Annotated in this window: 234 protein-coding genes, 5 tRNA genes and 7 pseudogenes (1 of these 246 cut by a window edge); 141 read left to right on the top strand and 105 right to left on the bottom strand. The window is 58.9% G+C overall.

Annotated features, from left to right (window positions below; translation table 11 throughout):
* The 12 genes from folC to ACM110_RS14630 all read left to right on the top strand — a co-directional run.
* A protein-coding gene (folC, locus tag ACM110_RS14685; RefSeq protein WP_416128316.1) for a bifunctional tetrahydrofolate synthase/dihydrofolate synthase crosses the window boundary here: on the top strand, positions 1-1,102 show its 3' portion. It extends 206 nt beyond the left edge of the window; 1,102 of the gene's 1,308 nt are visible here — the last part of the coding sequence; its start codon lies beyond the left edge, outside the window; the stop codon is at positions 1,100-1,102.
* On the top strand, positions 1,086-1,745 hold the full coding sequence (locus ACM110_RS14680) for an SPOR domain-containing protein (protein ID WP_416128315.1): 660 nt from the start codon (positions 1,086-1,088) through the stop codon (positions 1,743-1,745). Before folC ends, ACM110_RS14680 begins: the two co-directional genes overlap by 17 nt.
* Positions 1,746-1,997: 252 nt before the next feature.
* Positions 1,998-2,558 (top strand): CvpA family protein, encoded by a 561-nt coding sequence (locus ACM110_RS14675; protein WP_338585813.1) that lies wholly within the window; start codon positions 1,998-2,000, stop codon positions 2,556-2,558.
* Between the two features lie 41 nt (positions 2,559-2,599).
* Positions 2,600-4,105 (top strand): amidophosphoribosyltransferase, encoded by a 1,506-nt coding sequence (gene purF, locus ACM110_RS14670; protein WP_338585814.1) that lies wholly within the window; start codon positions 2,600-2,602, stop codon positions 4,103-4,105.
* A 74-nt stretch (positions 4,106-4,179) separates the two neighbouring features.
* On the top strand, positions 4,180-5,391 hold the full coding sequence (locus ACM110_RS14665) for an O-succinylhomoserine sulfhydrylase (RefSeq protein ID WP_150715390.1): 1,212 nt from the start codon (positions 4,180-4,182) through the stop codon (positions 5,389-5,391).
* Positions 5,388-6,161 (top strand): SDR family oxidoreductase, encoded by a 774-nt coding sequence (locus ACM110_RS14660; protein WP_416128314.1) that lies wholly within the window; start codon positions 5,388-5,390, stop codon positions 6,159-6,161. Before ACM110_RS14665 ends, ACM110_RS14660 begins: the two co-directional genes overlap by 4 nt.
* Before the next feature lie 129 nt (positions 6,162-6,290).
* Positions 6,291-6,366, top strand: a tRNA-Val gene (locus ACM110_RS14655).
* 53 nt (positions 6,367-6,419) lie between these two features.
* Positions 6,420-6,496, top strand: a tRNA-Asp gene (locus ACM110_RS14650).
* A gap of 95 nt (positions 6,497-6,591) precedes the next feature.
* Positions 6,592-6,668: transfer RNA gene (locus tag ACM110_RS14645), tRNA-Asp, on the top strand.
* A gap of 246 nt (positions 6,669-6,914) precedes the next feature.
* Positions 6,915-7,424, top strand: coding sequence for a sigma-70 family RNA polymerase sigma factor (locus ACM110_RS14640; RefSeq protein ID WP_416128313.1), 510 nt, complete (start codon positions 6,915-6,917; stop codon positions 7,422-7,424).
* Positions 7,421-8,365: a FecR domain-containing protein gene (locus tag ACM110_RS14635; RefSeq protein WP_416128312.1), complete on the top strand. Its 945-nt coding sequence runs from the start codon at positions 7,421-7,423 to the stop codon at positions 8,363-8,365. Before ACM110_RS14640 ends, ACM110_RS14635 begins: the two co-directional genes overlap by 4 nt.
* A 66-nt stretch (positions 8,366-8,431) precedes the next feature.
* The gene (locus ACM110_RS14630; RefSeq protein ID WP_416128311.1) at positions 8,432-10,855 is read left to right on the top strand and encodes a TonB-dependent siderophore receptor; all 2,424 of its coding nucleotides are present in this window, start codon (positions 8,432-8,434) and stop codon (positions 10,853-10,855) included.
* Between the two features lie 172 nt (positions 10,856-11,027).
* Here ACM110_RS14630 and aldA read toward each other — a convergent pair whose 3' ends face one another.
* The 4 genes from aldA to ACM110_RS14610 are packed head-to-tail and all read right to left on the bottom strand — an operon-like array spanning position 11,028 to position 15,809.
* A complete protein-coding gene (gene aldA, locus ACM110_RS14625; protein WP_416128310.1) occupies positions 11,028-12,461 on the bottom strand; it encodes an aldehyde dehydrogenase in 1,434 nt (477 codons plus the stop codon).
* A 19-nt stretch (positions 12,462-12,480) separates the two neighbouring features.
* Complete coding sequence (locus ACM110_RS14620; RefSeq protein ID WP_416128309.1) at positions 12,481-13,281, bottom strand: aldolase/citrate lyase family protein; 801 nt, start codon at positions 13,279-13,281, stop codon at positions 12,481-12,483.
* A 14-nt stretch (positions 13,282-13,295) separates the two neighbouring features.
* On the bottom strand, positions 13,296-14,480 hold the full coding sequence (gene rhmD / locus ACM110_RS14615; RefSeq protein ID WP_416128308.1) for an L-rhamnonate dehydratase: 1,185 nt from the start codon (positions 14,478-14,480) through the stop codon (positions 13,296-13,298).
* A gap of 33 nt (positions 14,481-14,513) precedes the next feature.
* Positions 14,514-15,809, bottom strand: coding sequence for an MFS transporter (locus ACM110_RS14610; protein ID WP_416128307.1), 1,296 nt, complete (start codon positions 15,807-15,809; stop codon positions 14,514-14,516).
* A gap of 125 nt (positions 15,810-15,934) precedes the next feature.
* Here ACM110_RS14610 and ACM110_RS14605 point away from each other — a divergent pair, with 125 nt between their 5' ends.
* The 5 genes from ACM110_RS14605 (at position 15,935) to ACM110_RS14585 (ending at position 22,629) form a co-directional block, all read left to right on the top strand.
* Entirely contained in the window at positions 15,935-16,876 is a 942-nt protein-coding gene (locus ACM110_RS14605) for a LysR family transcriptional regulator (protein WP_150705501.1), read from the top strand.
* A 175-nt stretch (positions 16,877-17,051) separates the two neighbouring features.
* Positions 17,052-19,883, top strand: a complete 2,832-nt coding sequence (locus tag ACM110_RS14600) for a xanthine dehydrogenase family protein molybdopterin-binding subunit (protein ID WP_416128306.1) — start codon at positions 17,052-17,054, stop codon at positions 19,881-19,883.
* On the top strand, positions 19,876-20,415 hold the full coding sequence (locus tag ACM110_RS14595) for a (2Fe-2S)-binding protein (RefSeq protein ID WP_007982256.1): 540 nt from the start codon (positions 19,876-19,878) through the stop codon (positions 20,413-20,415). The genes ACM110_RS14600 and ACM110_RS14595 overlap by 8 nt, the downstream gene beginning before the upstream one ends.
* Positions 20,416-20,417: 2 nt before the next feature.
* Complete coding sequence (locus ACM110_RS14590; RefSeq protein WP_416128305.1) at positions 20,418-21,656, top strand: c-type cytochrome; 1,239 nt, start codon at positions 20,418-20,420, stop codon at positions 21,654-21,656.
* 1 nt (position 21,657) lies between these two features.
* Positions 21,658-22,629, top strand: coding sequence for an XdhC family protein (locus ACM110_RS14585; RefSeq protein WP_416128304.1), 972 nt, complete (start codon positions 21,658-21,660; stop codon positions 22,627-22,629).
* Positions 22,630-22,718: 89 nt separating this feature from the next.
* Here ACM110_RS14585 and ACM110_RS14580 read toward each other — a convergent pair whose 3' ends face one another.
* Positions 22,719-24,002: an NAD(P)/FAD-dependent oxidoreductase gene (locus ACM110_RS14580; RefSeq protein ID WP_416128303.1), complete on the bottom strand. Its 1,284-nt coding sequence runs from the start codon at positions 24,000-24,002 to the stop codon at positions 22,719-22,721.
* Positions 24,003-24,185: 183 nt separating this feature from the next.
* Here ACM110_RS14580 and ACM110_RS14575 point away from each other — a divergent pair.
* From ACM110_RS14575 to ACM110_RS14555, 5 genes are all read left to right on the top strand, one after another.
* A tRNA-Val gene (locus ACM110_RS14575) sits at positions 24,186-24,262 on the top strand.
* Positions 24,263-24,436: 174 nt separating this feature from the next.
* Positions 24,437-24,802 carry a hypothetical protein gene (locus ACM110_RS14570; RefSeq protein WP_416128302.1) on the top strand — a complete coding sequence of 122 codons (366 nt, stop codon included), beginning with the start codon at positions 24,437-24,439 and terminating at the stop codon, positions 24,800-24,802.
* 167 nt (positions 24,803-24,969) lie between these two features.
* Complete coding sequence (locus tag ACM110_RS14565; RefSeq protein WP_416128301.1) at positions 24,970-25,773, top strand: hypothetical protein; 804 nt, start codon at positions 24,970-24,972, stop codon at positions 25,771-25,773.
* A 223-nt stretch (positions 25,774-25,996) separates the two neighbouring features.
* Complete coding sequence (locus ACM110_RS14560) at positions 25,997-26,197, top strand: hypothetical protein (protein ID WP_416128300.1); 201 nt, start codon at positions 25,997-25,999, stop codon at positions 26,195-26,197.
* 783 nt (positions 26,198-26,980) lie between these two features.
* Positions 26,981-27,289: a hypothetical protein gene (locus tag ACM110_RS14555; protein WP_416128299.1), complete on the top strand. Its 309-nt coding sequence runs from the start codon at positions 26,981-26,983 to the stop codon at positions 27,287-27,289.
* A 114-nt stretch (positions 27,290-27,403) separates the two neighbouring features.
* Here ACM110_RS14555 and ACM110_RS14550 read toward each other — a convergent pair whose 3' ends face one another.
* Positions 27,404-27,598 carry a hypothetical protein gene (locus ACM110_RS14550; RefSeq protein ID WP_416128298.1) on the bottom strand — a complete coding sequence of 65 codons (195 nt, stop codon included), beginning with the start codon at positions 27,596-27,598 and terminating at the stop codon, positions 27,404-27,406.
* Positions 27,599-27,790: 192 nt separating this feature from the next.
* On the opposite strand from ACM110_RS14550, the gene ACM110_RS14545 reads away from it, so the two are divergent.
* Positions 27,791-28,651 carry a DUF4238 domain-containing protein gene (locus tag ACM110_RS14545; protein WP_416128297.1) on the top strand — a complete coding sequence of 287 codons (861 nt, stop codon included), beginning with the start codon at positions 27,791-27,793 and terminating at the stop codon, positions 28,649-28,651.
* Between the two features lie 312 nt (positions 28,652-28,963).
* Here ACM110_RS14545 and ACM110_RS14540 read toward each other — a convergent pair.
* The 3 genes and pseudogenes from ACM110_RS14540 to ACM110_RS14530 all read right to left on the bottom strand — a co-directional run bounded on the left by ACM110_RS14540 (position 28,964) and on the right by ACM110_RS14530 (position 30,311).
* Positions 28,964-29,183: pseudogene (locus ACM110_RS14540) on the bottom strand (hypothetical protein).
* A gap of 269 nt (positions 29,184-29,452) precedes the next feature.
* Positions 29,453-29,905, bottom strand: a complete 453-nt coding sequence (locus ACM110_RS14535; protein WP_416128296.1) for a hypothetical protein — start codon at positions 29,903-29,905, stop codon at positions 29,453-29,455.
* Positions 29,906-29,996: 91 nt separating this feature from the next.
* Positions 29,997-30,311, bottom strand: coding sequence for a hypothetical protein (locus ACM110_RS14530; RefSeq protein WP_416128295.1), 315 nt, complete (start codon positions 30,309-30,311; stop codon positions 29,997-29,999).
* A 199-nt stretch (positions 30,312-30,510) separates the two neighbouring features.
* Here ACM110_RS14530 and ACM110_RS14525 point away from each other — a divergent pair, with 199 nt between their 5' ends.
* Positions 30,511-30,678 carry a hypothetical protein gene (locus ACM110_RS14525; RefSeq protein WP_416128294.1) on the top strand — a complete coding sequence of 56 codons (168 nt, stop codon included), beginning with the start codon at positions 30,511-30,513 and terminating at the stop codon, positions 30,676-30,678.
* Between the two features lie 10 nt (positions 30,679-30,688).
* On the opposite strand, the gene ACM110_RS14520 is transcribed toward ACM110_RS14525, so the two are convergent.
* On the bottom strand, positions 30,689-30,934 hold the full coding sequence (locus ACM110_RS14520; protein WP_416128293.1) for a hypothetical protein: 246 nt from the start codon (positions 30,932-30,934) through the stop codon (positions 30,689-30,691).
* 97 nt (positions 30,935-31,031) lie between these two features.
* Here ACM110_RS14520 and ACM110_RS14515 point away from each other — a divergent pair, with 97 nt between their 5' ends.
* From ACM110_RS14515 to ACM110_RS14505, 3 genes are all read left to right on the top strand, one after another.
* A complete protein-coding gene (locus ACM110_RS14515; protein WP_416128292.1) occupies positions 31,032-31,532 on the top strand; it encodes a DUF4406 domain-containing protein in 501 nt (166 codons plus the stop codon).
* Positions 31,529-31,807, top strand: a complete 279-nt coding sequence (locus ACM110_RS14510) for a hypothetical protein (RefSeq protein ID WP_416128291.1) — start codon at positions 31,529-31,531, stop codon at positions 31,805-31,807. Before ACM110_RS14515 ends, ACM110_RS14510 begins: the two co-directional genes overlap by 4 nt.
* Positions 31,808-31,881: 74 nt before the next feature.
* Positions 31,882-33,066, top strand: coding sequence for an acyltransferase family protein (locus ACM110_RS14505; protein ID WP_416128290.1), 1,185 nt, complete (start codon positions 31,882-31,884; stop codon positions 33,064-33,066).
* A 73-nt stretch (positions 33,067-33,139) separates the two neighbouring features.
* On the opposite strand, the gene ACM110_RS14500 is transcribed toward ACM110_RS14505, so the two are convergent.
* The gene (locus ACM110_RS14500) at positions 33,140-34,282 is read right to left on the bottom strand and encodes an acyltransferase family protein (protein ID WP_416128289.1); all 1,143 of its coding nucleotides are present in this window, start codon (positions 34,280-34,282) and stop codon (positions 33,140-33,142) included.
* 341 nt (positions 34,283-34,623) lie between these two features.
* Between ACM110_RS14500 and ACM110_RS14495 the strand changes: the two genes are divergently transcribed.
* Positions 34,624-34,818 (top strand): hypothetical protein, encoded by a 195-nt coding sequence (locus tag ACM110_RS14495; protein WP_416128288.1) that lies wholly within the window; start codon positions 34,624-34,626, stop codon positions 34,816-34,818.
* A gap of 63 nt (positions 34,819-34,881) precedes the next feature.
* On the opposite strand, the gene ACM110_RS14490 is transcribed toward ACM110_RS14495, so the two are convergent.
* On the bottom strand, positions 34,882-35,634 hold the full coding sequence (locus ACM110_RS14490) for a carbonic anhydrase (RefSeq protein ID WP_416128287.1): 753 nt from the start codon (positions 35,632-35,634) through the stop codon (positions 34,882-34,884).
* Between the two features lie 241 nt (positions 35,635-35,875).
* Here ACM110_RS14490 and ACM110_RS14485 point away from each other — a divergent pair, with 241 nt between their 5' ends.
* Entirely contained in the window at positions 35,876-36,331 is a 456-nt protein-coding gene (locus tag ACM110_RS14485; protein ID WP_416128286.1) for a DUF2214 family protein, read from the top strand.
* Between the two features lie 99 nt (positions 36,332-36,430).
* Here ACM110_RS14485 and csrA read toward each other — a convergent pair whose 3' ends face one another.
* A complete protein-coding gene (gene csrA, locus ACM110_RS14480) occupies positions 36,431-36,625 on the bottom strand; it encodes a carbon storage regulator CsrA (protein WP_007938114.1) in 195 nt (64 codons plus the stop codon).
* 250 nt (positions 36,626-36,875) lie between these two features.
* Here csrA and ACM110_RS14475 point away from each other — a divergent pair, with 250 nt between their 5' ends.
* Complete coding sequence (locus ACM110_RS14475; protein WP_416128285.1) at positions 36,876-37,244, top strand: SPOR domain-containing protein; 369 nt, start codon at positions 36,876-36,878, stop codon at positions 37,242-37,244.
* A 75-nt stretch (positions 37,245-37,319) separates the two neighbouring features.
* On the opposite strand, the gene ACM110_RS14470 is transcribed toward ACM110_RS14475, so the two are convergent.
* From ACM110_RS14470 to ACM110_RS14460, 3 genes are all read right to left on the bottom strand, one after another.
* Positions 37,320-38,009 (bottom strand): endonuclease, encoded by a 690-nt coding sequence (locus ACM110_RS14470; RefSeq protein ID WP_416128284.1) that lies wholly within the window; start codon positions 38,007-38,009, stop codon positions 37,320-37,322.
* Positions 38,010-38,013: 4 nt separating this feature from the next.
* Entirely contained in the window at positions 38,014-38,304 is a 291-nt protein-coding gene (locus tag ACM110_RS14465; protein WP_416128283.1) for a DUF1654 domain-containing protein, read from the bottom strand.
* Between the two features lie 126 nt (positions 38,305-38,430).
* Positions 38,431-39,519, bottom strand: coding sequence for an asparaginase (locus ACM110_RS14460; RefSeq protein ID WP_338585901.1), 1,089 nt, complete (start codon positions 39,517-39,519; stop codon positions 38,431-38,433).
* Positions 39,520-39,835: 316 nt separating this feature from the next.
* Between ACM110_RS14460 and ACM110_RS14455 the strand changes: the two genes are divergently transcribed.
* The 8 genes from ACM110_RS14455 to ACM110_RS14420 all read left to right on the top strand — a co-directional run bounded on the left by ACM110_RS14455 (position 39,836) and on the right by ACM110_RS14420 (position 47,325).
* Positions 39,836-40,276: a hypothetical protein gene (locus tag ACM110_RS14455; RefSeq protein WP_416128282.1), complete on the top strand. Its 441-nt coding sequence runs from the start codon at positions 39,836-39,838 to the stop codon at positions 40,274-40,276.
* A gap of 176 nt (positions 40,277-40,452) precedes the next feature.
* A complete protein-coding gene (locus ACM110_RS14450) occupies positions 40,453-41,409 on the top strand; it encodes a sugar ABC transporter substrate-binding protein (RefSeq protein WP_416128281.1) in 957 nt (318 codons plus the stop codon).
* Between the two features lie 55 nt (positions 41,410-41,464).
* Positions 41,465-43,018 carry a sugar ABC transporter ATP-binding protein gene (locus tag ACM110_RS14445; protein WP_416128280.1) on the top strand — a complete coding sequence of 518 codons (1,554 nt, stop codon included), beginning with the start codon at positions 41,465-41,467 and terminating at the stop codon, positions 43,016-43,018.
* Positions 43,015-43,992: an ABC transporter permease gene (locus ACM110_RS14440; protein WP_338585905.1), complete on the top strand. Its 978-nt coding sequence runs from the start codon at positions 43,015-43,017 to the stop codon at positions 43,990-43,992. Before ACM110_RS14445 ends, ACM110_RS14440 begins: the two co-directional genes overlap by 4 nt.
* Before the next feature lie 3 nt (positions 43,993-43,995).
* The gene (locus tag ACM110_RS14435) at positions 43,996-45,015 is read left to right on the top strand and encodes a LacI family DNA-binding transcriptional regulator (RefSeq protein WP_416128279.1); all 1,020 of its coding nucleotides are present in this window, start codon (positions 43,996-43,998) and stop codon (positions 45,013-45,015) included.
* A gap of 41 nt (positions 45,016-45,056) precedes the next feature.
* Entirely contained in the window at positions 45,057-45,974 is a 918-nt protein-coding gene (rbsK, locus tag ACM110_RS14430) for a ribokinase (RefSeq protein WP_338585907.1), read from the top strand.
* Positions 45,971-46,375 (top strand): D-ribose pyranase, encoded by a 405-nt coding sequence (rbsD, locus tag ACM110_RS14425; protein ID WP_416128278.1) that lies wholly within the window; start codon positions 45,971-45,973, stop codon positions 46,373-46,375. The genes rbsK and rbsD overlap by 4 nt, the downstream gene beginning before the upstream one ends.
* Positions 46,327-47,325 (top strand): nucleoside hydrolase, encoded by a 999-nt coding sequence (locus tag ACM110_RS14420; protein ID WP_416128277.1) that lies wholly within the window; start codon positions 46,327-46,329, stop codon positions 47,323-47,325. The genes rbsD and ACM110_RS14420 overlap by 49 nt, the downstream gene beginning before the upstream one ends.
* A gap of 19 nt (positions 47,326-47,344) precedes the next feature.
* Here the strand turns inward: ACM110_RS14420 and ACM110_RS14415 are convergent, their stop codons facing one another.
* Positions 47,345-47,551: a hypothetical protein gene (locus ACM110_RS14415; RefSeq protein WP_338585909.1), complete on the bottom strand. Its 207-nt coding sequence runs from the start codon at positions 47,549-47,551 to the stop codon at positions 47,345-47,347.
* Between the two features lie 132 nt (positions 47,552-47,683).
* Between ACM110_RS14415 and ACM110_RS14410 the strand changes: the two genes are divergently transcribed.
* A complete protein-coding gene (locus ACM110_RS14410) occupies positions 47,684-47,989 on the top strand; it encodes a hypothetical protein (RefSeq protein ID WP_338585910.1) in 306 nt (101 codons plus the stop codon).
* A gap of 167 nt (positions 47,990-48,156) precedes the next feature.
* Positions 48,157-48,477, top strand: a complete 321-nt coding sequence (locus tag ACM110_RS14405) for an I78 family peptidase inhibitor (protein ID WP_416128276.1) — start codon at positions 48,157-48,159, stop codon at positions 48,475-48,477.
* A gap of 71 nt (positions 48,478-48,548) precedes the next feature.
* On the opposite strand, the gene ACM110_RS14400 is transcribed toward ACM110_RS14405, so the two are convergent.
* Positions 48,549-48,761 carry a cold-shock protein gene (locus ACM110_RS14400; RefSeq protein ID WP_003179963.1) on the bottom strand — a complete coding sequence of 71 codons (213 nt, stop codon included), beginning with the start codon at positions 48,759-48,761 and terminating at the stop codon, positions 48,549-48,551.
* A 292-nt stretch (positions 48,762-49,053) separates the two neighbouring features.
* Positions 49,054-49,356 carry a hypothetical protein gene (locus ACM110_RS14395; RefSeq protein ID WP_416128275.1) on the bottom strand — a complete coding sequence of 101 codons (303 nt, stop codon included), beginning with the start codon at positions 49,354-49,356 and terminating at the stop codon, positions 49,054-49,056.
* A 375-nt stretch (positions 49,357-49,731) separates the two neighbouring features.
* Here ACM110_RS14395 and thrS point away from each other — a divergent pair, with 375 nt between their 5' ends.
* From thrS to ACM110_RS14350, 9 genes are all read left to right on the top strand, one after another.
* Positions 49,732-51,654, top strand: a complete 1,923-nt coding sequence (gene thrS, locus ACM110_RS14390; RefSeq protein ID WP_338585913.1) for a threonine--tRNA ligase — start codon at positions 49,732-49,734, stop codon at positions 51,652-51,654.
* Positions 51,654-52,205, top strand: a complete 552-nt coding sequence (gene infC / locus ACM110_RS14385) for a translation initiation factor IF-3 (RefSeq protein WP_176469887.1) — start codon at positions 51,654-51,656, stop codon at positions 52,203-52,205. The genes thrS and infC overlap by 1 nt, the downstream gene beginning before the upstream one ends.
* Positions 52,206-52,265: 60 nt before the next feature.
* Positions 52,266-52,460, top strand: a complete 195-nt coding sequence (rpmI, locus tag ACM110_RS14380) for a 50S ribosomal protein L35 (RefSeq protein ID WP_002553160.1) — start codon at positions 52,266-52,268, stop codon at positions 52,458-52,460.
* Positions 52,461-52,488: 28 nt separating this feature from the next.
* The gene (gene rplT / locus ACM110_RS14375; RefSeq protein WP_007905879.1) at positions 52,489-52,845 is read left to right on the top strand and encodes a 50S ribosomal protein L20; all 357 of its coding nucleotides are present in this window, start codon (positions 52,489-52,491) and stop codon (positions 52,843-52,845) included.
* Positions 52,846-52,954: 109 nt separating this feature from the next.
* Complete coding sequence (gene pheS / locus ACM110_RS14370) at positions 52,955-53,971, top strand: phenylalanine--tRNA ligase subunit alpha (RefSeq protein WP_056853666.1); 1,017 nt, start codon at positions 52,955-52,957, stop codon at positions 53,969-53,971.
* A gap of 26 nt (positions 53,972-53,997) precedes the next feature.
* Positions 53,998-56,379, top strand: a complete 2,382-nt coding sequence (pheT, locus tag ACM110_RS14365; RefSeq protein ID WP_416128274.1) for a phenylalanine--tRNA ligase subunit beta — start codon at positions 53,998-54,000, stop codon at positions 56,377-56,379.
* 3 nt (positions 56,380-56,382) lie between these two features.
* Positions 56,383-56,685, top strand: a complete 303-nt coding sequence (gene ihfA / locus ACM110_RS14360) for an integration host factor subunit alpha (RefSeq protein ID WP_002553164.1) — start codon at positions 56,383-56,385, stop codon at positions 56,683-56,685.
* Entirely contained in the window at positions 56,666-57,022 is a 357-nt protein-coding gene (locus tag ACM110_RS14355; protein WP_003179985.1) for a MerR family transcriptional regulator, read from the top strand. The genes ihfA and ACM110_RS14355 overlap by 20 nt, the downstream gene beginning before the upstream one ends.
* A gap of 89 nt (positions 57,023-57,111) precedes the next feature.
* A tRNA-Pro gene (locus ACM110_RS14350) sits at positions 57,112-57,188 on the top strand.
* A 69-nt stretch (positions 57,189-57,257) separates the two neighbouring features.
* Here ACM110_RS14350 and ACM110_RS14345 read toward each other — a convergent pair.
* The 3 genes from ACM110_RS14345 to ACM110_RS14335 all read right to left on the bottom strand — a co-directional run bounded on the left by ACM110_RS14345 (position 57,258) and on the right by ACM110_RS14335 (position 59,266).
* Positions 57,258-58,454: a tyrosine-type recombinase/integrase gene (locus ACM110_RS14345; RefSeq protein WP_416128273.1), complete on the bottom strand. Its 1,197-nt coding sequence runs from the start codon at positions 58,452-58,454 to the stop codon at positions 57,258-57,260.
* Positions 58,455-58,716: 262 nt separating this feature from the next.
* Positions 58,717-59,091 carry a hypothetical protein gene (locus ACM110_RS14340; protein WP_416128272.1) on the bottom strand — a complete coding sequence of 125 codons (375 nt, stop codon included), beginning with the start codon at positions 59,089-59,091 and terminating at the stop codon, positions 58,717-58,719.
* Positions 59,084-59,266 carry a hypothetical protein gene (locus ACM110_RS14335; RefSeq protein ID WP_416128271.1) on the bottom strand — a complete coding sequence of 61 codons (183 nt, stop codon included), beginning with the start codon at positions 59,264-59,266 and terminating at the stop codon, positions 59,084-59,086. The genes ACM110_RS14340 and ACM110_RS14335 overlap by 8 nt, the downstream gene beginning before the upstream one ends.
* Positions 59,267-59,623: 357 nt before the next feature.
* On the opposite strand from ACM110_RS14335, the gene ACM110_RS14330 reads away from it, so the two are divergent.
* From ACM110_RS14330 to ACM110_RS14320, 3 genes are all read left to right on the top strand, one after another.
* Positions 59,624-59,833, top strand: a complete 210-nt coding sequence (locus ACM110_RS14330; protein WP_416128270.1) for a hypothetical protein — start codon at positions 59,624-59,626, stop codon at positions 59,831-59,833.
* Between the two features lie 479 nt (positions 59,834-60,312).
* Positions 60,313-61,068, top strand: coding sequence for a hypothetical protein (locus ACM110_RS14325; RefSeq protein WP_416128269.1), 756 nt, complete (start codon positions 60,313-60,315; stop codon positions 61,066-61,068).
* Between the two features lie 312 nt (positions 61,069-61,380).
* The gene (locus ACM110_RS14320) at positions 61,381-61,767 is read left to right on the top strand and encodes a hypothetical protein (protein WP_416128268.1); all 387 of its coding nucleotides are present in this window, start codon (positions 61,381-61,383) and stop codon (positions 61,765-61,767) included.
* Between the two features lie 82 nt (positions 61,768-61,849).
* On the opposite strand, the gene ACM110_RS14315 is transcribed toward ACM110_RS14320, so the two are convergent.
* The 5 genes from ACM110_RS14315 to ACM110_RS14295 all read right to left on the bottom strand — a co-directional run bounded on the left by ACM110_RS14315 (position 61,850) and on the right by ACM110_RS14295 (position 66,397).
* Positions 61,850-63,106 (bottom strand): hypothetical protein, encoded by a 1,257-nt coding sequence (locus ACM110_RS14315; RefSeq protein WP_416128267.1) that lies wholly within the window; start codon positions 63,104-63,106, stop codon positions 61,850-61,852.
* Between the two features lie 907 nt (positions 63,107-64,013).
* Positions 64,014-64,274 (bottom strand): hypothetical protein, encoded by a 261-nt coding sequence (locus tag ACM110_RS14310; protein WP_416128266.1) that lies wholly within the window; start codon positions 64,272-64,274, stop codon positions 64,014-64,016.
* 131 nt (positions 64,275-64,405) lie between these two features.
* Entirely contained in the window at positions 64,406-64,876 is a 471-nt protein-coding gene (locus ACM110_RS14305; RefSeq protein WP_416128265.1) for a hypothetical protein, read from the bottom strand.
* Positions 64,876-65,775, bottom strand: a complete 900-nt coding sequence (locus ACM110_RS14300) for an endonuclease/exonuclease/phosphatase family protein (RefSeq protein ID WP_416128264.1) — start codon at positions 65,773-65,775, stop codon at positions 64,876-64,878. The genes ACM110_RS14305 and ACM110_RS14300 overlap by 1 nt, the downstream gene beginning before the upstream one ends.
* Positions 65,776-65,944: 169 nt before the next feature.
* Entirely contained in the window at positions 65,945-66,397 is a 453-nt protein-coding gene (locus ACM110_RS14295; protein WP_416128263.1) for a helix-turn-helix transcriptional regulator, read from the bottom strand.
* Between the two features lie 143 nt (positions 66,398-66,540).
* On the opposite strand from ACM110_RS14295, the gene ACM110_RS14290 reads away from it, so the two are divergent.
* From ACM110_RS14290 to ACM110_RS14280, 3 genes are all read left to right on the top strand, one after another.
* Positions 66,541-66,705, top strand: a complete 165-nt coding sequence (locus tag ACM110_RS14290; protein WP_217870810.1) for an Arc family DNA-binding protein — start codon at positions 66,541-66,543, stop codon at positions 66,703-66,705.
* Between the two features lie 66 nt (positions 66,706-66,771).
* The gene (locus ACM110_RS14285; RefSeq protein ID WP_416128262.1) at positions 66,772-67,083 is read left to right on the top strand and encodes a DUF3077 domain-containing protein; all 312 of its coding nucleotides are present in this window, start codon (positions 66,772-66,774) and stop codon (positions 67,081-67,083) included.
* A complete protein-coding gene (locus ACM110_RS14280) occupies positions 67,080-67,862 on the top strand; it encodes a phage antirepressor KilAC domain-containing protein (protein ID WP_416128261.1) in 783 nt (260 codons plus the stop codon). Before ACM110_RS14285 ends, ACM110_RS14280 begins: the two co-directional genes overlap by 4 nt.
* A 44-nt stretch (positions 67,863-67,906) precedes the next feature.
* Here ACM110_RS14280 and ACM110_RS14275 read toward each other — a convergent pair whose 3' ends face one another.
* Positions 67,907-68,332 carry a hypothetical protein gene (locus ACM110_RS14275; protein ID WP_416128260.1) on the bottom strand — a complete coding sequence of 142 codons (426 nt, stop codon included), beginning with the start codon at positions 68,330-68,332 and terminating at the stop codon, positions 67,907-67,909.
* Between the two features lie 98 nt (positions 68,333-68,430).
* Between ACM110_RS14275 and ACM110_RS14270 the strand changes: the two genes are divergently transcribed.
* From ACM110_RS14270 to ACM110_RS14125, 30 genes are all read left to right on the top strand, one after another.
* Positions 68,431-68,676, top strand: coding sequence for a transcriptional regulator (locus ACM110_RS14270; protein ID WP_416128259.1), 246 nt, complete (start codon positions 68,431-68,433; stop codon positions 68,674-68,676).
* A 67-nt stretch (positions 68,677-68,743) separates the two neighbouring features.
* Positions 68,744-69,166, top strand: coding sequence for a phage regulatory CII family protein (locus ACM110_RS14265; protein ID WP_217870795.1), 423 nt, complete (start codon positions 68,744-68,746; stop codon positions 69,164-69,166).
* A 146-nt stretch (positions 69,167-69,312) separates the two neighbouring features.
* A complete protein-coding gene (locus ACM110_RS14260; protein WP_416128258.1) occupies positions 69,313-69,693 on the top strand; it encodes a hypothetical protein in 381 nt (126 codons plus the stop codon).
* Positions 69,693-69,914: a hypothetical protein gene (locus ACM110_RS14255; protein WP_416128257.1), complete on the top strand. Its 222-nt coding sequence runs from the start codon at positions 69,693-69,695 to the stop codon at positions 69,912-69,914. Before ACM110_RS14260 ends, ACM110_RS14255 begins: the two co-directional genes overlap by 1 nt.
* Before the next feature lie 3 nt (positions 69,915-69,917).
* A complete protein-coding gene (locus ACM110_RS14250) occupies positions 69,918-70,691 on the top strand; it encodes a helix-turn-helix domain-containing protein (RefSeq protein ID WP_416128256.1) in 774 nt (257 codons plus the stop codon).
* Positions 70,692-70,980: 289 nt separating this feature from the next.
* Entirely contained in the window at positions 70,981-71,478 is a 498-nt protein-coding gene (locus ACM110_RS14245) for an ATP-binding protein (RefSeq protein WP_416128255.1), read from the top strand.
* Positions 71,475-72,845 (top strand): replicative DNA helicase, encoded by a 1,371-nt coding sequence (locus tag ACM110_RS14240; protein ID WP_416128254.1) that lies wholly within the window; start codon positions 71,475-71,477, stop codon positions 72,843-72,845. The genes ACM110_RS14245 and ACM110_RS14240 overlap by 4 nt, the downstream gene beginning before the upstream one ends.
* Positions 72,846-72,862: 17 nt before the next feature.
* On the top strand, positions 72,863-73,132 hold the full coding sequence (locus tag ACM110_RS14235) for a hypothetical protein (RefSeq protein WP_416128339.1): 270 nt from the start codon (positions 72,863-72,865) through the stop codon (positions 73,130-73,132).
* On the top strand, positions 73,129-73,518 hold the full coding sequence (locus tag ACM110_RS14230; RefSeq protein ID WP_416128253.1) for an antiterminator Q family protein: 390 nt from the start codon (positions 73,129-73,131) through the stop codon (positions 73,516-73,518). The genes ACM110_RS14235 and ACM110_RS14230 overlap by 4 nt, the downstream gene beginning before the upstream one ends.
* Before the next feature lie 226 nt (positions 73,519-73,744).
* Positions 73,745-74,149, top strand: a complete 405-nt coding sequence (locus ACM110_RS14225; protein WP_416128252.1) for a hypothetical protein — start codon at positions 73,745-73,747, stop codon at positions 74,147-74,149.
* Between the two features lie 62 nt (positions 74,150-74,211).
* Positions 74,212-74,391: a hypothetical protein gene (locus tag ACM110_RS14220; RefSeq protein WP_416128251.1), complete on the top strand. Its 180-nt coding sequence runs from the start codon at positions 74,212-74,214 to the stop codon at positions 74,389-74,391.
* Complete coding sequence (locus tag ACM110_RS14215) at positions 74,388-74,903, top strand: hypothetical protein (RefSeq protein WP_416128250.1); 516 nt, start codon at positions 74,388-74,390, stop codon at positions 74,901-74,903. The genes ACM110_RS14220 and ACM110_RS14215 overlap by 4 nt, the downstream gene beginning before the upstream one ends.
* On the top strand, positions 74,903-76,210 hold the full coding sequence (locus ACM110_RS14210; RefSeq protein ID WP_416128249.1) for a phage terminase large subunit: 1,308 nt from the start codon (positions 74,903-74,905) through the stop codon (positions 76,208-76,210). The genes ACM110_RS14215 and ACM110_RS14210 overlap by 1 nt, the downstream gene beginning before the upstream one ends.
* Positions 76,211-76,219: 9 nt before the next feature.
* Positions 76,220-78,493, top strand: a complete 2,274-nt coding sequence (locus ACM110_RS14205) for a hypothetical protein (protein ID WP_416128248.1) — start codon at positions 76,220-76,222, stop codon at positions 78,491-78,493.
* Positions 78,480-78,770 carry a hypothetical protein gene (locus ACM110_RS14200; protein WP_416128247.1) on the top strand — a complete coding sequence of 97 codons (291 nt, stop codon included), beginning with the start codon at positions 78,480-78,482 and terminating at the stop codon, positions 78,768-78,770. The genes ACM110_RS14205 and ACM110_RS14200 overlap by 14 nt, the downstream gene beginning before the upstream one ends.
* A 61-nt stretch (positions 78,771-78,831) precedes the next feature.
* Positions 78,832-79,230: a Gp49 family protein gene (locus tag ACM110_RS14195; RefSeq protein WP_416128246.1), complete on the top strand. Its 399-nt coding sequence runs from the start codon at positions 78,832-78,834 to the stop codon at positions 79,228-79,230.
* Positions 79,227-80,210 (top strand): hypothetical protein, encoded by a 984-nt coding sequence (locus tag ACM110_RS14190; RefSeq protein WP_416128245.1) that lies wholly within the window; start codon positions 79,227-79,229, stop codon positions 80,208-80,210. The genes ACM110_RS14195 and ACM110_RS14190 overlap by 4 nt, the downstream gene beginning before the upstream one ends.
* A 15-nt stretch (positions 80,211-80,225) precedes the next feature.
* The gene (locus tag ACM110_RS14185; protein ID WP_416128244.1) at positions 80,226-81,149 is read left to right on the top strand and encodes a DUF5309 domain-containing protein; all 924 of its coding nucleotides are present in this window, start codon (positions 80,226-80,228) and stop codon (positions 81,147-81,149) included.
* 58 nt (positions 81,150-81,207) lie between these two features.
* Complete coding sequence (locus ACM110_RS14180) at positions 81,208-81,630, top strand: hypothetical protein (RefSeq protein ID WP_416128243.1); 423 nt, start codon at positions 81,208-81,210, stop codon at positions 81,628-81,630.
* Positions 81,631-81,669: 39 nt separating this feature from the next.
* Complete coding sequence (locus ACM110_RS14175; protein WP_416128242.1) at positions 81,670-81,978, top strand: hypothetical protein; 309 nt, start codon at positions 81,670-81,672, stop codon at positions 81,976-81,978.
* 41 nt (positions 81,979-82,019) lie between these two features.
* Complete coding sequence (locus ACM110_RS14170) at positions 82,020-82,265, top strand: hypothetical protein (RefSeq protein ID WP_416128241.1); 246 nt, start codon at positions 82,020-82,022, stop codon at positions 82,263-82,265.
* A complete protein-coding gene (locus tag ACM110_RS14165) occupies positions 82,262-82,867 on the top strand; it encodes a hypothetical protein (protein WP_416128240.1) in 606 nt (201 codons plus the stop codon). The genes ACM110_RS14170 and ACM110_RS14165 overlap by 4 nt, the downstream gene beginning before the upstream one ends.
* Positions 82,864-84,309, top strand: coding sequence for a hypothetical protein (locus tag ACM110_RS14160; RefSeq protein WP_416128239.1), 1,446 nt, complete (start codon positions 82,864-82,866; stop codon positions 84,307-84,309). Before ACM110_RS14165 ends, ACM110_RS14160 begins: the two co-directional genes overlap by 4 nt.
* A gap of 48 nt (positions 84,310-84,357) precedes the next feature.
* Positions 84,358-84,606 (top strand): hypothetical protein, encoded by a 249-nt coding sequence (locus tag ACM110_RS14155; RefSeq protein WP_416128238.1) that lies wholly within the window; start codon positions 84,358-84,360, stop codon positions 84,604-84,606.
* On the top strand, positions 84,606-85,016 hold the full coding sequence (locus ACM110_RS14150; protein ID WP_416128237.1) for a hypothetical protein: 411 nt from the start codon (positions 84,606-84,608) through the stop codon (positions 85,014-85,016). Before ACM110_RS14155 ends, ACM110_RS14150 begins: the two co-directional genes overlap by 1 nt.
* Positions 85,013-85,888, top strand: coding sequence for a hypothetical protein (locus ACM110_RS14145; protein ID WP_416128236.1), 876 nt, complete (start codon positions 85,013-85,015; stop codon positions 85,886-85,888). Before ACM110_RS14150 ends, ACM110_RS14145 begins: the two co-directional genes overlap by 4 nt.
* A 111-nt stretch (positions 85,889-85,999) precedes the next feature.
* Positions 86,000-86,230 carry a hypothetical protein gene (locus ACM110_RS14140; protein ID WP_416128235.1) on the top strand — a complete coding sequence of 77 codons (231 nt, stop codon included), beginning with the start codon at positions 86,000-86,002 and terminating at the stop codon, positions 86,228-86,230.
* Entirely contained in the window at positions 86,188-86,475 is a 288-nt protein-coding gene (locus tag ACM110_RS14135; RefSeq protein ID WP_416128234.1) for a hypothetical protein, read from the top strand. Before ACM110_RS14140 ends, ACM110_RS14135 begins: the two co-directional genes overlap by 43 nt.
* A 1-nt stretch (position 86,476) precedes the next feature.
* Entirely contained in the window at positions 86,477-87,697 is a 1,221-nt protein-coding gene (locus ACM110_RS14130; RefSeq protein ID WP_416128233.1) for a hypothetical protein, read from the top strand.
* A 3-nt stretch (positions 87,698-87,700) separates the two neighbouring features.
* Positions 87,701-89,899 carry a hypothetical protein gene (locus ACM110_RS14125; RefSeq protein WP_416128232.1) on the top strand — a complete coding sequence of 733 codons (2,199 nt, stop codon included), beginning with the start codon at positions 87,701-87,703 and terminating at the stop codon, positions 89,897-89,899.
* Positions 89,900-89,903: 4 nt separating this feature from the next.
* Here the strand turns inward: ACM110_RS14125 and ACM110_RS14120 are convergent, their stop codons facing one another.
* Positions 89,904-90,065: a hypothetical protein gene (locus tag ACM110_RS14120; RefSeq protein WP_416128231.1), complete on the bottom strand. Its 162-nt coding sequence runs from the start codon at positions 90,063-90,065 to the stop codon at positions 89,904-89,906.
* A gap of 79 nt (positions 90,066-90,144) precedes the next feature.
* On the opposite strand from ACM110_RS14120, the gene ACM110_RS14115 reads away from it, so the two are divergent.
* The 4 genes and pseudogenes from ACM110_RS14115 to ACM110_RS14100 form a co-directional block, all read left to right on the top strand.
* Positions 90,145-91,011 (top strand): hypothetical protein, encoded by an 867-nt coding sequence (locus ACM110_RS14115; protein WP_416128230.1) that lies wholly within the window; start codon positions 90,145-90,147, stop codon positions 91,009-91,011.
* Positions 91,011-91,367 carry a hypothetical protein gene (locus ACM110_RS14110; RefSeq protein WP_416128229.1) on the top strand — a complete coding sequence of 119 codons (357 nt, stop codon included), beginning with the start codon at positions 91,011-91,013 and terminating at the stop codon, positions 91,365-91,367. The genes ACM110_RS14115 and ACM110_RS14110 overlap by 1 nt, the downstream gene beginning before the upstream one ends.
* A complete protein-coding gene (locus tag ACM110_RS14105; protein ID WP_416128228.1) occupies positions 91,364-91,735 on the top strand; it encodes a phage tail protein in 372 nt (123 codons plus the stop codon). Before ACM110_RS14110 ends, ACM110_RS14105 begins: the two co-directional genes overlap by 4 nt.
* Before the next feature lie 15 nt (positions 91,736-91,750).
* Positions 91,751-91,831, top strand: a pseudogene (locus ACM110_RS14100) (glycoside hydrolase family 19 protein); the annotation flags it as partial.
* Positions 91,832-91,838: 7 nt separating this feature from the next.
* On the opposite strand, the gene ACM110_RS14095 reads toward ACM110_RS14100, so the two are convergent.
* Positions 91,839-92,528, bottom strand: coding sequence for a hypothetical protein (locus ACM110_RS14095; RefSeq protein WP_416128227.1), 690 nt, complete (start codon positions 92,526-92,528; stop codon positions 91,839-91,841).
* Positions 92,529-92,739: 211 nt separating this feature from the next.
* Between ACM110_RS14095 and ACM110_RS14090 the strand changes: the two genes are divergently transcribed.
* Complete coding sequence (locus ACM110_RS14090) at positions 92,740-93,165, top strand: cell wall hydrolase (RefSeq protein WP_416128226.1); 426 nt, start codon at positions 92,740-92,742, stop codon at positions 93,163-93,165.
* Positions 93,162-93,689: a lysis protein gene (locus tag ACM110_RS14085; RefSeq protein WP_416128225.1), complete on the top strand. Its 528-nt coding sequence runs from the start codon at positions 93,162-93,164 to the stop codon at positions 93,687-93,689. The genes ACM110_RS14090 and ACM110_RS14085 overlap by 4 nt, the downstream gene beginning before the upstream one ends.
* Here the strand turns inward: ACM110_RS14085 and ACM110_RS14080 are convergent.
* The 9 genes from ACM110_RS14080 to ACM110_RS14040 all read right to left on the bottom strand — a co-directional run bounded on the left by ACM110_RS14080 (position 93,658) and on the right by ACM110_RS14040 (position 100,758).
* Positions 93,658-94,023: a hypothetical protein gene (locus ACM110_RS14080; RefSeq protein WP_416128224.1), complete on the bottom strand. Its 366-nt coding sequence runs from the start codon at positions 94,021-94,023 to the stop codon at positions 93,658-93,660. The genes ACM110_RS14085 and ACM110_RS14080 overlap by 32 nt on opposite strands.
* Positions 94,024-94,373: 350 nt before the next feature.
* Positions 94,374-94,919, bottom strand: coding sequence for a hypothetical protein (locus ACM110_RS14075; RefSeq protein WP_416128223.1), 546 nt, complete (start codon positions 94,917-94,919; stop codon positions 94,374-94,376).
* A gap of 323 nt (positions 94,920-95,242) precedes the next feature.
* Positions 95,243-96,121 (bottom strand): hypothetical protein, encoded by an 879-nt coding sequence (locus ACM110_RS14070; protein WP_416128222.1) that lies wholly within the window; start codon positions 96,119-96,121, stop codon positions 95,243-95,245.
* Between the two features lie 183 nt (positions 96,122-96,304).
* Positions 96,305-96,514 carry a hypothetical protein gene (locus ACM110_RS14065; RefSeq protein ID WP_416128221.1) on the bottom strand — a complete coding sequence of 70 codons (210 nt, stop codon included), beginning with the start codon at positions 96,512-96,514 and terminating at the stop codon, positions 96,305-96,307.
* 1,305 nt (positions 96,515-97,819) lie between these two features.
* The gene (locus ACM110_RS14060; protein ID WP_416128220.1) at positions 97,820-98,026 is read right to left on the bottom strand and encodes a hypothetical protein; all 207 of its coding nucleotides are present in this window, start codon (positions 98,024-98,026) and stop codon (positions 97,820-97,822) included.
* 169 nt (positions 98,027-98,195) lie between these two features.
* Positions 98,196-98,618 carry a hypothetical protein gene (locus ACM110_RS14055; protein ID WP_416128219.1) on the bottom strand — a complete coding sequence of 141 codons (423 nt, stop codon included), beginning with the start codon at positions 98,616-98,618 and terminating at the stop codon, positions 98,196-98,198.
* 141 nt (positions 98,619-98,759) lie between these two features.
* Positions 98,760-99,173, bottom strand: coding sequence for a VOC family protein (locus tag ACM110_RS14050; protein WP_416128218.1), 414 nt, complete (start codon positions 99,171-99,173; stop codon positions 98,760-98,762).
* 87 nt (positions 99,174-99,260) lie between these two features.
* Positions 99,261-99,920 (bottom strand): TetR/AcrR family transcriptional regulator, encoded by a 660-nt coding sequence (locus ACM110_RS14045; RefSeq protein WP_416128217.1) that lies wholly within the window; start codon positions 99,918-99,920, stop codon positions 99,261-99,263.
* Entirely contained in the window at positions 99,907-100,758 is an 852-nt protein-coding gene (locus ACM110_RS14040; RefSeq protein WP_338585951.1) for a 3-hydroxybutyryl-CoA dehydrogenase, read from the bottom strand. Before ACM110_RS14040 ends, ACM110_RS14045 begins: the two co-directional genes overlap by 14 nt.
* Before the next feature lie 166 nt (positions 100,759-100,924).
* On the opposite strand from ACM110_RS14040, the gene ACM110_RS14035 reads away from it, so the two are divergent.
* Positions 100,925-101,965, top strand: coding sequence for an AraC family transcriptional regulator (locus tag ACM110_RS14035; RefSeq protein ID WP_416128216.1), 1,041 nt, complete (start codon positions 100,925-100,927; stop codon positions 101,963-101,965).
* Positions 101,962-103,776: an ABC transporter ATP-binding protein gene (locus ACM110_RS14030; RefSeq protein WP_416128215.1), complete on the top strand. Its 1,815-nt coding sequence runs from the start codon at positions 101,962-101,964 to the stop codon at positions 103,774-103,776. Before ACM110_RS14035 ends, ACM110_RS14030 begins: the two co-directional genes overlap by 4 nt.
* A gap of 3 nt (positions 103,777-103,779) precedes the next feature.
* Here ACM110_RS14030 and ACM110_RS14025 read toward each other — a convergent pair whose 3' ends face one another.
* From ACM110_RS14025 to ACM110_RS14015, 3 genes are all read right to left on the bottom strand, one after another.
* Positions 103,780-104,733: an alpha/beta hydrolase gene (locus ACM110_RS14025; RefSeq protein ID WP_416128214.1), complete on the bottom strand. Its 954-nt coding sequence runs from the start codon at positions 104,731-104,733 to the stop codon at positions 103,780-103,782.
* An 81-nt stretch (positions 104,734-104,814) separates the two neighbouring features.
* Complete coding sequence (locus ACM110_RS14020; protein ID WP_416128213.1) at positions 104,815-105,813, bottom strand: NAD(P)H-quinone oxidoreductase; 999 nt, start codon at positions 105,811-105,813, stop codon at positions 104,815-104,817.
* Positions 105,814-105,960: 147 nt separating this feature from the next.
* A complete protein-coding gene (locus tag ACM110_RS14015) occupies positions 105,961-107,172 on the bottom strand; it encodes a YbfB/YjiJ family MFS transporter (RefSeq protein ID WP_416128212.1) in 1,212 nt (403 codons plus the stop codon).
* 113 nt (positions 107,173-107,285) lie between these two features.
* On the opposite strand from ACM110_RS14015, the gene ACM110_RS14010 reads away from it, so the two are divergent.
* Complete coding sequence (locus ACM110_RS14010; protein WP_416128211.1) at positions 107,286-108,161, top strand: LysR family transcriptional regulator; 876 nt, start codon at positions 107,286-107,288, stop codon at positions 108,159-108,161.
* A 92-nt stretch (positions 108,162-108,253) separates the two neighbouring features.
* Here ACM110_RS14010 and ACM110_RS14005 read toward each other — a convergent pair whose 3' ends face one another.
* The gene (locus tag ACM110_RS14005; RefSeq protein WP_416128210.1) at positions 108,254-108,976 is read right to left on the bottom strand and encodes a pirin family protein; all 723 of its coding nucleotides are present in this window, start codon (positions 108,974-108,976) and stop codon (positions 108,254-108,256) included.
* 304 nt (positions 108,977-109,280) lie between these two features.
* Here ACM110_RS14005 and ACM110_RS14000 point away from each other — a divergent pair, with 304 nt between their 5' ends.
* Together ACM110_RS14000 and ACM110_RS13995 are read left to right on the top strand one after the other, a co-directional pair.
* Positions 109,281-110,231, top strand: coding sequence for a GlxA family transcriptional regulator (locus ACM110_RS14000; protein WP_416128209.1), 951 nt, complete (start codon positions 109,281-109,283; stop codon positions 110,229-110,231).
* Positions 110,232-110,391: 160 nt separating this feature from the next.
* Complete coding sequence (locus ACM110_RS13995) at positions 110,392-111,864, top strand: ATP-binding protein (protein WP_416128208.1); 1,473 nt, start codon at positions 110,392-110,394, stop codon at positions 111,862-111,864.
* Here the strand turns inward: ACM110_RS13995 and ACM110_RS13990 are convergent.
* Positions 111,841-114,639 carry an ATP-binding protein gene (locus tag ACM110_RS13990; RefSeq protein WP_416128207.1) on the bottom strand — a complete coding sequence of 933 codons (2,799 nt, stop codon included), beginning with the start codon at positions 114,637-114,639 and terminating at the stop codon, positions 111,841-111,843. The genes ACM110_RS13995 and ACM110_RS13990 overlap by 24 nt on opposite strands.
* A gap of 288 nt (positions 114,640-114,927) precedes the next feature.
* Between ACM110_RS13990 and ACM110_RS13985 the strand changes: the two genes are divergently transcribed.
* The 3 genes from ACM110_RS13985 to ACM110_RS13975 all read left to right on the top strand — a co-directional run bounded on the left by ACM110_RS13985 (position 114,928) and on the right by ACM110_RS13975 (position 117,878).
* Complete coding sequence (locus tag ACM110_RS13985; protein ID WP_416128206.1) at positions 114,928-115,503, top strand: flavodoxin family protein; 576 nt, start codon at positions 114,928-114,930, stop codon at positions 115,501-115,503.
* A 35-nt stretch (positions 115,504-115,538) separates the two neighbouring features.
* Positions 115,539-116,363, top strand: a complete 825-nt coding sequence (locus ACM110_RS13980; protein WP_338585970.1) for an alpha/beta hydrolase — start codon at positions 115,539-115,541, stop codon at positions 116,361-116,363.
* A gap of 72 nt (positions 116,364-116,435) precedes the next feature.
* Positions 116,436-117,878 carry a catalase gene (locus ACM110_RS13975; RefSeq protein ID WP_416128205.1) on the top strand — a complete coding sequence of 481 codons (1,443 nt, stop codon included), beginning with the start codon at positions 116,436-116,438 and terminating at the stop codon, positions 117,876-117,878.
* Between the two features lie 38 nt (positions 117,879-117,916).
* Here ACM110_RS13975 and ACM110_RS13970 read toward each other — a convergent pair whose 3' ends face one another.
* On the bottom strand, positions 117,917-118,372 hold the full coding sequence (locus ACM110_RS13970; protein WP_416128204.1) for a helix-turn-helix domain-containing protein: 456 nt from the start codon (positions 118,370-118,372) through the stop codon (positions 117,917-117,919).
* 158 nt (positions 118,373-118,530) lie between these two features.
* On the opposite strand from ACM110_RS13970, the gene ACM110_RS13965 reads away from it, so the two are divergent.
* From ACM110_RS13965 to ACM110_RS13945, 5 genes are all read left to right on the top strand, one after another.
* A complete protein-coding gene (locus tag ACM110_RS13965; protein ID WP_416128203.1) occupies positions 118,531-119,457 on the top strand; it encodes a LysR substrate-binding domain-containing protein in 927 nt (308 codons plus the stop codon).
* 202 nt (positions 119,458-119,659) lie between these two features.
* Entirely contained in the window at positions 119,660-120,142 is a 483-nt protein-coding gene (locus ACM110_RS13960; protein WP_416128202.1) for a MarR family winged helix-turn-helix transcriptional regulator, read from the top strand.
* Entirely contained in the window at positions 120,132-121,601 is a 1,470-nt protein-coding gene (locus tag ACM110_RS13955; protein ID WP_416128201.1) for an efflux transporter outer membrane subunit, read from the top strand. Before ACM110_RS13960 ends, ACM110_RS13955 begins: the two co-directional genes overlap by 11 nt.
* Before the next feature lie 15 nt (positions 121,602-121,616).
* Positions 121,617-122,819 carry an efflux RND transporter periplasmic adaptor subunit gene (locus ACM110_RS13950; protein WP_338581904.1) on the top strand — a complete coding sequence of 401 codons (1,203 nt, stop codon included), beginning with the start codon at positions 121,617-121,619 and terminating at the stop codon, positions 122,817-122,819.
* A 64-nt stretch (positions 122,820-122,883) separates the two neighbouring features.
* On the top strand, positions 122,884-124,416 hold the full coding sequence (locus ACM110_RS13945; RefSeq protein ID WP_416128200.1) for a DHA2 family efflux MFS transporter permease subunit: 1,533 nt from the start codon (positions 122,884-122,886) through the stop codon (positions 124,414-124,416).
* Positions 124,417-124,515: 99 nt separating this feature from the next.
* Here the strand turns inward: ACM110_RS13945 and lpxH are convergent, their stop codons facing one another.
* Complete coding sequence (gene lpxH / locus ACM110_RS13940) at positions 124,516-125,244, bottom strand: UDP-2,3-diacylglucosamine diphosphatase (RefSeq protein ID WP_416128199.1); 729 nt, start codon at positions 125,242-125,244, stop codon at positions 124,516-124,518.
* On the bottom strand, positions 125,241-125,744 hold the full coding sequence (locus tag ACM110_RS13935; RefSeq protein WP_150701287.1) for a peptidylprolyl isomerase: 504 nt from the start codon (positions 125,742-125,744) through the stop codon (positions 125,241-125,243). The genes lpxH and ACM110_RS13935 overlap by 4 nt, the downstream gene beginning before the upstream one ends.
* Before the next feature lie 249 nt (positions 125,745-125,993).
* Here ACM110_RS13935 and ACM110_RS13930 point away from each other — a divergent pair, with 249 nt between their 5' ends.
* Both ACM110_RS13930 and cysS read left to right on the top strand, forming a co-directional pair.
* Positions 125,994-127,691 (top strand): glutamine--tRNA ligase/YqeY domain fusion protein, encoded by a 1,698-nt coding sequence (locus ACM110_RS13930; protein WP_416128198.1) that lies wholly within the window; start codon positions 125,994-125,996, stop codon positions 127,689-127,691.
* Between the two features lie 14 nt (positions 127,692-127,705).
* Positions 127,706-129,088 carry a cysteine--tRNA ligase gene (cysS, locus tag ACM110_RS13925; RefSeq protein ID WP_416128197.1) on the top strand — a complete coding sequence of 461 codons (1,383 nt, stop codon included), beginning with the start codon at positions 127,706-127,708 and terminating at the stop codon, positions 129,086-129,088.
* 146 nt (positions 129,089-129,234) lie between these two features.
* Here the strand turns inward: cysS and ACM110_RS13920 are convergent, their stop codons facing one another.
* On the bottom strand, positions 129,235-131,076 hold the full coding sequence (locus ACM110_RS13920) for a sigma-54-dependent Fis family transcriptional regulator (RefSeq protein ID WP_416128196.1): 1,842 nt from the start codon (positions 131,074-131,076) through the stop codon (positions 129,235-129,237).
* Between the two features lie 359 nt (positions 131,077-131,435).
* On the opposite strand from ACM110_RS13920, the gene ACM110_RS13915 reads away from it, so the two are divergent.
* The 6 genes from ACM110_RS13915 to ACM110_RS13890 are packed head-to-tail and all read left to right on the top strand — an operon-like array spanning position 131,436 to position 137,389.
* Complete coding sequence (locus tag ACM110_RS13915) at positions 131,436-132,530, top strand: ABC transporter ATP-binding protein (protein WP_338581894.1); 1,095 nt, start codon at positions 131,436-131,438, stop codon at positions 132,528-132,530.
* A complete protein-coding gene (locus ACM110_RS13910; protein WP_338581893.1) occupies positions 132,530-133,645 on the top strand; it encodes an ABC transporter ATP-binding protein in 1,116 nt (371 codons plus the stop codon). Before ACM110_RS13915 ends, ACM110_RS13910 begins: the two co-directional genes overlap by 1 nt.
* Positions 133,642-134,508 carry a carbohydrate ABC transporter permease gene (locus tag ACM110_RS13905; protein WP_150701293.1) on the top strand — a complete coding sequence of 289 codons (867 nt, stop codon included), beginning with the start codon at positions 133,642-133,644 and terminating at the stop codon, positions 134,506-134,508. The genes ACM110_RS13910 and ACM110_RS13905 overlap by 4 nt, the downstream gene beginning before the upstream one ends.
* A 7-nt stretch (positions 134,509-134,515) precedes the next feature.
* Complete coding sequence (locus ACM110_RS13900) at positions 134,516-135,316, top strand: carbohydrate ABC transporter permease (RefSeq protein ID WP_046032508.1); 801 nt, start codon at positions 134,516-134,518, stop codon at positions 135,314-135,316.
* Between the two features lie 10 nt (positions 135,317-135,326).
* On the top strand, positions 135,327-135,599 hold the full coding sequence (locus ACM110_RS13895) for a DUF2160 domain-containing protein (RefSeq protein ID WP_056854889.1): 273 nt from the start codon (positions 135,327-135,329) through the stop codon (positions 135,597-135,599).
* A 47-nt stretch (positions 135,600-135,646) separates the two neighbouring features.
* Positions 135,647-137,389, top strand: coding sequence for an ABC transporter substrate-binding protein (locus ACM110_RS13890; protein WP_338581890.1), 1,743 nt, complete (start codon positions 135,647-135,649; stop codon positions 137,387-137,389).
* A 361-nt stretch (positions 137,390-137,750) separates the two neighbouring features.
* Here ACM110_RS13890 and ACM110_RS13885 read toward each other — a convergent pair.
* The 24 genes and pseudogenes from ACM110_RS13885 to ACM110_RS13770 all read right to left on the bottom strand — a co-directional run.
* Positions 137,751-137,846 (bottom strand): annotated as a pseudogene (locus tag ACM110_RS13885) (transcriptional regulator); the annotation flags it as partial.
* Between the two features lie 275 nt (positions 137,847-138,121).
* Positions 138,122-139,585, bottom strand: a complete 1,464-nt coding sequence (gene nuoN / locus ACM110_RS13880) for an NADH-quinone oxidoreductase subunit NuoN (protein ID WP_150701295.1) — start codon at positions 139,583-139,585, stop codon at positions 138,122-138,124.
* A gap of 7 nt (positions 139,586-139,592) precedes the next feature.
* The gene (gene nuoM, locus ACM110_RS13875; RefSeq protein WP_416128195.1) at positions 139,593-141,125 is read right to left on the bottom strand and encodes an NADH-quinone oxidoreductase subunit M; all 1,533 of its coding nucleotides are present in this window, start codon (positions 141,123-141,125) and stop codon (positions 139,593-139,595) included.
* 39 nt (positions 141,126-141,164) lie between these two features.
* Positions 141,165-143,018, bottom strand: coding sequence for an NADH-quinone oxidoreductase subunit L (nuoL, locus tag ACM110_RS13870; RefSeq protein WP_416128194.1), 1,854 nt, complete (start codon positions 143,016-143,018; stop codon positions 141,165-141,167).
* A complete protein-coding gene (gene nuoK / locus ACM110_RS13865) occupies positions 143,015-143,323 on the bottom strand; it encodes an NADH-quinone oxidoreductase subunit NuoK (RefSeq protein WP_007946416.1) in 309 nt (102 codons plus the stop codon). Before nuoK ends, nuoL begins: the two co-directional genes overlap by 4 nt.
* A gap of 2 nt (positions 143,324-143,325) precedes the next feature.
* Positions 143,326-143,829: an NADH-quinone oxidoreductase subunit J gene (nuoJ, locus tag ACM110_RS13860; protein ID WP_007970450.1), complete on the bottom strand. Its 504-nt coding sequence runs from the start codon at positions 143,827-143,829 to the stop codon at positions 143,326-143,328.
* A 9-nt stretch (positions 143,830-143,838) separates the two neighbouring features.
* The gene (gene nuoI / locus ACM110_RS13855) at positions 143,839-144,384 is read right to left on the bottom strand and encodes an NADH-quinone oxidoreductase subunit NuoI (protein WP_338581887.1); all 546 of its coding nucleotides are present in this window, start codon (positions 144,382-144,384) and stop codon (positions 143,839-143,841) included.
* Between the two features lie 12 nt (positions 144,385-144,396).
* Positions 144,397-145,404, bottom strand: coding sequence for an NADH-quinone oxidoreductase subunit NuoH (gene nuoH / locus ACM110_RS13850; protein WP_416128193.1), 1,008 nt, complete (start codon positions 145,402-145,404; stop codon positions 144,397-144,399).
* Positions 145,401-148,115, bottom strand: a complete 2,715-nt coding sequence (gene nuoG / locus ACM110_RS13845) for an NADH-quinone oxidoreductase subunit NuoG (RefSeq protein WP_416128192.1) — start codon at positions 148,113-148,115, stop codon at positions 145,401-145,403. The genes nuoH and nuoG overlap by 4 nt, the downstream gene beginning before the upstream one ends.
* A 137-nt stretch (positions 148,116-148,252) precedes the next feature.
* On the bottom strand, positions 148,253-149,608 hold the full coding sequence (nuoF, locus tag ACM110_RS13840; RefSeq protein ID WP_095059544.1) for an NADH-quinone oxidoreductase subunit NuoF: 1,356 nt from the start codon (positions 149,606-149,608) through the stop codon (positions 148,253-148,255).
* Positions 149,605-150,102, bottom strand: coding sequence for an NADH-quinone oxidoreductase subunit NuoE (gene nuoE / locus ACM110_RS13835; protein WP_007981272.1), 498 nt, complete (start codon positions 150,100-150,102; stop codon positions 149,605-149,607). The genes nuoF and nuoE overlap by 4 nt, the downstream gene beginning before the upstream one ends.
* 2 nt (positions 150,103-150,104) lie before the next feature.
* Entirely contained in the window at positions 150,105-151,889 is a 1,785-nt protein-coding gene (gene nuoC, locus ACM110_RS13830) for an NADH-quinone oxidoreductase subunit C/D (RefSeq protein ID WP_338581884.1), read from the bottom strand.
* 73 nt (positions 151,890-151,962) lie between these two features.
* Complete coding sequence (locus tag ACM110_RS13825; RefSeq protein ID WP_046037844.1) at positions 151,963-152,637, bottom strand: NuoB/complex I 20 kDa subunit family protein; 675 nt, start codon at positions 152,635-152,637, stop codon at positions 151,963-151,965.
* Between the two features lie 10 nt (positions 152,638-152,647).
* Positions 152,648-153,061, bottom strand: coding sequence for an NADH-quinone oxidoreductase subunit A (locus tag ACM110_RS13820; protein ID WP_077045930.1), 414 nt, complete (start codon positions 153,059-153,061; stop codon positions 152,648-152,650).
* 632 nt (positions 153,062-153,693) lie between these two features.
* Positions 153,694-155,019: an isocitrate lyase gene (aceA, locus tag ACM110_RS13815; protein ID WP_034146910.1), complete on the bottom strand. Its 1,326-nt coding sequence runs from the start codon at positions 155,017-155,019 to the stop codon at positions 153,694-153,696.
* Between the two features lie 476 nt (positions 155,020-155,495).
* Entirely contained in the window at positions 155,496-156,257 is a 762-nt protein-coding gene (locus ACM110_RS13810; protein ID WP_416128191.1) for a secretin N-terminal domain-containing protein, read from the bottom strand.
* Between the two features lie 211 nt (positions 156,258-156,468).
* A complete protein-coding gene (locus ACM110_RS13805; protein ID WP_416128190.1) occupies positions 156,469-156,891 on the bottom strand; it encodes a GNAT family N-acetyltransferase in 423 nt (140 codons plus the stop codon).
* Positions 156,884-158,053, bottom strand: a complete 1,170-nt coding sequence (locus ACM110_RS13800) for a JmjC domain-containing protein (protein ID WP_416128189.1) — start codon at positions 158,051-158,053, stop codon at positions 156,884-156,886. Before ACM110_RS13800 ends, ACM110_RS13805 begins: the two co-directional genes overlap by 8 nt.
* 86 nt (positions 158,054-158,139) lie before the next feature.
* A complete protein-coding gene (gene purB, locus ACM110_RS13795; RefSeq protein ID WP_007972090.1) occupies positions 158,140-159,510 on the bottom strand; it encodes an adenylosuccinate lyase in 1,371 nt (456 codons plus the stop codon).
* 124 nt (positions 159,511-159,634) lie between these two features.
* Complete coding sequence (gene hflD, locus ACM110_RS13790) at positions 159,635-160,258, bottom strand: high frequency lysogenization protein HflD (protein WP_338581877.1); 624 nt, start codon at positions 160,256-160,258, stop codon at positions 159,635-159,637.
* Entirely contained in the window at positions 160,255-161,400 is a 1,146-nt protein-coding gene (mnmA, locus tag ACM110_RS13785; protein ID WP_416128188.1) for a tRNA 2-thiouridine(34) synthase MnmA, read from the bottom strand. The genes hflD and mnmA overlap by 4 nt, the downstream gene beginning before the upstream one ends.
* A gap of 59 nt (positions 161,401-161,459) precedes the next feature.
* Positions 161,460-161,906 carry an NUDIX hydrolase gene (locus ACM110_RS13780; protein WP_416128187.1) on the bottom strand — a complete coding sequence of 149 codons (447 nt, stop codon included), beginning with the start codon at positions 161,904-161,906 and terminating at the stop codon, positions 161,460-161,462.
* 205 nt (positions 161,907-162,111) lie between these two features.
* Entirely contained in the window at positions 162,112-164,337 is a 2,226-nt protein-coding gene (locus ACM110_RS13775; RefSeq protein ID WP_416128186.1) for an NADP-dependent isocitrate dehydrogenase, read from the bottom strand.
* 327 nt (positions 164,338-164,664) lie between these two features.
* Positions 164,665-164,832 (bottom strand): hypothetical protein, encoded by a 168-nt coding sequence (locus tag ACM110_RS13770; protein ID WP_416128185.1) that lies wholly within the window; start codon positions 164,830-164,832, stop codon positions 164,665-164,667.
* On the opposite strand from ACM110_RS13770, the gene icd reads away from it, so the two are divergent.
* Positions 164,831-166,087 carry an NADP-dependent isocitrate dehydrogenase gene (gene icd / locus ACM110_RS13765; protein WP_008015544.1) on the top strand — a complete coding sequence of 419 codons (1,257 nt, stop codon included), beginning with the start codon at positions 164,831-164,833 and terminating at the stop codon, positions 166,085-166,087. The genes ACM110_RS13770 and icd overlap by 2 nt on opposite strands.
* An 82-nt stretch (positions 166,088-166,169) precedes the next feature.
* Here icd and cspD read toward each other — a convergent pair whose 3' ends face one another.
* On the bottom strand, positions 166,170-166,436 hold the full coding sequence (cspD, locus tag ACM110_RS13760) for a cold shock domain-containing protein CspD (protein WP_416128184.1): 267 nt from the start codon (positions 166,434-166,436) through the stop codon (positions 166,170-166,172).
* A 223-nt stretch (positions 166,437-166,659) separates the two neighbouring features.
* On the opposite strand from cspD, the gene clpS reads away from it, so the two are divergent.
* Both clpS and clpA read left to right on the top strand, forming a co-directional pair.
* Complete coding sequence (gene clpS, locus ACM110_RS13755) at positions 166,660-167,043, top strand: ATP-dependent Clp protease adapter ClpS (RefSeq protein WP_020799529.1); 384 nt, start codon at positions 166,660-166,662, stop codon at positions 167,041-167,043.
* Positions 167,044-167,073: 30 nt separating this feature from the next.
* Entirely contained in the window at positions 167,074-169,344 is a 2,271-nt protein-coding gene (gene clpA / locus ACM110_RS13750) for an ATP-dependent Clp protease ATP-binding subunit ClpA (RefSeq protein ID WP_338581871.1), read from the top strand.
* Positions 169,345-169,570: 226 nt separating this feature from the next.
* On the opposite strand, the gene infA is transcribed toward clpA, so the two are convergent.
* From infA to trxB, 4 genes are all read right to left on the bottom strand, one after another.
* Entirely contained in the window at positions 169,571-169,789 is a 219-nt protein-coding gene (infA, locus tag ACM110_RS13745; protein WP_002553999.1) for a translation initiation factor IF-1, read from the bottom strand.
* 112 nt (positions 169,790-169,901) lie between these two features.
* On the bottom strand, positions 169,902-170,609 hold the full coding sequence (locus ACM110_RS13740; RefSeq protein WP_416128183.1) for an arginyltransferase: 708 nt from the start codon (positions 170,607-170,609) through the stop codon (positions 169,902-169,904).
* Between the two features lie 57 nt (positions 170,610-170,666).
* A complete protein-coding gene (gene aat / locus ACM110_RS13735) occupies positions 170,667-171,347 on the bottom strand; it encodes a leucyl/phenylalanyl-tRNA--protein transferase (protein WP_416128182.1) in 681 nt (226 codons plus the stop codon).
* A gap of 63 nt (positions 171,348-171,410) precedes the next feature.
* Positions 171,411-172,370 carry a thioredoxin-disulfide reductase gene (gene trxB / locus ACM110_RS13730; protein WP_416128181.1) on the bottom strand — a complete coding sequence of 320 codons (960 nt, stop codon included), beginning with the start codon at positions 172,368-172,370 and terminating at the stop codon, positions 171,411-171,413.
* 319 nt (positions 172,371-172,689) lie between these two features.
* Between trxB and ACM110_RS13725 the strand changes: the two genes are divergently transcribed.
* The 6 genes from ACM110_RS13725 (at position 172,690) to cysG (ending at position 180,327) form a co-directional block, all read left to right on the top strand.
* Entirely contained in the window at positions 172,690-175,098 is a 2,409-nt protein-coding gene (locus ACM110_RS13725; RefSeq protein ID WP_416128180.1) for a DNA translocase FtsK, read from the top strand.
* A 67-nt stretch (positions 175,099-175,165) separates the two neighbouring features.
* The gene (gene lolA, locus ACM110_RS13720; RefSeq protein ID WP_338581865.1) at positions 175,166-175,789 is read left to right on the top strand and encodes an outer membrane lipoprotein chaperone LolA; all 624 of its coding nucleotides are present in this window, start codon (positions 175,166-175,168) and stop codon (positions 175,787-175,789) included.
* Positions 175,790-175,939: 150 nt separating this feature from the next.
* On the top strand, positions 175,940-177,262 hold the full coding sequence (locus ACM110_RS13715; protein ID WP_416128179.1) for a replication-associated recombination protein A: 1,323 nt from the start codon (positions 175,940-175,942) through the stop codon (positions 177,260-177,262).
* Positions 177,262-177,636, top strand: a complete 375-nt coding sequence (gene crcB, locus ACM110_RS13710; RefSeq protein ID WP_077047840.1) for a fluoride efflux transporter CrcB — start codon at positions 177,262-177,264, stop codon at positions 177,634-177,636. Before ACM110_RS13715 ends, crcB begins: the two co-directional genes overlap by 1 nt.
* A 15-nt stretch (positions 177,637-177,651) precedes the next feature.
* Entirely contained in the window at positions 177,652-178,932 is a 1,281-nt protein-coding gene (gene serS / locus ACM110_RS13705; RefSeq protein WP_150701317.1) for a serine--tRNA ligase, read from the top strand.
* Positions 178,933-180,327 carry a siroheme synthase CysG gene (gene cysG / locus ACM110_RS13700; protein WP_416128178.1) on the top strand — a complete coding sequence of 465 codons (1,395 nt, stop codon included), beginning with the start codon at positions 178,933-178,935 and terminating at the stop codon, positions 180,325-180,327.
* 107 nt (positions 180,328-180,434) lie between these two features.
* Here cysG and ACM110_RS13695 read toward each other — a convergent pair whose 3' ends face one another.
* The 9 genes from ACM110_RS13695 to ACM110_RS13655 all read right to left on the bottom strand — a co-directional run bounded on the left by ACM110_RS13695 (position 180,435) and on the right by ACM110_RS13655 (position 185,403).
* Positions 180,435-181,436, bottom strand: a complete 1,002-nt coding sequence (locus ACM110_RS13695) for a glutathione S-transferase family protein (RefSeq protein ID WP_416128177.1) — start codon at positions 181,434-181,436, stop codon at positions 180,435-180,437.
* Between the two features lie 90 nt (positions 181,437-181,526).
* The gene (locus ACM110_RS13690) at positions 181,527-182,528 is read right to left on the bottom strand and encodes a glycosyl transferase family protein (RefSeq protein WP_416128176.1); all 1,002 of its coding nucleotides are present in this window, start codon (positions 182,526-182,528) and stop codon (positions 181,527-181,529) included.
* A complete protein-coding gene (locus ACM110_RS13685; protein WP_008043792.1) occupies positions 182,525-182,860 on the bottom strand; it encodes a TusE/DsrC/DsvC family sulfur relay protein in 336 nt (111 codons plus the stop codon). The genes ACM110_RS13690 and ACM110_RS13685 overlap by 4 nt, the downstream gene beginning before the upstream one ends.
* Positions 182,857-183,150, bottom strand: a complete 294-nt coding sequence (gene tusB, locus ACM110_RS13680; RefSeq protein WP_416128175.1) for a sulfurtransferase complex subunit TusB — start codon at positions 183,148-183,150, stop codon at positions 182,857-182,859. The genes ACM110_RS13685 and tusB overlap by 4 nt, the downstream gene beginning before the upstream one ends.
* On the bottom strand, positions 183,150-183,512 hold the full coding sequence (gene tusC / locus ACM110_RS13675; protein WP_416128174.1) for a sulfurtransferase complex subunit TusC: 363 nt from the start codon (positions 183,510-183,512) through the stop codon (positions 183,150-183,152). The genes tusB and tusC overlap by 1 nt, the downstream gene beginning before the upstream one ends.
* Before the next feature lies 1 nt (position 183,513).
* Positions 183,514-183,906, bottom strand: a complete 393-nt coding sequence (tusD, locus tag ACM110_RS13670; RefSeq protein ID WP_416128338.1) for a sulfurtransferase complex subunit TusD — start codon at positions 183,904-183,906, stop codon at positions 183,514-183,516.
* Between the two features lie 167 nt (positions 183,907-184,073).
* The gene (locus ACM110_RS13665) at positions 184,074-184,778 is read right to left on the bottom strand and encodes a YoaK family protein (protein ID WP_416128173.1); all 705 of its coding nucleotides are present in this window, start codon (positions 184,776-184,778) and stop codon (positions 184,074-184,076) included.
* Between the two features lie 26 nt (positions 184,779-184,804).
* The gene (locus ACM110_RS13660) at positions 184,805-185,134 is read right to left on the bottom strand and encodes a DUF6388 family protein (protein WP_416128172.1); all 330 of its coding nucleotides are present in this window, start codon (positions 185,132-185,134) and stop codon (positions 184,805-184,807) included.
* Between the two features lie 20 nt (positions 185,135-185,154).
* Positions 185,155-185,403 carry a hypothetical protein gene (locus tag ACM110_RS13655; protein WP_034146936.1) on the bottom strand — a complete coding sequence of 83 codons (249 nt, stop codon included), beginning with the start codon at positions 185,401-185,403 and terminating at the stop codon, positions 185,155-185,157.
* A gap of 147 nt (positions 185,404-185,550) precedes the next feature.
* Here ACM110_RS13655 and ACM110_RS13650 point away from each other — a divergent pair, with 147 nt between their 5' ends.
* Positions 185,551-185,901, top strand: a complete 351-nt coding sequence (locus tag ACM110_RS13650) for a hypothetical protein (protein WP_338581853.1) — start codon at positions 185,551-185,553, stop codon at positions 185,899-185,901.
* A gap of 123 nt (positions 185,902-186,024) precedes the next feature.
* On the opposite strand, the gene ACM110_RS13645 is transcribed toward ACM110_RS13650, so the two are convergent.
* On the bottom strand, positions 186,025-186,450 hold the full coding sequence (locus ACM110_RS13645; protein WP_338581852.1) for a GNAT family N-acetyltransferase: 426 nt from the start codon (positions 186,448-186,450) through the stop codon (positions 186,025-186,027).
* A gap of 146 nt (positions 186,451-186,596) precedes the next feature.
* Between ACM110_RS13645 and ACM110_RS13640 the strand changes: the two genes are divergently transcribed.
* Entirely contained in the window at positions 186,597-187,034 is a 438-nt protein-coding gene (locus ACM110_RS13640) for a hemerythrin domain-containing protein (RefSeq protein WP_416128171.1), read from the top strand.
* A gap of 92 nt (positions 187,035-187,126) precedes the next feature.
* Here the strand turns inward: ACM110_RS13640 and ACM110_RS13635 are convergent, their stop codons facing one another.
* The gene (locus tag ACM110_RS13635) at positions 187,127-187,639 is read right to left on the bottom strand and encodes a methylated-DNA--[protein]-cysteine S-methyltransferase (protein ID WP_416128170.1); all 513 of its coding nucleotides are present in this window, start codon (positions 187,637-187,639) and stop codon (positions 187,127-187,129) included.
* 136 nt (positions 187,640-187,775) lie between these two features.
* Between ACM110_RS13635 and ggt the strand changes: the two genes are divergently transcribed.
* A complete protein-coding gene (ggt, locus tag ACM110_RS13630) occupies positions 187,776-189,503 on the top strand; it encodes a gamma-glutamyltransferase (protein ID WP_338581849.1) in 1,728 nt (575 codons plus the stop codon).
* A 68-nt stretch (positions 189,504-189,571) separates the two neighbouring features.
* Positions 189,572-190,105, top strand: a complete 534-nt coding sequence (locus ACM110_RS13625; protein WP_416128169.1) for a cysteine hydrolase family protein — start codon at positions 189,572-189,574, stop codon at positions 190,103-190,105.
* A 63-nt stretch (positions 190,106-190,168) separates the two neighbouring features.
* Here the strand turns inward: ACM110_RS13625 and ACM110_RS13620 are convergent, their stop codons facing one another.
* Positions 190,169-190,810 carry a TetR/AcrR family transcriptional regulator gene (locus tag ACM110_RS13620; protein ID WP_416128168.1) on the bottom strand — a complete coding sequence of 214 codons (642 nt, stop codon included), beginning with the start codon at positions 190,808-190,810 and terminating at the stop codon, positions 190,169-190,171.
* A gap of 104 nt (positions 190,811-190,914) precedes the next feature.
* On the opposite strand from ACM110_RS13620, the pseudogene ACM110_RS13615 reads away from it, so the two are divergent.
* The 5 genes and pseudogenes from ACM110_RS13615 to ACM110_RS13595 form a co-directional block, all read left to right on the top strand.
* Positions 190,915-191,187 (top strand): annotated as a pseudogene (locus ACM110_RS13615) (nitrilase-related carbon-nitrogen hydrolase); the annotation flags it as partial.
* 245 nt (positions 191,188-191,432) lie between these two features.
* Complete coding sequence (locus ACM110_RS13610) at positions 191,433-192,449, top strand: helix-turn-helix transcriptional regulator (RefSeq protein WP_416128167.1); 1,017 nt, start codon at positions 191,433-191,435, stop codon at positions 192,447-192,449.
* Between the two features lie 245 nt (positions 192,450-192,694).
* Entirely contained in the window at positions 192,695-194,530 is a 1,836-nt protein-coding gene (locus ACM110_RS13605; RefSeq protein ID WP_416128166.1) for an amidohydrolase, read from the top strand.
* Between the two features lie 189 nt (positions 194,531-194,719).
* A pseudogene (locus tag ACM110_RS13600) lies at positions 194,720-195,246 on the top strand (cytosine permease); the annotation flags it as partial.
* Positions 195,247-195,392: 146 nt separating this feature from the next.
* Positions 195,393-196,370: pseudogene (locus ACM110_RS13595) on the top strand (sterol desaturase family protein); the annotation flags it as partial.
* A 196-nt stretch (positions 196,371-196,566) separates the two neighbouring features.
* Here the strand turns inward: ACM110_RS13595 and ACM110_RS13590 are convergent.
* The 7 genes from ACM110_RS13590 to ACM110_RS13560 all read right to left on the bottom strand — a co-directional run bounded on the left by ACM110_RS13590 (position 196,567) and on the right by ACM110_RS13560 (position 203,729).
* Complete coding sequence (locus ACM110_RS13590; protein ID WP_416128165.1) at positions 196,567-197,289, bottom strand: L,D-transpeptidase family protein; 723 nt, start codon at positions 197,287-197,289, stop codon at positions 196,567-196,569.
* Positions 197,286-198,044, bottom strand: coding sequence for a M15 family metallopeptidase (locus ACM110_RS13585; RefSeq protein WP_416128164.1), 759 nt, complete (start codon positions 198,042-198,044; stop codon positions 197,286-197,288). Before ACM110_RS13585 ends, ACM110_RS13590 begins: the two co-directional genes overlap by 4 nt.
* A 33-nt stretch (positions 198,045-198,077) precedes the next feature.
* A complete protein-coding gene (gene lipA / locus ACM110_RS13580) occupies positions 198,078-199,037 on the bottom strand; it encodes a lipoyl synthase (protein WP_416128163.1) in 960 nt (319 codons plus the stop codon).
* Between the two features lie 142 nt (positions 199,038-199,179).
* On the bottom strand, positions 199,180-200,436 hold the full coding sequence (gene glyA / locus ACM110_RS13575) for a serine hydroxymethyltransferase (protein WP_416128162.1): 1,257 nt from the start codon (positions 200,434-200,436) through the stop codon (positions 199,180-199,182).
* A 30-nt stretch (positions 200,437-200,466) separates the two neighbouring features.
* A complete protein-coding gene (gcvH, locus tag ACM110_RS13570) occupies positions 200,467-200,850 on the bottom strand; it encodes a glycine cleavage system protein GcvH (protein WP_416128161.1) in 384 nt (127 codons plus the stop codon).
* Between the two features lie 386 nt (positions 200,851-201,236).
* Positions 201,237-202,745 (bottom strand): sigma-54-dependent transcriptional regulator, encoded by a 1,509-nt coding sequence (locus ACM110_RS13565; protein WP_416128160.1) that lies wholly within the window; start codon positions 202,743-202,745, stop codon positions 201,237-201,239.
* A gap of 69 nt (positions 202,746-202,814) precedes the next feature.
* The gene (locus ACM110_RS13560; protein ID WP_338581833.1) at positions 202,815-203,729 is read right to left on the bottom strand and encodes a LysR family transcriptional regulator; all 915 of its coding nucleotides are present in this window, start codon (positions 203,727-203,729) and stop codon (positions 202,815-202,817) included.
* 151 nt (positions 203,730-203,880) lie between these two features.
* Here ACM110_RS13560 and speB point away from each other — a divergent pair, with 151 nt between their 5' ends.
* The 7 genes from speB to ACM110_RS13525 all read left to right on the top strand — a co-directional run bounded on the left by speB (position 203,881) and on the right by ACM110_RS13525 (position 211,996).
* The gene (gene speB / locus ACM110_RS13555) at positions 203,881-204,882 is read left to right on the top strand and encodes an agmatinase (RefSeq protein WP_416128159.1); all 1,002 of its coding nucleotides are present in this window, start codon (positions 203,881-203,883) and stop codon (positions 204,880-204,882) included.
* 67 nt (positions 204,883-204,949) lie between these two features.
* Positions 204,950-206,461, top strand: a complete 1,512-nt coding sequence (locus tag ACM110_RS13550) for an aldehyde dehydrogenase family protein (protein ID WP_416128158.1) — start codon at positions 204,950-204,952, stop codon at positions 206,459-206,461.
* A gap of 207 nt (positions 206,462-206,668) precedes the next feature.
* Positions 206,669-208,243, top strand: coding sequence for a purine-cytosine permease family protein (locus tag ACM110_RS13545; protein WP_416128157.1), 1,575 nt, complete (start codon positions 206,669-206,671; stop codon positions 208,241-208,243).
* Positions 208,244-208,275: 32 nt separating this feature from the next.
* The gene (betA, locus tag ACM110_RS13540) at positions 208,276-209,964 is read left to right on the top strand and encodes a choline dehydrogenase (RefSeq protein ID WP_416128337.1); all 1,689 of its coding nucleotides are present in this window, start codon (positions 208,276-208,278) and stop codon (positions 209,962-209,964) included.
* Positions 209,965-210,102: 138 nt separating this feature from the next.
* Positions 210,103-210,561 carry a GNAT family N-acetyltransferase gene (locus ACM110_RS13535; RefSeq protein WP_416128156.1) on the top strand — a complete coding sequence of 153 codons (459 nt, stop codon included), beginning with the start codon at positions 210,103-210,105 and terminating at the stop codon, positions 210,559-210,561.
* 72 nt (positions 210,562-210,633) lie between these two features.
* Positions 210,634-211,404, top strand: coding sequence for a DUF2092 domain-containing protein (locus ACM110_RS13530; RefSeq protein WP_416128155.1), 771 nt, complete (start codon positions 210,634-210,636; stop codon positions 211,402-211,404).
* Position 211,405: 1 nt separating this feature from the next.
* On the top strand, positions 211,406-211,996 hold the full coding sequence (locus tag ACM110_RS13525) for a hypothetical protein (RefSeq protein WP_416128154.1): 591 nt from the start codon (positions 211,406-211,408) through the stop codon (positions 211,994-211,996).
* Between the two features lie 6 nt (positions 211,997-212,002).
* Here the strand turns inward: ACM110_RS13525 and ACM110_RS13520 are convergent, their stop codons facing one another.
* Together ACM110_RS13520 and ACM110_RS13515 are read right to left on the bottom strand one after the other, a co-directional pair.
* Complete coding sequence (locus ACM110_RS13520) at positions 212,003-212,329, bottom strand: NIPSNAP family protein (protein WP_416128153.1); 327 nt, start codon at positions 212,327-212,329, stop codon at positions 212,003-212,005.
* A 20-nt stretch (positions 212,330-212,349) separates the two neighbouring features.
* On the bottom strand, positions 212,350-213,228 hold the full coding sequence (locus tag ACM110_RS13515) for an AraC family transcriptional regulator (RefSeq protein WP_416128152.1): 879 nt from the start codon (positions 213,226-213,228) through the stop codon (positions 212,350-212,352).
* Positions 213,229-213,380: 152 nt separating this feature from the next.
* On the opposite strand from ACM110_RS13515, the gene ACM110_RS13510 reads away from it, so the two are divergent.
* Positions 213,381-214,100: a cysteine hydrolase family protein gene (locus tag ACM110_RS13510; protein WP_416128151.1), complete on the top strand. Its 720-nt coding sequence runs from the start codon at positions 213,381-213,383 to the stop codon at positions 214,098-214,100.
* Between the two features lie 132 nt (positions 214,101-214,232).
* Here ACM110_RS13510 and ACM110_RS13505 read toward each other — a convergent pair whose 3' ends face one another.
* Positions 214,233-215,126 (bottom strand): LysR family transcriptional regulator, encoded by an 894-nt coding sequence (locus tag ACM110_RS13505; protein WP_416128150.1) that lies wholly within the window; start codon positions 215,124-215,126, stop codon positions 214,233-214,235.
* Positions 215,127-215,256: 130 nt separating this feature from the next.
* Between ACM110_RS13505 and ACM110_RS13500 the strand changes: the two genes are divergently transcribed.
* Positions 215,257-216,087, top strand: a complete 831-nt coding sequence (locus tag ACM110_RS13500; RefSeq protein WP_416128149.1) for an oxidoreductase — start codon at positions 215,257-215,259, stop codon at positions 216,085-216,087.
* Positions 216,088-216,224: 137 nt separating this feature from the next.
* Here ACM110_RS13500 and ACM110_RS13495 read toward each other — a convergent pair whose 3' ends face one another.
* Entirely contained in the window at positions 216,225-216,638 is a 414-nt protein-coding gene (locus ACM110_RS13495) for a hypothetical protein (RefSeq protein WP_416128148.1), read from the bottom strand.
* A gap of 225 nt (positions 216,639-216,863) precedes the next feature.
* Between ACM110_RS13495 and ACM110_RS13490 the strand changes: the two genes are divergently transcribed.
* The gene (locus ACM110_RS13490) at positions 216,864-217,253 is read left to right on the top strand and encodes a c-type cytochrome (RefSeq protein WP_416128147.1); all 390 of its coding nucleotides are present in this window, start codon (positions 216,864-216,866) and stop codon (positions 217,251-217,253) included.
* Positions 217,254-217,403: 150 nt separating this feature from the next.
* Here the strand turns inward: ACM110_RS13490 and ACM110_RS13485 are convergent, their stop codons facing one another.
* The 4 genes from ACM110_RS13485 to ACM110_RS13470 form a co-directional block, all read right to left on the bottom strand.
* Positions 217,404-218,288: a ChaN family lipoprotein gene (locus ACM110_RS13485; protein ID WP_416128146.1), complete on the bottom strand. Its 885-nt coding sequence runs from the start codon at positions 218,286-218,288 to the stop codon at positions 217,404-217,406.
* A 56-nt stretch (positions 218,289-218,344) separates the two neighbouring features.
* Complete coding sequence (locus ACM110_RS13480) at positions 218,345-219,112, bottom strand: heme ABC transporter ATP-binding protein (RefSeq protein WP_416128145.1); 768 nt, start codon at positions 219,110-219,112, stop codon at positions 218,345-218,347.
* Positions 219,112-220,095, bottom strand: a complete 984-nt coding sequence (locus tag ACM110_RS13475) for a FecCD family ABC transporter permease (protein WP_416128336.1) — start codon at positions 220,093-220,095, stop codon at positions 219,112-219,114. The genes ACM110_RS13480 and ACM110_RS13475 overlap by 1 nt, the downstream gene beginning before the upstream one ends.
* A gap of 374 nt (positions 220,096-220,469) precedes the next feature.
* Positions 220,470-221,255, bottom strand: coding sequence for an SDR family oxidoreductase (locus ACM110_RS13470; protein WP_416128144.1), 786 nt, complete (start codon positions 221,253-221,255; stop codon positions 220,470-220,472).
* Between the two features lie 213 nt (positions 221,256-221,468).
* On the opposite strand from ACM110_RS13470, the gene ACM110_RS13465 reads away from it, so the two are divergent.
* Positions 221,469-221,918, top strand: a complete 450-nt coding sequence (locus tag ACM110_RS13465; protein ID WP_338581814.1) for a helix-turn-helix domain-containing protein — start codon at positions 221,469-221,471, stop codon at positions 221,916-221,918.
* Between the two features lie 54 nt (positions 221,919-221,972).
* Here the strand turns inward: ACM110_RS13465 and ACM110_RS13460 are convergent.
* A pseudogene (locus tag ACM110_RS13460) lies at positions 221,973-222,067 on the bottom strand (IS110 family transposase); the annotation flags it as partial.

The following is a 222,067-nucleotide window of genomic DNA, read 5'->3' as shown; positions in this document are numbered from 1 at the left end:
GAAAGTCGGTGTCTACAATTCCCCGCACCTGCTGCGCTACAACGAGCGGGTGCAGGTCAACGGCGTCGAAGCCACTGACGCCGAGCTGTGCCAGGCCTTCGCTGCGGTTGAGGCCGGTCGCGGCGACACTTCCCTGACCTATTTCGAGATGGGCACCCTGGCGGCGTTCTGGCTGTTTCAACAGTCCGGGCTCGATGCCGTGGTGCTGGAAGTCGGTCTGGGCGGGCGTCTGGACACGGTCAACGTGGTCGACGCCGACATGGCGCTGGTCACCAGCATCGGTGTCGATCACGCAGACTACCTGGGTGATACCCGCGAGTCCGTGGCCTTCGAGAAGGCCGGCATCTTCCGTCAGGGCGCGTCTGCGCTCTGCGGCGACCTGAATCCTCCGCAACCCTTGCTGGACAAAGCGCGCGAGCTCAATTGCCCGTTTTTCCTGCGTGGGCGCGATTTCGATCTCGGCATCACCGATCACCACTGGCAATGGCGCGGTCTTGACGCTCAGGGTCGTGCGGTCGAACTGCGCGATCTGCCATTGCTCGATCTGCCGATGGAAAACGCTGCGCTGGCTCTGCAGGCCTATCTGCTGCTCGGTCTGCCTTGGGTGGATGCGCAGATTGTCCAGGCGCTGCAAGCGACGCGGGTGGTCGGTCGTCTCGATCGTCGGCAGTTCAACTGGCAGGGCAAGCGTCTTAACCTGTTGCTGGATGTGGGGCACAACCCCCATGCGGCAGAGTATCTGGCGCGGCGTCTGGCCAGCCGTCCACCGGTCGGCAAGCGTCTGGCGGTGTTCGGGTTGCTGGCGGACAAGGATCTGGATGGTGTTGTTGACGAATTGAGTGCTAGTGTCGAGCACTGGGCTGTCGCACCGCTGGATTCGCCACGGGCGCGGCCGGTTAACGATTTGCACGAAGCGCTGCGCAAGCGCGGCGCTTCAGTAACGTCTTATGACAGCGTGGCTGCCGCCTTGGAAGGGCAGGGCGCGCTGGCAACGAGCGACGACGAAATTCTGTTGTTCGGATCATTTTATTGTGTCGCCGAGGCCCTGGAATGGCTGGCCCGGCGCTCCACGGAGGAAGCGGCAAATGGCATTGCTGGATAAGGCCTACAAACAGCGCATGGTCGGCGCCCTGGTTCTGGTGGCGCTGGCGGTGATTTTCCTGCCGATGCTGTTCTCGCGGCAGGATGAGCAGCGCCACGTGACGGTTGAAGCCCCGGCTGCACCGCAAGCCCCGGCGATGCCGCAGGTGCAGGTTGAGCCGGTGGTGGTGCCTGAGCCGCAAGCCTTGCCTCAGGAGCCAGTGCCGAGCGATGACGAAATCGCCCAGCAGGAAGTACCCGTTGCGCCTGTCGCGCCAGCGCCAACCGCAAAACCGGTCACGCCGCCTCCTGCTCCAGCACCGGTCCCGGCGCTCGCGGCAAAACCTGCGACCGCGCCGGCCCAGCCGATCACCGCGGCTCCGGGCAAGCCGGACACCACGCAAAGCCGCGTCGATGCCAATGGCCTCTCGGTGAGCTGGTCGGTGCAACTGGCCAGCCTGGCCAATCGTGAAAGTGCGGAAAAGCTGCAGAAGACCCTGCGCAGCCAGGGTTACAACGCCTATATCCGTACCGCCGACGGCAAGAATCGGGTGTTTGTCGGGCCGCTGATCGAGCGTGCCGAAGCCGATCGTCTGCGTGATCTGTTGAACCGCCAGCAGAACCTCAAGGGGTTTGTGGTGCGTTTTCAACCAGAGCGCGGCTAACAAAATTCCCCGTTTTCTGTAGCTGCTGTCGAGCCTGCGAGGCTGCGTTCGGTGGCGAAGCCGCCGCTATCGGTGTCAGCAATTACGACGGCTGCGCCGCCGAACGCAGGCTTCGCCAGCTGCTACAAAGGCCGCATGCGGTCTCGGCAGAGAAATCTATCGCACCGATTTGAAATGCACTGACAATCGCAGCTTACCGATAAGCATGGGCTCTGCTAAAATGCGCCGCCTTATCCGTCTGTAGGCTGCACTGTGCCATTTACCTGGGTTGACTGGGCGATCGTTGCAATCGTCGCCATCTCCGCATTGATCAGTCTGAGCCGCGGCTTCGTCAAAGAAGCACTGTCGCTGGTGACCTGGATCATCGCAGGAGCCGTTGCCTGGATGTTCGGTGGCTCATTGTCCGAGTACCTCGCCGGATACATTCAAACACCTTCGGCTCGCGTGATCGCGGGCTGTGCCATCATGTTTGTAGCCACGTTGATCGTAGGCGCAATGATCAATTATCTGATCGGCGAATTGGTACGCGTCACCGGGTTGTCCGGGACCGATCGATTCCTCGGCATGGCCTTCGGCGCCGCGCGTGGCGTGTTGCTGGTGGTCGTGGCGGTCGGGCTCTTGAGCCTGGGGCCGGTACAGCAGGACGAGTGGTGGCAGCAGTCGCAACTCGTGCCAAAATTTCTATTGGTCGCCGATTGGTCCAAAAACCTGATTCTCGGGTGGAGCAGTCAGTGGCTTGCCAGCGGTATCAGCGTACCCGCTGAAATACCGTTCAAGGAACACCTCTTGCCGATGGCCAAAACGCCTCAGTGAGTTGTGTTCAGTTCAGATCCATTAAGTAGGGGTTGCGTCGCATGTGTGGCATCGTCGGTATCGTCGGTAAGTCGAACGTCAATCAGGCGCTGTATGACGCGCTAACCGTCCTCCAGCACCGCGGCCAGGACGCTGCCGGTATCGTGACCAGCCATGATGGCCGGTTATTCCTGCGCAAGGACAACGGCCTCGTGCGTGACGTGTTCCAACAGCGTCACATGCAGCGCCTGGTTGGCCACATGGGCATTGGCCATGTGCGCTATCCGACCGCGGGCAGCTCGACCTCGGCCGAAGCTCAACCGTTTTACGTCAACTCGCCTTATGGCATCACCCTGGCGCACAACGGTAACCTGACCAACGTTGAACAGCTGGCCAAGGAGATTTACGAATCTGACCTGCGCCACGTCAACACCAGCTCCGACTCGGAAGTGCTGCTCAACGTGTTCGCACACGAACTGGCCCAGCGCGGCAAGTTGCAGCCAACCGAAGAAGACGTGTTTGCCGCCGTCACCGACGTGCACAACCGTTGCGTCGGTGGTTACGCCGTCGTGGCGATGGTGACCGGTTACGGCATCGTCGGTTTCCGCGACCCGCACGGCATCCGCCCGATCGTGTTCGGCCAGCGTCACACCGACGAAGGCGTCGAATACATGATCGCGTCCGAAAGCGTGTCCCTGGACGTGCTCGGCTTCACCCTGATTCGCGACCTGGCACCGGGCGAAGCGGTCTACATCACTGAAGACGGCAAGCTGCACACCCGTCAGTGCGCGACCAACCCGTCCCTGACGCCGTGCATCTTCGAGCACGTGTACCTTGCGCGTCCGGACTCGATCATCGACGGCGTGTCGGTGTACAAGGCCCGCCTGCGCATGGGCGAGAAACTCGCCGAGAAGATCCTGCGCGAACGTCCTGAGCACGACATCGACGTGGTCATCCCGATACCGGACACCAGCCGCACCGCGGCCCTGGAGCTGGCAAACCACCTGGGCGTGAAGTTCCGCGAAGGCTTCGTGAAGAACCGCTACATCGGCCGGACCTTCATCATGCCGGGCCAGGCTGCGCGTAAAAAATCCGTACGCCAGAAGCTCAACGCCATCGAGCTGGAATTCCGCGGCAAAAACGTGATGCTGGTGGACGACTCCATCGTTCGCGGCACTACCTGCAAGCAGATTATCCAGATGGCACGTGAAGCGGGCGCCAAGAACGTCTACTTCTGTTCCGCAGCGCCAGCCGTGCGGTTCCCGAACGTCTACGGCATCGACATGCCGAGCGCCCACGAACTGATCGCCCACAACCGTTCGACCCAGGACGTGGCTGACCTGATCGGCGCTGACTGGCTGATCTATCAGGACTTGCCTGACTTGATCGAAGCGGTCGGTGGCGGCAAGATCAAGATCGACAAGTTCGATTGCGCGGTGTTCGACGGCCAGTACGTCACCGGCGACGTCGACGAGGCTTACCTGAACAAGATCGAGCAGGCACGCAACGATGCCTCCAAGGTCAAGACGCAGGCAGTCAGCGCGATCATCGATCTGTACAACAACTGAGTAATTACCGGCCCTGAGGGGCCGGTTTTGTATCCGGCTTTTAATTGACGAGAATTAGGGAAAGGAGTGACAGCATGAGTCAGGATTGGGATGCCGGTCGGTTGGACAGCGACCTCGAAGGCGTAGCGTTCGATACCCTGGCCGTACGTGCCGGTCAGCACCGTACGCCGGAAGGCGAACACGGTGATCCGATGTTCTTCACTTCCAGCTATGTATTTCGCACCGCTGCCGACGCCGCTGCGCGTTTTGCCGGGGAAGTGCCGGGCAACGTTTACTCGCGCTACACCAACCCGACCGTGCGCGCCTTCGAAGAGCGCATCGCGGCCCTGGAAAGCGCCGAGCAAGCCGTGGCCACCGCAACCGGCATGGCTGCGATCATGGCGGTGGTGATGAGCCTGTGCAGCGCCGGCGATCACGTATTGGTGTCGCGCAGTGTGTTCGGCTCGACCATCAGCCTGTTCGAGAAGTACTTCAAGCGTTTCGGCATCGAAGTCGATTACGTGGCCCTGGCGGACTTGTCCGGCTGGGACGCGGCAATCAAGGCCAACACCAAATTGCTGTTCGTCGAGTCGCCGTCCAATCCGCTGGCCGAGCTGGTCGACATCGCCGAACTGGCGAAAATCGCTCACGCCAAAGGCGCGATGCTGGTGGTCGACAACTGCTTCTGCACTCCGGCCTTGCAGCAGCCGCTGAAAATGGGCGCGGACATCGTCGTGCACTCGGCGACCAAGTTCATCGACGGCCAGGGACGTTGCATGGGCGGTGTCGTTGCAGGTCGTAGCGAGCAGATGAAAGAAGTGGTGGGTTTCCTGCGCACTGCCGGGCCGACCTTGAGCCCGTTCAACGCGTGGATCTTCCTCAAGGGCCTGGAAACCCTGAACCTGCGGATGAAGGCGCACTGCGCCAACGCCCAGCAACTGGCCGAGTGGCTGGAGCAGCAGGACGGCATCGAGAAAGTCCATTACGCCGGTCTCAAGAGCCATCCGCAGCACGAATTGGCCCTGCGTCAGCAGAAGGGGTTCGGCGCAGTGGTGAGCTTCGAAGTGAAGGGCGGCAAAGAGGGCGCCTGGCGGTTTATCGATGCAACCCGCCTGATTTCGATCACCGCCAACCTGGGCGACAGCAAAACCACCATCACGCACCCGAGCACCACCTCTCACGGCCGTCTGGCGCCGCAAGAGCGTGAAGCCGCGGGCATTCGTGACAGCCTGATCCGCGTTGCGGTCGGCCTGGAAGATGTGGCAGACCTGCAAGCCGACCTGGCGCGCGGGTTGGCTGCCTTGTGATCGAGCTGTCCACGCCACCCGCTTCCAATGGTCGCGTTGCACTGGTAACCGGTGCTGCGCGGGGCATTGGATTGGGGATTGCGGCCTGGCTGGTCAGCGAGGGCTGGCAAGTCGTGCTGACGGACCTGGATCGCGAGCGCGGTTCGAAAGTGGCGAAGGTGCTTGGCGACAATGCCTGGTTCATCGCCATGGACGTTTCGAATGAAGGGCAGGTCGCGCTGGGTGTTGCCGAGGTGCTGGGGCAGTTCGGGCGTCTGGATGCGTTGGTGTGCAACGCGGCGGTGGCCGATCCGCACAACATCACTCTGGAAAGCCTCGATCTGGCTTACTGGAATCGGGTGTTGGCGGTGAACCTCAGTGGGCCAATGCTATTGGCTAAGCACTGTGCACCGTATCTGCGCGCTCACAACGGGTCGATCGTCAATCTGGCCTCGACCCGTGCCGGACAATCGGAACCCGATACCGAGGCGTATGCGGCGAGCAAGGGCGGTTTGCTGGCCCTGACTCACGCGCTCGCCATCAGCCTTGGCCCGGAAATTCGCGTCAATGCCGTCAGTCCGGGTTGGATCGATGCGCGCGACCCTTCCGTGCGCCGTGCCGAACCGCTGACCGATGCCGATCATGCCCAGCATCCGGCGGGCAGGGTAGGGACGGTCGAGGATGTGGCGGCGATGGTGGCTTGGTTACTGTCGAAGAACGCCGGTTTTGTCACGGGGCAGGAGTTCGTGGTGGACGGTGGCATGACCAAGAAGATGATTTACAGCGAGTAACTCCAGCGGTCTGACTGTTGGCGGCATTGTCCGGATTGAAACGATTTTGTCTTTTTCAGAAAAACTTCAATCCTGCTATTGACTTAGGTTCGCTACCTGCGTAAATTTCGCGGCCTCGGAGATGCAAACGGGTGATTAGCTCAGCTGGGAGAGCGTCTGCCTTACAAGCAGAATGTCGGCGGTTCGATCCCGTCATCACCCACCACTCCCGAGAAACTTGCGAAAGCAAGAAGGAAGCTGAAATGCCTCCACCGACGCGCAGCGGTAGTTCAGTCGGTTAGAATACCGGCCTGTCACGCCGGGGGTCGCGGGTTCGAGTCCCGTCCGCTGCGCCATTATTTACGAAGCAGATTTTGGTCTGGTTCGCGATTGAAAAGCACCGAAGCTCTTCAATCAAACGAGTTACTTGGGCGAAAGTCCAAAGCGATACGCAGCGGTAGTTCAGTCGGTTAGAATACCGGCCTGTCACGCCGGGGGTCGCGGGTTCGAGTCCCGTCCGCTGCGCCATATCTGCACTGAGGCCTACTGAACGCCTTGGAGCTACGAAGAAAGCCACTGGTTTACTTCGAGTCGATAGCAAAGACCCTGGTCGAAAGACCGGGGTTTTTTGTGTCTGAAATTTGGCTTTTTCTACTCTTTCGCTCTTACCGCCCAATCTTTCTGCACGTGCGGTGCATAAAGCGCTTGGTTCGTCGCTGCAACATTAATTAGAATCACTCTCATTTACGACTCCTTGGCACAGGGCTTCTTGAGATGAGTGATGCAGCGATGCCGAAGGAGCAAACCCTTCACGACCTGTACCGCGATCACCGTGGCTGGCTTGAGAGCTGGTTAAGGCGACGCATGGGCAACGCCTGCGATGCGGCGGACCTCAGTCAGGACACGTTTTTGCGTTTGCTCGCCAGCTCCCAGCGGATCGCGGATCTGCATGAGCCCCGTGCCTACCTGCTCACAGTGGGCAAACGCCTGCTGAGCAACTTCTATCAGCGCCGCAGTCTCGAGCAGGCTTACCTGAATGCCTTGGCATCCCTGCCGGAAGACTGCGTGCCGTCCCCGGAACAGCGCTGGTTACTACTGGAAACCCTGCAAGCCCTGGACGAATTGCTCGATGGATTGCCGCGAGCAGTACGGCGAGCATTTCTCTGGAGTCAGCTCGAAGGCCTGAACTATCAACAAATCGCCGAGCGCCTGGCAGTCTCCGAACGTACGATCAAGCGCTACATGGCGCAAGCCTACGAGCATTGTCTGTTGGTGGAACTGTGAACAGCGCCGCGCCCGATGCCCGTCAGGTGGTGCGAGCGGCCGCGCAATGGCTGGCTTTGCTCGAATCCGGTGGTGCCACCGAGCAGGATCGGGCGAACTTGCAGCGCTGGCGCGATATGTCGCCCAGTCATGAGCAGGCTTGGCAGAAGGCGCAAGCCTTGCGTCAGCGCTTCGCCGACCTGCCTTCAGCGTTGGCCCTGAGCAGCCTCGATCGTCCCGATCCTGGGCGTCGCGTGGTGCTCAAACGCGCACTGGGCGCCGTAGCCTTGGTGCCCGCAGCCTGGCTGATCAGCCGGCAATTGCCTATGGACGTCTGGCGCGCCGATCTGCACACCGCCACTGGCGAGCGCAAACAAGTGCAACTCGCGGATGGAAGCTCCCTGCAACTGAATACCGCCAGCGCCGTCGATGTGGATTTGCCGAATCGCCGGTTGAAGCTGGTGGAGGGCGAAATGTCGCTGAAGGTGTCGGGTGTCTCGACATTGACGATCCAGACCCGCTTCGGTCAAGTGATCGTCAGCCAAAGCGAAGTCTGCGTGCGCCAGGACAATCGCGGTTGTCGAGTCTCGGTGTTCAACGGCGCCGTGCGGTTGCAACCGTTGCAGGGCTCAACACTGACGCTGCGCGCCGGTCAGCAGGTCAACCTGCAAGCGGCGGGCGCTGGTGCGGTGCAAGCCTTTGATGTGCTGCAACCCGGTTGGCGTGAAGGTGTGTTGATGGCGAACAACCAGCCGCTGGGGGATTTCCTGCGTGAACTCGATACCTATCGACCGGGTGTCTTGCGTTGGGAGCCAGAACTCGAAGCGCTGCGCGTCACCGGCAGTTTCCGCCTCGATGACACCGATCGCATTCTCGCGTTGCTGGCAGTCAGCCTGCCGTTGGAGGTGCAAACGCGCACCCGTTACTGGGTGACGTTGCTGCCGCGCAAAAAAGTTGTCTGAAGCGTGTCCCCTTTTTTCCACTCGCTTGTCATTCAAGGCAACTGAACGCACAAGAGAGCTTTTTCAATGCCCGCAGTAAAGCCTTGCTGTCCGCACCCGGCGTCGTCCGGTCTGCGCCCGTTGTTGCGCCTGAGCCTGTTGCTGAGCCTGAGCGCCAGCCCGTTTTTCATCACTAACAGCTGGGCCGAAGATGCCGCCCGCCGCAGCTATCAAGTGCCCGCCGGCAGCCTGAGCGATGCGTTGACACGGTTCGCGGGTTTGGCCGGGGTCAACCTGTCGGTCGATCCGGCGCTGGTCAGCGGTCGCAGCAGTGCCGGTTTGTCCGGTGACTACGGAGTGGAAGAGGGCTTTTCCCGGCTGCTGCAAAACTCCGGTCTGCAACTGCTGCCCGTGGACGGGCAGGCGTACATCCTGATTCCGGCGCCAAGCGGCGCCAGCCTGCAATTGGGCGCGACTTCAATTCTCGGTGCAGTTGATACCGAACATGGCGATCCGTATGCCGGCGGACAGGTTGCGCGTCGCGGGTCGCAAGGCTTGCTGGGCTCGCAAGACTTCATGGAAACGCCGTTCAGCATGACCACCTACACCAGCGAAACGGTTAAGAACCAGCAGGCTCGGACCTTGGGCGACCTGATTGCCAGCGATCCTTCGGTTCGCGCCACCAACCCGGCGGGTGGGCGTTACGAGCAGTTCACCATTCGCGGGCTCAGCCTGTTCAATAGCGATGTTTCTTACAACGGTCTTTACGGCATCCTGCCGACCTACACGATCGACATGGAGATGGCCGACCGCGTCGACATCCTCAAAGGCCCGAGCCAGTTGATCAATGGCATCTCGCCGCGCGGTAGCGTGGGTGGCGGGATCAACGTGGTGCCCAAGCGTGCGACCGACCAGCCCATCACCTCGTTCACCGGTAGTTACGCGTCCAACAATCAGGTCGGCGGTGCCGTGGATGTCGGTCGGCGTTTTGGTGAGGGCGACATGTTCGGCGTTCGTTTCAATGGGGTGAAGCAGTCCGGCGACACCGACTGGGATCACCAGAGCGTCGACCGCGAAATGGCCGTGCTGGGCCTGGACTTTCGCGGTGAGCGCCTGCGCCTTTCGACCGACATCGGCCACACCGAACGCGACACGGATGCCCCGCAGGAACGCGTGCAGATTGGCGCCAACGCGAAAGTGCCGAATGCCAACGATGTCCGCGACAACTATGCGCAGCCCTGGAGCCAGGCGCGAACCACCGACACCTTCGGCACGCTGAACGGCGAGTTCGATGTCAACGACTCAGTCATGCTGTACGGCGGTGTGGGCGCGCGCAAAAGCAATCATGACTTTCTCCGGCATGCCGTTGCGCTCACCAATGATGCTGGCGATTTCAGCGTTCTGCCACGTGATTTCACCCGCGACGAAAATGTCCGCACGGCCACGGCGGGCGTGCGCAACTGGTTCCATACTGGTCCGGTGAGCCATCAGGTCAACCTGGCGGCCAGCTACTTCTACATGGACTTCGAAAATGGTGGCTCCCGTTATGCCGCGGCGCCCAGCAACCTCTACAACCCTCGGGAAACGCCTACACCCGTCCGCCCGACGCGTTTCGATCCAGAGGTCTACACCGAGAACCGCTTCAGCAGCGTGGCGTTGTCCGACACGCTGGGCTTCTTCGATGACCGCTTGCTGCTGACCCTCGGCGGCCGCTGGCAGCGGGTGAAGGTCGACGACTGGTCGGATGACGTCAAAGGCGACACCGCCTACGACGAGGAAAAGTTCTCGCCATCGGGCGGCATTCTGTTCAAGGCGACCGACAAGTTGTCGCTGTACGCCAACTACATGGAAGGCCTGAGCCAGGGCAAGATCGCACCGTCGACCTCGGTGAACGAGGACGAGATTTTTCCTCCATTCATCAGTCGTCAGGTCGAGGTCGGTGCCAAGTACGACGCCGGGGCGTTCGCCCTCACCGCCGCCGTGTTCCGGATCAAGCAGCCGGCCTATGAGACCAACGCCACGACGCGGCTCTTTGGCCCGAACGGCAAACGGCAGAACGATGGTGTGGAATTGAGCGTGTTCGGCGAACCACTCAAGGGTTTCCGCCTGCTCGGCGGTGTGATGTACATCGACAGCGAGTTGAACGACACCACCAACGGCACTTTCGATGGCAACCGCGCGCCGGCCACGCCGAAGTACAACGTCAATCTGGGTGCCGAGTGGGACGTGCCGAGTGTGCAAGGCTTGACCCTGACCAGTCGTGGCATCTATTCCAGTTCGCAGTATCTGGATCAGTCCAACAACAAGGAAATCGATTCGTGGAAGCGGTTCGACGTCGGCGCGCGGTATGCGTTCAGGGTCGATGAAAAGACCATTACCGTGCGGGCGAATGTCGAGAACGTGGCGGACAAGCGCTACTGGAGTTCGGCCGGGGCTTCGGATGACAGCGAGCCGGGGTTGACGCTGGCGACGCCGCGGACTTATTTGCTGTCGGCGACTGTGGATTTCTGATCACCCTCTGTAGCAGCTGTCGAGCCCCGGCGAGGCTGCGTTCGGCAGCGAAGCAGTCGTAAAACCAAACACCTCAACCTTTCAGACAAAACCGCGCTGAATGGTTTGGCGACTGCTTCGCAGCCGAACGCAGCCTCGCCGGGGCTCGACAGCTGCTACGGTTGATAGTAAGTCAGCCTTGCAAATAAACCGCATGCGTATGGGTGTACTCATACAACCCATGCTTGCCATCCGCACCGCCAATCCCCGATTTACGCACACCGGCATGGAAGCCTTGCATGGCTTCGAAGTTCTCGCGGTTGACGTAGGTTTCGCCAAAATCCAGCTCGCGCATGGCGTGCAGGGTTTTGCTCAGGTCGCGGGTGTAGATCGACGAGGTCAGGCCATAGTCGCAGTCGTTGGCCAGGGCGATGGCTTCGTCGAGGTCGTCGATGATCTGGATCGGCAGCACCGGGCCGAAAATCTCTTCGCGCATGATCTCCATGTCGGCGCGGCAACCGGCAAGCACCGTGGGTTGGAAGTGGAAGCCATTTGGCAGGTCGGCAACTTGCCCACCGCTGATCAGGCTCGCGCCCTGGCTCAACGCCGTGCGGACTTTACGGTTGACGCTGTCCAGCCCCTGGCGGTTGATCAGCGGACCCATTTCCACATCGGATTGCGCAATCGGATCGCCATAGCGGGTCGCGCTCATGGCTGCCGCGATGCGCTCGATGAACTGATCCGCCACCTTGCGCTCGACGTACACCCGCTCGGCGCAATTGCACACCTGACCGCTGTTGATGATGCGCGAATCGCGAATGGCTTTAACGGCGAGATCCAGATCGGCGTCCGCCAGCACAATGGCCGGCGCCTTGCCGCCCAGTTCCAGATTGAGCTTGGTGATGTTCGGTGCGGCGGCGGCCATGATCCGCGAGCCGGTGTCGACGCTGCCGGTGAAGCTGATCATGTCCACGCCTTTGTGCGCGCTCAGTGCCGCGCCAATCTGACCGTCACCACAGACCACGTTGAACACACCGGGCGGCAGGTCCGTTTCGGCCACCAAACGGGCAAATTCGAAGCAGTTGTTCGGCGTCTCTTCGCTGGGCTTGATGACGATGGTGTTGCCGGTCAGCAGCGCCGGGGCCATCTTGCGAGCGATCAGGAAGAACGGGAAATTCCACGGCAGAATCCCGGCCACCACGCCCAACGGTTTGCGGAACAGGAAGATGTTTTCGTTCTGGCGGTCGCTGGTGATGATTTCGCCTTCGATGCGCCGCGCCCATTCGGCCATGTAGTCGAGGTAGTCAGCGGTGAAGTTGACTTCGACTTCGGCCAGGCCACTGATCTTGCCTTGTTCCAGCGTAATGGTGCGCGCCAGGTGCGCGGCGTTTTCCCGCAGCTTGGCGGCGATACGGCGCAGGTAGCCGGCGCGATCATTCGCCGGTTTGCGCGACCAGTCCTTTTGCGCAGCGCGAGCGGCGGCGAGGGCGCGGTCGACGTCTTCGGCGGTCGAGGCCGGGACTTTCGACAACACGGCTCCGGTGGCCGGGTTGATCACATCGAGGTGTGCAGCGCTGGCCACGAACTGGCCGTTGATGAAGTTTTCGTAAACAGGCATGGACGGCATGGGACGACTCCTTGGCATTTCAGTAAGTGCGTGACGGCGCTTGAGTGCTGGCGGGTTCGCGGTAGCGGGCGAGGGTAGCCATGGCGCTTTGGCGCAGCAGGCTGATGTCGATGGCTACTGCGATGAACTGGCAACCCCAGCCTTGGTAGCGACGGGCATCTTCTTCGTTGGGGGCGAGAATCCCGCAGGCTTTGCCCGCCGCCAGAGTTGCGTTTACCGCGTGTTGAATCCGTTCCTGAACTTCCGGATGACCTGGATTGCCGACATGGCCAAGGCCAATCGACAAATCCGCCGGCCCGATGAACACCGCATCCACACCCTCGACGGCGGCAATCGCTTCGACGTTTTCCACGCCGATGCGCGATTCCACCTGCACGATCAGGCACAGCTGTTCATGGGCGGTATTGAGGTAATCGGGCACGCCATCCCAGCGTGTGGCGCGGGTCAGGCCGCCGCCGACACCGCGAATGCCGTGGGGCGGGTAGCGCATGGCACGCACCAGCGCCTGGGCTTGCTCGGCGGTTTCGACCATCGGGATCATCAGCGTCTGCGCGCCGATATCCAGCAGTTGCTTGATCAGGTTGGCGTCGCCATTCACTGCGCGCACGATCGGCGCAGTGGAGTAGGGTGCCACGGCCTGCAATTGCGCGAGGACGCCGGGCACGGTGTTCGGCGCATGCTCGCCGTCGATCAGCATCCAGTCGTAACCGGTGGTGGCGACGATTTCGGCGGCGTAGCCGGTGGCGAATCCGGCCCAGATGCCATATTGAGGCGCGGCTTTTTTCAGCGCGGCTTTGAAAGCGTTGTGCGGCATGTTCATGTCGGGCTCCTTTCTCAGCGGCTGTACGGCCGGTGCAGTTGGCATTCGGGATTGAGTGTCACGCCGAAACCGGGCTGGTCGAGCGCCGACAGGCGCATGCGGCCATTGACCGGCACCGGTTCGCCGAGCAGCTGCGGGTGGAACATCGGCACCACTTCGTCGGCCTTCGGCGCCATCATCAGAAATTCGGCGAACGGGCTGTTATGCCGGGTGGCGACGAAGTGATAGCTGTACACCGACGAGCCGTGGGGGATGACCAGCGCATTGTGGGCATCGGCCAGGGCTGAGATTTTCACCAGTTCGGTGAGGCCGCCGCACCAGCCGACGTCTGGCTGAATGATGTCGCAGCAGCCCATTTCCAGCAGCATACGGAAGCCCCAACGCGTGGCTTCGTGTTCGCCGGTGGTTACCAGCATGCCTTTCGGTACATTGTTGCGCAGGGCGGCGTAGCCCCAGTAATCGTCTGGCGGCAGGGCTTCTTCGATCCACTTCAAGCCATGTTCGTGGGCGCCGACCGCCAGTTTGGTGGCGTAGTTGAGGTCCAGGCTCATCCAGCAATCGAGCATCAGCCAGAAGTCCGGGCCGACGCGTTCACGCATGGTCGCCAGTTCTTCGAGGTTCTTGCGCAGGCCTTCTTCGCCTTCGGCGGGGCCGTGGTGCAGCGGCATCTTGCCGCCGATGAAGCCCATTTTCTGCGCCAGGTCCGGGCGGGCACCGGTGGCGTAGAACTGCAATTCGTCGCGCACTGCGCCGCCGAGCAATTGGTGCACCGGCTCCTGGCGGATCTTGCCGAGTAAGTCCCACAGCGCCAGGTCGACGCCGGAGATTGTGTTGATGACGATGCCTTTTCGCCCGTAATACAGGGTCGACTGGTACATCTGGTCCCAGATCTTTTCGATGTCGGTGACACGGGCACCTTCAAGGAACCGCGCCAGATGTTTCTCGACGATGTAGGCGGCAGGCTCGCCGCCCGTGGTCACGGCAAAACCGACGGTACCGTCGCTGGCTTCAATCTCTACCACCAGCGTACCGAGTACGTTGATGCCGAAGGTGCGTCGGCTCTGGCGGTACTCGGGGTACTTGCTCATCGGGGTAGCGATGTGATCGTCGATCCAGTGGCCGTCGGCCTGGTCGTGATAATCGGCGCCGCCGCCTCGCAGAGTGAAAGCGCGGACGTGTTTGATGGTTGGAATGCCCATGGTGTGATTCCTTTTTTTAAACGGCGGTCAGGTTTAAACGGTGGCCGGTTTATTCGAGGCTTTATGGCTGGGCGAACGTACGCCCAGCACCAGCAACGCGGCGATGACGGTGGTAGCGGACAGCACGTACAAGCCGGCTGCCGGTGAATGGAAGGCGCCTTCGGCCCAGTTCTTCAGTACCGGGGCGATGAAGCCGCCGAGGGCGCCGAACGAGTTGATCAGGGCGATGCCGGCTGCGGCGGCGCTGCCGGCGAGATAGCTGGAGGGGAAAGTCCAGAACACCGGTTGCACGGCGATGAAGCCGGAGGCGGCGAAGCACAGGGCAATGATCCCCAGCAGCGGATTGCTGAAGGTCACCGAGCAGGCGATCCCGGCGGCAGCCATCAACAGGGTCAAGCAAGCGGTGCGGCGGCGTTCGCCAGTGCGGTCGCTGTAACCGGGAATCAGATAGGCGGCGATCAATGCGCAAATCCATGGAATCGCGGTGACCAGTCCGACCATCAAGCCGACCTTGGTGCCAAGCAGTCCGCCAACCTGGGTCGGCAGGTAAAACACCACACCGTAGACGCTCGCCTGGATCAGCAGGTAAATCAGGCACAGGTACAGCACCGAAGGCTGACAAATCACGTTGAGCAGGCTGCGGCCGTGGTTCTGTTTGTGGCTGTCTTCCTGATCGAGCAGGCTCTGCACTTGCTGGCGTTCCTCGACGGTCAGCCACTTGGCATCGGCCGGGCGATTGTCCAGGTACCAATAGGCCCAGATGCCCACCGCCGTGGCCATCAAGCCTTCAACGGCGAACAGCCACTGCCAGCCGTGGAAGCCGGCAAAACCGTCCATTTCCAGCAGCAGGCCGGACAACGGGCTGCCGAAGATGAACGCCAGCGGCGCACCGAAGTAGAAGAAGCCCATGGCTTTGCCGCGCACGGCGCTGGGGAACCAGTAGGTGAGGTAAAGGATCACGCCGGGGAAGAATCCGGCCTCGGCCACGCCCAGCAAAAAACGCAGGATGTAGAAGCTGGTTTCGGTGTGGGCGAAGACCATGGCCGCGGAGACCAGGCCCCAGGTGACCATGATCCGGCACATCCACAAGCGAGCGCCGACACGGTGCAGAATCAGGTTGCTCGGCACTTCGAGCAGCGCGTAACCGACGAAGAACACCCCGGCGCCGAAGGCGAACGCGGCATCACTGATATTGGTGTCGGCCTGGAAGGCTTGCTTGGCGAACCCGACGTTGGCGCGGTCGAGGAAAGCCATGATGTACATCAGCAGGAGAAACGGGAGCAGCCGCCAGGAAATTTTGGCGAGCAGAGGCGCGGGTAGAGTCTTCATCGCAGTTTTCCTTTGGTAGGGCATTTGTTCTTATGGGGAAGACTGTACGGCCGCTGAGCGATGCGTTACAAATCGAATCTAGCTCACAACTGATACCTTCAGGGTATCGACAAAAAAGGCCCGTGATGACCACGCCAACCATCTCCCGCAGCCTGCTCAACCGCCTGCGCTACAAGCATCTGCACATGCTGGTGACGCTCAGCACCAGCCAGAACCTGCACCGTGCTTCGCAAAGCCTGAACATGTCGCAACCGGCTGCCACCCGCATGCTCCATGAAATTGAAGACATGTTTGGCTGCGACCTGTTCGAACGTTTGCCGCGCGGTATGCGACCGACGGCGCTGGGCCAGGAGCTGATTCGTTTTGCCGAGTCAGCCCTCAGTGGTCTCGACCGTTGCGCCGAGGACCTGATGGCCCGTCAGCAGGGCGGATACGGTTACCTGTCGATTGGCACCATCATGGGCGCGGCGCCGGATCTGGTGATGGATTCGATTGCCGAGATCAAATCACTCAATCCGCAGCTGCGAATTCGCATCATGGGCGACACCAGCGACCAAGTGATCCAGTTGCTGGAGCAGGGTCGCATCGACCTCGCCATCGCCCGGCGCAATGCAGCCACCGACAGTGAGCATTACGTCTTCGAACAACTGGGCAACGAGCGATTGCTGGTGGTGGTGCACGCCGGCCACCCGCTGGCTCGGCGCAAGAAGCTGGAGATGGCAGAACTGGTCAACGGCTGGCCGTGGATCCTGCAACCGGAAACCAGCCCGGCGCGCATCGGTCTGGATCAGGCCTTGCAGCGCCTGGCCTTGCCGCTGCCGGCGGACATCATCGAATGCAGCTCGGTGTATTCGATGCAGCAGCTGATTCAACTGACCGACGCGATCATGGTCCTGTCGGAAACCGCATTGCGCGACTACCTTAAAATGGGGCTGGTGGTGGCGCTTCCGGTGGAACTGGATGTGCAACTGGCGCCGTTCGGGCTGCTGTTGCGCAAAGGTGAGCACATAAGTCGGGAGCTGGGATTGTTCATCGATCTGCTGCGTCGAAAAGCCGCGGTTTTTTGATTTCCTGGTCAGTTTTTTGTTTTCCGAGAGCGCATAAACCTTTAAAGTTAACCTTTCGGTCAGCTTTGCACTGTCAACACAGCCCTTTGCATCGTCAAAAGGGGCTTCTGCAAGACTCGAGATTCCCAGTACATAACCAGAAGGGCGGACCCCATAACCGCCCAGAGGATGATCCATGTCCAACCGTGATATATCCCGGCGCTCGTTCCTTCAGGGCGGGCTGGTAGCGGGTGTGAGCGTAACGCTCACGCCGTTGAGCAGCCAGGCGCTGGCAGCCTTGATGGAAAACAGCGTGACCGTGCCGTCCGAGCAATGGCTCGGCAACAACGGCAAGGCGCGCGCCCGTAATGACGCCTTGTCCAAGGTCTGCGGCAGCAAGGTGTTTGCCCGCGACATCCGCGCCAAGGACATGCCGGGCTGGCCGCAGCAGCAAGGCCACGCCATGCTGCTGAAAACCATCAAGGCCGACCGAATTTATGACGGCTACGACCTGTCGTGGCTCGGTGCCGAATTGCAGCCGGATCGCATCGTCACCGCCGACGACCTGATCAAGGACGGCATCGCCTTCCCGGAAGAACACGCGCCTGATCCGCTGCTGCCGGCCGGCAAGGTGCCGATGTTCATCGGCCACCCGGTGGCGATCCTGATCTGGAACGACTTCGAGCGTTTCCGCCAGGCCAAGGCCCAACTCAAATTCAATGACAAAGCGATTCGTTACGGTGCTCAGGTGCCGTTCTACGAAGGTGATCCTTACGGCAGCTTTCGCTACGTGCGCGTCGGCGGTGCGACCTCGGCCGATGAAGACGAATTCGCCAGCCTCAAGGATTCGATCCTGTTCCCGATGCTGAAAAACCGTCGTCCGGTATGGAACTCGCAGCCGAACCTGCACGGCAACCTGACCGAGCGCGGCCTGTTCTACGCCGAGCGCATGAAGCAGCAGATCGACACGCCGCCAGACAACTGGCTGGTGTTCGACGAACGCTACAAGACGCCATCGATCGAACCTGCCGCGATGGAGCCGGACAACGGCAACGGTTGGTACGATCCGGCAACCAAAACTCTGCATTTCGTGGTGGCGACACAGTGCCCGCTGGAAACCGCGACCGAGACCGCGAAGATGATCGCGCCGTCGCGTTTCGGCCTGGCCAACCTGAACATGCACCCCGGCTACACCGTGGGTTACGGCTCGAAAGACCACAACATTTTTGTCTACTACGCCGCCCTTGCAGCGTTGTACGGTGCCGGTGTGCCAGTGCGTCTGGCGAACGATCGCTATGAACAGTTCCAGAGCGGCATCAAGCGCCACCCGTTCGATATCCGCTACCAACTGGCGGTGGACAAGACCGATTACAGCTTCAAGATTTTCCGCGCCGAGATGAGCGTCGACGGTGGCGGCCGGGTCAACTACAGCCCGTCGGTGGCAGCGGTTGGCGCCACGGCGGCGCAGTCGATCTACTACATGCCGCAGAACGATTTGCAGGTGACGGCCTATCATTCCCGCGCCGTTGAAGCCGGGTCGATGCGTGGCTACGGCACCCTGCAAAGCATGGCGTCCACCGAGATGATGGTCGACGAAATCGCCGATCGCCTCGGTGTCGATGCCATCGAACTGCGCCGCAAGAATGCACTGCGTTCGGGCATGAAAAACACCCAGGGCGCGGTGCCTGCCGGTGCTTTGCGACTGCACGAGATTCTCGACAAGGCAGCGGTTCACGACACCTGGAAAAACCGCGCCGCGATCAAGAAACAACGCGAAGCTGCCGACCCGGATAACTGGTACGGCATCGGTTTCGCCATCTGCCAGAAAGACTTCGGCACTGGTTCCGAAGCGCCGATGGCGAGCATCGAGTACACCGTTGACGGTCGCATTACCCTGCGCCACATCGGCATCGAAATCGGCACCGGCATGTCCACTTCCCAGGCGATGGTGGTGGCCGATTTCCTCGGCAACCCGGCGCACGAAGTGAAGACCGGCGAAACTGAATGGAAAGAGTTGCAGCTGATCAGCGGCGGCAACCCGTACATCATGAGCCAGGCCGAGCAGGACAACTTCCTGCGCAACCCGCGTTGGGTTGGCAAGGTCGCTTCGGCTTCATCCGCGACCAACTCGGCGTACTACTTCAGCCACGCCACCCGTGAAGCGGCGCGCGTACTGTTCAACCACGGCTTATGGCCGGCGGCGATGGAGATCTGGCGGCAGGGTCCTTTTGGCGGCCAGGCCAACCCTTATGTGGTGCGTCGCGAAGACGCTCATTGGGTCGACGGCAAGCTCACCGCCAACGGCATGGAGCCTTTGCCGTTTGCGGTGCTGGCCAAGCGTGCCCACGAGCGTGGTCTGGTCACTGGCGCCACGGTCCACGGCTTCAACCGCTGGAGTTGGGCTGAGGCCGAGTACAGCATCGATGGCGTGCGTGAACGCTTGCCACTCGATGGTCTGGCCGTGAAGTACGGCGACGGTGCACCGAACGCGAAGAAGGCGCAGATGAACAGCGCCGGTTTCCATCTGCTGGATCGGCAGAACATCGCCTACCCGGCGACCCAGTTGAACAACGCGGCGGTGACTTACTACAGCCCGGTCGCGACGCTGGTGGAAGTGAAGGTCAACAAGGGTTCGAACGAAGTGTCGGTGCTCAACCACCACTCGTGGGTCGAGTGCGGTCGGGTGCTGGTGCCGGAGTTGGTCAAGGGCCAGCTCGAAGGCGGTATCGCCATGGGCATCGGCCATGCGCTGATGGAAGAAATGCCGCTGTACGAAGGCGGGCCGGGGGAGGGTGACTGGAACTTCAACCGCTACCGCTTGCCGATGGCGCGCCACGTTGCGGTGTGGAAACAGACTGCGGAAATCCTCCCGCCATTGTCGCCAAGTGACCCGTCCAAAGGCATCGCCGAAGTGGTGATGATCCCGGTGGTCGGCGCCATCGGCAACGCCGTGGCCCATGCCATCGGTAAACGTGTCCGCGACCTGCCTATCACTTCTGCGCGCATCAAGGAGGCCCTCAATGGCTAACCGTCCGCTTCAACTGACCCTCAACGGTCAATCCGTCGGCCCGGTGGACATCCCTGATGACCTGCCGATGATCGACTACCTGCACGAATACAAGAACCTCACCGGCTCGCGCCTCGGTTGCGGCCAGGGCATCTGCCACGCCTGCGTGGTGATCGTCGACAACCCTGACGGCACCAGCGAAGAAGTGCGCACCTGCATCACTGGCGCACACTATTTCGAAGGCAAGAAAGTACGGACCATCGAAGGCCATGCGACCCGCGACGAGCAGGGAAAGGTCACCGAGCTGAATCCGATCCAGCAGCGTTTCGTCGACGAATTCGCTTTCCAGTGCAGCTACTGCGCACCGGGTTTTGTGAATGCTGCGACGGTGTTGGTCGAGAAGCTGCAACGCCAGCCAATCGTCAAAAGCCAGCTGGAAAAAGTCATCGAGGACAGCCTCGGTCATCACATCTGCCGTTGCACCGGGTACGTGCGCTACTACAGTGCCACGCGCAACGTGCTGACCGATCTCGGCCTGGTCAAGGAGGGTTAAGCATGAAGCAACTACTTAGCCGTCTGGCGTTGACGGTCGGTCTGGCTGCGCCTGTGTTGTTGGCCCACGCTGACGACGCGCAGGTCAAGCAAGGCGAATACCTCGCCCGCGCCGCTGACTGCATGGCGTGTCACACCGCACCGGGTGGCGCGCCGTATGCGGGCGGCCTGCGGATCGTGTCGCCGTTCGGCACGATCTACGGCACCAACATCACCCCGAGCAAAGAGCACGGCATCGGCCTGTACAGCGATGACGAATTCTTCGCTGCGTTGACCGCCGGCAAGCGTCGCGATGGGGCGAACCTGTACCCGGCGATGCCGTACACCTCGTATCACCTGATGCCGCGAGCGGACTCCGATGCGATTCACGCCTACCTGAAAACCGTCGAGCCCATCGAGCGCGCCGCGCCGGTCACCAGCCTGACCTTCCCGTTCAACGTGCGTCCGGGCCTGATAGGCTGGAACATGATGTACGGCAAGGACGTGAAGCTGGAATCCGCCGAAGGCAAAAGCGAAGCCTGGAAGCGCGGCCAATACATGGTCGACGTGCTCGGTCACTGCGGCGAATGCCACACGCCACGCGGCCTGCCCGGTGCGATGCAGATGGACAAGCGCATGACCGGCGGCATCCTCAACGGCTATCTGGCACCGAGCCTGCTGGCCACTGACCTGGCGGCTCGCGGCTGGAACCATCAGGACCTGAGCTCGTTCCTCAAGCACGGCATGAGCGCCCAGGGCACGATGTTCAATGAAATGTTCCCGGTGTTCCACAACAGCACTCAAGGCCTCACTGACCCGGATCTGGCCGCGATGGCCACGTTCCTGCTCGGCGATCAGCCGCCAGCAGCAAAAGTGCTGACTGACGTACCGTTGGACAAACTCAGCGCCAGCGCCCAGCGTGGTCGTCAGGATTACCTGAACGTCTGCGCCGGTTGCCATGCGCCAGGCGGCGAAGGCAAGCCGCATATCGCCGTGGCCATGCGCGGCAACACCACGTTGCGACTGGAAGATCCGCGCAATCTGGTGCGGGTGATCGACGATGGTATCGGCGAACAGAAGTTCTCCGGGTTTGAGCACATGCAGCCGATGCCGGGATTCGTCGAGAAACTCAGCGATGAGCAACTGACCGATCTGCTGAACTACCTGCGTCAAGGGTGGGGCGGTCAGCCGGGTGACCTGGCTGTGAACGCTGTGCAGAAATTTCGCGCCGATGCGCCGCCGCTTGAGCACAAGGCGCACTGACATGCAGCATCTCGATCTGCAAGTGGTGCGGCGGGCGTTGGAGTGGTCGTTGGCCGGTAAGCGCGTGTGGCTCTGCACGGTCCTCGCCACGTACGGCTCGGCGCCTCGCGCGCCGGGTTCGTTGTTGGCGGTGAACGCCGACGGCCAGTGGATCGGTTCGCTGTCGGGCGGTTGCGTCGAAGAAGACTTCCTTGAGCGCGTCGCCGAAGGCGCGTTTGAGGAAGCCGTCAGCGTCGTGCGCTACGGCGAAGGCGAAGACCCGCGCTCGCGGGTCAGCCTGCCCTGTGGCGGCGTGCTCGATGTGCTGGTGGAGAAGCTGGATTCCGATTGCGACGTTCAGGCGCATCTGCGGGAACTCGAAGCGGCGCTGTTGGGCCGACGTCGGTTGATCCGTGAAGTCGATCTGGTCAGCGGTGCGCGCAGCCTGTTCGATGATCGCGAGCAGGGTGTGCGCGTCGAGCGCGAAATCGACCGGGTTCGCCTGCGCATCGGTGCGGCACAGCGGCTGTTGCTCGCCGGGTATTCCAGTGTGGCGCAGGCGTGTGCGGAGTTTGCGGTGGGGCTGGGATTCGAAGTGATTCTCTGCGATCCACGGGACAAAGTGCTCGAAGGTGTGGTGCTGGACAACGTGGAGATCCGTCGTCAACTGCCATCGGTGTTCATCGCCGATGGCGGCTGTCACAGCGACACGGCGGTGGTGGCGCTGACCCACGATCCGCGCATCGATGACCTGGCAATGATGGAAGCCGTGCGCACCGACGCGTTTTACATCGGTGTGATGGGCTCGATGCAAACTTCGCAAAAGCGCTTCGAGCGGTTGCGGCGTATCGGTGGGCTGGACGATGCCGAACTGGCGCGGATTCATGCGCCGATCGGTTTGAACCTGGGCAGCAAGACACCGGCGGAGATTGCCTTGGCGGTGTTGGCTGATATCTTGCGGATTCGAAGCGGTATTCCACGGGATCGACTTTAAGATCAAAAGATCGCAGCCTTCGGCAGCTCCTACATTGATTGCGCATTTCTGTAGGAGCTGCCGAAGGCTGCGATCCTTTGTTTTAACGGTTAGTACCCGAATTTATCCCGCAACCCGTAATACCACGCACCCAGCGCTGCGAACGGTGTACGCAGCAATTGCCCACCGGGAAACGGATAGTGCGGCAAGTCGGCAAACGCGTCGAAACGCTCTGCCTGGCCACGCAATGCTTCCGCCAGGACCTTGCCCGCGAGGTGCGTGTAGGTCACGCCGTGGCCGCTGCAACCTTGTGAGTAGTAGATGTTGTCGCCCAGTCGCCCGACTTGCGGCAGACGCGACAGGGTCAGCAGGAAGTTGCCGGTCCAGGCGTAGTCGATCTTCACGTCCTTGAGTTGCGGGAAAGCCTTGAGCATTTTCGGGCGGATGATCGCCTCGATGTTCGCCGGATCCCGCGCGCCGTACACCACGCCGCCGCCGAAAATCAGGCGTTTGTCGCCCGTCAGACGGTAGTAGTCGAGCAAGTAGTTGCAGTCTTCGACGCAGTAATCCTGAGGCAGCAGGCTTTTCGCCAACTCGTCGCCCAAGGGCTCGGTGGTTATCACCTGGGTGCCGCAAGGCATCGACTTCGCCGCCAGCTCCGGCACCAGATTGCCCAGGTACGCGTTGCCCGCCACGATAATGAATTTTGCCCGGACCTTACCCTGTGGTGTGTGCACCACCGGATTCGCGTCGCGTTCGATGCGCACCGCGGGTGACTGCTCATAAATCACACCGCCCAGCGACTCCACAGCCGCCGCTTCGCCAAGCGCCAGATTAAGTGGATGAATGTGCCCGCCGCTCATGTCGAGCATGCCGCCGACGTATTGGTCGCAGGCCACCACTTCACGGATGCGCCGCTCATCCAGCAACTCGAGCTGCGTATGACCGAAGCGTTCCCATAGGCGCTTCTGGGATTCCAGGTGGCCCATCTGCTTAGCCGTGATGGCGGCGAACACGCCACCGTCCTTCAAGTCGCACTGGATATTATATTTGGCGACCCGTTCGCGAATGATCCGCCCACCCTCGAACGCCATCTGCCCCAGCAACTGAGCTTGCTTGGGGCCGACACTGCGTTCGATCACATCGATATCACGGCTGTAGCTGTTAACGATCTGGCCGCCATTACGCCCCGACGCACCGAAACCGACTTTGGCGGCTTCCAGTACCGTGACCTTGAAACCGTTCTCCAGCAGAAACAGGGCAGAGGACAGGCCGGTGTAACCGGCGCCGATTACACAGACATCAGTCTCTACGTCATCCTGCAAAGCCGGGCGCGGCGGAACCGCATTGGCCGATGCGGCGTAGTAGGACTCTGGGTAGGGGGTGTTCGCCATCCTGCAGCCTCTGTTTAATATATTTTACGAGTGCATCGATCCTACCCGAGTTAAAAAACCACCGCCAGCCACGGGAAAATCTTCTTTGCAGCGGCGAAATTAAATATTTTGCATATTCATAGGGTTAGCTCGAAAAAAGGTGTTGACACCCCTCCGGAATTCCGTAGAATGCCGCCTCACAGCAGGCACGTAGCTCAGTTGGTTAGAGCACCACCTTGACATGGTGGGGGTCGTTGGTTCGAGTCCAATCGCGCCTACCAAACAAAATCCGCTCTGCTGGGCGGTCTAGAGGGGCTCACCGAAAGGTGAGCCCTTTTTTGTTGCCTTGGATTTCTTCAGAACGTTCACAAAATATCGGGTTCGTTCACAGTGGGCAATGTGAACGCCAAAAACCTCCTTTCTTCGATGCGTAACAACACACCAAGAGAATCGCAATGAGAGCATGGACAGCGGTTGCACTGCTGGCTCTGGCAGGGACAACAAATGCATGGGCGGCGGAAGACTTCCGTTGCACGATTGAAAGCACCGTCGCCGCTAAAGAAAAGCCGATAAACAGAATTTTCATCGGCAAGCAGTTCACCGTAGAAAGGCGGACTGGATTGATGGCAGGCGCCCTGAAGAACTCTTACGTCACCGACCCACAAGTCATTGACTACGGATCGACTGAGAATAGCTACAAGGCTGTAGCGACCATGCGGAAGGATCAGGGGGCGGGAGTTGGTTCAAGCATCTATGCATTGACGATCAATGAGTATGACGAGAGCGACAGAAAGCCCTTTATCTTCCTTCAAAAACGATGAAGCGTATCTTGGTTGGTGCGAGCATTTCTGATTTGAGGTGGGTCGCAAAACCTACTGAAACTTTCCCCGTGCTCAGTCTGCTCTAGCTGCAACTGGCGGCAACGTGCTTCTGGCCCCCAGCCATTGCGGTCACTACTATCACTGAATCCTTTCGGTGAGATGTAAACATGAGCGATGACGTAAAGAAGACCTGGCAACAGTTTGTCGCCGAGTACCCGGCGCCATCCGAGGCCGCTTGGATCAATAACTTCGCCATCAGGAGCTTCAGGGATACGGGAGACGGTGATTACATTGCTGCGAGGTTGGCTATAAAGGCCGGTCTGGCTACCCAAGCAATCTGGTCTGGGTTGCAAGCTGTAGAAAAGTACCTGAAGTGCATGCTGGTTCTTCGCCGGGTTAGCTCCAAGGACGTAGGCCACAAGATCGTAGAGGGCCTCAGGTTGGTAAATGAGCGCTTGGGCTACGACATCGTTTTGCCCGATGCTGAGCAGGCGGTCTTCAATCACCTTGCCGAGTCAGGTGGGGATCGATATCTGGTCGTCTCGCTCCACCTATTCGATCACGAGTTGGCAGGGTTGGATGCACTGGTGTGGCGCCTCCGCCAGTACTGCGATGTGCTTGATGTCGAGCACTATAACGACAAGCCGTCTGAAGAGGTTTTGTCTAGGAGCTTGGGTAGGATCAAGGCAAGGCTGGACGGGGAGCCTACTGGTGGGCACCTACAACACGGCGCTCTTGAGAAGATCCTCGCTGATCAGCATCACCGGGCCCGTGAGGGGCTTGTCTGGCGTAACGCAATGTTCGGTGGTGGGCAACCTATCATCGCCTCTGAGAGCTTCAATTTCGTTGCGACTAACTCGCCTTTGTTCTTGAATCCTCAAATCGTCAGAGCGGTAAGTAAGCTGGTACTCCTTCCTAAAGGGGCCTTGGAGGCATTTGAACAACTCGCGATAGATCAAGGGAAAGTCTGACGAGTCATAGGTTTTTCGCCGCCATGACGATCCTGTGGTGGTTTTTGCCATCCATCTGCCACGGATTGAAGTGATCAGTCTGTCAGGATGCTGTTCGTATATACAGTATTTGGTGTGTGCGTGATGAAAGACGATTTGATCGATGACAGCGGATATGAACTGGGGCTTCCCACCCACGTAGAGATTGAAGCATCAATGTACCCTGCTGTGTGCCGAGCTGGAGATGACATGCAAAGACTTGCGTAAGGCCCACCAGAACATCGCCAAGCTGATCATTATGCATCGTGAAAGCTCGACCGAACTGGCAGCGTTGAAGGTTGAAAACCAACGGTTGAAGTGGACGCTGGGTGAAATGTACAGCCAGGAGCGGGGGGCGGGAGGCATCGCGGATGAGATACGCGTACGGCGACCATGCCAGCAATGAAAAGCAGTGAGCCAAGGCGGATTCGGCGCTGATCACTGCGCGATGTACTCACCCAATTACAGTGAATTTTTGTGAAAGGGCTCGCGGCCCTAAAAATCTATTCGGCTGTTTTCAAGCGTTGAAAAATGATGAAAAAAGGCCCGGTCCAGCAGCATTGCGGCCTACACGCCGATTCGCTCTTTCACACACAATTTACGCACAGGTTTATCCACAGGTAGTACGTTGCAATCGCCCTTCAAAACGCAATATGCTGTACGCAGACGACAAAAAAACCCTACATGTAGGGTTTGTCGTTAGCTGCTGACCTAGAATTAGGTCCTTAGGAAAGTCTGCGAGTGGTCGTGCTTCGGTCTCCACAACTTAGAACACCACCACCCGCACCAACTAAAGCTAAACAGTAGCGATTGCGTTAGCCCTAGGGGGATTGCATTGAGCCAAACATTGTCGGGATCGTCAATGGCTCTCTGCTGGCCGGTACTCCCTCGGTCTGACAAATCCATCCTTATCTACATAGGTGAATTGTCATGACTAGCAATACAAAACAATCCTCATCGAAGGCGGCCAAACTGGCTTCCGAAACCCTCCGCACCCCTAGCACGTCAGCTACGGCTAAGAGTCTCGCTGCTTCGGTGCTCGCCCAGACGAAGACTGGGAAGCAAACGAGCGCTGAAATGGAAGCCTTGGCAGGACCAGTGCTTCAGAGCGAGAAATACAGCGACGACACGAAAGCCCTAGCGGGATCTGTTGTATCCCAATCCAACAAAGACCGCTGAGGATTGGGCCATGCCTTATTACGCACTCGTAACGGTTGACCTCGACAATGGCGTCAGCAAGACAGCCCGCGACAAGTTCAACGATGAACTCGCGAAAAAACACTTCTACAAGCACAAGCTCACGACCGTTTGGACGGCCACGTACTTGGTAGGGACTACCAAAGAGGTAGCCATCAGCTATGCACGCGATTGCATCGATGAAGCCGCTGCAACATCGGGGATCACAAGCTTCGAAGCCTTGGTGACGATTAGCGAAGAGAAACCAACGGAATGGGTGAAAGGTGCGAACGGTCTATTAGCCAAAGCACTCTGGCGCTAACAGAAGTAAAAAACCCAAACCCGCTTCGGCGGGACTTCCAAGCCCGCTCAGATATTGAGCGGGCACACTCACTCTTATGGAAGAGCAAGCTGTCCATCCCCGGCTACGAGCGCCTTAAACGAATGATAGCCGAGCATTGTTGTCCAGCGTTTCAATCGCAGCCACAGCGTTAGCGGAAACATCATCCACACCATTAGCTGATAGCCACTTAGTAATCTCTTCAATGGCCGCAGCCAGGGCGTGCTGGTTATGAAGTAGCAGAGTAAGAGCATCGGCTGCCGCGATTTTTGCTTCCTGGTTAGCTGCCATGGTTGTCGTCCTAAATTTACGTCGCAGGATTTAAGCTCACGTTGCCATGCGCTGATGCAGAATGGCAAGGCGTACGCTTCCGGGGGCGAAGGCTATATGGGATTGATTGGAGCTTGCCCTCGATTCTGCCTCTGTAGCGTCAACCGGTTGGTGTGCGAGAATAAATTTAATCACGGCGACTGGACCTTCTTAATGTCGAAACAGCAGGTTTCATCTAAACACCATTTTATTCCTAGGTTCCTCCTGAAAGAGTGGCAGGACGAAAGCGGCCAACTATGGATCTATCAAAGAAATGGTGGGGGCAATATTTCTTTCCGGAAAGGTGCACCCAAGTCAGTTGCGTATGTAGAAAATATATACACGGTATATCCGGAATTACCTGGGACTAGGGAGCGATCAGATGAAGTCGAAAAAGGATTTATGGCCAATATCGACGATCAAGCTGCCATTGTTCATAGGAAACTTCTGGAATGTGGTGTGGGAGCGCTAACCGCACAGGAGAAAGGTATCTGGTCGTTGTTCATAGCGAGCATGATAGAGAGAAGTCCTAGGAAGCTTGAAAGATACAAGCGTCTTGCTCAAGTTGATGATTATGTAGAAGAGCTATTTCAATCTAATCCCAAAATGGCAGCGGTCGTAGAGAAGGCGCGCATCGATGTCCAAGCAGTTAGAGGCAACACAATTCTGAAATTTATGATGGAGCGGATTCTCGATCCAGATGTTGTCCAAAAAATAGGTGAGATGAGCTGGGCAATTACTCAGGTCGATATGTCGGGAGAGCATTTCGTTTTGGGAGACAATGTGGTAATAATTAATAACGGAGCTGTCGAAGACGAGCCGCTCTACTACATAAGGCTAGCTATTTCTCCAAGCAAACTACTCATCCTGACGTACGACGCTGATGTACTTGATTCCGACTTTGGGGTTTTGACGGTGCTTTATAATATTGAGGTGATATCCAAGTCGGAAAAATACGTTATTTCCAGTCGGGAGTTGAAGGACGAAACCTGTACTAAGTTCAATAGGATTGTTGAAGAGATGCATCGCGTATAACTATGCAATCGCGTTCGCATGCTCTGGCTGAGGCGGTGTTAAGTGCCATTCCCGCGCCGTATCGCTGCCAGAGCCTCTAATGTCAAAATATGGCAGGCGAGGGTGTAGCGGCTAGGATCGGAGTCGCTCCAGCACTTGGGCGATGACCTCTGTGTTCGTGTCGAGTGCGTGAAGGGCAGCCATCGCATTGTTATGGGCGTTTACGGCACGCAGACCAGTGCTTCAATGGCAGCTCTCAGGGCTGTTCATTTGCTTGGTAGGGTGCTTACTGGGTGGCTATCGGGTTACATCAGCCGAGGGTCTAACTGATGCCTACGATTGTCGTATTCGTAAAATCGCGTCTGTGATCGCTTGAGCATTCAAGTCCAGCGTTTCCATAGCCGCTGTTTGCGTTAGCGACAACAATCCCTACACAATTCTCAGAGAGCCATTTTGTCACCTCTTCAAGGGCCGCACCTAGAGCGTGCTGGTTATGCAGTAGTAGTGTCAATGCATCCGCCGTGGCGATGTTGGCTTCTGACTTATCTGGCATGGCTATCGTCCTTGAGTGATGGTGTGGGAGTCCTAGTATCTCTTGCCCATGGCTGGGGGTGGGCGAAGAACTGCTCAGGCCCACCCAATTGTTTGCATTCGACCTGACCGGTCATTTGCACCGGGTTTCACCATTTACGATTCTTGTTTATGACCGGCACAAGGCGACCCAAAGCTGACGTTTACAATGCAATACCTATCGAGTAGTGGGCGCTCCTCAGGCTTGTTGTGAAGGGCGCTATTGGGGGCGCTAACCCTTCGATTAAGTATCTAGTCTGCTTTGACGGGATCGCCCTCGAACTCTCCTGTGGCCAAGGCAGAATCAAGTTTTTCGACAGTCGCGGGAATCGCCCTCATCTGATACATCAGCTTTTCGCCGGCTGCGGTGAGAGACCAAAACTTATACATTTTACCGTCTGTTGCTTGTTTGGCTTGCATATCAATAATGCCCAAAACCTTTAATTGTACGGAAATTGTTTGAAAGTTCTGATCGTCGAGGCTGCTTAATCCGGTGGGAAGTCTCTCTTTTTTTAGAAGGGCTAGACGTAATATTTCCGAAGCTTTCGCCTCGATAATGCTCTTGAGAAGATAAGGCGATATGAAATAAAAAATATCCCTCCAGCTAACTTTGCTTTCCCAGGCTTGCTGCCGTCTAGCTCTTTCTGAATAATATTTCCCATTAACAACGAATAACGCATCAAGTCCGGCTGGTTCGAATCCCAACTCTAAAGCAGATGTTTCATATTTATTAAGTTTAATTTGTAGGGTTTCATTCTTTTTGCGGAGCTCATTTATCTCGCTCAGCAGGTCTTCGCTAGCTGCTGCTGATCCTCTGACCCAGCCGGTTTATCACTGCAACGGCGCCGGCGTTAAATGGCACCACACTGCGGCCGCGATATTCACCGTGCAGACCAAGCGAATCGATTACGGCTACGAGATCGAATACGCGGAAGGTCGAGTTGTCTATCTGGAGGATCGGCGGTGGTTTAGCCCGAAAGAATACTGGGACGACCTCGACGACGAAGAGCGCGCAGAAATCGACCAAGCTCTGATGGCTGATTGGGAATGCAGCTTTATGGATCCGGACGAGGACGACCAGTGGGAATATCTCGCCGAGTGCGATGACCACACCGTCACCGGCTGGAACAAGCGCTGGGAGATCTTGAACAGTCACTTCACCCGAGATGCCGCTGAGGCGTTCGACGCAAGCAGCACGACTACGCCGAGATGCGCGTCTACGTCGAATCGCAGTACTACGCCTGGGAGTTCGAAGCCATCAAGGAAGCGAGCCTCGACGGCTTGCTGACCTACACGCCGAAGGTGCCAGCATGAAGCGCCTCTACCTCAGCGGTCCAATCACCGGCGTGCCCGACCTCAACAACAAAACCAATCCGGTCCGGCTGATCGATAGCAGTGTTTGTCTTAACGAGGCCGAGACGATGATCGCGGCCAACGCCGCCGACATCATCAAGCTTTGCCAGCGCCTCGCAGCCTGACCCACTTCTTTCAAGTTTTCACTGCACTGCGTTGAAACAGCTTGGCGTAGGCGTAATAGCCAATATTGACCTCTGCCACTGCCATCAGCCCAATTACGGCGCCAAACATAAAAGATAAAAAGATAAAACCTGTCGCAATCACCCCTACAACCCATTTAAGGATTAGCAACGCCTTGGGATCAATCGAGCGCATTCCATTCATGACAAGCGCTAAGGCAACTCCTATCAACAAACCGACAATAATGCTTAAAAACATGTGTCAACTCCCTTTGGTTAAAGCCCGGGAGTGTATTCCAGGCCGCCCCTAATCTCACAACTCCACCGCCCGGGAATGCCCCGGCATAGGACGCCCCATGCCCACAGAAAACATCCGCACGATCGTCACCGAGTCCCTGATGGGAATGATCGCAGCCGTCACGCGGACAACCCCGCCAGCGAACGAGCCGCCATCGCCTTTCGTTCAAGGGCCGATTGATCGGGCGGTGGATCGGATCAAAGCCTTTGCAGCGCCTGGTGTAACGCTCGCTTCCGCCCGCGCCAAACGCGTGTATGTGGCTGGCCCCATGACTGGCTTGAAGGACCTCAGCTACCCCGCCTTCTACGCTGCGGCCGATGCGCTCCGGGCCCAGGGCTATCAGGTGGAGAATCCGGCCGATCACGGCATCGTCCCCGGCGCCGAGTGGGTCGACTACATGGCCTACGACCTGACGCGGCTTGGCCTGTGCGGAGTGATTGCCCTGTTGCCCGGATGGGAAAGATCGGAGGGCGCGAAGCTCGAAATTCAAATCGCCCACCGCCTCGGCATGACAGTTGTGAATGCCCATGATCTGGTATCGATGGAGACTGCAGGATGAGCGATTCAACTTTCCAGCGGGAAAACCGCTACATCATCATCAAGCGCAGCGACTTGAAAAAGGTGCCAGTCGGTTATCGCAGCAGTTTGGTAGACCCGATGTTCTCTCTGCTATCGCACCTCCCACATCGTGAATTCCTGGTTGTCGAGAGCGACTGGCCCGAAGCCCCGTCAACAGCGGGGCTTTTTCGTTTTTGTCTCTACGCACAGCTCGCCTCTCGGAACACAAGTGCGTTTTGCCGCTGCACAGGCCTGTGCCATGTGATCTCCAGGTAGCGACGGATCTGGATCCGCATGAGGAGCGGGTCTCCCCCGTGATTGATAACGGTGGTCCGAAACTATGAGTACGAATGTGTCAAGAATTGTACATTTACTGGACTTTTTTTAACGTCGGAACCAAAATCGCCGCCACTTGTCGCGCCAATGGCAGCGCGAACGCTTGCAACTGCTCTCAGCAGTGCCCAGAAAGCAGTTCTCAGGATGAATATTTTATGATTGCGGCCACTTCCAATCGAAGCATGGGGCTTCAGGCTATTCGGGGCATCGCGGCTTTTCTTGTTCTGCTACAGCATGTTTTTTGGTTGGGCAGCTATTTTTCCAGTGGTCCGACTACCGTTTTGAATTCGCTGTTGCTCGGCGGTAGTGGAGTGTTTCTTTTTTTTGGTCTGTCAGGTTATTTGATGGCTGGTCAAATGAATAGGGCCCCTAAACGTTTTCTTGTTGATCGTTTTCGGCGGATTTATCCTGGCTTGATCTTTGCGTTTGTTGTGAGCGGCTTCGCATTGTCTTATTTTTCATACAATGTCTGGCCAGAATGGACGACGGTGCTCTTGATCCCAACGGGAAAAGCTGATTCAATTTTTATTCCGTACTGGACGCTGATTTATGAAATGCAGTTTTATTTGCTCATACTTCTTGTCGGTCGATTGCATGCCAAGTATCTGAACCCGGCAATGTTAGTATGGGCAGCCGCTATATTGCTGTTTCACTCTGTTCCCCCGGCAATGGTGGCGCGTGCCTCATACCCAGGTTTTGGAGAGATTCTTTTCAGCTTTTACAATTTTTACTTCATTACCGGGATCTTCGTTTGGCAGAGTAGCAAGCGTTTCCCTTGTAAGCCGTCCGAATTGGTGATCGGTTCGGCGATACTGTTTGTGGCGACAATGATCAATGTTTTTACGGAATACGGTGCGGTTGTTTACTATTACTTGGCAATACTGGCAGTTTTTTTTGTTGTACGAGGCGGATCTGTTTGGTGTCCAAAAAACTTCGTGAGCAACTTCTTCGTTCGGTTGGGTGATGTCTCATACGGCGTTTATCTAATCCATATTTCGGCGTGTTTCTTCACCATGCTCTTTGTAAAGGAATTGTTGGGGATTAAGCTGGGCTACTGGCAAGGGGTGATCGTCATATTTATTGTAGGCGGCAGTGCTTCTTATTTCTTCGGGTTTCTGGAACTGAAGCTGCAAGAGAAGTTAAAGTTTTTAGGAAAGAGCAGAACCGTCGAGTCTAGCGTTGCTGCCGTCGCTAAATAGCCAAGGCGCTTAATCCATAAAAAACCCGCTGATGGCGGGTTTTTTATGGGTTAAGTGAAGCTGATATTTCAACCTACATTACAGGTCTTTCAGGACGAGCATCCTGACCTGCTATCACCCTGTACTTCTTGATTGCATAACGCCCCACAGCCAGTCCGTATTTTTCAACGGTGATATGAGTCAGATAGCAGAAGACGAACAGAGCAATCAGCACTTGAACGCTGATGGGTATCCACCTGATTCCAATGAAGAGGCTGGCATCGACCAGGAACTGCCACAACCAGTTATGGAACAGGTAGACGGCATAAGTGAGATTTGAAAAAAGCCGGACCAGTGGGCCGTCATGCAGATAACGTTGCAGCACGATGGCGCCAACGAAGATGATCAGGGCGAAAGCTGCGTAGTTGCTTTCTTTCCAGATCGGTTGGTATTTGGCGACAGCAGTCAGTGAAAGCAGCAACATTAGCGCAGAGCTCAGCACGCAAATGCCTGGTTTCGCCTTGGCATATTGCGCAAGGTAAATGCATGAGCCAATCAGCAGATAGGGCGCATAGATGGTGAAGTATCCGGTGCTCCAGGGAATAAAAGCCGGGAATGGCCCAGAAATGAACAAGGCAATGGATGCTGCCAGGAATGTGCCTGGAAGCCATTCAGGCTTTTTGATTAAACCTGTTACTTTCAGTGCGGCCATGAACAGGTAAAACATCACTTCTATTCTTAGCGTCCACTCTACGTTCAACAATGCATACGGCGTGCTGAAGAAGTCGCCGACCAGTAGCAGGCGCGGCAACAGTATTGACAGTGGCGGGAACGGCAAGCCATTGATGGTCCGTTCCATAACAGCTTCCAGTACGATAGCTGCTGCATACAGCGGATAGATCCGGAAAAAACGCTTGATCAGGAATTCCGTGGGTTTTTCTGTCTGAATGACGTGCGTGATGATGTAGCCAGACGTCAGAAAAAAGACAATCACGCCGCAAGCACTGGTCAGAGGAATTGTAGCTTCTGCCAGGTATCGGATCGCAATGTGCTGGGTCGCGTCCGCCGCGATCGCATTCAAATGCCCAAGAAACTTGTGGCCGATGAGAACGCTCATGAAGGCGAAAACCCTCATGTAATCCAAAAATACAATCCTGTCCTTATCGTTACCAGCCATGCCTTCACCTGAATTTTGTTCGGCGCAATCATACATTGAGTCGGCAATGCCGTGGCTCATGGAATGCGCTGATCTCATCCACCTCGTTCATGAGCCGGTTGCCCAGAAATGAGGCGAATGAAAACCAGTGCTATTTGAAATTGAACTGTCTGCACGCAATTGCATCCAACCAACACAGGCGACGCGGTGTTTACGGGAGAACGGCTGATGGGGAGGCGAGCGATGATCAAGTTCTTAGCGGCTTACTTGTCCGTTTGTCTCTTGCTTCAGTGGACGGTGGTCGAAGCATCTCCCTGGATCGCGTCTCATGTTCTTCTAAGGTGGATCCTGTAGCCCGACGCCCTGACATGCATTCCATCAGGTGTAAAATGGGCATTATCGCCTCATCCAAGGAGTCGACTATGATCTCCGACCAAACCAACAAACAGTCATCCGACAGCCAAACTGTTTGGGATGAATACTTCTGCGCTGCATTGATTGCCGAGAGCAATCTGACGGCACCGGTGGTAGGCGGGGCCACTCATGACGACAGGCAGAATCTGTTGATCGAGCGTGCCAAAGCCCTTGCCGACAAAATGATGGAAAACAGAAAATAACCAGAGCCCAGCCATCGCGCTGGGCTCTTCACATCCGGCAGTTTCCACCGGGGCCTCGACGGCTCAGGCAATCAGCTCGACTTTCCCGGTCGCCAGGCGATAGATGCCCCCCACTATTTTCAACTTGCCGTTGCCGAGCGCGTCGGTCAGCAGTGGCGTGGCCTGCTTGAGGCGTGCAACCGAGTCTTTGACATTTTGCACGGTCGCGTTTTCCACCAGGTCTCCAGATTGTTTGATCACGGTTTCGATAGCGGGTTTGAGTGCGTCAGTCAGTTTCGGGATCTGCCCGGGGAACACCGTTTTATCCTTGACGGCTTTGATGCCGGCCTCGATAGCGCCGCATCTCTCATGCCCCAATACCAGAATGAGCGGCGCGCCAAGCGCGGCGACACCGTATTCGATACTCGCCAGACCTTCGTCCGTAACAAAGTTACCGGCCACGCGGATGGCGAAAAGATCACCTCGTGCAGTATCGAACGCGTACTCGGGGGCGATGCGCGAGTCGGAACAACTCAGTACCGCCACGAACGGGTTCTGGCCGGAAACCAGCGCTTCACGCTCGTCCTTGAAGTCGTGGGTTTCTGAATTGCCGCTCACATACCGCTCATTTCCCTCCATCAGTCTTTTAAGGGCCTCATCAGGGCTGATGACGTTTTTGGGTTTGGGGGGCGCTGAGGTTTTTTCGGCTGCCTGCGCGAATTGGTTGGGCAGCGTCCCTGCGAGCAGCAGGGCGCCGGCGCCTAAACCGGCAAGACGGAGAAAACGGCGACGCTCATGGGTTTTCGAAGCAGAGTTTGAATCACATGATTCACACATGATTTTGTGTACTCAGGTCAATTCGGTGGGAATGACTGCTTTTGGGCAGGGCGGCAAGAACATGTCTCACTCGCGCGTTGGAGTCTAGTTGGTCTCTGTAACGCCATGTCTTTTGCCACCTGCGGGATGGGTTCCATGAGCTGGGCAGAGAAATTTGCTAATGGTGGGGCAGATGCAATTCGTCGATCGATGAGCTACTACTGACAGCTTTACTCATCTTCGTCCTGACGGGAGTTTCACGATGCTGACTCACTGGCTTCTCGCAGCGGTGCACCTATTGGCGTTTGGCCTGGCGTTCTGGGCGGTTCTGGTTCGCGGTACGAATTTTCGGCGTTTGGCGGCCGGTGTGGGGGAGGTGCGCAGCGTATTGACCGCAGATAACCTGTGGGGGATTTGCGCACTCATTCTGTTGGTGACGGGTGGGATGCGAGCTTTTGGTGGGTTCGAAAAAGGCACTGATTACTATCTGCAGCAACCGTTGTTCCATCTCAAAATGACGCTTTTCGTTCTTATCCTGCTGCTTGAGGTGGCGCCGATGGTGACTTTGATCAAATGGCGGGTGGCGCTGGCGCGTGGTGCGGCCATAGATACCAGACGTGCAAAGTTGTTCGCGCGGATCAGCCATGTCGAGGCGTTACTAGTTTTACTGATGGTTATCGCGGCCACTGGCATGGCGCGTGGCGTGACGTTTGGATAGCTAGGGGCAAGCGAGGAAGACGGAGGGCGTTGCGGCAGATGAATCTTTAGCCAGCCGTCGTTCCGGGGTGAACGGGCTGGCTACTGAACGCATCAGGATTCAGGGAGTCTGCGGCTTGTCCGGGGCGGTCAGGCCAGCTTGAATGCGCTGATAAATCTCTTCGCGATGCACCGCAACGTCTTTCGGGGCGTTGATGCCAATTCTGACTTGCTGGCCGCTTACGCCCAGGATGGTGATCGTAATGTCATCACCAATATTTATGCTTTCACCGACTTTGCGGGTGAGTATCAGCATGGTCTTCTCCTTGATTGCTTCGTGGGGCACCTGATTCGGACAGTGCAGAGGTCGGTGGTATGTATAGATTAGTGCGAAGTTTCACAGTTTGGGTGCCTCTTTCTGACGCGCAGATGCAGCATTAATTCCCAAGGTGTAACTATACAGAGGCGGCAACCATCATTCTCGTTGTTTTGTGCCCATTTTGCGGCACTCGGGAAGTATTCATGAGTGTTAAAATCCTCGCTTTAAGCATTCAGAGGGAAACGCTGTGCGCAAAATGGTTTTGATAATGGCGGTACTGGCGCTGGCGGGATGTGGTGAAGACAAGCGTGGGGATGCGCAAAAACCGCAGCCTACAGCGGCGGCGGTAGCGCCGGCGCAAGTGTCAGGGCCGCAATGGGATCTCGAAGTGAGAGGCGAAACACCTCAGGCAGTCAGCGACCTCAGCGGCTGGCTGATCGAGCACAGCTTCATGTCCAATGTCATCAGGGAAAATGGCAAGACCCGGATTCTGATGGGGCCATACGGTTCGAAGGCTGAAGCCGACGCCAAGCAGGCGCAAGTGAATGCAGCGCTCGTCAAGGCGAAGAAACAGAACATTGAAGTTCTGGTCCTCGAGCGTCCGGCAGCTCAGTAAGTACCAGGCTTCACGATGAGTAACGAAAAAGGCCTCGGGTGTTGAACCCGAGGCCTTTGTATTTTCAGCGCGTGGTTAACCGCAGGATTTCATGTCGACGGGGCCGACAAACTCGTTGCCGCGTCCCATGACGCACGCCACGCTTTGGTTGCGCTGACGCTCCCAGGCCTGAACCGGATAGGTCTTGTCCCAGGCTTCATACAGTTGGCGATCCTGTTTAGACAGGCGCAAGCCGTACTGCTTGCTCATGTAGAAATACGTCCGGGCGATCATCCCGCGAATGGATGGGCGAGGCATGACCTTCTTCGCCTTGAAGTCGACCTGGGTCAGGCACGAGCCGTATTGACCCGATTGCTCGGGCAACCAGCCGAAACTGAAGTTGCTGCGATCGCCGTTCACCTCACCGATGCTTGGCACCAGGTTATGCAGATCGGCCTCGGCCCTCTGGTAGGTCGGGTCGTAGCGCGTGCAGTTCTTGCGTCCGCCTTCCTGCCAGCATTGGCGCTGGTGACCGATCTGCCAGGCAGGAACGATGTGCTCCCATTCGATGCGCGAGGCGCGCTTGGCATTTTTACGCGGCACGTAGCCACACGCTGCGAGGTTCACCTTGTTGCCGGTGTATTTGCAGCCGCAATAAAACTCGGTGGATTGGGGCGCGTACAACTTCCAGGCGACTTTCTTGGCTTCGTTGAAGGTGCGTGGCGCATCGGCCTGGGCGCCCATGGCGAACAACAGAAACAGCAAAGCAAAACAACGGACACTCATTGACTCAGTCTTCCTTCGGCACGACCCAGAAAATCTGCACACCGCCGTCATCGCGATAGGCGAGGGTGACGTTGTCGTTTTCATCGATTTCTTCGAGCAGGCGTTCCCACTCATCCACAGGCTCGTCCGGCAGACGGAAGATCAGTGCAGCCTTGGATTTTTGGGCGGTGGGGGAATTGATGATTTTCTGAACGCGCGTGCCCATGCGGACATAGGAGTCAGGTGAGGAGGAGGTGGTGTCCACGGGATTATCCTTATTAAGCTGTACGTGCATACAGTATTTAACTGTAGGCATTTTCGCAACTGCTTAAAATTCAAGAAAATCCTCTGACAGCGGTTTGCTCCATTTGGTGTAGGACGAAGGAATATTTTTTCGAAAGGCGAGGCGGTGCCCGACCGGAATCGGTCGGGCGAGGGTGAATCAGTATTCCCAGAACATCCGTTGCAGCTCTTTGCTGTCGTTGGTCTTGGTCAGGGCGACCATGGCCAGGATGCGGGCTTTCTGCGGGTTCAGATCGTGAGCGACGACCCAGTCGTACTTGTCGTCAGGCTGTTCGGCGTTACGCAGAACGAAGCCACCGGCGTTGACGTGGGAAGAGCGGATGATTTGCACGCCGTCCTTGCGCAGGGCTTGCAGGCTTGGAACGACCCGCGAAGACACCGAGCCGTTACCGGTGCCGGCGTGGATGATGGCTTTGGCGCCGGACTGAGCGAGCGCTTTGTAAGCGGTGTCGCTGACGTTGCCGTAGGAGTAGGCGATTTCTACGTCAGGCAGGCTCTTGATGTTCTTGATGTCGAATTCCGAGTCCATGGTGTGACGCTTGGCTGGCAGGCGGAACCAGTAGGATTTGCCTTCAACCACCATCCCGAGGGGACCCCAAGGGCTTTTAAACGCCTCGGTCTTGATGTTAATCATCTTGCTGACATCGCGACCCGACTGGATTTCATCGTTCATGGTCACCAGCACACCTTTGCCGCGAGCCTCTTTGCTGCTGGCCACAGCCACGGCGTTGTACAGGTTCAGCATGCCGTCAGCCGACATCGCGGTGCCTGGGCGCATGGAGCCGACGACGATGATCGGCTTGTCGGTTTTCTCTACCAGGTTCAGGAAGTACGCGGTTTCTTCCAGGGTGTCGGTGCCGTGGGTGATCACGATGCCATCGACGTCAGCGCTGTCGGCCAGTTCGGCGACGCGGCGACCCAGTTGCAGCAGGTTTTCGTTGGTGATGCTCTCGGACGCGATCTGCATCACTTGTTCGCCGCGAACATTGGCGACCTGGCTCAGTTCCGGAACGCCGGCGATCAGTTTATCGATGCCGACTTTCGCTGCCTGGTACGTCGCGCTGTTGGCCGCGCTGGCGCCGGCGCCGGCAATGGTGCCGCCGGTGGCTAGAATCACCACGTTCGCCAGTTTCTGTTGGGTTTCGACTTCCTTTGCCTGAAGGGCAGTAGGCAGGAGCAGCAAGAGGGCCAAGGCGCCCGGAACAAAATGTTTGATAGCAGATGTCATTATTTTTCTCTCTAGTAGTGACGGTGCTGATGCAGGTTCATCTAGATGCGCCCCGAGCGGATCTGAACGCTTGGGGTGCTGGAGAAGAGCAGAATCTGTACCAATTACACTTTGTATTGAGAGAATCGTTTAAATTACTGATTTGTTTAAATATTTAAACGTAGTTTCAACGTGATGGTTTTGTGGATTGTCCGGGTTTCCGACTGATTGCGGGTTTCCCGTTCGGCTCTCCGACAGTCGGATCGTCGGTTGCGGCTAAAGAAACCCGTACGCAGGCCGATCTCTCCATGAGGAATCTTTTTTTCATGGAGTTCACATGTCGTTGACCGTCGGTTTTCCAAATGCGTCCGTGATCAACATTGGCGGGAAGTCTCCCTCGACTGTTGAGACCTTGAGCGAGGCGGCAGCTGATACGTCGACTCAGCGCCTGGGGCTGGAAGCAGACGAGAAAAAATCTGTCAGTCTCGGCGGCGGAACGCAGGGTAGTGAAAAAGCCGAAAGCGCGGGCAGTCAGCAAAGCATTGCCGTGCAGATGTTGCTCAAGCGCATGCAGGAATTGCAGGAGCAGCTGCGCGAGCAACAGCAGCAATTGGCGGCAACCCAGGCTGCGAAATTCCAGTCGGCGGAAGCCAAGGCCACCGCGGTCATGTCGATTCAGTCGCAAATTGCCGATACGTCCGCGGCACTGATGCAGGTGGCGGCGGCGCTGGCGAAGGAGCTGACAGGTTCCGGGAATGTGGTCAGTACCACAGCGTGAACGGTTCCCTCAAATGGCGTTTTCTCGTGATTGACAAATCTCGACAAGATTCGCATAGTCCGGTCTACGCAAACGTTTGCGCGGCAGTCCTGGTGGGTTAAATCCATCAGCGAACGCCACGCAGCTTACGCCAGCGCAAGCGTTGCTCACAATAATCATAAGATCGGAGTGAACCCATGAAGCTGCCATTCGCTGGACGTCTTCTTGCTGTCGCTATGCTGGCTGCCGCCTCTGCTGCGCTGCCTGTCTCTTCGGCTTTCGCTGAAACGCCTGCCAAACCCAAAGTCGCCTTGGTGATGAAGTCCCTGGCCAACGAATTCTTCCTGACCATGGAAGATGGCGCCAAGGCCTACCAGAAAGATCACTCCGGCGAGTTCGAGCTGATTTCCAACGGCATCAAGGACGAAACGGATACTGCGGGCCAGACGCGCATCGTCGAGCAAATGATTCTGGCCAAGGTCGATGCGCTGGTCATCGCGCCGGCTGACTCCAAGGCCATGGTGCCGGTAATCAAGAAAGCCATCGATGCCGGTATCACCGTGATCAACATCGACAATCAGCTTGACCCGGCCGTGGTCAAAAGCAAAAACATCAGTGTTCCGTTCGTAGGTCCGGACAACCGCAAAGGCGCGCGTCTGGTCGGTGAGTACCTGGCCAAGACACTCAAGGCCGGTGACGAAGTCGGCATCATCGAAGGTGTGTCCACGACTACCAACGCCCAGGCTCGCACCGCAGGTTTCAAGGATGCGATGGAAGCCGCGCAGATCAAGGTTGTGTCGGTGCAGTCCGGTGACTGGGAAATCGACAAGGGCAACAAGGTTGCCGCGTCGATCCTCAGCGAATACCCGCAAACCAAAGCCCTGCTGGCCGGTAACGACAGCATGGCGCTCGGTGTAGTGTCGGCGGTACGTGCTGCGGGCAAGGCCGGTAAGGTTGAAGTCGTCGGCTACGACAACATCAACGCCATCAAGCCGATGCTCGCGGACGGTCGAGTGCTGGCCACGGCCGACCAGTTTGCCGCCAAACAAGCGGTGTTCGGCATCGAGACGGCGCTGAAAATCATCAAGGGCGAAAAAGTCGACAGCAGCGCCAACGGTGTGATCGAGACGCCGGTAGAGCTGGTTACCAAGTAATCCTCTGGCGACACAATGGTGCTCGCCCGTCCGGGCGAGTGCATGGAGAGTTTTTATGTCCGTTCGCGACCCGAACGCTGTCCTCTCGGTCAGCGGCATCGGCAAGACCTACGCCCAACCGGTCCTGACCGGCATCGACCTGACGCTCATGCGCGGTGAAGTGCTGGCGCTGACCGGTGAGAACGGCGCGGGTAAAAGCACGCTGTCGAAGATCATTGGTGGGCTGGTCACGCCGACCACTGGCCAGATGCAATTCCAGGGGCAGGATTACCGTCCGGGCAGCCGTACTCAGGCGGAGGACCTCGGCATCCGCATGGTCATGCAGGAACTCAATCTGCTGCCGACCTTGTCGGTGGCGGAAAACCTGTTTCTCGACAACTTGCCCAGCAACGGCGGCTGGATCAGTCGCAAACAACTGCGCAAAGCGGCGATCGAAGCCATGGCTCAGGTCGGTCTCGACGCGATCGATCCGGACACTCTGGTCGGCGAACTGGGCATCGGTCACCAGCAAATGGTCGAGATCGCCCGCAACCTGATCGGCGATTGCCACGTGCTGATCCTCGACGAACCGACGGCAATGCTCACGGCCCGTGAAGTCGAGATGCTGTTTGAACAGATCACTCGCCTGCAAGCCCGCGGCGTGTCGATCATCTATATCTCTCATCGCCTCGAAGAATTGGCGCGGGTTGCCCAGCGCATTGCGGTATTGCGCGACGGCAATCTGGTGTGCGTCGAGCCGATGGCCAATTACAACAGTGAGCAACTGGTCACGTTGATGGTCGGTCGTGAGCTGGGCGAACACATCGACATGGGGCCGCGCAAGATCGGTGCTGCGGCGTTGACGGTCAAAGGCCTGACCCGCGCCGACAAGGTCCGTGACGTGTCCTTCGAAGTGCGCGCCGGCGAGATCTTCGGCATTTCCGGCCTGATTGGAGCAGGGCGCACCGAGTTGCTGCGGCTGATCTTCGGCGCCGATACCGCAGACAGCGGCACAGTGGCGCTGGGTTCGCCGGCGCAGGTCGTCAGCATCCGATCCCCGGTTGACGCGGTCGCTCACGGCATCGCCCTGATCACCGAAGACCGTAAGGGTGAAGGCTTGCTGTTGACGCAATCGATCGGCGCCAACATCGCGCTGGGCAACATGCCGCGTATTTCCAGCAGCGGCTTCGTCAATCCCGGCGACGAAGCGTCCCTGGCGCAGCGTCAGATCGACGCCATGCGCATCCGCAGTTCCGGCCCGGCGCAATTGGTGTCCGAGCTGTCCGGTGGCAATCAGCAGAAAGTGGTGATCGGCCGTTGGCTGGAGCGCGACTGCTCCGTGCTGTTGTTCGATGAGCCGACCCGCGGTATCGACGTCGGCGCCAAGTTCGACATTTATGCGTTGCTCGGTGAACTGACCCGCCAGGGCAAAGCGTTGGTGGTGGTCTCCAGTGACCTGCGCGAATTGATGCTGATCTGCGACCGCATCGGCGTGCTCTCGGCCGGACGGCTGATCGACACCTTCGAGCGCGACAGCTGGACCCAGGATGACTTGCTTGCCGCCGCTTTTGCCGGCTATCAAAAACGTGATGCGCTGCTCAACGAAGCCGCGCCTAGGGATCTTCCATGAAAACCGTATCTTCGCCCGGCAAACGCAGTGGCAATTTTTATGGCCTCGGCACTTATCTGGGCCTGGCCGGTGCATTGCTGGCGATGGTCGTGCTGTTCTCGGCCCTGAGCAGCCACTTCCTGTCCTACGACACCTTCAGCACCTTGGCCAACCAGATTCCGGATCTGATGGTCCTGGCGGTCGGCATGACCTTCGTGTTGATCATCGGCGGCATCGACCTGTCGGTGGGCTCGGTGCTGGCGCTCGCCGCCTCGACGGTCAGCGTGGCGATTCTCGGCTGGGGCTGGAGCGTCCTGCCCGCAGCATTGCTAGGCATGGCGGCGGCCGCACTGGCCGGGACCATCACCGGTTCGATCACCGTGGCGTGGCGCATTCCATCGTTCATCGTGTCCCTCGGCGTGCTGGAAATGGCTCGCGGCGTGGCGTATCAGATGACCGGTTCGCGCACGGCGTACATTGGTGATGCCTTCGCCTGGTTGTCCAACCCGATCGCCTTCGGGATTTCGCCATCGTTTATCATCGCCTTGCTGATCATCTTCATCGCCCAGGCTGTGTTGACCCGTACCGTGTTCGGTCGCTACCTGATCGGCATCGGCACCAACGAAGAAGCGGTGCGTCTGGCGGGGATCAATCCAAAGCCCTACAAGATCCTGGTGTTCAGCCTGATGGGGTTGCTGGCGGGTATCGCCGCGCTGTTTCAGATTTCGCGCCTGGAAGCGGCCGACCCGAACGCCGGCTCCGGTCTCGAACTGCAAGTGATCGCCGCGGTGGTGATCGGTGGTACCAGCCTCATGGGCGGTCGCGGTTCGGTCATCAGTACGTTCTTCGGGGTGTTGATCATTTCCGTACTGGCGGCCGGTCTGGCGCAGATCGGCGCATCCGAGCCGACCAAGCGCATCATCACCGGCGCGGTGATCGTCGTCGCGGTGGTGCTCGATACCTATCGCAGTCAGCGCGCAAGCCGGCGGACCTGAGTCATGGCAACGATCAAAGATGTGGCGGCACTCGCAGGGATTTCCTACACCACGGTTTCCCATGTGGTGAACAAGACCCGGCCGGTCAGCGAAGAAGTGCGGATCAAGGTCGAGGCGGCGATCGAGACCCTCGACTACGTGCCCAGCGCTGTGGCCCGGTCGCTCAAGGCCAAGACCACGGCCACCATCGGTTTGCTGGTGCCCAACAGCCTCAACCCGTACTTCGCCGAACTGGCCCGGGGCATCGAGGATTACTGCGAGCGCAATGGCTATTGCGTGATCCTCTGCAACTCCGACGATAACCCGGACAAGCAGCGCAGCTACCTGCGCGTACTGCTGGAAAAGCGTATCGACGGGTTGATCGTCGCTTCGGCGGGCGGTGACAGCGGGTTGGCACAAGGCCTGTCGAACGTACGCACGCCGATGGTGATCGTCGACCGCGGACTGGACGGCGTCGATGCAGACCTGGTGCGCATCGATCACGAATACGGCGCCTACCTGGCCACCCGGCACCTGCTGGAGCTGGGGCATCGGGACATCGCCACCATCAGCGGCCCGGCGACGACGAGTGTGGCGCAAATGCGTCTGGCCGGTTTTTGCCGGGCCCTGAAACAAGCGGGAATCGAAGTGCCGAGCGAGCGCATGCTGGAAAGCGATTTCACCAGCACCGGCGGCTACAACGCCGCGGCGATCCTGCTGGAGCGCAATCCGCCCAGCGCCATCTTCGCCGCCAACGACATGATCGGCATCGGTGTGCTGCGAGCCGCTGCCGAGCGCAATGTCCGCGTACCCAGCGAGTTGTCAGTGATCGGCTTCGACGATATCCAGATGAGTCGCTACGTCTATCCGGCGTTGACCACCGTGGGGCAGTCGATCCTGCAGCTGGGCGAGATGGCGGCTGAAGTGTTGCTGCGCCGGATCGCCACGCCGGCTCTGGCCACCGAACAAAGGATCGTGACGCCCAGCATCGTCATGCGCGAATCGACCGCGCCATTGGCCGGCGTATTTGCGCAATTCCGTTAAATCAAAAGCGTCGCTGAAACCGAATGAATGAGTAGCAATGTATGTCAGCAAAAGTAGTGGTAATTGGCAGCCTCAACATGGACCTGGTCACTCGGGCGCCACGGCTGCCACGCGGCGGAGAGACGCTGATCGGAGAGTCGTTTGCCACGGTTTCCGGTGGCAAGGGCGCCAATCAGGCAGTGGCGGCCGCGCGTCTTGGTGCACAAGTATCGATGGTCGGTTGCGTGGGCAGCGATGCCTACGGTAAAGAGTTGCGTGAGGCGTTGTTGGCCGAGCAGATCGATTGTCAGGCGGTCAGCACCGTGGAAGGCTCAAGCGGCGTGGCGTTGATTGTGGTCGACGACAACAGTCAGAACGCAATCGTGATCGTCGCCGGTGCCAATGGCGCGTTGACGCCTGCGTTGATCGGCTGCTTCGATTCGGTCCTGCAGGCTGCCGATGTGATCATTTGTCAGCTGGAAGTGCCGGACGCCACGGTGGGTCACGCGCTCAAGCGCAGTCGCGAATTGGGCAAGACTGTGATCCTCAATCCGGCCCCGGCCAGCCGTCCATTGCCGGCGGACTGGTACGCGAATATCGACTACCTGATTCCCAACGAGAGCGAAGCCTCGGCATTGAGTGGTTTGCCGGTGGACTCTCGGCAAACCGCGGAAATCGCCGCGACCCGACTGATCGAGATGGGCGCGGGCAAAGTGATCATCACCCTCGGTGCCCAGGGCTCGCTGTTCGCCGATGGAAAAGGTTTTGAACACTTCCCTGCACCGACCGTGAAAGCGGTCGACACCACGGCGGCCGGCGATACCTTCGTCGGTGGTTTTGCTGCCGCGCTGGCGGGCGGTAAGAGCGAGGCCGAGGCGATTCGCTTCGGCCAGGTCGCTGCGGCGCTGTCGGTCACCCGAGCCGGCGCGCAACCGTCGATTCCCTCCCTTTGCGAAGTACAGGCGTTCAAGCCAGCATGAAAAAGACTCCGTTGCTCAACGTTGCACTGTCGCGACTGATCGCCTCGCTTGGTCATGGCGACAAAGTGGTGATCGGCGATGCGGGCCTGCCGGTACCGCCAGGGGTCGAACTGATCGACCTGGCGCTGACCCACGGCATTCCGGATTTCATCAGCACCCTGAAGGTGGTGCTCAGCGAAATGCAGGTCGAAAGCCATGTGCTGGCCCAGGAAATCCTGGAGAAAAAACCATCCTCACTGTCGACTCTGGACGAACTGAATGCCGAGGGTGCGCTGGGGCAGCGTGAGTTGCTCAGCCACGAACAATTCAAGGTTCTCAGCCGACAGGCCCGGGCGATCGTGCGCACTGGCGAATGCCAGCCGTACTGCAACATCGTGCTGGTTGCCGGGGTAACGTTTTGAGTCGTCCGGAGAAAATCGACCTCATCATCGACACCGACCCCGGTGCCGACGATGTGGTGGCATTACTGTTTGCGTTGGCATCACCCGATGAGTTGAACATCCGTGCGTTGACCACTGTCGCCGGCAATGTGCGCCTGGACAAGACCTCGCGAAACGCGCGGCTGGCGCGCGAATGGGCGGGGCGTGAGGAAGTTCCGGTGTATGCCGGGGCGCCGAAGCCGATGATGCGCACGCCGATCTATGCCGAGGACATCCATGGCAAGGAAGGCCTGTCCGGTGTCGCCGTATACGAACCGAAGGCAGGCCTGGCCGAGGGCAGTGCCATCGACTACCTGATCGATACGCTGATGGCCGCCACGCCCCACAGCATCACTCTTGCCATTCTGGGACCACAGACCAACCTGGCCCTGGCGCTGATCCGGCAGCCGGGAATCGTTCAGGGCATCAAGGAAGTGGTGATCATGGGCGGGGCGCACTTTAACGGCGGTAACATCACTCCGGTGGCGGAATTCAACCTGTTCGCCGATCCGCACGCGGCCGAGGTGGTGCTCAAGAGCGGATTGAAGCTGATCTATCTGTCTCTGGATGCGACCCACAAGATCCTCACCAGTGACGAGCGCCTGAAGCAGATAGCCGCGTTGAACAACCGTGCCAGCAGGCTGGTGGTCGATATTCTGAATGACTACATCAAGGCCGATATGGAGCACTACGACATCCCGGGTGGTCCGGTGCACGACGCCGCCGTCATCGCCTGGCTGCTCAAGCCTCAACTGTTCAGCGGGCGCGAGGTCAACGTGGTGATCGACAGTCGCGAAGGTCCGACCTTCGGCCAGACCATCGTCGACTGGCATGACCGCCTCAAAGCGCCCAAGAATGCTTTCTGGGTTAGCGGCGGCGACGCGCAGGGCTTTTTCGATCTGCTGACCGAGCGGCTGGGTCGTTTGAAGTAAGTCTCACAGCCGCAGGCTTTTACGCCGAGTCAGTTGCACTCTTGTGATCTGCCAGGTGCTTCTCGAACACCTGTTCGATGAAGGACTGGGCGGCCTCGGTTCCCAGGTCTCTGACCAGCAGATCGATGCCGATGATTGCAAGTTCTTCCGTCGTGCCCGGGCTGTAAGAGCTATGGCCGTCCTGCCACTTTGCTTTGATGTCGGCGTCGATACTTACAGTGGTCATGATGGCGCTCGTGCGGTCGGGGAAGTCTGAGCCCCGAGTTAACCATTTTGCGGCGCGTTTGGCACTCCGACTTAGGCATGAGTGGAGGGCTATGCGACACTTGGTCTTTGATGGATTTTCAAGGATTGTGCTGTGCAGATCGATTTGAACACTCCCGACGGCTTGACCCTTGAAGCGGTGCGCCAACTGTTGGCGGCGGCCAGCGACGATGAACATACGCAGTTGCGTGTGACCAAGGGCGGCATCGCCTATATTTCCTCGGGGGTCGTGGGCGGCACCGATATCGATGGCTTGCTGTTCCGTCTGGAAACCTGGGCCAAGGGCTCCGGTTATGTCGGACGGGTTGCGGCCAGCGATGAGGTCTGGGTCATGCAGATCTTTAATGCGCTGAAGCAGAACTGGCCACGTCCGGCTTTCGATTACATCGACGTGTATTGAGCACCGTTCATATTCAGTCACGATTGAAGGGTGAAGGGCAGGGCGATGCTCAGGCAAACTTGCCGTTTGTCCGAGGCGAAGGGCAGGGTGCTCGGGCTCCCTGTGAAACCAAACGCCGGATTGGCGGTCGCACGATCTCAGCTTAACTCTCGAAAATAGGAGGCTTCATGCCTTGGAAGCTCGCGTCATTGGGTACTTTGTTGGCCGTTGCCCTGCTGGCGGGTTGCAGCACTGCTACCACCGAGTCAGCAACTGACCCTGTAACGACGACTGACACGGGTCACAGCCGTTGCGAGGCCAAAGCGGCCGAATTCACCATTGGGAAACAGGCTTCTCCAGAGCTGCTGGAGCAGGCGCGTACCCGTGCCGGTGCGCAGAACGCGCGATTCCTGCAGCCGACCGACATGGTGACGCTGGAGTACCGCTCCGACCGTCTGAATCTCAACACCGATGCCAATCGGGTCGTCACCCGCGTCAACTGCGGCTGATCGCTCAGGCTTTTACGACGCACACAAAAAACCCCGTCACATGGACGGGGTTTTTTTAGTGCGCCTGGAAATTACTCTGGGCGAACTTGAGCAGCTTGCATACCCTTTTGGCCTTTCTCAGCCACGAAGGAAACGGTTTGGCCTTCTTTCAGGCTTTTGAAACCGTCGCTTTCGATAGCTTTGAAGTGTACGAACAGGTCGTCACCGCCACCTTGAGGAGTGATGAAGCCGAAGCCTTTTTCATCGTTGAACCATTTAACGGTGCCGGTTTGGCGATTAGACATGGTGTATCTCCAAGAAACATATATTTTCAGTAGTACTGTGCTGCTCAGGCCAACTGGGCACACCGGGGTATCATAGTCGAAATGTTCGCTTTGGGAGCCCCCCACAGGTGCTGTTTGCCCTACAGTCGCACATTCTTTGTTGCCTGATATGGCTGAAAGCCCCGTTTTAAAAGGCTTTCAGCCGAAAGTAAAGACGATAAAAAAAGCTGTAAAACCTGCGTAATTTGTCGAAAAAAGTGCTTTTCAGAGGTTTTTCACCGGTTGAAAGCGCATTTTTTACGTGGTTTCAGGCTTATTTTTTCGCCGGATTGTTGGCCTTGCACTTGGAAATCTGGGTCAGGGCCTGTTGCTTCAGCGAGTCGCTGGCCGTGTTGTCCATCAAGGACTGAAGGTCCTTGGCCGGGTAGGATTTGATTGCGTCGGCACCGCAAGCGCAGTGAGAGTTTGCTGCTGGCTTGCCGATCTGCGGCGTGGCTGCTTCAACGCATTGCGCCATGTACTTCTCGCGCTCACCCTTTGGCCATTCGGCGTGGGCGGCCAGCGGCAGCAACAGGACAATGGGGGCGACTACAGCGAATAAACGATTCAGACGCATGCCGGGATGCTCCTTTTGGGGTCAGTGTCTTGTTATCTGAGGGGTAAAGCGGGGATCAAGTTCATCACTCTGGCACAAAAACGCCGGATTTGCCCCGGCAGAAAACCTGCACACCGCCACGACCGTTCATCTGTGCTAGCATGCCTCGCTCGTGCGCTTGCAGGCGCCGGTCGACCTTCAGTCCCGGCTGCGGCGAATGCCCGAATAATCCTGATTTGAATCCCAGTCACTCTGGTTCGATTTTCCGGTTGGCCGAAAGGCTCCTGCCGCTGTAAGGCAGGCGTTCGTCATTGAATGGCCTGGATCGGATCTTGTACTGGCTCATCCCAACCCACGTGACCTTTGGTAGGGGTCACCACTAGGAGAGGAGGCGCCATGCCAACTATTACTCTTCCCGACGGCAGTCAACGTTCATTCGATCACCCGGTTTCCATCGCCGAGGTCGCCGCATCCATTGGTGCCGGTCTGGCCAAGGCCACCGTGGCCGGCAAGGTCAATGGCAAACTGGCTGACGCCAGCGACATCATCGACAGCGACGCTACGCTGCAAATCATCACGCCAAAGGATGAAGAGGGGCTGGAGATCATTCGCCACTCTTGCGCTCACCTCGTTGGCCATGCGGTCAAGCAGCTGTATCCGACCGCCAAAATGGTCATCGGTCCGGTCATCGACGAAGGCTTCTATTACGACATCGCCTTCGAGCGTCCTTTCACCCCGGACGACCTGGCGGCCATCGAACAGCGCATGCAGCAGCTGATCGAGAAAGATTACGACGTGATCAAGAAAGTCACTCCGCGCGCCGAAGTGATCGAAGTGTTCAAGGCCCGTGGCGAAGACTACAAGTTGCGCCTGGTCGAGGACATGCCGAACGAGCAGGCCATGGGCCTGTACTATCACGAAGAATACGTCGACATGTGCCGCGGCCCGCACGTGCCGAACACGCGTTTCCTGAAATCCTTCAAGCTGACCAAGTTGTCCGGCGCCTACTGGCGCGGCGATGCCAAAAACGAGCAGTTGCAGCGCGTTTACGGCACCGCTTGGGCTGACAAGAAGCAACTGGCTGCCTACATCCAGCGCATCGAAGAAGCCGAGAAGCGCGATCACCGCAAGATCGGCAAGCGCCTGGGCCTGTTCCACACCCAGGAAGAGTCGCCGGGCATGGTGTTCTGGCACCCGAACGGCTGGACTCTGTACCAGGTGCTCGAGCAGTACATGCGCAAGGTTCAGCGCGACAACGGCTACCTTGAGATCAAGACGCCTCAGGTCGTTGACCGTAGCCTGTGGGAGAAATCCGGGCACTGGGCCAACTACGCCGACAACATGTTCACCACCCAGTCGGAAAACCGCGACTACGCCATCAAGCCAATGAACTGCCCTTGCCACGTGCAGGTGTTCAATCAGGGCCTGAAAAGCTACCGCGAGTTGCCGATGCGTCTGGCCGAATTCGGTGCCTGCCACCGTAACGAGCCATCGGGTGCGTTGCACGGCATCATGCGCGTGCGTGCATTCACGCAGGATGACGCCCACATCTTCTGCACTGAAGAGCAGATGCAGGCCGAGTCCGCTGCGTTCATCAAGCTGACCATGGACGTTTACGCCGACTTCGGCTTCAAAGATGTCGAGATGAAGCTGTCCACTCGTCCGGAAAAACGCGTCGGGTCCGACGAGTTGTGGGATCGCGCCGAAGCTGCATTGGCTGCAGCCCTTGATAGCGCTGGCCTGCCGTACGATCTGCAGCCGGGTGAGGGTGCGTTCTACGGTCCGAAGATCGAGTTCTCGCTGAAAGATTGCCTTGGTCGTGTCTGGCAGTGTGGTACCCTTCAGCTCGATTTTAACCTGCCTGTCCGTCTGGGAGCCGAATACGTCTCCGAAGACAACAGTCGCAAGCACCCGGTGATGTTGCACCGGGCGATCCTGGGCTCCTTCGAACGTTTCGTCGGAATCCTGATCGAGCACTACGAGGGTGCATTCCCCGCGTGGCTGGCTCCGACCCAGGCAGTGATCATGAATATCACTGATAAACAGGCCGATTTTGCCGCCGAGGTTGAAAAAACCCTCAACGAAAGCGGATTTCGTGCCAAGTCTGACTTGAGAAATGAAAAGATCGGCTTTAAAATCCGCGAGCATACTTTGCTCAAGGTTCCTTATCTCTTGGTTATCGGAGATCGGGAAGTCGAGATGCAGACTGTCGCTGTGCGTACTCGTGAAGGTGCTGACCTGGGCTCGATGCCCGTCGCCCAGTTCGCTGAGTTTCTCGCGCAAGCGGTTTCCCGGCGTGGTCGCCCAGATTCGGAGTAATTACTATTAAGCGTGAAATGAGACAAGATAAACGAGCTGCACCGAAAGCCCCGATCAACGAGAATATCTCGGCACGCGAGGTTCGGTTAATTGGGGCTGAAGGTGAACAGCTTGGGATTGTGTCAATTGAAGACGCGCTTCTTAAGGCTGAAGAGGCCAAACTGGATCTGGTGGAGATTTCCGCCGATGCAGTACCCCCTGTTTGCAAACTGATGGACTACGGCAAATCGATCTTCGAGAAGAAGAAGCAGGTTGCCGCGGCCAAGAAGAACCAGAAGCAGATTCAGGTAAAAGAAATCAAGTTTCGTCCAGGGACGGAGGAAGGGGATTACCAGGTAAAACTGCGCAACCTGGTACGTTTCCTGAGTGACGGGGACAGGGCCAAGGTATCCTTGCGATTCCGCGGCCGTGAGATGGCCCACCAGGAGCTGGGGATGGAACTCCTCAAGCGAGTTGAAGGTGACTTGCTCGAGTACGGTTCGGTCGAACAGCATCCTAAGATGGAAGGACGCCAGCTGATTATGGTCATCGCCCCGAAAAAGAAGAAGTAATCAACAGGGCACGGCAGGCCTTCTGATTATGTTTATCAACTGAATGCGGAGTATCCGAACATGCCAAAAATGAAGACCAAAAGTGGTGCTGCTAAGCGGTTTCTGAAAACTGCTAACGGTATCAAGCACAAGCACGCTTTTAAGAGCCACATCCTGACCAAAATGTCGACCAAGCGTAAGCGTCAACTGCGCGGTAGCAGCTTGCTGCATCCGTCTGACGTGGCAAAAGTCGAGCGCATGCTGCGCCTTCGTTAATTTTAGTCAAGAATAGAGGAAGTAACTCATGGCTCGTGTAAAGCGTGGCGTCATTGCCCGTAAGCGTCACAAAAAAATTCTGAAACTTGCTAAAGGCTACTACGGCGCACGCTCCCGCGTATTCCGTGTTGCCAAGCAAGCGGTAATCAAGGCAGGCCAATACGCCTACCGTGACCGTCGTCAGAAAAAACGTCAGTTCCGCGCTCTGTGGATCGCTCGTATCAACGCTGGTGCTCGTATCAACGGTCTGTCCTACAGCCGTTTCATCGCCGGCCTGAAAAAAGCGTCCATCGAGATCGACCGTAAGGTTCTGGCTGATCTGGCAGTGAACGAAAAAGCGGCGTTTGCTGCGATTGTCGAGAAAGCTAAAGCCACCTTGGCTTAAGTACCCCCGACAGTCACCCGGCCTCACCTCCGTGGGGCCAGGTGTTAAACGTCATAAATAGGGGAAGAGCCTTCAAGCTCTTCCCCTATTTTGTATCTGGAGTCTGTACATGGAAAACCTGGATGCGCTCGTCTCTCAAGCACTAGAGGCTGTGCAAAGCGCTGAAGATATCAATGCCCTGGAGCAAATCCGGGTTCACTACCTTGGCAAGAAAGGTGAATTGACTCAGGTGATGAAGACCCTGGGGAATTTGCCGGCAGAAGAGCGTCCGCAAGTCGGTGCGCTGATCAACGTTGCCAAGGAACGTGTCACAGACGTTCTCAATGCGCGCAAGGCGTTGTTTGAAGAGGCCGACCTGGCCGCCAAACTGTCCGCCGAGTCCATTGACGTGACCCTGCCGGGCCGTGGTCAGACCTCCGGTGGTCTGCATCCGGTTACCCGCACTCTGGAACGTATCGAACAATTCTTCACCCACATCGGCTACGGCATCGCCGAAGGCCCTGAGGTCGAAGACGATTATCACAACTTCGAAGCGCTCAACATCCCAGGCCATCACCCGGCCCGGTCGATGCATGACACCTTCTATTTCAATGCCAACATGTTGCTGCGCACCCATACCTCGCCGGTACAGGTCCGCACCATGGAGTCCAAGCAGCCGCCGATCCGCATCGTCTGCCCAGGCCGCGTATACCGTAGCGACTCGGATATCACCCACTCGCCGATGTTCCACCAGGTCGAAGGCCTGCTGGTCGATCGCGACATCAATTTCGCCGATCTCAAAGGCACCATCGAAGAATTCCTGCGCGTGTTCTTCGAAAAAGAACTGGCCGTGCGTTTCCGCCCTTCGTATTTCCCGTTCACCGAGCCATCCGCTGAAGTCGACATGGAATGCGTGATGTGCAGCGGTAAAGGCTGCCGCGTCTGCAAGCAGACCGGCTGGCTGGAAGTGATGGGCTGCGGCATGGTTCACCCGAACGTGCTGCGCATGTCCGGCATCGATCCGGAAGAGTTCTCCGGCTTTGCCTTCGGCATGGGCGTTGAGCGTCTGGCCATGCTGCGTTACGGCGTGAACGACTTGCGTCTGTTCTTCGACAACGACTTGCGGTTCCTCGCGCAATTTCGCTAGTCGTAACGAATTCTTAGGAGAGCAGGATGAAATTCAGTGAACAATGGCTGCGTGGCTGGGTTAGCCCGCAGGTAAGTCGCGACGAGCTGGTTGCTCGTCTGTCGATGGCCGGTCTTGAGGTCGATAGCGTTACGCCGGCCGCCGGTGTTTTCAGTGGCGTGATCGTGGGCGAGGTGCTCAGCACCGAACAGCACCCGGACGCCGACAAGCTGCGCGTTTGCCAGGTCAGCAATGGCTCGGAGACTTTCCAGGTCGTGTGCGGTGCGCCAAACGTGCGCCCGGGCCTGAAGATCCCGTTCGCCACCATCGGTGCCGAACTGCCGGGCGACTTCAAGATCAAGAAAGCCAAGCTGCGGGGCGTCGAGTCCAACGGCATGCTGTGCTCGCAAGCCGAGCTGCAAGTGGGTGAAGGCAACGATGGCCTGATGGAACTGCCGGCCGATGCGCCAGTGGGTCAGGACATTCGTGAGTACCTGAACCTGGACGACGCCAGCATCGAGGTCGACCTGACCCCGAACCGCGGCGACTGCCTTTCCCTGGCCGGTCTGGCCCGTGAAGTCGGCGCGCTGTATGCCGCTCAGGTTACTCGTCCAGTGGTTGCCAGTGTTCCGCCGGTGCACGACGAAGTGCGTTCGGTAGAAGTACTGGCGCCAGCTGCGTGCCCGCGTTACCTGGGTCGCGTAATCCGTAACGTTGACCTGTCCAAGCCAACACCGCTGTGGATGGTCGAGCGTCTGCGTCGTGCCGACGTGCGCAGCATCGATGCTGCCGTCGACATCACCAACTACGTGATGCTCGAACTGGGTCAACCACTGCACGCTTTCGATCTCGCCGAAATCAATGGCGGCATCCGCGTGCGCATGGCCGAAGAAGGCGAGAAGCTGGTGCTGCTCGACGGTCAGGAAGTCAGCCTGCGTAGCGATACGCTGGTCATTGCCGACCATACTCGCGCACTGGCCATTGCCGGCGTCATGGGTGGCGAGCACAGTGGCGTCAACACCGCGACCACTCGCGATATTTTCCTGGAAAGCGCGTTCTTCGATCAGATCGCCGTTGCTGGCAAGGCTCGTTCTTACGGCTTGCACACCGACGCCTCGCATCGCTACGAGCGTGGCGTGGACTGGCAACTGGCCCGTGAAGCCATGGAGCGCGCCACTGGCCTGCTGCTGGAAATCACCGGTGGCGAAGCTGGCCCGATCATCGAAACCGTCAGCGAACAGCACTTGCCGTCGATCGCGCCGGTTACCCTGCGCGCTCAACGCATCACCCAGATGCTGGGAATGGAAATGGATTCGGCTGAAGTCGAGCGTCTGCTCAGTGCTTTGGGTCTGACCATTACTGCCGACGGGGCGGGGCAGTGGCGCGTAGAAGTGCCAAGCCATCGTTTCGATATCAGTCTGGAAGTCGACCTGATCGAAGAACTGGCCCGCCTGTACGGTTACAACCGTCTGCCGGTTCGTTACCCGCAAGCGCGTCTGGCGCCGCAAGCCAAGGCGGAAGCCCGTAGCGATCTGCCTGAACTGCGCCGCCTGCTGGTCGCCCGTGGTTATCAGGAAGCGATCACCTACAGCTTCATCGATCCGAAACAGTTTGAGTTGTTTAATCCGGGTGTTGAGCCGTTGCTGTTGGCCAACCCGATTTCCAACGACATGGCTGCCATGCGTTCTTCCCTGTGGCCTGGTCTGGTCAAGGCGCTTCAGCACAACCTGAACCGTCAACAAGATCGCGTACGTCTGTTTGAAAGCGGTTTGCGTTTCGTTGGTCAGCTCGAAGGCTTGAAGCAAGAGCCGATGCTGGCCGGTGTGGTTTGCGGTAGCCGCTTGCCGGAAGGCTGGGCGCAAGGTCGCGACACCGTGGACTTCTTCGACGTCAAGGCTGACGTGGAAGCGGTACTGGGCTTCGCCGGTGCTCTGGATGCGTTCACTTTCGTCCCGGGCAAACACCCGGCGCTGCACCCGGGTCAAACCGCGCGCATTGAACGTGAAGGTCGTCTGGTGGGCTTCGTTGGCGCTATCCATCCTGAATTGTCGAAAACCCTGGGCCTGGATCGTCCGGTCTTCGTTTTTGAGATGGTTTTGGCGGAAGTGGCTTCGGGCAAAATGCCTAAATTCCACGAGTTGTCGCGCTTTCCTGAAGTGCGTCGTGACCTGGCACTGATTGCGCACAAAGACGTTGCAGCCTCGGCTGTACTGGACGTAATCCGTGAAAATGCAGGCGAATGGCTGACAGACCTCAGGCTATTTGACGTATATCAGGGTAAAGGCATTGATCCTGATAGAAAAAGCCTCGCAGTCGGCTTGACCTGGCAGCATCCATCGCGCACTCTTAATGACGATGAGGTGAATAATACGACGCAAAATATCCTCACCTCGCTCGAACAAAGGTTGAACGCCACGTTAAGGAAGTGACGTATGGGGGCTTTGACGAAAGCTGAGATGGCGGAACGTCTGTATGAAGAGCTGGGCCTGAACAAGCGGGAAGCCAAGGAATTGGTCGAACTGTTTTTCGAGGAAATCAGGCACGCTCTTGAAGACAACGAACAGGTGAAATTGTCCGGTTTCGGCAATTTCGACCTTCGGGACAAACGCCAGCGGCCTGGCCGCAATCCGAAAACGGGAGAAGAAATCCCGATCACGGCTCGCCGTGTGGTCACCTTTCGTCCAGGGCAGAAGTTGAAGGCCCGAGTTGAGGCTTATGCTGGAACCAAGTCATAACGACGAGCTACCCGTCATCCCAGGCAAACGCTACTTCACCATTGGTGAAGTTAGCGAGCTGTGTGCGGTAAAACCGCACGTACTGCGCTATTGGGAGCAGGAGTTTCCTCAACTCAACCCCGTCAAACGCCGCGGAAACCGCCGGTATTATCAGCGCCAGGACGTGCTGATGATCCGGCAGATCCGCGCGCTTCTTTACGATCAAGGGTTCACCATCGGCGGTGCGCGTTTGCGTTTGTCCGGTGACGAAGCCAAAGACGACACCACCCAATACAAGCAAATGATCCGCCAGATGATCGCTGAGCTCGAGGATGTTCTGGTGGTCCTCAAGAAATAAATTCCTGCTTTTAAATACTTCCAGTTTTCAAAAGCTTGCGATATATTCTTGATCGTTCTTCGAGAAGAGGAACAGGTTTCACGCCTAGTCGGGGCGTAGCGCAGTCCGGTAGCGCACTAGCATGGGGTGCTAGGGGTCGAGTGTTCGAATCACTCCGTCCCGACCATATAATTCAATGACTTAGCCGAACTCTAACCAGTTCGGCTTTTTCATGCGTAGGGACTTTTGCGGGGGTTCATCCCGTTTTCCTCCTCAAGATGGTCAGTGCCGGTCCTCTCGAATCGGTCGCTGATACTTTATTTGCCGCCTCAATCAACTGCTCAAGCTCTGCGGTAGAATAGTGGCTCGTAACGCTGCCATTCTTGTGCCCCAAGAGCGCCTTCCGATCCTCCAGTGTCACGCCCGCTGCACGAAGCCTTCTGCCAAAGGTGTGTTTGAGGTCGTGAATCCTGATCGATCTGAACCCAGGGTGTGCCGGTGACTTGTGTTCCATTTCCCACTTCGCCGCCGCTCTCACCCTGGCCTTCTTCCACGCTGTGTCATTCATCCGGTGCATCGGGGTCGGATCGCCTTCGTCCGGTTGCCCATACGGGAAGACATACTTCGAATGCAGGCTGCGCTGTCCATCGATGACCGACATCGCCACCTTGTTCAGCACCACCAGCCTTTCATCGCCATTCTTCACGCCAGACTTTTCACTTCTCCCGCCAAAGTCAGCAGGGATCAGGAACACACTCGTTCCCAGTTCCGGCACTCGGATTTCCCAATCCCACTGAAGCTTGCAGACTTCCTGCTCCCGGCAACCAGTGTTCACCTTGTAGAGCGACATCCTCAACAGGTGGTCAGGGATTTCCGAGAACAACATCGACTGCTCTGCCCATGACATGGGGTAGGGCTTCCTGCTCGACTTCCTTTCCTCCAGCATCGAGATCATCGGCACGCTATCCAGCCACGGCCGCTTCTCTGCGTCTCGCCACTTCCTGTGGCACAGGTTCAAGATCCGAACAACACGCTGTAAGGCGATGTTGACCGTCCGGTTCGAAACACCTGGCTTCACCTTCCCCCTTTCTGTCTTGGTTGGCTTCTGCCGGTCGCGCTTAAACTTGGCTAGCGTTCCGTCATCTATATGGGTGATCGGCAGATCGCCGATGTACGGATCCAGCTGTTCGATGTGAGATGCGGACAGACCGATTGATGCCTGATGCTTGAACTCCACCAGGAACCGGGTGGCCGCCTCGCGCCAGGTTCGCACCTGGCGCACGCCGTAAACCTTTTCCTGTCTGAGCTTTTCGAGCCGGTGGATCAGGTACTGCTCCGCTTCCTGCCTTTCGCTTGCTCCAGTGCTTTCCTGAAGTCGCTGACCTCTGACGACCTTGTCGATGTGCCAGATTCCGTTTCTCTCGTAGAGACCGGAGATCGTTTTTCGCGCCATTTATTAACTCCTTGGCGCCCACTGCGGGGCCGATTGTTGTCCTCATTGCTGGCTTTTTCAATTGCCATCGACTCGATGTACGTGTCTGCCCATGCGTCCAGTTCAAGCCTGTCGAATGCAACGCCTTGTTTCCCAATGGGGAATTCGTGAATGTGTGGGCGTACTTCGGCGTCAAACACGGCGCGGCACATGCCCAGGTACGCCGGTGCCTGTTTGGCCCGGATAAAGCGGGGGAGGAGTGCGAGATCTGCGGTCATTTCTTTTAAAATTCCCCATCGACTCGGCAAACGGGCCCGTTGGTCAATTTCTGTCTCAGTTGGCTTTGGCGAGTAGGGAAGGCTTCTCCCTCCCACTTCCCTGCCTTGCCGCGAATAGCGCCATGGTGTCCGTAACAGTGGGATTTTTTACTGGCAAAGAGCTTCTGGCAGGCCTCAAACAAAGCAGCCTCACCTTCAATTGATTTCAATTCCTGCCCAGCCATCGAGCCAACCTGAATCCATCCCGACTTGTCGCGGCCATAGTTTTCAGTTTTGAACAGCCGGTAGCGGTTCCTGTGCCCGGTGTTGGGCGACGAGCTCTCCGTGTTCAGGTAGAAGTGGGCGCCTCCTTGGCGCACCTGCAGCACTGTTTTAGCCATTGCGGACCTCTCCAGGTACCGAGCGAAGACTGAGCAATCGGATGCCGCAAGCTTTGGCCAGCTCTTGCAGATCTCGTACGGTGGTTTGTTCTCGTTTCATAGCCATACCCAGGTCGATCAGTCGCTGGCCGAACTCGGCGAATTCGCTTGATTGAAGCGGTGGTTGATTGGTCACTGCATGTCCTCTAGGTTAAGGGTTGCTTACAAGACGGTTTCTCCAAGGCGAGCAAAGGCCTACCGCGTTGTTGGCGTTCGCAAAAATGGTGAAGACTCAAGGGTTTGCCGTGAGGCAAATGAGGAGTAATGTAAAATTAGCATTAGCTAAATAATCAGTCAATACTAATTGCTAAAATGTATTTGTATGTTGTTTTGAGAGAGCGGCAGATGCGACACGGCGCTACTCGTAGTGGAGATTCAATGGTGATACGTTTCGCGTCGCAAGTAAGGGTATATGCCGAAAGGAGCGCGCATAGTCCTGAACTCGGACAAAAGCAAAACCTCTACCAAGCCTCAGATTGGCAAGGGTTACTGAATGCCAAAGAAAAAGCCGGAAAGTAGAGCGGTACCGACGGCGACTGCTAGTGACATTGAGCGCGCAATACAGGCCTTGAACAGTATGGCTGAACGCCTTTGGGGTGATGGTCGGGAAGCCGAAGCGAAAGCACTCCTCGACGCCCTGGATGCTCTGAACCGGGCGCTGGACCGGATCAGGATTGGCGAAAGCCGCAAGACTCTTCATTAAAACAGTGCCTGGACATCGGGTTGGTGTTAGCCAGGTTAACAGTTGTCGCGACAATCATTTAGAGGTACGGCGGATCACCCGGCGCAAGGGAATCCCAGCCGATCTGGAACGAGGGCTGATGGCATGGCGCACTCGCTTGGATACGAGATTGGGAATCAGTCCGTACCATCGAGGCGGAGGTCGGGAAGCTGCTCGATTTGGCTACACCGCTTTAGGAAGCTGGGAATGATGACTTGGCTAGATTTCTCGATCCAAACGAATAAGCTTCTTAAGGTGGCGGTAGCATTGAGAGTTGCCTTGGCGGGTTGATTACGCTTGAGGGGCGTGGCGGCATCAACTCAAAGATGACGGTTAGTGATCTGGCGAGCATAAATTTGTAAGGAATGGTTATGCGGCTAAGCTATCAAGATGGTGTGCCGATTTGAAGGACGCCCAACCCGTTCAGCTCGTAGAGTCCTATCTCATGATAAATAGCTACGATGAGCGTTAAACGCACGCGACCTTCTGAGTCGACAGACAAGGTTGGAAAGACGAAAGCTAAAGAAAATCTTACCGGAAGGTTTCGTAACATCGAGGATCAACGTCTATTTGAAAGATATGTAGAGCGGAGGGTTAAGGCTCGCGCGTTAGCCCCTTCGGTAGACGAGGCGAAAGAGCAAGACCATACTCAAGCCATGAGCGAAACTACTTTGGACCAAATCGAACAGAAGCTAACCGCCATAGAAGAGCGGATGGATAAGCGTATCGATCGGATTGAAGCCGCAGAGGGAAAACGGGCAGAATCATGGCGCCGAGAGCAGGAGGCTTATCGAAAGGAGCAGGAGGCGCGCGATCGGTTGTTTGCTGAGCGCTCTGAGGCGACCAATAGAAGGCTAGAGGATAGAGATAAAATCATCGACTCTAAGCTTGACGCAGTGAATAGCTCAATCATGTCTGCGGCTGTGCAGGTCGGCAATCTTGACTCAAAATTATCGACCAATTTGAAGGCGGTAAAGGATTCTAATCGCTCCACTGCTCAATTTATTATCGGTACCGTCATTGCTTCGGTGCTGGCTATGCTAGCAATCAATGCGACAATTATTTATGGGGCAAAAAGCTTCTTCGACGCAGGCAAGGAAATTGCTACGCTCCAGTCTAGCATTGATGATCTGAAGAAAAGCATTAGCTCCCAAAGCCCAGCGCCAACACTAAAGCCTGAGACACCTTCACCCCAGCCAAGCTCAAAAAATCGATGATAGCCCGGCCCAGCGCCGGGCTTTTTCATTCTGCGTTTTCACAAGCTTTCACGCTCCCGAGCATAGGGTGAAGGCAGCTCCTTGTGATCCTTTCAGCCCGCGCTCCCCACGCGGACTTTTCTTTGCCTGCAATTTATTGAGAGGTTCTGAGATTCACCTGAACCCCTAGTTCAGACTCTCGCGCTCTCAGAAGCTCGGATGTTCCGATTTGGTCCATGACTAATCGCAACGCGTACCATCGGCTTCTCCTAATGCTGTCTATCCTTTTTTAAGCACAGCTCCAATCCTTTACCGTAAAAAAAGGTATACACCATGAGCAGCCCAATACTCTCGATGCGAGGCTACAATCCGGACACACAAATAACCATGCAAATAAAGAGATCTACTCCTGAGGGCTTCGGCTATGCGTTATCGGAGGGAGTGCAATTTAATGTGAATATGCAGGTCCCTCCATCTGGGGCGATATTTGTAGATGCCAATAACAACGGCGTTATAGAGATCTCGGTGACAAGCGAACATACCATCGATGACGCATGGGCGCTTTTCCCCCTCAGTGCCGAGCCGATCTCTGCCCCACATCTTGAAATTGCCACATTCATTTCAACTGACAAAAAATCAGTTACCTTCAACGTCCGAACAGCTGATTCCGGCGCATTGATATTCACAACTGCGTTCCTGGTCCAGTTCGCTCCTGCTTGAAGCTGAGTCGAAATTAGCGATTCTCAGCCGCAAGCCTGGAATGAGTCCGCCACCCGTGGACTTGGGCATCCGTACCCTCTGCTCAAGCTTCAGAGCTTGTCTGAGCGATACCGGGGAGGGCGGCGGTGATCTCTTCCATCGTCGCCTTGTCGCGCTCAAAGTAAGCAGCACCGGCATGTGTCATCGCTAGCTGATGATCTCCAATCTTGACGACATCAACCAACGCAAAAAGCGAGATCAGCTCTAACCCTTCCGCTCTGCGGATCTCTGTCTCCCACGACTCATTACCCTCTTTCAACATATCGGCAAAGTCTTTTGCCTCTTCGTACGCGCCGAAAAGTTCAAGCATTTCTGTCGACCAAGTTTTACTGCGGTCGCGATACGCAATCGTCTCTGGGGATCCTGGACTCCCGAGGTAAAAGGCATGTCTGTTTGCGAGAGCTTGCGCGTCCGGATGATTGGGCCCGCGTCGAATTATCCAAGCGCCGTTCGGGCCCTTCACGCTTATATGTGGAATGAGGACATACTGCATGATAGTGGGTTCATCATCGAAGGCGTTGTACGGCAAGACTGGGCGCCCCAGATGCAACGCTGTCGCCCCGCAGTCCAACTTTATGCGATAGCTGTCCGACGATTCCCATATCCCAAAGCGCTCGTGTATTTTCATCAGCCTAATGATCGCGGGTATCAGCACTTGGGATTTCTTCGCCATCATGGGGGCAATCCGAAGCAACTTTTTATCTCGGTGGCTGATTTCTTCTAGCGGTACCGGCTCGAGATCTGCCGGGGTGAACTCTACGAACTCCCACTCAAGTAGGCCTTCTTTCTCTTGGGCCGCTAATGCCTGCAGACGCTCCGGTTCCATGTACAGCTGTTCCGGTCGTAATGGGATCGAGTCTGTCTCTCGTGTTGCCCGGCCGGCGCTGGTGACAGGTTTAATTGAATCGATCGCCGTTCTCCAATCGCAGCCAGGCTCAGTCCAAATTGGAGTGACGTCAGGGAATACCACGCCCGACGTGCTGCTCTCCGGTTTTCCGAAGTAATAGCTAACGTACGGAAGGGCGCCGAAGAAAGTTTTCGTTATTCTCCTGGGCGCGGGGTGGGGGCCTTCAACGAGTCGATACTCCAGGACGAGATCAAGGTCGCCGCACGTCAGTGCACCGCGGGCGTATGAGCCGACGACCCATAGCGAAGTGATCTCGACCTGGGACGTTGCTGCTTTGTTGAAGAAATCTTTATGAGCGATGGTGCGGGTGGATGCTTCATCCAGCCTCTTGCAGATCCGTTCCAACTTCCTGGTGAAGGACTCGCGGGGATAACGCTTTTCGAGCTCCGCCATGCTCTTGTCTCTACACAAGGTGAGGAGAACGACCGTATCACTCAGGGGCGCTAAACCACCATTAGCAACGGGTACAGTCAGTATGTCTTTGGTCACGCATGCGCAAAAAAGCCCGTCGCTGGGAAAGCTTTGTTTGTATCGATTTGGGTTAGGCGAGCTATCGTTGTCTGAACAGCCACTTCCCCTCAGGTTGTCTCATTGGATTGTGAGAGCTGTAGTCAACCAGAGCGATGTGGGAGCTGGAAAGTTTCTGGAAGTGAACCACGAAATCAGAAGTGAGATAGCTAGCTAGGGGATTCCGACATGGATTCCATTGAGGGTGCCCGATGTGGGCGTGCCAGAGCTTGTTTAGCTGGGCGAATCGTATCTTCCTAGCCCGGTCTGGATCACTTTGAGGGACTGCGTCGGTGGGACCTATTTTGCCTTTGAACTTCAGCAACCCATGCATTTTGAAATGGTCAATAAAGTCGTCAATGAGGTCCTTTTCGTCATCAGAAAGGGCCGTGTAGAGCTTTGTGAAATGTTCGCTGAGGTCTACTTGTCCCGGCATTTTTCAGCGTTCTCGCGCATCCATACACGGAAATCCTCGCGCGACATATTCTCGGGCATTGTGAACCGTTCACCCCCGATAGCTTGTTGCATCCGTGCCAATTCAAAATTGACCTCTTCCGCAGAGTGATCGTGGCGCGGTGGCTGATAGTCTCGCTTCATGATTTTTTGCCTAGTCGCTTAACGCAGTGGGAAATCGTAATTTACGATGCACCTATGGACCACTGTATAGCCTCTGATTGTCGGCGCCATGAAATGTTGGGTTTTTTGCATGGTTCCATGCCACTTTCAGATAAAAGGATTCAAGCAAAAAATGAGCCATTTTTGTAAGTGCAGTCAGGCAATTGGCTTAAAAGCTTCAGCCAGTCCTTGCGTCTATGGCCGAGATGATCTCAGCGTGTCGTTGCTTCGCATCATGCCAAGCATTCAGCGACACCTGCTTGGCAGCGGTTGCTTCATGAGCAATCTCATCAGACTGGCACTGCATATCGAGCAACCGCATGTCCATGGTGTCTATCTTGTCATTCAGCTTTTTTATCAGCTTCCTGATAGTGACGACTTCAAAGAATGCCAAGGCAGCAAAAACGAAAGCAATGAGGTAGTGATAATCAAAGTCCATTTCTCGTCTCGCAGACTGAGTAAAATACACCAGATCGGAACATAGGAGACCGTATCACTACGACTGCCTGATTCACCCTCAGCAACCGGTACTGCCGAAAGTCAGGACTTTAGGGGGGATGGAGTACGGAATCATATCTCGCTTGGCTCTCCGCCAACAGCAGGAATAGCTAGCAACTCTAAAAGAGCTTTGCCGAAGCTCACAGATGAAAATAGCTCTCCAAATGATGCTTTTAGTTCCTCACCTGAGTAGCAAGCCTGATTTTCACCTTCATAGCTAATCGTGCATGGGAACCCATTTACATGTTGTTTCCAGTTGGCGATTTTTTTTCGCGCACTAGCTTCTCCCTCACGATGCTTTGCTACAAGGTAAATTGCATTTTCGTTGTAGTATTCGGGAGGTGCATTGTTCATTGAGCCTTGAAATTTGTTGATTGTATCGAATATGTTGGTTTGAGTTGCTCTTTCGATAGAAATAGTTGCCCCTGGAAAAGATTCCAGGGAGCTGTTTACTTTTTGAAAAGTTTCATTAACTTCTATATTCGCTTCTTCGGCTGCAGTGGCTTTTTTTAACCCCTGGTTAACGGCTTCGAGAAAGTCCATTATGCAATCCTTCTTATGTGGCTGAGTATCGGGTAATGATCTGATATTTCGTTCCAGGCAAGGTCGACATCTTGTATGGGGATGTCATTTATTATTTCTGCACCTTTATCTATAAACTGCCAATTTGGCTGTAGAAAGGCCGATGAGAAAAGAATCTGGTCGAATGTTTTCCAGTGGGTCATATTCCCATCGTCTTGAAAGTAACAGCTTCCTGAAGACCTAGGGTGATGTTTGATTTCATCCATCGAGCCTAGACAACTCCAAAATGGGTTGAAAAGGCTGCGCGGTTTTCGTAAGACAAATGCAGCGTCGCGGCTAGCTGACAGATGATCCTGAATGGGTTTATCAAAAGGTTCATCATTAAAGTCACCAAGTATCACGATCAACGAATTGCCGTTGTTGGATAAAATCTCATCTACGTTCGTTCTTAGTCTTACTCCCAGTTTTATTCGTTGAGGGCTCTCATGTGGATAGCTTTTTCGGCTCTGCCAATGGCACAGTATTAACGAGAGCGGTACGTTATCGTTCAGAATAAAATTTGCGGAAATTCCAGCTTTCAGTTTTTTATCGGTTACGGTGTCCCAAGCGTTCAATGACTCTCCGTAGCTTGTGATACTTAGTTTTTTTGAATTGTAAATAAGGCAGAAGTCCTCGATTGAGTTTCCTTGTTTTTTATATAGGTTTACTAATTTGAGGTCTGTATTTTCAAGGCTTTCAATGATGTTGTTTATTAGGTCTATATCTTGCTCGTTAACTTCGCAAATACCCAGTACATCAACCTCTCTATCCTCGAGGAGAGTTATTATGGAGATTGCGAACCCTAAATTTGGTTCTTTTTTTTTGGCTTTTGTAGACGGCGGCGATAGTCCGCAGTTCCACCACGCGAATTTTAAATCCATTGGATTACTCTCTAGCATCTCACCCACTTAGTCACATTACTTGCGAGCTTGACTGGTGTCTATGGGGGACGAGCCTCTGATGCTTGGGAAGGTAGAAAACTCTACAATTCTTCCTGATTCGTACAGGTATTGAATGGTCAAGGGTCTATCTTGATAGGAAATTTCTAAATCAGACTTTGCTAATGGTTATTTCCCCATCTTCATCATCAATTGCGTCAATTCGATCCAGCAACCCAGGCTCATCTGCTTCGATCATATTCCGCGTTTCTGGATCTTTGGCGCGCTCCCTCAGGCCGGCCATGGTTAATTTGCGGATTAATTCTTCAGTAGTGATGCCAAGGCTAGAAGCTGTGGTGTCCAGAAACTTTGCCTCTTCAGCGGAAAATTCTATCTCTATCTCATGAGTGGATTTTCGCAGCTCAGGCATCAGATCGTACGCATCTAGTTTTAGAACGCGCCCCAATTTAAGGGCGCCACCTAGACGGGGTTTAGATCGACCTGCTTCATACCGGACGATTTGAGGCAGGCTGATGCCACTCTGTTCCGAAAGGTCTTTCTGGGTTAACCCCGCTTCAGATCGAGCCCATAGGAGGCGTTCTGAGAAAGGTCTGGAGTCGGTCATCAGGGTAGCTGCCTTTCAATTACTAGGTTTGATATCACTATACCAGACAGGAAATGATCTCCTATGATCGGTATTGACATGTGATCACAAGAGGTATCAAATGATCATAAGTGATCACTTCAGCAAGGGCCGGGAGGTTAAAAATGAAGCAAACGAAGACACCGCTGGTGATTCGCCTACCAGTGCAAGTTAGAGAGTGGTTGGACGCGAAATCAGAGGATAACGGGAGGTCAACGAACGGAGAGGTTGTTTTCCGGTTGAGGAAAATGATGGAGCAGGAGCTGTTGTATGAAAAACAACAGGCATGAAAAAGCCCCAAGCGCGCCAACGCTTGAGGCCATGAAGCAGAACGTCAATCTTCTAGGAAAAACGTCATGGATAAGCATACCGCAGTAAACGAAAAACTCAATGCTGGCGCTATCTGTATGCCCGTCACGGTGGAGTTGTCTTTCACGATTTGCAACCCGGACCAGGAACACTTGCTTGCTGTGCGGGCTGGGATCCCAGTAACGGATGCCCTTGAGGAGGCGTCCTGCATTCTCAGTGAGTTGAAATCTTCACTTGAGGCAGCTGCCATGGGAGTCGATGGAATCACGCCTAATCAGGCATGGCTACTGTTCCGAGCTGCGAATACGGCGAAGGTTATTGTCGATTCGACGCATGCAGGCTTGGAGAGAGCGCAATGATTTCCTCTAGTCAGCACCGGCAGGCTGGCGTCGCGACACATTTTCAGACTCAACAGAATGTGTCGCGCACTATGTCGTCCATTGAGATCTCCGAACTGGTCGGGTCGCGTCACGATAGCGTGAAGCGGACCATTGAACGCCTGGCAGAGCGCGGCGCCATCCAACTCCCACCATTGGTGGAAGTTAAAAATCATCTGCAACAGGTCATCGAGCAGTACCAGGTTTGCAAGCGCGATAGCTTCGTCGTAGTCGCCCAGCTCAGCCCTGAGTTTACGGCTCGTCTGGTTGATCGCTGGCAGGAACTGGAACAGCTAGTTAAGCCAACCTTCGACTACGCGGCAGCACTGAGCGATCCCAGAACACTCCTGGCGCTGCTCACCGAGAACGTGACGAAGGTTGTCTCGTTGGAGGCGGACAACATCGAGCTCTCGAAAGAGAACTACGAACTGGAAGTGAAGGTGGCGCAGGATGCGCCGAAGGTGGCCTTCCACGACATGGTCGCGGTATCGCATAAGACGTACAACGCTGCTCAGGCCGCAAAGGTCATCGGCACCGGCCGCACTCGGTTGTTGCAGTTCATGCGCCAGAAGGGATGGGTGACCAGGACCAACGAGCCATACCAGGCGAAGATCGAGGCAGGTTTGCTCGATGTGAAACTTGGCACCTTTGAGCATCCAATCGACGGCACGATCCCGACGTGCTCGACGCTGATCACCGGCAAGGGGCTGACCAAGCTGCAGGCGATGTGGCAGAGCAGGGAAGAGGACTTGCTGAGGTAGCAGCAGAGAGCCCGGCCTAGCGCCGGGCTTTTGCTATCTGAGCTTCAGGACTTTTCGGCGTTGGTTTTTTCGAGCAGGCCGGCGATGCCTTCCAGCAGCACCAGGTCCGATTCCTTGAGTTTGCCCTTTGCCGCGGCTCTGGCCAGCTTATCGATGATGGCTACCGCTCTCGGAGAGGCAGTTCCTAGCATCGCTTGGTAAGCAGGGGACTGTTCACGAACGATCTCATGACGGGTGAACTCACCCTCGATGACGTTCGAACCGTAGTTACCCGGGTTGACCAGAACGCCAGGCGCCAAGCCGATTTTCTGCTCTAGATTGAGCGCCGCTTTCTCCCCCAGCCCTCGATGGCCATTGAGGATCTGAGACAAATAGGACGCGTCCAGATCGTGCTGGTCGGCGAAATCTTTCTGACTGAGTTGGCCGATTACACGCCGCAGCGCTTCGACCCGAAGAGTTTTCATATCCATAGGCGAATAGTGACCCTGCGTTAGCAAACAGTAAATTATTAACTGCTATTGCTATGTAAATTAGCAAAGAGTAATCTGAAGCTCTTTCGGAGATCACTATGACCCTACTCGACCTCATTCGCTCCTTGGAGCCGACCCAGCTGGATGCTCTAGCCGAACGAAGTGGCACCAGCGTCGGCAACCTCAAACAGATTGCCTACGGCTATCGCCTGGCTGGTCCTGGTCTCGCCATCAATCTCGATCGAGAGTCGGGGAGGGCGGTCACGTGCGAAGAACTGCGCCCTGATATCGACTGGGCCTATCTACGCAATTCTCCAACCGACTCCGAGCAATCCGCCGCCTGATTCGATGAGCAAAGTTTCGCTCATCGACAAGACGTGATGCCACGACAACCGCCAAGAGGTTTCCCGAATGGAACAGGTACATCGCGCAATTCATGAAGCAGTGCTTGATGCGGGGCCAAAGCAGTTGGCTCACCTGATGGGCATGAGCCACACCGCGCTGCTCAATCGCAGCAATCCGAATGACGACTCACATCGACTGAACCTGGAGCAGTTCCTACAGATTCTGGTGCACAGCAAAAATCCTGAGCCACTGCAGCTGTTGGCAAGTGCCTTGGGGTACGAGTTGGTACCGCAGGTAAAGCCCGAGGGGGTCAGCCTGATTCAAGCGCTTGTCCACTTGGCTGCCGAGTCCGGCGATGTGTCCCGCGCTGTTCATGACGCCATCGCCGATGGACATGTCTCGCAGATTGAGAAGGCGGGGATCCAGAAGGAAATCGGCCATGTGAGGCAGAGTCTGCTGATTTTGGAGGAGTCGGTGAAGGCGGCGTAAAGACGCTAGCAGCGCAGGGCTTGCATATTTTCAAACGGGTGGATGATGAAAATCGCCCGGCCCAGAAAGCAACAAACCCGGCGGGAACCGGGCTTATTAAATCGTCCTGTGCAACCAGGACAACACATCTCGTAGAGGTATTTATCATGGCACACGTAATCCGTAGTGAACAAGCCCAACGACTGATGGTGATCAACTACCCGCTTATTCGTACGCGGGACGACCTGAGTTTTACAGCTCGTGATGTCCGAGGGATCTTGGTCAATTGGCCGCGGAACAACCCCGGCGTTGCCACCGACTGGGAAAAGGGCAAGACGTTCTTCGACCACGAAGTCAGCGCATTAGCGGCCTTTGACGAAACCGAAGCGTTCGAAGCCATCCAGTTCGCAATCACCGATATGTGCGGTCGCTGCACATGCCTTGAACTTGGTTTTGCTGAGCGCATTGCTGCAGCTGCCGTGTTGGGACTGCGCGCCATGCGAAATGGCGAAGACGACTTTGCTCCTCTCGATCGGGAGGACAGCTAATGGCTCGCTTACAGGAAATGCTTGTAGAGCCTTCAACAGCCTGCAAGATCGCCGGCCCTTGGCCTTCCTATGTCAGCTTCCGGAATCTTCCCGAGCGTGAACGCTGGGTGCTTTACGGCAGCGCCAAGGCATACCGGCATGCTCTGGAGGATCAGGGGTTCGTGATGGCTGAGTCTTACGACGCTTTCATCAAGCGCGTGACTGACGAGATGGAGCTCTGACCTATGAGCCTGTTGTTCAATTTCCGCCCCTTGGTTATCAACCCTCAGCTTGCAGAGCGTATTGGGCTGAACGAAGCGATCGTGCTGCAACAGCTCAAGTATTGGCTGAACGAGACCGAGTCAGGTGTAGAGCATGAGGGGCAACGCTGGGTCTACAACACGATCGAGCAGTGGCAAAAGCAGTTCCCGTTTTGGTCGGCTGATACGGTAAAACGGACGCTCACATCACTCCAAAAACAGGGGTTGGTGGTGGTCGAAAAACTGGCCAAGGCCAAGCATGACCAGACGAACCATTACACGATCAACTATCAAGCTGATGCCCTGATCGAACAGGGCAATTTGCACCGATCAGAGGAGGGCAATTTGCCCCAATCGGTTGGGGCAGAATGCCCTGATCTTCTTACAGAGATTACAACAAAGACTACTACAGAGACTTCTTCGTGCAGTTCGGGCAATCCGCTGGAAGAGTTCGAACGGTTCTGGAAGCTTTACCCGAACTCAAAGAGCAAAAAGGACGCACGCAGGGCATGGCTAAAACTGAACCCGAATCCAGAGCTTTGCCAAACGATGATGACTGCCTTGGGCACTCACTGCCTATCTCGTGACTGGACGAAAGATGAAGGTCAGTTCGTACCGATGGCATCCACCTGGCTGAACGGTGAGCGCTGGAACGACGTGCTCAAACCGCCCTGCGTCAGTTCAAGTTCGGCCTATCACGGTCTGCCGAACCATACGCAAGAGATGTATCCGGAGGTGAAGCATGGCGCGAACTTCTAATTTTTGCAGGCAGCCGCGCGTCCGCTTTTTTGACCTCGAGTGCCCGCTGCATGGTTCGGTGAATAGCTCCGAGGTTGAGCAATTCGACGGCTCTGTCTTGCTTCGTGGCTGCAACCATTGTCATTGGGAGGCATTGCACACGGCTCCAAGGACGACCGAGGCTCACACTCAGGCTAGTAATCGGAAGAAGTCCGAAGACCTGAACAAGCTGCTCGTAGGCTCTGGCATCACACCGCGATTCAGTGGGTGCACATTCGAGAGCTACAGGACCGCGGAAGGTGGTGCCGGTATGGCCAGGGCGCTTGGTGCCTGCCAGGGTTATGTTGCCCAATTTACCGATAACTACGCAGCCGGCCGTTCACTCGTTCTCTCGGGCAATGTCGGCAACGGCAAAACACATCTTGCTTGCGCGATGGTTCAGGCAGTCATCCGTGGGCATGGAGCTCAAGCGGTAATCACCACGGCAGCTGAGATCATCCGCGTCTTCAAGGGAGCCATGGATCGTAGCGCCGAGTACTCGGACAGAGATGTCCTCGACGAACTAGCGAGCTTTGACTTGCTGGTGATCGATGAGGTTGGTGCTCAAAGTGGCAGTGCGTATGAACTCGGTGTTCTTCATGAGGTGATTGATCGGCGCTACCAGCTCGTCCTGCCAACGGTAGTGGTTTCCAATCTTGCAACGGCGGATCTCGCCCGTTACATCGGTGATCGCGCGTTGGATCGTTTACGGCAGGGCGGTGGGCAAGCCATCGGGTTCAATTGGGTATCTGCGCGAGGTGCTGTATGAGTCGTGAGCTTTTCAGCATCGAAGCCGAGCACGGTGTTCTCGGCGCAATCATGATGGACCCGACTCTCTTCGACGACATCACAAGCAAGGTAAAAATTTCTGACTTTCATGACCTGGAAAACGCTGCGCTTTACCAAGCGATTATCGATTGCCATATAACTGGCGACCCCATCGATGCGGTAACTGTTGGCCTGTTTCGGCCGAGGTTGCCGAGCGGTGACAGCATGCTGGCCTTCGCTGCGGAAATAGCAAAGAACGTCCCCAGTACTGCGAACTGGAAGGCCTATGCGCGTCACGTTCGAGAGCGCGCCGTGCTACGCCAGGTTGTTCACGCTGCCGATGTGATCAGAGAACAGGCCAGTGAAGATAGGTCGGTGGCTGAGATCATTGCGTTGGCTCAGCAGGCTACTGCAGACCTTCGCGATCTAGATGACGACTATCCGAAGTATCAACGCTTGGACCATCTGATGGGGCGGGCCGCAGAGGGCGTCAATGACAAACATACCGGCGTGAGACCGGACTGGCCTTCGACCGGACTCCAAAAACTTGACGAGCTGATGCAGGGTATTCGCCCTAAGAAGGTGACCATCATTGCCGGCCTGCCGGGCAGTGGGAAAACCACGTTAGCGTTGCAAATCGCCCAGCACAACGCCTGTGTTGCGAAGCTGCCATGGCTGGTGTTCTCGATCGAAATGCCAGGTGAAGAGCTAGGAGTTCGCGCTATCGCTTCGCTTGGCGGTGTTGACCTGAGGCGGCTAGACAATCCGGAGAAAATGCAGGATGACGACTGGGCTCGAATGGTCGGAGCCGTAGCCAAGGCACACGGAGCCCCGCTGTTCATTTGTGACGATCCGCACCAGACCCCGGCGAGCATTCGGTCAACCGCAAGGCAATGCCAGCGAGAGCATGGCCTGGCCGGGATCATGGTCGACTACCTCGGCCTGGTTCAGGCAGAGAGAAGAGGGCGGACACGCAGCGAGGAAGTCGGCGCTATCAGCAAGGCGCTTCTCCGCCTAGCCAAGGAACTCAGCATCCCGGTCATTGAACTCTCACAGCTGAACCGTGACTCCACAAAACGTGTAGGCAAGCGACCTCAGGCGAGTGATCTGCGTGACTCTGGTGAGATCGAGGCAGACGCCAGCTGCATTATCCTGGTTCACCGCGACATGGACTCTGAGGAAGGACAGAACGGCGTGACTGAGCTGATCATGCCCAAGTGTCGGCACGCGAAGGTGGGTAGCTGCCTTGTCCAGCAACAAGGGGAATTCGGTCGCTTCGTCGACTTCAGCGGGAATTCGTATCCATCCGATGAAGAGGTGGAAATGAATCGCCCCTTCGTTAGCAAGTACAGGGGGAATATCCAATGAACGATCGAGTTGCTGCAATGCTTCCGCGTAAAAGCATGAATGATTTGGAGCGGCAGTTTTTGAAGATCGCCGGTGAAGAGTTAGCCAAGATCAAGATTGGTGGCCCTGCGGCCTTGGCGTGCCTCCTGGATATGGTTGCCAGTTGGCATGGCATGCGAGCCGAAATAGGATTTCATGATTACGGCCAGCGATGGCTGATCGAGGGCAACGCCAAGAACAAACCTGCCGATCGCTTGCTGCGCGACCTGTTCGGCCTGAGTGATCCAGACCCGAGGAAAGCCGCATGAAAAAGCGAACGTACATCGGTAAAGCCTTGGGAGATACCGAGTGGATGCTGGAACAATGGGGCTATTGGCGTATGGATGGCATGGGGGTGCCACGCTACGTTTCCCCGCTCTATGCCTTGATGCGCGACAACACACAATGCCATGGAGGAGTGAAGGCGTATTCAGTGACCGATGATCTGGCCTTATTGCTGGATGGGGCAGTCGCTCGACTAACGAAGCGTGATCAGCAAATGGGGAATTTCATCTGGCTGTACTTTGGCGCTAAATGGCCGGCACTGCGGATCGCAAGGGAAAACGGCATGGGTGAGGCTAAGGCACGGGAGGTCATTAAGGCAGGGGTCGCCTGGATTGATTCAGCGCTGGAGACGATTCGCGAGGCGGCGTAAAAAGTCCTTTCCTCGCGGATAACGAACTGTTTTCATGGCACGGTGTTCAGCTTTTCAAGCGCGACACCACAGAGAAAGCCCGGCCATTGAGTCGGGCTTTTTTGTGGGTGATGCGCACACGCGCAGAGTAAGCCGAGAGACGGCATGGCAGGCTCAAACCGTCATCACCCCGCTGAATCAACCAACGCCTAATCCATTCCCCAACGCCGAGATCAACGAGGCGCCTATGAGATCGCAAGCCATGTCAGAGCCCGGACCGTTGACCGCATTTGGTGGTATCGCGCTCTACAAGCTCGGGGCATTTGGCTTCGTAGCTGTACTCGCGGCAATCGTCGTGATGGCTATGACGCTGCCCAAGACGATTCGCGAGTTCGTTGTCGCGATGATCAGCACCACGGTATCCAGTATCTGCGGTGGCGCCTTCGTGGTGCGCTGGTTCGATCTTGGAGTGTGGGCTCATGACGACATCGGCCTGATTGCCATCGGCGGGATCATCTTCGTCTGCGGCCTTCCTGCATGGGTATTGGTCCGCGCCTGGTTCAAGTGGGCCGAGAAGCGCAAGGACAAGGACCTGGCTGAACTGGCTACAGAACTGCAAGACCTGAAGAAGACAGTGACTGGCGGGCAATAAACTGCGTGTATCTGCCTGAAACTGCTGGAATATTCGCATTTAAATGCACATCGGTGAATGACATGCCAAAGACCATCAAGGTTCGAGCCTATCTCCCTTGGTGGTTCAAGGCCTACGTCAAGGCAGTAGAGGCGTTTGCCTACATGGCTGGTCTCGATGTCGATTGGGATGTAGTCAACGCCCAGAGAAAGAAGGTGGTCCGCTTTCGCGAGATCGAACCGCAGGATGAGGCAAAGGGATGACCGAGAAGACAACGCCCGATTGGGAGGCGATTGAACGCGCCTATAGGGCTGGCTCTCTCTCTATCCGCGCCATAGGTGAGTTGCACGGTGCAAACCACGCCACGATCCTCAAGCGCGCCAAGAAGAACGGATGGGAGCGCGACCTGACTGAACAGGTCAGGGCTGCTACTCAGCGGAAGGTAACCACTTCGGTAACCAGCGGAACCAACAAGGGCTCCTTGGTTACTGAGGCTGAGATTGTTGCCGAGGCTTCGGACAAAGCTGCATCCCTGGTGATCTATCACCGTGGCAGTTTGGAACTGTGGCAGAACATCGCGACAAAGCTCAGCGTGTTCCTTGCTGAGGCTGAAATCACCGACAAGAACCATGGCGACTTTGCTCGGTCCCTGAATGCTGGTGTTGATGCTCAGCTGAAGGTGATCAAGGCTCAGCGTCAGGCCTACAACATCGACGAAGCTGGCGATGACGACAAGAGCGACACCGTAACGAGAATTGAACTGGTCGCGATGTAATGGCGGTCGCTCAACTCAAGATCCCTGAGAAGCTGATTCCAGTGTTTCAGGGCGCCGCGGACGTTCGCTCAGCCTGGGGCGGTCGTGGCTCAGGCAAGACGCGCGGCTTTGCCAAGATGATCGCAGCTCGCGGCTACGTGTACGGCAAGCAGGGGATATCCGGGATTCTGCTCTGCGGCCGGCAGTTCATGAACTCATTGGCCGACTCATCCTTCGAGGAATGCGTCAGAGCCATTGAGGACGAGCCATTCCTCAAGGCTTATTACGAGATCGGCGACACGTACATCAGGAGCCGCGACAAGCGCATCTGGTTCGCCTTCGCCGGCCTTGACCGCAACATCGCATCGATCAAGTCCAAGGGCCGCATCCTGATCTGCTGGGTTGATGAAGCCGAGCCGGTCACTGATGACGCCTGGACAACCCTGGTCCCGACGCTGCGGGAAGAGGGCGACGACTGGAACGCCGAGCTTTGGGTAACTTGGAACCCGAAGCGCAAGAAGGCGCCGGTCGAGAGTCGATTCCGCTTCATGAAGGACCCGCTGATCAAGGGTGTGTTGCTGAACTGGCGCGACAACCCGAAGTTTCCGGCAAAGCTTGAGCGCGAACGGCTGCGAGATCTTGAGCTGCGTCCTGAGCAATACCCGCATATCTGGGAAGGTGAATACGTGACAGCCCTCGAAGGCGCCTACTTCATCAAGCACCTGACCAAGGCTCGCGAAGAGAACCGCATCGGCTTCTTCCCGGCTGATCCTTTGATGACCATCAGGCTCATCTGCGATATCGGCGGTACCGGCGCCAAGGCCGATGCCTTCGTCATCTGGGCTGTCCAGTTCATTGGCCGCGAGATGCGGGTCGTCAACTATTATGAGGTGGTCGGCCAGCCGATCGATGCACACCTCGCCTGGTGCCGATCGCATGGCTATACGCCGGACCGTGCTCAGTTTTGGCTGCCTCACGACGGCTCGACACAGGACAAAGTCTACGACGTGTCCTACGAGTCAGCCCTTGAGCGCGCTGGCTATTCGGTGACGGTTGTTCCGAACCAAGGCAAGGGCGCTGCGATGGCGCGCGTTGAACGCGTTCGTGAGCTGTTCCCGCAGATCCGCTTCCATGAAGAAACCACTGAAGACGGCAGGGCCGCGCTGGGCTGGTACCACGAAAAATGGGACAGCATCCGCGACATCGGCCTTGGGCCTGAACACGACTGGGCCAGCCATGGCTCTGATGCATTCGGTCTGGCCTGTGTCATCTGGGAAGAGCCGAAAGAATCCCAGCCTCTGAACTATCCAAAGCTCAACAACGCATAAGGGCACAGCATGACAAAGGGTCTGACTCAGGACGAATTAAAAGCCCTGGTCGGGGCCGAGATGCGCCAGGCGCTTGGGTATTCGTCGTCGAAGCTGAGCAATGCGCGGCAGAAGTCGATGTACTACTACCTGGGCATGCCGGTTGGCGATCTGTTGCCGCCAGAGGTGGAAGGGCGCTCGTCTGTTGTCTCCACCGACGTGCGCGACACGATCGAATCGATGATGCCGCAGCTGATGGTCACATTCGTAGGCTCCGACACCGTGGCCGAGTTCGAAGCGACCAAGCCAGGCGATGAGCAGAAGGCAGAGCAGGCGACCGAATACGTCAACTACCTGTTCTACAAGAAGAACAACGGGCATCGCATCGCCTACACCTGGATGAAGGACGCGCTGCTTCAGAAGAACGGCATCGTCAAGGTCTGGTGGGACACGCGCAACGAAGAGACGCGCGAGGAATACCGTGGTCTGTCCGAGATCGAGCTCACTCAGCTACTGGACGACGAAGAGGTTGAGGTAACCGAACAGTCGACCACCGTTAATGAGGATGATCAGGAGCAGCGCCAGCAAGCCATCCTGCAACTGATGCAGCAGGCTCAGGCTCAACCGCAGTCCGCGCCTCAGGTCATGCAGCAAATCCAGCAGATCGAATCCCAGCCGCCGAAGCTGGTGTATGACGTCGTCTGCAAGCGCACCAAGACCGAGGGCAAGGTGTGCATCGAGAACGTGCCGCCTGAAGAGTTCCTGATCGCCCGCAATGCCAAGGACATCGAGACCGCCTCGTTTGTCGCTCACCGGGTTCAGCGTTCGCGCTCCGAACTGAAGTCCATGGGCTACAAGAACGTGGATCAGCTCACCTCTCAGGATGCTGATTCGGCGGTGAACTCCGAACGCATCCAGCGCCTGAGCTGGAACGACGAGAACGCAGCCTCGGATAACAACGGTGACGGCGACAAGAGCCAGGACCTGATCTGGGTGCTCGAAGCCTACATGCGCTGCGACTATGACGGCGACGGCATTGCGGAGCTGCGCAAGGTAACCATGGCCGGCAACGAACTGCTCGACAACGAGCCGGTCGACTGCATCCCGTTCGTGTCGATCACGCCCGTGCCGCTGCCTCATGAGTTCTTTGGCCTGTCCATTGCCGATCTGGCGATGGAGAGTCAGAAGACCAAGACCAGCATCCTTCGGTCACAACTGGACAACCTGTATCTGGCTGTAAATGGCCGCTATTTCGCCGTGGAGAGTCAGGTCAACCTCGATGACCTGCTTACCTCGCGCCCAGGTGGAGTCGTGAGGGTCAAAGCAGCCGGCGCTGTAGGCCGTCTAGATCAGGGCGCACCAGACATTGGCAGCTCCATGCAGATGATGGAGTACATGCAGCAGGACCTGGAGAACAAGACCGGTTGGACGCGCTACAGCCAAGGCAATGACGGCGCGGCACTGAACGACACCGCGACCGGCGTGAACGTGCTGACCAACCGCGCCGACATGCGCCTCGACCTGATCGCGCGCAACTTCTCCGAAGGCTACGTCGACCTGTTCAAGCTGATCCTGAAGCTCGTCTGCCAGTACCAGCAGAAAGAGCAGATCGTGAAGCTCACTGGTGGTTGGGTGCCGATCGACCCGCGCGAGTGGAGCAACCAGTTCGACGTGTGTATCAACGTCGGCATCGGCATGGGCAACAAGGATCAAAAGATCCAGCACTTGACCATGTTGGGGCAGGTCCAGGCCCAAGGCCTGCAGATCGGCATCGCGACCCCGGACAACATCTACCACTCAGCCACTGAGCTGACCAAGCAGCTCGGGTTCAAGAATGCCGACCGGTTCTTCACTGACCCGGCCAAGCAGAAGCAACAAAACAAGCCTGACCCTGAGCAGATGAAGGCTAAGGCGCAGATGCAGGTCGAGCAGGCGAAGATCCAGTCGTCCATGCAGATGAAGCAGATGGAGCTTCAGCACAACGCCCAGATCGACGAGGCCAAGCGCAACCACGAGCTCCAGTTGGAGCAGGCCAAGATGCAGATGCAGGCCCAGGTTGACGCCAATCGCCAGCAGGTCGAGGCCGACCAGAAGACACTGGAGGGCCAGCAGCAGGCCGAGCTGGATGCATTGAAAGAGCAGCAGAAGACCGAGCAGCTACGCATGCAGCTCGACTTCGATCAGTGGAAGACCGTGGCGGACAACGAGACCAAGGTTCTTGTCGCGCAGATCCAGGCCCACACCAGCATGAGCAACGCGCAGACCAGCGCTTCCACCAAAGAGGCGCCGAATGCCGACGCTTGAAGAACGCATCTACGACGGTAACAGAGCCCGTGAGTGCCTCGAAAACGAGGCGTTCCAGTGGGCATTCGAAAGTATTGAGCAGGAGTTGACCAACGCATGGCAAACCTCTCCAGCAAGAGACGTGGAGGGCCGGGAGAAGCTGTACCTGATGCTCCAGTTGCTGACCAAGTTGAAGGCCACGATCCAGATCAGTCTGGAGACGGGGCAACTGGCGGACAAGGAACTCCAGTACCAGCGCTCCCTGCTGGACCGCGCCAAAGGGATCTGGCCGCTTTGAAGGCTCTTCTCACGGGCCAATCCGTAATCATTCGCAAATGAATCCCATAGGGGACAATCAGATGACCGACCAAGCAATCGAGCAAGCAATCCAAGCCAAAGGCCTTACCGCGCCGCCTATCACACCGGCAGACCTGCAAGCGAACATCGCAAGTGAACATTACTTCACCGCGAAGGATGGCGTGCGTGGAGAGTTCGCCGCATCTGGATTCGGCCTGATCGAAGAGGCGAACTCCTTGGATCTCCTGACCTTCTGCGTGCTGGTGCTACGCAACGGCTTCACGGTTACCGGCGAGTCGGCCTGCGCCAGCCCTGAAAACTTTGACGCCGAGATTGGCCGCAAGATCGCCCGCCAGAACGCCGAGCAAAAGATCTGGCCGCTGATGGGCTACGAGCTGAAGTCAAAGCTGTACGCCAGAAGCCAATTCGGCTGCGGCGCGCCTGAAGGCGGTGATGCATGAGCCTCTTTATTCGCCGTGCGCTGGGTCATTTCCTTATGAACGAAGCCGGCGCTGATGGTGGCGAAGGCGGCGGGGCGCTGGACATCAATACCGGCGCCGCAGCCTTTGCCGCGCTGCTGGACCCGCTTGTTGCCGCAGAGCCGGGCACCGAACAACCAGAATTGCCGGTTGAGCCAGAAGTCGAGGCTGAACTGGAGCCAGAAGTCGAACCCGGCGATGCCGAGGAACCGCAGACCTTCACCGTCAAGATTGATGGCAAGGAGGTCGAGGTATCGCTCGACGAGCTGAAAAACGGCTACCAGCGTCAGTCGGATTACACCCGCAAGACGATGGAAGCCGCCGAGCAACGCAAGACCGCAGACGCCGAAACGCAGAAGGCCCAGCAGGATCGCCAGCAATACGCCGGCGAACTCCAGCGCATGGCCGCCCAGCTCGAAGGCGTGCTGGAGCAACAAAGTCAAATCGACTGGAACGCACTGCTTGAGGCAGATCCGGTGGAGTACCTGAAGCAGCAGCATCTCTTTCAACAGAGACAGGCGCTGTATCAGCAAAACACCCAGGAACGCCAAAACCTCGCGCAGCAGTTCCAGAACGAACAGGCACAAGCCCACCAGAGTTACCTGGCCCAGCAGCAGGAAGACCTCCTCGCCAAGCTCCCGGACTGGAAAGACGATGCCAAGGCCAAAGCCGAAAAAACCGCTATCTCCAAGTTCCTGCAAGAACAGGGCTTCGGGGATGAGGACATTTCGTCCATTGCCGACCACCGCCACGTGCTCATTGCGCGCAAGGCGATGCTCTACGACCAACTGATCGCCAATGCCAAAGTGCAAGCGAAGAAGGTCCAGGAAGCGCCCCAGCGGGTGGTCAAGCCAGGCGTTACGTCGAACGGCAATCCCGACGGTCGCTCTACCGCTGCAAAGCGGCATGAGCGGAACGGGACGGTCGAGACGGGCGCTGCTGTATTCGCCTCTATCCTTTAATTCAGGAGCTACATCATGACTGCCCCAACTGGCACTTTCTTTACCACGGCTGCTATCGGCAACCGTGAAGACCTGACCGACACCATTTACCGCATTTCCCCGACTGCTACGCCGTTCATCTCGCTGGCAGCCAAGGGCAAGGCCTCCAACACCCTGCACGAATGGCAGACCCAGGACCTCGCGTCCGCGGTGAGCAACAACGCCCAGGCTGAAGGTGACGACGCCACGGCCAAGACCGTGACGCCAACCGTGCGCCTGAACAACCGCACCCAGATCTCGACCAAGACCGTGATCGTGTCCGGCACCCAGCAAGGTATGAATCCGGCCGGCCGTAAGGATGAACTGGCCTACCAGCTCAGCCTGGCATCGCTGGAACTGCGCCGCGACATGGAAAGCTCGGCTACCCAGCTGGACGTAACCGCCACCGCGCCGCGTCAATCCCGTGGTCTGGTCGGTTGGGTCGTGGACAACGTGAACCGCAACGCCGGCACCCTGGCCTCGTACACCGGCAACACCGGGCGTACCAAGGGCACTGCAATCGCGTTCACCGAGGCTCGCCTGAAGGACGTATTGCAGAAGTGCTTCACCGCTGGCGGTGATCCTGACTCGATCCTGCTGCCTCCTGGCGCCAAGCAGACCTTCTCCACCTTCACCGGTAACGCCACCCGCTTCGACAAGAGCGAAGACGCCAAGCTGTTCGCCTCGGTCGACGTGTACGTGTCCGACTTCGGCGAACTGAAGGCCATCCCTTCGCGCTTCCAGGATGCGAACGACGTGTTCGTGCTCCAGGCGGACAAGTGGGCGATCAGCTACCTGCGTCCATTCAGCACCGACGAACTGGCCAAAACCGGCGACTCCGAGAAGCGCATGCTGAAAGTGGAGTGGACCGTCGAAGCCCGTGCGCCCAAGGCGAATGGCGCGATCTACGACGTCCTCTGATCCTGAGGCATCACTCAAGGGGAGCTTCGGCTCCCCTTTTCTTTGAGGAGAAAATGACATGCCCATGATCAAACAGAATGCCGACGGTTCGCTCGGTATCGAGGGCGCCGCGGGTGGCGACGGCGGGTTTGTCCCGTTGACGCTGAACTACACCGCATCGATCGTTGACTGCACCCTGTTCACTGCCGACCGTCCGTACACCGTCAAGGCCATTCGTGGCCGTGTCGATGTGGCGGGCTCTGGTGGCGCCTGCACCGCTGTCATCCGTAAAGCAGCCAGCGGTACCGCCATCACCTCGGGTACCGCGCTGCACACCGGGAGCTACAACCTGGTGGGGACTGCCAACGCCCAACAAGCGCTGACCCTGTCGACCACTGCCAGTGACCTGTTGCTGGCTGCTGGCGACTCCATCTGCTTCGACCTCACCGGCACCGCAACGTCTGCCGTCGGCGCGATCAGCGTGTTTCTGAACCCGGCCTGATCTAACGCCCTTCGGGGCGTTTTTCTTTGGAGTTCACCCATGAGTAACACCCTTGATTTCGCCCTCACGGTGACGGTGACTGGCATCGCCATGGCCACGTCCGGCGCGTCTGCCAACGCCACCATTCCGCTTGATTCGAGCGGGAACAATCCGAAGTACATCCGTATTTCAGCAACTGCTGCGGCCACTGTGCGCATTGGTACTGGCACGCCTGTTGCGCTCACTACCGACCTGCTGATTCAGCCGGGTGACGCGGTCGTTCTGGCCACCAGCGGCTGCACCAAAGTTGCCGCGCTTCAGGTCACCGCCCCTGGGATCGTGCAGGTCTCTCCGATGGAGAACGCGTGATGCTAGACCTCGAAACGAAGTTCCATTTCCATGATGGGAGCATGACAGTCGAGCGCACGCAGGACTGCACCCCCATCGCCGAATACACCAAGTCCCTGCACAACGCCGGGATGCATGGCGGGTCGGAAATGAAACACGCGGCCAAAATCCCGTTCGTGATCATCGAGGACTACTGCAACAAGAACGACATCGCCTTTCATGAGTGCATCTCCAACAAGGAGCACATGCGCCGAATGCTCAACAACCCTGATCTGGCCGCGTTTCGTATCTGGAAGGGCAAGGTATGAGCATCACCAACTACAGCGAATTGCAGACAGCGGTCGCGTCGTGGCTCAACCGCAGCGACCTGACCGCCAATATCACTGACTTCATCACCCTGGCCGAGGCGCAATTGAGCGCGGAAGTTCAGGGCCGGCTGATGGACACCAAGACGACGTTGTCTACGGTGATTGGGGTCAACACCGTGGCGCTGCCGACGGACATGCTTGAAATGCGGCGCTTTGTCGTGGCGGGTGCTGGTGATCAGCCCTTGTCCTACCGCACGCCCGACGAGATCAGCGTCGAGTTCCCGAACGATTATGCGGGCCAGCCGATCGTCTTCACGGTGATCGGTGCCAACGCCGAGTTATCCCCGATCCCGGACGCCGTGTACTCGCTGGAGCTGACCTATCGCCAGCGCATCCCGGCATTGTCGGTGTCGAACACCACCAACTGGCTGCTAACCAACTGGCCGAACGCCTACCTGTATGCCTGCCTGCTTGCCGCCGCTCCGTTCATCATGAACGATGAGCGTCTGTCGGTCTGGGCGCAGCTGTACAGCCAGGCGATCACGGGCATCAATAACGTTGACTGGTACAGCGGCACCACCATGAAGGTGAGCGCACGATGATTCCGCTCATGGGCTTTGCGCCGGATGCTGATGTGACGACGCCGGGCATCCTCTCGGTGTGCGCGAACCTGATTCCGTACCAGAACGGCATGGAAGGTGCTCCGGAGCCTGCAACACCTGCGGCCACGCCCGTGCTTGCCGCTGCCTGCATTGGTGCCGCCGTCGTGTCGAAGCTGGACGACACCCGCCGCATCATCGCCGGGACGAGCACCAAGCTCTACGAACTGGCCTCTGGTGCCTGGACCGATGTTTCACGGGTTGCCGTGTATAACGGCGGCATCGACACGCGTTGGTCTATCACGCAATTCGGCGACGCCACACTGTGCGCGAACCGGGCTGACGTGATTCAGCGTTCTACTGGCGCATCCTTCTCCGATGTTGCCACTGCGCCCAAGGCCGAGATCCTGTTCACGGTCGGCGCGTTCGTCATGGCGCTGAACACCAACGACGGCTCAGAAAAGCCGGATGGCTGGCACTGCTGCGCGGCCTTTGATGACACGTCATGGACGCCGAGCCTTGCGACTCAGGCCACGTCAGGGCGTCTGGTGGCTACAGCTGGCCGACTAACCGCGGGCATGCGTCTGGGCGAGTACGCCATTGCCTACAAACAACGCTCGATCTACCTTGGCCAGTACGTTGGCGCTCCGACCGTATGGAACTGGATTCAGGTTCCGGGTGGTGACGCGGGCTGCGTAGGCAAAGAGGCGATCTGCGACATCGGCGGCGCGCACTTCTTCGTCGGCGATGACAATCTCTGGATTTTCGACGGCACCAGGCCAATTCCGGTGGCCGATGGGTATGTGCGACAGTTCTTCTACGACAACTCGAACCCGTCCTACCGTCAAAGAACAATCTGCGTCTTCGACAAGCAAAAGAACCTGGTGTGGGTGTTCTACCCGTCACTCAGTTCGACCACGCCTGACTCGGCGATCGTGTATCACATCACCGCCAAGAAGTGGGGCGTGGCCAATCGCAGCATCGAGGCGGCGCTCAACTACGTCTCCAGCGGCGTGACCATCGACGGTCTGTCGGCGATCTCGTCCACCATCGACGGTCTGTCGTCCTACTCGTTCGACTCCCAATTCTGGCTGGCTGGCGGCAAGTCGATGTCGATCTTCAACACCTCACACCAGCTTCAGTCGATGACAGGGGTGTCGGTGGCCAGTTCGATGACGACTGGCGAGGTTGGTGATGACGATGGCGTTTCGTCGCTGAACAAGATTCGCCTGCGCTATGCCCTGGCACCAACTACCGCCTCAGTGCAGACCTTCATCCAGCAAAACTCCGGTGTGGGTTTCACCGCTTCGACAACAGGCGCGGTGCTGGATGGCAAGTTCGATCTGCGACAGACCGCCCGCTGGCACAAGGCGACGTTCACGTTCACGGGGCCGGTGAAGGTCACACACATGGATGCGGGCCTTGCCGCAGCAGGGAGGCGCTGAGCCATGAAGTGCGGTACGACGCCACGCGTAGGAACCACTGACCCGGTAATGCAGCGTGAACTGCGCGAGCACGCCACCCAGATCAATCTGCTCTCCGAGGGCAGAATCGCCGGCTTATACACCGCGCAGGCGACTATTCCAACTGCGGGGCCCTATATCCAAGGTGATTTCGTACGCAACTCCGCACCATCTGAACTTGGCGCGGCCAGCTCAAAATACGTGATCTTCGGCTGGCTCTGTGTAGTTTCTGGCGATCCGGCCACCTTCGTGCAATGCCGCTACCTGACAGGTAACTGATGAACAAACTGATCGTGGTGCCGACGACGCATATCGACGTGGCATGGAAGGAGGGCGCGCACCGGCTTGGCCTGGCCTGCGCCACCTCGGGCGGGGAGATCACCGGTGACCAGCTGAAGATGCTGCTGAGTCGCGGAGAGCGGACCCTTGTCCGGCTTGATCGTGATGCTGACATCGTCGGCTGGGGCGTGGTGGGTGTTGAACAGTTGCCCAACTTCCGCGTCCTGTACGTCTACGAGATGTACGCGCCCCATGGTCACTTCGAAAGCTTTTTTGATGAACTGAAAACGATGGCGCAGGCCTTTGGCTGCTTGAAAATTCGCTGCGCCGCCAAGCCAGCACAAGAACGTCTTTATCGGCAGCGCTGTGGATTCGCGCCGGTCTACCAAGTCCTGGAGGTTGAACTGTGAACATTGATGCCCTGCACGAACAGCTCAGCGCCGAATTTGGCGGGCCTGCCATCGGCGCGCTGCCGGCGTTTCGCGGTGATGTAGTCCGTCCGCACAAAGGCGGTGGGTCTAGCACCACCACACAGAACATCCCTGACGAGCTCAAGCCTCTGGCTAGCGCTTACAGCTCCAAGGCCATGGACCTCTCCAATCAAGGGTATCAGGGCTATGGCGGCCAACAGGTGGCCAGCCCGAACTGGTATCAGGAGGTTGGAGCGAATGCGATCACCAATCGCGCGGTCTACGGCGATTCACTGATGAATCAGGGCAAGAACACCATGATGGCTGGCCTGAATTCGGGCAACGCGGCCACCAAGAACGGCTATGCCGGCTCGAACCCGTATCTGCAACAGAATATCGATGCCGCGATGGGTGACATTACCCGAAACTACAACGATGCCATCGCTCCGGGGATTACCACGCAAGCAGTTGGCTCAGGATCGTTCGGCAACTCCGGTGCGGAAGCGACCAAGCAGAACTCCATGAATGACCTGACCAAGAACCTGGCCAACACGGCCTCGGGTATGCGCATGCAGGACTACACCGCGCAGCAGCAGTTGGCCGAGAGCTACGCCAACCGCAATGATCAGATGCTGCAGAATTATCTCGGCCAGGCACCGACCTACGGTAACCAGGCCTACACCGACGCCTCCCAGCTGATGAAGGTCGGCCAGCAGTTCCAGGACAACCACCAGCAGAACCTGGACGCTCAATACCAGAGCTATCTGGATCAACAGAACCTTCCATATAAGCAGTTGGCAGCCATGTCGGGCGTGTTCGATTCCGGCCTCGGCCAAACCCAAAGCACCAAGTCTTCTGGAGGCGGCAAATAATGCTCCCATTACTGGCTATTCCGATCATTGCAGGCGCGGTGATTGGTGCGATGTCGAACAAGGACAAACCGCTGAAAGGCGCTGCGATTGGCGGCGCGATGGGGGCGGGGGGTGGTCTTTTGGGTGGCGCGGCTTTGGCTGGTGGCGCGGCGGCTGGCGGTGCTGGAGCAGCTGGTGCCGGGGCCGCAGGCGCGGGTGCTGCTGGAGCAGGCGCGGCCGGGGCTGGTGCAAGCGCTGGTAGTGGTGTCGGTTTCGGGCTTGGCCAGTCGCTGGCGGCAGGCAGTGCAGGTTCTGCGACCATGGCAGGCGGTTCTGCCGCGCCAGCCTCGGCGGGCCTCCTGAGCTCGCTGGGCACGCAAGCCGGGCAGTTCGCCACCAACGCCAAGCCGTTCGTTGACGCGGCCTCTACCGGCATGACGGCGGCCGGACTACTCGGGGGCGGGCAGGGCCAGCAGCAAGCCCCGCAGTTGCAGCCACTCTCGGCCAGCGGCCCGCAAACCCTGGCTCAGCTGTCTCAGGGCGCACAAGACCCGTTGCTCGCCCGTCGTCAACAGATGATGGCTCAACATCGCGCCATGTGGAGCTGATATGGACGGATTACTCGATTTCGTGAAAACCCCAGAAGGCCAGGGCCTGCTGGCGGCGGCGTTCGGCGCGGCGGCAACTGCCGGGCGCGGCGGGCCGGTCAATACCTTGGGTGCGGCGGGGCTGTCCGGCATCGCCGGGTATTCGGCTGCCAACGCAACCGCGCTGAAGCGGCAGAAGGCGGATATGCTCCAGCAGCAGCGCCAGACCATCCCAACTCTGTACGGTAAGGATGCCGACGGTAACGCCACGTTCGACTGGCAGCAGGCCGCGGCTCTCGGGTTGCAGCCTGACGACATCGCCAAATACGCGCAGCTGCCGAACGCAACCAAGAGCAAGGTCGCGCGCACCGTCGAAGTGCCAAGTGCGAGCGGCGGCAAGCAGACCATGCAGTACGACGAATACGGTCGTCCGGTGGGCCAGGCCATCGATTCCTATGTCGCGCCGCAACTGGTCGACACGGGCGGCGCCAAGCAGTTCGCCATCCCCACCGCAGGCCAGAGCTTCGCCATGACCATGTCTCCGGGTGAGAACGCGGCCAACGCCCGTGGCTGGGCAGGCATCGCGAACCAGCGGGAGCAAAATGCAACGATGCAGGACGCCAACAATGTCCAGCGGGAGGCTGGTCGCATTCAAATCATTGCCGGCCCTGACGGAAACAGCTATCGAGTCGATAAGGGGACAGGTCAAGTCTCACCCATCGTGACGCAAACTGGTACGCCGTTTCAGGACGGCGCGTCCTCCAAGCTCACGGAGTCTGAAGGCAAAAACACCCTGTACCTGAGCCAAATGACGGGTGCCCAAAACGTCCTTGATAAAGTTGGCGGGTCGGCCTCGCCTGCTCGTGTGGCGCTTGCTCGCAGCCCATATACAAACGCTCTTGCTGGCGATGCCGCACAGAAGATTGCCCAGGCACAGGAGCAGTGGGCGGAAGGCTTTTTACGCGCTAAGACAGGAGCGGCATCGACGCCGACAGAGATGGCCGCCAACCTGCGCACCTTTTTCCCGGTGGTTGGCGACAGCGATGAGGTAATCAGGCAAAAAAGGCTGGCCCGCGAACAGGCGGGCAAGGATATGGCGATACCTGCAGGGCGTGGTGCGGAGAGGGCAGTGCAGCGCAACGCGCATCCTCAACTGCCTATGGCTGCGCCACAAGCGGGCGCATTCGCTGATCCTGACAAAGAAGCCCGGTATCAAGAGTTCAAACGGCGTCAGGGGCAATAAAACATGACCGAACAGGAAGAATTCGAATTCCGCATGCGCCTGGAGCAGGAGCAAGCCGTGCAGTCTTCTGGACAACCTCCGGCCCTAAAGGCTCAGCTTCAACAGCAGGACGCAGCCCAACCTCAGGCCGCGCTGACGCCACCTGACCGCCTAAAAGGGCGCAATTGGCTGGAGCGCGGCACGCTTGGCGCTGGCAAGGCAGTTGCCGACCTGATGGAAGGCATCGGCCTTGGCGGTGTTCTTTGGCCTCGCGGCTGGCAGCGCGCCCCTGGCGCAGATGATGACTTGATGTCTGATCCGGCCGGTATCGGCGGAAACATCGGTGGGCAAATTGGGCTGGCCTATCTTGGCGGCCGCGGCTTGCAGGCTGGCGGTAAGGCTATCCAGGCAGCGAGTGCTACGCGCACGATGCCTGCGCTGAAAACTGCGGGCGGGTTGCTGGAGACCGCCGGCAATGCCGTCATTAACCCTGCGAGCTACAAACAGGCCGCCGGAGCAGGTGCGGCATATGGCGCGCTATCCCAACCAGGTGACATTCTTGACCGTAGCGCTAATGCGCTAACTGGCGCAGTCGGTGGTAGCGCCGGGCTTGCTGTTGGTCGTGGCGTAGGTACAGTGGCGGGCCATGTCAAAACCTTAATAACACCGGCTGCACCCATCGAGATGGAAGTTTCGGCCAAGCTTTCCCAGAAAGGTATCGACTTTGGCTCTTTACCGCAGGCTGTTAAGGATCAGGTCATCAATATCGGCAAGAAGTCCATGGAAGACGTGGACAACTTGGATGCTGTACAGCTCGGGCGCCTGGCAGACTTCAATGCCCTAGGAATCAAGCCCACTCGCGGATGGCTGAGCCGCGACCCAAAACAATGGTGGATGGAGAATACACTCAACACTGTTGATGACCAGATTCAAAAGCGATTTGTGGACGCTAACCGTTCGCTGCTCCATGGCGTGAGAAAGGGGGCAGGCGATGCCACGGATTACGAGCGGGGGCAGGTGCTGCAGAAATCTGTTACAGACTATGATTCTGGGCTGAAAGCCGAGGCAGACAGCCTGTACCAGAATGCGCGCAACACCGCAGGTCGAGACATTCCCCTTGATCCTCACAAGTTCGTCAATGATGCGTCTGTCGAGCTTGACCAGCAGATGCTTGGTTCGAAGCTGCCGGCGGATACGCTGAGTTGGTTCCAGAAGGCAACCGAAGGCAAGGAGCCCTTCGACATGGGTACCGCCATGCAGCGCCTCCAAGCTCTGAACGGCCGCATCTACAGCACGAATGACCGAGCTGAGGCCGTAGCACTTGGTATCGTCAAAAAGCACCTGATTAATGCGATCGATGGCGGGGAGTCCGCCGCCATGAACCCGGCCCCAGGCATGCACGCGCCAAGCTCTGCGCCTGTCCAAGCCAGCCAGCCATTCACCGCCGCGCAAATCGGAGGTCAGCCAAGTCTGCCAGGAGCTGCGCAAATCTCTAGCGGGGGCGAAATAGTGCCTTTCCAAGGTGGGGTAGGGCCTGCAACTGGCGGCGCAGAGCAGGCCGGTGAACAAGCGGCCCCTGGCATCGCGGAAGCTTTCAGGTCTGCGCGCGCTGCCGCCGCCGATCGGTTCCGCTTTCAGGAGGCGAGCCCACTGGTAGAGAAGATCCTGAAGGGCAACTACGCGCCAGAGGATCTGCCGGATATCGTCGGGAAGATGAAGGTAGACCAACTCAAGGGCCTATCACAGCTTGAACGTGACCGTGGCGTGCCCATCATGAGCTCCCTGCGTGATGCCGCCCAAGCCTACATCCGTGATTCGGCGACGCTGCAAGGCGAGACTGGAGGCTCCTTCACCATTAATGGCATGCGCAAGGCGCTCGACAAGATCGGACCGGAAAAGGGTAGGGCGCTATTCGGGAAGGCAGGCTGGGCTGACTATCAGCGCATCCTCCGAGCTGGCGGCAGCATCATGAATCCGCCGATGAAGCCTGCTGGCTCTACCACCGCATCGAATGCGCTGCGCTTCATCCAGGCGATGCCTAATATTCCAGGCATAAATGGATTACTCAACATGACAGTCACTGCTGCCGGCAAGGCCAAGCAGATGTCCGATGTGGGCTCAGCATTGAACCCACCGCTGAATATGGTTGTCCCGCGAACTCCACAACCAAGCCTGCTACCGCTTATCACGGCACCAGGCCTGCTTGGAATCACTGAGCAGTAACGACCTAGTCCTCGTCGGGATTGATCAGAACGAACTTCCTGATCCTGCTGCCCTTGGGTAGGTGTTTTTTTGCCAAGAACGTCAGCCAGTCTTCAAGTCTGACCAACAGTTGCACGCCGATGAAGACGGCGGAAAGCTGAAGTACTTTCAATAAGTGCTCGTCCACCACCAAAACCTCCAGGGTGTAACGCCCTCACTCAACTAAAGCCCGCCTCGCGCGGGCTTTTTTATTGGGATGAACAAACATGCCTATCCCTTCTTCGATCAATGACCTTTCGACCACGGCCGGCAGCAACAGCCCGTCCGGATCGGAATCGCCATCGACCATTGATGACTATCTGCGCGTCTATGCATCATACATCGCCTTGCTGAGGGATCAGAAGCTCGCGCTGGCCGGTGGGACGATGACTGGTGCGCTCAATGATGCTGCAACCCAGACCATCGCATCGGCGACGACGACGGATATCGGCGCGGCCACGTCAAACGTCATCATCATCAGTGGCACGACCACGATCACTGCGTTGGGCACGATCGCAGCAGGGGCTCGGCGCAGCTTGCGATTCACCAGCACGCTGGTTTTAACGCACAACGCCACCTCACTGGTTCTGCCTGGTTCTGCCAACATCATCACCTTGCCAGGCGATGTGGCGGAGATGCGCAGCCTTGGGGGTGGTAACTGGGTCTGTACCAGCTACACCTATGCCAGCGGCATGTATAGCAGAACCAACAGCGTCGGCACGGTTTCGCAGTCTGGCGGCACAGTCACTGGTGCCATCATCGAAACTGGCAGCAATGCCAGCGGCACCTACACCAAGTTTGCCGATGGCACGATGATTTGCAGGCGTTCGGTGATTTATTCCGCTATCCCCATCACTACGGCTACCGGCGGCATCTTCTATTCATCCGGTGGTATTCCGGGGTCTTCATTTGCGGCCACCTTCATCGCAAATCCGAACGTGGTGATTAATGTTTCGCCATCGTCAGGCCTCGTCTGGCATGCGGTCTTCGGTAACGCGACCACAACCACGGGGCCAGCCATTTATGCGATGTCCTCAACCTCTTCAACGGTGGATGTAGCCGTTGTTCAAATTGCCTACGGAAGGTGGTTCTGATGCGAATTGTTCTTGAGCCTCAACGCAGAGACGATCATCTCGAAGTAGTGAAGGCCGGCGATACCCTGTCGGTCAACGGTGAAATTTTCGATTTTTCCCCTGTGGTAGAGGGTGACACCCTGCCTGCGACGGCTATTCATAGCGGCTGGTTTACTGGGCAGGTTGACCGGATCAATGGCGAACTGGTGCTCACCATGATTTTGCCGAATCCATGGAACTTCAGCCCTGAACAGGCGTTTCCGATACCACTGGAAAGTGTGCCAGATGGTCCTGTGGTATTCCCCGCAGCAATGGCGGAGATTTTGCCGCCTGAAGAACCAGTCGCGCAAGAATTGGATCAGGAGCCGGAAGCATGAACATAGACTGGACTCAACTTATCACCAAGGCCATGAAAGACGCCGCCCTTGCTGCGAGCGTGCTGGCCTCGGCCAAGGGTCTGCTAGCCGGGTTCAATGTTCAGGCCACGGCGCAGATCGCCCGGATTCAGGACCGGGTCAACACGCTGGGGTACGGCATTGATGCAGGCGAAGCAACCGAAGAGGACGAAGCCGAGCAGGCAGCCTTGCTGATCAGCCTGGCGCAATGGAAAGCCTACAAGTTCGCTCTGGGCAAAGTGACCAAGCAGCCAGGGTGGTACGCCGCCACGGTCTGGCCAGTTGTGCCCGCCATCCCCGTCATTGTTGCCGACCCTGATGCGCTTGCCACCGGAGCGCCACGAAGCTGATCACTGGAGAAAGCTATGCCCATCACCGCGCAGCAACTGCTGCTGATCCTCCCGAACGCCGGCAAGCAAGCCGGCGTTTTTGCGTCGGTGCTGAATTTGCTGTTTATAGGTGAGGCGGTTTTGGAAGAACTTCTATTGCGGCGGACATAGACCAGTTATATAGATTCCGTGTTGGGTTTTTTGGGTCGGGTTCGGGTAATTGCTTGATTTCAGTTGCGATATTGGTTGATTGCATGGATGTTTTTATTGTTTCTCTTCCCGGACCGCCCAAAAGCACTAGTCGTACGCCATAATTTGGTGAGCCAAATGTCATGAAGTTTATCTGTTTTTCGACAACATTCGCCCCGGCTCGTTTGAATGTCTCTGCAATTTCTGATGCATAATCATTTGTTTCTTTTGAGGATTCATTTCGAGTTATCAAAATTGTTGCGTTTTCTGGAAGATGTTTGAGCATGTCCACTAGTTTAATTTTTTGCTCGGCACTCAATGTGCGAGGGCCAAGCTGTCTCTGTAGCTCTAGGCGTTCCTTTCGTTCTTTTTCCAAGGTTAACGAAAGTTGTAGGTTTTCCTTGGTTAAGGTTTCAGCTTTTACGTTTGCTTGTGCAGCAGACTCATTTGCCTGAGCTCCCAAATTTCTCGCTCTTTCGATTGATTCATCGGCGTATTTGCCTCGTATTTCCGAAGTTACATAGATTACGAGTCCGGCGCCTGCAGATGCCACCAAAGCTACTAGTGCAACTATTGAAGCATATCGATAAATAATGTTCGCTGTTTCTAGTGAGATTTCCGGCATGGCTTGCGTTCCATTGTCTGTTATTTTTTGTCAGGTGCTTAGCTTTATTGTTATATGTGCACCAGTTGACTGCTGAAGTGTAACCAAAATTTGTGCTCGGAAACTATTCAGTGGTGTGTCATTTTTTCATTGGTGCTAAGAAATCAAAAAATAATTTTATTGCTTCGTAACGCCGGCCTAATTGCCGGCTTTTTTGTGTTCGGAGGAGACTATGTCTGTAACAGATAAAGACCGAGACATCCTAACGCGTACTTTGTGGGGCGAGGCCCGCGGTGAAGGCCTGGCGGGGCAGATCGCCGTGGGCTGGACCATTCGCAATCGAGTGGACGATGGCAAAGCCAACTCGTGGTGGGGCGAGAGCTATGCCGGCGTTTGCCAGAGGCCGTATCAGTTCAGTTGCTGGAACAAGAGCGATCCGAACTACGCCTACCTGTCGGGAGCGAAGCCGATTCCACCTCGTGAGTTTGCCCAGGCACAGATCGCCGCTGACCAAGTGATGGCAGGTATGGTGCAGGACCCAACCAGGGGCGCCACGCACTACTACGCCACCAGCATGCCGAAGCCGCCGGTCTGGGTGAAGGGAGCAAAGGAAACGCTGCGGCTTGGCCATCACATTTTCTTCAGCGACGTGCCATGAACCCAACTGCGCTGAAAATGGCTGGCGTGTTGGCACTGCTGCTGATCACCGCTGGCGGTGTGTGGAAGGTACAGGACTGGCGCTACGGTCAGCGATTGTCCGAACTGGCTGGCCTGCACCAGGCCGATCTGACGGTCATCAGCAACGCTGCCGCCGTCCAGGTGCGTGCTGATCAGGACAAACGGCTAGCGCTCGAACAGCGCATATCAGCCAGCGAACAATCCCACTACAAGGAACTGAGCGATGCTCAAACCAACCAGGCTCGTCTGCGCGATCGCCTTGCCACTTCTGATCTGCGGCTGTCAGTCCTACTCGACGCAACGGATTCAGCCAGTGGCTGTTCAGTGTCAGCCGGTACCGCGTCCGGCGGCGTGGTTCATGGAGGAACGCGCGCCCAACTTGACGCAGCGCATGCTCAACGAATTGTCGCCATCACCGACGCCGGTGACCAAGGACTGATCGCGTTGGCCGCTTGCCAAGCCTATGTACGGGCTATTGGCTCGTCCGATCACTTTTCTCCATGAGCAACCTTTGGTTTTCTCGAAAGAGGTGATCCCTCTGATCGGAAACACGTAATAGGCTGCCGACTTGTCCAGCTAGGTCAGAGTTTTCCTCTCGGAGGCGGGATGTATCCGCCTGGGCCGCAGCCAACCGTGAGCGCAGCGCGTCACGATCATTTGCCACTTCGGCGTGCAATTCGACGAGCTTGAATATCCTTTCCCGGGCCTGGCGCAGTTGCAGGGTCAGCTCCTGGACTTCGTTCTCATAGACGCGCAACGAGTGCCGGCAGGTTTCGAGAGGCGTTGGGGTGCCGAGCCAGTCGTCGGTGTCTTCGATTTCGTACGGGTCCACGGGCATGCCTTACTGATACTGTTTAAATATACAGTATCCGAGTGATTGCAATCGAGCGAGTGTGAGTCGACGAACTGTCGGTGGCCTATTATCGCTTTCGACCCATCGCTGCCCTTCGCACAGGGCAGCTTACGGGAAACATCGATCGTTGAATCAAGCGGCCCGACTTGTCTATGTCGTTAATCAGGAAGCGAGCGCACAGCTTCCTCTGCTGGCGAGAAAAGTGCGGTGCTCGATCAGTCACTTCTGGAGCCCAGATACCTCGTGTTATTGGGGTTCATCGGGAAGGACAGGTTGTTGATCGTTGCTTTATGTGCCGAGTTGATGGGGTTCAGCGTATCACTCCAACCATCATTCTACCGCGTTGTCAGGTGCTCGTTGGGGTAATGGTCGGAAGTCCTCAGGCCGATCACCACGCGCTTTTGCCAAGCCGGGTATTCACGCGCTGGCGCGTTGGCATCGAACAAGTAATTCCACGAGTCGTACTTGTCCCCGATGTCTACCGCCACTCCAGCCAACATGGCGGTGGCGAACGGGTCCAGCTGGCAAAAGCAGGGGTTTTCCCGGGTAGCGCTTTCGCAGGCCTGACGAATGAAAACCGGAGTCGCGCCACCTAACGCCGCGCAGAGCTCAGAAACGGTATGCACTTGCTTGTGCCCCATGCCTTCCTTGGTGATCACCCAAGTGAGCAGGTGACGGTGCCTGACCGGCAACAGCGTGTGGCTATCCGGAACAGGGGGTTTGGCGGCGAGTTCGGTGACGCGCTTCCAGTTCGAATAGCCTGCCTGCGCTGCAACGAGGTCGAGCGCGGTAGCTAAAGGGCAACCAGAGGTATTGCGATAAGATTTTGCTGCGCGTTTGAGTTTCTCGACAGCGGTCGCGGTGATATGAGGGTGGTCCATGCGTGCTCCAAAAGTTGAAGCGGATCTATCCAGTGCCCACTGCCGAATTCCGCCAACCATGGAATCTGCGCATAAATAAAAATTTCATCGTCCCGGCGAACCAGGTGAGCCGAAGGTGGGCAGCGCGCGCCGATGAGCGCGGCTGCAATAGTACATCTCTGTACTTACGTTGCGCTAGCTGCTCTAACGTATACTTTTTGGCCGATCACTGCCCGTCGCGAAGGGCTGAAACCGACCCAATCCAGCCGGTCAGCTCCACCAGAAATCGGCGAATATCTGCCCTTCGCTTCGCCTATGGGCCACAACCTCTGTCATCATGGCTACTAGCCCTTGAAGCTTTTCGAAAATTTAAGATTAAACCTATTAGGGCTGGTGATGGCTTTGGACAGTTTCGTGCCGCTGCCGATTCGTTTGAAGTAGCTGATATCCCGTTTCATGTACTTGTCCAAATCATCCCAGTCTGGCGCACGTCCCAACGAGTGCGCGGAAAAATCATTCTCCTCCAGTACTCCCAGCATCTCGGGGTAGCGCTGCTTGTAGAAATCCCAAGCGGCCAAGAACTTAGTGCGGACATGCGGCACTTGATGGTTGCGCATCTGTTTGTATATATCTTGGAGAAAACGAATCTGCCATGTGACGTAAGGGGCAATATCCCCCATATGCATCTGGTAGTCCTCAACAGGAAAATGGCCGCCGGTATATTTATTCAGCTGCTCCAATGAGCGGTTGAGATAGACGAAGGAATAGTCAGCATTGAACGGTGCCAAGCGGAAAAATTGGTTGTACTTTGCGCATTCGTGGTCCATGAACAAGCCAAGCGACGGAATATCCTTTTCAGCCAGATATGCTGAGATCAAGGCAGTGCCATAGAAACACTCAACGTGCTTCAGATCGTAGTGGGAGAAATCGCCGGCCACGAGGGCCGCGCGGAAGTAGATATCCTGACCGGTAAGCCGGTGGTGTAAGTCCTCGGCGAACTCCGTGAGGTACCAGACTAGATATTCCCTCTCGGCGTCGTTGGCGGCCGGCTCAATGTTGTAGACCAGTACCGTGTCTGAGAAAACGATGGTCTTGAAGCTGTTATGTTTGTGTACATTCAGGCTATCTAGAATCGAATAGATGCGCGCTACCTTCCTTGGTTCTTTGCGCACCATATCGGTAAAGCCCAGGATATCTATGTAAAGGAGAAATCGGTCCGTCATTCCAAGGTTCCCTGTCTTACTGGATGCGGGCATCATCGCCAGTTTTTAACCGTTTTAATAGCCCTCCGTGCCTCTCACTATGGCTCTCTGACTTCAACAAAATCGGCTCACAGCTGAGCGTCTAAGTGCCCGTTTTGGGTCGCACCTGTCCTTTACGATAAGGCAGCAATTGGCTGATTGCAGTCACTCCGGAGTCATCAGCACGGCGAGCGTCAGCTTGATGAACTCTTCGTTTCGGTCAATCGCTTCCAAGGCGCCGCGCACGTTTTCGGCAACCTCGACTGCACCGCGCTGCTCGACCCAATTGGAGAGCTCCATGATGGCAGCCTCCAGGGCGAGCTGATTTTCGTTGATTTTGAATAGCAGGGAAGGGAGTAGATCTGAGTTTGGCAAGTGGTGTCCTCCTTTAATGAGGACAGGGTAGCAGTTGGAAGGTTTGTGGTTCGTTCGGCAGGACGCCGGGGCAGGACTTTCTCGTCGAAGCCTGTAGGGACTTTTGCGGGGAAACGTAAAACACGGTTAGTCACGGTCGGGCATCGATTGCAGTGGGCGCCGTTCCAAAGGACTGTTCCGTATAGCTTTTTTGTGCCCCTGCAAGCATGGGGTGCTAGGGGTCGAGTGTTCGAATCACTCCGTCCCGACCATTATTCCTGAGTAAAATCAGACACTTAAGCCGATCAGTTAGATCGGCTTTTTTGTGTCTGCGCAAAACTGGCGCAAAACTGGCGCAAAACTACCCGGTGATTTCGCTGATATTCAGGTCCGGGATTGCCTCTGACCAGATGTGAGTTCACGCCGTTTTTGGCCCTTTTTCGCGCTGCCTTTGGCACCAATCCTGTTTGATAATTCTCTTCCTTTCTCAGCTTTTTCGCATGTCAGATAACCTTGGAAAGCGCACTGTTTCCGGGCGATTAGGGCGTTTTTCCTCAGGGCTCCGCGGCGCTAAACCCTGGAAGCTCAGTTCCGATTCTTCGTTCTTAAAGGTCACCATCCTAAATCAGCGAAACCGGCTGTACGTCACGCGGGCCGTGCCTTTGAAGACAAACGGAAGCAGCGAAAGCCGGACTTTCGATTGTGCGCTAGGGAAACGGAACAGAGCGCGGGGAGGTCGCATCCTATTCGAATTGATTGCTGACGGGCTGTGGGCCTTCTGACGACCCTTTGATCACAAGGCCCAGGGGCCGATTTGGAATCAAACCATCGCGTCCGAGAGCCTGACCTATACCTCCAAATTCGACGTTTTTGGGCCCAAACCGCAGTGCCAAACAGACCGCAAATTCACCCGACTTCTTGCTGTTTTGGTGACAAACCATATTGCAGGTAGTTGGCACCGATTGAGTGCCGCTGAACCCTCGAAAGATCCGTCGGCCGCGGCTTCTAGCGGTCAGCCCGGAATCTCTTGCAAGGTCCTGGTCGGTGCCAAATCCGCTGCTAACTCACATATAGCGACAAACGCATGGGTTGCAAAAGTTTCGAAGCGGATTTCGAAACGGCAGCGACGCATCGCTGCCGCGGTTCTGATGGTTTGCTGGGTCGCGGCTCTGTATTTTCGGTGGCCGCTCGAGCCGGTTTTCATTTTTATCGTTGCCTTGCAGCTAGCGATCTCCTCTTTTTTTATCAAAGAGCAGGCACCTGTGAAGGTCAGGCATAAATCCACTAAGGCGCAATGAGGGAAACCGCCAGATCCCCGTCACGGCCTCAAATCATAAAACCAACAGCCTGCCCAAGATTGCTTTCCTGCGCGCCAGCAATCAGGTGCAGCGGAACCTGTTGTTGCGGTTCCAGGCACGGGATTTCAAAACTACCCACTATCTGAAGCTGTCGCTCACTCAGCCCGGTTGCCTCGACTTCTTTTGCCTTGGCCATTCTCGCGTGGTTCGCTGCGATTTCATTGAGAGTTGACACGTTACATCTCCGGTGACTGACCAAGCGTACTGCTGGAGTCCTTAAGCGTTAGTTTGAAGTGCTGCCGTGTCAGAATTATGTCGTTCTGGGGCCGCTAGTCCGGCCTGTGCAAGCCGTAAGCCAGACATGGCGGTGCATTGCGCCTCTCGGATCAGTTTGCGACGAAAGGTTAAGTCCGGTACTTGATGACGATACCCTTGAGCTTGCGACCGTTGATGGTCTGCACGTCCCGAGCCCACAGCGGTCCGTTGAGGTAGGCGCCCACCGGCCCGATATGGTCATAGACCACCACCACGGCATCGCCGCCGAGTTTGGCTGCTTCATCCCGCAGTTTCGCTTCCACCTCAGTGATGGGCGGGGCGGGGTCGACACTGGCGTCAATCAGCACTTCGCCCAATCGAACATGCGGTCGCAGGGGTTCCGAGCGCAGCACGACGACTTCGCTGGGCAGGGTTGGTGCCGGATGTTCGACGCCGACGTAGGCGGTGGTCTGGGCATCGATACTCGTGCAACCACTGAGTGCGAGCAGGGTGGCGGTGAGCCCGCCAGCCAATAGCGATAATTTGAAACGGGCAGACCAGGACACTGGCATGTTGGAATTCCTCCGGACAATCCACTGCTATACGGCGGGTGGCATGTTGACGGTAGCAGACAGCCCGGGAGTTGCCAGAAAGCCCAACCCTTACAGATTGGGCTGTTTCATGCGGTTAACATCGGTGATCAGGAAGGCTTCTTACTGATCCTTTTCACAGTTGACCATCCACGAGACACCGAAGCGGTCAACCAGCATGCCGAAGCGTGCCGCCCAAAAAGTGGCTTCCAGCGGCATCTCGACGTTGCCGCCGTCCGACAGCGCGTTAAACACCCGCTCGGCTTCAGCGATGCTGTCGACATTCAGCGAGATCGAGCAGCCGCTCATGCCCGGGGTCGGGCGGTCGGGCGTGGTGTCCGAAGCCATCAGCATCTGATCGCCAACTTTCAGGCAGGTGTGAATGATCAGGTTGTGATGTTCCTTCGGCACATGCTCGGCGGCGGGTGTTTCGCCGAACGTCATCATCGCTTCCAGCTTGCCTTGCAGGCAATGTTCGTAAAACGTGAAGGCGGCGCGGCAGTCGCCGTTGAAGATGAGATACGGATTGATTTTCATGGTTTGCTCCCGGTCATTGAAGGGCATACCGGATTGGACGCCGCGTTCATGGGCGAATTCCGATGAGATTGACTGGGCAGCAAAGCGCTAAATCGCGATGGGAGCTTGGGTTTTTTTAGATGTTTTTTCGATAGACCGGGCAATGCTTATTGCTTCGTTCGGACGCCGTGGCGCCAGCATGCGTTCGATGGCACCGCTCACCAGATTTTCCAGCAGTTCATCATGCTCTTGTTCGTCAAGCGCATGGGGTGTCAGCCAACTGGGTGCGTTGTTGAGCAGGGCAGCAATCGCATGGCCGGCCGCCAGTTGCCCCGAATCACTAAAGCGCGAGCGCGCGCCGAGCATCACCAGCAACCGGCGTTCGTACTGCTCGCGCAATTGCCGGACCCGAGCTTGTTGCTCTTCATTCAGGCAGCCGCTGTCGCGTTCCACCAGGCGAAAATGCCACGGCATGTCGCGGTGCAGGTTCAGGTGTGCGCGGATCAGGTTGTTAAGCCGATCGCGTTTGGCCGGGGCCTTTTTTTCGATTCGCCCTAAAGTGGCCAGCAGCTCTTCGTAAAACTCTTCGATCAGGTCCAGCAGCAAGTGCTGTTTGCTTGGGTAGTGGTGATACAGCGAGCCCGGGGAAAGCCCCAGGCACGTGGCGAGTTCACGCATGCCGACCTGACCGAAACCCTTGCTGGCAAACAACTCCAGCACCTTGTCCCGGTACTCGGCGAAACGCGAACAACGCTCAGGCATAGGCATGGAAGCCGCGCCCCGATTTGCGACCCAGGTAACCGGCGGCGACCATTTCCTTGAGCAGTGGCGCCGGGCGATATTTGCTGTCGTTGAAGCCGTCGTAGAAGGCTTGCATGATCGCCAGCAGGGTGTCGAGGCCGATCAGGTCCGCCAGTGCCAGCGGGCCGATCGGCTGGTTGCAGCCCAGGCGCATGCCGGCGTCGATGTCTTCGGCGCTGGCCAGGCCTTCCTGAAACACCAGGATCGCTTCGTTGATCATCGGCACCAGAATCCGATTGACCACAAACCCCGGACGGTTGCCGGCGGTGATCGCGGTCTTGCCCAGCGTGGTCGCCATGTCCAGCGCCAACGCGTGGGTGGCATCGCTGGTTTGCAGGCCGCGAATGACTTCGATCAACCCCATCACCGGCACCGGGTTGAAAAAGTGCAAGCCGATGAAACGCTCGGGCTGGCTGACGCTGGCGGCGAGTTGGGTGATCGACAGCGAAGAAGTGTTGGAAGCGATCACGCAATCGGCGCTGACCTGCGCGGCGATCTGTTGCAGCACCCGCAGCTTCAATTCGAGGTTTTCGGTGGCCGCTTCGATCACCAGTTGCGCGTTGTGCAAACTGCTGTAATCGGTGCTGGTGCGGATCTTGTCGAGGGCGGCGTTTTTCTGCTCGGGCGTCAGGGTGTCCTTGGCGATCTGCCGATCGAGGTTTTTGCCGACGGTGGCGACGGCTTTTTGCAACGCGCTCTCGGAGATATCGAGCAAGGTCACGTTGAAACCGGCCAGGGCGCAGACCTGCGCAATCCCGTTACCCATGGTGCCGGCGCCGATCACGCCAATGTTTTGCAGATTCATGTTGCCGTCCTTCCGCTCAAACCCTGCGATACCTTGGCCGAGTTGGCGGCCGAAGGCGTACTATTGCCGCGAGTCTAGAGCCGGCGGGGCGGTTGTCCTATGCCGAAACTGTTCAACGGCACTGGCGTTTTTTGCCATTTCAAATGACGGGGAGAGTAGCGTTCACATGCGGGAAAAGGACTCGGTGGCCGCCTACTTCGTGCAGGCAATGATCCACGGGATGGGTGACGATCCGCAGCGCGTGCGGACCGTGCTGGAACAGGCCGGCATCGATCCGGCACTCATTCTGCAGCCCACGGCGCGGGTGCCGGCCAATGCCTTTGCGGCGTTGTGGCTGATCCAGATCCGTGAACTGAACGACGAATTCTTCGGGCTCGACTCCCATGGCATGCCGCCAGGCGCATTCGCGCTGATTTGCCGCGCGCTGATCCAGGAACCCGATCTGCACAAAGCCATGCGCCAGTGCCTGGCCAACTTCGCCCTGTTCCTGCGCGACTTTCGCGGCACGCTGACCGTGCGTGGTAAACGAGCGGTCATCAGCCTGGACAGTCAGGCGGCGGACGATGACGCCAGCCGTTTCGGCGAAGAAACGTTCCTGGTGTTGATGATCAGTTTGTTGTGCTGGCTCGGTGGCCGGCGCATTCCCATCGACCGCGCGGACTTTCGCCACGAGCGGCTGTCCCTCAGCGACGACCGCTTGTTGTGGGGACCGAACCTGACCTTCGGCGCCGAGCGCACCGAAATCGAATTCGCCAGTCACTATCTGCGACTGCCGGTGGTCCAGGACCTGGCCTCGCTCAAAGTCTTCCTGCGCACCGCGCCGCAATGGCTGGTGATCCGCTTCCGCAACCAGCACGGCCTGGCGTCACAAGTCCATCAGCGCCTGCGCAACAGCCATTACAGCCACTGGCCGACCTTGCAGGCCTTCGCCCTCGAACAACACCTGAGCCCCAGCACCTTCCGCCGCAAACTGGAACGTGAAGGTTGTTCCTACCAGGAGATCAAGGACGAAGTACGCCGCGCGGTGGCCTTCGAGCAATTGCGTGAAAGCCGCGCGAGCATCAGCGACATCGCCGAGCAGTTAGGCTTTCAGGAGCCGAGCGCGTTTCATCGCGCGTTCAAGAAGTGGACGGGGGAGAGTCCGGGGCGGTATCGGGCGCGGTTTCAGGGGGCGCGAGTCGAGCCTTTGGCGGAGTCTGAGGCGTGAGCCTGGTTTTTGAGCGCTTCACCACGCTACTCGATCAGGCGAGACGTGCCTTGCGGCTGGTCTGGGGCACGTCCCGCGGGTTGTTCCTCGGCCTGGTGCTGGCAACCCTGATCGCCGGGGTGCTGCCGGCGTTGGCGGCATGGCTGGGTCAGCGGATTGTCGACGCGGTGGCCTTCGCCATGCAGTTGCACGCGCAGCAGGGCAGTGCGCCGTTGTGGCCGGTGGTGCGTTACGTGTTGTTTGAAGCGGGGGTGTTGGCGTTGCTGTCCGCCACTCAGCGTGCGTTGTCCGTCCAGCAGTCACTGTTACGGGTGCAGTTGGGGCAGAAGGTCAACACGATGATTCTGGAAAAGGCCCAGACGCTATCGCTGGTTCAGTTCGAGAATTCCGAGTTCTACGACAAGCTGGTGCGGGTACGGCGTGAGGCCTCCACCCGGCCGTTGGCGCTGGTGATGAAGTCGCTGGGGCTGATCCAGAACCTGATCGTGCTGATCAGCTTCGGTGTATTACTGGTGCATTTTTCGCCGTGGGCGCTGGTGTTGCTGGTGGTCGGCGCGCTGCCGGTATTTTTTGCCGAGGCACACTTTTCCGGGGATGCCTTTCGCCTGTTCACCCGTCGTGCACCGGAGAGTCGGCAGCAGACTTACATCGAGACGCTGCTCTCCCATGAGGGTTACATCAAGGAGGTCAAGCTGTTCGGGTTTGCGCCGCTGTTGTTGCAGCGCTATCGCGACACGTTCGCCCGACTGTATGCCGAGGACCGGCGGCTGACCTTGCGCCGCGATGGCTGGGGTTTTGTTCTGGGTCTGTTGGGCACCTCGGCGTTTTATCTGGCGTATGCGTGGGTGGTGGTCGATACGGTGCACGGCAGCATCACCCTGGGCCAGATGACCATGTACCTGGTGCTGTTCAAACAGGGTCAGACGGCGGTGAGCAGCAGCCTCAGCGCCATCAGTGGGCTTTATGAGGATGGTCTCTACCTGTCCAGCCTGTATGAGTACCTGGCCGAACCCGTAGTGGCCGACACCGGCCATCTCACCGTCGGTGCGGTTCCCGGCGATGGCCTGCGTTTCGAGAACGTCGGTTTCCGTTATCCGGGCGCTAGCCGCGCTGCGCTGGAAGGTATCGATCTGCACCTTGTACCGGGGCACAGTGTGGCGCTGGTAGGGGAGAACGGTTCGGGCAAGACCACGCTGATCAAGCTGCTGACCCGGTTATACCGTCCCGATCAGGGGCGCATTCTGCTCGACGGCAGCGATCTGCAGGCGTGGGACGAAGACGCGTTGCGGCGGCGGATCGGCGTGATTTTCCAGGATTACATTCGCTACCAGTTTTCTGTCGGCGAAAACATCGGTGTCGGCGACACGCTGGCGTTCAACGATGTGCAGCGCTGGCAGCAAGCGGCCGCCGAAGGCATGGCCGCGCCTTTCATCGAGCGTCTGGATCGCGGATATGCCACGCAACTGGGGCGCTGGTTTGCCGGGGGGCAGGAACTGTCCGGCGGGCAGTGGCAGAAGATCGCACTGTCCCGCGCCTACATGCGTCGCAACGCCGATATCCTGATTCTCGACGAGCCGACCTCGGCGCTCGACCCGGCGGCGGAAGCGGCCGTGTTCGAGCATTTCAGCCAACACACACGGGACCGCATGACCCTGCTGATCTCCCATCGTTTTTCCAGCGTGCGCAACGCCGATCACATCATTGTGCTGGATCAGGGCGCGATCCTTGAGCGCGGCGATCATGACACGCTGGTCGCGGCCGGTGGACGTTATGCACAGTTGTTCGACTTGCAGGCGCGGGGTTATCGCTAGGCCTCAGGATTCCTGGGAATCCTGTGAGATCGTCGGTCCGGCAATCTGCGGTTTTGCCCGCATCAAGCCTTCCAGTGCCTGGCGATACTGAGTACCGCCCAGGCTCATGCTGTTGTTGTGCGTCCCACCGGGGATCAGCAACAGGCGTTTCGGTTGGTTGGCGGCATTGAACAATTGCTGGCTGAACCGCGATGGCATGAACGGATCAGCCAGGCCATGGACCACCAGTAACGGCATGTCGATGTCGACGATCTTGTCGATGGAATCGAATTTCTGCGACAGCAACCAGCGCACCGGCAGCCAGTTCACCGGCAGGTTGTTGCCGGCCACTTCCGCCACGGCATCGCCCAGCGAGGTAAAGGTGGACTCGATCACCAGACCGCGTACGGGCACCGGGACGTGCTCCTTTTTCGCTTGGACGGCCAGATCTGCCGCCAGATCGATGGCCACCGCGCCACCCAATGAGTGGCCGTAGATCAAGCGTTTGCCGGCGTCCGGTTGCATCACGGTGAAACGCTCCCACGCCGCCCGGGCGTCTTCGTAGACGCTGGCTTCTGACGGCAGATCGCCTTTGCTCTGGCCGAAGCCTCGATAGTCGATCGCCAACACCGAATAGCCCATGGCGCGTAACTGCTCGATGCGGAAGGCCTGGCCGGTGAGGTTCCAGCGCACACCGTGCAGATAGAGAATCGACGGCGCATCTTTACGCGCCGCCGGCCACCACCAGGCATGCAGGTTCTGTCCGGCCTTGAAATCGGCAGGCTTGATGTCGAACTCCTGAACATCCTGCGGCAAGCCGCGATACCAGCCGGCCGTGCCCGGTTCGATGCGGAACAGCAACTCGCGTTCCTTGTACTTGAGCGCGCCGCAACTCACAGGCAGGCCGACGACCAGCGCGGCCATGCACAGCAGCGACAGCCAGCGTCGACGCAGACGAGTGAGAAGGGCAGAGGGCATCGGGTGATCCATGGGCACAGACATTAAGTTCGCGTTTTAGCAGATGTGTGTTTGGTCCGGGAATAATTTCGACCTGTGGGATCAGCCCACTCGTAACACAATCTTGCCGATGTGATCGCCGGCCTCCATTCGCGTATGGGCCAGCGCTGCATCGGCAAGCGGGTACACCTTGTCGATCATCGGCAGGCAGCGACCGGCAGCTAGCACCGGCCATACGTGCTCGCGCAGCTGTTGCGCGATCGCGGCTTTTTCTTCGCGGGTGCGCGAGCGCAGCAGTGAGCCGGTGACGATGGCGCGTTTGGCCATGATCGCCAGCAGGTCGACGTCCTTGGCCACCGCGCCGCCGAGGAACCCCAGCATCACCAGCCGACCTTCCATGCCCAATGCCGCGATATTCTGATTCAGGTACGAACCGCCCATGATGTCGAGCACGACATCGACGCCGCGGCCCGCGGTTTTTTCCGCAATGACCTGGGCGAAGTCCTGCTCGCGGTAATTGATCGCTTCGGCCCCCAGTTGGCCAATCACTGCACATTTGTCTGCGCTGCCCGCGGTTGCGAAGGCCTCGATGCCGAACTCGCGGCAGAGCATCAGCGCGGTGGTGCCGATGCCGCTGGTGCCACCGTGAATCAACGCACGCAGACCTTTGCGTGCGCCGCCCATTTCGAACAGGTTGGCCCATACGGTGAAGAACGTCTCCGGAATTGCCGCAGCCTGTACCCAGTCCATGCCTGTGGGAATCGGCAACGTCTGGCTGGCCGGAACCACGCAATACTGCGCGTACCCGCCGCCATTGGTCAGCGCACAGACTTTGTCGCCGACGACGAAGTCAATGACACCGGCGCCGACGGCCACCACTTCACCGGCCACTTCCAGCCCCGGGATCGGGTTCATGCCGGGTTTCATCGGATATTTACCGGCGCGTTGCAGCACATCCGGGCGATTGACCCCGGCGGCGTGCACGCGAATCAGCACTTCACCGGCACCCGCCGTGGGTACGGGCACCTGACGCGGTTGCAGAACTTCGGGGGCACCGGGTTGGGTGATTTCGATCTGGATCATGGTTTTAGGCAAACTCATTTCATATACCTCTGCGCAAAGTGTTCGATAAATGGGACCGCGCCTTGGCGCGCAGAATCAAAAGATCGCAGCCTCGTTTCACTCGACAGCTCCTACATGGAATGCGTATCCCAGTAGGAGCTGCCGAAGGCTGCGATCTTTTGATCTTCAAGGGTGGCTCATCGCAATGAGTGGATTACGACGGACCGGCAAACGCACCGCCAACTCCAGCAACAGCGCCACCACGATCGCCCCCGCCGCAATCACAAACATCAATCCATGATGCCCGCCGCTGGCGTTGAACAGCGCCGAGTAGGCGAACCCGGCGATGGCCTGGAAAGTGGCGAACGATACGGTGGCGCGGCTCCAGGCGATCTGTTGTTGATGATGTTCGGGGATCAGTTCATGAACCCGGGCCAACCCCAGCGGCACGATGCCTGGCGGGAACGAGCCGAGGATCACCGCCAGCAATGCCAGCGCCGCGAAAGCGCTGCAAATCGACAGCAGGCCGAGGGCAATGGCTTGCACCACCAGCACCAGGCGAATGCTCATCTGTGCCCCCAGTCGATCGGCCAAAAAGCCGTAGCTCACCGGCCCGAGAATGGCGCCGAGCCCATACATCACCCAGATCAGGCCGCCGATGTGTTGCCCGGCACCGAGCCCACGGGCCACGTAATCCACCAGGAACACCATGGCTGGCACTAGTCCGGCCGCCATGAGCGCGTATTGGGCAAACAGCAGGTAGACCTTCGGGTTGATCGACGTCGGCGTGGCATCGGCGAGCGTCGTCGTTGTATGGCTCGCTGCTGACGGCCAGCCGAACCAGCTTACTGCCGTCAGGATTAGCGCGAGGACGCCAAGGCCAAGCCAGGTTTGCTGCAAGCCAAGGCTCAGCAGCGGTGGCACGATCGTCCCCGACCCGGCGATGCCCAGCCCGATCCCGAGAAAGATCGCACCACTGGCCAGCCCTTTGCGCGACGCCGGAACGTGGGGCAGTACCGTTGCCGCCACCAGCACCATGATCGCGCCACCGGCAATGCCGGACAGCAGACGCCAGCCGAAAAACCAGCTCACCGACAGCGGAAAGGCACAAGCGAAAAACGCCAGCGTCACGGCGAGCATCATCAGACGCAATGCGGTTGTGTTAGACGTGCGTCGCGCCAGTGGATGACCGATCAGCGCGCCGATCAAGTAACCCACCAGGTTGGCGGCGCCGAGGTACACCACGTCGCTGGCGGAAAACCAGTGGGCCTGGATCAGCGAGGGAATCAACGGCGTGTAGGCAAAACGCGCCAGGCCGATACTGACCAGACTGGCGCACAGGCCGGCAAAGATCGGCAGCCAGATCCCTTGGCTTGAATTAGTGGAGGGGCTGAGCATGAACGCTCTCCTGTAGGAATTTCTCTGGCCCTCAGCTTATCCAGATCTCGCGTTGCAATAACGCAGCGATTTCGCGCTATCGTGATGCGTATATGCATCACTTGGAGAACCCTATGAATTGGGATGACGCACGGGTGTTTCTGGCGGTGTGTCGCGAGTCGACGCTCAGGGGGGCGGCACGGGTACTGGGGGTGGATCAGGCGACGGTCGGTCGGCGCATCACTGCGCTGGAAAAGTCGTTGAACGCGACGCTGTTTTTGCGTACTTCCGAGGGTTATGCACTGACGGCTGTCGGTGAAGCGGCGTTGAAAGCCGTGGAGAAAATGGAGCATTCGGCGCTGGAGCTGGAGCGACGTATTCAGGGGCTGGATGATCGGTTGACGGGCACCGTGCGCGTCACCACCACTGACTCACTGGCGATCGACTTCCTGATCCCGGCCATCGCCCGTCTACATCAGCAACACCCGGACGTGCGAGTGCAACTGGACGCCTCGACGCAAATCCTCAGCCTGGCCAAGCGCGAGGCCGACATCGCGGTGCGCAATACCCGGCCGGAAAACCCGGACCTGATCGCCCGGCGGATCGCTCGTTGGCCGTTGGGTTTGTTTGCTTCGCAAGCCTACGTCGACGCGCATGGCATCCCGGAACCCGGATCGGCGTTCGATGGGCATGATCTGGTGGTGTATCAGCCGTATTTGCAAAGTGGCAAGGACATGACGCTGGTCGGCGAGTCGCTGGGGCGCGGGCGGATTGTTTCGAGCCTGAGTTCCAGTTTGCTGGTGCGACGGTCCATTGCTGCGGGGATCGGAATCGGGGAGATTCCGCTATACGTGGGGGAGAGGGACGGGCTGGTCAGGCTGTGGCCGGAACGTACGCGACCGATGCCGTATGACGTGTGGCTGGTGACCCATGCGGACCTGCGGCATACCGCGAGGGTGCGAGCGGTGATTGACGAGATTGTGGCGGGGTTTTCCGGTACCGGTGAATAAAGATCGCAGCCTCGTTTCACTCGACAGCTCCTACAAAAATTGGTGAGAACCTGTAGGAGCTGTCGAGCGAAGCGAGGCTGCGATCTTTTCGGTTACGGCATTTCCGGCAACTCTTGCGGGCGCAGGTCGAACACCAACACTTCGGCATCCACACCGTTGCTCAACGTCAGCACCTGTTCCTTGCGAACCCGCACACCATCGCCTTCCTGCAACGGCTGGCCGTTGAGTTCGACACTGCCCCGCGCCACATGCACGTAGGCGTAGCGGTCGGCGGCCAGTTCCAGGGTGGCGCTTTCCTTGCCGTCGATCAGGGCGGCATATACCCGTGCATCCTGACGAACCTTCAGCGAACCCTTGGCGCCGTCGGGCGAGATGATCAGTTGCAGGCGACCGCGTTTTTTCTGCGTGCTGAAGTGCTCTTGCTGATAGCGAGGTTTGGCGCCACTGACTTCCGGCACGATCCAGATTTGCAGGAAGTGCACCGGGCGTTTGTCCGAGTGGTTGTATTCACTGTGCGCCACGCCACTGCCGGCACTCATCAACTGCACGTCGCCGGGACGGATCACCGAGCCGGTGCCCAGGGTGTCCTTGTGTTCCAGCGCACCTTCGAGCACATAGGAAAAAATCTCCATGTCGCGGTGCGGGTGCTGGCCGAAACCTTTGCCGGCGGCGACGCGGTCATCGTTGATCACCAGCAGGTCGGAAAAACCCTGTTCTTTCGGGTTGCGGTAGTTGGCGAAGGAAAAGGTGTGGAACGACTTCAACCAGCCATGGTTGGCCATGCCACGATCAGAAGCTTTGCGAAGGGTCAGCATGATGGATTCTCCTGCGGGGACGTTGATTCGTCCGAGTGAGGAGAAGGTTAATGGTTACTGGTTGGTGCAATAAGTAGATGAAAATTGAAATACTGTCTCGTTCAAGTTGACAGTAATGGGCGGACGACGTTGATCGCGCATTTGGACATAATGCTCAGCATGCAAAACTTGTAGGAGCTGAGCTTGCTCGCGATAGCGGTCTTGAATTTAGTGGAGATGGTGGATGTGAAACCGCTATCGCGAGCAAGCTCGGCTCCTACAGGGACCGAGGTTCTTTTCTTATGATTCCAGTGATGTCCAACCCATGAAAACCGTGGCAATGGTGCTGTTCCCCAACTTCCTCCTGCTCGACATGGCCGGGCCGATGGAGGTGTTTTCCATCGCCAACCGTTACCTGAAACCCGACGATCACTATGTGCTGTCGACCATCGGCACCGAGCCCGGTGCGCTGCGGGCGTCCAACGGGGTGAGCGTGCATGCCGATGTGCACATCGATCAGGCCTGCGACGGCTATGACCTGTTGCTGGTGCCCGGTGGTCCCGGTGCCTACAACGAAAACCATCCGCCGCTGCTCGACTGGCTCAGGCACAACGTCGGCCGGTCCGCCGGATATGGCTCGATCTGCACCGGGGCCTTCGTGTTGGGGCATGCGGGGTTGCTCGACGGCTATCGCGTGACCACGCACTGGCATTACACCGAGCGGCTGATCAAGGCGTTCCCGACGGCCACCGTCGAGACTGACCAGATTTTCATTCAGGACCGCAACCTGATCACCTCCGGCGGCGTCACGGCCGGGATCGACCTGGCGTTGTCGGTGGTCGCCCGGGACCATGGCAAGAAAGTCGCCCAGGACGTGGCGAAAGTATTGTTGGTGGTGATGAAACGCCAGGGTGGCCAGGCGCAGTTCAGTCCGTTGATGGCGGCGGTGGCGCCTCACGAAACGGCGATCACCCGGGTGCAGAACCATGTGCTCGAACGCCTCGACGAAACCTTCGGCATCGAACGCATGGCAGGTCTGGCTGCGATGAGCCCGCGTCACTTCGCCAGGGTCTTCGCCCGTGAAGTGGGCATGACGCCCATGGAGTTCCTGCAAAGTGCGCGCATCGATAGCGCCCGCAACCTGCTGGAAACAACGGAGTTGCCACTCAAGACCGTGGCCTTCAAGAGCGGCTTCGGCAGCGTGCGGCATATGCGCTTTTTGTTCAGTGAAAAACTCGGCCTGACCCCGACCCAGTACCGCGAGCAGTTCAGCTAGCGCCCTTGGCCGTTGTGCGCACCGTTATGGCCGGTACGCTCCCCCCGTGGCAGTTGTACCGTCACCGAGGCCTGCCAAGATAGCCGAGAACTCATTGCAAGGAAGGTACGGAGCCTGGATGGACTCGCGTGCCGAGCAGGCTCCCGGCGGGTGAACGTGCATGAACAGCATTAGAGACTTACACAGCGACACGGTGCTGCGCTTCGGCCCCTACGCATTCCACCTGAATCAGCGACTGGTTCTGGAAGGCGATCAACCGCTGCGGCTGGGCGGAAGGGCGCTGGATATCTTGCAGGTGCTGGTCGAGCACGCGGGCTCGGTGGTCAGCAAAGAGGAACTGATCGCACAGGTCTGGCCGCGCTCGGTGGTCGAGGAGATCAACCTGCGGGTGCACATTGCCGCCCTGCGGCGGGCCTTTCGCGACGGGCAGAACGGCCATTGCTACATCGTCAACATTCCCCAGCGCGGTTACAGCTTTGTCGCGCCGGTACAGCAGGCATCGGAGCTCACGCCGATCTCGCTCGAAAACCTGCACAAACCCCAACACAACCTGCCGGCGCGGCTGACCCCGGTCACCGGGCGCGATGCGCTGGTCGGCAGTCTCGTGCGCCAGTTGCCGGTACGGCGCTTCATGACGCTGGTCGGGCCGTGCGGCATCGGCAAGACCACCGTCGCGCTGCGGGTCGGCGAATTGCTGTTACAGCATTATCGCGACGGCGTATGGCTGGTGGACCTGGCCACGATCGATGACCCTGCGCAGTTGGTCGATCATCTGACGCGCACCCTGGGATTGAACGTCGGCACCACCCTGGAGGCGCTCGGGCAATGGCATGCGCTGCTGATCCTCGATAACTGCGAACACTTGCTGGAACGCTGCCGGACCCTGATCGAAGCGCTGCTGGCCTCGGCGCCACGCTTGTCGATTCTGGTCACCAGCCGCGAGCCGCTGCGGGCGACCGGCGAAACACTCCTGCCGTTGCCGCCGCTGGTGGTGCCGCCCGTCTCGGCGTTACGCAGCATCGACGAGTTCATGGGGTATTCGGCGGTGCAGCTGTTCGTCAGCCGCGCCCGGGCCCGTCAGCAAGGGTTTGCTCTGCGCGAACAGGACCTCAAGGCTGTACGCGAAATCTGTCGACGGCTCGATGGTTTGCCCCTGGCGATCGAGCTGGCGGCGGCGCAGATCGATGCGCTGGCGCTGGTGGGGTTGCAAGCGCAACTGGACAACTGTTTTCAACTGCTGACCCAGGGTCGGCGCACGGCCGTCCCGCGACACCAGACCCTCAAGGCCGCTCTCGACTGGAGCTACGAACGGCTGAGCCCGGCTGAGCAAACCGTGTTGCAGCGTCTGGCGGTGTTCAAGTCGGCGTTCACCCTGGACGCGGCGATGGGCGTGGTCAGTTGCGCCACATTGCTGCCCGCGAACCTGACCCGCGTGATGGACAGTCTTGTGCTCAAGTCGCTGTTGTCACTGGAGCAAGGCAACGGCGTGAGTCGGTTCCGCTTCCTTAACACCACGCGCAATTATGCCCTGGAAAAACTCGAACACAGTGGCGCTTTGCGCACGATTGAAATGCGCTACGCCGGTTACATCAGCCATACGCAGCGACCGTCAGACCGGCACGTCGCTTTGTAACTCATCAAGCAAGCGCCATACGGCCTTCAAGTCGGGCGTGGCATGACCTTCGGTGAAGCGCTGGTAGATCGGCGCCAGTAGCGTATGGGCCTGGCGGTAGCGGCCCTGACGCTGCCAAAGTCGCGCCAGCGAAGTGGCGCTGCGCAGTTCCCAGGCCAGTGCGCCCTGGGATTTCGCCACGTTGATTGCCTTGATCAGCACGGTTTCGGCGACGCAGTTTTTTACCGGGCAATCGGCAGCCAATAACACATCGGCGCGAGCCCGCAGAATCTCTGCGGTGCTCCAGCCGGCGGCGCCGCTGTCGGCGCGTTGCAGCAGATCATCATCGACGAACGCGGTATCCAGCGTGACCATGATTTCCTTGATCAGGCCGACTCCCGGATGGCGCGGCGCAGCGGCACGATCAATGACCTGCGCGTAGTGTTGCGCCCAGTTGTAGAACAACTGCACCGAGTGTTTCTGTGCCTGCTCCAGCAGCAACTGCAACAATTCGCGGGCAGTGCGGGTATTGCCGTTGTAGTGGGCGATCAGGCAACCCGCGAGCGCCAGGGTGTAGCAGATCGAGGTGCCATGGTTGATCTGCAGGGCAACGTCCAATGCCTGGCGGGCCGTGCGCCAGGCCTGTTCCGGTTGGCCGCGCAGCCAGAGGATGCGCGCGAGGATGGTCAGGGCGGCGACGCTCTGGTCGTATTGCACGCCAAAGCCGTGGGTGAAACGGTTGAGATGGCCGCTGTGGGCCATGCGCTGGATCACTTCTTCGGCATTGAGCCGGGCGCGTTGCTGATCCCCGGCAAAATGCAGGGCCAGCACCCGCAGACGATGGGTGCTCAGCGACAGCACCGGGTCGCCATGCAGGCCCAAACGGTCGAATTGCTGGCTCTGTTCCAGTGCCATTTGATAATGGCCGCAGCTGAGGTTGACCGCCATGTGCCCGGAGACGGCGCGCAGTTCGCCGACCACGTCATTGCACTCTTTGGCCAGGGTTCTGGCGGTGACGAAAGCGCCGATGGTTTCAGCGCTGCCGCCCTGGGAGTGGTAGCAGGCACTGCCGAGGGCCAGTTTCAGGGACATTTTCAAACGCGGGCAAGGCTCGGCGGCCGAATCGAGCAGGGCCAGGGCCTTGCGCACGTAACCACCGTGTTCGCGAAGCAATGACAGTTCTTGCCACAGCGGTGTGGAGGCCGCCGTCAGCTGGATCGCCAGCGCCTGCGGTCCCCGCGCATTCAAGCCCCAATCGAGGGCCGCGCGAATGTCCTCCAGGCCTCGGGCATAACGCTCGATCCACAGCGCTGTCGGAATCAACTCCCAATCGTGTTGCGCTTGCTGCATCAGCGTCAGGCAACGCTGGGCGTGGCGTTCCCGGGTGCCGGGCAGTTCGGTGGCCTGTTCGAGTTTTTCCAGGGCATAGCTGCGCGTGGTGTCGAGCAGGCGGTAGAACACGTCTTCGTCGCCAACGTCCACGCTCAACAGGGATTTGGCCACCAGTTGCGTGATCGAACCAAACACCTCGCCGGGCTCGATGTGTTCGCCGACGATCACCGCAGCGGCTGACGCCAGGGTAAAGCCACCGCGGAACACGCCCAGTCGGCGCAAGCAGGTCTGTTCGCAGGCGTTGAGCAGTTCGAAGCTCCAGTCCAGCGTGGCGTGCAGCGTTTGATGGCGGGCGAGGGTCGTCTGGCTGCTGTGGGTGAGCAGGCGAAAACTGTCATGCAGTTGCGCGAGCAAACCGTCGAGGCCAAGGCTGGCGACTTGCGCGGCGGCCAGTTCCAGCGCCAGCGGAATCCCGTCGAGGCGCCGGCAGATGTCGATCAGCAGCGGTAATTGGGCATCGTGCAGTTCGAAGCTGTCATGACTGGCCATGGCTCGCTCAACGAACAACTGCAACGCGGAAAAACTCAAGGCCTGGGCGCGGTCCAGCACGGCAATCGGAGGAGGGCAGTCCAGCGATTCCAGACGCTGAACGAATTCGCCCTCGGCCCGCAGGCTCTCACGGCTGGTGGCCAGAATGTGCACGTGCGGCGCGCCACGCAGCAGGTTTTCACACAGCAGCGCCACGCTGTCGATCAGGTGTTCGCAATTATCGATGACCAGCAGCAGCTGTCGCTCGCGCAGGAACAGGGCGAGTCCACTCAGCGGTTCGTTGCCGTGCAGAGACAGGCCCAGCAGCGTAGCCAAGTGACCGCTGATCATCATCGGATCGTTGATCGGCGCCAGGTCCAGCAGGCGAATGCCGTCGCGGTAGCGGCCGATCAGTTGTTCAGCGACGCGCAGGGCCACGGTAGTCTTGCCGATGCCGCCTGGGCCGACCAGGGTGATGAAGCGCTGGCGCGGCAGTTGCGTCACCAGATTGTCGACCAGCGCCTGGCGGCCGATCAGCCGGGTATGACGCACGGGCAGGTTGTGACCGTTCGATTCAATCGGGTCGCCTGCCGGGTGCTGTTCGACGTGTTCCAGCGAGTAAGGCGCGACAAAGCTGTAACCGCGCTGGGCCACGGTGACGATGTAGCGCTGCCCGGCCTGGCCGTCGCCGAGAGCCTTGCGCAGGGCCGCCATGTGCACCCGCAGGTTGATTTCTTCGACTACGCTGTCAGGCCAGACTTCGGCGATCAGTTGCTGCTTGCTGACCACGTTCCCGGCGTGTTCCAGCAGGATCAACAGGATGTCCATGGCCCGTCGACCCAGGCGCAGGGGCTGGTCGGCCTCCATCACCAGGCGCTGTCCGGGGTAGATCCTGTAGGGGCCGAAATGCACAGCCTGTTCGAGGGCAAGGGTCAACGGGTCACTCCTGGTTGCATCCGTCTGGATCGCGGTTTTCGCGCATGTTCCTCAGGTTTTTTACCGAGCGCAATGCAGTGGCCGGCTGACTGCCGGGTGTTCGCTGCGACTGCCGGTTTCCCAGCATAGTCGGTGGGTTGCGTATTTGTTGGGCGCGGCGTCGGAAAAGGGACGGGAAGGGCTTTTGGTGCGTCAGGGAAAATTAACAACGTTTAACTCGTCGTGCGTCCGGTCCAGGCCCAAAACTCTGCTCCTACAGCAGGTTTAACCCATCGCAAGGACACCGGGATGAGCAACGTGGTGGTGATCTATCACAGTGGCTACGGGCACACCCGGGTCTTGGCCGAAGCCGTGGCCCAGGGTGTGCAACGACACCCCGGCAGCATCTGCCGGCTGATTGCGGTCGAGGATGTCGACGAACACTGGGACCACCTGCACCACGCTGACGCGATCATTTTCGGTGCGCCGACCTACATGGGCAGTGCCTCGGCCGCCTTCAAGGCATTCATGGAAGCGACGGCGTCCTTCTACCTGGCGCAACCGTGGCGCGACAAACTGGCCGCCGGCTTCACCAATTCCGGCTGCCTGTGCGGCGACAAGCTCAACACCTTGCAGCAGATGGCGGTGTTCGCCGCTCAGCATTCGATGATCTGGGTCGGGCTCGACGTGCTGCCGGCACGCTCAGCCACCGGGCTGTTCGACGGGCAAATGAACCGGCTCGGCAGCTCGCTGGGCGCCATGGCCCAGTCCAACGTCGAGCAGTCTCCCGATTTCGCCCCGCCCTTTGAGGACCGCTGCACCGCTGCGCACCTGGGCGAGCGGGTCGCGCGACTGGCCGAGCGAATGCGCCGCACAGCCGATTGATTCACCCCCAACCCCCACGTTAAGGAGCACGTCCCATGAGCACGTTCACCACCCGCGATGGCACCGAGATTTACTACAAGGACTGGGGCACCGGTCAGCCGATCGTCTTCAGTCACGGCTGGCCGCTGAATGCCGACAGTTGGGAATCGCAGATGATCTTCCTCGCCGACCAGGGTTACCGGGTCATCGCCCACGACCGTCGCGGCCATGGTCGTTCCAGCCAGCCGTGGTCGGGCAACGACATGGACCATTACGCCGACGATCTGGCGCAGTTGATCGAACGGCTCGATCTGCAAGACGCCGTGCTGTTCGGTTTCTCCACCGGTGGCGGCGAAGTGGCGCGTTACATCGGTCGTCACGGCACCAGCCGTGTGGCCAAGGTCGGGCTGATTTCCGCAGTGCCGCCGCTGATGCTCAAGACCGCAGCCAACCCCGGCGGCCTGCCTGTCGAAGTATTCGACGGCATTCGCCAGGCATCGCTGGTAGACCGCTCGCAGTTGTACATCGACCTCGCCAGCGGTCCGTTCTTCGGCTTCAACAAACCGGGTGCCAAACCGTCCCAGGGCATGATCGACTGGTTCTGGATGCAAGGCATGATGGCCGGCCACAAGAACGCTTATGACTGCATCAAGGCGTTCTCGGAAACCGACTTCACGGAAGACCTGAAAAAGTTCGACATCCCCACGCTGGTGGTCCATGGCGACGCCGATCAAGTGGTGCCATATGAAGCGGCGGGCATCGCTTCGGCAGGATTGGTGAAAGGTTCTACGCTGAAGGTCTACCCCGGTGCGCCCCATGGCTTGACTGATACCCACAAGGATCAGCTCAACGCCGATCTACTGGCGTTCCTCAAGGGTTGATGCGCCTCGGCGCGGGCGTAGATCCGCGCCGGTTTTCGCTCCTGATGAGCTGTAACCGTCGAGAACCTGACCATGAAGAAGCTGACCAACGCCACCGGCGCCCCGGTGGCCGACAACCTCAACATCCAGACCGCGGGCCCGCGCGGTCCGGCGCTGTTGCAAGACATCTGGTTGCTGGAAAAACTCGCGCATTTCGACCGTGAATTGATCCCCGAACGCCGCATGCACGCCAAGGGATCGGGCGCCTATGGCACCTTCACGGTGACCAATGACATTACTCGATACACAAAAGCCGACATTTTCAGCTCAGTGGGCAAGCAGACCCCGCTGTTCGTGCGTTTTTCCTCGGTGGCCGGTGAACGTGGCGCCGCTGACGCCGAGCGCGACATCCGTGGTTTCGCGGTGAAGTTCTACACCGACGAAGGCAACTGGGACATCGTCGGCAACAACACCCCGGTGTTTTTCTTCCGTGACCCGCTGCGTTTTTCCGACCTCAACCACGTGGTCAAGCGCGACCCGCGCACCGGCCTGCGCAACGCCACCAGCAACTGGGACTTCTGGACCCTGCTGCCCGAGGCGCTGCATCAGGTGACCATCGTCATGAGCGATCGCGGAATTCCCACCAGCTTCCGCCACATGCACGGCTTCGGCAGTCATACCTTCAGCCTGATCGACCGCGACAACCAGCGGGTGTGGGTGAAGTTTCATTTCGTCTGCCAGCAAGGCATCGAAAACCTGTCGGATGCCGAGGCGGCGGTGGTGGTCGGCAAGGACCGTGAAAGCAATCTGCGGGATTTGTACGAGAGCATCGAACACGGGCATTTCCCGCAATGGAAACTGTGCATCCAGGTGATGGAAGAAGCACAGGCCAACACCTATCGGCACAACCCGTTCGACTTGACCAAGGTCTGGCCGCATGGCGAGTTCCCGCTGATCGAAGTCGGCACCATGGAACTCAATCGCAACGCCGAGAACCACTTCGCCGAAATCGAACAAGCGGCGTTTTCCCCGGCCAACGTGGTGCCCGGTGTCAGCTTCTCGCCGGACCGCATGCTCCAGGCGCGGCTGTTTTCCTATGGTGATGCCCAGCGCTATCGCCTCGGGGTGAACTTCAATCACATCCCGGTCAACGCCCCGCGCTGTCCGCACCACAGCTATCACCGCGACGGCGCCATGCGCACAGACGGCAACCTCGGTGGCACGGCCAGTTACTTCCCGAACAGCGTCGGCGAATGGGAGGATTCCAAGGAGTTGTCCGAACCGCCGTTGCCGCTGGAAGGCTTTGCCCAGCACTACGACCATCGGCTGGAAGAGGACCACTACGAACAACCCGGCAACCTGTTCCGTTTGCTGGACCCGGCGCGCCAGCAGTTGTTGTTCGAGAACACCGCACGGGCCATGAACGGCGTACCGCAATTGATCCGCCAGCGGCATATCGACAACTGCACCAAGGCTGACCCGGCTTATGGGCGCGGGGTGGCCGAAGCGCTGGAGCGGCTGATGCCGTTGGGCTGAGGACTGTAAGATCAAAAGATCGCAGCCTGCGGCAGCTCCTACGGGTGTACGTATTGCCTTGTAGGAGCTGCCGCAGGCTGCGATCTTTTGCTTTTTACGTCCCGCATGACCCGGCACCGCCAGGCAAACGGATTAATGCCCTCGCTGCGGGTAAACATGTGGCAGAAGTGCGCCTGATCACAGAAGCCGCACTCCAGGCTGATTTGCGTGAGGCTGTGGTCCGTGTGCTGGATCAACAGCTTGGCGCGGGCGATGCGTTGCTGGCGAATCCACTCCTGAGGCGAGAGGCCGGTGCTGGATTTGAAGGCGCGGGAGAAATGGCTGCGGGAGAGGGCGCAAGCCTGGGCCAGTTCGGTCACCTCCAGGCTGTCGCCGAGGCGTTCGAGGATCAGTTGTTTCACCAACCGTTCGCGCTGGGGGCTGAGGCCGCCGGCGCTTTTTTTTGGCGCTTCGGTGACTGTCGCGCGGGCGGCGTTTTGCTGGAAATGAGCCATGGCAAATGTCCGTGTCGGTAGGCTTCATTCTTGAATCCGAAGGCTCTGGCATGCGAGTTAAACGTTGTTAATTCCATGGTGGGTGCGGGCAGTCTTGAGTAAAGTCAGACACAATCGTCAGCCTCGCGCCTGGCTCAATACACAAGGAACCCGTGCCTATGAACCGAAACGATCTGCGCCGCGTCGACATGAATCTGCTGGTGATTTTCGAGGCGCTGATGTTCGAAAAGAACCTGACCCGCGTCGCGGAAAAACTGTTCATGGGCCAGCCGGCGGTGAGTGCTGCCCTCGGCCGGTTACGCGATCTGTTTGATGATCCGTTGCTGTTGCGCAATGGCCGCGCCATGGAGCCTACGGCCCGGGCGCTGGCGATTCTCAGGGAGCTGCAACCGGCGATGGACGTGATTTCCGGGGCGGTCAGCCGGGCCAAGGAATTCGATCCGACCACCAGCTGCGATGTGTTTCGCATCGGTCTGTCGGACGATGCCGAGTTCGGTTTGTTTCCGCCGTTGTTGCGCCAATTGCAGGAAGAAGCGCCGGGGATCGTGGTGGTGGTGCGTCGCGCCAACTACCTGCTGATGCCGGCGTTGCTGGCGTCCGGGGAGATCTCCGTGGGCGTGAGCTACACCACCGATTTGCCGGCGAATGCCAAGCGCAAGAAGCTGCGCGACATTCCGTGCAAAGTGTTGCGTGGCGACACCCGGCCGGGGCCGCTGACGCTGGACGAATACTGTGAACGACCGCATGCGATGGTGTCGTTTTCCGGTGATCTGAGCGGCAACATCGACCTGGACCTCGCCAAGGTCGGGCGTCGCCGCCGCGTGGTGCTCGGCGTGCCGCAGTTCAGCGGCTTGCGCGCATTGCTCGCCGGGACCGAGATGATTGCCACGGTGCCGGATTATGCGGCGTGTGCATTGGTGGAAGGGTGTGGCTTGCGCGCTGAAGATCCGCCGTTCGAGATTGAGGCGGCGCAGTTGTCGATGGCCTGGAGCGGGGTGCACGACAATGATCCGGCGGAGCGCTGGTTGCGCTCGCGCATCAGTCAGTTCATGTCGGTGTCGCTGGAGATTCCTGAGCCTGCCTGACTCTGCCTGAGTGTTCCCGATTCCCTCCGTCGCCACTCGAGCTTGCGCAGCCTTGCGTTCAAATCATTCCGTGAACGCAAACAAAAACCGACACCGCCGGTCAACTAATTACAAAGCTTCCTAACTATTACGTTGACATTGGCTGCCTAGGCAGTAACATCTCGACATACATTCACTGCCTAGGCAGCTAATTGGTGTTCAGATGAAACATTTCACGCCAGACGATTTCCACAATTGCCATCTCGGTCTCCTGCTCGGGCGCGCTGCGCTGCTCAAGGACCGCATCCTCGATACGCACATGGAACCGCACGGCATCACCGCCGCGCAGTTCAAGGTGCTGATCATCATGGCCCAGTACGGCGTCGATTCGCCGGGCGAGCTGTGTCGGCACCTGTCGCTGGACAGCGGTTCGATGACGCGCATGCTCGATCGTCTGGAACAGAAAGGCTTCCTCGCTCGCCAGCGCTCCGAGGCAGATCGCCGGCAGGTGCAGCTTGTGCTCACGCAAGAGGGGCAAAAACTGGCTGACCGCCTGCCGCACATCGGTGCCGAAGCCATGAATGAACTGGCCGGCGCCATCACTCCGGACGAGTTGAAGACCCTGGAGCTGATCCTCAAGAAAATTCTGCTGGCAGCCGGTGACTCGATCACCGTGCTGCGTCTGGGTGGCAACAATGAACAGTAAAACCCTGCGCACCGGTTTGAGCCTGGTGCTGTTGGCCATGAGCCTGGCCGGTTGCGCCAGCTACAGCGGCCTGACCACCGAAGGCGTCAGCCTCGATGCGAAAAACCTCAAGGCCGGGCAATCCCTCAGCGGCGTGACGTTGTCGCCGGCGGCATGGCCGAAAAGCGACTGGTGGAAAAACCTCGGCGATCCGCAGCTCGACGGCCTGATCCGCGAAGCCCTGCACGACAGCCCCGACATGCAGATCGCCGATGCCCGTGCCCATCAGGCCAGCGCCGCCGCGTACGCCGCCGATGCCGCGCGGATGCCGACCCTCGATGCCAGCGCCGGTGTCAGCCGTTCGCGTCTGGCCAAGGATCAGGACCCTCTGGGGCAGGGCGACAACTACGCCACCGTGCGCAGCATCGGTGCCAGTTTCAATTACAACTTCGATCTCTGGGGCGGTCAGCGTGACGCCTGGGAAGCCGCATTGGGCGAAGCCCGTGCTGCGGAAGTCGATCAAAAGGCTGCGCAGCTGACCTTGTCCGCCGACGTGGCTCGCGCTTACAGCGATCTTGGGCAGGCTTACATCGTCCACGACCTGTCCGCCGAAGACCTCAATCGCACCAAACAAATGCTCGACTTGAGCCAGCGTCGCCTGAGCGCCGGGATCGACAGCCAGTACCAGTTCCAGCAAACCGAAAGCCTGGAAGCCACGTCCGAAGCCAACCTGATCGACGCCGAAAAACGCCTGCAAAGCGCCAGGATAGCGCTGGCCGTGCTGCTCGGCAAAGGCCCCGATCGCGGCAATGAAATCGTCCGGCCGAACATTCTCAAGCCGGGCGCCGTGGCGTTGCCGTCGGTGCTGCCGGCCGAGCTGCTCGGTCGTCGTCCGGATCTGGTCGCCGCGCGCTGGCGGGTCGAGGCGGCGAGCAAGAATATCGACGCCGGTAAAACGCAGTTCTATCCGAACTTGAACCTCAGCGCGGCGGCAGGTGCCGAATCATTGTTGGGCGATGCGATGTTCGGTTCGGCCAGTCGTTTCTTCAATGTCGCGCCGACCATTTCCGTGCCGATTTTCGACGGTGGCCGCCTGCGCGCCGACCTCGATTCCCGCGACGCCGACTATGACTTGGCGGTGGCGCAGTACAACAAAAGCCTGGTCAAGGCGTTGGGCGATGTCAGTGACAGCATCAACCAGTTGCGTGATATCGGTCGGCAAATCGCTGCCCAGCAGCACGCCACCGACATTGCCCAGGATTCATACAACACCGTGGTCCAACGGTACGGTTCCGGCATCGGCAACTACCTGGACGTGCTCAGCATCGAGCAGCAATTGCTTCAGGCCCAGCGTCAGCTGGCCAACCTGAATGCCGAGCAGATCGACCTGTCGATCCAACTGATACAGGCGCTGGGTGGCGGCTTCCAGCCTGAGGCCATTGCCTCGGCCGACGCCGCTCCAGCCACGCTGACCCACTAATTCAAGGTACTTGTCATGGCCACTGCCGATACAACTCAATCCCCGGAAAACACCCCGGCCAATCCCAACGCGGGCAAGCGCAAGTTCATGTTGCTGGTGCTTGCCGTGGTCGTCGCACTCAGCGGCGTGGGCGTCTGGGCCTATCACGAATTTTACGGGCGCTGGAGCGAAAGCACCGACGACGCCTATGTGAACGGCAACGTGGTGGAAATCACGCCGCTGGTCACCGGCACCGTGGTGAGCATCGGCGCCGACGATGGTGATCTGGTCCACGAAGGCCAGGTGCTGGTGAATTTCGACCCCAATGATGCCGAAATCGGCCTGCAAAACGCCCAGGCCAATCTGGCCCGCACGGTGCGTCAGGTTCGCGGCTTGTACAGCGACGTCGACGGCATGAAAGCCCAGGTCAACGCCCAGCAAGCCGAAGTGCAGAAAGCCCAGGACAACTACAACCGCCGGAAAAACCTTGCCAGCGGCGGGGCGATTTCCCAGGAGGAGTTGTCCCACGCCCGTGACGACCTGACCTCGGCGCAAAACGCCCTGGCCAACGCCCAGCAGAAACTCAAAACCACCAGCGCCCTGGTCGACGACACCGTGGTGTCCTCGCACCCGGACGTCATGGCCGCCGCCGCGCAATTGCGTCAGGCCTACCTGAACAATTCTCGCAGCACCTTGATCGCGCCGGTAACCGGTTACGTGGCCAAACGCTCGGTGCAGCTCGGCCAACGGGTGCAGCCGGGTGAGGCGTTGATGGCGGTGATTCCGCTGGATCAACTGTGGATCGACGCCAACTTCAAGGAAACCCAGTTGCGTGACATGCGCATCGGCCAACCGGTGGAGATCGAAACCGATCTCTACGGCAGCAGCGTGAAATACAGCGGCACCATCGACAGCCTCGGCGCCGGCACCGGCAGTGCGTTTGCCTTGCTGCCGGCGCAGAACGCCACCGGTAACTGGATCAAGATCGTGCAACGGGTGCCGGTGCGGATCCACGTCAACGCCGAAGAACTGGCCAAACACCCGCTGCGGGTTGGCCTGTCGACCATCGTCGATGTGGACCTGCACGACCAGAGCGGCCCGGTGCTTGCGCAACAACCGCCGCAGAAGGCGTCGTTCAGCACCAGCATCTACGACCGCCAGTTGGCCGAGGCTGACGCCATGATCACGCAATTGATTCACGACAACAGCGCCGCGGTCAGCAAGACCGCGCATCGCTGATTCGCCAATCCGCCGGCTGCGCCTGTAACGGGCGCAGCGCAACCTGAGTGTCAAAGGATTCGCGATGAGCAATAACGCCTCTTTCACGCCGCCCAGCCTGGTGCTCAGCACCATCGGCCTGTCGCTGGCGACCTTCATGCAAGTGCTCGACACCACCATCGCCAACGTGGCGTTGCCGACGATTTCCGGCAATCTCGGCGTGAGTGCGGAGCAGGGCACCTGGGTGATCACATCGTTCGCGGTGAGTAACGCCATCGCACTGCCGCTGACCGGTTGGCTCAGCCGCCGTTTCGGCGAGGTGAAGCTGTTTATCTGGGCGACGCTGCTGTTCGTGCTCGCGTCGTTCCTGTGCGGGATTTCCACGTCCATGCCGGAACTGGTGGGCTTTCGCGTCCTGCAAGGCGTGGTTGCGGGGCCGTTGTACCCGATGACCCAGACGCTTTTGATTGCGGTCTACCCCCCGGCGAAACGGGGGATGGCGCTGGCACTGTTGGCGATGGTCACGGTGGTGGCGCCGATTGCCGGGCCGATTCTGGGCGGCTGGATCACCGACAGTTACAGCTGGCCGTGGATCTTTTTCATCAACGTGCCGATCGGCGTGTTCGCCGCATGGGTGGTGACCCAGCAGATGAAGAAACGCCCGGTGGTCACCAGCCGCCAGCCGATGGATTACGTCGGCCTGATCGCCTTGATCATCGGCGTCGGCGCGTTGCAGATCGTCCTCGACAAAGGCAACGATGCCAATTGGTTTGAATCCAGTTTCATCATTATCGGTTCGGTGATTTCCGTGGTGGCCCTGGCGTTCTTCGTGATCTGGGAAATGACCGACGAGCACCCGGTAGTGAACCTGCGGCTGTTCGCCCATCGCAATTTCCGCTACGGCACCATCGTGTTGATTCTGGGTTACGCCGGGTTCTTCGGGATCAATCTGATACTGCCGCAATGGTTGCAAACCCGACTGGGCTACACCGCGACCTGGGCCGGTTTTGCCGTGGCGCCGCTGGGAATCCTGCCGGTGTTGCTGTCACCTTTCGTCGGCAAATACGCACCGAAATTCGACATGCGGGTGCTGGCGGGTGGGGCGTTCCTGGCCATCGGTCTGAGCTGTTTCATGCGCGCCGGTTTCACCAATGAAGTGGATTTCCAGCACATCGCCATGGTGCAGCTGTTCATGGGCATCGGCGTGGCGCTGTTCTTCATGCCGACCCTGACCATCCTGCTGTCGGACTTGCCACCGCATCAGATTGCCGATGGCTCGGGCCTGGCGACGTTCCTGCGGACCTTGGGCGGTAGCTTTGCGGCATCGTTGACCACCTGGATCTGGATCCGTCGCGCCGACCAGCACCACGCTTATCTGACCGAAAGCATCACCCAGTTCGATCCGGCGACTCGTGAAGCGTTGACGCATCTCGGCGGGGCAGGGGCGAAGGCTTATACGCAGCTGGATCAGATGGTGATCAGCCAGGCGTACATCATGTCCACGGTGGATTACTTCACCCTGCTGGGCTGGATGTTCTTCGGGCTGATATTGATCGTGTGGCTGGCCAAGCCGCCGTTTACGGCGAAGGCCGGGCCTGCGGCGTCTGCGGGACATTGATATAGCTGTGCCTGCTAAAAGATCGCAGCCTTCGGCAGCTCCTACATGGGATTTTTGTTCAACCTGTAGGAGCTGCCGAAGGCTGCGATCTTTTGATCTTTACTGTGTCGCGAAATCAAACGGCGCCAACGCAAACCCGTTTTCATCCACCTGCAACGCCCAACCCTGACGATCCCAATCCCCCAACACAATGCGCCGGGCCGCTTGTTCGCCCAGTTGCAGCTTGTGAATGGCCGGTCGATGAGTATGCCCATGGATCAGCGTCTTCACGCCGTATTGCTGCATGATCCGCGGAATCTCCAAGGGCGTGACATCGACAATGTCGTTGGCCTTCATCCTCGTTTGCGCGCGGCTTTCGCTGCGCAGCTTGCGCGCCAGTTTATGCCGGGTGCTCAACGGCAGATGCCGCAGGATGAACAGGGTGATCGGGTTACGCAGGTAGCGACGCAGCTTCATGTAGGCTTCGTCGCGGGTACAGAGGCTGTCGCCGTGCATCAGCAGCACCGGCTCGCCGTTGAACTGCACGACACTCGGATCCTTCAACAAGGTGCAGCCGGCCTGTTTGCAAAAGGCCTTGCCCAGCATGAAGTCGCGATTGCCGTGCATCAGAAAGATGGCCGTGCCGCTGTCGCTCAATTCGCGCAGGGCCTGGCAGATGGAACGCTGGAAGGGCGTCATGGCGTCGTCGCCAATCCACGCCTCGAAAAAGTCGCCCAGAATGTACAACGCACTCGCCGAGCGGGCGCGTCCGGCGAGCAAATCCAGAAACGCCCGGGTAATGTCCGGGCGCTCCTCTTCCAGATGTAAATCTGAAATCAGCAATATCACTCAATGATCTCGGCTTTCTCGATGATCACGTCGTCTGCTGGTACGTCCTGGTGACCGGACTTGGACGTGGTGGCCACGCCTTTGATCTTGTCGACAACGTCCTGGCCGGCGGTCACTTTACCGAATACTGCGTAGCCCCAGCCTTGCACGTTCTTGCCGCTGTGGTTCAGGAAGCTGTTGTCAGCCACGTTGATGAAGAACTGCGCGGAAGCCGAATGCGGCTCCATGGTACGGGCCATGGCGACGGTGTATTTCTCGTTGGAAAGACCGTTGTCAGCTTCGTTCTGGATGCTTGGGCGCTTGTCTTTCTTTTCTTTCATGCCAGGCTCGAAACCGCCGCCCTGGATCATGAAGTTACCGATGACACGGTGGAAAACGGTGTTTTCGTAGTGACCGGCTTTAACGTACTCGACGAAGTTGGCCACGGTGATCGGGGCTTTGTCGGCGTTCAGTTCGAGGACGATGTCGCCGAAGTTGGTAGTCAGTTTGACTTGGGTCATGATCGTTACTCTTTTGAGGAATTCGTGGTTTTGGGACATTCCATCCCGCAACCGGTTCAGCCTGTCTCGGCCAAGGTGCGCAGTTTAGCGTGACAGGCGCGAATTTCGAGGCTGTTTTTCATTTACGGTCTATTAAATGCGACCGTTTGCAGGTGCGCTCTGTCAGGCACTTGACGGCATCGGCTATGATAGCGGCTTTGTTTTGTCCGGCCTTCATTACGGCCACGCACTTGTACGTTCAAGGATCCTATGAGCAAGCCCACTGTCGACCCTACCTCGAATGCCAAGACCGGCCCAGCCGTGCCGGTCAACTTCCTGCGGCCGATCATCCAGGCAGACCTGGACTCGGGCAAGCACACGCAGATCGTCACCCGTTTCCCGCCTGAACCCAACGGCTACCTGCACATCGGCCACGCCAAGTCGATCTGCGTGAACTTCGGCCTGGCTCAGGAGTTCGGCGGCGTCACGCACCTGCGTTTCGACGACACCAACCCGGCCAAGGAAGACCAGGAATACATCGACGCGATCGAAAGCGACGTCAAATGGCTGGGCTTCGAATGGTCCGGTGAAGTGCGCTACGCCTCGCAGTATTTCGACCAGTTGCACGACTGGGCGGTAGAACTGATCAAATCCGGCAATGCCTACGTCGACGACCTGACCCCTGAGCAAGCCAAGGAATACCGTGGCAGCCTGACCGAGCCAGGCAAGAACAGCCCGTTCCGCGACCGCAGCGTCGAAGAGAACCTGGACCTGTTCGCCCGCATGAAGGCCGGCGAGTTCAAGGACGGCGCATGTGTACTGCGAGCCAAGATCGACATGGCTTCGCCGAACATGAACCTGCGCGATCCGATCATGTATCGCATCCGTCACGCGCATCACCACCAGACCGGTGACAAGTGGTGCATCTACCCGAACTACGACTTCACCCACGGTCAGTCGGACGCCATCGAAGGCATCACCCATTCGATCTGCACCCTGGAATTCGAAAGCCACCGTCCGCTGTACGAATGGTTCCTGGACAACCTGCCGGTGCCGGCCAACCCGCGCCAGTACGAATTCAGCCGCCTGAACCTGAACTACACCATCACCAGCAAGCGCAAGCTCAAGCAACTGGTCGATGAAAAGCACGTCAACGGCTGGGACGACCCGCGCATGTCCACGCTGTCGGGCTTCCGCCGCCGTGGCTACACGCCGAAATCGATCCGCAACTTCTGCGAAATGATCGGCACCAACCGTTCTGACGGCGTGGTGGACTTCGGCATGCTCGAATTCAGCATCCGTGACGACCTCGACCAGAGCGCCCCGCGCGCCATGTGCGTACTGCGTCCGCTGAAAGTCGTGATCACCAACTACCCGGAAGGCCAGGTCGAGAACCTCGAGCTGCCGCGTCATCCGAAAGAAGACATGGGCGTGCGCGCGTTGCCGTTTGCCCGTGAAATCTACATCGACCGTGACGACTTCATGGAAGAGCCGCCGAAGGGCTACAAGCGCCTGGAACCGGCCGGTGAAGTGCGCCTGCGCGGCAGCTACGTGATCCGCGCCGACGAAGCGATCAAGGACGCCGATGGCAACATCGTAGAACTGCGCTGCTCGTACGACCCGGAAACCCTGGGCAAGAACCCTGAAGGCCGCAAGGTCAAAGGCGTGATCCATTGGGTGCCGGCCGCTGCCAGCGTCGAGTGCGAAGTGCGTCTGTACGACCGTCTGTTCCGTTCGGCCAACCCTGAGAAGGCCGAAGACAGCGCCAGTTTCCTGGACAACATCAACCCTGACTCGCTGCAGGTACTCACCGGTTGTCGTGCTGAACCCTCGCTGGGCAATGCACAGCCGGAAGACCGTTTCCAGTTCGAGCGCGAAGGTTACTTCGTCGCGGATATCAAGGACTCGAAACCGGGCGCTCCGGTATTCAACCGTACCGTGACCCTGCGTGATTCGTGGGGCCAGTGATTCAAGGATTTAACGTGCTTACGATCTACAACACGCTCACCAAGAGCAAAGAAGTCTTCAAGCCGCTGGATGGCAACAAGGTGCGCATGTACGTCTGCGGGATGACCGTGTACGACTACTGCCACCTGGGCCACGGCCGCAGCATGGTCGCGTTCGACCTGGTGACGCGCTGGTTGCGTTTCAGCGGTTACGACCTGACCTACGTGCGCAACATCACCGACATCGACGACAAGATCATCAACCGGGCCAACGAGAACGGCGAGTCGTTCGAAGCGTTGACCGAGCGCATGATTGCGGCGATGCACGAAGATGAAGCGCGCCTGAACATCAAGAAGCCGGACATGGAACCGCGTGCCACCGGCCATATTCCTGGCATGCACGCGATGATCCAGACCCTGATCGACAAGGGTTACGCCTACGCCCCGGGCAACGGCGACGTGTACTACCGCGTCGCCAAGTTCATGGGCTACGGCAAGCTGTCGCGCAAGAAGATCGAAGACCTGCGCATCGGCGCACGCATCGAAGTCGACGAGTCCAAACAGGACCCGCTGGACTTCGTGCTGTGGAAAGCCGCCAAACCGGGCGAGCCGAGCTGGAAATCGCCGTGGGGCGCCGGGCGTCCGGGCTGGCACATCGAGTGCTCGGTGATGTCGACCTGCTGCCTCGGCGAGACCTTCGACATTCATGGCGGCGGCAGCGACCTTGAGTTCCCGCACCACGAAAACGAAATCGCCCAGAGCGAAGCGGCCACTGGCAAGACCTACGCCAACGCGTGGATGCATTGCGGCATGATTCGCATCAATGGCGAGAAGATGTCCAAGTCCTTGAACAACTTCTTCACCATTCGCGACGTGCTCGACAAGTACCACCCGGAAGTCGTGCGTTACCTGCTGGTGTCGAGCCACTACCGCAGCGCCATCAACTACTCGGAAGACAACCTCAAGGACGCCAAAGGCGCTCTGGAGCGTTTCTACCACGCGTTGAAAGGCCTGCCGAACGTGGCGCCGGCTGGCGGCGAAGCCTTCGTCGAGCGTTTCACCACGGTGATGAATGACGACTTCGGTACGCCGGAAGCTTGCGCGGTGCTGTTCGAGATGGTCCGTGAGATCAACCGTCTGCGTGAGAGCGATCTCAATGCTGCGGCGGGTCTGGCGGCGCGCCTGAAAGAACTGGCCAGCGTATTGGGCGTGTTGCAGCTTCAAGCCGATGATTTCCTGCAAGCCGGTGCCGAAGGGCGTGTGGATGCAGCTGAAGTCGAAGCGCTGATCGCTGCGCGCCTGGCGGCACGGGCCGACAAGGACTGGGCCGAATCCGACCGCATCCGCGACCAGCTCACCGCCATGGGCGTGGTGCTGGAAGACGGCAAGGGCGGCACGACCTGGCGTCTGGCTGACTGATTGCTTGATCCGCTGTAAAACAAAACCCGCCTTGTGCGGGTTTTTGTTTTTCAAGATCAAAAGATCGCAGCCTTCGGCAGCTCCTACAATTGGATGGCGTACACCCTGTAGGAGCTGCCGAAGGCTGCGATCTTTTGATCTGGCCTTTAACCCTCTGACTGACGCAACCGTTTGTAGAGGGTATTGCGACTAACCCCCAACCGCCGCGCCAGATACGAAATATTCCCCCCCGCCGCCTGCAACTGCCGGTTCAAATCCTCGACATCATTCAGGTCCACGGCCAACGGTTCTGGCGTTTCCACCGGCTCCATCTCCAGATCGACAAAAAAATCATCCGGCAAATGCTCCGGCCGTACCGGTTGCTCCTCGGCCATGGCCAGCGCAACCTGCATCACGCTGCTGACCTGGCGCAGATTTCCCGGCCACGGGTGACGGCTGAACAGCTCCAGCACCTCGCGGCTAAGCCCCGCCCATTGGCTCGGTTCGCGATGCTGTTCCCACAAACGCTTGAACAGCGCTTCTTTATCGCTGCGCTCTCTTAGCGGCGGTAGCTCCAGGGTCAGGCCGCCAATGCGGTAGAACAAGTCTTCGCGGAAACGCCCCAACTGCACCTGCTCGCGCAACGAACGGTTGGTTGCGGAAATGATGCGGATGTCCACCGGGAACAACTCGCTGCTGCCCACCGGTTGCACGCAACGCTCCTGCAACACCCGCAGCAGACGCGCCTGGGTCGGTAGCGGCATGTCGCCGATTTCATCGAGGAACAGCGTGCCTTTGTCAGCCTTGCGGATCAGGCCGATGCTGCCTTTCTGGTTGGCGCCGGTGAACGCACCTTTTTCGTAACCGAACAGCTCAGACTCCACCAGTTCAGCGGGGATCGCCGCACAGTTGACGGCGATGAATGCCTGTTTGCTGCGAGAGCTGGCCTGATGCAAGGCCTTGACGAAGACTTCCTTGCCGACGCCGGTCTCGCCGTGGATCAGCAGCGGAATATCTTTTTCCAGCAAGCGCTCGGCCTGGCGCACGGCTTTTTCCACGCGGCTGTCACCGAAATGCAGGGTGTTGAGGCTGATCGTCGCCGGTGCCGGGTTTGCCACAGCAGGTTCGGTGAAGATTCTGGGTTGAATCGGAACCTGTTTCGGCCGTTTCAACAGGCACTGGAAGCGATTGCGCCCGGAAGCCTGAAGAGAGAAGGGCAGGCCTTCAGGTTGATTCAGCAGTTCCAGCAGCGAAACCTTGAACAGGCTTTCGACACTGACTCGCGACAGGCGAATACCCAGCAGATTGTCCGCGCGGCGATTGGCCGAAAGCACCTGACCGCTCTCATCGAAAATCAGCAGCCCGGCCCATTGGCTGTCGAGGTTGTTCAGGCCGGTGTTGAACGTCAGTTGGAAATGCTGGCCATGGAACAGGTTGAGGATCAGCCGGTTCTCCACGGTCTGGCTCATCATCTTGACCATGCCCAGGGTGTGGGACGGTGGCAGGTAGCTGTCGCTGGACACATCGAGCACCGCGATGACCTTGCGCTCGGCATCAAAAATCGGTGCGGCGGAACCGGTCATGAAACGGTTGGCCTTGAGAAAGTGTTCATCGTGCTCAATGTGCACCGCCTGCTCGCAGGCTAGTGCGGTGCCGATGGCGTTGGTGCCGCTGCAACGCTCCATCCAACTGGCGCCAGCGCTGAAACCACGGGTCAGGCGCGGTTCGATGAAACGTTGGGTGCCCCAGGACGTCAGCACCTGGCCCTGATTGTCGGCGAGCATGATCAGGCAATTGGAGTTGCTGAGGATGTTCTCGTAGTACGGCAGCACTTCCTGATGGGTGGTTTGCACCAGCGAATGCTGGCTTTCCAGCAATTGCTTGATGCCTTCCTCCGGCAGTTGATCGAATGCCGGAGCGCTCTGGTGATCAAGACCGAACGCGCGGCAACGGGACCAGGAGTCCTGGATGATGGTGTCGTGGGACAGCGGCGAGGCGGGTGCGGCCATGGCAGTCAGTCTCTGAACAAGCTTTTATTGTTTTTATGGGATAGCGCCGACCCTTGTAGGAGCTACCGCAGGCTGCGATCTTTTGATCTTGTTTTTGGAAGCAAAATCAAAAGATCGCAGCCTGCGGTAGCTCCTACAAGGGCCGTGAACAGTCCATAGATTGTTGTTCACTATTGTTCACTGTCAATGGGTGAACTGTTCAATTGTTCATTTGTGATTGTTCATTTGTGTTCAGCAACGAACGCAAGTTTTTCCTGATTTTCAGGATTTTCTAGCTGAATCAACAGCTTGAATTTTCTGGCACGAAAGTCGCTCTAGTGCTCCGGTCGCTTGATTCCAAAAATAAAAAAGGCCGAGCCATGTCATTAACCCTGGAGCATGTCAGCCGCACCGTCGAGGGCCAGACCTGGATTGACGATGCGTGCCTCAGTTTCGAACCCGGATCCTTCAACGTTTTGCTCGGGCGCACGCTGTCCGGCAAAACCAGTCTCATGCGTCTGATGGCCGGGCTGGACAAGCCCGACAGCGGCCGCATCCTGATGAATGGCGTCGATGTCACGCAACGCCCGGTGCGCCTGCGCAACGTGTCGATGGTCTATCAGCAGTTCATCAATTACCCGACCATGACCGTCTTCGAGAACATCGCCTCGCCGCTGCGCCAGGCCGGTGTGTCCAATGAGCTGATCCAGAGTAAAGTGCTGGAAACCGCGAAGATGCTGCGCATCGAGAAATTCCTCAAGCGCTATCCCCTCGAACTCTCCGGTGGTCAGCAACAGCGCACGGCCATGGCCCGCGCGCTGGTCAAGGATGCTGAACTGATCCTGTTCGACGAGCCGCTGGTCAACCTCGACTACAAGTTGCGCGAAGAGTTGCGCCAGGAAATGCGCGAGCTGTTCAAGGCGCGCCACACCATCGCGATCTACGCCACCACCGAACCCAACGAAGCCCTGGCCCTGGGCGGGACGACGACCATCCTGCATGAAGGCCGAGTGATCCAGAGCGGCAAGTCGTCCGAGGTTTATCACCAGCCGCAGACCGTGCTGGCGGCGGAGTTGTTTTCCGAGCCGCCGATCAACCTGATGCCGGGGCGCATTGCCGGCAACGAAGTGAGTTTCGCCAATTTCGTGCACTTCCCGTTGAACGTCGATTTGCGCCCGGTAGGCGAGGGCGAATTCCGCTTCGGCGTGCGTCCCAGCCACATCTCGCTGGTGCCGAGCAACGACGATGACCTCGAACTGGCGGTGACCGTCGAAGTCGCGGAAATCAGCGGCTCGGAAACCTTCCTGCACGTGCGCAACGAACACTTCCTGTTGGTGCTGCACTTGCCCGGCGTTCACGAATACGACGTCGATGCGCCGATCCGCATCTACATCCCGACTCATAAACTGTTTGTATTCGATGCGCAGGGGCGGCTGGTCCAGGCTCCCGGCCGGCGCATTGCGAGGGTTGCCTGATGGCCGAAATCCGTTTGCAGAACCTCGCCCACAGCTACACCAGCACGCCGAGTGGTCCGGAGGATTACGCGATCCGCGAGATGGACCACATCTGGGAACAGGGCGGTGCCTATGCCTTGCTCGGCCCGTCGGGCTGCGGCAAGTCGACCTTGCTCAACATCATTTCCGGGTTGCTCAGCCCGTCCCAGGGCCATGTGCTGTTCGACGGCAAAGCGGTCAACAACCTGACCCCGGAGAAGCGCAACATCGCCCAGGTTTTCCAGTTCCCGGTGGTCTACGACACCATGACGGTGTTCGACAACCTGGCCTTCCCGTTGCGCAATCAGGGTATGGCCGAGGCGAAAGTTCACACCAAGGTGCAGGAAATCGCCGAAGTCCTCGACCTTCAGAACCTGCTCAGCAAAAAAGCCCGCAACCTCACCGCCGACGAAAAACAGAAAGTCTCCATGGGCCGTGGACTGGTGCGCGATGACGTATCGGCGATCCTCTTCGACGAACCGCTGACAGTGATCGACCCGCACCTGAAGTGGAAGCTGCGGCGTAAGCTCAAGCAGATCCACGAGCAGTTCAACATCACCATGGTCTACGTCACCCACGATCAGCTGGAGGCCTCGACCTTCGCCGACAAGATCGCGGTGATGTACGGCGGCCAGATCGTGCAGTTCGGTACGCCACGGGAATTGTTCGAACGCCCAAGCCACACCTTTGTCGGCTACTTCATCGGCAGTCCGGGGATGAACTTGATCGAGGTGCAGCCGCAACCGGGTGGTGTCGGTTTCGCTTCGACTCACTTGCCGTTGTCCGAGGCCATGCAGAAACGCATCGCCGAGTCCGAATGGAAAACCCTGAAAGTCGGCATTCGCCCGGAGTTCGTGCATGTCTGGGACGAGCCGTTTGATGACGCGATGCGGGCACAGGTCGTACACGTCGAAGACCTCGGCACCTACAAGATCATGACCCTGAACCTCGATGGCGCACCGCTGAAAGTGCGCCTGGCCGAAGACAAACCGGTGCCCGAAGGCACGGCCTACATCAGTTTTCCGGCGCAATGGCTGATGGTCTACGCCGACGAATTCCTGCTGGAAGCCCAGGCCAACCATGAGGTGCAGCCATGAACAAGGTGCAGAACAACAAGGCCTGGTGGCTGGTGTTGCCGGTGTTTTTGCTGGTGGCGTTCAGTGCGGTGATCCCGATGATGACCGTGGTCAACTATTCGGTGCAGGACATCTTCGACCAGTCCAGCCGCTATTTTGTTGGCGCCGACTGGTACAAGCAGGTGCTGCTCGATCCGCGTCTGCATGACTCACTGTTGCGTCAGTTCATCTATTCGGCGTGCGTGTTGTTGATCGAAATCCCGCTGGGGATCGCGATCGCCCTGACCATGCCGACCAAGGGCCGCTGGTCATCGGTGGTGTTGATCATCCTGGCGATTCCGCTGCTGATCCCGTGGAACGTGGTCGGCACCATCTGGCAGATCTTCGGCCGGGCCGACATCGGCTTGCTCGGTTCGACCCTCAACGCCATGGGCATCAGCTACAACTATGCGGCCAACACCATGGACGCCTGGGTCACCGTGCTGGTGATGGATGTCTGGCACTGGACCTCGCTGGTGGCGCTGTTGTGCTTCTCCGGTCTGCGGGCGATTCCGGACGTGTACTACCAAGCGGCGCGGATTGACCGGGCCTCGGCCTGGGCGGTGTTCAGGCACATCCAGTTGCCCAAGCTCAAGAGTGTGCTGTTGATCGCGGTGATGCTGCGCTTCATGGACAGTTTCATGATCTACACAGAGCCGTTCGTGCTCACCGGCGGCGGGCCGGGCAACGCCACGACGTTCCTCAGCCAGACCCTGACGCAGATGGCGATCGGGCAGTTCGACCTGGGGCCGGCGGCAGCGTTCTCGCTGGTGTACTTCCTGATCATCCTGTTGGTGTCCTGGCTGTTCTACACCGCCATGACTCACTCTGACGCCAACCGCTGAGGCCATCATGAGCAAGAGAAAGCTGATACCACTGCTGATCTACATCCTGTTCCTGCTGGTGCCGATCTACTGGCTGCTGAACATGTCCTTCAAGAGCAACACCGAAATCCTCGGCGGGCTGACGCTGTTTCCCCAGGATTTCACCTTCCACAACTACAAGGTGATCTTCACTGATCCGGCCTGGTACACCGGTTACCTCAACTCGCTGTACTACGTGAGCCTGAACACGGTGATTTCCCTGAGCGTGGCGTTGCCGGCGGCGTACGCCTTTTCGCGCTATCGTTTCCTCGGCGACAAGCACCTGTTCTTTTGGCTGCTGACCAACCGCATGGCGCCCCCGGCCGTTTTCCTGCTGCCGTTCTTCCAGTTGTATTCTTCGATCGGCTTGTTCGACACGCACATTGCCGTAGCACTGGCGCACTGCCTGTTCAACGTGCCGTTGGCGGTGTGGATTCTGGAAGGCTTCATGTCTGGCGTGCCCAAGGAAATCGACGAAACCGCCTACATCGACGGCTACAGTTTCCCCAAGTTCTTCGTGAAGATTTTCATCCCGCTGATCGGCTCCGGCATTGGTGTCACGGCGTTTTTCTGCTTCATGTTTTCCTGGGTCGAACTGCTGCTGGCGCGAACGCTGACGTCGGTGAACGCCAAACCCATTGCAGCGGTCATGACGCGCACGGTCTCGGCGTCCGGTATCGACTGGGGCGTGCTGGCGGCGGCGGGGGTGTTGACCATCCTGCCGGGCATGCTGGTGATCTGGTTTGTTCGCAACCACGTGGCCAAGGGCTTTGCCCTGGGCCGGGTATGAGGAGCTGATGATGGAATGGATGAGCTGGACCGTCCCGACGGCGGCATTCTTTGGTGTGATCGGCTTGATCCTGGTCGGTATGACGACCTGGGAGTTGCGCTCGCCGAGTGTTCTTCGGCGTGGTTTTTTGCCGATTGCCACCACCCGTGGCGATCGGTTGTTTATCGGTCTTCTCGGCAGCGCCTACCTGCATTTGCTGGTAATTGGCGTCACCGACTGGAGCATCTGGGTAGCGTTCGCGTTGTCCCTGGTGTGGCTGTTGGCTGTGATGCGTTGGGGCTAGTCGAATCGCTCGGCAATGTTGCTCCGAAATTCAATAAGGAGGTCTCTATGTTCGACAAAAACAATAAGCTGCGACATAGCATTTCATTGGCAGCCATGCTGGCACTCAGCGGTTTGAGCGCTTCGGCCTGGGCCGATGCCTACGAAGATGCCGCGAAGAAATGGATCGGCGCTGAATTCAAGCCGTCCACCCTGACGGCCGATCAGCAACTCGAAGAGCTGAAGTGGTTCATCAAGGCGGCTGAGCCGTTTCGCGGGATGAGCATCAAGGTTGTATCGGAAACCATCGCCACCCACGAGTATGAATCCAAGGTGCTGGCCAAGGCATTCAGCGAGATCACCGGGATCAAGCTGACCCACGATCTGCTGCAGGAAGGCGACGTGGTTGAAAAACTGCAGACCCAGATGCAGTCGGACAAGAACATCTATGACGGCTGGGTCAACGACTCGGACCTGATCGGTACGCACTTTCGCTACGGCAAGACCGAATCGATCACCGACCTGATGGCCAACGAAGGCAAGAACTTCACTTCGCCGACCCTCGACATCAAGGACTTCATCGGTATCTCGTTCACCACCGCACCGGACGGCAAGATCTATCAGCTGCCCGACCAGCAGTTCGCCAACCTGTACTGGTTCCGTGCCGACTGGTTCGAACGCGCGGACCTGAAAGCCAAGTTCAAGGAAAAGTACGGCTACGAGTTGGGCGTACCGGTGAACTGGTCGGCCTATGAAGACATCGCCAAGTTCTTCACCGAAGACGTCAAGGAAATCGACGGCAAGCGCGTTTACGGGCACATGGACTACGGCAAGAAAGACCCGTCTCTGGGCTGGCGCTTCACCGACGCCTGGTTCTCCATGGCCGGTGGCGGTGACAAGGGCCTGCCGAACGGCTTGCCGGTGGACGAGTGGGGTATCCGCGTCGAGGATTGCCATCCGGTGGGTTCCAGCGTGACCCGTGGCGGCGACACCAACGGGCCGGCGGCCGTGTTCGCCACCACCAAGTACGTGGACTGGATGAAGAAATACGCGCCACCGGAAGCGGCGGGCATGACCTTCTCCGAATCGGGTCCAGTGCCATCGCAGGGCAACATCGCCCAGCAGATCTTCTGGTACACCGCGTTCACCGCCGACATGACCAAACCGGGCCTGGCAGTGATGAACGCCGATGGCACGCCGAAATGGCGTATGGCGCCGTCGCCGCGTGGTCCGTACTGGGAAGAGGGGATGAAACTGGGGTATCAGGACGTGGGTTCGTGGACGTTCATGAAGTCGACGCCTGAGAAACAGAAGCTGGCTGCCTGGCTGTATGCGCAGTTCGTGACCTCGAAAACCGTTTCGCTGAAGAAAACCATCGTTGGCCTGACGCCGATTCGCGAGTCGGACATCAACTCGCAAGCGATGACCGACCTGGCGCCGAAACTCGGTGGTCTGGTGGAGTTCTACCGCAGCCCGGCCCGCGTGCAATGGACCCCGACCGGGACCAACGTGCCGGATTATCCTCGCCTCGCGCAGTTGTGGTGGAGCCACATTGCTGAAGCCGCCAGCGGCGAGAAAACCCCCCAAGAGGCACTCGACGGTCTGGCCAAGGATCAGGACGCCATCATGTCCCGTCTGGAACGCTCGAAGGCCCAAGCCACCTGCGCCCCGAAAATGAACCCTGAGCGCGACGCGCAATACTGGTTCGACCAACCGGGCGCACCGAAGCCGAAACTGGCGAACGAGAAGCCTAAAGGCGAGACCGTAAGCTACGCCGAACTGCTGAAATCGTGGGAGGCGGCGCGCAAGTAAGCTGGTTGTATTGTGGAAGGCGAACGGCACCGGAAGGTGCCGTTTGCATTTTTGCCTGATGGACCGTGTTTTTCGAACAAGCCCGCACATAGTATTTCGGGGTGCCTGCAGAATTTGTGTACACCGCTAATCCTGTGGGAGCCGGGCTTGCCCGCGATAGCTGTGGGTCAGTCGATGAGGATGTTGGCTGTGCCGACCCCATCGCGAGCAGGCTCGCTCCCACATTGGTTTGGGTGATTCTGATGAATCACATGTGCAGCAGATGTGACTTCTACTTTTCGAAGGTACTTGGCAGGCCGTCTGACAGAGGAGCATCGATGTCGTCGGGAAGTGTGAGTTTGCCCTTCATGGCGCCAATCCGTTGTACGCGCGTTTTTTTCAAAGTGACTCTGCTTTGGCGTTCATCGGCTAACGCCTCGAGGCCGTCCATCAACTCTGAAAAAATATCTCGCTTCATGGTTCGCGATCTCCACTTGATAGTTGAGCTTCGAATTTAACTACAAATGGCTCCTGGCGGATGTCAGCCATTGCTCACCGCTTTGCAGGCAAACTCCGAAAAAAGGGAGGGGTTGAGGATCAAAAGATCACAGCCTTCGGCAGTTCCTACAGGGCGCACGCCATCCAAATGTAGGAGCTGCCGAAGGCTGCGATCTTTGGACGTTGAATCCCACAAACGCAAAAACGGCACCCGAAGGTGCCGTTTTTGTTTTCTACCGAGAGTCGCTTAAGCGATCAACCCGCCAGGCCCGATTGCTGAACCAGGTTCAGCAGCGGTTGTGGGTAGACGCCGAGGAAGAACGCGACCAGGGCGATGGCCAGCAGCATCACGCCGCCTGCCTTCTGTTCCCAGTGCAGTTGCGCATCGTGGCGACGCAGGTTCGGTTCGATCAGGTACAGGGTGACCATGACGCGCAGGTAGTAGAACACGCCGATGGCGCTGCCCAGTACCAGCGAGCCGACCAGCCACCATTGATGCGATTCAACACCGGTGGCGATGATGTAGAACTTGCCGATGAAGCCCGCGGTCAGCGGGATACCAGCGAGGGACAGCATCATCACGGTCAGTACGGCGGTCAGGTACGGACGGCGCCAGAACAGGCCGCGGTATTCGTACAGAGCGTCCGCGTCACGGCCGTTGTACGGCGAGGACATCAGGGTGATTACGCCGAAAGCGCCGAGGCTGGTGATCACGTAGGTGACCAGGTACACGCCGATGGCTTCCACGGCCAGACCCTTGCTCGCCACCAGGGCGATCAGCAGGTAACCGAAGTGGGCGATGGACGAGTAGCCCAGCAGACGCTTGAGGTTGCTCTGGGTCAGTGCCAGCAGGTTACCGAACAGGATCGACGCGATGGCAATGATGGTCAGCACGTCGCTCAGCACGCCGCTGCTTGCAGCTGGCGAGATCTGGAACAGACGCACCATCACGGCGAACACCGCAACCTTGGAAGCGGTAGCGAGGAACGCTGCAACCGGCGCCGGAGCACCTTCGTAAACGTCCGGCGTCCAGAGGTGGAACGGTACCAGCGACAGCTTGAACGCCAGACCGATCAGCATCATGCCCAGGCCCAGTTGCGCCAGCGAGCTTGGCAGGCCAGTCGCCGCCAGCGCCTGACCGATGCCGACGAAGCTCAGGGAACCCGAGTCTGCGTACAGCAGCGCCATACCGAACAACAGGAACGCCGAGCCGGCCGCCGACAGCACCATGTACTTGATGCCGGCTTCCAGCGAGCGCTTGTTGAAGAAGGCGTAAGCCACCAGACCGTAGACCGGCACCGACAGCAGTTCCAGACCGATGAACAACCCGGCCAGGTGCTGCGCGCTGACCAGAACCAGGCCACCGGCGGCGGCCATCAGGATCAGCAGGTACAGTTCTTCACGGTTGCCCGGGTAACCCGAACCGCCATCGCCGAGGTAGGCGTGGGCGAGGGTGACACAGGCAAGGGTGGCGACCAGAATCAGCGCCATGTACAGACAGGCGAAGGTGTCGATTTGCAGCAATGGCGTCACGGCCAATGGCGCGACTTTCAGGGCTGGCAGGATCGACAGCAAAGCCAGGTTCAAACCCGCCACGGAAATCAGGAAGGTCTGCGAGTGGTTGCGGCGCCAGGCGATTGCCAGCATCACCACGATAATGGTGAGGCTGGTAATCAACAGCGGCGCTAGCGCGATAAAGTGTTGAGTCGTGAATTCCATAGCGCTCTTACCGGGCCGAAGCGAGTTGAGTGAAGGCGGTGCCGAGCCACTGCTGCACGCCATGCATCGTCGCGGCAGAGGTATCGAGGAACGGTTGTGGGTACACGCCGATGTAGATCAGCAGTGCAGCCAGACCGACCACCATGATCAGTTCGCGACCGTCCATGCCATGCAGTACCGCGTCCGATTTGGCCGGGCCGAAGTACGCGCGGTGGATCATGATCAGCGAGTAGACCGAACCGAACACCAGGCCGGACGTTGCGATGATGGTGACCAACGGCGCAGCAGGGAAGGTGCCGATCAGGATCAGGAACTCGCCGACGAAGTTACCGGTACCCGGCAAGCCCAACGACGCGGCTGCGAAGAACAGGCTGAGGGCCGGCAGGTAAGCGATCTTCGACCACAGGCCGCCCATTTCACGCATTTCGCGGGTGTGGGTGCGTTCGTACAGCTGGCCACTCAGGATAAAGAGTGCCGCGGCCGACAGACCGTGCGCCAGCATCTGCATCACTGCGCCTTGCAGTGCCAGTTGGCTGCCGGAGTAGATGCCGATCAGTACGAAGCCCATGTGGGAAACGGACGAGAAGGCAATCAGACGCTTGATGTCGGTTTGCGCGAACGCCAGGAATGCACCGTAGAAGATCCCGATCAGACCCAGGGTCATGGCGATCGGCGCGAACTCGGCCGAAGCGTTCGGGAACAGCGGCAGGGCGAAACGCAGCAGGCCGTAGGCAGCGGTTTTCAGCAAGATACCGGCGAGGTCGACGGAACCCGCGGTCGGCGCCTGGGCGTGAGCGTCGGGCAACCAGGAGTGGAACGGTACGACCGGCAGCTTGACCGCGAAGGCGATGAAGAAGCCGAGCATCAGGATGTACTCGGTGGTCATCGACATCTTGGTTTTCAACAGATCGGCGTAGTTGAAGGTAATCACGCCGGTTTCGTTGAAGTTGACCAGTACCAGACCGAGGATCGCCACCAGCATGATCAGGCCGGAAGCCTGAGTGAAGATGAAGAACTTGGTCGCCGCGTAAATCCGGGTTTTCTTGCCGTCCGAAGAACTGTGACCCCAGAGCGCGATGAGGAAGTACATCGGCACCAGCATCATTTCCCAGAAGAAGAAGAACATGAACAGGTCGAGGGCGAGGAACACGCCGACGACACCGCCCAGGATCCACATCAGGTTCAGGTGGAAGAAGCCAACGTGACGCTGGATCTCTTTCCACGAGCAAAGTACCGAGAGAACACCCAGCAGACCGGTCAGCAGGATCATCAGCAGCGACAGGCCGTCGAGGGCCAGGTGCACGCTGATGCCGAAGCGCTGGATCCAGACGTGTTTGAACTCAATCACCCAGGTCGGATCGGCGCCAGGCGCCGGAGCAAATGAATAGTCGCCGTGGGCCCACAACCAGAGGCCGAGTGCGAGTTCCAGGGACATGGTCAACAGCGCAATCCAGCGCGGGAGGGTAGAGCCGAAGCGCTCACCCATCCAGCACAGAAGGCCGCCGATGAAGGGAATCAGGATTAGCCAAGGCAGAATCATGACGGGCTCGTTTCCTTTCGCAAATTCGCAAGGTTCATATCAGACCGCTACCAGCACGACGGCGCCAATTACCAGCACGGCACCCGCAGCCATCGAGGCGGCATACCAACGCAGTTGACCGGTCTCGGTACGGCTCAGGGCGGTGTGACCGCCTTTGGCCATGCGCGGGATCAGACCGATGGTCTGGTCGAGCGGGTCTTTGCGCAGGATGTGGCTGATCGCCAGGTAAGGCTTGACGAACAGTTTGTCGTAGATCCAGTCGAAGCCCCAGGCAGCGAACCACCAGGCCGAGAGGAAGCGACCGACGCCGCTGTTGGCGATGGCGGTGACGAAGCGACGCTTGCCGAGGAACAGCAGCGCAGCCAGCAGGATACCGGCCAGGGCGATGGCGCCCGACGCGATTTCCAGGCTGTGCTTGGCTTCGCCGCCGGCATGGCCGACGCTTTGCGGCAGCACACCGTGCAGCGGTGGAACGATCATCGCGCCGATGAAGGTCGACAGTACGATCAGCACCGACAGTGGCAGCCAGTGGGCAATGCCGTGACCGGCGTGGGCTTCGGTCTTCGCTTCACCGTGGAACGCGATGAAGATCAGGCGGAAGGTGTACAGCGAGGTCATGAACGCGCCAACCAGACCTGCGTAGAGCAGACCGTTGTTGCCGCTGGCGAACGCTTCCCAGAGGATTTCGTCCTTGGAGTAGAAGCCCGCAGTCACCAGAGGCAGGGCCGCCAGGGCCGCGCCGCCGACGATGAAGCTGGCGTAGGCCAGTGGCAGTTTCTTCCACAGACCGCCCATCTTGAAGATGTTCTGCTCGTGGTGGCAGGCAACGATCACCGCACCGGAAGCAAGGAACAACAGCGCCTTGAAAAAGGCGTGGGTCATCAGGTGGAAGATCGCGCCATCCCAGGCACCAACGCCCAGGGCCAGGAACATGTAGCCGATCTGGCTCATGGTCGAGTAGGCGAGGATACGCTTGATGTCGGTTTGAACCAGGGCTGCGAAGCCAGCCAGAACCAGGGTCACGCCGCCGACGATGCCGACAAGGTGCAGGATTTCCGGCGCCAGGGTGAACAGGCCGTGGGTACGGGCGATCAGGTAGACGCCCGCGGTCACCATGGTTGCGGCGTGGATCAGTGCCGAAACCGGAGTAGGACCGGCCATCGCATCCGCCAGCCAGGTTTGCAGCGGCAGTTGCGCGGATTTACCGACAGCGCCGCCCAGCAGCATCAGGGTGGCCATGACCATCCAGAAGTCGCCGGCCTGGAATTTCTGCGGTGCCAGCACCAGCAGTTCCTGAACGTTCAGCGTGCCCAGTTGGGCAAACAGAATGAACAGGCCGATGGCCATGAACACGTCACCGATACGGGTCACGATGAAGGCTTTGAGTGCGGCGTTACCGTTGTTGCGGTTGCTGTAGTAGAAACCGATCAACAGGTACGAGCACAGGCCCACGCCTTCCCAACCGAAGTACAGGAACAACAGGTTATCGCCCAGCACCAGGAACAGCATGCTCGCGATAAACAGGTTGGTGTAGGCGAAGAAGCGCGAGTAACCGGCTTCACCGCGCATGTACCAGGACGCGAACAGGTGGATCAGGAAGCCGACGCCAACGACCACGCCGAGCATGGTCACGGACAGGCCGTCCAGATACAGCGCGAAGTTCGGGGTGAAGCCTTCAACCGCCATCCACTGCCACAACACCTGGGTGTAGTGACCGCCTTGCGGCGGGGCGACGTTGAATTGCCAGATCACGTAGGCGGTAACGATTGCCGACAGACCGATGGAACCCACGCCGATCAGCGCGGCCAGGTTTTCCGAGATGCGTCCACGGGAGAACGACAGCAGCAGGAAACCAACGAGAGGGAATACGAAAGTCAGAAAGAGTAGGTTCATCCGCGCATCTCACTGGCAGCGTCGATATCGAGCGTGTGGAAGCGGCGATACAGTTGCAGCAGGATCGCCAGACCAATACTGGCCTCGGCGGCTGCCAGGCTGATCACCAGGATGAACATGATCTGTCCATCCGGCTGCGCCCAACGGCTACCGGCCACGATGAAGGCCAGTGCAGAGGCGTTCATCATCACTTCAAGACTCATCAACACAAACAAAATGTTGCGGCGGACCATCAGGCCGACCAGACCGAGGCAGAACAGGATGCCGGCGACCGCCAGACCATGCTCCATAGGGATAGCAGGCATCGTCATTGCTCCTTGGCTTCGTTGCGGCCCAAGTGGAACGCCGTGACGGCTGCGGCGAGCAGCAGCATCGAGGCGAGTTCGACCACCAGCAGGTAAGGACCGAACAGGCTGATGCCCACGGCCTTGGCGTCTACGGTGGTGTGGCCGACGGCTTCACCGGTCTGGTGGGAGAACAGCACATACAGCAGTTCCACCAGCAGCAGCGCGGCGAGGAGGACCGGGCCGCCCCAGATGCCGGGCTTGAGCCAGACGCGCTCTTGCTGAACCGAGGCCGGGCCAAGGTTCAGCATCATCACCACGAACACGAACAGCACCATGATGGCGCCAGCGTAGGCGATCACTTCCAGGACACCGGCAAACGGTGCGCCGAGGGCGAAGAACGTCATGGCCACGGCGATCAGCGAAATGATCAGGTAGAGCAGGGCGTGCACAGGGTTGGTGTTGGTGATCACGCGAAGCGTGGACACCACAGCGATACCCGATGCGAAATAGAAAGCGAATTCCATCTTTCTTCCTTAAGGCAGCAAGCTCTTCACGTTGATCGGTTCGGCTTCATTCTGCGCGGAGCCTTTCGGCTTCCCGGCAATCGCCATACCTGCAACACGATAGAAGTTGTAATCAGGGTTTTTGCCGGGGCCGGAGATCAGCAGATCTTCTTTCTCGTAAACCAGGTCCTGACGTTTGAACTCGGCCATTTCGAAATCCGGCGTGAGCTGGATCGCGGTGGTCGGGCAGGCTTCCTCGCAGAGGCCGCAGAAAATGCAGCGCGAGAAGTTGATACGGAAAAACTCCGGATACCAGCGACCGTCATCGGTTTCAGCTTTCTGCAGCGAGATGCAACCGACCGGGCACGCCACGGCGCACAGGTTGCAGGCTACACAACGCTCTTCGCCGTCAGGGTCGCGGGTCAGGACGATACGGCCACGGTAGCGCGGCGGCAGGTAGACCGGCTCTTCCGGGTACTGCAGCGTGTCGCGCTTGCGGAAGGCGTGGCCGAAAATCATCACCAGGCTGCGAAGCTGGGTGTAGAGGCCATGCACGATGTCAAATATGTACTTCATGATTCTCTATCCTCACTGAGCCGCGACGGCGGGCGTGTTGAGCAACACGATCGCAGCGGTCACCAGCATGTTGACGAGGGTCAGCGGCAAGCAGAACTTCCAGCTGAAATCCATCACCTGGTCATACCGTGGGCGCGGAATCGAGGCGCGCAGCAGGATGAACAGCATGATGAAGAACGCGGTTTTCAGTGCGAACCAGATGAACGGGATCTGCGGCAGGATGCCGAACGGACCGTGCCAGCCACCGAAGAACAAGGTCACCAGCAGCGCCGAGATCAGCACGATGCCGATGTACTCGCCGACGAAGAACATGCCCCATTTCATGCCGGCGTATTCAATGTGGTAACCGTCGGCCAGTTCCTGTTCCGCTTCCGGCTGGTCGAACGGGTGACGGTGAGTCACGGCCACGCCAGCGATGAAGAAGGTCAGGAAACCGAAGATCTGCGGAATGATGAACCACAGGTTCTGCGCCTGGTAATCCACGATGTCACGCATGTTGAACGAGCCGACCTGGATCACGATGCCCATCAGCGACAGGCCCATGAACACTTCGTACGACACGGTTTGCGCCGAGGCACGCAAGCTGCCCAACAGGGCGAACTTGTTGTTACTCGACCAACCGGCGAACAACACCGCGTAGACCGACAGACCGGCCATGGCGAAGAAGAACAGGATGCCGATGTTCAGGTCCGCCACGCCCCAGGTCGGGGTGATCGGGATGATCGCGAAGGCAATCAGCAGGGCGCTCATGGCGACTACCGGTGCCAGGGTGAAGATCATCTTGTCGGCGAATGGAGGCGTCCAGTCTTCCTTGAAGAACATCTTGATCATGTCGGCGGCGATCTGGAACGCGCCGAACGGGCCGACGCGGTTCGGACCGTAACGGTCCTGCCAGAGGGCGAGCAAACGACGCTCGACCCAGCTCAGCAGTGCGCCGCAAACCACCACGGCGAGCAGAATCACCACGGCCTTGAGGACCGCGATGATTACGTCGATCACTTCAGGAGTGAACAAGGTCATTGAGCTGCCTCCTGCAGACCGTCAACGGATTTGCCAAAGATCGCTGGTGGAATGCCGGCGATGCCCGCAGGCAATGCCACCAGACCTGCACCCAGTTCCTCATTGATACGCAGCGGCAGACGCAGGGTCTGACCAGCCACGTTCAGGCTCAGCATGGCGCCGTCGTTGACACCGAGGCGATCAGCTTCGGACTTGGCCAGAGCAACATAGGCAGCCGGGATGCGTTCCTGAACCGGAGCGGCTTTCGAAGAGTTCTCTTCGCTGCCGAACAGGTGGAAGAACGGCACAACCTGCCAGGTGCCCTGAGCCGGGTTGAACGCGCGCGGAACGCTGGCGAACCAGTTCAGCGAGTCACCGGTGCTTTCGATCAGGCGGGTGCCCGGGTCGCCAGCGCGGATGTGACCACCGACTTCGTCCTGGAACTTGTTCCAGGCTTGCGGCGAGTTCCAGCCCGGAGACCAGGCGAATGGCACTTGCTGACGCGGTTCAACCGAGCCCGAGTAACCTTCCATCGAGAAGGCGAACGCGGTGTCCTTGTCCTGCGGGGTACGCGGTTCATGCACGCTGATGTCAGCGCGCATGGCGGTACGACCGGAGTAACGCAGCGGTTCACGGGCCAGTTTCATGCCCTTGATGCGGAACGCGGCGGACGGTGCGGCATCGACAATGCGGTTCAGGATCGAAGTGCTGTCTGCGACAGCAGCGGTGACGTGGTCCAGTTGGGTCCAGTCAATCGGCTGGTTCAGCAGGGTAGCGCGCAGGGCATGCAGCCAGCGCCAGCCTTCGTGAACCAGGATGCTTGCGTCCATGTACTTCGGATCGAAAACCTGGAAGAAGCGCTGGGCGCGACCTTCCTGGCTGACCAGAGTACCGTCGCCTTCAGCGAAGCTGGCGGCTGGCAGGACCAGATGCGCGCGATCGCTCGTAGCGGTCTTCTGATGGTCGGCAACGATCAGCACTTTCGCGGCGGTCAGGGCGGCATCAACCTTGGCTTTGTCGGTACGGGTGTACAGATCGTTTTCCAGCACGACGATGGCGTCGGCCTTGCCATCGATCACGGCTTGCAGCGCAGCGTCGACCGATTCGCCACCGAGCATGGCCAGGCCGAGGCAGTTGGCCTCTGGCACGATCAGGCTGATGGAACCGTTCTTCTCGCGCAGCTTCAAGGCTTTGGCGATGTTCGCAGCCGCTTCGATCAGGGCTTTCGAGCCCAGGGAAGTACCGGCGATGATCAGTGGGCGCTTGGCCGCGAGCAGGGCGTCGGCGATGCGCTTGGCCAGTTCGAGGGCTTCAGCGTCCAGGCCTTCAACGGCTGGAGCGCTGGCGTCGAGGGCGTGAGCCACGGCGAAACCGATGCGGGCCAGGTCGTCGGGAGCGGCGTGAACGCACTCTTCGGCGATGTCGTCGAGCTTGGTTTCAGCCAGGCTGGCGATGAACAGCGGGTTCAGCGCGTGCTGACCGATGTTCTTCACCGCGGCGTCGAGCCATGGCTGGACGCGCATGGCGTCGGCCATGTCTTCGGCCTTGCCCTTGACCGATTGACGCAGGGACAAAGCCATGCGCGCAGCAGTCTGGGTCAGGTCCTCACCGAGGACGAACACGGCGTCGTGGTCTTCGATGTCGCGCATGTTCGGCACTGGCAGCGGGCTGTCTTTCAGCACTTGCAGAACCAGACGGATGCGCTCCAGTTCGGCAGCTTCGATACCCGAGTAGAAGTGCTCGGCACCGACCAGTTCGCGCAACGCGTAGTTGCTTTCGAGGCTGGCGCGAGGCGAACCGATACCGACGATGTTGCGACCGCGCAGCAGGTCAGCGGCTTTATCCAGCGCTTCGTCGAGGCTCAGCTTGGTGCCGTTGGCCAGCAGTGGCTGACGCGGGCGGTCTTCGCGGTTGACGTAGCCATAGCCAAAACGGCCACGGTCGCACAGGAAGTACTGGTTCACCGAACCGTTGAAACGGTTTTCGATGCGACGCAGTTCGCCGTAACGTTCACCCGGGGAGATGTTGCAACCGCTGGAGCAGCCATGGCAGATGCTCGGCGAGAACTGCATGTCCCACTTGCGGTTGTAGCGCTCGGAGTGAGTCTTGTCGGTGAACACACCGGTCGGGCAGACCTCGGTGAGGTTGCCGGAGAACTCGCTTTCCAGGGTGCCGTCTTCAACGCGACCGAAGTACACGTTGTCGTGGGCGCCGAATACACCGAGGTCGGTGCCGCCAGCGTAGTCTTTATAGAAGCGCACGCAGCGGTAGCAAGCGATGCAGCGGTTCATCTCGTGGGAAATGAACGGGCCCAGTTGCTGGTTCTGGTGGGTACGCTTGGTGAAGCGGTAACGGCGCTCGTTGTGGCCGGTCATTACCGTCATGTCTTGCAGGTGGCAGTGACCGCCTTCTTCACAGACCGGGCAGTCGTGAGGGTGATTGGTCATCAGCCATTCGACAACACTGGCGCGGAAGGCCTTGGATTCTTCATCTTCGATGGAGATCCAGGTGTTGTCGGTGGCAGGGGTCATGCAGGACATGACGATACGACCACGGGTGTCGTTCTCGTCGGTGTACTGCTTGACCGCGCACTGGCGGCAAGCGCCAACGCTGCCTAGGGCAGGGTGCCAGCAGAAATACGGAATATCGAGGCCCAGAGACAGACATGCCTGTAACAGGTTGTCTGCCCCATCGACTTCGAGCGCTTTGCCGTCTACGTGGATAGTGGCCATGGTTCAAAGTTCTTCGTTGGCCCGATGTCAGCGGGCGTGGCTAATGGAATCTTGTTATCCGCGTGAATCAACACAGCCGTTAAAGGCGTCATCACACGAAAAGCGAAGGGCACGGACCCTTCGCTTTTTTTAAGCATTTACGCGCCGACTACGATCGGCCTTGCCAGAGGCGGGACGGCGGCGCTGACAGGCGCGATACCGGCTTCGAACTCTGGACGGAAGTATTTGATTGCGCTGCCCAACGGCTCCACGGCGCCCGGTGCGTGAGCACAGAAGGTCTTGCCTGGGCCGAGGAAACCGACCAGACCCAGCAGGGTCTCGATGTCGCCTGGCTGACCTTCGCCGTTCTCGATGGCCATCAGGAGCTTGACGCTCCATGGCAAACCATCGCGGCACGGGGTGCAGAAACCACAGGACTCGCGGGCGAAGAACTGCTCCATGTTGCGCAGCAGGGACACCATGTTGACGCTGTCGTCCACCGCCATGGCCAGGCCGGTACCCATACGGGTGCCCACTTTGGCGATGCCGCCGGCGTACATTTGTGCGTCCAGGTGTTCCGGCAACAGGAAACCGGTACCGGCGCCGCCAGGCTGCCAGCACTTGAGCTTGTAACCGTCGCGCATCCCACCGGCGTAGTCTTCGAACAGCTCGCGACCGGTGACGCCGAACGGCAGTTCCCACAGGCCCGGGTTCTTCACTTTGCCGGAGAAGCCCATGAGCTTGGTGCCCATGTCTTCGCTGCCTTCGCGGGCCAACGATTTGTACCAGTCCACGCCGTCGGCAATGATCGCCGGCACGTTGCACAGGGTTTCAACGTTGTTCACGCAAGTCGGCTTGCCCCACACGCCAACGGCGGCAGGGAAGGGCGGCTTGGAGCGCGGGTTGGCGCGGCGGCCTTCGAGGGAGTTGATCAGTGCGGTTTCTTCACCGCAGATGTAACGCCCGGCGCCGGTGTGGACGAACAGCTCGAAATCGAAGCCGCTGCCCAGGATGTTCTTGCCCAGCAGGCCCGCTGCCTTGGCTTCTTCCACGGCACGGTTGAGGTGCTTGGCGGCGGTGGTGTATTCGCCACGCAGGAAGATGTAGCCACGGTAGGTTTTCAGTGCGCGGGCACTGATCAGCATGCCTTCGATCAGCAGATGGGGCAGTTGCTCCATCAGCATGCGGTCTTTCCAGGTGTTCGGCTCCATTTCATCCGCGTTGCACAGCAGGTAGCGGATGTTGATGGATTCGTCCTTGGGCATCAGGCCCCACTTCACGCCAGTGGGGAAGCCTGCACCACCGCGGCCTTTAAGGCCGGCGTCTTTCACGGTCTGGACGATGTCGTCCTGAGCCATGTCGGCGAAGGCTTTGCGCGCAGCCGCGTAACCGTTCTTGGCCTGGTACTCGTCGAGCCATACGGCTTCGCCGTCGTCACGCAGACGCCAGGTGAGCGGGTGAGTCTCGGCCGAACGCTTGATGCGGTTGGCTGGACCGAAAGAAGTCAGGGTCATACGTAGCCCTCGAGCAATTTGGCAACGCCTGCTGGCTGCACATCACCGAAAGTGTCGTCGTCGATCATCAACGCCGGCGCCTTGTCGCAGTTGCCGAGGCAGCAGACCGGCAGCAGGGTGAAACGACCGTCGGTGGTGGTCTGACCCAGGCCGATGCCGAGTTTGCTCTGGATTTCGCTGACCACCGACTCGTGGCCGCCGATGTAGCAGACCATACTGTCGCAGACGCGAATGATGTGACGGCCGACCGGTTGACGGAAAATCTGGCTATAGAAAGTCGCCACGCCTTCAACGTCGCTGGCCGGGATGCCGAGGATCTCGCCGATGGCGTACAGGGCGCCATCCGGCACCCAGCCACGTTCCTTCTGGACGATCTTCAGGGCTTCGATCGACGCCGCGCGCGGGTCTTCGTAGTGATGCAGCTCGTGCTCGATGGCCGAGCGCTCGGTTTCGCTCAGGGCGAAACGGTCTGTCTGGATAAGCGTGCTGTTCATGCTTAGCGGTCCACGTCGGCCATAACGAAATCGATACTACCCAGGTACGCGATCAAGTCCGCGACCATGCTGCCTTTGATCACCGAAGGGATCTGCTGCAGGTGCGGGAAGCTTGGGGTACGAATCCGGGTGCGGTAGCTCATGGTGCCGCCATCGCTCGTCAGGTAATAACTGTTGATGCCCTTGGTCGCTTCGATCATCTGGAAGGATTCGTTGGCCGGCATGACCGGGCCCCACGAAACTTGCAGGAAGTGCGTGATCAAGGTCTCGATGTGCTGCAGGGTGCGCTCTTTCGGCGGCGGCGTGGTCAGCGGGTGATCCGCCTTGTACGGGCCTTCCGGCATGTTGCGCATGCACTGCTCGATGATCTTGATGCTCTGGCGCATCTCCTCGACGCGCACGATGCAGCGGTCGTAGGCATCGCCATTGGCCGCCAGCGGCACTTCGAACTCGAAGTTCTCGTAGCCCGAGTAAGGGCGCGCTTTACGCAGGTCGAAATCGCAACCGGTCGAACGCAGGCCAGCACCAGTGACACCCCATTCCAGGGCTTGCTTGGTGTTGTAGTCGGCGACGCCGATGGTCCGGCCACGCAGGATGCTGTTGTCCAGTGCGGCTTTCTGGTATTCGTCCAGACGCTTGGGCATCCACTCGACGAAATCTTTAACCAGTTTTTCCCAGCCGCGCGGCAGGTCGTGGGCGACGCCACCGATGCGGTACCAGGCCGGGTGCAGACGGAAACCGGTAATGGCTTCGATCACCGTGTACGCGCGCTGACGGTCGGTAAAGGTGAAGAACACCGGGGTCATGGCGCCGACGTCCTGGATATAGGTACCCAGGAACAGCAGGTGGCTGGTGATCCGGAAGAACTCGGCCATCATGATGCGGATGACGTCGACCTTCTCTGGCACCTTGATGCCGGCCAGCTTCTCGACCGAGAGCACGTACGGCAGGTTGTTCATCACGCCGCCGAGGTAGTCGATACGGTCGGTGTACGGGATGAAGCTGTGCCAGGACTGACGCTCGGCCATCTTCTCGGCACCACGGTGGTGGTAGCCGACGTCCGGTACGCAGTCGACGATCTCTTCACCGTCCAGCTGCAGGATGATGCGGAACGCACCGTGCGCCGAAGGGTGGTTCGGGCCGAGGTTGAGGAACATGTAGTCCTCGTTCGGGCCGGAACGTTTCATGCCCCAGTCTTCCGGCTTGAAGCGCGCGGACTCTTCCTCGAGCTGCTGCTTGGCCAGGTTCAGGGTGAACGGGTCGAACTCGGTGGCGCGCGCCGGGAAGTCCTTGCGCAGCGGGTGACCTTCCCACGTCGGCGGCATCATGATGCGCGTCAGGTGCGGGTGGCCTTTGAAGTCGATGCCGTACATGTCCCAGACTTCACGCTCGTACCAGTTGGCGTTCGGCCAGATGCTGGTGACGGTCGGCAGGCTGAGGTCGCTCTCGGACAAGGCGACTTTGATCATGACGTCACTATTACGTTCGATCGACATCAAGTGATAGAACACAGAGAAGTCGACGCCGTTCGGCAACCCTTGACGCTTGGTGCGCAGACGCTCGTCCACGCCGTGCAGGTCATAGAGCATGACGTACGGCTTGGGCAGGTTGCGCAGGAAAGTCAGGACTTCGACGAGTTTGGCGCGGGCAACCCAAAGCACCGGCATGCCGGTGCGGGTAGCCTGGGCGGTGAACGCCTCGGGGCCAAAACGGTTGTTCAGTTCGACGACCACATCCTGGTCGTCTGCCTTGTAAGGCGGGATGTACAGAGCACTGCCTGTAGTCATGGTTATTTTATCGCTTTCGGTCAACGTAAAGAATGAAGCCAGTTTCTCGTTCTATTAAAGAAGCAGATCTGGATCAGACTTCGTCGGGGCTGCGCAGGTTGGTGACTGCGATTCGCTGTTCGCGGCGCTTTTCCTTTTCGGAAGGCATCTCGGCGCGATACACGCCTTGATCGCCAACGACCCAGGAAAGCGGGCGACGCTCCTGGCCAATCGACTCCTGCAACAGCATCAAGCCTTGCAGAAAAGCTTCTGGACGGGGCGGGCAGCCAGGTACGTAGACGTCCACGGGCAGGAACTTGTCCACCCCTTGAACGACAGAGTAGATGTCGTACATGCCACCGGAGTTGGCGCACGAACCCATGGAAATGACCCATTTAGGTTCGAGCATTTGCTCGTAGAGACGCTGAATGATCGGCGCCATCTTGATGAAGCAGGTACCGGCGATAACCATGAAATCCGCCTGACGCGGCGATGCCCGGATAACCTCGGCGCCAAAGCGCGCGATGTCGTGGGGCGCCGTGAAGGCGGTGGTCATTTCCACATAGCAGCACGAAAGACCGAAGTTATACGGCCACAGGGAGTTCTTGCGCCCCCAGTTGATCGTGCCGTTAAGCACGTCTTCGAGCTTGCCCATGAAAATGTTTTTGTGGACTTGATCTTCTAACGGATCGGAAACGGTTTCCCGTTGGCCAATCGGATACTGCTCGTTAGGAGCATCGGGGTCGATCCTGGTGAGATTGTATTGCATTGCCAAAGCCTCATTGTTTCAGCTTCGCTTGCCGCTTGCGCCGAGCTTCCGGAGCCCAGTCAAGGGCGCCCACTCGGAATAGGTAGACAAGACCTGCCAACAGAATTGCTATGAAAACGAGAGCTTCGACGAATCCGGTCCAGCCGCTTTCGCGGACGGACACAGACCATGCAAAGAGAAAGAGGGCTTCGATATCGAAGATCACGAACAACATCGCGACCAGATAGAATTTGGCTGAGAGCCGCAAGCGGGCGCCACCTGTAGGTAGCATGCCGGACTCGAACGGTTCGTTTTTGCTGCGGCCCCAGGCTTTTGACCCGAGGAGGCTGGAGACGCCCAGCATAAAGGCACAGAGGCCGATGACGCCTAGAAGGAAAATGGCAAAGCCCCAGTTGTGGGCCATGAGTCCTGTCGCTTCGGGCATGCTGGTAATCCTTAACAGAGAGCAAAGGTCTCTGAGCTTGAAAAAGAACAAAGCAGTGACGATGTGTCGCAGCAATCAATCCCGCTGATTTTATGGCTAAACACCCGGCAAGTAAAATTCCTGTAGCGAAATTATTTATAGGAATAAGGACATTACGTACCCTCAAAGCCCTGTAACCCTTGGCCCGTGGGCATTAGCCGGCATTTCGTCAATTATGTTTTGTAGGGAATGTAAGGAACATAGTTGCAGCTAAATGATAATCAATATTATTTGGCTCGGTTTTTAAACTGTTTATTCGGCAAGTGCGCCGGAAGTTGCCTTATATGCGCGTTACTGCAAGTAGCGGCGGGGCGTGTTTTAGCGGATTTTTCTCACGTCGATGCCGCGCTGGATCAATTTTTTTGCCGGTTGTCACGGACCCTTGTAGGAGCTGTCGAGTGAAACGAGGCTGCGATCTTTCAAAGGCAAGATCAAAAGATCGCGGCCTCGTTTCACTCGACAGCTCCTACAGGGTTTTGTGGTGTTTGGTAAATCGCACGCAAAAAAAACGCCCCGAACCAATCGGGGCGTCAGATGTGCGGCGTCGCGGTTTCTAATCGGTCCGCAACGGCCGTTTGCTCAGGTGAAGCAGATCAGTGGAACTGTTCTTCTTCAGTCGAACCGGTCAGTGCGGTAACCGAAGACGAGCCACCCTGGATCACGGTGGTCATGTCGTCGAAGTAGCCGGTGCCCACTTCCTGCTGGTGAGCCACGAAGGTGTAGCCTTTCGAAGCGTCAGCGAATTCCTGCTCTTGCAGCTTCACGTAGGCAGTCATGTCGTTGCGGGCGTAGTCGTGCGCCAGGTTGAACATGCTGTGCCACATGTTGTGAATGCCGGCCAGGGTGATGAACTGGTGCTTGTAACCCATGGCAGACAGTTCGCGCTGGAACTTGGCGATGGTCGCGTCGTCCAGGTTTTTCTTCCAGTTGAAGGAAGGCGAGCAGTTGTACGACAGCAGTTGGTCCGGGTATTCCTTCTTGATCGCTTCAGCGAAGCGACGAGCTTCGTCCAGGTCCGGCTTGGCGGTTTCGCACCAGATCAGGTCGGCGTACGGAGCGTAAGCCAGGCCGCGAGCGATAGCCTGGTCCAGGCCGGCGCGCACTTTGTAGAAACCTTCCTGGGTACGTTCGCCAGTCACGAATGGCTGGTCGTACGGGTCGCAGTCCGAAGTCAGCAGGTCAGCGGCGTTTGCGTCGGTACGGGCCAGGATGATGGTCGGAGTACCGGCAACGTCAGCAGCCAGACGAGCAGCGGTCAGCTTCTGTACGGCTTCCTGGGTTGGAACCAGTACTTTGCCGCCCATGTGGCCGCATTTCTTCACGGAAGCCAGTTGGTCTTCGAAGTGAACGCCGGCGGCGCCTGCTTCGATCATGCTCTTCATCAGCTCGTAAGCGTTCAGTACGCCGCCGAAACCGGCTTCAGCGTCCGCAACGATTGGCGCGAAGTAGTCGATGTAGCCGTCGTCGCCCGGGTTCTTGCCGGCTTTCCACTGGATCTGGTCGGCACGACGGAACGAGTTGTTGATGCGCTTGACCACGGTTGGAACCGAGTCCACCGGGTACAGCGACTGGTCCGGGTACATCGATTCGGCGGAGTTGTTGTCCGCAGCCACTTGCCAGCCCGACAGGTAGATCGCCTGGATACCGGCTTTGACTTGTTGCACAGCCTGGCCGCCGGTCAGGGCGCCCATGCAGTTGACGAAATCTTTCTCAGGACGGAAGGCTGGCTTGGCACCCTGGGTAACCAGGTTCCACAGCTTCTCGGCGCCCATTTTTGCAAAGGTGTGCTCAGGTTGAACCGAGCCACGCAGGCGGACGACGTCAGCAGCGGAGTAAGTGCGTGTCACGCCTTTCCAGCGCGGGTTTTCAGCCCAGTCTTTTTCGAGGGCTGCAATTTGCTGTTCGCGTGTCAGTGCCATGGGAGATAAACCTCGTCGCGTCTTTATGAAAAGTTGTTCTGCGGTGGAAAATTCCTGCGCTCGCTGACCAGAAGCTTAGGCGGTCAAGTCGGATTCGGCGGGGATGGCGACGGGATGAACGATGGGCTCGAGGGGAAGTGAGCAGGTAAGGGCGAACTGGCGGGCGCATTCGGGCGTCGTGGGCCTTTATACGAACTTCAGTGTGATGCCGGGTTTACCTAAATACGCTTCCGTCCCTCGGGACAACTTCGTTCCAGTCGGCAACCTCGTCAAACACACCTTGTGGGCGGTACAGACACGAAGCGGTTCGCGGGGTAGGTGCGAACATCGCCTCGAAGGCCCTTGCCAGGGCCCCTGATTAGCGGGAGCGAGGCCATCATGCCTTCGCTTTTTTGGCTCGTCAAACGTTTTGTAGTGCTTTTTTTCAAGCACTACATCTTTGGTCTAATACGACTCGTCAGTCAGTTTTCGGTGCCTTAGTCCAAAGTGTCGACCTTCACCCGCAAGGTCATATCGTTACGGCTCTGAGTCGAGTAACTGCGGGCCACGCCCTGTTTATCGGCTTGTGTCTGGCCGTTGGTACCGGCCAGCAGGATCCATTCGCCGAGGCGACCAGTGACGGTTGTGTCGGTACTTTGCACGTTCACTACATCGGGACGTTCCTGGCTCATGCGGTCACGGTTGGTACTGATCGACAGATGAACGATCTCGCCGGTGACGTTGGCCGTGACGTAGAAACCCTGAGTGACGTTGCGATACTCGGTCTGGCTGCGCAGGTCGCCATAGGAATCGGTCTGGGTGCTGGTCAGCGGCACGCTCTGGCCGACCTGGATCAGTGCTGGCATGCCGTCAGTCGCCTGGACTTGCTGAATGCCGCCGTCGCGGCTATCGGTACTGCGATTGATGATGCGGGTCTGGCTGGGCTTTGCACCGTTCACCGAGTAACCCTGATCGCCCTGGAAGTTGTTTTCGTTGGTATCGACGGTGATCAGCAGGCGTTTTGGCGCAGTATCGAGTTGGCCAATCAAGGCCTTAAGTTCGTCGATTTTGCGTTGATCAGCGTTGACGATGAGCTGATTGCCATAGGCGCTGACGGTGCCTTCCTTGCCGATGAAATCCTGCGCCACGGGCAGCATGTCCGCACTGGTGTGGTAATTCAAAGGCACGATTTCAGTGGCTGCCATGACCGAAAAACTGCAGCTCACCAGCAGCGTGGTGAGCAAGGTGCGTAGGGACATATCCGTTATCTCCGCCAACTTCAAAGTGTTGATATTGCCAGTTTGTCGGCCCGAGGAGGGGCAAGTTGAATGGTAGACAGCAAAACGCCCCGGCATCGCGTGATGTCGGGGCGTTTTGTGGTGTGCTGCAAAAAAGATCGCAGCCTGCGGCAGCTCCTACAGGAGGACGTAAAACTCTGTAGGAGCTGCCGCAGGCTGCGATCTTTTGATCTTAACTGTGGCGAACCATATCCACATGCGGAATCCCTGCTTCCAGGAACTCCTCACTGACCATGCTGAAGCCCAGGCGCTCATAAAACGCCTTGGCCTGAACCTGAGCGCTGAGCATTTGTTGCTTCAGCCCGCGCTCTTCGGCTTCACCGATCACTGCTTGCATCAATGCATCGCCGACCTTCAGGCCTCGCCAGTCCTTGAGTACCGACACCCGGCCAACGTGTCCGTCGGGCAGCAGGCGCGCGGTGCCAATCGGAAAGTCGCCTTCGAGCGCGAGGAAATGCACGGCCGATGCGTCATCGGCGTCCCATTCCAGTTCAGGTGGAACGCATTGCTCGGCGACGAACACCGTCTCACGAATGCGCCGGATCTCGGCGTTGTCCTTTTGCCAGTCTGCGACACGTACGTGAATCTTATTCATCGGCGAACCCCAGGCTACCTTGCTTGACCAGTTCGCACAGCAGGCCACGACCGTCTTCGTCGCTCAGCCATTCGCCGAGGTTGTCGACGTGCAGCGCGTCGGCGGCGCAGATCATCTTCAGCAGCTCGCGCAGTTTGCCCGGCAGATAACGGCTCTGGCCGCTGGCGAACAGCAGCAGGTCGTCGTCGACTTCGGACCAGGCCAGGCGCGCGCTCGGGTTGCGGATCAGCACCGCGCCTTGCTCCAGCGCGCTGAGGACGTCGTCTTCTGCGAGGTCTTCCGGGCCGACTACCAGTTCCGGGTAGCGCGGCTCGGTCATGAACTGGCCGAACCAGGTCAGCAGCAAACGCTCGTCGCTCATGTGTTCGGCGAGCAGGTTTTTCAGGCGATCAAGGGCGTCGTGCTGAATCTGGTGCGGATCGGCCGCAGGCAGGGCGTCGGCGTCGGTGTAACGCTCTTCGTCCGGCAGGAACTGGCTGAGGAAGTCGGTGAAGTGGGTCAGCACTTCAGCGGCGCTCGGTGCGCGGAAGCCGACCGAGTAAGTCAGGCAGTCATCGACAGCCACGCCGCAGTGGGCCAGACGCGGCGGCAGGTACAGCATGTCGCCCGGTTCCAGAACCCACTCATCGGTCGCTTCGAAGTCGGCGAGAATGCGCAGGTCGGCGTGTTGCAGCAGCGGGCTTTCGGAGTCGCACATCTGGCCGATCTTCCAGTTGCGCTTGCCATGGCCTTGCAGCAGGAATACGTCGTAGTTGTCGAAGTGCGGACCAACGCTGCCACCCGGGGCGGCGAAGCTGATCATCACGTCGTCGATGCGCCAGCTCGGCAGGAAGCGGAAGTGCTCCAGCAGTTCGCTGACTTCCGGTACGAACTGGTCGACGGCTTGAACCAGCAAGGTCCAGTCACGCTCAGGCAGTTTGCTGAATTCGTCTTCGGCAAACGGGCCGCGACGCAATTCCCAAGGACGCTCGCCGTTCTCGATGATCAGGCGCGATTCGACTTCTTCTTCCAGCGCCAGGCCGGCCAGTTCGTCGGCGTCGATCGGGCTTTCGAAATCAGGAATCGCCTGACGGATCAGCAGCGGTTTTTTCTGCCAGTAGTCGCGCAGGAATTCCCGTGCCGTGATGCCGCCCAGAAGTTGAAGAGGGATGTCAGGATTCATGTGTAACCTATTGAAAAAAAGCACTTTTCATACGGGAATAAAAACGCCCGGCGCTGCCGGGCGTCTTAAAAGGGTCAAGCGGTCGATCAGATGCGTTTGGCTTGCTCTACAGCGTTACCGATGTAGTTGGCCGGGGTGAGCAGTTTCAGCTCGGCCTTGGCGGCGGCGGGCATGTCCAGGCCGTCAATGAAAGTCTGCAGTGCTTCAGGGCTGATGCCCTTGCCGCGGGTCAGTTCTTTCAGTTTTTCGTACGGGTTTTCGATGTTGTAGCGACGCATCACGGTCTGGATCGGCTCGGCCAAAACTTCCCAGCAAGCGTCCAGGTCAGCGGCAATCTTCTGCTCGTTGAGCTCCAGTTTGCTGATGCCTTTCAGGCTGGCTTCGTATGCGATCACGCTGTGGGCGAAGCCGACACCGAGGTTGCGCAGTACGGTGGAGTCAGTCAGGTCGCGCTGCCAGCGGGAGATCGGCAGTTTGCTCGCCAGGTGCTGGAACAGTGCGTTGGCGATGCCCAGGTTGCCTTCGGAGTTTTCGAAGTCGATCGGGTTGACCTTGTGCGGCATGGTCGACGAACCGATTTCGCCGGCGATGGTGCGCTGCTTGAAATAGCCCAGGGAGATGTAGCCCCAGATGTCGCGGTCGAAGTCGATCAGGATCGTGTTGAAGCGGGCGATCGCGTCGAACAGCTCGGCAATGTAGTCGTGCGGTTCGATCTGCGTGGTGTACGGGTTGAAACCCAGACCCAGCTCGTCTTCGATGAAGGCGCGGGCGTTGGCTTCCCAGTCGATCTCAGGGTAGGCCGACAGGTGAGCGTTGTAGTTGCCGACAGCGCCGTTGATCTTGCCCAGCAGCGGAACGGCAGCGACTTGAGCGATCTGGCGCTCCAGACGGTAAACCACGTTGGCCAGTTCTTTGCCCAGGGTGGTCGGCGAGGCCGGTTGACCGTGGGTACGCGACAGCATCGGCACGTCGGCGAAACGGATGGCCAGTTCGCGGATGGCGTTGGCGGTCTGACGCATCAGCGGCAGCATCACGTCATCACGGCCTTCGCGCAGCATCAGGGCGTGGGACAGGTTGTTGATGTCCTCGCTGGTGCAGGCAAAGTGGATGAACTCGCTGACCTTGGCCAGTTCCGGCAGCTTGGCCGCTTGCTCTTTGAGCAGGTATTCGATGGCTTTGACGTCGTGGTTGGTGGTGCGCTCGATCTCTTTGACGCGCTCGGCGTGCTCCAGAGAGAAATTTTCCGCCAGGGTGTTGAGCACAGCGTTGGCTTCGGCGGAGAACGCCGGCACTTCGCTGATGGCAGGGTGAGCGGCCAGGCGCTGGAGCCAGCGCACTTCAACCAGAACGCGGGCACGGATCAGGCCGTACTCGCTGAAAATTGGGCGCAGGGCCTGGGTTTTGCCGGCGTAGCGGCCGTCAACAGGGGAAACCGCAGTGAGCGAAGAAAGCTGCATGGGGTGTTCTCGGACAGTCGGGCAACGAAATGGGGCGCGTATCATACATGAAAAAATCCGCCGGTCCGTCGCCAACTGACCGGCGTATTACGCGTATTGCTAGGTTCGGTGCTGTCGATGCGAGTTATTCGTTACGCATCAACGGGTAAAGCTCTTTCAGCAATTTGCGGCGGCTGACCACCAACTGCCAGCGATGACCGCCCAATTGCCGCCACAGGCGTGCCGAACGAATACCGGCCAGCAACAGGGCGCGGATTTTCGAGGCGTTGCTCGGCTGTTGCAGGTTGCGCATGTCGCCATGCACCTGGATGCGTTGGCGCAGGGTACTCAAGGTGTCCTGATACAGCGCACCGCAGGCGGCGATCACGTTTTCGTGGGCCGGGCCGAAGTGTTCAACCTGGGACTGAATCTGCGGCAGACGCTTGCCGATCACGTCCAGCATGTCGCTACGCTTGGCCAACTGACGCTCAAGGCCGAGCATGGCCAGCGCATAGCGCAGCGGCTCGCGCTGCAGGGCGCTCGGGTCGCGCTCGAGAGCGCCGACCAAGGCGCGATAGCCTTCGCGCAGATTGATGTCGTCGCCACCATAGACTTCCAGAGTGTCCTTGGGGTCGCGGATCAGCAGGCTGCCGAGCATGCAGGTCAGGCCGGCTTCGTTGGTCTGGCCGGTCTTGGCAATCTTGTCCACCAGCACGGCGGCGAGGAATACGCCGCCCAGCGCGGTCAGTTGCTCCTGAGTGGGGGTCATTGCTGCTCGCCTTGAAGAGCGCCTTTGCTGGTCCACGGCTCTGCAACTTCAATGACGCCGCCGCCGAGGCAGATTTCGCCGTCGTAGAACACCACGGACTGACCTGGAGTGACCGCGCGTTGCGGGTCATCGAAGGTTGCGCGGTAGCCGGTGGCGGTCTTCTCCAGCGTGCAAGGCTGGTCGCTCTGGCGATAACGGACCTTGGCGGTCAGCTTGCGCGGCTCAGTCAGGTCGATCGGGTTGACCCAATAGATGTCCGAAGCGAGCAGGGCGCGGGAGAACAGCCACGGGTGGTCGTTGCCCTGGCCGACGATCAGCTCGTTGCGCTCCAGATCCTTGATCAGCACGTACCACGGCTCGTCGCTGGCGTCTTTCAGGCCGCCGATGCCCAGGCCCTGACGCTGGCCGATGGTGTGGTACATCAAGCCGTGGTGACGGCCGATGATCTCGCCTTCGGTGGTCTTGATCTCGCCCGGTTGCGCCGGCAGGTACTGCTTGAGGAAGTCGCTGAAGCGACGTTCGCCGATGAAGCAGATCCCGGTGGAATCCTTTTTCTTCGCGGTCGCCAGTTCGTATTTTTCGGCAATCGCGCGTACTTGCGGTTTTTCCAGCTCGCCGACCGGGAACAGGGTCTTGGCGATCTGTTCACCGCCGACAGCGTGCAGGAAGTAGCTCTGGTCCTTGTTCGGGTCCAGGCCCTTGAGCAGTTCGGTGCGGCCATCGATGTCGCGGCGACGCACGTAGTGACCGGTGGCGATCAGGTCGGCACCGAGCATCATGGCGTAGTCGAGGAACGCCTTGAACTTGATCTCGCGGTTGCACAGGATGTCCGGGTTCGGCGTGCGTCCGGCCTTGTATTCGGCGAGGAAATGCTCGAACACGTTGTCCCAGTACTCGGCAGCGAAGTTGGCGGTGTGCAGCTTGATGCCAATCTTGTCGCACACGGCCTGGGCGTCCGCCAGGTCGTCCATGGCGGTGCAGTATTCCGTTCCATCGTCTTCTTCCCAGTTCTTCATGAACAGGCCTTCCACCTCATAACCCTGCTCGATCAGCAGGAGGGCGGAAACGGAAGAGTCCACGCCGCCGGACATACCGACAATGACGCGCTTCTTTTGTGTGTCAGAAGGGGCTGGATCACGCATAGGGATTCAATGAGTGTCTTGAAAAAGGACGCGATTCTAGCAGGCTGAAGCGCACAAGGCTAAAGAGAAGGACGGATCAATTCGAGGCTGAAGTGATTGCCAGCCAGGTAGTCGTCGATGCAACGGATGATCAACTCGCTGCGCCAGTTGTCGCGCTGCTCGATTAATTCGTCGCGGGTCAACCACTTGGCGCCGACGATGCCGTCGTCCAGTTGATAATTCGGGTGATGTTTCAGCGGTTTGGCGATGAAGCAGATCCGTTGGTAGGTCACGCCGTTGCTCGGGGCGGTGTACAGGTAAATGCCCAGAACGCCGGTGGGTTCGACGTCCCAGCCGGTTTCTTCGAGGGTTTCGCGCACGGCGGCTTCGGTGAGGGTTTCGTTTGGGTCGAGATGACCGGCGGGCTGGTTGAGTACGTTGCGACCGGCCTTGTGTTCTTCGACCATCAGGAAGCGGCCATTGTCTTCGACGATGGTGGCGACGGTGATGTGGGGTTTCCAGTCCATGAAGCTTCCCTCGATTGTTGAGATTGCAATACGCACCCTGTGGGAGCTGGCTTGCCAGCGATTGCGGTGGGTCAGTCAGCATCAGTGGCGAATGATAAGCCGCCATCGCTGGCAAGCCAGCTCCCACAGGGGTTTGTGTTGATCAATAAGTACCACAAACAGAAACCCCGGCACTGGGCCGGGGCTTCTTTACAGCATTACAACCTTACACCAGCGCAGCAATCGCCGCGTTGAGTGTGGCGCTTGGGCGCATGGCCTTGCTGATCAGCTCGGCACTGGCGTGGTAGTAACCGCCGATGTCGACTGGCTTGCCCTGAACGGCGTTGAGCTCGGCAACGATGGTCGCCTCGTTCTCGGTCAGGGTTTTGGCCAGGGTCGCGAACTGCGCTTGCAGGGCAGTGTCTTCGGTCTGGGCAGCCAGGGCTTGAGCCCAGTACAGCGCCAGGTAGAAGTGGCTGCCGCGGTTGTCGATGTTGCCGACTTTGCGCGATGGCGACTTGTTGTTGTCCAGGAACTGGCCGGTGGCCTGGTCCAGGGTCTTGGCCAGAACCAGCGCCTTTGGATTGTTGTAGGTCACGCCCAGGTGTTCCAGGGACGCGGCCAGGGCCAGGAACTCACCCAGCGAATCCCAGCGCAGGAAGTTTTCTTCCAGCAGCTGCTGAACGTGCTTCGGAGCCGAACCGCCGGCGCCGGTTTCGAACAGGCCACCGCCATTCATCAACGGCACGATCGACAGCATCTTGGCGCTGGTGCCCAGTTCCATGATCGGGAACAGGTCGGTCAGGTAGTCACGCAGTACGTTGCCGGTCACCGAGATGGTGTCCTTGCCTTCGCGGGTGCGTTGCAGGGTGAATTTCATTGCATCGACTGGCGCCATGATCTGGATGTCCAGACCGGCAGTGTCGTGATCCTTCAGGTAAGCCTGAACTTTTTCGATCACTACGCCGTCGTGGGCGCGCATCGGGTCCAGCCAAAAAATCGCCGGAGTGCTGCTGGCGCGAGCACGGTTGACGGCCAGTTTGACCCAGTCCTGGATCGGCGCGTCTTTGGTCTGGCACATGCGGAAGATGTCGCCGGCTTCAACCGACTGTTCCAGCAGCAAGGTGCCATTGGTGTCGGTCACGCGGACAACACCGTTGGTCTTGATCTGGAAAGTCTTGTCGTGGGAGCCGTACTCTTCGGCTTTTTTCGCCATCAGGCCAACGTTTGGCACGCTGCCCATGGTGGTTGGATCGAACGCGCCGTTTGCCTTGCAGTCTTCGATCACTGCCTGGTAGATGGTCGCGTAGCAGCGATCCGGGATCACAGCCTTGGTGTCGTGCAGCTGGCCGTCGGTGCCCCACATCTTGCCGGAGTCACGGATCATGGCCGGCATCGAGGCGTCGACGATGACGTCGCTCGGCACGTGCAGGTTGGTGATGCCTTTGTCGGAGTTGACCATCGCCAGCGATGGGCGAGCGGCGTAGACCGCTTGAATATCAGCTTCGATGGCAGCTTGCTGTTCGGCCGGCAGGGCCTTGATGCGAGCGTACAGGTCGCCGATGCCGTTGTTCAGGTTGAAGCCGATCTGTGCCAGCACGTCAGCGTGCTTGGCCAGTGCGTCTTTATAGAACTCGGCAACGATCTGGCCGAACATGATCGGGTCGGAGACCTTCATCATGGTCGCTTTCAGGTGAACCGACAGCAGTACGCCTTGTGCCTTGGCGCTTTCGATTTCAGCGGCAATGAAAGCACGCAGAGCGTTTTTGCTCATGACCGCGCAATCGAGGATCTCGCCAGCCTGAACGCTGGTTTTTTCTTTCAGGACGGTGGTGGTGCCGTCTTGAGCGATCAGTTCGATTTTCACGGCGCCGGCGGCGTCGATCAGGGCGGCTTTTTCGCTGCCGTAGAAGTCACCGTTGCTCATGTGCGCAACGTGGGACTTGGAGTCCGCAGCCCAGGCGCCCATTTTGTGCGGGTGCTTGCGAGCGTAGTTCTTCACCGACAGCGGCGCGCGACGATCGGAGTTGCCTTCACGCAGAACCGGGTTCACGGCGCTGCCCTTGATCTTGTCGTAGCGGGCCTTGGCTTCTTTGTCGGCGTCGCTGGTCACGGTTTCCGGGTAGTCCGGCAGCGCGTAGCCCTGGGCTTGCAGTTCTTTGATCGCGGCTTGCAGTTGCGGAACCGAGGCGCTGATGTTCGGCAGTTTGATGATGTTGGCTTCAGGCGTAACGGCCAGGTCGCCCAGTTCGGCGAGGTGGTCGGCTACGGCTTTGTCGCCCAGTTGCTCGGGGAAGCTGGCCAGGATGCGCCCTGCAAGAGAGATATCGCGGGTTTCAACGGCGATATCAGCCGAGGCGGTGAACGCCTCTACGATAGGCAACAGTGAATAGGTGGCGAGGGCTGGAGCTTCGTCGGTGAAGGTATAGATGATCTTCGAGCGGGTGGGCATATTCGGATTAACTCTCTCTTCTTTGCTAAAGCGTGCGCAGAAACTCGAGGGGCGCCGGGTAAGCGCGTTCGTTCAAAGTCATCCATGAGCCGAATATCGAGATTTCGTTGCTGTGATGTTGGGTGCATCAGTAGGGCGTCAAGCAGCCGGTCTGCGGTAACAGGCCGGCCTGTCGGGCTGAAAGTCTCATCGTAGAGCCTTCCAGTCGTCGTGACCCTTTGGTCAGCGGCGGCATTATACATAGGTAGCTGGCAATCTGCCGATGGTTCATACGCAACGATTCTCGTCCATTGGTCTAAAGGTCGCAGGGGCGAGTGCGGCGTGGTGTCATTCGTCGTGCTTGATTTTGGCGCTTTTCCCTTTGCTTTCAGGCTTGTAGCGCGCCAGTTGTATGGCTTTGCGGCATATGGATAGAACATAGGGTTTGCGCGCCGATTCAACTGGGTTACGCTCGAACCAAGCCAGATGTTCAATCCAATCAATGGAGTTCAGCATGGGTTACAAGAAGATTCAGGTTCCAGCCGTCGGCGACAAAATCACCGTCAATGCAGACCATTCTCTCAATGTTCCTAATAACCCGATCATTCCCTTCATCGAAGGCGACGGCATTGGTGTCGACATCAGTCCGGTCATGATCAAGGTTGTCGATGCTGCTGTGAAAAAGGCTTACGGCGGCGAGCGCAAGATTTCCTGGATGGAAGTGTACGCCGGGGAAAAAGCGACTCAGGTTTACGATCAGGACACCTGGCTGCCTCAGGAAACCCTGGACGCGGTCAAGGATTACGTGGTTTCCATCAAGGGCCCGTTGACCACGCCGGTCGGCGGCGGTATCCGTTCCCTCAACGTGGCGCTGCGCCAGCAACTCGACCTGTATGTCTGCCTGCGTCCGGTACGCTGGTTCGAAGGCGTGCCTAGCCCGGTCAAGAAGCCAGGCGACGTCGACATGACGATCTTCCGAGAGAACTCCGAAGACATCTACGCCGGTATCGAATGGAAGGCCGGTACGCCGGAAGCCACCAAGGTCATCAAATTCCTTAAAGAAGAAATGGGCGTCACCAAGATCCGTTTCGACGAAAACTGCGGTATCGGCGTCAAGCCGGTTTCCCTGCAAGGCACCAAGCGTCTGGCGCGCAAGGCCCTGCAATATGTGGTCGACAACGATCGCGATTCGCTGACCATCGTGCACAAAGGCAACATCATGAAGTTCACCGAAGGTGCCTTCAAGGAATGGGCCTACGAAGTGGCGGCTGAAGAGTTCGGCGCGACCCTGCTCGACGGTGGTCCGTGGATGCAGTTCAAGAACCCGAAAACCGGCAAGAACGTTGTCGTCAAGGATGCCATCGCCGACGCCATGCTCCAGCAGATCCTGCTGCGCCCGGCCGAATACGATGTGATCGCAACCCTGAACCTGAACGGCGACTACCTCTCCGACGCCCTGGCGGCGGAAGTGGGCGGTATCGGTATTGCGCCAGGTGCCAACCTGTCCGACACCGTCGCCATGTTCGAAGCCACCCACGGTACGGCACCGAAGTACGCCGGCAAGGACCAGGTGAATCCGGGTTCGCTGATCCTGTCCGCTGAAATGATGCTGCGCCACATGGGCTGGACCGAAGCGGCCGACCTGATCATCAAGGGCACCAACGGCGCGATTTCCGCGAAGACCGTGACCTATGACTTCGAGCGTTTGATGGACGGCGCCAAGCTGGTTTCGTCTTCAGGCTTCGGCGATGCGCTGATCTCGCACATGTAAGCGAACGGCAGGCATGACAAAAACCGCCCGATTCAAGCGATTGAATCGGGCGGTTTTTTTATGACTGGATGACGGAGCGGTGTTAAACCTTCTCGGTCTGTTGCGTGGCGACTGTCGCGGCCTTCGCGATATCAACAGGAGCACCGATTTTGACGGCATGCAGGCCCTTGGGTCCCTGGATGATCTCGAAGACGACAGCCTGGCCGGCTTTCAGGGTTTTATAGCCATCCATCTCAATGGCCGAGTAATGGGCGAAGAGATCTTCGCTTTTGCCATCCTCATTGATAAAACCGTAACCCTTGGCGTTGTTGAACCATTTCACCTTGCCGCTGACCTTGACGCCTGACATACCCATATCCCTCTGCAACAGACTCCATCACTGGAGTATCATCCAGTTCATCCGCAGTCACTTCTTCGAAAAAAGTTGACTCCGCGGACCTTTTTTACCCACTGTGGGCTCTATTGGTTGTAACACCGTTTTGCCGATAGTCAAGGTGACAGGCAGTCGGAGTTGAAATCCTCCAGGACCGCCCCCACCACTGTATTTGCACAACTGACGAACCTTTCTTTCCATGCATGCAATCAGCCAGATTCGACTAACATTCAATCAGGATCGCCCGACTCTCCAGAAAGATCGCCCGGAGGAACACGACGACGATTCCGCAGGCATTGCTGTCCAGGAGGCCAAGCCTGCTTTACAGGCGCCGCCGATGTACAAGGTGGTTTTGTTTAATGATGACTACACACCGATGGATTTCGTCGTCGAAGTGCTCGAGGTGTTTTTTAACCTGAATCGCGAGCTGGCGACCAAGGTCATGCTGGCCGTCCATACAGAAGGACGGGCAGTATGTGGAGTGTTTACCCGCGACATCGCCGAGACCAAGGCCATGCAGGTCAACCAGTACGCCAGGGAAAGCCAGCATCCGCTACTCTGTGAAATCGAGAAGGACGGTTAATCGCCGGACACTTGGGTATGAGGTGAAGCTATGTTAAACCGCGAGCTCGAAGTCACCCTCAATCTTGCCTTCAAGGAGGCTCGTTCGAAGCGTCATGAATTCATGACCGTCGAACACCTTCTGCTGGCCCTATTGGACAATGAGGCTGCCGCCACCGTTTTGCGTGCGTGCGGTGCAAACCTCGACAAACTCAAGCATGACCTGCAGGAGTTCATCGACTCCACCACGCCATTGATCCCCGTTCATGACGAGGATCGCGAAACCCAGCCAACCCTGGGCTTCCAGCGTGTACTGCAACGTGCTGTGTTTCACGTACAGAGCTCGGGCAAACGCGAAGTGACTGGCGCCAATGTGCTGGTCGCGATCTTCAGTGAGCAAGAGAGTCAGGCAGTGTTCCTGCTGAAACAGCAGAGCGTTGCGCGCATCGATGTCGTCAACTACATCGCCCACGGCATCTCCAAGGTGCCAGGGCACGGCGATCACTCTGAAGGTGAGCAAGATATGCAGGATGACGAGGGCGGTGAGTCTTCTTCTTCAGGCAATCCGCTGGATGCTTATGCCAGCAACCTTAACGAACTCGCGCGCCAGGGGCGTATCGATCCGTTGGTAGGACGTGAGCTGGAAGTCGAGCGCGTCGCCCAGATCCTGGCGCGTCGTCGCAAAAACAATCCGTTGCTGGTGGGCGAGGCGGGCGTGGGTAAAACCGCGATTGCCGAAGGCCTGGCCAAGCGTATTGTCGACAACCAGGTGCCGGACCTGCTGGCCAACAGCGTGGTGTATTCCCTCGATCTGGGAGCCTTGCTGGCCGGGACCAAATATCGTGGCGATTTCGAGAAACGCTTCAAGGCGTTGCTCAATGAGCTGAAAAAACGTCCGCAGGCGATCCTGTTCATCGACGAAATCCACACCATCATCGGTGCGGGTGCTGCGTCCGGTGGCGTCATGGATGCCTCGAACCTGCTCAAGCCACTGTTGTCGTCCGGTGATATCCGTTGCATCGGCTCGACTACCTTCCAGGAGTTCCGCGGGATCTTCGAGAAGGATCGTGCCTTGGCACGACGCTTCCAGAAGGTCGATGTGTCGGAGCCTTCGGTGGAAGACACCATCGGTATTCTGCGCGGCCTGAAGGGGCGTTTCGAGAGCCATCACAATATCGAATACAGTGATGAAGCCCTGCGCGCGGCTGCCGAACTGGCTTCGCGTTACATCAATGACCGTCACATGCCGGACAAGGCCATCGACGTCATCGACGAAGCGGGTGCCTACCAGCGCCTGCAACCGGTCGAGAAGCGTGTGAAGCGCATCGAAGTGCCGCAAGTCGAGGACATCGTCGCGAAAATCGCGCGGATTCCGCCAAAGCACGTCACCAGTTCCGACAAAGAACTGTTGCGTAACCTTGAGCGTGATTTGAAGCTGACGGTGTTTGGTCAGGATGCCGCGATCGACTCGTTGGCGACTGCGATCAAACTGTCCCGTGCCGGCCTCAAGTCGCCTGACAAACCTGTCGGTTCGTTCCTGTTCGCCGGGCCTACCGGCGTTGGTAAAACCGAAGCGGCGCGTCAGTTGGCCAAGGCGTTGGGCGTCGAGCTGATTCGCTTCGACATGTCCGAATACATGGAGCGTCACACCGTATCGCGTCTGATCGGTGCACCTCCGGGCTATGTCGGGTTCGATCAGGGCGGTCTGCTGACAGAAGCCATCACCAAACAGCCACACTGCGTGCTGTTGCTCGATGAAATCGAGAAGGCGCATCCGGAAGTCTTCAACCTGCTGTTGCAGGTCATGGACCACGGTACGCTGACCGACAACAACGGGCGCAAGGCGGACTTCCGTAACGTGATCGTCATCATGACGACCAACGCCGGTGCCGAAACCGCAGCACGTGCTTCGATCGGTTTCACCCATCAGGACCACTCGTCCGATGCGATGGAAGTGATCAAGAAGAGCTTCACGCCGGAGTTCCGCAACCGCCTGGACACCATTATCCAGTTTGGTCGCCTCAGCCATGAGGTCATCAAAAGCGTGGTGGACAAGTTCCTTACCGAGCTTCAGGCGCAGCTGGAAGACAAGCGTGTGTTGCTGGAAGTCACCGATGCGGCTCGCAGCTGGCTGGCGGCCGGTGGTTACGACTCGGCAATGGGTGCTCGACCTATGGCTCGGCTGATTCAGGACAAGATCAAGCGTCCATTGGCGGAGGAGATTCTCTTTGGCGAACTGGCCGAACATGGTGGTGTGGTACACATCGACATCAAGGACGGCGAGCTGACCTTCGAGTTCGAGACCACGGCTGAAATGGCCTGACGTTAAACCGCAATAAAGCAAGAAGGCGCCGAATGGCGCCTTTTTGCTGTCTGTCATATTCACCGGTGCCCTGTAGGAGCTGCCGAAGGCTGCGATCTTTTGACTTTGTTTTTTAGATCAAAAGATCGCAGCCTTCGGCAGCTCCTACAAGGGCAGTGCGCGGCAGCTAAATCGCAGGCAAACAAAAACGCCCGGCAATTATGCCGGGCGTTTTGTATTGACCTGATTAGCGAGCGCGGTAAGTGATGCGCCCTTTGCTCAGGTCATAGGGCGTCAGCTCGACGCGCACTTTGTCACCGGTAAGAATACGGATGTAGTTCTTGCGCATCTTGCCGGAAATATGCGCGGTTACGACGTGCCCATTTTCCAACTCCACGCGAAACATGGTGTTGGGCAGGGTGTCGACGACAGTGCCTTCCATTTCGAAGCTGTCTTCTTTCGACATGCAGTAAAGCCCTCGGTGTCCAGTGAATGGCCCGGTGCAACTGCGCCAGGCAAAAGCGGCGTGCATTGTGCCCGAAAAGTGGGGGTCAAGCCAAGGGGTTTAAGGGTGTGCTCTAGTTCAGAACGACCCAGCGCTGGTTAACCAGCAGCTCGATGGGGCGATATTGGGTCTTGTAACTCATTTTTTTGCAGTTTTTGATCCAGTAGCCCAGGTACACCGCGTCCAGCCCCAAGCGCCGGGCCTCGGCGATTTGCCAGAGGATGGCGTAACGCCCCAGGCTGCGGCGTTCTTCGGCGGGCTCGTAGAAGGTGTAGACCGCCGACAGACCGTTGGGCAGCAGGTCGGTGGCGGCGATCGCCAGCAACCGTCCGTCGAGACGGAATTCGTAGAATCGTGAAAACGGCAGGTCACGGACCAGGAAGGTCGAAAACTGATCGCGGCTGGGTGGGTACATGTCGCCGTCGGCGTGCCGCTCTTCGATGTAGCGCTGATAAAGGTCGAAATACTCTTCGCTGAAACCAGGCTTGGCCGGGCGTACCTGCAAGTCGGCGTTACGCTTGAAAATACGCTTCTGCTGACGGTTGGGCGTGAATTGGGCTACAGGAATGCGCGCCGGTACGCACGCATTGCAGTTCTGGCAATGGGGGCGATACAAGTGGTCGCCACTGCGACGAAAACCCATTTCCGACAAGTCTGCATAGACATGCACATCCATGGGCTGGCTAGGGTCGAGGAACAGGGTCGTGGCCTGCTCCTCAGGCAGATAGCTGCAAGAGTGGGGCTGAGTGGCATAGAACTTCAAACGCGCCAACTCGGTCATGATCAACCCTCGGGATAATGCTTTCGATTAAGTGTAAGCCACGCGCGCAAAAGTCGCTCAGCAAACCCAGGTTGCTCGGCTGGGTTGATCCAGATATTGCGACAGATAACCCGCAAACGCGCTGCGCGGGATCGCCCGGGCGCCCAGGCTGTGCAGATGGTCGGTGGGCATCTGGCAGTCGATCAGGACAAAACCTGAGTCTTTCAGATGTCGCACCAGGGTGGCAAAGCCATATTTGGAGGCGTTGTCGGCGCGGCTGAACATGGACTCGCCGAAAAACAGCCGCCCCATCGCCAGGCCATACAACCCGCCGACGAGCGTGCCCTGATCCCAGACTTCCACCGAATGCGCGTAACCGCGCTTGTGCAGTTGCAGGTAGGCGTTCTGCATGGCCTCGGTGATCCAGGTGCCGTCGGCGTATTCCCGTGGCGCGGCGCAGGCGCTGATGACCGCGGAAAAATCCTGATCGAAAGTCACTTGATAGCGTTGCTGGCGCAACAATTTGCCCAGGCTGCGGGACACATGCAATTCGTCGGGAAACAGTACGGTGCGCGGGTCCGGCGACCACCAGAGAATCGGCTGGCCTTCCGAGAACCATGGAAAGCAACCGTGGCGGTAGGCCTGAATCAACCGATCGGCAGACAGGTCGCCACCGGCGGCCAACAGGCCGTTGGGGTCGCGCATGGCTTTTTCCAGCGGCGGGAAAGTCAGGGAGTTGCGTTGTAACCAAGTCAGCATGGCGTCCGGGCTTGCAGAAGGGGAGGGCGGTGGCGAGCGTGAGGCTCGCCACCCAGTGTGCCGTTAAACGACGGGAATGTCGTCGAGGTATTTTTCCGCATCGAGGGCTGCCATGCAGCCGGCCCCGGCGGAGGTGACCGCCTGGCGATAGACGTGATCGGCCACGTCGCCGGCCGCAAACACACCTTCGATGGCGGTTGCGGTGGCGTCACCTTCGCTGCCGCCCTTGACCAGCAGGTAACCGTCGCGCATTTCCAATTGGCCGACGAACAGATCGGTGTTGGGTTTATGGCCGATGGCGATGAACACGCCGGAAACCGCCAATTCCTTGGTTTCGCCGGTATGGCTGTCGCGCAGGCGGGCGCCGGTCACGCCGCTGGCGTCACCCAACACTTCATCCAGATTCTGGTTCCAGTGCAGGCGGATGTTGCCATTGGCGGCTTTCTCGAACAGTTTGTCCTGGAGGATTTTCTCCGAGCGCAGCTTGTCGCGCCAGTGAATCAGGTGCACTTCGCTGGCGATGTTCGACAGGTACAGGGCTTCTTCAACCGCCGTGTTGCCGCCGCCGACTACGGCAACCACCTGCTTGCGATAGAAGAATCCATCGCAGGTCGCGCAGGCCGAAACCCCTTTGCCGGCAAATGTCTCTTCCGATGGCAGGCCCAGGTATTGCGCGGAAGCGCCGGTGGCGATAATCAGTGCGTCGCACGTATAAGTGCCGCTGTCGCCGGTCAACTCGAACGGGCGCTGTTGCAACTTGGCTGTATGGATGTGGTCGTAGACGATCTGTGTGTCAAAGCGCTCGGCGTGTTTTTGCATGCGTTCCATCAGGACCGGGCCGGTGAGACCTTCGACATCGCCTGGCCAGTTATCGACTTCGACGGTGGTGGTGAGCTGGCCACCTGCCTGTATGCCGGTAATGACAACGGGTTTGAGGTTGGCGCGGGCGGCATACACGGCTGCGCTGTAACCGGCGGGGCCGGAACCCAGAATGATCAGGCGGTGATGTTGCACTGCGCTCATAAAAACACCTCATAAGCCTTTGTCACAAAAGAGAATGCATGCTCAAATTGAGTCGCATGCAATGGGCTTTTGGCTATGCTGCATACAAGTGTTGCCAGCATGGCATTGGATGAGCAAACCCGTACAATGCCTGGCTGAAACAGTGCTTGTAACAAAATAAGCAATGCGCTTCGTGTTTATAAAAACCGGGGCGCAGTGTTAAAAGTAGTCCCAGTTACGCCTGTTAACTTTTTTACCTGCCTGGATTGGGCAGTTTTTTGCCGTTTTTTTAAAGACATTCATCAGATGGACGCGCCTTGGGCGCAGGAAAAGTAGCGTTTTGAAGAAATCCACCGAAGCACCCAAAACAGTCGTTCCGCTCTGGCGCCAGCATTTGCACTACCGCCTCAAGGAAGGTGCATTGATCGCCATCGGTGCGTTGTGCCTGTTTCTGATGATGGCCTTGCTGACCTATGGCAAGGACGATCCGGGCTGGAGCCACAACAGCAAGATCGACGACGTGCAGAACTTCGGCGGTCCGGCGGGCTCCTACAGCGCCGATATCCTGTTCATGGTGTTGGGTTACTTCGCCTATATCTTCCCGTTGTTGCTGGCGATCAAGGCTTACCAGATCTTCCGTCAGCGCCACGAGCCGTGGCAGTGGAGCGGCTGGCTGTTTTCCTGGCGTTTGATCGGCCTGGTGTTCCTGGTGCTGTCCGGTGCTGCGCTGGCGCATATCCATTTCCATGCCGCGACCGGTCTGCCGGCCGGCGCCGGTGGCGCGCTGGGCGAAAGCCTTGGCGACCTGGCGAAGAACGCGCTGAACATTCAGGGCAGCACGCTGCTGTTCATCGCCCTGTTCCTGTTCGGCCTGACCGTATTCACCGACCTGTCGTGGTTCAAGGTGATGGACGTCACCGGCAAGATCACCCTCGACCTGTTCGAACTGTTCCAGGGTGCCGCCAATCGCTGGTGGGCGGCCCGTACCGAGCGCAAGCAACTGGTCGCGCAATTGCGTGAAGTCGACGACCGTGTTCACGACGTGGTCGCGCCGACCGTCAGCGACAAACGCGAACAGGCCAAGGTCAAGGAACGTCTGATCGAACGTGAGCAGGCCCTGAGCAAGCACATGTCCGAGCGCGAGAAGCAGGTGCCGCCTGTTATTGCGCCGGCGCCGGCCAAGCCCGCCGCGCCGAGCAAGCGTGTCGAAAAAGAGAAGCAGGCCCCGCTGTTCGTCGACAGCGCCGTGGAAGGCACCTTGCCGCCGATTTCGATTCTCGACCCGGCAGAAAAGAAACAACTCAATTATTCGCCGGAATCCCTGGCTGCGGTTGGCCACTTGCTGGAAATCAAGCTCAAGGAATTCGGCGTCGAAGTCGCCGTGGATTCGATTCATCCGGGCCCGGTGATTACCCGTTACGAAATCCAGCCTGCCGCCGGCGTAAAAGTCAGCCGCATCTCCAACCTGGCCAAAGACCTGGCGCGTTCGCTGGCCGTGACCAGTGTGCGTGTCGTGGAAGTGATTCCGGGCAAGACCACGGTCGGTATCGAAATTCCTAACGAAGACCGGCAGATCGTGCGCTTCTCCGAGGTGCTGTCGACCCCTGAGTACGACAACTTCAAATCACCGGTCACCCTGGCCCTGGGTCACGACATCGGCGGCAAGCCGGTCATCACCGATCTGGCGAAGATGCCGCACTTGCTGGTGGCCGGTACCACCGGTTCCGGTAAGTCGGTGGGTGTGAACGCGATGATCCTGTCGATCCTGTTCAAGTCCGGGCCGGAAGACGCCAAGCTGATCATGATCGACCCGAAAATGCTCGAATTATCGATCTACGAAGGCATTCCGCACCTGCTGTGCCCGGTGGTTACCGACATGAAGGACGCGGCCAACGCCTTGCGTTGGAGCGTTGCCGAGATGGAACGCCGCTACAAGCTGATGGCGAAGATGGGCGTGCGAAACCTGTCGGGCTTCAACGCCAAGGTCAAGGAAGCCCAGGACGCCGGCGAGCCGTTGAGCGATCCGCTGTACAAGCGCGAGAGCATCCACGACGAAGCACCGTTATTGCAGAAACTGCCGACCATCGTCGTGGTGGTCGACGAATTCGCCGACATGATGATGATCGTCGGCAAAAAGGTTGAAGAGTTGATTGCGCGTATCGCCCAGAAGGCCCGTGCTGCCGGTATTCACTTGATCCTCGCGACCCAGCGTCCGTCGGTTGATGTGATCACCGGTCTGATCAAGGCCAACATCCCGACCCGCATGGCGTTCCAGGTATCGAGCAAGATCGACTCGCGGACCATCATCGACCAGGGTGGCGCCGAACAACTGCTGGGTCACGGTGACATGCTCTATATGCCGCCGGGCACTAGTCTGCCGATTCGTGTGCATGGCGCCTTCGTGTCCGACGATGAGGTTCACCGTGTGGTCGAGGCCTGGAAACTGCGCGGCGCGCCGGAGTACAACGACGACATCCTCAACGGTGTCGAAGAGGCCGGCAGTGGCTTTGAAGGCAGCAGCGGTGGTGGCGACGGCGATGATCCCGAGGCTGACGCGCTGTACGATGAGGCAGTGCAGTTCGTTCTGGAAAGTCGCCGTGCCTCCATTTCCGCTGTCCAGCGCAAGCTGAAAATCGGCTACAACCGCGCCGCGCGCATGATCGAAGCCATGGAAATGGCCGGCGTCGTGACGTCCATGAATACCAACGGTTCGCGTGAAGTGCTGGCCCCAACGCCGGTGCGCGACTGACCTGATATGAAAAAGGGCGGCGTCCTGAGGCGCCACCCGCACTCCCACGAATGTAATGAGGACTCCCATGCGTCTGATCCGCATGCTGTTGCTGCCGGTACTGGCTTTGACCACGCTCTCGGCCCACGCCGATGACAAGGACGTGGCGCGTCTGACCCAACTGCTGGAAAAATCCCAGACCCTGAGCGCACGTTTCTCGCAACTGACCCTCGATGGCACTGGCACTCAGTTGCAGGAAACTGCCGGCGAGATGTCGTTGCAGCGGCCGGGCCTGTTCTACTGGCACACCAATGCTCCTGCCGAGCAGACCATGGTTTCCGACGGCAAGAAAGTCACCCTGTGGGACCCGGACCTTGAGCAGGCCACCATCAAGAACCTCGACCAGCGCCTGACCCAGACGCCGGCGTTGCTGTTGTCCGGTGACGTGTCCAAGATCAGCGAGAGCTTCGACATCAGCGCCAAGGAAGCCGGTGGCGTGATTGACTTCACCTTGAAGCCGAAGACCAAGGACACCTTGTTCGACAGCCTGCGCCTGTCGTTCCGCAACGGTCTGGTCAATGATATGCAACTGATCGACAGCGTCGGCCAGCGCACCAATATTTTGTTCACCGGGGTGAAGGCCAACGAGCCGATCCCGGCATCCAAGTTCAAGTTCGATATCCCCAAGGGCGCGGACGTGATTCAGGAATAAAACGCAGAACCCTGTAGGAGCGAGCTTGCTCGCGATGGACGTCAACGGTAACGCTGGCAGCCTGACACCCAGCGGTGTCCTTGAGTCCATCGCGAGCAAGCTCGCTCCTACAGGGGGACGGTGTTCAATTGAGGTTTCATAGGTAGTGTGATGGATCTGTTTCGCAGCGCCCCGATCTCTCAGCCTTTGGCCGCCCGTTTGCGCGCGACCAATCTGGATGAGTACGTCGGTCAGGAACACGTGCTCGCTCGCGGCAAGCCTTTGCGCGAAGCGCTGGAGCAGGGTGCCCTGCATTCGATGATTTTCTGGGGACCGCCGGGCGTGGGCAAAACCACGCTGGCGCGATTGCTGGCGGAAGTCTCGGAAGCGCATTTCGAAACAGTGTCGGCGGTGCTGGCCGGGGTCAAGGAGATCCGTCAGTCGGTGGAAATCGCCAAGCAGCAGGCCGCGCAATACGGTCGGCGCACGATTCTGTTCGTCGACGAAGTGCACCGCTTCAACAAGTCGCAGCAGGATGCATTCCTGCCGTACGTTGAAGACGGCACGCTGATTTTCATCGGTGCGACCACCGAAAACCCTTCGTTCGAACTCAACAACGCCTTGCTCTCCCGCGCGCGGGTCTATGTGCTGAAAAGCCTCGACGAAGCCGCGCTGCGCAAACTGGTGCACCGCGCGCTGACCGAAGAGCGCGGTTTGGGCAAACGCAACCTGAGCCTCAGCGATGAAGGCTTCCAGATGCTGCTGTCGGCCGCCGATGGCGATGGCCGGCGTTTGCTCAATCTGCTGGAAAACGCCTCGGACCTGGCCGAAGACAACAGCGAAATCGGCACCGACCTGCTGCAAAGCCTGCTCGGCGATACCCGTCGGCGTTTCGACAAGGGCGGCGAGGCGTTCTACGACCAAATCTCCGCGCTGCACAAATCGGTGCGCGGCTCCAATCCCGACGGCGCGTTGTACTGGTTTGCGCGAATGATCGACGGCGGTTGCGATCCGTTGTACCTGGCCCGGCGCGTGGTGCGCATGGCCAGCGAAGACATCGGCAACGCCGACCCGCGTGCATTGAGCCTGTGCCTGGCGGCGTGGGAAGTGCAGGAGCGCCTCGGCAGCCCCGAAGGCGAATTGGCGGTGGCCCAAGCCATCACCTATCTGGCCTGCGCGCCGAAAAGCAACGCGGTGTACATGGGCTTCAAGACCGCACTGCGCGCCGCCGCCGAACACGGTTCGCTGGAAGTGCCGTTGCACCTGCGCAACGCGCCGACCAAACTGATGAAACAGTTGGGCTACGGCGACGAATACCGTTATGCCCACGACGAACCTGATGCCTACGCCGCCGGCGAAGATTATTTCCCGGAAGAACTCGACCCGATCCCGTTCTATCAACCGGTGCCCCGTGGCCTGGAATTGAAGATCGGCGAAAAGCTCAATCACCTGGCAAAGCTCGACCGTTTAAGCCCCCGGCAGCGGAGAAAATAGTGCTTCCATTGATCGTTGCGGTTTCCGTCGGCGGGATCGCCGGCACGCTGTTGCGCTTTGCCACGGGTAACTGGATCAACGCTAATTGGCCGCGGCACTTCTATACCGCGACGCTGGCCGTTAATATCGTGGGCTGTTTGCTGATCGGCGTTCTATACGGTCTGTTTTTGATTCGCCCGGAGGTGCCGATCGAGGTGCGCGCCGGGTTGATCGTCGGCTTCCTCGGAGGGCTGACGACTTTTTCATCCTTTTCACTGGATACGGTGCGCCTGCTGGAAAGCGGGCAAGTGCCGCTGGCCCTGGGCTATGCGGCCATCAGCGTATTCGGCGGGCTGCTCGCCACCTGGGCCGGCCTGTCCTTGACCAAACTTTGATAACGAGAGACCGACATGCTCGATTCCAAACTGTTACGTAGCAACCTTCAGGACGTAGCGGACCGCCTGGCATCCCGTGGCTATGCCCTGGATGTCGCGCGCATCGAAGCGCTGGAAGAACAGCGCAAGACCGTCCAGACCCGCACCGAAGCACTGCAGGCTGAACGTAACGCGCGCTCCAAATCCATCGGTCAGGCCAAGCAGCGCGGCGAAGACATCGCGCCGCTGATGGCGGACGTCGAGCGCATGGCGGGCGAGTTGAGTGCCGGTAAAGTCGAGTTGGACGCGATTCAGACCGATCTGGACTCGATTCTGCTGGGCATCCCGAACCTGCCGCACGAATCGGTGCCGGTCGGTAAAGATGAAGACGACAACGTCGAAGTGCGCCGCTGGGGCACGCCGACCGCTTTCGATTTCCCGGTACAGGACCACGTCGCCCTGGGCGAGAAGTTCGGTTGGCTGGACTTCGAAACCGCCGCCAAGCTGTCCGGCGCACGTTTCGCCCTGCTGCGCGGCCCGATCGCCCGTCTGCACCGCGCCCTGGCGCAGTTCATGATCAACCTGCACGTCACCGAGCACGGCTACGAAGAGGCCTATACGCCTTATCTGGTCCAGGCTCCGGCGCTGCAAGGCACCGGCCAGTTGCCGAAATTCGAAGAGGACCTGTTCAAGATCGCCCGCGAAGGCGAAGCCGATCTGTACCTGATCCCGACGGCCGAAGTGTCGCTGACCAACATCGTCGCCGGCGAAATCGTCGACGCCAAGCAACTGCCGATCAAGTTCGTCGCCCACACCCCGTGCTTCCGCAGTGAAGCCGGCGCGTCGGGTCGCGACACCCGCGGCATGATCCGTCAGCACCAGTTCGACAAAGTCGAGATGGTGCAGATCGTCGAGCCGTCGCAGTCGATGGAAGCGCTGGAAGGCCTGACCGCCAACGCCGAGAAAGTCCTGCAACTGCTGGAGCTGCCTTACCGCACCTTGGCGCTGTGCACTGGCGACATGGGCTTCAGCGCGGTCAAGACCTACGACCTGGAAGTGTGGATCCCGAGCCAGGACAAGTACCGCGAAATCTCGTCGTGCTCCAACTGCGGCGACTTCCAGGCCCGTCGCATGCAAGCGCGTTTCCGCAACCCGGAAACCGGCAAGCCTGAGCTGGTGCATACCCTGAACGGTTCCGGCCTGGCGGTCGGTCGTACGCTGGTGGCGGTGCTGGAAAACTACCAGCAGGCCGACGGTTCGATCCGTGTACCTGAGGTGCTCAAGCCGTACATGGGTGGCCTCGAGGTCATCGGTTAAATGAACTATCTGCCGCTGTTTCACAACCTTCGCGGCAGTCGTGTGTTGGTCGTCGGCGGGGGGGAAATTGCCTTGCGCAAATCCCGCCTGCTGGCCGATGCCGGTGCGCTGCTGCGGGTGGTTGCACCCGAAATCGAAACGCAATTGCGCGAACTGGTTGCCGGCAGCGGTGGCGAGTGCCTGGTGCGTGGCTATGCCGAAGCGGATCTGGACGGTTGCGGGCTGATCATTGCCGCCACCGACGATGAAGCGCTGAACGCACAAGTGTCCGCCGATGCCCATCGACGTTGCGTGCCGGTCAATGTGGTCGACGCTCCTGCGCTGTGCAGCGTGATCTTCCCGGCGATCGTCGACCGTTCGCCGTTGATCATTGCGGTGTCCAGCGGCGGCGATGCGCCGGTGCTGGCACGTTTGATCCGCGCCAAGATCGAAACCTGGATTCCTTCTACCTACGGCCAACTGGCTGGCCTGGCGGCGCGTTTTCGCCATCAGGTGAAAAAACTGTTCCCGGATGTGCAGCAGCGCCGCGCGTTCTGGGAAGAGGTCTTCCAGGGGCCGATTGCCGACCGTCAACTGGCCGGGCAGGGCGGTGAAGCCGAGCGTCTGTTGCAGGCGAAAATCGATGGTGAAGCGCCGGTGGCTACCGGTGAGGTGTATCTGGTGGGTGCCGGGCCGGGTGATCCGGATCTGCTGACGTTCAAGGCATTGCGTCTGATGCAACAAGCCGATGTGGTGCTGTACGACCGATTGGTGGCACCGGCGATTCTGGAGTTGTGCCGTCGCGATGCCGAGCGGGTTTACGTCGGCAAGCGTCGCGCTGATCACGCCGTGCCGCAGGATCAGATCAACCAGCAATTGGTGGATTTGGCCAAGCAAGGCAAGCGTGTGGTGCGGTTGAAGGGCGGTGATCCGTTCATCTTCGGCCGTGGCGGCGAAGAGATCGAGGAACTGGCGGCCCACGGCATTCCATTCCAGGTGGTGCCGGGTATCACGGCAGCCAGCGGTTGCGCGGCGTACGCCGGGATTCCGTTGACCCACCGCGACTACGCGCAATCGGTACGCTTTGTCACCGGTCACCTGAAGGACGGTTCCACCGATTTGCCGTGGGCTGATCTGGTCGCGCCAGCGCAAACCCTGGTGTTTTATATGGGGCTGGTGGGTTTGCCGATCATCTGCGAGCAGTTGATCAAGCACGGACGCGGCGCCGATACCCCGGCGGCGTTGATTCAGCAGGGCACAACGGTCAATCAGCGGGTGTTTACCGGCACGCTGGCCGATTTGCCGCGATTGGTGGCGGAGCATGAAGTGCATGCGCCGACATTGGTGATCGTCGGTGAAGTGGTGCAACTGCGCGAGAAACTGGCGTGGTTTGAAGGGGCTCAGGGGCAACTCTGATTTTGAGTTGCCTGTTGCGAAAAGATCGCAGCCTTCGGCAGCTCCTACAGGGAATCGCGTCATTCTGTAGAAGCTGCCGAAGGCTGCGATCTTTTGCTTTTTTGCTTTTAGGTCCTGCACCAAACCCCTTTCCCACTCAACCGCTCCCGATCATGGGCGGCGGTGAAGTCCTGATCTGGTCCTTTTGGCACAATCCCGGTCGGGTTGATGGTCTTGTGGCTGCCGTAGTAGTGATTCTTGATGTGGGTGAAATCCACCGTCTCGGCAATCCCCGGCCACTGATACATCTCCCGCAACCAATTCGACAGGTTCGGATAGTCGGCAATGCGCCGCAGGTTGCACTTGAAGTGACCGTAATACACCGCGTCAAAACGAATCAGCGTGGTGAACAAGCGGATGTCGGCTTCGGTCAGGTATTCGCCGGCCAGATAGCGGTTGGTGCCCAGCAGCTTTTCCAGTCGATCCAGCTCGGCAAACAACTCATCGAACGCTTCTTCATAAGCCTGCTGTGACGTGGCGAAACCGGCGCGGTACACGCCGTTGTTCACCGCCGGGTAGATCCGCTCGTTCAGCGCGTCGATCTCGCTGCGTAATGGTTCCGGATAGAAATCCAGGTCATTGCCGGTCAGGTCATCGAAGGCGCCATTGAACATGCGGATAATTTCCGACGATTCATTGTTGACGATATGTTGGCGCTGTTTGTCCCAGAGCACCGGTACGGTGACGCGACCACTGTAGTCGGCGGCATCGGCGGTGTAGCGCTGGTGCAAGTAGGTCAGTCCATCGAGCTTGTCACCGGTCGAGCCGAGTGCCTTGTCAAAAGTCCAGCCGTTTTCCAGCATCAGCCAACTGACCACCGACACATCGATCAGGCTTTCCAGCCCTTTGAGTTTGCGCAGGATCAAAGTGCGATGAGCCCACGGACAGGCGAGGGACACGTAGAGGTGATAGCGACCAGGCTCGGCAGCAAAACCACCGGCACCGCTCGGGCCGGGATGGCCGTCAGCGGTGACCCAGTTGCGACGCTGCGCCTGCTCACGCTGGAACGCGCCGTCCTTGCTGCTTTCGTACCACTTGTCTTGCCAGCGACCTTCAACTAACAAACCCATGTTTGAGACTCCTCAACCGATAAGCGTTGGAGAGGAGTCTATTCCGATAGGTTCGATAAAAAAGCGCAAAGGTTGAGGGGGTATGATCGATTAGATCGATTTGTCCCGAGCGTCCCAGTATTGCTGGGCGGTGTTGAACGCCTGCTCGCGGGTCTGGCCGAGGCCACGCAAGGCCAGCGCCATGGTGGAAATCAGGGCCATTTGCGGGTAGCTGTCGAGCACATCGCCACGCCATACGGCTTTCAGATGTTCTGGCTCAAGCGATGCCGGTTTGACGTGGCGCTGGCTCGACAGTTGCGGCCATTCCTCATCCCAGCTTTCGCCACCCGTGGTGCCGTACAAATGGCTGTCGGCATCCGGGTTGATCTCGATCTCGCCGCCGTCACCCTTGACCACAATCGCGGTGTCCCCGAGCAAGCCGCTGGCATCGCGATGCACAGCCTGATAACCGGGGTGGAAAATGCTTTGCAAGCCACAACGCGCGCCCAGCGGATTGAGAATCCGCGCCAGCGAGTGAATCGGCGAGCGCAGGCCCAGGGTGTTGCGCAGGTCGATCATCCGTTGCAACTGTGGCGCCCAGTCCACCAGCGGCATGAACGCCAGTCCGCCGTTGTTCAGGGCCGTGCCGACTTGCTGCCAGTTGCGGCACAGCGGGATGTTCAGTTCCTCCAGCAATTGCTCGCTGTACAGCCGACCCGCCGTGTGGGCGCCGCCGCCATGCATGAAAATCCGCACGCCGTTCTGCGCCAGGCACTTCGCTGCCAACAGATACCACGGCAGATGACGCTTCTTGCCGGCGTAGGTCGGCCAGTCCAGATCCACCGCCAATGCAGGTGGATTCAGGCGTTCACGCAAGGCCTCGGTGAACCCGGCCATTTCCTCGGCGCTTTCTTCCTTGTGTCGCAGCAGCATCAAAAATGCGCCGAGCTGGGTTTCCTCGACCTGTTCATCGAGCACCATGCCCATGGCGGCGCGGGCTTCTTCACGGGTCAGGTCGCGGGCACCGCGTTTGCCTTTGCCGAGGATGCGCACGAACTGGGCGAAGGGGTGTTCGGCGGGCGTTTCGAGGGTCAGCGCTGGGTAGTCGGTCATAAGCAATTCGTCGGTTTGGGCAGGCCCGCCAGTTTCGCGGCGAGTTTGGCGGGGGTGCCTTTGAACAGTCGGTTCAGGTGCAGGCTGTTGCCTTTTTCCGGCCCGAGTTTCAGTGCGGTGTACTTGATCAGCGGGCGGGTGGCCGGCGACAACTGGAATTCGGCGTAGAAACTGCGCAGCAGTTCGAGGATTTCCCAGTGTTCGGGGCTCAACTCGATATCTTCTGCAGCCGCCAGGGCACTGGCGACATCCGCGGACCAGTCACTCAGTTCGACCAGGAAACCGTCCTTGTCCAGCTCGATGGCGCGGGCGCCGACCGTCAATGCATTCATAGCCAACTGTTGACCTTGTCGTGGTTGATCGACAGTTCGACGAAGGCCGGATAATCGATGGCTTCGGCCCAGTCCGGAACGTCGATGGCCCGCGCCTGGGCGTCTTCGGCCAGAACATAGAGCCTGAGGCCGCGAGCGTTCAATGCAGTGAACGGTGCGGTGCCCGGCTGCAAGGCATAGGCCGCGTCGCCGGACAGTAGCAGCGCGTCATGGATGCCGATCACGCGCAGGCAACTGCTCAAACGCTCGTCGCCGAAGGGGGTATGAGACAACACATGCAAAGTCGACATCAGAGGGTGATCACCTGGTCGTAACGGTCAATGAGTGCGGTGATTTCAGCGGCATCCAGCGCCTCGGCTTCCTCCAGCGACAGCGCGCCCGGGTCCAGCCCCCGCTGCACCGCGCTGTCGGCACAGACGAAGAGTTCTTCGACACCGAACATCGGCAAGGCTTGAAGGTTGGCGCTCAGGTCTTTCTGTTGCAGGGCCTTGGCGTCCTGTTTCGTCGCGAGCTGGAACACGCCGTCATCGAGAAATAGCAGGCCGATCGGCAGATCGAAAGCGCCACCAGCCAGCACGATGTCCAGCGTTTCCCGCGCACCCGGTCCGGACCACGGCGCCTGACGGCTGATGATCAACAAGGATTTGGCCATCTCATGCGCCTCCGAAACAGATCAGGCGGTCGGCATCCTGCACCGCGTCATGCAACTGGCCGAGCCCGGACAATTCCCATGGTGCGCCGACGGCAACCGCGTCGCGTTGATAACGCTTGGCTTCTTCCTCGTTCAACACGCCACGGCGCAGGGCGGCAGCGATGCACACCACGCCATCGAGTTTTTGCTCGCTGACGAAAGTGCGCCATTGCTTGGGCAAGTCGAGTTCGTCCTGGGGCGTGACCACGCTGCCGGAGGCGTTGTAGACGCCATCCTGATAAAAAAACAGCCGGACAATCTCATGCCCACCGGCCAGCGCGGCCTGGGCGAACAGCAAGGCGCGGCGTGAGGAGGGCGCATGGGCGGCGGAAAACACGGCGATGGCGAACTTCATGACGGACTCGATCAGCGAAACTGCGGCCATGATAAAGCTTTATCGGCGGGGCGGCGAAGGGCTTTGCCATTCCCCTCTGTAGGAGCTGCCGAAGGCTGCGATCTTTTGATTTTAGAAACAAGACCAAAAGATCGCAGCCTTCGGCAGCTCCTACAGGGATTGAGGTGTTAGCGCGGCATGTAACCCAACTGCCACCGCCGCGGAATCTTCAACGACAACAAACCCAACGCCGCCGCCAACAGACCGCTGGCAAACAGCGCCTTGAGCCCAAAGTGATGCTCCAGCACCGCCCCGATTACCGCCCCGGCAAACATGCCGGTCCACGGTATCAATTGCACGCGCCAGCCATTGCGCCGCTCGCCGAGCATCCAGCGCCCGAGTCCGCGACCGAAGCGCGACAGGGCACCCGTCACGTAGGTCAGTCCGACCGGCAAACCATTCACTTCTTCCACCGCCGCATTGAGCATGCCCATCGCAATGATCGCCGCCAGCAGCGCAGGCAGTTGCGCGTCGTAAGGCCAGGCCGCGGCGGCGCACAACAGGGCGGCGATGCTCAGCAGCAGGGGCAGCGCTCGGCGTCCGCTGAGCCGGCTGACAATAATGCCCAGCGCATTGCCGAGGATGAACGTCGCGACGAGGATCACCAGACGCAGGGTAAGTCCCAGATCGCCCGCGCTGATGGCCACGGCCATGCGGGTGGTGTTGCCGCTCATGAACGAAACGAAGTCGCCGCTGGCCATGAAGCCGATCGCGTCGGTCATCCCGGCCAATACCGAAAGCATGGCCACCAGACTCAGGCCGATGCGCCCGCGCCATTTCTGCGTGTGCAGGTGACCGGGGCTGGCGTGGGGCTTGGCGGTGGATGGCAGCATGGGCGATCGATGTCCTTGAGCGATGACTAAGGTTTTATCCCATACAAATCACAATATTCCAGCCAGTCCATGCCGGCCATCTCTGCCACTTCCCGGTGCACGGCAACGCGCTGCGCCTCGTAATCCTGCGGCGTCGCGGCCGTGAGTTGCAATGTCAGCTCCCAGGCGAACAATCCCAGGCGTTCGGCTTCTTCCTCAAAGGCTTCATGCAACCGCTCCTCGCGAAACTGCGCCTGGGTCTCGCCCTTGGCCTGTGCCAGCAGAGGGTTGAGATTGTCGAGTTGATGGAGCAACTCGGGACGCTCATCGAGAAATTTTTTCAGTGCCTGTTCGTGTTGCTGCTCGGATGCCGCCATGGTCACTCCTTGAGAACGGATTACGAAGACTGTTTCTTGCTGGCCTTGGCCGCTGCCGCCAGACACTCGAGGGCAAACTGCTCGGTGTAGGTCATCTGGATCGGCGTGGTTTCGCCTTTTACGGTTCTCTCGCCGTCGAGGATGTAACGAATCCGCTTGTCGGTGACGCCGATTCGCTTGGCGATCCAGGAAGGCGTCTGACCGATCTGGCTGATCAGCTTGTCGGCATATTCAGTGGTCGGTTTGTAAAATTCGGCGTTGGGGGTCATGGGGCTTCCAGTCAAAAGTGCGATGCAGCGTTATGACGCGACAGGGTGCGCGAATCGTCGTGCGGTGTCGCGGTATAAATGAAGTAAAGCAGAACGATTCGCTGTGCCACGGTGATACAGTCCGCTTTTTCCTGATGAGTGAATGCAATGCGAATTCTGATGGTAGCGCTGGCCGCTGCCTTGCTGGCGGGATGCGCGGGCTCGGCAATGAACGATGCTCGCACCAAGGCCCCGTACAAAACCCTGAACTCGGACAAACCGGCCAAAGACGTTGCCCAGTGCGTGCAGTTTTCCTGGCAGGACGAATCGGTGTTCGGTGTTGATGCCGCTGCTTACCTAGAGCCAGCGGAGAAGGGCGGCACCACGGTTTACACCCGCTCGGCGGAATCGTTCGTGGACGTGACCACCGATGCCTCGGGCACTGTGTTGAGTTACTACGCGCAGCAGGACGACTTCGTCGCCAAGCGCCGGTTGGCGGCGTTGGCTACCTGCCTGTAAGCCGATGCAATTCCCCCTGTAGGAGTGAGCCTGCTCGCGATAGCGGCGGTTCAGTCGACATCAATGTTGATTGAACGACCGCTATCGCGAGCAGGCTCACTCCTACAGGGTTTTGTGTATTGATCAGTAACTCAAGCGCTTCTGAAAGAAGAAATGCTTGTGCCCCGGCGGGTAGTCGGCGATGTGGCCGATCTCGCTATAGCCGCATTTCTTGTAGAACTCCGGTGCCTGGAACTCAAAGGTTTCCAGCCACAGACCGACGCATTCCTTTTCCCGCGCCAGGTCTTCCGCCATCTGCATCAGCTTCGTGCCCATGCCCTGTCCACGGGCCTGTTCCGGCACCGCCAGCAAGTCGATGAACAACCACTGATAAAACAACCGGGCATAAACGCCGCCGACAATCTCATCGTTGTCGTCGCGTATCAGCAGCGCGATGTGTTCCGGTGGCGGGCTCGCGGACTTCGAGGTGTTATAGGCGCGCAACGGCACGAGGATCGCCTCGCGTTCTTCGTTGCTGGGGTTGTGCTTGCGTTCGATACGCAGGGTCATGGCTATATCCTTATGGCTGTGAAAGCGCAGCCTATCGCGGACAACGCCGATGTTCCATCACCACAACACCGGTGGAACCGTCGCCATCGCGCAGATGTCATTTGTTGTGACGCGCCATTGCCGAGCGCGACCGATGAGGACACGCCGTGAATATTTTCGAAGCCTTGCGCGAAAGCCATGAACGCCAGCGGACCTATGCCAAAGCGCTGATCCACACCAGCGGCGACACGCCTGAACGCGTCGAGGCTTACAAGCAGCTCAAGTCGGAACTGCAAGCCCACGAAACCGCTGAAGAGCGGCATTTCTACATTCCGCTGATGGAGTTCGACAACGGCGTCGACCTCAGCCGCCACGCAATCGCCGAGCATCACGAAATGGATGAAATGATGGAGGAGCTGGACGAGACCGAGATGTCTAGCCCGGCCTGGCTGGCGACCGCGAAAAAGCTGTCGGAAAAGGTTCATCACCACCTCAAGGAGGAGGAGCAGAAATTCTTCCAGATGGCCGGCAAGTTGCTCGACGATAAACAGAAAGAGGCGCTGGCCGGGCAGTACGAGAAGGAGTACAAGGCGCAGCTTTCCTGAATTGGGCACACACAATTTTGTAGGAGCTGCCGCAGGCTGCGATCTTTTGATTTTGCTTTAGTAGATCGCAGCCTGCGGTAGCCCCTACAGGGTCAAAAGCCAGGCAAGTGCGCTGTGCCCGGCCAATGCCCGCCTTCCAGCGTCAGCAACAGCTCCTTGGCTTCCAACCCCCCGGCAAACCCGGTCAATTTCCCCGACGCGCCAATCACCCGGTGACAAGGCGCAATGATCGATATCGGGTTCTTGCCATTCGCCGCACCTACCGCCCGCACCGCGCTCGGGTTGCCGATCTGTTCGGCGATCTGGCTGTAGCTGCGGGTCTCGCCAAAAGGAATGGTCAGCAGCGCCGCCCAGACCTTTTTCTGAAATTCCGTACCGACAAAATCCAGCTCCAGTTCGAAGCGCTGGCGTGTGCCGGCGAAATATTCGCGCAGTTGCTCGGCGGCACGCATCAGGATCGGGCTGTCCGGCGCTTCGTTCATCGGGCCTAGGCGCACCCGTCCGGGTTTGTCGTTTTCCCAGAGGATGGCGACCAGTCTCAAACCGTTCGCCACCAGCTTCAACTCGCCGACCGGGGAGGCCAGGGTGGTGCAGGTGTAAGTCATGCCGCAGGCCCCGCCTGATTGTTGAACAGGTGTTAAGGATACTGCTTCATCGGGGAGGCGCAATACGCAATCCCGACCATACTTGGCTACTGCTTTTGACGAGTTTTCCTACTTAAAAACAAGAAGAGACCGACTCATGAAGTACGAACCTTTTGCCAAATCGCTGATTGCGACCTCGTTGGCGCTCAGCTGCCTGACTGCTCATGCGGCCTCTGTCGCCCCGGTCGCCGCCGAAAACGGCATGGTGGTCACTGCCCAGCACTTGGCCAGCCACGTGGGCGTGGATGTGTTGAAGAACGGTGGCAACGCAGTCGATGCCGCTGTCGCGGTGGGTTACGCGTTGGCGGTGGTGTATCCGGCGGCGGGTAACCTGGGCGGTGGTGGTTTCATGACCATTCAACTGGCCGACGGCCGCAAGACCTTCCTCGACTTCCGCGAAAAAGCCCCGCTGGCCGCCACCGCCGACATGTACCTCGACAAGGCGGGCAACGTCATTCCGGACTTGAGTACCCGAGGACACTTGGCCGTCGGCGTGCCGGGCACGGTGTCCGGGATGGAACTGGCGCTATCCAAATACGGCACCAAACCCCGCAAGGACGTGATCGCCCCGGCCATCAAACTGGCTGAAGACGGCTTCGTGCTGGAGCAGGGCGATGTCGATTTGCTGGACTACGCCACCGACGTGTTCAAGAAGGACATCAAGGATTCCGGCGCGATCTTCCTGAGCAACGGCGAGCCGATGCAGGTCGGGCAGAAACTGGTGCAGAAAGACCTCGGCAAAACCCTGCGCGAGATCTCCGAAAAAGGCGCCGACGGCTTCTACAAAGGTTGGGTGGCCGACGCCATTGTCACCTCCAGCCAGGCCAACAAGGGCATCATCACCCAGGCAGACCTCGACAAATACAAGACCCGCGAACTGGCGCCGATCGAGTGCGATTACCGTGGCTACCACGTGGTTTCGGCACCGCCACCGAGTTCCGGCGGTGTGGTGATCTGCCAGATCATGAACATCCTCGAAGGCTATCCGATGAAGGATCTGGGCTACCACTCGGCCCAGGGCATGCACTATCAGATCGAAGCGATGCGTCACGCCTATGTCGATCGCAACAGCTACCTCGGCGACCCGGATTTCGTGAAGAACCCGATCGCCCATTTGCTGGATAAAAACTACGCGACCAAGCTCCGTGAAGCCATCAACCCACAAAAGGCCGGCGTGTCCAAGGACCTCAAGCCTGGCGTAGCGCCCCATGAGGGCAGCAACACCACCCATTACTCGATAGTCGACAAATGGGGCAACGCGGTGTCGGTGACCTACACCCTCAACGACTGGTTCGGCGCCGGGGTCATGGCCAGCAAGACCGGGGTCATCCTCAATGACGAGATGGACGACTTCACCTCGAAAATCGGCGTGCCGAACATGTACGGCCTGGTGCAGGGCGAGGCCAACGCCATCGCGCCCGGCAAGGCGCCGCTGTCTTCCATGAGCCCGACCATCGTCACCAAGGACGGCAAAGTGGTGATGGTGGTCGGCACGCCGGGTGGCAGCCGCATCATCACCGCGACCTTGCTGACCATGCTCAACGTCATCGACTACGGCATGAACATCCAGGAAGCGGTGGATGCGCCGCGTTTTCACCAGCAATGGCTGCCGGAGGAAACCAATCTGGAAACCTTCACCACCAGTCCGGACACGGTGAAGATCCTCGAAAGCTGGGGCCACAAGTTCGCCGGCCCGCAGGATGCCAACCACTTGGCGGCGATCCTCGTAGGCGCGCCGTCGCTGGACGGAAAACCGGTGGGCAAAAACCGTTTCTACGGGGCCAACGATCCACGGCGTAATACCGGATTGTCGCTGGGCTATTGAGGGTTGTGTTTGGCAAGGGACCGACTTATGTTCGTCTCTTGCCCCTCTGAATTTTCAAGGAAGGAATCATGACCACCGCACTGTTAATCATTGACGTCCAGCAGGCTCTATGCTCGGGTGAATACGAGTGCTTCGAGATCAATCGCGTGATCAATACCATCAACGACCTATCGACGCGGGCGCGCAGTGCCGGCGTTCCGGTGGTTTTGGTTCAGCACGAAGAGGCGAACAGTCCCCTTGCGCACGAGGCGGCTGGCTGGCAACTGGCTGAAGGGCTGGAAACGGCGCCAAAGGACCTGCGCGTGCGCAAGACCACCGGGGATTCGTTCTACCAGACCAACCTGCAAAAACTTTTGCCGAAGGAAGACTTCGAACGCCTGGTCATCTGCGGTCTGCAAACCGATTACTGCGTTAACGCCACTGTGCGTCAGGCGTTGAAACTGGGGTATGACGTGGTGCTGGCGAAGGACGCGCATTCCACCGTCGACAATGGCAACCTCACCGCTGAAGACATCATTGCCGAGCACAACAAGGATTGGGCGCACCTCACCGGTTCGGTGGCCCGGATCGACGTGATTCCGGCCAAAGATATCCACCTCTGAAACCACCGCATTCCCCTGTAGGAGCCGGAGCAAGCTCAGCTCCTACAGATTTTGGTTTGCTCCTTAAGTCGCGAACCTCAATAACCGAGGCGCCTCCACAACCTCCGGCATCACGCCCCCCAACACCAACCGGGTGATGGTCGCTGCTGCATTCTGATAATCCTCATCCTGTGGCGTCTCCCGTCCGGTGATATGCGCCATCTGCCAGCCGAGGTTGGTGTACGTGCGCGTCGCTGACCAAATGAACAACATCAAATGCTCCGGATCGATCGGCGCTAGCAAGCCCCGATCAATCCAGCTGCGCAGGCAATCGACATTGCGTCGGGCCTCGGCATACAGCAGGTCGCGACATTCCTCGGGCAGTTGCCTGGCGCCGAGCAACAACTCATCACTGAATACTTTCGCGATATGCGGGTGCTCACGGGCGATGCGAATCCGCGCCTCGATGTAGGCAGGCAAGCCCACCAGCGGGTCGTCGCTCTCGCGCAGTACCGCAGACGCTTCCAGCAACGGCTCGACAAACCCGAGCAGAACCTTGGCGTAGAGGGTTTCCTTGCTCTGGAAGTAGTAATACAGATTCGCCTTCGGCACGCCTGCCCGCGCGGCGATGTCGCGGGTCTGGGCGGCGTCGAAACCTTTCGCGGCGAACTCGGCGCTGGCGGCTTCCAGAATCAGCTGTTGGTTGTGTTGGCGAATGCGGCTCATGGACGTGTCTTGGCGATTTGAGCTTCGTAATATACAAAACTATATAGCGGTAGGGCCAGCCGTGAAAATGAGTGGTTCGCAGGAAAACAGAATATTTATGCCGTGCCGACCGCAACGAAGCGCTGGCGCTGGCGGAAACCTGCGATGGCCCGACCCTGCGCCTGTGGCAAGCCTTGGCCCGGGAACTGAACATCGTTGTGGTCGCCGGTTTCTGTGAGCATTTGCCCAACGATGAACTAGCCAACAGTGCCGCGCTGATCGATGTCCAGGGTTTGCGCGCGGTGTACCGCAAGGCGCATCTGTGGGATGCCGAGCGGGAAATCTTCACTGCTGGCGATGCTGCGCCGCCGGTGGTCGAAACGGTCCACGGACGCATGATCCGGCGCGCGCTATTAGTCTTTCAAGTTTGAGTTGGGACCGTAGCAGCTGGCGAAGCCTGCGTTCGGCTGCGCAGCAGTCGTAAAATCAGAGTCCGCGCTGCTTCAGGAATACCACGAATGCCGATTTGACGACTGCTGCGCAGCCGAACGCAGGCTGCGCCAGCTGCTACATGGTGCGCGTAGCCCTATGGAGGGGATCGCCTGTAGCATGGTCGAAATGACAGACCAACAGGATCGGCACGATGCAGGGGGATAATCAGGTGGGCATCGACCCGTCGATGGCGATGCTGCAAGCGTTCAACCGTTGTCTGCTGCAATTGGGGCGTCTGGCGCGGGAGCGGGGTGCCGTCGAGTTCATTGCCGACGGCTTGCAGGTGTTGCGACAACAAGTGCCGTTCGCTTCGGCGTGGTGGGGCGAGATGTCCACCTCGGTCGCCAGCGCACCACCGCAAAGCTGGATGCACGGGCGTATCGATCTGCCCGAATCGTTTGCCGGCGAATGGCAACAGAGTGCCGGCAGCGACAAGTTCTCCCACGACACCTTGAGCCGACCCGGCGAGGTCATCCGCGACAGCGGCTTCACCGATCCCGATGCCGACGTGGACGCGTTCGCCCGACGGCATGATCTCTACCACCCGATGTGCATCACCTTCGAGCTGCCGGAAAGTGGCTTGATGTTTTTCGTTTGTCTCTACCGTGGCGGTGATGCCCCGGCGTTCAGCGACAACGAGGCCGGTCTGTTCTCGGCGTTCTGCGATCACTTGTTGCAGCTGTGGCGATTCCAGGTGCAGGACATGATCCGCGTCGACACCGGCAACGGCGCCAGCGACTTCGGGGTGGCGCGGCGGGACGGCGGTTTGCTGTATATCGGCGCTGGATTGTGCGCGGTCATTCAACGGGAATTGCCCGGCTGGAGCGGTTCCACGCTACCCGCCGAGATCATCGCGCAATTGCCCAAGGCACCCTGCGTGATGCGCCTGGGACGCTCGACGCTGACCCTCACGCCCAACGCCGAGCACGTCATCCTGTCGCTGGAAACACAACCACGCGGCGCGGTACTGGCGCCTCGGGAGCGGACGGCAGCGATGCTGTTCGCTGCCGGTCATTCCTATAAGGAAATCGCCAAAATCCTCGGCCTGAGCCCGGCCACCGTGCGCACCTATCTGCGCAATTGCTACTTGCAACTCGGCGTGAAGAGCAAGGTGGAACTGGGTTCGGTCCTGCGTTCGCACGGTTCCGCCTGCACACCGCAACCGTAGGAGCTGCCGCAGGCTGCGATCTTTTGATCTTGAGTTTCATCGGTCCCGAGAAGATCAGGATCAAAAGATCGCAGCCTTCGGCAGCTCCTACGCGAATCATAACCACCCCCCACTTTTTGCCTGACCCTCCTCATTTGCAGAGGTCCGTCCAGCCACCGCGCGCTATAGGGTATGCCCTGCATATCAAGGGCTTGCGCGGCCGTGTGGCCGGGCCCTTCAAAAACTATAAAAACAGAGGTGGGCCAGTGATGTTTTCCAGGCTATTTATCGCCGTTGCGGGTGCAACGGCCGTTTCCTGTGTGGCGCTGGTGGGGTGCCAGAGCCAAAGTTCGACCAGCGCCGACATGGTCATGCGCAACGGTTACGTGTACACCGTCGACGGCAAGGATTCAGTGCAGCAGGCCGTTGCCGTCACGGGCGGCAAGATCGTTTATGTCGGCAGCGATGAGGGGGCAGCCTCGTTCATCGGTGCACAGACGCAGGTGATCGATCTGGCCGGGCGCATGCTGATGCCGGGCTTCATCGATGCGCACATGCATCCCGGCGATGGCGGTCGGGCCATGACCTTGTGCGACCTGAAATACCAGACGATGACTCGCAAGGATTTTCAGAAAGCCATTCAGGCGTGTCTGGATGCCGACAAGGACAAAGGCCCGGAGGTGTGGCTTGAAGTCGGCAGTTGGGACCGCATGGGCATGACCGGCCTCGACGGCGATGCCGACAAATCGACCCTTGATGCGCTCAATACCAAACGGCCGATTCAGGTGCGTTCCACCGATTTCCACACCGTGCTGACCAACTCCCGTGGCCTGGCAGTGGCCGGCATCGACAAGCACACGGCCAACCCCGCCGACGGCAAGTACGCGCGCGACAGTGCCGGCAACCCCACCGGCATCTGCGAGGACGGTGCGGCGGATACCATGGCCGCCGTGGTACCGCCGGCGACCGATGCCGAGAAGCTGATCCAGAGCCGCGCCGCGCTCGACGCCATGCGCCAGCAGGGCATCACCAGTTTCTTCGATGCCTTGTCGGGGCCGGAAAATGGCAAGGCGTTCACCACGTTGCAGCAATCCGGCGAGTTGACGGCCCGTGCCTTGTTGTCGATCAAACTCGACCCGGCCGCCGCTACCGCCGACCCGGCCAAGACCATCGCCGAAGCCAAGGCACTGGCCACCACCTACGATCAGAGCGAAGCCCAGGTCGCGCCAGGCGTGAGCATGCGCCACGTCAAACTGTTCATGGACGGCATCATCAACGCACCGGCCGATACCGGGGCCATGCTGACGCCGTATCTGCACAACGCCGGCACCGAGAAAGCGCCGAAATGGACGCCGGGGAAAAACCGTGGCGAGCTGTATTTCCCGCCGCAGGTGCTCAATCCGCTGCTGCTCAAAGCGGTGCAGGCCGGACTCGACCCGCACCTGCACGCCACCGGGGATCGCGCGGTGCGTGATTCGCTCAACGGTATCGAATACGTGCGCCAGCAACTGCCCGGCAACGGCTTCCGTCCGACCATCACCCATGCCGAATCGGTGGACCCTGCCGACTACGGGCGTTTCAAGACGCTCGACGTGACCGCCAACATGTCCTTCCAATGGGCGCAGCAAGCGCCGTCCACGGTTGACGGCACCAGCGATCACCTGGGGGTCGAACGCTTCGCGCGCATGGAACCGTCGGGCAGCATCGTCCGTGCTGGCGGACGCGTGGCTTATGGCAGCGACTGGCCGGTCGATCCGCTCGACGAGTTCCTCGCACTGAAAGTCGGTGTGACCCGCTCGGGCGATCCGCAGAACCCGCACAGCTACGGCCCCAACTACGCAGGCAGGCTGAATGCCGACCCGGCGCTGTCCCGTGCAGAAGTGCTGCGCACCATAACCCTCAACGCCGCCGAACAGCTCAAGTTGGAGAAGGTGGTCGGTTCAGTGGAGGTGGGCAAGTTTGCCGATCTGATCGTGCTGGACAAGAACTTCATGCAGGTGCCCGAGGATGAACTGGGGCGCAATCAGGTGCTGATGACGATGGTCGGCGGCAAGGTGGTGTGGGCCAAGGTGCCGTTTGTGGGGCAAGTGGCCCAAAAATAGATCTGGCCGTCAGCCAGACACAATCCCTGTAGGAGCGAGCCTGCTCGCGATAGCGGTGTGTCAGACACAGAGATGCTGGCTGTGCCGCCGCTATCGCGAGCAGGCTCGCTCCTACATGGGGATGGGTAATACCCCTGAATTTATAAGAAGAGAAACCCGTAATGACCAAGGTCACAGATAGCCCACAACGAGGTCACGGTGTCGACCCTCAATGCCTACGGCAGCTTCATGTGCGTGGCGACCATCATCAGCGGTTTCCGCAGCCGCCTCGAAATCACCGCCGGCCAGCGCATGCTGTTCGTGCTGGTGATCGTCGCGGCGTCCACCACGCTGGCGCTGCTGGGGCAGTATTCGTTCCTGAACTCGTTCAAGTATTTCATCCTGTTCCTGCTGACGTTCTTCACGCCCTGGAGCGCGATCAACCTGGTGGATTACTACTTCATCAACAAGGAGCGTTATGACATCCCGGCCTTGTCCGATCCGGCCGGGCGCTACGGTCGCTGGAACCTGTTGGGCATCGGCGTCTATGTAGTCGGCGTGCTGATTCAGTTGCCTTTCGTCGACACCCATTTCTATCCGGACCGATGGTCGCGCAGCTCGGCGGTGTGGATATTTCGTGGATTGTCGGGCTGGTGGTGCCGGGGATTTTGTACTTCCTGTTGGCCCGGACCTCGGCATTGGGGATATCCGTTGCCGAAGTTCAAAGGCCTGAATAAGATACATCCTCAATAGCGTCTACACTTGCTGATCAGCCAATGTAGGAGCACGGCTTGCCGGCGATGGCGATCTTGAGGACGTCATCGCCCACAAGCCGTGCTCCTGCAAAAAGCGATTCTTGCACTTCCACAGGGGGCAGCCGTTCATGGATGTTCTCGCACCGTTCTACCAATACCTGTTCAGGTGGGTGATCGCACCTGTCAGCGAGCAGTTTCTCGGCCTGTTCGACCTCAATGGCCGTCTCTGTGTGGCTTTCCTCTTCGTCTCCTATGCCGTTGCCTACGCTCTGTTCCGTTTCAGGAAGGCTCGCGGGCTGACCGATGCACACACGTTCTGGCAGTTCATCGGCGGCAACCGTGTGCATTTTCATCCTTCGGCATTGCTCGATTACCGCTACTACTTCGTGCGCGCGATCCTCAAAGTCATGCTGGTGGTGCCGATTGTTGGGCTGGTCGATCCGTACGTGCTGCGCTCCGGTGACTACATCCGTTTTTTCACTCACCTGTGGGGCGCGCGGGTGCAGGTCGAGGAACATCTGGCGCTGTCCTTGCTCTACGGGCTGGGCGTGTTTTTGCTGCAGGACTTCATCCATTACTGGGCGCACCGCGCTTATCACTCGCGCTACCTTTGGGCCTTCCACAAAGTCCATCATTCCGCGCCGGTGCTGGTTCCGGTGACGGCCAGCCGCGTGCACTTCATCGAGAAAATGGTCGAGCGGCTGATCGACATCGTGTTCATCAGCGCGTTTGCCGGCGTGTTCTGGTACGCCTGCGGCGGGGAGATCAGCCGCTATACGCTGTTCGGCGTGACCTACATGGTGTTCATCCTCAACGCACTGGCGGCGAACCTGCGCCACAGCCATGTCTGGTTGTCGTTCGGTCCGGCGGTCGAGCATGTGCTGAACAGTCCGGCGCAGCACCAGATCCATCACAGCGATGCGCCCCGGCACATGAACAAGAATTTCGGCGTCAACTTGTCACTCTGGGACTGGATGTTCGGCACGCTTTACGTCACGCAGGCGAAACCCGAGGCCATCCGTTTCGGCACCGGTGAAGCGGACCACGAGCGTTACCTGACGCTCTATAGCCTGATCGTGACGCCGTTTGTGGAAACGGCGCGCAAGCTCCGCCAGACAAAGCGTGCACAGATTCTCAGCAAAAAGCGCATCACACCGAGTAAATGCAGCTCACGTGAGGCCATGAACACCACAAAACCTGTGGGAGCGAGCTTGCTCGCGATTACGGTTGATCATTCAACATTAATGTCGACTGACACTCCGCTATCGCGAGCAAGCTCGCTCCCACAGGTTTTTGTATCGATCAATGCTCGGGAAGCTTCCAGCGTTCACGCAACTGCTCGTATTGCGCCTCGGGCAGTTGCACCAGCAGCGGGGACTGGCGCGGGTCGAGCCAGTTGAACAATCGCGCGATGTCTTCCGGGGCCATGGCGGTGCAGCCTCGGGTCGGCGCTATAGGGCCGCGCCAGATGTGGAAGAAAATGCAGGAGCCGGCGCCGGGAGATGCGGGCGTGTTGTGCTGGATGAAAATCCCATGGCGATACAAATCGTCCTTGCGCCGCATGCGTTCGGCGCTGTTCCAGTCTTTTGCCACGATTGCGCCGTCGACGAGTTGGTTGTAGCGCGCCGACTGGCTGTCATACACACATTCGATGGTGGGTGTCAGCGCGAGATAAGTCAGGCGGGTGCTGGCTGAAGCGTCGTAGCCGAACGCTGTTCCCAGTTTGAACATCCCGGCCGGGGCTTTTCCATCGCCTTCCTGTTTGATGGGGCCCTGGGGTTGATCGTCGATTTGCAGGCCCTTGCCCCAGCCCATGCCATTCTTCCCGAGCACCACGGGAAATGCGGCTTCGAACTTTTCAAAGCGGTCGCCGTGCCGTTCGTAGCGCTGGGCGATGCCCTGGATGTCATCCCAGTTTTTGCTGGTGACGACAATCAACTGATCGCTGCCGTCGAGTCCCTGGGCCATGGCCGCAGCGGGCAACAGCAGCATCAGCAACGACCAAGCCCCGATCAGGCGCTTCATGGCGTAAGCGGCGTAATGGGGAAATCCATGACGGTCTTCAACGCCGGCTCCCGGCTGTATGTGAAGTGCCACCACTCGTTGGCGTAACCGGTAAATCCTTCCTGCTCCATCGCACGGCTGAGCCGCTGGCGATTGTCCTTGGCTGCCGCGCTGATCAGTGATGAATCGGTGTGCGCGCGCTCATCGAAACAGTCGAACCCGGTGCCCATGTCGACGGCGCCATCGTGCCAGCGCTGAGCATAAGGCGCGGTGCAGTCGACCGGCGTGGCGGCAGGCGTCCAAGTGTCGGCGGGCAGGGCGCCCGGGCCGGTCATGGTGAGGTCGACCGTATTGCCACGAGAGTGATTGGAGACCCGCGCCACGTAACCCAGGCGCCAGAAGTCCTGCCTGTCTACCCGTGGATAGAATTCAGCCTTGCGCGGGTCGCCCGGTTCCGTGGCGAAACGGCCCATGTCCGCGACTGCCCGAGCGGGGCGATAGCAGTCGAACACCTTCAAGCCGTAGCCCTCGGCCTCAAGGGCCGTTTGTACCCGGGCCAGTGCCTTGGCTGCATCCGCTGACAGCAGACACTCGGCGGCCTGGTAACCGTCGAGCGGATGTCCGGTGAAGTTGTGGGCGCTGGCGTAGCGGATGTCCTGCTCGATACCCGGATCGATGGTGCGCAGATACACCATGTGTTCGGGTTTTGATTCGTCGGCCATGCACGGTGTGGCAAGGCCCAGACACAGCAGCAACAGACAGGGTGAACGCGACATCGCAAACGGCTCCATGCATGACCAGTCACCTCATCATGGCTTGAAACCCGCTCCACCTCCATGAAGTTGTTGGTCTGCATGATAGGACGAGCGCACCAACGGACCGGACGCGACGTTCTTGAAACCCATGCGCGCACCTTCCTCGGCGAACCAGGCAAACACGTCCGGGTGCACGAAACGCTGCACCGGCAAATGGCTGCGCGATGGTTGCAGGTACTGGCCGAGGGTGAGCATGTCGATGTCGTGCTCGCGCATGCGCTGCATGACTTCGATGACTTCCTCGTCGGTTTCGCCCAGGCCCAGCATCAGTCCGGACTTGGTCGGCACCCTCGGCACCCGTTGCTTGAAGTTCTGCAACAGGTCCAGCGACCACTCGAAATCCGAACCCGGCCGCGCAGCCTTGTACAAGCGCGGCACGGTTTCCAGGTTGTGGTTGAACACATCGGGCGGCTCGTTCGCGGTGATCGCCAGGGCGACGTCCATGCGCCCGCGATAATCCGGCACCAGGGTTTCCAGTTGAATGCCCGGCGACAGCTTGCGGATCTCGCGCAGGCAATCGACAAAGTGTTGGGCGCCGCCATCGCGCAAATCGTCGCGATCCACCGAAGTGATCACCACGTACTTCAAGCGTAATTCGGCAATGGCCACGGCGAGGTTGGTCGGCTCGTCGACGTCCAGTGGTTTCGGGCGTCCATGGCCGACATCGCAGAACGGGCAGCGGCGGGTGCAGATGTCGCCCATGATCATGAACGTTGCGGTGCCCCCGGAAAAACACTCGCCGAGGTTCGGGCAGGAGGCTTCTTCGCAGACACTGTGCAGCTTGTGTTTGCGCAGCAGTTGCTTGATGCGGTCGACCTCCGGGGAAATCGGCATGCGCACGCGAATCCAGTCCGGTTTGCGCGGGAATTCGTCGGTGGGAATGATCTTCACCGGAATCCGCGCAACCTTTTCTGCGCCGCGCAGTTTGGTGCCGACTTCTACTTTGGCATTCATGATGCTTTCCTTGTGCAACCGGGAGCAGAACCTGTGGGAGCGGGCTTGCTCGCGAAGGGGCCGTGTCAGTCGGCATCAATATTGACTGACACGCCGCCTTCGCGAGCAAGCCCGCTCCCACAAGGGTTTTTGTGTTGTGTAGTCAGTCGCGGTAGACCGGGAAGTCGGCGCACAGGGCGGCGGCCTGGCGGGCGACGTTGGCCTCGATATCGGCATCGCCGAGGTGATCGAGGATGTCGCAAATCCACCCGGCCAACGCGATGCTCTGGGCTTCCTTGAATCCACGGCTGGTGATCGCCGGTGTACCAATGCGCAGGCCCGAAGTCACGAACGGCGATTGCGGATCGTTGGGCACGGCGTTCTTGTTCACGGTGATGCCGGCGCGACCCAGTGCCGCGTCAGCGTCCTTGCCGGTCAGGCCCTGACGGATCAGGCTGACCAGGAACAGATGGTTGTCGGTACCACCGGACACCACGTCGTAACCGCGCTCGATGAAGACTTGCGCCATGGCCTGGGCGTTGCGAATCACCTGCTCCTGATAGGTCTTGAACCCCGGCTCCAGCGCTTCCTTGAAGCACACGGCCTTGGCCGCGATCACGTGCATCAACGGGCCGCCCTGACCACCGGGGAACACCGCGGCGTTGAGCTTTTTCTCAAGTTCCGGATTGGCCTTGGCCAGGATCAAACCGCCGCGTGGGCCGCGCAGGGTCTTGTGGGTCGTGGTGGTGACCACGTCGGCGTACGGCAACGGGTTCGGGTACAGATCGGTGGCCACCAGCCCGGCGACGTGGGCCATGTCGACGAAGAAGTACGCGCCCACCTTGTCGGCGATCTGGCGGAAGCGCGGGAAGTCCAGTGTCTTCGAGTAAGCGGAGAACCCGGCGATGATCATTTTCGGCTGGTGTTCAACGGCCAGGCGCTCGACTTCGTCGTAGTCGATCAGCCCGGTTTTGGTGTCGATGCCGTACTGCAAGGCGTTGTACAGCTTGCCGGAAAAACTCACCTTGGCGCCGTGGGTCAAATGGCCGCCGTGGGCCAGGCTCATGCCCAACACGGTGTCGCCCGCTTGCAGCAACGCCAGATAAACCGCCGCGTTGGCCTGGCTACCGGAATGGGGCTGGACGTTGGCGTAGTCGGCGCCGAACAGCTGTTTGGCGCGATCGATGGCCAGTTGCTCAACCACATCGACGTGCTCGCAACCGCCGTAGTAACGCTTGCCTGGATAACCTTCGGCGTACTTGTTGGTCAGGCCGCTGCCTTGCGCTTCCATCACCCGTTGGCTGGTGTAGTTCTCCGAGGCGATCAGTTCGATGTGATGCTCTTGCCGTGCGTCCTCGGCATTGATCGCCGCCAGCAGTTCGTCGTCGTAGCCTTTGATCTGGTCGTGCTTGCTGAACATGGTGTGGTCCTTGTGTGGAAAGGGAGGGCTTCAAGCGTCGGCGTGTTCTGCGGTCAGGCGTTCATAGGCGTCTTGGTCCAGCAAATCGCTCAACGCTTCGACATCGACCGGTTTGAAGCGAAAGAACCAGCCTTCGCCCAAGGGGGCTTCGTTGACCAATTCCGGGGTGCTCTCCAGCGTGGCGTTGATCTCGACCACTTCACCGTCCAGCGGCATGCCGATGCTGCTGGCGGCTTTCACCGATTCCAGCACCGAGACTTCAGCACCGGCATTGAAAGCGCCTAATTCGGGCACCTGAACGAACACCACATCCCCCAATGCCTGCTGGGCAAACGCGGTGATGCCGACAGTGACCAGGCCATTGCTCTCAAGACGCAACCATTCGTGATCGACGGTGAAACGCAATTCGCTCATATCAACTCCTTATTGTTTTTAGGCTCGCGGCGGGGCAACGAGTGGGGTTGGGGGAGTGATAGCAAGGGCGGTGCCAAGGTTGATTATTGGTTTAAAATCAATTGGTTGAAGATATTTTTTGAGGCGGGGGGCGATTGCGGTTGTATTGAAATCAATACGGTCGGGCAGGGATGTAGGCGTGGACGCCGTCATTGTAGTGCGTACAGGGTTTTGTTTTGAATTCGTTACGGTGTATCGATTTTCAGACAGTAACGTCGCGCCTGGATGTAGGAGCTGCCGAAGGCTGCGATCTTTTGATCTTGATCCGATGAGTATCGCTGAAAATCAAGATCAAAAGATCGCAGCCTTCGGCAGTTCCTACACAGAGCAAAAAGCCGTTAACCGCTTCAGGGCTTGGAAGGAATCCCGTACTTACGTAACCGAATCGCAATGGCGCTGTGCGAAGTCTGCAACCGCGCCGCCAGCAATCGACTGGACGGATAGCTGCGGTAAAGCTGTTCCAGCAGGTTCTTTTCGAAGTCACCCACGGCTTCTTCCAGGCTGCCGACTTCGCCGTCGTTCTTGCGCTCCACCGCTGTGCGCGCGATGTCCAGGTCGTCGATGTCCACCAGTGGGTTTTCGCAAATCGCCGCTGCACGGAAGATCACGTTTTGCAGTTGCCGCACGTTGCCCGGCCAGCGGTTGCCGAGCAGGGCGGGGAAGGTGCTTGGCGCCAGGCGGCAGACCGGGCGCTGGATCTGTGCGCAAGCCTGCTGCATGAAGTGATTGGCCATCAACAGGATGTCGTGACCGCGTTCGCGCAGCGGCGGCACTTGCAGGTTGAGCACGTTGAGGCGGTAGAACAGGTCTTCACGGAAATGCCCTTCGCTGACCATTTTTTCCAGGTCGCGGTGGGTCGCGCTGAGGATGCGCACGTTGACCTTGACCTCACGATCGCCGCCGACCCGACGGAAGCAACCATCGCTCAGAAAACGCAGCAACTTGGCTTGCAGGTACGGCGACATTTCCCCCACTTCGTCGAGGAACACCGTGCCCTGATCGGCCAGTTCCAGCAGCCCGAGTTTGCCGCCGCGTTGCGCGCCGGTGAAGGCGCCGGGGGCGTAGCCGAACAGCTCGCTCTCGGCCAGGCTTTCGGGGAGCGCCGCGCAGTTCAACGCCAAAAACGGCGCGTCCCGCCGTCCGCTGATGGCGTGACAGGCGCGGGCCACCAGTTCCTTGCCGGTGCCGGTTTCACCCTGGATCAGCAATGGCGCATCGAGCGCTGCCACACGCTGGGCGCGGGCCTTGAGTGCGCGAATCGGCGGCGACTCGCCGAGCAGTGCGTCGAACCCTTCGGCGTGATCGTGATGCAGCGCCGAGAGGCGTTCGCCGATGCGGTTCGGTTGATAGAGCGTGAGCAGGGCGCCGGCATCGGTGACCGGCATGGCGTCGAGCAGCAAGGTCTGGCCGCCAAGGCTGACCTCGTGCATCGGCAGGCGGAAATGGTGGGCGATCAGGCTGCGTTGCAGATCAGGATCATCGAACAAAGCGCTCAGCGATTCCCCGGCCGGTTCACGACCGCACAGGGCGATCAGCGCCGGGTTGGCCAGCAGCACGTGACCGCGATCATCCACCGCCAGCACCGGGTCAGTACTGGCCGCCAACAACGCGTCGAGTTGCAAGTGCCGACGCTGGCCGGGAAGGATGTCGACCACCGTCACCGCTTGCACACCTTGCACCCCGAGAAAGGCTTCGCGCAGTTCTTCCATCACATCGGCGTCGAGGGTCGGCGCATCGATGTAGACGTTCGGCGGCACCATCTCCACCGCGTCCAGATTGAAACTGCGCCCGCCCAGCAGGGCCAGCACTTCCTGGGTAATTCCGACGCGGTCGATGAAGGTGACGTGGATGCGCATGACAGGCCTGCAAGGTGGGCGAACTGAAATCAGTATGCAGGGCGAAATTTGAATTTGGCGAGCGTCACGTTAGCCGTTGGCGGTTTTACGGGCGCTGGCGGCCAGGTCCTCAAGGAACGCCTGAAGGATCGGCGGCGGTGCCACGCCGCGCCGGGTGATCACATCGAACGGCGATTTCAGGCGCAGGCTGTTCGGCGCGAGTTGGTGCATTTCGCCGCTCTTGACCCATTGCGCGGCGAAGTGCTCCGGCAGAAAACCCAGGTAGGCACCGGAGATGATCAGGATCGCGGTGGCTTCGATGTTGTCCACGGTGGCCGCCGCCTTGCTCACGCCCAAGTGTTCGAGGTCGTATTGCTGCATGTAGCCGCGCACCACGATGCGGCTGGCCGCGACTTCTTCGAGCAGTTCCTGGCCTTCGGCCTGGCTGCCATGCAACGGGTGACGCCGCCCGCAATACAAGCCCAAGGCTTCCTGGTACAGCGGTGATTGCAGCAGCCCCGGCAGATGAATCGGGAAGTGCCCGATGGCCAGGTGCAAACGGCCGTCGAGGACCCGTTCTTCGAGTTCGGCCGGGGTGCCGACGTACACGTTCAGGTGCACATCGTGGCCCCGGGAAACGAAGCGCTGGGTGGTGCGCGGGATTGGCGAATCCGGGTCGGTGATCGTGGTGTCGATGATCCCCAGGTTGAGCTTGCCGCTGATGTGCTGCTTGAGCACATCGGCGTCCATGCAGAAATTTTCCACCGCCGACAGCAAACGTTGGGTGGCTTCATGAATCGCCACGCCTTGTTCGGTCAAGCGGAAGCCGCTGCGCCCGCGCTGGCACAGCTTGACCCCGAGCCGGGTTTCCAGATGGGTCATCTGTTCGCTGATGGTCGACTGCCCGGCATTCAACGCTGCTTGCGCCGCGGAAAACCCGCCGCAGCGGACAATCGTGGCAAACACCCTGAGCAACTTCAGATCGACATCGTGCAGTTGAATCACCTGGAACCTCCCGCCTGTGGATGCATCGGTAATGCCGATATGAGTATCTGATGTTTAGCATTTTTTCCACGAAAAGCTGCGCCCATAGTCTTTCCAACGGCGGTCGCCTTGCAGTCCGCCAGGCCGATAACAAGAAGTGGAGAGGCTAGAAATGTCGAACAACGGTTATGAATCCGGTCGTCTGAACCTGCCATTCGTAGGTCATTGCACCTTTGGCAAATCCCCGGTGTGCACCGATTGGGATGCACTGGATGCCGACGTCGCGGTACTCGGCGTGCCCAACGACATGGGCACCCAGTGGCGCTCCGGTGCACGCTTCGGACCACGCGGGATTCGTGAAGCATCGACGCTGTTTTCCTTCGGCCACGCCGGCGCCTACGACCACGAAGATGACGTGATGTACCTCACCGCGTCAGACGTGCGCATGGTCGACGTTGGTGATGCCGATATCGTCCATACCGATATGGTCACCAGTAACAAGAACACCGAATACGCCGTGCGCAAGATCCTCGATGCCGGCGTGATGCCGGTGGTACTCGGCGGCGATCACTCGGTGCACGCGCCGGTGATCAAGGCCTTCGAAGGCCGCGGTCCGATCCACATCATTCACTTCGATGCACACCTGGATTTCGTCGACGAACGCCACGGCGTGCGCTACGGCCACGGCAACCCGCTGCGCCGCGCATCGGAAATGAACCACATTGTCGGCATGACCCAAATGGGTATCCGCAATGTTTCGTCGTCCAACCGCGACGACTACGAAGCGGCCCATGAAGCGGGCTCGAAAATCCTCTCGGTGCGCGATGTGCGTCGCCTCGGCGTCGAGGGTGTGCTGGCGCTGATCCCGCAGAACATCAACTACTACATCACCATCGACATCGACGGTTTCGACCCGTCCATCGCCCCAGGCACAGGTACCCCGAGCCACGGCGGCTTCCTCTACTACGAAGTGCTGGAAATCATCCAGGCCCTGGCCAAGCGCAGCAAAGGCAACATCGTCGGCATGGACCTGGTGGAAGTGGCGCCGGTGTACGACCCGACCGGCATGACCTCGATCCTCGCCGCGCAACTGCTGCTCAACAGCATCGGTTTCATTTTCCACGAGCGAGGCAAGGTGCGGGCGGCCGCCGAAAGTGAATCGGCGCTGGCTTAAGAGCTGAGCCTGAACATCGAAACCACAAAAACCCGGCAGGACCTGACTGCCGGGCAGAGAGAATAAAATGGACACGATCGTCAAAAGTTACCTGCAGAAATTCGGCGTCAGCGAAGCCACCCAGACCTTCCTCAGCAAGGTCCAGAAAATGTTCATCGGTGGCGCCTGGGTCGAATCCAGCAACGGTGAAACCTCCGATGTGATCGAACCGTCGACCGAAGGCCTGATTACCCGCATTCCCATGGGCACCACCGCTGACCTGGACCGCGCCGTGCAAGCCGCACGTGCGCAGTTCGACGGCGGCGCCTGGCGTCAGGCCAAACCGGCGGAACGCGAGCGCATGATGCAGCGCCTGGCCGACCTGATCGAACTGAACGCCGCTGAACTGGCAGAGATCGAATCGATCGACATGGGCAAATCCGTGGCCTTCGCCAAGGACGTCGACATCCAGGGCACCGTCGATACCCTGCGTTACTTCGCCGGTTGGGCCACCAAACTGCATGGCCGTACCGTCGAGCCTTCGCTGCCGGGCAACTACCTGGCCTATACCCGCAAGGAAGCGGTCGGTGTGGTGGGCGCCATCGTGCCGTGGAATTTCCCGCTGCAAACCATGGCGTGGAAGCTCGGCGCGGCGCTGGCGACCGGTTGCACCGTGGTGGTGAAACCCGCCGAGCTGACGTCGTTGTCGGCCTTGCGTTTCGCGGAACTGGTGCAGGAAGCGGGCATCCCCGATGGCGTGATCAACATCGTCACCGGGCGCGGCAGCGTGGTCGGTGCGGCCATGGCCATCCATCCCGGCATCGATAAACTGACCTTCACCGGTTCGACCCCGGTCGGCCAGACGGTCGGCCGCGCCGCGCTGGATGACATGAAGCGACTGACCCTCGAACTCGGCGGAAAATCACCGGTCATCGTCTGCGCCGACGCCGACATTCCGGCCGCTGCGCAAGCGGTTGCCAACGGTGTGTTTTTCAACTCCGGGCAGGTATGCGACGCCGGTACACGGGCCTATATTCATAGCAGTGTCTACGACGAGTTCCTGCGCGAGCTGATCGCCTACACGCGCACCCTGAAAATGGCTCCGGGCCTGGACCCGGAGTGCTTCATCGGCCCACTGGTTTCGGCCCTGCAAAAGCAGCGGGTGACCGAGTACATCGAAACCGGCAAGGCCGAAGGCGCCGAACTGGTCTACGGCGGCCAACCGGTCGATGGCCCTGGCTTCTTCGTCGAGCCGACCATCTTCGCCAACTGCCGCAACGACATGCGCATCGTCCAGGAAGAGATTTTCGGCCCGGTGCTGGTCACCGCAGCGTTCGACGATGAGGAAGAAGCGCTGGCCCTGGCCAATGACTCGCCTTATGGCCTGGCTGCCGCGCTGTACTCCAATGATCTAGGCAAGGTGCATAGCCTGATTCCACGCCTCAAAGCAGGCTCGGTCTACGTCAACGCCCACGGCACCCTCGACCCGTCGATGCCGTTCGGTGGCTACAAACAGTCCGGGTTCGGCAAGGACCTGGGCGCCGAGCAGCTCGATTACCTGCTCGAAACCAAGGCTGTGTGGATCACGCTGCCAGCCTGACGCCTGCCCCTGTAGGAGCTGCCGCAGGCTGCGATCTTTTGATCTTGACCTTGAAAAAAACAAAATCAAAAGATCGCAGCCTGCGGCAGCTCCTACAGGAATCGAGGAATTATTCGCCAATCGAGAACGGCATGGAGGCCCACGGGAGTCGTTCACCCGAAAGAACGCGGTTATCTCGTCATGATCTTCCAACAATAAGAGTCCATCATGAACACTAACGCCAAGTCAGCCACGAGCGTGTCCGCCCTCGATGACAAGTCCGTCGTCGAGGGGCATTCCATTGACTTCATCCCCGAGAACGAGCGTACCGACAAGCTGTCGAGCCAGGGCCCGTTCTGGTTCCTCGGCAATTTCACCTTCTTCACCATGACCATCGGCTTCGTCGGCCCAAGCGTCGGTCTCACCGCGCTGTGGACCACGCTCGCCGGCACGCTGGGCATCATGTTCGGCACGCTGTTCATGGCGTTTCACGGTTCGCAAGGTCCACATCTTGGCTTGCCGCAGATGATCCAGTCGCGGGCGCAGTTCGGTTATCGCGGCGTGATCCTGGTGCTGCTGGCGACGCTGTTCGTGTTCGCCGGATTCAACATCGTCAATCTGGTGTTGATGATGCAAGGGTTGCACACGCTGTTCGGATTCAATCCCGCCGTGATCGCGGTGGCGGTGACCATTCCGGCAGCAGTGCTGGCGATCCTCGGTCACGACTGGATGCACCGCAGCTTCAAATGGGCGTTGTACCTGTCGCTGCCGCTGTACGGTTTGGTGACCCTGGCGGTGGTGATGGGCTGGGTGCCGGATGCCGTGTTGCCGGCACTCGCCGAAGGTGAAGTGGCCCGCGAGCCGTTGGGCTTCAACTGGACCGGTTTCATCGCACAGTTCGCGGCCGCTGCCAGTTACAACATCGCCTACGCCCCATACGTTTCGGATTACTCGCGTTACTTGCCGAAGAACACCTCCAGCGGCAAGTTGATTGCGGTGGTGTTTCTCGGAGCTTCGTTGTCCGGCGCGTGGATGATTTCCGTCGGTGGCTGGCTGGCCGATCACCTGCACTCCACTGACGTGCTGGTGGCGCTCGGGCAAGTCGGTAACACCGTGTCGCCACTGATGGGCACGGCGGTGGTGGTGATCACCATTCTGGCGTTCCTGCCGGTGATCGCGATGAACATCTACAGCGCCAAGCTGACCACGCTGACCTGCGTCGACTCGATCAAACACATCGAACCAACGCGCAAGGCGCGCATCCTGGCCATCGCCTTTGTGATCCTGCTGCAACTGGGCGTGGCGCTGAGCATCCAGAGTTCGGGCAAAGGCCTTTCGGTGCTGGGGATCTACCTGGTGGTGATGCTGTACTTCCTGGTGCCCTGGACCTCGGTCAACCTCACCGACTACTTCTTCGTGCGCAAGGGCCGCTACGCCATCCCGCATTTCTTCATGCCCCACGGCAACATCTACGGCAGCTGGGGCCTGCGCGGCATCGCCGCCTATGCCATCGGCTTCATTTCGATGATCCCGTTCTTCTACATCTACGACGGCGTTGAACAGCGCGAGGTGTACGTCGGCCCGCTGGCCAAGGCGCTGGGCAGCATCGACATCGCCTGGCTGGTCGGGTTGATCGTCTCGGGGCTGGCGTACTACTGGCTGAGCCGCTCGATTGACCTTAAACGCGAAGAAGTCGTGATCCAGCAGATCGAAAAGACCTCCCCGCAATACACCACCGGCGACACGCTGACCCACAAACAGCAACCATTGCCGGTATTCACTGAATCGACGGTCGGGAGATAACCATGACCACGCAGAGAATGACCACGCACAGCATGACCACGCAAAAATACGACTACATCATCATTGGCGCAGGCTCGGCGGGTTGTGTGTTGGCCAACCGCCTGAGCGAAAATCCCGCCACCTCGGTGCTGGTGCTGGAATTCGGCGGCAGCGACAAGAGCGTAGTGATCCAGATGCCCAGTGCCTTCTCGATCCCGATGAACACCAAGAAGTACAACTGGCGCTATGAGACCGAGCCTGAGACTTACCTCAACGGCCGACGCATTCACTGCCCTCGGGGCAAGGTGCTGGGCGGTTCGTCGTCGATCAACGGCCTGGTCTACATCCGTGGTCACGCGTTGGACTTCGACGAATGGGAATCTCTCGGCGCCCAGGGCTGGGGCTACAAAAATTGCCTGCCATACTTCAAACGTGCCGAAAGTTATGAGTCGGGTGGCGACAGCTATCGCGGGCAAACCGGGCCGCTGCACACCACCAACGGCAACCACATGAAAAATCCGCTGTACGGGGCCTGGGTCGAGGCTGGTGCCGAGGCGGGCTACATCAAGACCGAAGACTGCAACGGCTACATGCAGGAAGGTTTCGGCGCGATGCACATGACCGTGAAAAACGGCGTGCGTTGCTCCACCGCCAATGCGTATCTGCGCCCGGCGATGGGCCGCCCGAACCTGACCGTGATCACCCACGCCATGACCCGCCAGATCATCCTCGAAGGCAAGCGAGCGGTGGGGGTCATGTATGACCACGGTGGCCAGACTCACCAGGTGTATTGCAACCGCGAAGTGCTGATTTCGTCCGGGCCGATCGGTTCGCCGCACCTGTTGCAACGTTCCGGCATCGGCCCGGCGGAAGTCCTGCGCAAGGCCGGGATCGGCGTGCGCCACGACCTGCCGGGAGTAGGGGAGAACCTGCAGGACCACGCCGAGGTGTACATCCAGTTCGGCTGCAAGGAACCAGTGACGCTCAACAGCAAGATGGACCCGCTGAGCAAGCTGATGATCGGTCTGCGCTGGCTGCTGTTCAAGGATGGCCTGGGCGCTACCAACCACTTCGAGGCCGGTGGTTTCATTCGCTCGGAGAAGGGCCTGCGCTGGCCGGACATTCAGTTCCACTTCCTGCCGGCGGCGATGCGCTACGACGGCAACAAGCCGATCAAGGGCCACGGTTTCATGGTGCTCACAGGTCCTAACAAACCGAAGAGCCGTGGCTATGTGCGGGTGCGCTCGGCCGATCCGTATGAACATCCGGAAATCCGCTTCAACTATCTGCAACGCGAAGAGGACCGCGAAGGCTTCCGCCGCTGCATCCGCCTGACCCGCGAGATCATTGGCCAGAAAGCCATGGACCGTTTCCGCGACGGCGAAATCGCCCCTGGCGAGCTGGTGACCAGCGATGAAGACCTCGATGCGTTCGTGCGTGAAAACCTCGAGAGCACGTATCACCCTTGCGGTTCGTGCCGCATGGGCGAGGACGACATGGCGGTGGTGGATTCCGAGTTGCGGGTGCATGGCATCGCCGGGTTGCGGGTAATCGATTCCTCGGTGTTCCCGACCGAGCCGAACGGCAACCTCAATGCGCCGACCATCATGCTCGCCGAACGCGCCTCGGATCTGGTGCGTGGCGTGAAGATGCTGCCGGCATCGGATGTGCCGGTGGGGTTGGTGGAGAACTGGGAAAACAGCCAGCGTAATGGCTTGCCGGGGCGTAACGTGCGGGTCTGATTGCAAAAAAAAACATCCGGACGCGACCCGAACCTGCGGCAGCTCCTACAGGGGAATGCATTCCAATGTAGGAGCTGCCGCAGGCTGCGATCTTTTGATCTAGGCTGTAAAGCCTTGAGACCGCAATGGAGCATCCTCATGGCTATTCAGGCCTTGCGCGCAGACGCATCCCACATCGACAAAATTGCCCCGTTGTTCGACGCCTACCGGGGGTTCTACCTCCAGCCTTCGAACCTGCCGCAATCGCGCGCGTTCATCGCCGAACGCATCACCCGCGACGAATCGGTGATCTTCTATGCCGAGGACGCCGACGGTGAAGCCTTGGGTTTCGTGCAGATGTTCCCGACTTTTTCCTCCATCGATGCGCATCGCACCTGGCTGCTTGGCGATCTGTTCACAACGCCCGCCGCCCGTGGCAAAGGCGTCGGCACGCTGCTGATGAACACCGCCCGCGACTTTGCCCGATTGGCCGGCGCCAAGGGCATGACCCTGGAAACCGCCACCGACAACGTCAGCGCCCAGCACCTGTACGAGTCGCTGGGTTACGTGCGCGATCCGGGTTACTACACCTATTGTCTGGATCTGAAACAGGGCTGATGGCGGTCAGGGCAAGTGGGGTCTAGGCTGAAAACTCAGCCCAGGAAAGTGCGCAGGCCAGGAGCGGTATCCATGAAAGTCGATATGAGTATTTTCGGCCTGTTGTTCACCCTGGCCGTGATTCCCGTCGCTCACGCCGAGGACCCGCCAGCCGCCGAGAACACGCCTTTGATTAACCCGCAGGTGGTCGACAAGGTGATTGACATGGGCAATTACCTGCGCAGCCTGAAAAGGTTTCAGGTCGACGCCGAAATTACCAGGGACTCGGTGCTCGAATCCGGACAAAAGATCAAAACCGAGGCCGTGACGACGCTGAAAGTGGTCGGCCATGATCGGCTGTATGCCAAGACTGAGGGCGATGTCAGGACCCGGGAGTTCTTCTACAACGGCAAGAAACTGACCCAGTATTCGCCGTTCCTCAAGTACTACACAACGGTCGATGCTCCGCCGAAAGTATCTGAAACCTTGCACCGGCTCGAAGACTATTACGGCGTTCAGGTGCCCATGGAAGACCTGTTCCTGTTCGGCAGCGATCAATCGCAGATCGATGCCCTGAAGGAAGCGCTGTACGTCGGCCCATCGACGATCAACGGCAAGCTCTGCGATCACCTGGCGTTCCGGCAGCAGGGGATCGACTGGCAGCTGTGGATCACCCGCGCCGAAAAACCGTTGCCGTGCAAACTGGTGATCACCACCACCGACGAGGCGAGTTTTCCGGAATACAGCGCGGTCTATCGCTGGAACCTCAAGCCGGACATCAAGGATTCGATCTTTACCTTCAAACCGGGCAAGGGCGATGTCGCCATTCCTTTGAAGAAAGCCAGTGACAAGGGAGGGGAATGACATGAACAGCGCAATGTCGTGCAGCCTGTTGTTATCCCTGGTAACCGCTTCGGCGCTGACCATCGGCCTGATTGCCGAAGCCGACGCCCGGCCCATGCGCGCCCAAGGGCATGCCAGGGCTTCGGTAAACCGTCCACCGCCACCCAGTGCGCCACGGGCGCAGCGCATCAACACCGGCAACACGCAACGGGCCACCCGGGTCAACGCCAACAACCGGGTCAACTCTGGTAACCGGGTCAATGCCGGCAACAACGTGGGCAACCGCACCAACATCAACAACAGCACGCACAACCGTAACGTCAATCGCAACGTCAACATCGACAACCACCGCGACGTCGACATCGATGTCGATGGGCACGGTCGGTACGGCTACGACGATCACTACCATCCGATCGCCACCGCAGCGGCGGTTACGGCCACGGTTGCCGTGACCGCCGCCGTCGTCGGTTCGATCATGACCCCGGCGCAATTGCCCACCAACTGTGTGCAGGTCATGCAATACAACACGGTCTACATGCAGTGCGGCTCGACGTGGTATCAGCCGCAGTATCAAGGAAGCGACGTGACTTACGTCGTGGTCAATGCGCCTTGAGGCCGATCAAGCGTGTTGCGCTTTCGGCTCACCGAATACGGGCCGGAAGAAACTGCGCTCATAGCTGAGGATGCAGCGGGTTTCTTCGGCGTATTTGAACGCGGCGATGCACGCCGGGTCGTTCATCGAGTCTTGCCGGTAGTGTTCATACGCCGCCAGGCTGGGGAACGTGAACATGGCGAGGGCGATGTTGTTGGCGCCTTCGGACGGCAGGAAATAGCCGTGATGCTGGCCGCCGAATTTCTCCACCAGCGGAATCCACAACTTGCCGTAATGCTCGAACGCGTCGAGCTTGTACGGATCGAGCACATATTTCAGGTAGCACGTAACCATCGGTTTTCTCTCTGACAGGGTTAAAGGTTTTCAGCCGCCCGGATCACCCGCGCCGTGATTGGCGGTTGATCCTGATCGCTGGCATCGCGCTTGAGCCATTCGGCCGGTGGCAGGCCCACCACGTTGAGGAAGGTTCGGGAGAACGAGGCTTGCGAACTGTAGCCGACCGTTGCGGCGATCACCTTGATCTGCACCCCTTCGCGCAACAGGTCCTGGGCCAGTTTCATGCGCCACGCCGTGACGTAGCCCATGGGTGAAATGTCCATGATCCGGGTGAAGCACGCCGAGAATTTCGAGCGCGACATGTTCGCCAGTTGCGCCAGTTTCTCCACAGTCCAGAGCGCCTCGGGCTCTTGGTGAATATGGTTGAACACCGCCCCGAGGCGTCCGTCCTGAAGGGCATAGAGCAGGCCGCTGGAAATCTTTCCTTCCACCACCGAACGCCGCACCAGCAGCACGAAAATGTATTCGAGCAGCAGGTTCAAAGCCTTGGTCCGGCCGGGGGCCTGATCCTCGAATTCACCGATCAGGCTGCCGATCAACGGTGCGAGGTTTTCCAGCTCCCTGAACGGAAACACCAGGGTTTCCTTGAGCCCGAGCGGGAAGGGTTGCAGGGAGTTACGGCCGAACTGGAACGAAGCGCAGATCAGTTCGGCTCCGTCGGCTGTACTCGATCGCAGCTGGTAACGGCAACTGCTGGGGCAAAACAGCACGCTGGGCTCGCTGATGGAAATCTTCGGTAGCCCCGGCTGCACCATGTCCATGCCGCCGCGACTGATCACATGGATAAACGCCATGCCCGGCGGTTTGTCGAGGACCAGCGTGCCGTCCACATTACCTGTGAAAAACAGTCGCCCCTGCAAATGTGTGCGTTCGAAGAATTCGGAAAGAATGTCCATTTAGAGACGCCCGGGTAAAGACGCTGTACGTCCTGGCAAAAGGGGAGCAGGGCGCGACCGTAGGATGAAGTTCTCGCCGATGGTAACCAACACCCCTCCCGGGTGCCACGGCGCAGAGTGATTTTTCTTGTCCACGTCCGGAGTCCACCGTCATGAGCAACGATCCGATTCGCACCGCCCCCCAGTACGCTGACCCGGCAGAGCCTGCGCTGCCGGATCCGGGCATGAAGCTTGACCTGTCCCGCGCCGCGCTGGTGGTCATCGACCCGCAGATCGACTTCCTCAGCCCCGAGGGTGTGAGCTGGAGCGTCTTCGGCAAGAGCGTCGTCGAGCATGACGTGGTCAACCACCTCGGCCAATTGTTTGCTGCCGCCAAAGACGCGGGCATCACCGTCGCGGTGTCCCCGCATTACTACTATCCGTGCGACCACAAATGGCAGTTCGGCGGGCCGCTGGAAAAGGTCATGCACAGTATCTGCATGTTCGATCGCAAGGGCCCGCTGACCCTCGACGGTTTCGAAAACTCCGGCGCCGATTTCATGCCCGAGTTCAAGCCGTACATCCTCGACGGCAAAACCATCATCGCGTCGCCGCACAAGGTCTACGGCCCGGAAACCAACGACCTGGCGCTGCAACTGCGTAAGCATGGTGTGTCGCAAATCATTCTGGCGGGCATGGCGGCGAACCTCTGTGTTGAGTCGCACTTGCGTGAACTGCTGGAGCAGGGCTTTGAAGTCGCCGTGGTGCGTGATGCCACCGCCGGCCCGACTACCCCTGAAGGCGATGGTTACCTGGCGGCGCTGATCAACTACCGCTACATCGCCAACGGCCTGTGGACCACGGCGCAAACCCTGGACTATCTCAAGGCCTGATCAAGCCGCGTCTACAGGCTTGGCGAGGACTGCGTCCTCGAACGCAGCCTCGCAGGCTCGGCAGCTGCTACGGAGTGAGCTGATCCAAATTCCTCTGTAGCAGCTGTCGAGCAACGCGAGGCTGCGTCCTGGCTACTCCCGGGCGGCGCGGGCAAACTCGATGAATGCTTTGAGCGTCGCCGGCACATGTCGGCGGCTCGGGTAGTAGAGGTGCAGGCCCGGGTAATAGGGACACCAGTCGCCCAGCACCTGGATCAGGCTGCCATCGGCGATTTGCGCCTTGACCATGTCTTCGAAGATGTATGCGATGCCAACGCCCTGCAACGCCGGGCCGACCATAAGGCTTACGTCGCCCAAGGTCAGCGGGCCGTCGATTTCGATTTCCTGGGCAATCCCGCCCCGTTCGAACTCCCAGCGATACAGCGTTCCACTGGGGAAACGGTGACGGATGCACGGCAGGCCATGCAAGTCCTCGGGTTTTTGCGGGATTGCATGCCGTTCGAAGAACGCCGGTGAGGCAACGACCACCGAGCGCATGTAGGCGCCGATCGGCAGCGAAACCATGTCGGCCTCCAGTCGCGCACCAAAGCGCACGCCGGCATGAAAACCTGCCGCCACCACATCGACCAGGCCGTCGTCGGCCACGATCTCCAGTTTCACGTCCGGGTAGGCCTCCAGAAACCGTGCGGCCAGCGGCAGCACCACCAGTTCCGCAGCCTGGCGCCCGGCGGTGATCCTCAGGTTGCCGGAGGGTTTGTCGCGAAAGCTGTTGAGGTCTTCAAGCGCATCGTCGATGTCGCGGAACGCCGGTTTCAACCGCGCGAAAAGACGCTCGCCAGCCTCAGTCAGGCCGACGCTGCGGGTGGTGCGGTTGAACAGGCGCACGCCGAGCCGATTTTCCAGAGTGCGCACCGAATGGCTCAGGGCGGAAGGCGTCAGCGCCAGTTCCACCGCCGCGCGGCTGAAGTTCAGGTGGGTGGCCACGCTCAGGAAGGTCGAGAGATCTGCCGCCGAAGGTGCTTTCATCTGTGAATACCTTTCACAAAGCCATGCAAAATTATTGGGATTATCACATCAGTAGTGGAGTTTTAAAGTTGCGTCAACTCATCAAGAAGGCCCGGCAATAACGCTCGGGTCGCTGACAGGAGGAGTTGAAATGCGTACTTGGTTGATTACTGGAGCTTCCCGTGGTTTTGGTACCCTCATCGCAGAACGTGCTCTGCGTGCCGGCGACGCGGTGATTGCCACCGCCCGTAAACCTGAAGAAGTCATCGCCAAACTGGGCGACCATCCCAACCTGCTGGCCGTGCGTCTGGACGTGACCCGCGAAGAAGAAGCGCATCAGGCGGTCGCAGAAGGCATCAAGCGTTTCGGCCGAATTGACGTGCTGATCAACAATGCCGGTTTCGGCGTGTTGGGAGCGGTGGAAGAAACCAGTGCCAGCGAGACCGAGCGTCTGTTCGCCACCAACGTTTTCGGCTTGCTCAACGTGACCCGTGCGGTACTGCCGCACATGCGCCGCCAGCGTTCCGGGCATGTGATCAACATCTCTTCGATTGGCGGCTATCAGGCCTACATGGGCTGGGGTGTCTACGGTTCGACCAAGTTTGCGGTGGAAGGCATCACCGAGGCACTGCATCAGGAACTGGCACCGCTGGGCATCCATGCCACCGTGGTGGAACCGGGCTTTTTCCGCACCGATTTCCTCGACGAGCAATCGCTGGTCAAGACTGCGCTGGAACTGCCGGACTACGATGAAACCGTAGGTGCGATGCGCAAATATGCGGAGGCGGCCAACCATGCGCAGCCAGGTGATCCGGTGAAATTTGCCGAGGCGATGTTCGCCCTGGTCAATGCGCCGAAACCGCCACAGCGACTGGCGCTGGGCAGCGATACCATCGCGCGCATCGAAGCGAAGAACCGCTTCGTCGCGCAGGAGCTTGCCGAGTGGAATGAACTGGCACTGTCCACTGACTTCAAGGACTGAAGTCAAACGCAAAACCCTGTGGGAGCGAGCTTGCTCGCGATGGCGTCAGGTCAGTCGACATCAATGTTGAATGACAATCCACCATCGCGAGCAAGCTCGCTCCCACATTGATTTGCGGTGATTCAATTAATTACCGCTCAGCGACATTCCATGCAGAAGTAGGGCATGACATCGGAGCTGGCATCGTAGCCGTTGCTGCCATCGGCATAGTGGTTTTGCCGCAACCGGTCAGAACCGCCTTCTGCTACGCGGGTGCCGCGCATCGAGTTGTAACCACCCGCTGCAACACTGTTTTGCTTCAGCCGATCGGAACCGTCAGAAGCCAGTTGCCGCTCTCTGAGACGATCGGCGCCACCTTCGGCAAGCTGCCGTTCTTTCAGGCGATCGGCGCCGCCTTCGGCCAGTTGTCTTTCCTTGATACGGTCGGCCGCACCTTCGGCCACGTTGTGGGCGTCGGTGTTGGAATCCGCTTCGGCAGCTTGAGAATTCGCTGCGATAAAACCGAGGGCCGAAAACAGGGCAATGCCTAAAGCAAGCTTGGTGGTGTTCATCATGGGGCACCTGGTGAATGATGTGTGTGTTCAGCTAACGATCTTAATGGGCTGAAAAAACACGTCACTTATGCGTAGGTTGTCCCGGTGAACATCTAGGTGTCAGGCATTCATACCTCTGTATGGCCGGCATTGCGCAGTTCAAAGACTTCGGTTTGAAGGTCAGGCATGATCAAATGGCCGCCATTTTTTGCGGTAGGCAATGGCTGATCTGGAGCGGTAGGAATGAACAAAGCGGCCGTGATGACGCTCGTCTTGAGCCTCGGGGCAAGTCTATTGGGCGCACCCGCGAATGCTGCCGGTGACGCTGAGGCGGGCGGCAAATTGTTCAAACGGGTCTGTGGCGGCTGCCATCAGGTCGGCGAAGGGGCGCGGCCTTTTTTTGGGCCGCAACTGAACAATGTGATTGGACGGATTGCCGGCAGCACCTCTGACTACCAGTATTCGGATGCCATGAAATCTTCGGGCGTCGTCTGGACCCGGGAAAACCTCGCGGCGTATATCGAGGATCCGAAGGCCGTGGTGTCGGGGACGCGGATGATTTTCTGGGGGATAAGCGATCAGGAAAAGATCGATGATTTGCTGGCGTATTTGCAGACTTTTCAGGCGCCGTGAGATCGCATTCAAACAATAACAATGTAGGAGCTGTCGAGCGAAGCGAGGCTGCGATCTTTTGATCTTGCTTCTAAAAAAAAAAGTCAAAAGATCGCAGCCTCGCTTCACTCGACAGCTCCTACAGGGGAGTGTGTGTATCCGCGATCAGCCTTACCGACGTAATTTCGCGCAGTGATCCTGCTCCGGTTGCGCGGCGGTGTACCACACGTAATCGGCGCTTTCGGCTGTCACGGTCTTGCCCGCTTCGGCCAGCACCAGCACCGCGTTGCCCTCGCCAGCGCCGAGGTCTTTCAGGTGCAGCGGCACACCGAGGTCCTTGCGCACATGGAACGCCCCGGCCAGCAACACGGCCGGAGTCGGTGCAGCTAAAAGGCGCTCGGCCATGCGTCGGTCACGCTGTTGTTGGACGGCGAGCATCGCTGGCATCTGCGTTTCAGGCAGCAAGCCGCAATGGGATTCGCGGATGTCTTCCAGCAAAGTCGCTTGCACCTGTTGCGTGGTGGACGCTTCGCCGCTGAGGGTCGGACGCTGTTTGTAGATCTGCATGATCTGCGACCGATCGAGGTTGGCCGACAGCAGCGGGTAGGGTTGGCGCAGGGCGTAAGTGACAATCGCACCGTAAACGCCCCAATCCCAATTGGCTTGCCAGGACAGCGCCTGATAAGCGTCGGCCGGTGGCTGACCGGCACGAGTGGCGGCCTGCGCGGCGTCGACTTTCGCCTGTTGGTCGGGATTGAGCATTTCCATCAGCAGACTGCCTTGCGGACGTTGCACCGCCAGTTGGCGCAGCAGCCACAGTTGCACGGCATGGTGATCGGGGTTGTCGTGTTGTTCACCGACCAGTACCCGTGGCGCAGCAGCCAGACGCTCGACCAGTTCTTGCAGGGTGAGGGTGCGGCCGGTGGCGAGTTCGCGGATCACCCCGAGATCAGCGTGATCGCGACCTTGCGGGGCGATCGGTGTCGGTGGCGGTGCGACGTAATGGGATTGGCAGGCCGCCAGCAGGCTGACCAGGCATAACAGCAGAATGCGCATCGGTTTTCCTTATTAGACGGTGGCCCCTCGCTCGCGACGGCGGGAGGGGGCGGGTATCAGCGCGCGATAATCAATGGGTGGCCACGTTCCGGGTGTTGGTGAATCAGCACTTGCAGCCCGTACACCGCTTCCAGCGCTTTGGCGGTCAAGACTTCATCTGGCGGACCGTAGGCGTGAGGTCGGCCGTCCTGCAACAGCAGCAACTGATCGCAATAGCGCGCCGCCAGATTGAGGTCGTGCAGGATCACCAGCACCGCCGCACCGCGCCCGGCGAAGTCGCGCACTGCTTGCAGGATGGTGTGCTGGTGCAGCGGATCGAGCATCGAGGTCGGCTCGTCGAGCAGCAGAATCTGCCCCTCGGCACCCGGCCACAGCTGCGCAAGCACTCGCGCCAGATGCACGCGCTGGCGCTCGCCACCGGACAAGGCCAGATAGCTGCGTGCGGCCAGGTGCAAGGCGTCGGCGGCACTCAGTGCCTCGGCGACGATTTCGGCATCGCGCACGCGACCGCTGGCATGGGGCAAGCGACCCATGCCCACCACTTCATTGACCGAAAAGGCGAAGTTCAGGCTCGAACTCTGCGGCAGTACCGCCAGGCGTTTGGCTCGCTCCTGACCGGGCCAGTCAGCGAGCTTGCGCTCGTCGAGGCTGACCGTGCCTTCGCTGATCGGCAGTTCATCGCACAGGACGGCGAGCAGGGTACTTTTACCGGCGCCGTTGGGACCTAAAACGCCAAGGACTTCGCCCGGACGCAACTCGATATCGATGTCGGCCAGCACGGTGCGACTGCCGCGCCGCACCAGCAAGTTGTTTGCCCGCAGCATCAGGAACGACCTCGCACCAGCAGATAAAGGAAGAAGGGTGCACCGATGAGTGCGGTGACGATGCCGATCGGCAACTCGGCCGGCGCCAGCAACAGGCGGGCGACCAGATCGGCCAGCAACAAAAGGCTAGCCCCGGCGAGCAAGGAGGCCGGCAACAACACCCGATGATCCGGACCGACCAGCAGGCGCATCAGGTGCGGCACCACCAGACCGATGAAGCCGATCAGGCCCGCCGCCGCTACGGCGGCACCGACGCCCAGCGCCGTGCACAGCACCAGTTCGAGTTTGATCCGCTCGACGTTAAAACCCAGGTGACGCGCCTCCGATTCGCCCAACAGCATCGCATTCAACGCTGCCGCGCGACGCGGCAACCACAACGCTACGCCCACCGCCACGATCAGCAATGGCCACAAACGCGGGTAGCTGGCGCCGTTGAGGCTGCCCAGGTTCCAGAAAGTCAGGGTGCGCAACGTGGCGTCGTCGGCCAGGTAGGTGAACAAACCGACCCCGGCACCGGCCATGGCCGTCATCGCCACGCCCGCCAACAACATGGTGGCGACGTTGGTCTGGCCGTTGCTGCGGCCGAAGCGATACACCACCGCCGTGACGATCAGGCCACCGACGAAGGCGCAGACCGACAGCAGATACGGCTCGATGGCCGACGGCAAACCGCCCAGCATGCTGCCACCGACAATGGCGAAAGCCGCGCCGAGAGCCGCGCCACCGGACACGCCGACCAGACCCGGGTCTGCCAACGGGTTGCGAAACAACCCCTGCATCGCCACGCCCGAGAGAGCCAGTACCGAACCGACCGCGATGCCGAGCAAGCTGCGCGGCAAGCGGATCTGACCGAGGATCAGTTCCGCCTGTTGCGTGTCGCCACCGTCAACGGGCATCCCGAGCAAGCGCAACCCGGCCAGCAAGGTATCGCCCAGCGGCAGGCTGACCGGCCCGAGGGCCAGGGACAGCCAGAACACCAACACCAACAACAGACCCAGGGTAATCAGCATCGGCCGTGGCCGAACGATGGCTGTCATCGGTTGCTCTCTGTTGTTTTGGCAGCCATCTGCATCTGAGCGCCTGGATAGAACACCAGCCCTGTTTCGGTACGCATCAGGATTTTTTCCTTGGACGATCAAACCTTCGAGCGGGTGATGATGCCACCGACGCTCGGCTTGCGCACACGCTACAGTGGTAACGAGCACTCATCCTGCGTACAAAATCGATCGACTGTGGGAGTGAGCTTGCTCGCGATGACGGTGTACCAGTCGCCATTGAAGGTGACTGATACTCCGCTATCGCGAGCAAGCTTGCTCCCACAGGTCATTCAAATTGCTTGTCGATTGTCGCCAGTGCCTCAAGACTCCCAGTTTTTCCGGTGAGCCGGTGCGCCCAAGGGTGAACCGGTTGCGCCGCCATCCACGACAATCTCTGCACCCACCACATTACTTGAATCGCTGGAGGCGAGGAACAGCGCCACCGTGGCGACTTCTTCGGCTTCGCCAATGCGACCCAAGGGAATGGTCGTCACCAATTTCACTTCCAGTGCATCCATGGCTGCCGAACTCGACGCGAGCGGGTTCCATACCGGCGTGCGTGCGGCGCCGGGTGTGATCTGATTGACCCGAATCCCTCGCGGGGCGAACTCTGCTGCCATGACTCGCGTCATCGAGCGGACCGCGCCTTTGGTCGCTGCGTAAGCGCTGTAGCCCGGCCAGCCCATGTCAGCGTGAACCGAGCCATTCAAAATGATCGAGGCACCGGGATTGAGGTGTGGCTCAGCAGCCTGCACGGTAAAAAAAGTGCCGGTGAGGTTAGTCTGAATGATGCTTTGGAAGGCCTCCAGTGTGGTCCCGCCGACGGGCGTCAGGCCGGCGATTCCCGCATTGGCGAATATCACATCCAGTTTGCCGAACACCGCGACGGCCTCGGCCACGGCGCGTTCGATCTCTTTCACATCGGTCAGATCGGCCTGGATGGCCAGCAGGTTCGGACCTAACGCTTCGCGCGCTTCATCCAGGGTTTTTTGACTGCGGCCGGTGATAGCCACTTTTGCGCCTTCGGCGATGAAAAGCTTTGCGGTCGCCAGGCCCAGGCCGCTATTGCCGCCGGTGATGAATGCCGTTTTTCCAGCCAGTTTCATGGGGGAATTCCTATTGTTTAGGTTTCATTATGCAACCATTGAGGCCCGTACAAAGGTGTGCCTGGCACTGGCGTCAACAGATTGGAATCGGGTTTGTGGTTTTATAATAAAACCAACGGTTGTGATTATTAGCACCAGAGGTTGTATTATGCAACCATTGACTGGAACGCGTGATGTGCGCCAACACGGCAATTTTTAGTGGAGATAAATGAGGTGAAACGCAAAAGCTTGCAGGGTGATCCATGCCCGGTTGCCCGGTCCCTTGATCTGATCGGCGATTGGTGGTCGCTGTTGATCATTCGGGACGCCCTTGCCGGCACGCGGCGATTCAGCGATTTTCAGAAAAGCCTGGATGTCGCGAAAAACATTTTGAGTACCCGGCTTAAAGGCTTGGTGGCGCAAGGTGTGATGGAAATGCTCCCGGCCGCGGATGGCAGTGTTTACAAGGAATATGTGCTGACCGAGAAGGGGCGTGCGTTGCAGACAGTGCTGATTGCGCTGTCGCAGTGGGGCAATGAATTCATGTACGAGCCGGGCGAACTCGGGTCGGTCATGGTCGATGCGAAGAATCGCAAGCCAATTCAGAAACTGGAACTGGTTGCGGCCGATGGACGACATCTGGCAGCGGGTGAGGTGGCGACGAAATTGGGTGTCCCGCACTGAATTTTTGAATCCACTGATGATCCTGTGGGAGATTCTATGGTTGAGGGGAAGCCCTCAACCTGCTTTCGGTTGGTATTCACCTTGCCCTTTTAGCAGTGCAAATACGATCCGGGCAAGCTTGCGAGCCAGTATCACCAGGGCCTGCGTGG

Source organism: Pseudomonas sp. NFX98, from assembly GCF_047784845.1.
Lineage (GTDB): Bacteria > Pseudomonadota > Gammaproteobacteria > Pseudomonadales > Pseudomonadaceae > Aquipseudomonas.
This window is presented reverse-complemented; position numbering and strand designations above follow the sequence as displayed.

What these genes read in the sequence shown, in the direction of transcription:
- ACM110_RS13635 (WP_416128170.1), bottom strand. Translation starts at nt 187,639, where the DNA reads ATGACTTACACCTGCACCACCCTGGCCTCCCCGGTCGGCGAGTTGAAG.
- ACM110_RS14610 (WP_416128307.1), bottom strand. Translation starts at nt 15,809, where the DNA reads ATGAAGACTCTACCCGCGCCTCTGCTCGCCAAAATTTCCTGGCGGCTG.
- ACM110_RS13930 (WP_416128198.1), top strand. Translation starts at nt 125,994, where the DNA reads ATGAGCAAGCCCACTGTCGACCCTACCTCGAATGCCAAGACCGGCCCA.
- ACM110_RS14305 (WP_416128265.1), bottom strand. Translation starts at nt 64,876, where the DNA reads ATGGACTTTCTCGAAGCCGTTAACCAGGGGTTAAAAAAAGCCACTGCA.
- ACM110_RS13500 (WP_416128149.1), top strand. Translation starts at nt 215,257, where the DNA reads ATGCGTACTTGGTTGATTACTGGAGCTTCCCGTGGTTTTGGTACCCTC.
- ACM110_RS14080 (WP_416128224.1), bottom strand. Translation starts at nt 94,023, where the DNA reads ATGCCCGTGGACCCGTACGAAATCGAAGACACCGACGACTGGCTCGGC.
- ACM110_RS14560 (WP_416128300.1), top strand. Translation starts at nt 25,997, where the DNA reads ATGACATGCAAAGACTTGCGTAAGGCCCACCAGAACATCGCCAAGCTG.
- ACM110_RS14415 (WP_338585909.1), bottom strand. Translation starts at nt 47,551, where the DNA reads ATGACCACTGTAAGTATCGACGCCGACATCAAAGCAAAGTGGCAGGAC.
- ACM110_RS13770 (WP_416128185.1), bottom strand. Translation starts at nt 164,832, where the DNA reads ATGCTGAACTCCATTGATTGGATTGAACATCTGGCTTGGTTCGAGCGT.
- ACM110_RS13665 (WP_416128173.1), bottom strand. Translation starts at nt 184,778, where the DNA reads ATGCTGCCATCCACCGCCAAGCCCCACGCCAGCCCCGGTCACCTGCAC.
- ACM110_RS14130 (WP_416128233.1), top strand. Translation starts at nt 86,477, where the DNA reads ATGGACGGATTACTCGATTTCGTGAAAACCCCAGAAGGCCAGGGCCTG.
- ACM110_RS13895 (WP_056854889.1), top strand. Translation starts at nt 135,327, where the DNA reads ATGGAATGGATGAGCTGGACCGTCCCGACGGCGGCATTCTTTGGTGTG.
- ACM110_RS14600 (WP_416128306.1), top strand. Translation starts at nt 17,052, where the DNA reads ATGTCCAACCGTGATATATCCCGGCGCTCGTTCCTTCAGGGCGGGCTG.
- ACM110_RS14345 (WP_416128273.1), bottom strand. Translation starts at nt 58,454, where the DNA reads ATGGCGCGAAAAACGATCTCCGGTCTCTACGAGAGAAACGGAATCTGG.
- ACM110_RS13490 (WP_416128147.1), top strand. Translation starts at nt 216,864, where the DNA reads ATGAACAAAGCGGCCGTGATGACGCTCGTCTTGAGCCTCGGGGCAAGT.
- ACM110_RS13905 (WP_150701293.1), top strand. Translation starts at nt 133,642, where the DNA reads ATGAACAAGGTGCAGAACAACAAGGCCTGGTGGCTGGTGTTGCCGGTG.
- ACM110_RS13985 (WP_416128206.1), top strand. Translation starts at nt 114,928, where the DNA reads ATGAGCAACGTGGTGGTGATCTATCACAGTGGCTACGGGCACACCCGG.
- ACM110_RS13955 (WP_416128201.1), top strand. Translation starts at nt 120,132, where the DNA reads ATGAACAGTAAAACCCTGCGCACCGGTTTGAGCCTGGTGCTGTTGGCC.
- ACM110_RS14095 (WP_416128227.1), bottom strand. Translation starts at nt 92,528, where the DNA reads ATGCCGGAAATCTCACTAGAAACAGCGAACATTATTTATCGATATGCT.
- ACM110_RS13970 (WP_416128204.1), bottom strand. Translation starts at nt 118,372, where the DNA reads ATGGCTCATTTCCAGCAAAACGCCGCCCGCGCGACAGTCACCGAAGCG.
- nuoJ (WP_007970450.1), bottom strand. Translation starts at nt 143,829, where the DNA reads ATGGAATTCGCTTTCTATTTCGCATCGGGTATCGCTGTGGTGTCCACG.
- ACM110_RS14470 (WP_416128284.1), bottom strand. Translation starts at nt 38,009, where the DNA reads ATGAGTGTCCGTTGTTTTGCTTTGCTGTTTCTGTTGTTCGCCATGGGC.
- rbsD (WP_416128278.1), top strand. Translation starts at nt 45,971, where the DNA reads ATGAAAAAGACTCCGTTGCTCAACGTTGCACTGTCGCGACTGATCGCC.
- ACM110_RS14025 (WP_416128214.1), bottom strand. Translation starts at nt 104,733, where the DNA reads ATGCCCTCTGCCCTTCTCACTCGTCTGCGTCGACGCTGGCTGTCGCTG.
- lolA (WP_338581865.1), top strand. Translation starts at nt 175,166, where the DNA reads ATGCGTCTGATCCGCATGCTGTTGCTGCCGGTACTGGCTTTGACCACG.
- ACM110_RS14270 (WP_416128259.1), top strand. Translation starts at nt 68,431, where the DNA reads ATGACCCTACTCGACCTCATTCGCTCCTTGGAGCCGACCCAGCTGGAT.
- ACM110_RS14325 (WP_416128269.1), top strand. Translation starts at nt 60,313, where the DNA reads ATGAGCGTTAAACGCACGCGACCTTCTGAGTCGACAGACAAGGTTGGA.
- ACM110_RS13690 (WP_416128176.1), bottom strand. Translation starts at nt 182,528, where the DNA reads ATGACCGACTACCCAGCGCTGACCCTCGAAACGCCCGCCGAACACCCC.
- ACM110_RS13915 (WP_338581894.1), top strand. Translation starts at nt 131,436, where the DNA reads ATGTCATTAACCCTGGAGCATGTCAGCCGCACCGTCGAGGGCCAGACC.
- ggt (WP_338581849.1), top strand. Translation starts at nt 187,776, where the DNA reads ATGAAGTACGAACCTTTTGCCAAATCGCTGATTGCGACCTCGTTGGCG.
- ACM110_RS13820 (WP_077045930.1), bottom strand. Translation starts at nt 153,061, where the DNA reads ATGCCCGAAGCGACAGGACTCATGGCCCACAACTGGGGCTTTGCCATT.
- ACM110_RS14205 (WP_416128248.1), top strand. Translation starts at nt 76,220, where the DNA reads ATGACAAAGGGTCTGACTCAGGACGAATTAAAAGCCCTGGTCGGGGCC.
- ACM110_RS14115 (WP_416128230.1), top strand. Translation starts at nt 90,145, where the DNA reads ATGCCTATCCCTTCTTCGATCAATGACCTTTCGACCACGGCCGGCAGC.
- ACM110_RS13565 (WP_416128160.1), bottom strand. Translation starts at nt 202,745, where the DNA reads ATGCGCATCCACGTCACCTTCATCGACCGCGTCGGAATTACCCAGGAA.
- ACM110_RS14235 (WP_416128339.1), top strand. Translation starts at nt 72,863, where the DNA reads ATGCTTCCGCGTAAAAGCATGAATGATTTGGAGCGGCAGTTTTTGAAG.
- hflD (WP_338581877.1), bottom strand. Translation starts at nt 160,258, where the DNA reads ATGACCCCCACTCAGGAGCAACTGACCGCGCTGGGCGGCGTATTCCTC.
- ACM110_RS13945 (WP_416128200.1), top strand. Translation starts at nt 122,884, where the DNA reads ATGAGCAATAACGCCTCTTTCACGCCGCCCAGCCTGGTGCTCAGCACC.
- ACM110_RS14550 (WP_416128298.1), bottom strand. Translation starts at nt 27,598, where the DNA reads ATGGCAGCTAACCAGGAAGCAAAAATCGCGGCAGCCGATGCTCTTACT.
- ACM110_RS13995 (WP_416128208.1), top strand. Translation starts at nt 110,392, where the DNA reads ATGAACAGCATTAGAGACTTACACAGCGACACGGTGCTGCGCTTCGGC.
- ACM110_RS14075 (WP_416128223.1), bottom strand. Translation starts at nt 94,919, where the DNA reads ATGGACCACCCTCATATCACCGCGACCGCTGTCGAGAAACTCAAACGC.
- ACM110_RS14275 (WP_416128260.1), bottom strand. Translation starts at nt 68,332, where the DNA reads ATGGATATGAAAACTCTTCGGGTCGAAGCGCTGCGGCGTGTAATCGGC.
- rplT (WP_007905879.1), top strand. Translation starts at nt 52,489, where the DNA reads ATGGCTCGTGTAAAGCGTGGCGTCATTGCCCGTAAGCGTCACAAAAAA.
- ACM110_RS14395 (WP_416128275.1), bottom strand. Translation starts at nt 49,356, where the DNA reads ATGCGTCTGAATCGTTTATTCGCTGTAGTCGCCCCCATTGTCCTGTTG.
- ACM110_RS13590 (WP_416128165.1), bottom strand. Translation starts at nt 197,289, where the DNA reads ATGAAGCGCCTGATCGGGGCTTGGTCGTTGCTGATGCTGCTGTTGCCC.
- ACM110_RS14510 (WP_416128291.1), top strand. Translation starts at nt 31,529, where the DNA reads ATGAGCGATTCAACTTTCCAGCGGGAAAACCGCTACATCATCATCAAG.
- ACM110_RS13920 (WP_416128196.1), bottom strand. Translation starts at nt 131,076, where the DNA reads ATGGCCGCACCCGCCTCGCCGCTGTCCCACGACACCATCATCCAGGAC.
- ACM110_RS13900 (WP_046032508.1), top strand. Translation starts at nt 134,516, where the DNA reads ATGAGCAAGAGAAAGCTGATACCACTGCTGATCTACATCCTGTTCCTG.
- betA (WP_416128337.1), top strand. Translation starts at nt 208,276, where the DNA reads ATGACCACGCAAAAATACGACTACATCATCATTGGCGCAGGCTCGGCG.
- ACM110_RS13655 (WP_034146936.1), bottom strand. Translation starts at nt 185,403, where the DNA reads ATGACCCCCAACGCCGAATTTTACAAACCGACCACTGAATATGCCGAC.
- ACM110_RS13890 (WP_338581890.1), top strand. Translation starts at nt 135,647, where the DNA reads ATGTTCGACAAAAACAATAAGCTGCGACATAGCATTTCATTGGCAGCC.
- ACM110_RS14580 (WP_416128303.1), bottom strand. Translation starts at nt 24,002, where the DNA reads ATGGCGAACACCCCCTACCCAGAGTCCTACTACGCCGCATCGGCCAAT.
- cysG (WP_416128178.1), top strand. Translation starts at nt 178,933, where the DNA reads ATGAACTATCTGCCGCTGTTTCACAACCTTCGCGGCAGTCGTGTGTTG.
- aceA (WP_034146910.1), bottom strand. Translation starts at nt 155,019, where the DNA reads ATGGCACTGACACGCGAACAGCAAATTGCAGCCCTCGAAAAAGACTGG.
- ACM110_RS14555 (WP_416128299.1), top strand. Translation starts at nt 26,981, where the DNA reads ATGCCTTATTACGCACTCGTAACGGTTGACCTCGACAATGGCGTCAGC.
- ACM110_RS14515 (WP_416128292.1), top strand. Translation starts at nt 31,032, where the DNA reads ATGCCCACAGAAAACATCCGCACGATCGTCACCGAGTCCCTGATGGGA.
- clpA (WP_338581871.1), top strand. Translation starts at nt 167,074, where the DNA reads ATGTTAAACCGCGAGCTCGAAGTCACCCTCAATCTTGCCTTCAAGGAG.
- lipA (WP_416128163.1), bottom strand. Translation starts at nt 199,037, where the DNA reads ATGAATGCCAAAGTAGAAGTCGGCACCAAACTGCGCGGCGCAGAAAAG.
- nuoM (WP_416128195.1), bottom strand. Translation starts at nt 141,125, where the DNA reads ATGATTCTGCCTTGGCTAATCCTGATTCCCTTCATCGGCGGCCTTCTG.
- ACM110_RS14605 (WP_150705501.1), top strand. Translation starts at nt 15,935, where the DNA reads ATGACCACGCCAACCATCTCCCGCAGCCTGCTCAACCGCCTGCGCTAC.
- serS (WP_150701317.1), top strand. Translation starts at nt 177,652, where the DNA reads ATGCTCGATTCCAAACTGTTACGTAGCAACCTTCAGGACGTAGCGGAC.
- ACM110_RS14035 (WP_416128216.1), top strand. Translation starts at nt 100,925, where the DNA reads ATGCGGGAAAAGGACTCGGTGGCCGCCTACTTCGTGCAGGCAATGATC.
- rhmD (WP_416128308.1), bottom strand. Translation starts at nt 14,480, where the DNA reads ATGGGCATTCCAACCATCAAACACGTCCGCGCTTTCACTCTGCGAGGC.
- ACM110_RS13510 (WP_416128151.1), top strand. Translation starts at nt 213,381, where the DNA reads ATGAGCAACGATCCGATTCGCACCGCCCCCCAGTACGCTGACCCGGCA.
- ACM110_RS14000 (WP_416128209.1), top strand. Translation starts at nt 109,281, where the DNA reads ATGAAAACCGTGGCAATGGTGCTGTTCCCCAACTTCCTCCTGCTCGAC.
- ACM110_RS13780 (WP_416128187.1), bottom strand. Translation starts at nt 161,906, where the DNA reads ATGGACTGGAAACCCCACATCACCGTCGCCACCATCGTCGAAGACAAT.
- ACM110_RS14485 (WP_416128286.1), top strand. Translation starts at nt 35,876, where the DNA reads ATGCTGACTCACTGGCTTCTCGCAGCGGTGCACCTATTGGCGTTTGGC.
- ACM110_RS13535 (WP_416128156.1), top strand. Translation starts at nt 210,103, where the DNA reads ATGGCTATTCAGGCCTTGCGCGCAGACGCATCCCACATCGACAAAATT.
- mnmA (WP_416128188.1), bottom strand. Translation starts at nt 161,400, where the DNA reads ATGCGTGATCCAGCCCCTTCTGACACACAAAAGAAGCGCGTCATTGTC.
- purB (WP_007972090.1), bottom strand. Translation starts at nt 159,510, where the DNA reads ATGCAGCTTTCTTCGCTCACTGCGGTTTCCCCTGTTGACGGCCGCTAC.
- aat (WP_416128182.1), bottom strand. Translation starts at nt 171,347, where the DNA reads ATGCTGACTTGGTTACAACGCAACTCCCTGACTTTCCCGCCGCTGGAA.
- ACM110_RS14570 (WP_416128302.1), top strand. Translation starts at nt 24,437, where the DNA reads ATGAGAGCATGGACAGCGGTTGCACTGCTGGCTCTGGCAGGGACAACA.
- ACM110_RS14155 (WP_416128238.1), top strand. Translation starts at nt 84,358, where the DNA reads ATGCAGCGTGAACTGCGCGAGCACGCCACCCAGATCAATCTGCTCTCC.
- ACM110_RS14180 (WP_416128243.1), top strand. Translation starts at nt 81,208, where the DNA reads ATGCCCATGATCAAACAGAATGCCGACGGTTCGCTCGGTATCGAGGGC.
- ACM110_RS14545 (WP_416128297.1), top strand. Translation starts at nt 27,791, where the DNA reads ATGTCGAAACAGCAGGTTTCATCTAAACACCATTTTATTCCTAGGTTC.
- ACM110_RS13685 (WP_008043792.1), bottom strand. Translation starts at nt 182,860, where the DNA reads ATGAATGCATTGACGGTCGGCGCCCGCGCCATCGAGCTGGACAAGGAC.
- ACM110_RS14505 (WP_416128290.1), top strand. Translation starts at nt 31,882, where the DNA reads ATGTGTCAAGAATTGTACATTTACTGGACTTTTTTTAACGTCGGAACC.
- ACM110_RS14105 (WP_416128228.1), top strand. Translation starts at nt 91,364, where the DNA reads ATGAACATAGACTGGACTCAACTTATCACCAAGGCCATGAAAGACGCC.
- ACM110_RS13625 (WP_416128169.1), top strand. Translation starts at nt 189,572, where the DNA reads ATGACCACCGCACTGTTAATCATTGACGTCCAGCAGGCTCTATGCTCG.
- pheT (WP_416128274.1), top strand. Translation starts at nt 53,998, where the DNA reads ATGAAATTCAGTGAACAATGGCTGCGTGGCTGGGTTAGCCCGCAGGTA.
- ACM110_RS14280 (WP_416128261.1), top strand. Translation starts at nt 67,080, where the DNA reads ATGATTTCCTCTAGTCAGCACCGGCAGGCTGGCGTCGCGACACATTTT.
- ACM110_RS13950 (WP_338581904.1), top strand. Translation starts at nt 121,617, where the DNA reads ATGGCCACTGCCGATACAACTCAATCCCCGGAAAACACCCCGGCCAAT.
- ACM110_RS14310 (WP_416128266.1), bottom strand. Translation starts at nt 64,274, where the DNA reads ATGGACTTTGATTATCACTACCTCATTGCTTTCGTTTTTGCTGCCTTG.
- ACM110_RS13975 (WP_416128205.1), top strand. Translation starts at nt 116,436, where the DNA reads ATGAAGAAGCTGACCAACGCCACCGGCGCCCCGGTGGCCGACAACCTC.
- nuoG (WP_416128192.1), bottom strand. Translation starts at nt 148,115, where the DNA reads ATGGCCACTATCCACGTAGACGGCAAAGCGCTCGAAGTCGATGGGGCA.
- ACM110_RS13825 (WP_046037844.1), bottom strand. Translation starts at nt 152,637, where the DNA reads ATGCAATACAATCTCACCAGGATCGACCCCGATGCTCCTAACGAGCAG.
- nuoH (WP_416128193.1), bottom strand. Translation starts at nt 145,404, where the DNA reads ATGACCTTGTTCACTCCTGAAGTGATCGACGTAATCATCGCGGTCCTC.
- ACM110_RS14445 (WP_416128280.1), top strand. Translation starts at nt 41,465, where the DNA reads ATGTCCGTTCGCGACCCGAACGCTGTCCTCTCGGTCAGCGGCATCGGC.
- gcvH (WP_416128161.1), bottom strand. Translation starts at nt 200,850, where the DNA reads ATGAGCGAATTGCGTTTCACCGTCGATCACGAATGGTTGCGTCTTGAG.
- thrS (WP_338585913.1), top strand. Translation starts at nt 49,732, where the DNA reads ATGCCAACTATTACTCTTCCCGACGGCAGTCAACGTTCATTCGATCAC.
- ACM110_RS14490 (WP_416128287.1), bottom strand. Translation starts at nt 35,634, where the DNA reads ATGTGTGAATCATGTGATTCAAACTCTGCTTCGAAAACCCATGAGCGT.
- ACM110_RS14295 (WP_416128263.1), bottom strand. Translation starts at nt 66,397, where the DNA reads ATGACCGACTCCAGACCTTTCTCAGAACGCCTCCTATGGGCTCGATCT.
- ACM110_RS14020 (WP_416128213.1), bottom strand. Translation starts at nt 105,813, where the DNA reads ATGAGTTTGCCTAAAACCATGATCCAGATCGAAATCACCCAACCCGGT.
- pheS (WP_056853666.1), top strand. Translation starts at nt 52,955, where the DNA reads ATGGAAAACCTGGATGCGCTCGTCTCTCAAGCACTAGAGGCTGTGCAA.
- ACM110_RS14565 (WP_416128301.1), top strand. Translation starts at nt 24,970, where the DNA reads ATGAGCGATGACGTAAAGAAGACCTGGCAACAGTTTGTCGCCGAGTAC.
- ACM110_RS14315 (WP_416128267.1), bottom strand. Translation starts at nt 63,106, where the DNA reads ATGGCGGAGCTCGAAAAGCGTTATCCCCGCGAGTCCTTCACCAGGAAG.
- ACM110_RS14640 (WP_416128313.1), top strand. Translation starts at nt 6,915, where the DNA reads ATGAGTGATGCAGCGATGCCGAAGGAGCAAACCCTTCACGACCTGTAC.
- ACM110_RS14090 (WP_416128226.1), top strand. Translation starts at nt 92,740, where the DNA reads ATGTCTGTAACAGATAAAGACCGAGACATCCTAACGCGTACTTTGTGG.
- ACM110_RS14665 (WP_150715390.1), top strand. Translation starts at nt 4,180, where the DNA reads ATGAGTCAGGATTGGGATGCCGGTCGGTTGGACAGCGACCTCGAAGGC.
- nuoI (WP_338581887.1), bottom strand. Translation starts at nt 144,384, where the DNA reads ATGAAGTACATATTTGACATCGTGCATGGCCTCTACACCCAGCTTCGC.
- ACM110_RS14495 (WP_416128288.1), top strand. Translation starts at nt 34,624, where the DNA reads ATGATCTCCGACCAAACCAACAAACAGTCATCCGACAGCCAAACTGTT.
- ACM110_RS14630 (WP_416128311.1), top strand. Translation starts at nt 8,432, where the DNA reads ATGCCCGCAGTAAAGCCTTGCTGTCCGCACCCGGCGTCGTCCGGTCTG.
- ACM110_RS13740 (WP_416128183.1), bottom strand. Translation starts at nt 170,609, where the DNA reads ATGACCGAGTTGGCGCGTTTGAAGTTCTATGCCACTCAGCCCCACTCT.
- ACM110_RS14185 (WP_416128244.1), top strand. Translation starts at nt 80,226, where the DNA reads ATGACTGCCCCAACTGGCACTTTCTTTACCACGGCTGCTATCGGCAAC.
- ACM110_RS14190 (WP_416128245.1), top strand. Translation starts at nt 79,227, where the DNA reads ATGAGCCTCTTTATTCGCCGTGCGCTGGGTCATTTCCTTATGAACGAA.
- ACM110_RS14300 (WP_416128264.1), bottom strand. Translation starts at nt 65,775, where the DNA reads ATGGATTTAAAATTCGCGTGGTGGAACTGCGGACTATCGCCGCCGTCT.
- ACM110_RS14405 (WP_416128276.1), top strand. Translation starts at nt 48,157, where the DNA reads ATGCCTTGGAAGCTCGCGTCATTGGGTACTTTGTTGGCCGTTGCCCTG.
- ACM110_RS14320 (WP_416128268.1), top strand. Translation starts at nt 61,381, where the DNA reads ATGAGCAGCCCAATACTCTCGATGCGAGGCTACAATCCGGACACACAA.
- ACM110_RS13480 (WP_416128145.1), bottom strand. Translation starts at nt 219,112, where the DNA reads ATGCTGCGGGCAAACAACTTGCTGGTGCGGCGCGGCAGTCGCACCGTG.
- ACM110_RS14680 (WP_416128315.1), top strand. Translation starts at nt 1,086, where the DNA reads ATGGCATTGCTGGATAAGGCCTACAAACAGCGCATGGTCGGCGCCCTG.
- ACM110_RS14525 (WP_416128294.1), top strand. Translation starts at nt 30,511, where the DNA reads ATGAAGCGCCTCTACCTCAGCGGTCCAATCACCGGCGTGCCCGACCTC.
- ACM110_RS13515 (WP_416128152.1), bottom strand. Translation starts at nt 213,228, where the DNA reads ATGGACATTCTTTCCGAATTCTTCGAACGCACACATTTGCAGGGGCGA.
- ACM110_RS13805 (WP_416128190.1), bottom strand. Translation starts at nt 156,891, where the DNA reads ATGAATAAGATTCACGTACGTGTCGCAGACTGGCAAAAGGACAACGCC.
- ACM110_RS14215 (WP_416128250.1), top strand. Translation starts at nt 74,388, where the DNA reads ATGACCGAGAAGACAACGCCCGATTGGGAGGCGATTGAACGCGCCTAT.
- ACM110_RS13495 (WP_416128148.1), bottom strand. Translation starts at nt 216,638, where the DNA reads ATGAACACCACCAAGCTTGCTTTAGGCATTGCCCTGTTTTCGGCCCTC.
- nuoE (WP_007981272.1), bottom strand. Translation starts at nt 150,102, where the DNA reads ATGAACAGCACGCTTATCCAGACAGACCGTTTCGCCCTGAGCGAAACC.
- ACM110_RS14085 (WP_416128225.1), top strand. Translation starts at nt 93,162, where the DNA reads ATGAACCCAACTGCGCTGAAAATGGCTGGCGTGTTGGCACTGCTGCTG.
- ACM110_RS13550 (WP_416128158.1), top strand. Translation starts at nt 204,950, where the DNA reads ATGGACACGATCGTCAAAAGTTACCTGCAGAAATTCGGCGTCAGCGAA.
- ACM110_RS14355 (WP_003179985.1), top strand. Translation starts at nt 56,666, where the DNA reads ATGCTGGAACCAAGTCATAACGACGAGCTACCCGTCATCCCAGGCAAA.
- ACM110_RS14045 (WP_416128217.1), bottom strand. Translation starts at nt 99,920, where the DNA reads ATGCCTATGCCTGAGCGTTGTTCGCGTTTCGCCGAGTACCGGGACAAG.
- ihfA (WP_002553164.1), top strand. Translation starts at nt 56,383, where the DNA reads ATGGGGGCTTTGACGAAAGCTGAGATGGCGGAACGTCTGTATGAAGAG.
- ACM110_RS14500 (WP_416128289.1), bottom strand. Translation starts at nt 34,282, where the DNA reads ATGAGCCACGGCATTGCCGACTCAATGTATGATTGCGCCGAACAAAAT.
- ACM110_RS14110 (WP_416128229.1), top strand. Translation starts at nt 91,011, where the DNA reads ATGCGAATTGTTCTTGAGCCTCAACGCAGAGACGATCATCTCGAAGTA.
- ACM110_RS14225 (WP_416128252.1), top strand. Translation starts at nt 73,745, where the DNA reads ATGAGATCGCAAGCCATGTCAGAGCCCGGACCGTTGACCGCATTTGGT.
- ACM110_RS14195 (WP_416128246.1), top strand. Translation starts at nt 78,832, where the DNA reads ATGACCGACCAAGCAATCGAGCAAGCAATCCAAGCCAAAGGCCTTACC.
- purF (WP_338585814.1), top strand. Translation starts at nt 2,600, where the DNA reads ATGTGTGGCATCGTCGGTATCGTCGGTAAGTCGAACGTCAATCAGGCG.
- csrA (WP_007938114.1), bottom strand. Translation starts at nt 36,625, where the DNA reads ATGCTGATACTCACCCGCAAAGTCGGTGAAAGCATAAATATTGGTGAT.
- ACM110_RS14245 (WP_416128255.1), top strand. Translation starts at nt 70,981, where the DNA reads ATGGCCAGGGCGCTTGGTGCCTGCCAGGGTTATGTTGCCCAATTTACC.
- ACM110_RS14340 (WP_416128272.1), bottom strand. Translation starts at nt 59,091, where the DNA reads ATGGCTAAAACAGTGCTGCAGGTGCGCCAAGGAGGCGCCCACTTCTAC.
- ACM110_RS13520 (WP_416128153.1), bottom strand. Translation starts at nt 212,329, where the DNA reads ATGGTTACGTGCTACCTGAAATATGTGCTCGATCCGTACAAGCTCGAC.
- ACM110_RS14450 (WP_416128281.1), top strand. Translation starts at nt 40,453, where the DNA reads ATGAAGCTGCCATTCGCTGGACGTCTTCTTGCTGTCGCTATGCTGGCT.
- tusB (WP_416128175.1), bottom strand. Translation starts at nt 183,150, where the DNA reads ATGTCGACTTTGCATGTGTTGTCTCATACCCCCTTCGGCGACGAGCGT.
- ACM110_RS14055 (WP_416128219.1), bottom strand. Translation starts at nt 98,618, where the DNA reads ATGCCAGTGTCCTGGTCTGCCCGTTTCAAATTATCGCTATTGGCTGGC.
- glyA (WP_416128162.1), bottom strand. Translation starts at nt 200,436, where the DNA reads ATGTTCAGCAAGCACGACCAGATCAAAGGCTACGACGACGAACTGCTG.
- cspD (WP_416128184.1), bottom strand. Translation starts at nt 166,436, where the DNA reads ATGTCAGGCGTCAAGGTCAGCGGCAAGGTGAAATGGTTCAACAACGCC.
- nuoC (WP_338581884.1), bottom strand. Translation starts at nt 151,889, where the DNA reads ATGACTACAGGCAGTGCTCTGTACATCCCGCCTTACAAGGCAGACGAC.
- nuoL (WP_416128194.1), bottom strand. Translation starts at nt 143,018, where the DNA reads ATGAACCTACTCTTTCTGACTTTCGTATTCCCTCTCGTTGGTTTCCTG.
- speB (WP_416128159.1), top strand. Translation starts at nt 203,881, where the DNA reads ATGTCGAACAACGGTTATGAATCCGGTCGTCTGAACCTGCCATTCGTA.
- rpmI (WP_002553160.1), top strand. Translation starts at nt 52,266, where the DNA reads ATGCCAAAAATGAAGACCAAAAGTGGTGCTGCTAAGCGGTTTCTGAAA.
- ACM110_RS13695 (WP_416128177.1), bottom strand. Translation starts at nt 181,436, where the DNA reads ATGGGTTTGTTAGTTGAAGGTCGCTGGCAAGACAAGTGGTACGAAAGC.
- ACM110_RS14585 (WP_416128304.1), top strand. Translation starts at nt 21,658, where the DNA reads ATGCAGCATCTCGATCTGCAAGTGGTGCGGCGGGCGTTGGAGTGGTCG.
- ACM110_RS14135 (WP_416128234.1), top strand. Translation starts at nt 86,188, where the DNA reads ATGGCAGGCGGTTCTGCCGCGCCAGCCTCGGCGGGCCTCCTGAGCTCG.
- ACM110_RS13530 (WP_416128155.1), top strand. Translation starts at nt 210,634, where the DNA reads ATGAAAGTCGATATGAGTATTTTCGGCCTGTTGTTCACCCTGGCCGTG.
- rbsK (WP_338585907.1), top strand. Translation starts at nt 45,057, where the DNA reads ATGTCAGCAAAAGTAGTGGTAATTGGCAGCCTCAACATGGACCTGGTC.
- clpS (WP_020799529.1), top strand. Translation starts at nt 166,660, where the DNA reads ATGCATGCAATCAGCCAGATTCGACTAACATTCAATCAGGATCGCCCG.
- ACM110_RS14175 (WP_416128242.1), top strand. Translation starts at nt 81,670, where the DNA reads ATGAGTAACACCCTTGATTTCGCCCTCACGGTGACGGTGACTGGCATC.
- tusC (WP_416128174.1), bottom strand. Translation starts at nt 183,512, where the DNA reads ATGGCCAAATCCTTGTTGATCATCAGCCGTCAGGCGCCGTGGTCCGGA.
- ACM110_RS14330 (WP_416128270.1), top strand. Translation starts at nt 59,624, where the DNA reads ATGCCAAAGAAAAAGCCGGAAAGTAGAGCGGTACCGACGGCGACTGCT.
- icd (WP_008015544.1), top strand. Translation starts at nt 164,831, where the DNA reads ATGGGTTACAAGAAGATTCAGGTTCCAGCCGTCGGCGACAAAATCACC.
- ACM110_RS13485 (WP_416128146.1), bottom strand. Translation starts at nt 218,288, where the DNA reads ATGCGCATTCTGCTGTTATGCCTGGTCAGCCTGCTGGCGGCCTGCCAA.
- ACM110_RS13980 (WP_338585970.1), top strand. Translation starts at nt 115,539, where the DNA reads ATGAGCACGTTCACCACCCGCGATGGCACCGAGATTTACTACAAGGAC.
- ACM110_RS14520 (WP_416128293.1), bottom strand. Translation starts at nt 30,934, where the DNA reads ATGTTTTTAAGCATTATTGTCGGTTTGTTGATAGGAGTTGCCTTAGCG.
- ACM110_RS14435 (WP_416128279.1), top strand. Translation starts at nt 43,996, where the DNA reads ATGGCAACGATCAAAGATGTGGCGGCACTCGCAGGGATTTCCTACACC.
- ACM110_RS13620 (WP_416128168.1), bottom strand. Translation starts at nt 190,810, where the DNA reads ATGAGCCGCATTCGCCAACACAACCAACAGCTGATTCTGGAAGCCGCC.
- ACM110_RS14005 (WP_416128210.1), bottom strand. Translation starts at nt 108,976, where the DNA reads ATGCTGACCCTTCGCAAAGCTTCTGATCGTGGCATGGCCAACCATGGC.
- ACM110_RS13585 (WP_416128164.1), bottom strand. Translation starts at nt 198,044, where the DNA reads ATGTCGCGTTCACCCTGTCTGTTGCTGCTGTGTCTGGGCCTTGCCACA.
- ACM110_RS13660 (WP_416128172.1), bottom strand. Translation starts at nt 185,134, where the DNA reads ATGGCGGCATCCGAGCAGCAACACGAACAGGCACTGAAAAAATTTCTC.
- ACM110_RS14015 (WP_416128212.1), bottom strand. Translation starts at nt 107,172, where the DNA reads ATGCTCAGCCCCTCCACTAATTCAAGCCAAGGGATCTGGCTGCCGATC.
- ACM110_RS14440 (WP_338585905.1), top strand. Translation starts at nt 43,015, where the DNA reads ATGAAAACCGTATCTTCGCCCGGCAAACGCAGTGGCAATTTTTATGGC.
- ACM110_RS13810 (WP_416128191.1), bottom strand. Translation starts at nt 156,257, where the DNA reads ATGTCCCTACGCACCTTGCTCACCACGCTGCTGGTGAGCTGCAGTTTT.
- ACM110_RS14040 (WP_338585951.1), bottom strand. Translation starts at nt 100,758, where the DNA reads ATGAATCTGCAAAACATTGGCGTGATCGGCGCCGGCACCATGGGTAAC.
- ACM110_RS14255 (WP_416128257.1), top strand. Translation starts at nt 69,693, where the DNA reads ATGGCTCGCTTACAGGAAATGCTTGTAGAGCCTTCAACAGCCTGCAAG.
- ACM110_RS14150 (WP_416128237.1), top strand. Translation starts at nt 84,606, where the DNA reads ATGAACAAACTGATCGTGGTGCCGACGACGCATATCGACGTGGCATGG.
- ACM110_RS13610 (WP_416128167.1), top strand. Translation starts at nt 191,433, where the DNA reads ATGCAGGGGGATAATCAGGTGGGCATCGACCCGTCGATGGCGATGCTG.
- ACM110_RS14620 (WP_416128309.1), bottom strand. Translation starts at nt 13,281, where the DNA reads ATGAACATGCCGCACAACGCTTTCAAAGCCGCGCTGAAAAAAGCCGCG.
- infA (WP_002553999.1), bottom strand. Translation starts at nt 169,789, where the DNA reads ATGTCGAAAGAAGACAGCTTCGAAATGGAAGGCACTGTCGTCGACACC.
- ACM110_RS13965 (WP_416128203.1), top strand. Translation starts at nt 118,531, where the DNA reads ATGAACCGAAACGATCTGCGCCGCGTCGACATGAATCTGCTGGTGATT.
- ACM110_RS14260 (WP_416128258.1), top strand. Translation starts at nt 69,313, where the DNA reads ATGGCACACGTAATCCGTAGTGAACAAGCCCAACGACTGATGGTGATC.
- ACM110_RS13715 (WP_416128179.1), top strand. Translation starts at nt 175,940, where the DNA reads ATGGATCTGTTTCGCAGCGCCCCGATCTCTCAGCCTTTGGCCGCCCGT.
- ACM110_RS14160 (WP_416128239.1), top strand. Translation starts at nt 82,864, where the DNA reads ATGATTCCGCTCATGGGCTTTGCGCCGGATGCTGATGTGACGACGCCG.
- ACM110_RS14455 (WP_416128282.1), top strand. Translation starts at nt 39,836, where the DNA reads ATGTCGTTGACCGTCGGTTTTCCAAATGCGTCCGTGATCAACATTGGC.
- ACM110_RS13470 (WP_416128144.1), bottom strand. Translation starts at nt 221,255, where the DNA reads ATGAAACTGGCTGGAAAAACGGCATTCATCACCGGCGGCAATAGCGGC.
- ACM110_RS14240 (WP_416128254.1), top strand. Translation starts at nt 71,475, where the DNA reads ATGAGTCGTGAGCTTTTCAGCATCGAAGCCGAGCACGGTGTTCTCGGC.
- ACM110_RS14230 (WP_416128253.1), top strand. Translation starts at nt 73,129, where the DNA reads ATGAAAAAGCGAACGTACATCGGTAAAGCCTTGGGAGATACCGAGTGG.
- ACM110_RS13775 (WP_416128186.1), bottom strand. Translation starts at nt 164,337, where the DNA reads ATGCCCACCCGCTCGAAGATCATCTATACCTTCACCGACGAAGCTCCA.
- ACM110_RS14220 (WP_416128251.1), top strand. Translation starts at nt 74,212, where the DNA reads ATGCCAAAGACCATCAAGGTTCGAGCCTATCTCCCTTGGTGGTTCAAG.
- ACM110_RS13505 (WP_416128150.1), bottom strand. Translation starts at nt 215,126, where the DNA reads ATGAAAGCACCTTCGGCGGCAGATCTCTCGACCTTCCTGAGCGTGGCC.
- ACM110_RS14420 (WP_416128277.1), top strand. Translation starts at nt 46,327, where the DNA reads ATGCCAGCCGTACTGCAACATCGTGCTGGTTGCCGGGGTAACGTTTTG.
- ACM110_RS14400 (WP_003179963.1), bottom strand. Translation starts at nt 48,761, where the DNA reads ATGTCTAATCGCCAAACCGGCACCGTTAAATGGTTCAACGATGAAAAA.
- ACM110_RS13910 (WP_338581893.1), top strand. Translation starts at nt 132,530, where the DNA reads ATGGCCGAAATCCGTTTGCAGAACCTCGCCCACAGCTACACCAGCACG.
- trxB (WP_416128181.1), bottom strand. Translation starts at nt 172,370, where the DNA reads ATGAGCGCAGTGCAACATCACCGCCTGATCATTCTGGGTTCCGGCCCC.
- ACM110_RS13960 (WP_416128202.1), top strand. Translation starts at nt 119,660, where the DNA reads ATGAAACATTTCACGCCAGACGATTTCCACAATTGCCATCTCGGTCTC.
- ACM110_RS14290 (WP_217870810.1), top strand. Translation starts at nt 66,541, where the DNA reads ATGAAGCAAACGAAGACACCGCTGGTGATTCGCCTACCAGTGCAAGTT.
- ACM110_RS14050 (WP_416128218.1), bottom strand. Translation starts at nt 99,173, where the DNA reads ATGAAAATCAATCCGTATCTCATCTTCAACGGCGACTGCCGCGCCGCC.
- ACM110_RS14210 (WP_416128249.1), top strand. Translation starts at nt 74,903, where the DNA reads ATGGCGGTCGCTCAACTCAAGATCCCTGAGAAGCTGATTCCAGTGTTT.
- nuoK (WP_007946416.1), bottom strand. Translation starts at nt 143,323, where the DNA reads ATGCCTGCTATCCCTATGGAGCATGGTCTGGCGGTCGCCGGCATCCTG.
- ACM110_RS13650 (WP_338581853.1), top strand. Translation starts at nt 185,551, where the DNA reads ATGCGAATTCTGATGGTAGCGCTGGCCGCTGCCTTGCTGGCGGGATGC.
- ACM110_RS13935 (WP_150701287.1), bottom strand. Translation starts at nt 125,744, where the DNA reads ATGACCCAAGTCAAACTGACTACCAACTTCGGCGACATCGTCCTCGAA.
- ACM110_RS14070 (WP_416128222.1), bottom strand. Translation starts at nt 96,121, where the DNA reads ATGACGGACCGATTTCTCCTTTACATAGATATCCTGGGCTTTACCGAT.
- ACM110_RS14170 (WP_416128241.1), top strand. Translation starts at nt 82,020, where the DNA reads ATGACAGTCGAGCGCACGCAGGACTGCACCCCCATCGCCGAATACACC.
- ACM110_RS14165 (WP_416128240.1), top strand. Translation starts at nt 82,262, where the DNA reads ATGAGCATCACCAACTACAGCGAATTGCAGACAGCGGTCGCGTCGTGG.
- ACM110_RS14465 (WP_416128283.1), bottom strand. Translation starts at nt 38,304, where the DNA reads ATGCCTACAGTTAAATACTGTATGCACGTACAGCTTAATAAGGATAAT.
- nuoN (WP_150701295.1), bottom strand. Translation starts at nt 139,585, where the DNA reads ATGGAATTCACGACTCAACACTTTATCGCGCTAGCGCCGCTGTTGATT.
- ACM110_RS14265 (WP_217870795.1), top strand. Translation starts at nt 68,744, where the DNA reads ATGGAACAGGTACATCGCGCAATTCATGAAGCAGTGCTTGATGCGGGG.
- ACM110_RS14590 (WP_416128305.1), top strand. Translation starts at nt 20,418, where the DNA reads ATGAAGCAACTACTTAGCCGTCTGGCGTTGACGGTCGGTCTGGCTGCG.
- ACM110_RS14200 (WP_416128247.1), top strand. Translation starts at nt 78,480, where the DNA reads ATGCCGACGCTTGAAGAACGCATCTACGACGGTAACAGAGCCCGTGAG.
- ACM110_RS13545 (WP_416128157.1), top strand. Translation starts at nt 206,669, where the DNA reads ATGAACACTAACGCCAAGTCAGCCACGAGCGTGTCCGCCCTCGATGAC.
- nuoF (WP_095059544.1), bottom strand. Translation starts at nt 149,608, where the DNA reads ATGACCCTGACTTCTTTCGGTCCAGCCAACCGCATCAAGCGTTCGGCC.
- ACM110_RS14010 (WP_416128211.1), top strand. Translation starts at nt 107,286, where the DNA reads ATGAATTGGGATGACGCACGGGTGTTTCTGGCGGTGTGTCGCGAGTCG.
- ACM110_RS14460 (WP_338585901.1), bottom strand. Translation starts at nt 39,519, where the DNA reads ATGACATCTGCTATCAAACATTTTGTTCCGGGCGCCTTGGCCCTCTTG.
- aldA (WP_416128310.1), bottom strand. Translation starts at nt 12,461, where the DNA reads ATGCCGTCCATGCCTGTTTACGAAAACTTCATCAACGGCCAGTTCGTG.
- ACM110_RS14250 (WP_416128256.1), top strand. Translation starts at nt 69,918, where the DNA reads ATGAGCCTGTTGTTCAATTTCCGCCCCTTGGTTATCAACCCTCAGCTT.
- ACM110_RS14595 (WP_007982256.1), top strand. Translation starts at nt 19,876, where the DNA reads ATGGCTAACCGTCCGCTTCAACTGACCCTCAACGGTCAATCCGTCGGC.
- tusD (WP_416128338.1), bottom strand. Translation starts at nt 183,906, where the DNA reads ATGAAGTTCGCCATCGCCGTGTTTTCCGCCGCCCATGCGCCCTCCTCA.
- ACM110_RS13525 (WP_416128154.1), top strand. Translation starts at nt 211,406, where the DNA reads ATGAACAGCGCAATGTCGTGCAGCCTGTTGTTATCCCTGGTAACCGCT.
- ACM110_RS13645 (WP_338581852.1), bottom strand. Translation starts at nt 186,450, where the DNA reads ATGACCCTGCGTATCGAACGCAAGCACAACCCCAGCAACGAAGAACGC.
- ACM110_RS14285 (WP_416128262.1), top strand. Translation starts at nt 66,772, where the DNA reads ATGGATAAGCATACCGCAGTAAACGAAAAACTCAATGCTGGCGCTATC.
- ACM110_RS14125 (WP_416128232.1), top strand. Translation starts at nt 87,701, where the DNA reads ATGACCGAACAGGAAGAATTCGAATTCCGCATGCGCCTGGAGCAGGAG.
- ACM110_RS13800 (WP_416128189.1), bottom strand. Translation starts at nt 158,053, where the DNA reads ATGAATCCTGACATCCCTCTTCAACTTCTGGGCGGCATCACGGCACGG.